Origin of the sequence: Paenibacillus sp. PvR133, from assembly GCF_017833155.1 — a bacterium.
Taxonomy (GTDB): domain Bacteria; phylum Bacillota; class Bacilli; order Paenibacillales; family Paenibacillaceae; genus Paenibacillus; species Paenibacillus polymyxa_B.
On the sequence record NZ_JAFIBS010000001.1, the window covers coordinates 1,770,172 to 2,000,857 of the forward strand.

The window sequence follows — 230,686 nt, forward strand, 5'->3', positions numbered from 1 at the left end:
CTTTAAGATGACCGAAATGATCATTGTATTTTTTGAAATCATCTATATCAATCAGCGCCAGACTGAGAGGAGTATTCTCGGATCGGGATATATTTAATTCAGCTTCAAGTGTATTTTCGAAGTAGCTGTGATTGTATAGCCCTGTTCTGCGATCCATGTTCGCTTTTTCTTCGATTTCCCGATACAGCGTGAACATTTGCTTGAATGCGTGAGATAGGAGCATGCTTAGCCCAAGGAACAGCAAAAGTCCTAGAATGCCGTTGTTATAAATCAGTGTAGTCAATACCAAAGACAGAATAAGTGTACATAAGTATACGAGCAGGGATTCAGCCAAAAAAGCCTGTTTAAGCTCATTGAAGGACCCTTTGTATGCGATATAAAAGTAGATGCCCAGTGTGATGGTGTTCACCGCAAAGTAGCAAATCAACGCCAGCAGGTAGGAAGCGAAATGATCTTGGTTTAAAGCCCCCTGCGTTCCGCCGCTTAGTTCAAATACTGTTGAAGACAGGAAAATGGAAAGGGCGTAAATGGAAAAATTGGCGGTATGCTTCCACCAGGACAGCTCTGCGTGCCGGAACATGGCAATGATTACATTTAACAACAAAATCAGAATAGCAATTTCGGTGCCATGCACAAAAATACAAGCCAGATACACGGAGGAATCCATGGACTGTTTGTTACTGGCCGGTGGTAGCTGGAATGTAAAATGCTCCAGAATCAGAACGGCTCCCAGTAGGGAATAGATCGTGACCCACTCTGTTGTCGTATAGTGCAAAAAGGACCATTGGTTCGTATACAGGAGGACGATCACGCCTGCCAAACATATGAAAAACACATATATTCCCGTCGCGGTAACCCGTTCTTGCAGCTTTTTTATTATACTCATCATTTCTTCTCCTGCCTTGTCGTATCTTGATGTCAAAGCTACCAGGGGTGAATGGGATAATTTACAATTTTGTAATCGAAAATTTCACATGAAAAAACAGGCCGGAATCCAGCCTGTTTTGTTGAGCCTGTGCTTCCTTTTTTTCTTATCGGTGACTAGCCCCCGATTTTGTAACCGGAAGTCAAAGCAATTATGACGGAAGCTACGATAATAGCATTGATAATCACACGGGAGTATTTCAAGTTTTTCATAGGGTTCCCTCCCTTCCTTGGAATAAGGTGTGCACTAGGCGTGGCGGGGATTGGTTTCTTGCTGCTTATCCTTAGTTCTCTTCACGACCATAATGCTTTGGATAAACAGGAACATCCCGAAATTCATGACAACATCTCCAATACTAATTACCTGCGTGCGGGGATAGGGCTTGGAGAGAGGAATAATGTCACCAAGCAATGATAGACGCGTGCTCGCATCCATCATGTAATGTTTCGAGATGACACTTCCGGATTTAAGCATATCTGTATAATAGGGACCCAGCACCTCCGAAGCGCTCAACGAGACCGGCATCCTGCCGCCATTCACCGCCATAACGATAAAATTCATCAATACGCCGATTATAATAAGCTTGAATCCCTTATGATGTCTGTTCAACCAGAGAAATATCAATCCAACCACGTAGACTCCCATAAATAGATACCCGTTAATGGCTGCCAGCCAAGCCCACTTTTCCTGGAAATAAAAAATAATGAATTGTACCAGCAGCAGCACGGGGAACATCCAGCCGGCTATAAGGCGAATTTGACTGAAACGGATCAGACCTTGCCGCCAGCCTCCTCTGAACAGACCTACAATGAGACCTAGTAGCACTCCATCATAGACCATTATCATTCTCCAGATTCCACAAATTTTTTGTTTTGGTTACCGTATAATTCGACCTGAAATTGGTAAATTCCTGCCTGATATATAGCAGTTTTGAAAAAAAATTGCGGATTAGCGTGTAATTATTCGAAGCCAGACGAAATGAGTGATATCATGATACATTGAAGTAATTATTTATATTTTTTTGAAAAGGATGATTATTATTATGAACCGGTTATCCAATACTGTTATGGTTGCCGCAGATATGACCAAATCGCGAATATTATGGATCGCCTTTGTCCTGGGTGCATTGAGTGCTTTCGGGCCGTTGTCCATAGATATGTATTTGCCGTCGCTGCCTACATTAGCGAACAATTTGCATACGACCACTTCGCTGGCGCAGCTTAGTTTAACCGCCTGTCTGTTGGGACTGGCCGTTGGCCAGATCGTTGCTGGTCCGCTTAGCGACGTAAGGGGTCGCAGAGGACCGCTGGTGATCTCGCTCATTCTGTACGCTGCTGCTTCGCTGTTATGTGTGTTTGCGCCGAATATCGGTATGCTCATTGTGCTTCGCTTTATTCAAGGGCTTACGGGGTCGGCGGGGATCGTGATTTCCAGAGCTGTAGCCCGTGATCTATACTCGGGCAAAGAGTTGACACGTTTTTTCTCACTACTTATGCTGGTGAACGGCGTGGCCCCCATCGCTGCACCAGTACTGGGCGGTGTCATTTTGAACTTTGTTTCCTGGCGTGGTGTATTCATGGTGCTTTGTGTAGTCGGCGTGGCTATGCTGATTGCCGTCGTATTGGGTTTGCCAGAAACGTTGCCAACTAACCGCCGCTCATCCGGTGGCTTGAAGCAGACGCTAGGAACACTCGGTCACTTGTTTGCCGATCGACGCTTTATGGGCTATGCCTTCTCACAGGCGCTGATTACAGGAGCGATGTTCGCGTATATCGCTGGCTCACCATTCGTGCTTCAGGATATTTTCGGGGTTTCTCCTCAGACGTATAGCATCATTTTTGCAGTGAATGGTTTGGGGATTGTACTGTTTTCGCAGTTGACGGGTAGACTCGTGGGTCGCTTCAGCGAACGACAGTTACTCTTGTCGGGTCTGGTAATTGCGGCTGTAGCCGGAATTAGCTTGCTTACTGTAGCCTTTACCGGAGGCCAATTGTTTGCTGTTTTAGTTCCTCTGTTTTTTGTCGTTTCCTGCGTAGGGATTGTAAGTACAACGACGACTTCATTGGCAATGCAGAGTCAGCAACGCTCCGCAGGCAGTGCGTCCGCCATGCTAGGTTTGTTGCCTCTATTGCTTGGCTCTATCGCTTCACCGCTAGTAGGCTTGGGGAGTGGAACAACCCCCGTACCGATGGCGGTCGTTATAGCTATAGCCGAGGTTGGAGCGCTATTAAGCTTTGTCGTACTTGCTAAGGAAGCACGCGCGAAGGCTTAAAATAGGGCGAAAAAGTGACATTTTTCTGGAAGGTTGACATACCCCACGGGGGTATATTATGATAGGGATATAACAAATGCATAAATGCATATATACACCACACAGGAGGCTGATGTATGGCTGAGGAGCAACCTGTTTCCCACACTGAAGTCCATGAGAATCACTGTGGAACAGACGGGGAAAAGACAGTTAGAAAAAGTCATCATTCGGCAGAGTTCAAGAACAGCCTCGTATCCCGGTTGAACCGTATTGAAGGTCAGGTTCGCGGAATTAAGGGCTTGATTGAGAAGGATACCTACTGTGACGATGTACTGAACCAGATTGCGGCTGTCCAGTCCGCGCTGAATGGTGTTGGTAAGCTGCTGCTGGAAGGGCATATGAAAAGCTGTGTCATTGAGCGCATGCAGGCAGGAGAGCAGGAAGTGATTGACGAGCTGCTGGTTACGGTCAAGAAGCTAATCCGTTAAGAGTAGTATTCATACACATTATGGGTACGGAAGTACCCCTGAGGAGGAAAAGAAAATGGCACAAGTTACATTGAACGTAGAAGGCATGAGCTGCAATCATTGCGTGAAGGCAGTAGAAGGGGCTTTGGAGAAAGTTGGCGCTACCGGCAAGGTCAGCCTCGAAACGAAACAAGTGAATGTAGAGTATGACGAGTCCAAGCTGAACGTTGAAGCTCTGAAAACAGCCATTGAAGACCAAGGCTATGACGTTGTTTAAGCTGAAGATGCTTTATGTGTGACAGACTTGTTTCGAAGGAGAAGCTTCCATATTAGAAGCTTTTTCTTTTTTGGATATGATATACCCCACTGGGGTATAAGAGGAGGGTTACCATGGAAAACCGTGCGACCGACGGTGACAAGCAGACAACGCTTCACATTACAGGGATGTCCTGCGCTGCCTGTGCAAGCCGTATTGAGAAAGGTTTAAATCGAATAGATGGTGTGGCACAGGCTAATGTGAATTTGGCTTTGGAGCAGGCGTCGATATCCTATGATCCCAAGCAGGTGGAGATCCCTGAGTTTCGCGATAAAATTGCTTCTCTTGGGTTTGGAACTGTAAGTGAAGAAGCCAATCTGAATGTGACGGGCATGACTTGTGCGGCTTGTGCAACCCGGATTGAAAAGGGATTGAATCGGATGCCTGGTGTAACAGGTGCCACGGTAAACTTGGCGATGGAAACAGCTCATGTGGAATATGCCGCGGGGAGTATTGCGGTTGGTGATCTGGTGAGCAAGATTGAACAGCTAGGCTACGGAGCGATCCCGCAGAGCGCTGAGGACAATATCGCGGATGTGCGCAGTAAGGATATCCATCGTAAAAAATGGAAGTGGATTGTGTCCGCAGTGCTGTCGTTTCCGTTGTTGTGGGCGATGGTGGCTCATTTTTCCTTTACGTCATGGATTTATGTGCCGGAACTGTTCTTGAATCCATGGTTCCAACTAGTGCTGACAACGCCGATTCAGTTCGTCATTGGTTGGCAGTTTTATGTGGGCGCGTACAAAGCGCTTCGCAACGGGAGTTCGAATATGGATGTGTTAGTTGCACTGGGTACGTCTGCGGCTTATTTTTACAGCTTGTACCTTACGCTGCGTCCGTCTGATGTCATGGAGGGGATGGCGGGAATGCCTGTCATGACCATGCCAGAGCTGTATTACGAGACAAGTGCAGTACTAATTACGCTTATTTTAGTGGGTAAATGGTTCGAGGCGGTAGCCAAAGGGCGTTCGTCCGAGGCGATCAAGAGCCTGATGAGTCTACAGGCGACGACGGCACGTGTAGTACGTGATGGACAAGAGCTTGATATACCGATCGAACAGGTACGTGTGAAGGATATCTTTATTGTACGACCCGGCGAGAAAATTCCTGTCGATGGTGTGGTCGTGGACGGACGTTCCGCAGTGGACGAATCCATGTTAAGTGGTGAGAGTCTTCCAGTTGAAAAAGAAGCAGGTTCCGCAGTTACAGGGGCGACGCTTAATAAAAACGGGGTACTACGTATTCAGGCGGAGCGTGTGGGTGGTGATACGGCGTTGTCCCGTATTATTAAGGTCGTGGAAGATGCACAAAACTCTAAGGCCCCGATTCAGCGGATTGCGGATCAGATTTCCGGTATTTTTGTCCCCATTGTTGTTGCTATTGCTGTGTTAGCCTTTATCGTCTGGTTTTTCCTTGTGACGCCGACTGATTTTGCAGGCTCACTGGAGAAAATGATTGCAGTTCTCGTCATAGCTTGTCCTTGTGCGCTCGGCTTGGCTACTCCAACGTCCATTATGGCAGGATCGGGACGTGCCGCTGAATACGGTATTTTGTTCAAGGGCGGCGAGCATTTGGAAATGACCCGTTCAGTCAACGCAGTGGTATTGGATAAGACAGGAACAGTTACGAACGGCAAGCCAGAGCTGACAGATGTTATGGTTGGTGCAAGCGGCTTGGCTGAAAACGATTTGCTGCGGTTGCTCGGTGCAGCAGAAAAAAGCTCGGAGCATCCGCTGGCGGAAGCCATTGTAAAGGGGATTGCAGATCGAGGAATTGAGCTGGTAGGACCGACAGATTTTGAAAATATTCCGGGTTATGGTGTGAAGGCGCATGTGGAAGATAAGCAGGTATTGGCGGGTACACGCCGATTGATGAGCAGGGAAGGCATCGTAATAGATGACTCAGCCGAGCAGTATATGAATGAGCTGGAAAACGCAGGGAAAACCGCGATGCTGGTCGCTGTGGACGGTTCCTATGCCGGACTGGTGGCCGTAGCGGACACGATTAAAGAAACGTCACGGGAGGCCGTTGCCCGTCTGCGGGCGATGAACATTGAAGTCATCATGATTACGGGTGACAATGAACGGACTGCGCGGGCTGTTGCCGTCGAGGCCGGAATTGAACGAGTGCTGGCGGAGGTGCTACCTGAAGGAAAGGCTGAGGAAGTGAAACGGCTTCAGGAACAAGGCATGATCGTAGCTATGGTTGGGGATGGTATTAACGATGCGCCTGCGCTGGCTACTGCTAATATTGGGATGGCGATGGGCACGGGAACGGATGTGGCCATGGAGGCGGCGGATATTACCCTCATGCGCGGCAACCTGAACAGCATTCCTGACGCGATCGAAATGAGCCGCCGGACGATGACAAACATACGACAAAATCTGTTTTGGGCGCTCGGTTATAACGTGATCGGTATTCCGATTGCCGCTTTGGGCTTTCTTGCTCCATGGTTGGCGGGAGCGGCCATGGCATTCAGCTCTGTTTCGGTCGTGCTGAATGCACTGCGTCTGCAACGGGTGAAGCTGTAAATGGATGTATTAGCAGGATAGCGTGCAGTCGGACTGCTGTGTCGAGATAAAGTTATTATCAGAGTATAGAGCAAGTACGCACAATTGGTTTTCTGCGTGCTTGCTTTTTGTTGTGTTTGTTTTTTTTAACCATACTGTTAACTTTCATCACGTCAGGTTGCTTATCATTCACGAAAGTTCCATAATATTTGTAGGAGTGCCATGCAAGCATGCAAGAACTTCTTCGTATACTCACAGCTTGAAGTAGATAAAGAGCTTATATTATGGATTAGGAGAGTGAAGCAGTCATGAATGATACGATTTCCTTGTTGATGAATCACCGGTCTGTGCGAAAGTTCAAGTCAGACGCCGTTACCGACGAGCAGCTCGCAGCTATTGTGGCAGCTGGCCAAATGGCATCCTCGTCCAGCAATGTGCAGGCATATACCGTTATTGCCGTTACCGAGCCTTCTTTAAAAACAAAACTGGCCGAGTTAGCAGGAGGGCAGGCTTACGTTGAGCAATGCCCCGCGTTTCTGGTATGGTGCGCAGATCTGTATCGTTTGAAGCAGGTCACACTACACCATCAGCCAGGTCAGCCTTCCTATGAAGGTTCCGTCGAAAATTATACGGTTGCGACCATTGATGCCGCGTTAGCTGCACAAAATGCAGCGGTAGCCGCTGAATCACTGGGCCTGGGCATCGTCTACATCGGCGGCATTCGTACTAAAATAGCAGAGGTATCTGAGTTGTTAGGGTTGCCAGAGCTGGTGTATCCAGTGTTCGGTATGTGTATTGGTGTACCGGATCAGGAAACGGGCTTGCGTCCACGTCTTCCACTGTCCGGTGTTTTGCATATGAACGGTTACGACAAAAATCAGACGATGAAAGCTGTAGAGGTATACGATCACACATCAGCGGAATATTTGAAGGAACGTACAGGCGGTCAACGCTCTACGCCATGGTCTGAGCAAATGGCTGCGAGACTGACCGAGCCAGCGCGCTTGCAGTTGAAGCCATTTTTGGAACAGAAGGGTTTCTTGAAGCAATAAAAGCTGAGTGGCGACAAAAAACTCTGCAAAATACAAGTAGTATTTGAGCTATATACGTTTGAAAATACAAGAACCTCCTTATTTACGTATGATGAAGTCCCGCGTAAATAAGGAGGTTCTTTGCTTTGGTTGCATGTTGTGGTTGTAAACCTTCCAGTCAGTAAATAGCTGGTATGCCTTTATCAATCAGATAGTGAGTAAAAGCGTCTCGTATTTTCATAAAATAATTGACGGACGGCAGATTCATCTTGATGGGTCAGTTTGCTGTACGCACGAATGACGTCGGCAGTCATCCGGGGATGTGTCTCTTGTCCAGTAAAAGGTCCCTCGAACGGCCAAGGACCATCTGTCTCTGCCATGATCTGATCAGACGGATACTGTCTTGCCAAACTGCGGATCTCTTCTTCGTACAAGAGATCCGGTGTGAAGGAGACATAATAGCCGTTCCGGGCCATACGTTCGATCGTGGCGGTAGAGCCCTTGAACCAGTGAAAATGCGCCTGTGTGATGCCATGACGTTCCAAAAGGTCACAGGCGATGTCTGCGTCCTCATAAACGGCGTGCAGGACAATGGGCTTGTTATGCTTGCTTGCAAACTGGATAAAGCGCTCTAGTAGCACTATGTAGGGAGCGAGGTCAAAAGGTGAACCGCTCTGTGAGGCTTCCAGCCGATTGTAATAGGGCAAGCCGACTTCACCCACGGCGACCATCTGCTGTACATGTTCGTCCATCCAGTTGAACAAGAGTTCAAGCTCAGCTTGCGGTGGAAGAGCCTGTTCGGGATGAAAGCCAAAGGCTGGTCGTACCAGCCCGGGGTAACGCTTGGCTAACTGCAGATTGGCTCGGCTGGAGCCCAGATGCATCGACACGGCTATCACGGCTTGGACGCTGCTATTGGCAAGTGAAGCGAGCAATAATTCCTGTTGTTCAGGCGGGTAGCTGTCTACATGAATATGCGCGTCGATCAATGGAGCGGGTCCAATTGCGGTCAAATCCAAGCCTGGCTTTGTTTGGCTGTTCCATTTCAATGCACATCGAACTTTTACGTCACTCATGTCGATTCAATCCATCTTCCGGGATATTCTTGTGGACGCTCTGAGCATTGTCCATGTCGCCGTCCAGTTTATGTTTTTCCTCGCGCATCCAGCTGGTCATGGTCCGCTTCCATTCAATAAAGAGCGGATCGAGGGTGATTTCTTCCCTACGCGGGCGGGGAAAAGGGACATCTACGACATGCACCACTGAAGCAGGTCGCGCCGACAGCACATAGATGCGGTCGGAGAGCAGCAACGCTTCTTCAATGCTGTGGGTAATAAACAGCACAGAACGGCGGTTCTTTTCCCACATCCGTAATAACCATTGCTGCATGTCTGCACGTGTCAGCGCATCGAGTGCGCTGAACGGCTCATCCAGCAGCATTAATTCCTGTGGGCTGAGCAGTGCGCGAAGAAAGGCTGCGCGCTGTTGCATTCCACCAGACAGCGTATGTGGATACGCCTTGGCGAATTTACCAAGTCCAACCTGTTCGAGCCATTGCAAGGCTTCTTTGCGACGCTCGCGTTCACTGGCGTACTGAGGGGGTACTGCTGTATTTTTACGTGGAGCATTTTCCTGCCCAAGCAGTACGTTGTCCAGCGTGGTACGCCACGGGAAAAGGGCGGGCTGCTGCGGCATATAGCTGATATGCCCACGTTCACCAGTCATGTCCCGTCCGTGCATACGGATACGTCCCTGCTGTGGTTTGAGTAGCCCGCCGATGATGTGAAACAGCGTGCTTTTGCCGCTGCCTGACGGACCGATGAGGGAAACGAATTCTCCTGGCTTGACTGTGAGGGATACATCCTGCAGTACGGGCAGTAGGCTTCGCTTTTCGCGGAAGGCGAGGCTGATCCCGTCCAATTCCAAAGCAGGAGGAGCGGTTGAAGGACTCTGCTGTTCCCCGGTTCGTTGTTCATTAGCCACGTTGTATGATGATAAGTCAGTCGGATGCAGACTCATACGCGCCACGTCCTTTCTTTGCTGTATGTAATTCAAGGAGGAAGCTACTCTCGATCGGGTTTCCAGCGAACCAGCCATTTCTCCAGTAGTAAAATAACCACAAACATGAGTAAGCTGAGTGCAACAATAATGCCGATGGCGGCAAAAATGAGGTCCGTGCGATAGGCCGATTTTTGCAGCAGCATATAATACCCAATTCCTTCACTAGCTCCGATCCATTCGGCAATGATCGCGCCCATCACACTGTAGGTAGCAGCAATTTTAACGCCAGAAAAGACTTGCGGCAGGGAATGTGGCAGCTCCAGCTTCATAAAAATAGACATGCGGCTTGCACCCGACATCCGCATATAGTTCATCATCGTACGGTCTGTTCGAGTCAGCCCGTCCATGGCCGCTACAGCCACGGGAAAAAAGCATACTAAGGTAATGACCATGAGCTTGGGCAGCACGCCAAAACCAAACCACACCATGAGCAGCGGACCCAGAGCGATGATGGGAATGTTTTGGCTAAGGATCAAGAGCGGGTATAGAGCAGATTTGAGAAAAGGAATCGTATGAAGAACGATGGCGATCAGCAGTCCCGTAGCTGTCCCTATTGCGAATCCCGCAAGTGTCAGACGAATTGTAGCCCATGTATGGGTGCCAAGCAACGCCGATTGCGCCATGCCCTCTTGTACGATGAGGGATGGAGCTGGCAGCAGCCAGGATTCAATATGTAAATAGGAAACCGCCCCCTGCCAGGCCGCTAAAAAGAAGAGGACCGCCACAAAGGGCGGCCATACGCTTTTCCACCAGGATGCGTTCTTGCCTTTCGGATTCATGGGCGATATTTCTCGGTCAGCTTGTTCATGCTGATGCCTTGTGGGTTATGTGCGATTTTGATCTGTGAAATGACGCTGGGACTGCCCGCTTCCGTCAAAGCCTCGTGCATTTCTTTAACCACTTTCAGCAACTCGTCGAGCTCGCCCTCCATGGTCGTATCCAATGGATTCACCTGATGTTTGACGCCGGAGCGCTGAATGACCTCAATCGCCTTATCTACATACGGGTAAGAGTCCTCGTTATTAGGAGTCTTAGGGATGACTTGAATACTGAGCAGTGTGTTAGCCATGAAAATTCACCTGTCCTTTATTTGGAGTGTTATTAAAAAAATATGGTGGTTTAAGGCGGGGAGACCGCTTCGCGGTTCATTTGATCTTACGATCGCTGCGCTTCTCCAGATTCAAATGAACCACTACGCTGCCAACCGCCTTAAAAGCACCCTATTTTTAAAGCTGGTTTGTGTGGCATTTTTAACACACAAGCGCACCTACTTAGCGCTTAGATAATATGAAAAGCTAAAGAATAAACCAAGTAGAACGAGAACGAAGTGGGCGGAATGGTGCTGTACAAGCGTTAGCGTTCGCCTTTGTACCCAGATTTCAACCTCTGGATATTTATAAAAGAAATCTGGGTACAGCAGCGATGGGAAGCACCATCCGACTGCGTAGTGGCGCTTTGTTCACTTCTCTAGATCAGTCTTATTTAGCGTTTTAACAAATGATCAACGCTTGGGCAGGAAACCGTTTGTGAAGGCTTTATCGACTTCCAAAGGCTTGCTGAGCAGCTTGCGTTCGTACATCCAGTCCGAATAGTTTTGCCATACCTCCGCTTTTTGCACACCCCATTGCGCGGCATCGTCCTGATAACGCGGGCTTAGCCATTTTTGGCTCGCAAGTACCAGTTTTTTATCCAGCTCCGGTACAGCTTTGCTTAAGATGTCTGCGGCTTCTTCCGGATGAGCGATAGTGTATTCATAGCCTTGTGCGGTAGCGTCCATGAACGCTTTGACCAGCTCGGGATCATTTTTTATTGTCTGTTCGTTGCTCACAATTACAGGTGTATAGTAATCGAGGCTTTTGGAATAATCTTTTACATACAGCATATCCAATGGCTCACCTCGAAGCTGGGCCTCGATTCCGGTCCATGCGTAGAAAATCCAGGCAAAGTCGATATCCCGCTTCACGGCTGTAAAATAGTCTGCATTGCCCATGTTGATGATCTTCACTTTGCTCACGTCGCCTTTGTCTGAATCCATGATGGATTTCATGACCGCTTCTTCTACGGGAGAGCCCCAACCGCCGTATTTTTTACCTTCAAAATCTTTCGGGCTCTTAATTCCACGATCTACCGGGGCTGCGAAGCCTGAGGTATTATGCTGAATCACCGCAGCGATGGATACAAGCGGCACGCCTTGCGTACGAGCCTGTGTGACGCCTTCTTGGTAGCTGATACCAAAAGGTGCAGCATTAGAAGCAACCATTTGATCAGCTCCGCCTGAACCAGGTTGAACAATTTGGACATTCAAACCCGCTTTTTCGTAAAATCCTTTGTCCTTAGCGACATAGAGTCCCGTATGATTCGTATTGGGTGTCCAGTCGAGCACGACTTTAACATCTTTGAGCCCCTTTGCCGGAGTAGACGTTTGAGTGCCGGTAGCGGGAGCCGCTTCTTGGGATGTGGGGGGACTTCCACCGCAAGCGGTCAGGGTCAGGGCCATGAGCCACAGACTGATCAGTCCCAGGCTTAATATTTTCATGCGCTTCATCGTTGTGTTCTCTCCTTTAATTACCCGTTATCCGTCCAATCAGACAGCTTAAGTTCCCCATTTTCTAAAAATAACATCTGCCGGATGCGATCTTTCCAACAACTTAATCTTCAACAAAAAAAGCGCCCCGAGTTTCCGGGACGCTTGCGCTTGTATATACCAAAGTAAGGGATGGTCCTATGTAAAAAAGGCACATCTTGCTTAAGCATTCCTACGCTGGCATTACCCAGATCAGGTTGTAAGGGTCAGTGTCTTGGGACACACTCTCAGCCGGCCGATTCCAGCACCCCTGGCATTGTATGGTTTAATGGGTTCATTTATTCGGGTTTACTACGACGATTATATGCCTTGAATGCGGGTCTGTCCAGCATGAAGGGAGAGGTGACGGTTCATTTGCCGAACGACAGGGTACACTTTTACTGTGAGCTTTGATCTGAAAATGAGCATGAATCAATTCGATTCGATCCGGTCATGTTATTTTCAGAACAGCTACGCAAGTAGGTTCAGATGGGCTGGTGCCCAATGGCGTGGCCGTAGAGAATTCTAATTCGTGAAAAGGAGTTGTTGTACTGTGGGTAAAACGGAAACATTGGATCGCAACCAACTGGAACAAGCCATTGTGAAGGCTTTGGATAACAACAAATTTTGCTCGTTAGGTACGGTAGAGGGTGGCAAACCGAAAGTACGCTATATGGCCCTTTTTAACGATGGAATGAACATTCATCTGGCGACAGATCGCAAAACGCATAAAGTAGAGGAGCTAAAGGACAATCCGAATGCTTATCTGCTGCTGGGTTATGAAGTTGGCGGTACGAAGGAAGTCGTAGAAGTGGAGGCTACCGTCCAGATCACAGCTGATGAGGGGCTGCGCAAACAAGTGTGGAACGATTCCTTGAAGGAATGGTTTTCCGGACCGGATGATCCCGATTATGTCATTCTGGACGTGAATCCGACACGCATTGAGTATGTGGGTCAGCAATCTGAGCGCCAGGTTTGGAAGAAGTAATACGAATATAAATGGATAAGCCGGTGAATCTCCGAGTTTTTTAGGAGGTTTGCTGGCTTTTTATTTTTTGAGAAAATTAATTATTTTTTCATAAATAATTTAAGTAAATGACTACTCTTTTATCTGGCGTTGGATTAAAATAGAAATGGTGGGTTCAAGGCTTACATATATGTGCAAAAGTATGTATATGAGGCATACACCTTAATGAGGAGGGGTATATTTTGTTATTTCGTAAAAATTGGTTTAAAGGGTTTACAGCAGCAGTTGTGGCTTGTAGCATGCTGGTGTTTTCGGCCGCTCCATCCTGGGCAGCTAGCGATTCTCGCGATAGCGCTACGGTGAATTTGCGGATCATGGAAACAACGGATATTCATGCGTCGCTGATGAACTATGATTACTATTCAGACAAAGAAACCAACGAATATGGCTTGATTAGCACAGCTGGTTTGATCCAACAGGCGCGTAGTGAAACAAGAAACAGCATGCTGTTCGATAACGGTGATTTGTTACAGGGCAATCCATTAGGCGATTATATGGCCAGAAACAAAACCTATGAAAAAGAAGGCGGTGTCCATCCAGTCTACAAGATGATGAACTTGATGGGCTATGATGCGGCGACAGTGGGTAACCACGAATTCAACTACGGTCTCGATTTTCTGGAGAAATCGCTCAAGGGAGCCGATTTTCCTTACGTAAATGCGAATGTTTATGTTGACAAGGGGGGGCAAGCTACTAAAAATTATTTTACCCCTTATCGAATTCTTGATAAAACGGTAACGGACGAGAAGGGCCAAGAGCACATCCTTAGAGTGGGCGTCATCGGTTTGGTCACACCACAAATTATGCAGTGGGATGAAGCCAATTTGAAGGATAAAGTCGTTACGAAGGATATTGTGGAAACGGCGAAAAAGTTTATTCCTCAAATGAAGACGGAAGGTGCTGACATTATTGTCGTGCTTGCGCACACAGGTTATGAGGATGTGCCGCAAACGCCAATGATGGAGAATGCCGTTAAATATTTAAGCCAGGTGGACGGAATTAACGCTATTTTGTTTGGGCATGCTCATAAATCTTTCCCCGGCCCTGATTTTAAAGAAATGAAGGGTGTAGATCTAGATAAAGGAACCATTAACGGCGTACCGGCTGTGGAGGCTTCCTCATGGGGCAAGGAGCTGGGTATTATTGACCTGAGCCTGGAAAAGAGAAACCGCGAGTGGAACGTAACTAACTCTCAGTCTGAAGTACGTCCGGTTGTGAGTACCACTAACCAGGCTGTGCAGTTTACTCCTGACTACAAACTGACAGATTCGATCAAGGAAGAGCATCAAGGAACGCTGGATTATGTTCGCCAACCTGTTGGAACAACGACTGCACCGATTAACAGTTATTTTGCATTAGTGCAGGATGACCCTTCCATTCAAATTGTGACGAATGCACAGAAATGGTATGTTCAAAACCATCTTAAAGGGACCGAATACGAAAATCTTCCCGTATTGTCGGCAGGCGCTCCATTCAAGGCCGGTGGTCGAAACGGAGCCGAGTATTACACAAACATTCCTGAAGGTACGATAGCGATTAAAAACGTGTCCGACCTGTATGTGTATCCGAACACGGTTCATGCTGTAGAAGTGACCGGTGCTGAAATTCAGGAATGGCTGGAGTGGTCTGCAGGTCAGTTCAACCGCATTGATCCAAAGCAAACTGAGGAGCAATCGCTGATCAACAAAGATTTCCCAACCTACAATTTTGATGTCATTGACGGTGTGAATTACCAGATTGATGTAACTCAGCCTGCACGATATGATGCCAAGGGAACGATTATTGATTCTTCAGCTCATCGTATCAAGGATCTGCAATACAATGGGAAGGCTATTGATCCTGCGCAGAAATTTATCGTAGCCACCAATAACTATCGTGCTTCCTCATCCAAACTGGCTAACCCAGATGGCAAACGAATTGTGATGGCAGCACCGGATGAAAGTCGCCAGGTCATTATTGACTATATCCGTACGAACGGAACGATTAATCCATCGGCGGATGGCAATTGGTCTATTGCTCCTTTTGGTCAGGCAAAGGTTACTTTCGAGTCCTCTCCTGATGCCAAAGACGTGCTGGCAGGAAATCAACAAATTTCATACTTGAGCAGCGCGGCAGACGGCTTTGCCAAATACAGCTTAAAAGCTGGCGCTAAGCCTAGTGCAGCAACGACTCCTGTAAAGGAAGCTGTGGCTCCCGTGAAAGCAACAGCAAAACCAGCTGTTAAACCAGCTAAAACAACGAATCCGAAGGCGTCCAAATAAATTCGGATTTTAGTTTCCACTCAATATCAGAATGAAGCAGCAAGTCTCTTTAACCAAGAGATTTGCTGCTTTTTTTGATGCCAAAAACAGCAGCCCCGAATTTATCATGATTGCAAAAAGTTTTCTGATTTTTGTCGAATATATACTTAAGTCCTAAGTTGTCGTTAAGAATAAGCTACTTTTTTGTAAAAACACGTAATTATATAGTGCTTTTGTTCTAGTTATTTGTGATATAATGGTGAAAAAACCGGAAAATTGTTCCGAGGAGGACCATTATGACATGCAGCAATTGCAGCATCATATTACCTATTAAGGATCAAGGATTGCTCAGAATTAGGCATTCCAGGGTGTCGCTTACTCCAGCATTAGATGGTTTGGGTATGCTATCGGAACAACTGAAGCAGGAACATGGGCGTGAGGGCAGCATAGAGTTTCGCTTTGACAGCCGTTCAGAGCTGGAACAGTTGGTTAACGGACTGGCTCATCTGCCGCAGGAATACCTGAACCATATGCAAGTTGTGGTAACGGGCTTGCATTATATCGAAGGATATGAGGACTGGCTTTTATTTAGTCAATTGCAAGCCAGACTGCAACATCCAGATATCGTGAGTATTATTAAGGATCAAATTTTTTCCAGCCATATGCAGCCTATTGTTGATCACAAGCTGGATATTATCGGGTTTGAGTTTTTGCTGCGTCCGTCACATGCAGAGAGACCTTTTCAGCCTTTCCGGCTGTTTGAAATCGCCCGTGAAGCTGGCTTGCATGCTCATCTGGATCGCTCGGCTCGTATTTCCGCTATTGAAAAAAGTGCAACATGCCTTCCGGCGGGAATTAAACGTTTTATTAACTTTCTCCCTTCCACCATTTATAATCCGGCTTATTGCTTGAATCACACCTTTGAGACGATTGATCGGTTATCCATGAGTACGAAGGATTTTGTATTTGAGGTCGTAGAAACGGAAGAGATAGACGACCTTAATTTTTTGCATCATATCTTTGATCAATATCGCAATCGAGGAGTTTCGGTTGCCCTGGACGATGTGGGGGCAGGTTATTCTACGACAGAGCTTATGAATTGCCTTCAGCCGGATTATGTTAAAATTGACCGCAGTATAATTGACGGCTGTCATAGTAACAGTGATCAGAAGCGGCAAATTACAGGGATTGTAGAATCGGCTTTTCGTTTTGGAGGCCAAGTGTTGGCTGAAGGCGTAGAGCAGATGGAGGATTTTGAATTTTGTCGTGAAGCAGGTGTGTCACTGGCTCAGGGTTATTTGTTTGGCAAGCCGGAGCCTGGTCCGCCCTCCAATTTTATGCTTAGTAGCGTAATATAGTCAGGAACAAATTTAAGTAGACGTAGTTTATAAAAATTGGAGCTTAAATAAGGCTGTGGCATAAGCAAATTCCAATTCTATTGGACAGCGCTTTATCACCATTAATGTAAAAAACGCGAGTTGCAGAGGTTATTTCACCCCTGCAACTCGCGTTTTTTGGTATGCTTGCCCACCTGAGTAAGTTCTGGACAAGCGAAGCCACCCAGTCTCCAATTTTACTTGGTAAGGAACGTTAAAAGCCCGGAGGCAGTTTACGACCGTTTTTATTTTTAAAGTAAAGATTGACGTCTTGAAGACAATTGGATACAGTGTATTGTATAAGAAACGGTGTTTCTTTCGCAATACACTGTATCCATACTGGGGTAAAAAGTTTAACATTACAGGGAGGACAACCAAAATGAAAGCAGTGCAACTGAAAGACGGTTTTGGCTTTGAAGAGTTAACCTTGACGGAACTTGACATACCGGTGCCGGGACGGCTGGAAGTTCTGATCCGCATAAGGGCAGCGTCCCTGAATTACCGGGATTTGGTGATTATCAACGGACTAATGCCGATCGGCATTCAATTTCCCTTCATTCCGTTATCCGATGGAGCGGGTGAAATTGTAGCTGTGGGCGAAGGGGTGACAAAATTTCAGATTGGACAAAGGGTAGCGGCAAATTTACAACAGAAATTCATTGGCGGGAGCACGAGAGCGGAGGTCTTAAAGGACAGTCTGGGAGGCCCGCTCAGTGGAGTGGCGTCTGAATATATCGTTCTGCATGAAGAAGGGGTCGTCGCCATTCCGGATCACCTTTCTTGGGAGGAGGCTTCCACCTTGCCGATTGCAGCATTAACCGCATGGAGCATGCTGATGGAATCCGGTGGGCTGCGAGCGGGGGATACGGTGCTCTTGCAAGGAACAGGCGGTGTTTCCATCTTTGGGCTTCAATTCTCTCTGATGGCGGGAGCAAGGGTAATTATCACATCGAGCAGCAATGACAAGCTGGAACGGGCAAAGGATCTCGGCGCATGGCAGACAATCAACTATTCGGAAGTTCCCGAGTGGGATAAGGTGGTTCTGGAGCTGACAGACGGCGGAGTCGACCATGTCCTGGATGTAGGGGGAGCGGCAACAATGGCGCAATCCATCAATGCACTTCGTACCGGAGGGACTGTGAACATGGTCGGCTTCTTATCGGGCTTGACTATTCCTGAGTTCGATGTCACCAGCATTTTGCAGAAGGCTGCGACGATTCGCGGCAGCCAAGTCGGTAACCGGGAACATTTCGAAAACATGAATCGTGCCATTTCCCGCCATCGTTTACATCCTGTCATTGACCGGGTATTCCCGCTCAGCCGAATCGGCGAAGCCTTCGCACTTTTGGCTGAAGGAAAACAGTATTTCGGTAAAATCGTCGTTCAAATATAAATGAGCATTTTGCATAAATCCCAAGAGCGATTTCAAATCAGCAATATATAGATCGAAACGGTTTAGTTCGTCTATATAGTGTACTTTCGAGCGTTGGGAATCGAATTATGCAAAATGCTGAAATATTATTCACATCACATAGGAGGCACTCTAATGCCCAGTAAACCCGATTTATCTGTCAAAGATTCTCAAGGAAGAAAGACTAAGAAACCGCGTAAATGGGTACGCAGAACCGGATTATCGCTGTTGGCGGTAATCCTTCTGGGAGTGGTTATTTTTATGCTCATCCCTTCCCCTGTCCAGCCTGCAAAATGGCTTGCACCTTCGGCCCCCTCTTTTGAACAAGCGGGTCCATGGCAACAAAACAACAAACTCAGCTCCGCAGAGCTTGTTACAATTGCTCCTAAGTTTCCGGAATTTATCACCTTTGACAAGGAAGGAAATTTATATACGGGAGACTCCGACGGGAAAATTTATAAGGTTGCCTTTGATACAAAGGGCAATCCGCAAAAGGCCCAGCTATATGCAGATACCAAAGGAACGCCCAATGGACTTATGTTTGACGCAAGTGGAAATCTGATCGTTACGGATGTTAAGAAGGGGCTGCTGTCGGTAGATCCTTCCGGAAACGTGACGGTGTTGGCCAATCAAGTCGACGGCACACCGATCTATTTGGCCAACGAGCTGGATATTGCCAAAGATGGTACCATTTATTTTTCTGACACCTCCAATTATGGCAGTGTAGTCTTCAAAGAAATCGCCGAGAACAAGCCACATGGACGTTTGCTGAAATATGATCCGGCGACCAAGCAGACGACAGTTCTGTTGGAAGGCCTTTATTTTGCGAACGGGGTTGCCTTGTCTGCGGACGAAGATTTTGTGCTTGTGGCAGAGTCGTATCACTACCAATTGACCCGATACTGGCTCAAAGGGCCGAAGAAGGGAACTTCGGATATTTTTGCGGATAATCTCGCCGGTTTTCCGGATAACATTACGCGTGATGATCAAGGCCATTTCTGGGTCGGTCTCTTCACGACACGTATTCCCTTTGTAGATCAGATGCATGGAAGCCCATGGCTGGCTGGAATGATGGCCAAATTGCCTCAATCGCTGCTCAGCGGTGCAAGCGCACCTGTGAAGCATGGGCTTGCTATAGAGCTTAATCCGCAGGGTAAACTTATCGGAAGCTGGCATGATCCTGAAGGCTCGCTTTATGGGGTAACCACGGCTGTAAACCATGACGGATATTTATATATAGGTACAGCTCCTGGAGGCAGCCAGGGTGTTCATCGTGTGCTTTTAACCAAATAAGCTTGGGGAGGGTATAATATGATATTGGATGAATTGAGATTATCCTGGAAAGCGAAGGAAAGCCTGGCCGGGAAAGTAGCTTTGGTAACAGGCGCAAGCAGCGGCATTGGGGCATCGATTGCCAAAAAACTGGCAAAGCGAGGCGCGTATGTAGCTGTATTGGCACGCCGCCAGGAACGATTGGATGAATTGGTTCGCGACTTGAACCAAGAGGAGTTGTACGAGGTCATGGCAATACCTGCCGATATCCAAAAAGCTGAAGACGTACAGCAGGCGGTCCACGCCATTCTTGAACGCTGGGGGCGGCTTGACATTATCGTTGCCAATGCCGGCTTCGGGTATCGAAGCCCACTGGCAGAAGTGGAACTGGAAAGGTGGGAGGAGCTTTACAAGACGAATGTGCACGGTCTTGTTCTGACACTGAAGTACGGACTTCAGCCAATGAGGGAACAGGCCAAGGGGGATGTTGTCATTGTCTCCTCTATTGCAGCGAAGGAAGTGGTTGCCGGAGGAGGATTATACAGTGCTACCAAGTACGGCGTTAGTGCCATAGCCTCTGCATTGCGTTTGGAGACCAGTACGCAAGGAATTCGTGTAACTGCAATTCATCCCGGGGCGGTGGCGACGGAATTTTCGCAGGTGGCCGGATATCCCGAGCAGGAAATTCGGGCGTTTGCTTCGAGCGTTTTGCCGCTGCATCCCGATGATGTTGCAGAAGCTGCCCTTTATGCACTAGAGCAGCCGGAGCATGTCAATATTCCAGAGTTGACCATTATGCCTTCGAGGCAGGTCCAGCGGTTCAAATAGAGCAATATTTATTCTGACACAAGCCGGATAACCGGGTATGGTCATCGCCGATGACGGGTATGGCGGCGAAGAGGACTACGTGTCTTCGTTTGACCATAACCTGCTCAAATGGGTGAGCATGAACCAAAAAGCGCGAGCTACAGGGGGGAATAACCCTTGCACTCGCGCTTTTTTATACTAATGACGAAGCGTGACTGTCCAATAAAATTTAAAACCAGCTTTGGGACAGCTCCATTTACTATAGAGCAGACCATATTCTGTGAAAATTTTGGCTCCACGTTCGCTCATTCAGTCATCGTGAGCACAGCTATAGTGTAATGACGTATAGTCCCAAGGGTGTGGTTGCGCTCCCTGCAACCATGAAGCTGAGATCATAGCTAGATCTGCCGGGAGGGACGCTGATATCAGCCAATCGGCATACCTTGGTATTATCTCGTAGCAGAGGGATACCATATACACGATCATCCACACGCACAGACCCGGCGAACGCGCCCCCACGTGGATTGGCATAGATTCGTACGATACGTACCTCGTCACTGTCATTAACGATGGGAATCGTCGCGTTGTATATGGTTCCGAATTGTCCGCGATTATCTAGCGCAGGCCCCAGCTCGCTGCGTGCCCCGGTAAACAGCAGATCGGCAGGAGTCTCGCCGTTCAGCTTTTTGGTGGCACACGCCCGGTAGTTGGCGCTTTGCCCGACCACGTACTCTGGCATCCGCGCATTCGTTTCGGAAAAAGACCACACCCCTCGTGGATGCGCCTGTGGTGGAGGTACGGGAGGAAGCGCATCCGTATGAATCTGGCGCAGATCCGTCTGCGTATCCTTGCTGATCACGGTGCGAATCACATAATCCAGCGTACCGTGGCCTTCAGCAAATTCTACTGTGAGGTCATAGATGAATCCGGCCAGTGATCCTTCGGGCAGCTCAAATTCCTCCAGCAGGGCGGTGCCTTTGCCGAATTTATGACGGTCTGCTGGCTTCAGACGTTCCATCGTACCCGCCAAACAGCTTTTGGCAATAGACTGCCCGACATCTATAATCCAGTTGCCATCCTCAGGCACAATCTTAAGGGCACGTTCAATATGACGTATTTCTAGTTTAGCAGCGCTTCTGTTCTCTACGGTGATGCCCAGTTTAGCAGCGCTGCCGAGTTTGTTATAATGCCAGCCGAAAATGCGATGCTTGACTGTTCGGGTTGTCGTGCGAACCACATCATGCCACAGGGTGGCTTGCTCGGTAGGTACCGTCACGTGGGTAAGCGTCTCCGGGTTATCGCTAAGCATCAGGCGGCGTGTTCCCCCCTCAGTGGCTGACTCCACGTCCACATGGATGTTGGGCGGGATCACAGCAGTTTCCACAATCAGATCCTTTGGCTCCTTGGGGCGATGGTTCATGTAAATTCCTCCTTTTATTCAAAAGTGGCACTGCTTTGAGTACATGTATATGGGTAGTTCATAAATATAGGTAACGCCAGGTCCACTTTTACAACCTGTTTTGCAAAATATTTTTTAAAAATAAATCTCCGTAGGTTATAGCGGCTCTGCTAATGCGTCGAAGCAAGCTTACAAGACTCTTGTTCCCCTACACCAACGATTCGCAGACAGGTATTGCGTGTATGTTAAGAGCATAAGCTATTGGATGTACAGAGAAGCTACAGGAGGGAAACATGCCTAGAAAAATATGGTGGAAGGAAGCCGTTGTATATCAGATTTACCCGATCAGTTTTCAGGATTCTGACGGAGACGGTAAAGGAGACTTGCGAGGCATTTTGTCCAGGCTGGATTATTTGTGTGAGCTGGGTATTGATGTAATCTGGATTTGTCCGGTATATAAATCGCCTAATCACGATAACGGATATGATATTAGCGATTATTATGCCATTATGGATGAGTTTGGAACAATGGAGGATTTTGACGAACTGCTTCACCAGGCGCATGAACGAGGCATCAAAATCATGATGGATTTGGTATTAAACCATACATCGGATGAGCATCCGTGGTTTACGGAGTCACGCTCGTCCAAGGATAATCCGAAGCGGGACTACTACATATGGCGAACAGGCAAAAATAGCGGATATCCAAACAACTGGGAATCGTATTTTTCCGGTTCAGTGTGGAAATATGACAAGCTTACAGACGAATATTACATGCATCTATATTCCGAGCATCAGCCAGATCTGAACTGGGAAAATGAAGAGATGGTGAGCGAACTCTACCGCATGGTGGAATGGTGGCTGAAAAAGGGAGTCGATGGCTTCCGTTTTGACGCCATTGCCCATATTGTCAAAGCCGAAGGGCTGCCGGATGCCGATAATCCTGACAAACGAACCTTGGTACGTGCCTATCAGCTCTTTTCCAATCTGGAACAGGTACATGTGCTTCTACGGATGCTGAATGAAAAATTACTGGAGCGTTATCCCTTAATGACAGTTGGCGAAACGTCTGGTTTAGGACCGGAACAGGCGCTTGATTATGTGGGGGACCAGCGGCATGAGCTGAATATGGTTTTCCAGTTTGAACACATGTTTATTGATGCACAAGGGCTAGGGACGGAAAAATGGAAATCCAAGCCGTGGACACTGGTGGAGCTAAAAAAAATAATGAGCAGCTGGCAGACAGTGCTTCATGAGGAAGGATGGAATGCCAATTATCTGAACAATCATGATCAGCCGCGAGCCCTCTCGCGATTTGCTAATGATGGACAATATCGCGTAGAGTCAGCCAAAATGCTGGCAACCTTCACACATATGTTAGAGGGTACGCCTTATATTTATCAAGGTGAGGAAATTGGCATGACGAATATCGCATTCCCGTCAATTGATGATTATCGGGATGTGGAAACGTTGAATTATTATGAGCAGCAACGGAAGATCGGTGAGTCTGAGGAACAGATTATGGCAGAGATCTGGCGGAAAAGTCGGGATAATGCTCGTACTCCCATGCAATGGAATGCTGGACCTTCAGCCGGATTTACCGATGGAGAGCCGTGGATGAAGATTAATGATAACTACACACACATTAATGCAGAGGCAGAAAGAAATAATCCGGACTCGATTTTCCACTATTATCGCAAGTTGATTGCTCTGCGCAAACAACATGAGGTCATTGTCTATGGCGAATACAAGCTGCTGTTGCCGCTAGATACGGAGCTATATGTATTCACTCGTTTGCTGGGAGAAGAGCGTTTGCTGGTCATTTTGAATTTCTTTGATCGTGATCCGGTGTACCACTGGCCCGAGGAGGACTTTCCTGTCGCTAAGGCGGAGTTGCTGTTGTCCAACTACGAGCCGGTACAAGGGGAACAACTGCATGCCTTGAAGCTGCGCCCCTATGAAGCCCGAGTGTATAAGCTAAGCGTGCAATAGGCGTTGCTATCTGTAGAATGGTAAAAGGAAGGGAAGGTTCATAGAGAGACCTTCCCTTTCTTGGCGTTTGGCTAAATGGTAACTGTTTCAGCCAACTCACGTATTTTGGCGATAATCAGGTCTTCTTGATTTTCCCCCTCATTAGGGATCGATTCAGTCGCGAAGGCAGCCAGTTCAGCATGGTGATGAATCATGACGGCATGGTGTGCCTCCTTGAACATCGGAATATCGTTCGCATCATTGCCGAAGGCAATAAATTGACGAGAGTTCACACCAAGCTTCTGAAGTGCGTTCCATTTGTGGATATTTTGCGGGCTGATGTCCAGCACTTGTTCATTGCGGTGTTGATGGATGACCACGCCGAGCGGCGAAAGCTTGGCGGCCAGCTCATCCATATCGTCAGCAGTTAAAATGAGCATTTTTACGATGGATTTCAGGGAAGCCAAAGGCAGCTTTTGCGCCAACTTGCTGATATCCACATTGTTGAGTATAGGATGATCAGCTGCACCCGTATATGCATAATCCCACTCGCTGTCAATCAGGTAGGTGGTTTGGTGTTCCTCCAGTAGTGCGAGCAGGGCATTCTTCACATCTGGTAAAAAGGATTCCACGTGAGTTATACTGCCTTGTTGGGAGATCATAGAGCCGTTGCCACCAATTAGAGCATAGGTGTGAAAGCGTTTAGGAAGTACGGGTAACATGTCGCGAATCGGCCGTGCCGAGGCAAAAATGACTTCATGTCCCGATCGGGACAATTGTTCCAGACAGCTTGCGATCTTATCCGACACACACTGACCCTTAAAGCAAATCGTTCCATCCAGATCAAATACAAAATGCATGATGTACCTCCAAAAAATAGTGCTTTCCAATTCATTTCTTACAGTCATTATATCCATTACCTTCCTTGGTCGTAAACTAAAAAGCCCGATTCACACTGGCTACCATGGGCAGGTGTGGATCGGGCTCATTATGATATCGACTCATTAAATTCAATTACTATTTAGTGATAATGTTTCACCTTAAGGTCGTCTAGACTTTTAAACTCATACCCTTGCTTGCGAGCCTCGTCGATGATAGAAGCAAGCGCCTCGGCATTGTCCTTGGATACGGAATGGAGCAGAATAACCGCACCAGGATGGAGCTGACGCATGACTTGACGATAGGCATAGTCCGTTCCTTGCTGAATATTTGTGTCCCAGTCCTTGTAAGCTACAGACCAGAATACGCTCGTATATCCGGCTTCTCGACAGGAAGCCAATGCTTTTTCACTAAAAATGCCGCGAGGCGGCCGGACATATTTCATTTCTTTTTGCCCGGTTAGCTCTGCCGATGCATTTCGTACCCGATCCAGCTCAGACCGGATCTCTGCCGAAGAAATGGTGCTCATATCAGGATGGCTCCATGAATGGTTTCCGATAATATGACCCTCACTTGCCATGCGTCGCATCAAAGCAGGCTGGTCTTTTACAAAATGCCCTGTCACAAAGAAGGCGGCTGGGACCTTTTTGGCCTTCAATACATCCAGCACTTTCGGAGTATACCCATTCTCATAGCCGTTGTCGAAAGTGAGAAATAATTCTTTTTTAGTCGTATCCCCCAGAAAGATGCCACCTTGTCTTTCGATCAGGTGCATAAAGCCTTCTTGTGCGATAGAAGGTAGCTCCCCTCCCTTACTTTTTTTAAATCCAAAATGATAAGGCTGTCCGTCAACAGTCTGAGTAGCCCATGCGGGTTCTGCCGTAACTGTCAACATCCCTATAACTGCAACGCATAGCCACAAGGTAATTATTCGCTTCATCTATGTTCCTCCGCTTCCGTCCCGTACGGGTAAGGTGTGTATGCTTCGGCATATTCCATACCATCTGCAATATCATGCTGATTTATGCAAGGACATGGACTAACCAGACTCAAAACACATATTGACATGAATATTAAATCGAAGTAGTATACTTTATAAAACTTACTAGAATACTCGGATTTAATTCGATCGTTCATGCCAAAGAAAAGCAATCAGCTCAGAACATTTTACATACTTGTGAGAACGGAAGGAGTTAGGACTCATGATTGAACTTAGGAATGTATCCAAAACCTATGTGAGAAAAGGTCTAAGTATTGAAGCGTTAAAAAATATAAATATCAAAGTGGATAAAGGAGATATTTTCGGATTTATCGGATTCAGTGGTGCAGGGAAAAGTACGCTGATCCGTTTGGTCAATCGTCTCGAGAAAGTAACCAGCGGAGAGGTTCTTGTTGAGGGGGAACAGTTAAATACCTACTCGACCTCTGGGCTTCGGAAGGTAAGGAAGAAGATCGGAATGATTTTTCAGCATTTTAATCTGCTGGAATCGAAAACAGTGTTCGACAACATTGCAATTCCGTTGGTGCTGCTTAAGCGCAACAAACGGGAAATAGAGGGGAGTGTAAAAGAGCTCTTGGCGTTCATAGGATTGTCCGACAAGGCGAATAGCTATCCCAACGAGCTTTCCGGCGGACAAAAGCAGCGTGTAGGGATTGCACGGGCGCTTGCGAGCAACCCGTCCATTTTGCTCTGTGATGAGGCAACCTCGGCACTTGATCCGCAGACCACACAGTCAATTCTCGACTTGCTTCGCAAAATCAATAAGGAATACAAGATCACCATTTTGATCATCACCCATGAGATGTCGGTGATTCAGCGAATTTGCAATAAGGTAGCCGTAATGGAAAAGGGGGAAATCATCGAGCAGGGCAATGTCCTGGAGGTATTCGGGCAGCCGCAGCACCCAACGACACAGAGCTTTGTACGCACGGTCATTCACGATACGGTACCCGAGAGTGTGCTGCAAACGTTCGAACAGCAAGAATCACAGCGAATTTACAAGCTGGAGTTTATAGGGCAGGTTGCTTCTGATCCGGTGGTTCATGAATTGATTCGGCAGCATGATATCCACGTGAACATTTTGTTTGCCAACATGACGGAGATTCAAGAAACGACAATTGGCTATATGACGATACAACTGCGCGGCGGACAGCATGCCGTTCAGCAGGCTGTTGATTTTCTCAAGAGCAAAGGAGTCCATATTCAGGAGGTAGAGAGTCTATGATGATTACAGGAACTACGATCACCTGGGATCAACTGTGGGAAGCTTTGTATGAATCCGTGCTCATGGTCAGCATATCATTATTCATTGGTGCCCTGATCGGTATCCCTATCGGTATTTTACTCGTCATCACTCGTCCGGGTGGAATTCTGGAGAACAAATGGCTGCATAATATTTTGAATCCGATCATTAATATTGTTCGTTCCTTACCGTTTATTATCTTGCTGATTGCGATCATTCCGTTAACCCGTCTGATTGTGAATACATCCATTGGAACCAGTGCGGCAATTGTCCCCTTGATTGTATATATTGCGCCATATATCGGCAGGCTGGTCGAAAACTCGCTGTTGGAGGTGAATCCGGGGATACTGGAGGCAGCAGATGCGATGGGGGCGACTCCATTCCAGGTCATTCGATACTTTTTGCTTCCTGAGGCATTCAGTTCTCTGATTTTGTCGTTAACGACAGCATCCATTGGTCTGATTGGTGCTACTGCTATGGCTGGTGCGGTCGGTGGAGGCGGAATTGGCGATCTGGCGATCGCGTATGGCTATCAACGTTTTGATACGCTGGTTATGCTGATTACCGTCATCATTCTAGTCTTGTTTGTTCAAGGTGTTCAGTCCTTGGGGAACCTGCTCTCCCGCAAAGCACGTAGGGGTTAAATTAGATGTTTTTCTTTTTTACCTATTGTGTGTTCATAGCTTGTAATTTTATAATCCATACGTTCCAATACGTTGTTCATATCTGCCATTTTTGCAATGAGCTGCTTACGCTGCTCCATTAGGAGTTCTTTTCTAGCATTTATCGTTTCATCACCCTGCTGGAACAACCTAACGTACTCAATCAAAATTTCAATGGGAAGCCCTACGCCTCGCATGCATTTGATATATTCAACCCATCTGCAGTCTTCTTCCGTGTAATCCCTGATTCCACTTTTATTACGGTTCACACGCGGAATAAGTCCGATGCGTTCATAATAGCGGAGTGTATCCTGAGATAGTTCGAATTTTTTGCTTACTTCTGCGATCAACATGCAGACTTCACCTCCTGATATCTGATCAAGAAACGCCCTATGTAAATGGATAGGGCGTTCTTGTTGTTTCTTATTTCGAAACTTTCATTTCATCCATATTTACTGAGCGCCAACTACCGGATGAGGAACATATGGCTCTTCCAGCAATGCAATTTCTTCAGGTGTTAACGTAATCGAAAGAGCAGCTACTGCATCTTCGAGATGAGACGTTTTCGTAGCACCGATAATGGGAGCTGTTACCGGTTCTTTCTGTAGCAACCAGGCAAGTGCGATTTGAACGCGAGGAACTCCACGTTTTTCTGCGATGGCCGCAACCTGCTCCACGATCAATCGATCGGTATCGGCAGTCGCATCGTATTTAGATTTCGCAACCTGATCGGTTTCGGAACGATGTGTTGTTTCCTGCACATCACGCGTCAATCTTCCACCTGCAAGCGGGCTGTATGGAATCACACCGATTTTTTCTTCTTTACAAAGCGGCAGCATCTCTCTTTCCTCTTCACGATATAAGAGATTTAAATGATTCTGCATTGATACAAATTGGGTCCATCCATTCTTTTCAGCAACATGTAACGCCTTCAGAAACTGCCATGCGTACATGGCAGAAGCACCAATATATCTTGCCTTCCCGGCCTTCACAACATCATGTAAAGCTTCCATCGTCTCTTCAATAGGGGTATTGTAATCCCAGCGATGGATTTGGTACAGATCCACATAATCTGTCCCCAGTCGCTTAAGGCTCTTATCTATTTCACTCATGATAGCCTTTCGGGAAAGTCCCGCACCATTCGGGCCTGGATGCATACGGAAATGAACCTTTGTCGCGAGGACAATTTCATCTCGATTCGCATAATCCTTTAAAGCCCGTCCAACAATTTCTTCGCTAGTTCCATCTGAATATACATTCGCGGTATCAAAAAAATTAATACCTAGCTCCAGGGCATTTTTTATAATTGGACGACTGCGCTCTTCATCTAGTATCCATGGGTGAATCCACCGTTCTGCAACCCCAAAGCCCATACACCCAAGACAAAGCCGGGATACATCCAAACCGGTATTTCCAAGTTTCACATAGTCCATTTAATTATACCTCGCTTTCCTAGATATTGTTTTCTTCAAATGTAGTCTACTCCAGCTACTTACACCGGATATTATTACATTTGGAGTTCACTCCAAGTCAAGCGATTTTGTAGCGTGATGCCATCATATAGGTCTTATTGTTCAGAATCGGTTCAGTGGGGTTTCGTATAATTTTCTTAGCATAGTTCCTTGGTTGCATAAATCGTAGAACTAAACATGACTAAAGCCTTTGGAAAAATAGGATATATGCCAATAAATAGTGTCTAGGAGTGGAAATGTTGAAACTTGTAAATCGAAATAAATGGATTGCATCTGCGATGGTATTGGGTATTGCTTCAGGTTCAATCGTATCTCTGCCTTGGGTGGGCGGCGTCCAGACTGCTTATGCAGCGACAGCAGATTCGCAAAGCGAAACTGGATTTGTAGCACAAGCTCGCACGTTGGGTTTGATGACAGGCGGTAAGCAGGGCGATTTTATGGCGCAAAAGAATTTGACCCGCGCAGAGGCGGCTAAAATTTTGTGCAGTCTGTTCCAGTTGGAAGTTAACAATCAGCCGCAGACTTCTTTTATGGATGTGTCATCCGATGCATGGGGTGCTCCCTATATTGAGGCTGTACGTGCAGCCGGATATATGACAGGTAACGGGGAACTGTTCCGTCCGGGGGATGCCATTACCAAGGAAGAACTGATCGTATCGCTAGTACGTGCAATGGACTTACAGGATGCCAGCACAGCGAATGCACAGCAAAATGCAGTTCAGGTTGCCCGCTCTTACGGTCTTTTATCAGAGGATGCTTCTGCAACGGATTTGAAAAATCCATTGAACCGGGAGAGTGGTGCAGAAGTATTCGTCAGCCTGCTGGATCATCCGGTAGGAGAAGTGAAATCAGAGGGCAATACCGTTCGCATCGGAAATATCCCTTACCAGTTGGAAGGGTCTTTGCAAGGTTTGTTCGGTGAAAATAACAAAGCTGTATTAAAAGGGGCGAAATTCGACCTTAACCGTAACTTGCGTACACTGACAGGTGTGAATAAGCTGGAAATTAACGCAGACGGTGGCGTTTTTGACGGCAAGGGTGTGTCTTTTGAGGGGCGCCTGATCGTTAATGGCTCGGTAACCTTGAAGAACATGTCCTCCACAGGGGTATTGGAAATCAAAGGTACAGGGAATCAGCCTGTATCGGCCATTTTAGAAAATACGGCATGGTCCGGTGTGGAGCTGGGCTCTAAGGATGCCAAGCTGACAGCAACCGGGACAACGAAGATTGACAACCTGACGCTGAAAGATGATGCATCGATCGTGACCGAAGGAAATGCCGCGATTAGCCGCGTTTCTTTGCAACAGGGACTGGGCAAGCTGTTGGTTAGCGGTAGTATTGGTTTGCTGGATGCATCACAATATGTGGGCGTTCCTTTTATTACGCTGGCTAAGGGAGCTGCAATCAACCAGCTTAACCTGCCGGAACAAAAACAGCCGCAGGATATTATCATTAACTATGATGCGATGAAAGAAGCTGTTAGTCTCGTAAATGGTACGAAGAACTCATCCTCTGCTGGATCGGTTGTCACGGACACAGATAGCAAAGATAAGAAAAAACACGATAGTGACATTATCAGCGTAGACCGCAGTCAGCTGGAGACAGAAGTCCATGCAGCCAAAGAACTACTGGAGCGTGCAGGTGAGGGTGGAACGGATCAGGCGCTTTACACGGCCGCAGCGAAGGAAAGCCTGTCCATAGCAATCAATCAAGCTATGCTGGTACTGAACAATACAGCAGCTACACAGGCAGAGGTAGATCAAGCGCTCAGCACATTGAAGCAGGATGTTTCTGTGTACACAGCCTCAGCCACAGAACCAGTGATTGGGACACAGGAATTAACTAGACTGATTCAGGTAGCTTCGACTACCCTTGAACAAAACCGAATGATTGGCGACGAATTCCCGCCTCTTTGGGATGAATCACTAAGTCAAGCTATTCAATTTGGCAACAATGTGCTGGAAGGGAATGCTCCTCAAAATATTGTGGATCGGGAAGTAGTAAGCTTGCGTCGAGTAATTGAAGTCTACAATGCATCAGTAAAACTCAGAGATACCTATCTGCATTTTCTCGATGTAACGGATCGTGTGGAGAATATGAAAACTGACAAAGCGCGTTACAAGTCCTTAGTGAGGGAAGGATTAAGTGTATATGTGAACCCATTAGCTACAACTGAGCAGTTGGACGAATGGACGCGAAAAATAAAAGATACGACAGAAGCATTTCTGGCATTGCAAGCAGCAGACTTTTCAGTGCTAAAAAATACTTTACAAGAAGCGCAGGTTATCTACGATCAGAGTGGCTCTCAAAATGTTGAACTGGGCAACCTCATTCAGGAATATACAGAGAAGATGCACACCGCTATGACGCAGCAGGACGTATTGACCTTGAACATGGAGCTGAGTCAAAGACTTGCGGAATTCACTGCTCCAGTGCCTGCTACAATTCGGGAAAAACTGCAGCAGCTGGTTCAAGACATTCATCTAAAACTGCTGTCTAACCCTGTAGCTCGTAATTACTTGAATACGGAAATGCTGTCTTTAGAGCAACAAACAGCACAAGCCAACTTTGCACTCATTATGCCGTTTACTCCTGAGGAGCAATTGGTGATCTCTTATAATCAATTAAGTCAGGCTAAAGGGACCTATATTGAAAAATATAACGAGAAAAGACTACAATTGAGAGCGAAAATCATTGAAATGCAGGCATCGATCAATGGAATTTTGGTGCAAAATTCAGGCGCATTAAGCGCTGAAGCCCAGCAAGCCTTGTCTTCTGCATCAGAGCATGCCTCCATCTTCTTGGGTTTGTCCAGCTTTGAATTACAAGACGTTGTTCCTGTATACGAGGAGTTGCAACAGGTACAGAGCCAGTATGCCGTACCAATAGCGGTGGATACCACATTGTTGAATTACAACATAAATTTAGCTAATAATGAAGTTCAGACGTTCGGCCGTCATTATACCGAACAAGATAACGAAGAACTTCAAGGGCAAATTAATCAGGCAAGCCTTGTGCTTAATACTCCGGATAGCACACAGCTGCAGGTAGACCAGGCTAACACGGATTTGATTACAGCGTTTTCGAACTACCAGTCCAAATGGATAGTAACTGATTATGATATCAATGAGCTCAAGACAGTTGCGAACAATCTGCTCACAGCAAATGGTACAGATCCTACGACGGTCTACTTTCACAGAGTAGTGGATGCATTCAATCGTCTGGACCAGTATTATCCTATGCCGGAAATTAAGAAAAATTATATGAATCTGGAAGATGCGATTCAGGAGTATAAAGATTTTGTAGCCAGCCAGCAACAAAGCAGCGGAACAGGAAGCGGCGACAGTAGTGGTGGAGCAACGCCACCAAGCGACAACAGCGGAACAGGAAGCAGTGACAGTAGTGGTGGAGCAACGCCACCAAGCGACAACAGCGGAACAGGAAGCAGTGACAGTAGTGGTGGAGCAACACCGCCAAGCGACAGCAGCGGAACAGGAAGTGGCGACAGCAGTGGTGGAGCAACGCCACCAAGCGATAACAGCGGAGACGATTCAGGCTCGATTCCTGGCGGTGGTAATGATGAAGGTATGATTCCTTAATAAGGGAAATACAGGGAGTAAAAGGATGTATAGAAGGGGACGATTCCGCACAGATTTTTGTCTGCGGCGGGCGTCCCTTTTTGCATGGGGAGCGCTTCTAATACAGCTGGTTAGAATAACCGATACTAAAAGATAGACGATATTGAAAAGAGCGGGGGATTTATGAAAAAACAGGGTGTTTTATTTTTTATTATACTTCTGCTTGCGGTTGCGTTGCCGGTGTATCCGTTAATGTCGGGTGTTTTATCCGGGAACAGTCATTGGAAAGCTCACAACGGTGTTATTGATTTGCGTAATTGGCACCCCGAAAAGGAAGGCCCTGTACAGCTGGGAGGGGAGTGGGAATTTTACCCCAATCAGCTTGTGCAACCTTCAGCCTTTCATGAATTGCAAGATAAGGATTGGGTAAATCATCAGAGTTCTTCAGAGTTGGGGATGGAAACGGGATATCCTACCAAGATTGTGGATGTGCCTGGTAGATGGAATCAGTGGATGCCTGAGGGACAGGCGACCGGATATGGAACCTATCATATTCGTATCCTGTTGCCTGAAAAAGCGGAAAATCTGTACGGCATCTATATGCAAAACATTCGGAGTTCCAGCCGAGTATGGATTGACGGAGCAGAGGTAGGAGCGAGTGGTATTCCCTCTGTTTCTGCCGACAAAGGCAAGCAGGGCAATGCTCCTTATGTTGGATTTGCAGCGGTAGATGGACAATCGGTAGATATTACCGTGCATGTGGCTAATTATAGTTATTCCTCCGGTGGGATCATTTACCCATTGTTATTTGGGGATTACGAGAGTATTACGCATAGCCGGGAAGTTGCAATGGCAGAGGACACTGTACTGATAGCGGGTTTTTTTATGCCTACCGTATTTTTTATCATGCTGTATCTTTTACGTAAAAAGGAGAAGGCATTGCTTTACTTAGGATGCTTTTGCATCGCGGCTTTATTTTACATTCTGACACATGGAGAAAAGCTGCTGGTCTGGGGAATACCGGACTTACCTTATGAATGGATACTGAAAATACAGTCGTTCTCTTCAACGCTGTTCTACTATTTTTTGATCCGGTATGTTCATCTTTCGACGCAGATTGTTATGAATCGGATCGTGCTGCGCCTCTATAATATTACAACCGCACTGATGCTAGGTATGGGGCTAATGTTGCCTACACTGATACTCTCATCCTTTGAAGCGTTTATTCTTCTTTTTGGCGTAGTTAGTGTGGGATATGTATTACTGATCTTGATTCGTGGACTTCTTCAACGGACGGATGACGCTGCACTGCTAGTCATTAGTATTATGAGCATACTTATGATTGTAGTGACTAGTTTTGTGTATATTTTGGGCTGGGGAGATGTGCGCGGGGTGACAGCCTATGAAATGCTCATATTCGTATTGGCTCAAACGCTTCTGCTGGCCAAACGTTTTGTACATTCGTTTATGGAGGTTGAGAACCTGTCACGACGGTTGCTAACACTGGATGGGTTAAAGGACGAATTCCTGGCGAACACGTCACATGAGTTGCGCACTCCTCTACATGGAATTATTAATATCGCTCAATCCATGCTAGACCGTTACGGGGCACAATTCAATGAGCCGCAAAAGCACAACTTGTCCTTGATAGCGAATGTAGGACGCAGACTTTCTTATTTAATTAACGATATTCTGGATTTTTCTAATTTGAAAAATGGAAGATTAGCCTTAAATCGTCGGCCTGTTAATGTACAGGCAGCTGTAAATTCCGTGCTGGAGGTATTGGGTCATACGGTGGGTAAGAAAAAGCTGCAATTCGTCAAAGAATGGCCCAATTCGTTACCCAAGGTGGATGCGGATGAGGATCGGCTGATTCAGATTTTGTACAATTTGTTGGGTAATGCGGTGAAATTTACGGAGGAAGGCGAAATCGTAATCTCTGCCAAAGCGGGGAACCGCGAAATGGAAATCAGTGTGAAGGATACCGGGTCCGGTATTGCCCAGGAGCATCTTTCGCATATATTTGAACCTTTTAACCGAGGGGCGAATGCTGAGGATGAAGGATACAGTGGGACAGGGCTTGGATTAGGCATAGTCCGTCGCCTGGTGGAGTTGCATGGTGGTCATATCCGGGTAGAATCTAGATTGGGCAAGGGTTCGACCTTTTATTTTACACTACCCTTGGCGCAGACCGGAACGTTGGCACATGAAGCTCAAAAAGATGTTTCGTCTGCGGTTATATTGCAGCCTGGCGTGACGTCGGGTCAGAATGTGATTCCGCATGAAGAGGATGCCCAAGAGCAAGTTCAGACTGTTCCTTACAAAGTGCTGGCTGTGGATGATGATGAGGTTAATCTTCGGGTGCTGGAGGAGCTATTATATACCACAGGTTGTAGCGTGGTGGCAGTGGATCATGCCGAGGAGGCACTTCACATGCTGAATGGCCGTACCCGATTTGACCTGGTCATTTCGGATTGGATGATGCCGGAAATGTCCGGTATTGAGCTATGCCGACGGATACGGGAACGGTATTCCCTGTCCGAGCTACCAGTGTTGCTGCTGACGGCACGCGACCTGCCCGGCGATATCCGCGCAGGTTTTATGGCGGGAGCTAATGATTTTCTACGTAAGCCTGTTGATGCTGAGGAATTAAAGGCGCGTGTGCGCACGCTGTTGAACATGCGTCATTCGGCAGAGGAAGCGGTGCGTTCGGAAATGGCCTTTTTACAGGCACAAATTAAGCCGCATTTTCTGTACAATGCATTGAATGTTATTGTATCGACCGTAGCCGTAGACCCGGATAAAGCAGCGGAGCTGCTCATGGAGCTGAGTCAGTATTTGCGGGGCAGTTTTGATTTTCAGAACAGGGAGAATACGGTACCGTTATCCAAGGAGCTGGAATTGGTAGAATCGTATGTGGCACTGGAAAAAGCACGATTTGAAGAACGTTTGCAGGTGACCGTAGAGGTAGGAAGGAACATCCGGTCGCTTATCCCGCCATTAAGCATTCAGCCCATCGTGGAAAATGCGATACGACATGGTGTGATGCAACGGGCAACAGGTGGAACCGTGCGAGTGGTTGTGCAGGAGGATGGAACCGATTTTGTAGTCAGCGTGACCGATGACGGCGTAGGGATTCCGTCCGAGCGACTGGAACAGCTGTTGTCGGAGGATCATGTATCTTCCAGCGTGGGACTGCGGAATATCCATCGCCGTCTTATCCATATGTATGGAGAAGGATTGCGGATTGAAAGTAATTCAATGCAAGGGACGACGGTAAGCTTCCGTGTGCCGGAAACGATCTCGCCCCGGAATACCGATGAATAAAAAAGTACAGTACATTTGTCGGAAAAGCTAATGTCGCGTCCGCGATGATACGATATATAAAATATAAGGAATTAAAAATTGTAAGGATAAAGCAGATAGCATGTAAATAGAGCATCATGATGGATGGTTGCAGCAGGAAGGGAGTACAGACACAAATGAAGGCGATTTTGATTGATGATGAGCGGTCGGCATTAACCTACTTGGAACGGTTGCTGGAGGCGGACGGACGGTTAACGGTAATGGGCAAATATACGTCTGCACAAGCAGGGCTGGATCATCTGGCGGCAGAACGTGCGGATATTGTTTTTATAGATATCGGAATGCCAGAGATGAACGGTCTGGAGGCCGCCGAGTGGATTCAACAGCTGGATTCCCATATTCATATCGTCTTTGTGACCGCGTACTCGGAATATGCTATTGAAGCGTTCGAGCTGCAAGCACTGGATTATTTGCTAAAGCCCGTTCATGCCCGGCGGCTATCCAAAACGTTAGATCGGATTGCAGCCACGCTGGCTGATCCCCGTTCTTCCAGCTTGGGAGTTGCAGCAGAGCAATCCCCCAAGGTACGTTGTTTTCAAAAGCTTGAAATTTTGGAGGATGGACAGGAAGCCGTAGGAGCGAAACCCTTCAAATGGCGCACATTAAAGTCACAGGAGCTATTTTCCTTTTTACTACACCATGAAGGGGAATGGGTGAGCAAAGAACAATTGCTGGATGCGCTATGGCCTGAATATCATTTGGACAAGGCTGTTGTTCACCTGCACACGTCCATTTACCAAATCCGCAAGGCATTGAAAGAACGGATGCAAGATACGAAGCTGGAATACAATCTGGATCGCTACCGCTTGAACCGCAGTGGCTGGATTACAGATGTGGAGCTATTCGAGCGGGGAATATCCGAATGGGCTGCATCCGGTAGCGGCGGTACGCCGCGTATTGAGAGCCTGTTGGCTCTATACCGTGGCAACTATCTGGAGGAGTACGATTACCCGTGGGCGTATGCAAAAAGGGAGAAGCTGCGCAGTATGTATCTGGCATGTGCTTCTGAGCTGGCGAGAGACGAGCTTCGCTCAGGTCGTACCCGGCAGTCTGTTCAGCGCTTACTCAGCCTCCAGCAACGGGAGCCGTACTCAGACGATATCTGCGGTCTGCTGCTGACCGCCTATGCCCAACTGGGCGATTATACCGCTGCTCAAAAGCATTATGAAAGCTTCGTCAGAATACTGGAAGATGAGTTGGGTATTGAGCCGCAGCAGGTGACGCACCAGTTGTACGTGCAATTGAAAACACAGACGCTACCTGCGTAAACTGCTCTACTGGCTCAGGTAGCGCTAAAAAACCGCTTCAAGGTATCTCCTTGGAGCGGTTTTTTGCATGGATGGAAATTTCGTTTTTTTGTGTGAATCACCGAGCCTCTTTTCTCTATGATCCGCTATTCGCCGCTACCTGTTTTCTACAGTGGCATATTCATATAGCATATCTCTTCACGGTTGAGTCGTAATTGAGAGGTTTAAGGAACTCACGTATATATTTAAGGAGGTATTGCATTGGGAAGAACGAGACGAACTGGATTTAAGAATAAAAGAGTTTCGGTGGTCGTCAGACAATCTTCTTCAGCTCAGACAGGACAAGGCGGTAACCCCATTTCGATCAATGCTTCGGATGTTGGGGTAGTAAGAACAGATGTTAAAAATAAATAAACGGCTTGGATAGAAGTTCTTATTCGACGTAAAGAGACCATCAGGAACAAGTAAACATCTTGTTCCCGGTGGTCTCGCTTTTTTTGCCGTATTCGGCAGGTACCTTCATCAGCATCCGCCTATATAGGCGGATGCCTTGCTTCCCGTCTTGACATCGTCCTCTTAAGCAGGTTTTACTGACCGAGCAGGTGCTGCCTTCAGTACAGCGTATCCGTAGGGTGGAAGCTTGGCGTGCAACCCCTTCGCTCCTTTGGACCACTGGCTTTCGCCAAAGGCTAATTGCCATTCCTGCTCAGGAATGTCAAGTTCAAAAACGTGATCCTCATCGGAACGATTGAGCAGCACGAGCATTACTTCTTCCTCGCTGCGGCGCTCGTAGGCAAGTGAGGTACCCTCTGGCTGTGCCTCCAGAAAGGTGATGCTTCCCTGATCACGGAGGACCGGGTGCCCCTTACGAAGCGCAATCAGTTCGCGGTAAAAGTCGAACAGCTCGCGGTCCTGCTTGTCGGTGTCCCATTCCATGCACTTGCGGCAGCCTGGATCGGCATCTCCATCCAGGCCGATCTCATCGCCGTAATAGATGCAGGGTGCGCCCATGTACGTGAACTGGAACAGGGCGGCCAGTCGCATCAGCCGCTTGTCATCCCCGCACAGTGTCAGCAGGCGTGGTGTGTCGTGGCTATCCAGCAGATTGAAGGCAACCTCGGATGCTTGCTGCGGATAGCGGGCCAGCTGTCGTCCGATGGCGAAGGCAAAGTTTTGGGCATCGGTCACTTTTTTGACGAAAAAATCATTCACCGCGTAGGTGAACGGATAATTCATCGTTGCATCGAATTGGTCCCCCTGAAGCCATTCAGACGATTCATTCCACATTTCACCCAAAATGTACGCATTCGGATTGGCCTGCTTGACTGTAGTGCGGAATTCCCGCCAAAAGGCGTGATCCACCTCGTCTGCCACATCCAGCCGCCAACCATCGATGCCGATTTCTTCGATCCAATGCTTTGCCACCTCCAGCAGGTACTTTTTCACCTCAGGATGTTCGGTGTTCAGCTTGGGCATCATCGGTTCCAGCCCGAATGTATCGTACGTCGGTGTGCCATCCACCACTTCCAGGGGAAAGCTATGTACATGGAACCAGTCCTTGTAAGGCGAGGCTTCGCCTTTTTCCTGCACGTCAACGAACGGTTTAAAAGTACGGCCTGAATGGTTGAACACCGCATCAAGCAGCACCCGAATTCCTCGTTCGTGGCAGGCATCGACCAGTTTTTCCAATGTCTTTTTGTCCCCGAAATGCGGGTCCACCTCCATATAATCCTCGGTATCATATTTATGATTGGTCGTTGCCTTGAAGACAGGGGTCATATATATGGCGTTAATCCCTAGCTCGTTCAAGTGATCCAGGTGATCCAGAATCCCCTGTAGATCGCCACCAAAAAAATTGTCTCTTTGTGGCGTTCCGCCCCATGTCTCTGCACCTTCTGGGCTGATGGAGGGGTCACCGTTCGCAAAACGTTCCGGGAAAATCTGATAAAATACAGCATCCTTCACCCATGCAGGTGGCTTCAGAATATCAATCGGGTTCAAAAACGGATATTGGAACAGACTGTCTGCGTTCTGAGGTTCCTGGGTGGTGAAGTCGTCCTCGTTCATCCAAATACGTTCCTCACCATCTTCTAGCAAAAATCCATATTTCAGCCGACGGTGAGTAGGTTTTACGCTGCATTCATAGTAATCAAACCTGCCATCGGTAGCGAATTTGGACATCGGGACAAGTTGTCGGGTGCGGTCCCAATCGTATTTATCCCCGGTAAGAGCATGAACGGTATTCAGGTCATTTTTCTTCGCACGTAGCCGTAGAAATATCGTTTCATCATTATAACCAAAAGCCCAATTGCGTTTCGGGTGATGGTATATCGCTTCCAGCAGCATCGGGTAGGCCTCCTTTTTTCACGAGCATTCAAATTTGAAAATATGAAGCGTATGTCGTATAAGGTAGTTATTAACCTTTTTAAGTGGGTCATGTACCATAAATGCTATAATGCCCATTACATAAAAGAAAAACGATAAGTAGGTGCCCATGATGAAAACAAATGTGTTATACATCGAAGATGACCAGGATATTGGTGCTTGGACGCATCAGTATTTGGAAGAGCGGAATTACGCTGTAGTATGGCTTCGCAGCGGGGAGGGGGCTGTGGAAGCAGCCCGTACGTGCCAACTCGTGATTTTGGATGTGATGTTACCCGGTCTGGATGGATTCACCATGGGGAAGCGGCTCAAGAAAGAGTACCCGGAGCTTCCCATTCTCATGTTGTCTGCCCGTACATCCATTGACGATAAGCTGCAAGGACTGGATTTCGCCGACGATTATGTAACCAAGCCCTTTCACCCGGACGAGCTCATAGCACGTATGGAGATTTTGCTGCGCCGATCGGGAACCGTGCCGGAAGAATCCTTACAACTGGGGCATCTCTCGGTGTTCTCTCCTGATAACCGTATTGTGAACCGTGATACCGGGGAGGAAATTACACTGACAGGCAAGCAATATCACATTTTTGCTTATTTGCTGCGGCATTTGGGCCAGATTATGACGAAAGAGCAAATGTATGAAGCAGTGTGGGGGGACCCATATATCGACGGAGACAAAACTTTAATGGTCCACATCCGACACCTTCGTGAAAAGCTGGAGATTGATCCTGCGGCACCCCGCATCATTGAGACGATCCGTGGTGTAGGATATCGGGTGAAAGCATAATGAGCAGGACGCGCAAAAATTGGAGGAGGCTGTACCCCAGCTCTAGGCCAGGTCAGGGAGGTCGGTTTCGCAGTTCACTGTTGTTCCGTTATCTGGTCATTATTGTGGTTGCTATGATGCTGTTGCCCATTGTGTTGCCTGCTACAGCCTTGATATATAGCGTGTTATTGAATTGGGGGGCGGAGCTCAAGCCTAAAAATGCTTACTATCCCTCTACTACCCATACCGAAAATAGCTGGCATCGCGAAGCTGTAGCTTTGAAGGGAGCCACACCAGAGCAAATCTCAGCCCATCTGCGCAAAATACAACAAGATATGTTCCCTAACTCACAAATATTTTGGGTGGATCCCGCAGGTAAAACAAGGTTGGAGTTACCGACACAACCTAACATGCCAAAACAATGGAACGCTGCGCAGGCTATAGAATTTATGAAGCAAGCAAGCTATGAGGGGCCGTTTACGGTAGTAGCCTTTATTGGCGGGGGCAAGAATGATGTGAATCAGGGCTATATGGTATTAAAAGTACCTCGCTCGTTCTTTGAACAGCCACCTACAGATAGTAGCATGTTCATGTACTATCTCTTTTTTATCGTATTGATTCTGGGCGCTTTTATATTCGTATCTCTTCTGTTTTTTGGAGGCATTCGGCGTAGACTGTTGCAGCTTCAGGCCGCCATGTCGCAGCGAGGAGAAGATGGCTTGCCTATTCTTGTTGCCACTGGACGCCCGGATGAAATTGGCAAGCTGGAAGAAGCATTTAATCAGATGGTCGAGCAGTTGGCCGAGAGTCGGGGACGTGAGCGTCAGGAGGAAGAGCTGCGGAAGAGGCTGGTCGCGGATCTGTCACACGATATTCGGACACCGCTTACGGTCGTGCGTAGCCATCTGTATACACTAGATGGTGAAAATCTGAGCAGCAGAGGGAAACAGTCGATTACACTGATGGAAAACAAGCTAAAAGACCTTGGGAGTCTGATCGACAATCTGCTCACCTATAATCTGCTAGCTAGTGGAAAATACACTATGAATAACACACCGCGTGATATCCTGCGGCTAGTGCGGGAGTGTGTAGCCAGCTGGTATCCGGTGTGGGAAAAGGAGGGCTTTGAAGTGGATATCGACCTGCCCGAACATAGCATGGTGTGGAATGTCGATGAGCAAGGCTTCCGTCGTCTGCTGGACAATCTCTTTCAAAATGTAGTTCGCCATGCTGCCTCAGGCCGATATATCGGTGTTCAAGTACAGAAAGATAATGGGACAGAGGCATTGGTTATCACAGATAAAGGGCCCGGTATGGAGCAACAGTCCAGTGAAAAAGGGGCAGGGATTGGTTTGGCGATTACAGAACTGCTGGCTCGCGAAATGAATTTGGAGAGGGAGATTTTCAGTTCATCAGCCGGGACAAGAATCCGTTTTTTAAACAAAACTTAAACTCAGAGTTCCCTTGGCTTTAAACTTGGCACGTTACGATAGGTGTCGAGGTGAGGAACTTGAACGAATACATTATTGAAACGAACAGTCTCAGCAAAATATACAAAGGCCGCGCGGCGGTTAATCAGCTGGACCTGAAAATAGCTCGAGGAGATATTTACGGATTTCTGGGTCCCAATGGAGCGGGGAAAACGACAACGATCCGCATGCTGCTTGGACTTATTCGCCCAACTCGAGGAACGATCCGTATATTCGGCAAAGATATTCGCAGACATAAGCTCGATATCTTGCGTAAAGTCGGCTCGTTGGTGGAGTATCCTTCGTATTATGGTCATTTGAACGCAATTGAAAATCTGGAGGCCATTCGCCGTATTTTGAATGTACCCAAGCAAAACATTGCCGAAGTGTTGGAGGTCGTCCGACTGACCAAGCATGCCAAACGTCCAGTCAAAGGCTACTCCCTGGGTATGAAGCAGAGACTTGGCATTGCAGCAGCCCTGCTTGGGAATCCCGAAGTGCTCATTTTGGATGAGCCTACGAATGGTTTGGACCCGGAGGGTATTCAGGAAATGCGCACATTGATTCAGGCGATGCCCAAGCAACGGGGGATCACCGTGCTGGTATCCAGCCATCTGTTGAGCGAGGTAGAGCATATGGCGAATACTGTGGGTATTATCCGTGAAGGAGAGTTGGTCTTTCAAAATACGATTCATAATCTCCGTCAGGAATCTGCGGGAGGAATTCGGATCGTAGTGTCGGAACCGGAAGCAGCCCAGTTGATTGCGCGTGAGCAGGGCTACCATTCAGTGAAGGACGGATCGGCGCTGGATTTCGAGAACATGAATGATGCGGCTGTTGCGCTGCTGGTCAGAAGATTGGTCGAAAATACGCATGCCGTATACCGTGTGGAGGAACGCCGCAAATCGCTGGAGGATATGTTCATGCAAGTGGTGGGCAAAGGAGGAACTTCCTTATGATGCTGCGGGCGCTCACGGCGGATCTGCTCAAAGCACGCAGAAAGGGAATCTGGTTCCTGGTGTTTCTCGGTCCCCTTGGGCTGGTGGCGATGCAGGCGCTGAACTTTGGACTCCGCTATGACTATCTGATTCCGCGATACAAGGGCCATTTGTGGGAATCCTTGATGGATAACATCGCTATGTTTGTCCCCCTTGCGCTGGTGTTAGGAGCCACCATGGTCGCTTCCATGTTGGCGAATGTGGAGCATATGTCTAATTCCTGGAAGCAGCTACTGGCCTTGCCGATTTCCAAATTCAGCGTCTATATGGCCAAGCTGACGCTGGCGATCGGGATGCTGTGTGTGTCCTGTGTACTCCTGACGGTAGGGACGTGGGTGTTGGGCATGCTACTCGGCTTCGGAGGAGAGCCGGCGCCGATTGGAGAATTACTGCGGCTTGGATTTTGGCCTTTAGGCGGCACGCTGCCTATGCTCGTATTATTGTTGTGGTTAACGGTCACGTTCCATAATCAGGCTCTGCCTGTAACACTGGGCATTACGTTAGGCATCGGCAGCTTGTTTGCTTCACAGCTGTCCGAATGGTTTCCGTTGGCCTGGCCTCAATTCGCATGGGTTGCACCTCAAGCGTGGATGTTTGCGTCCGTCGGGTGCGGAACGGGTGTGCTTCTCAGCCTGCTGACAGCGGCCCATTTTAGCCGAAAGGATGTGGCGTAATGTTCGGAGGATATGTACGGCTGCTTTCTGTTGAACGTATGAAAATGGCGAAATCGCCCGTCTGGCTCCTTGCGCTCGTCAGCCCGGCGATTGCCGTCCTGATTGGTTTGCTGGCAAACCCGGGAGGGAATTGGCAGGTGTTGTTGTCTGCCATGCTTACAGTTCATGCGCTGCTGTTCATGCCGATGCTGACCGCCGTATTTGCATCTCTGGTCTGCCGATTCGAGCATGGGGGCGGCGGTTGGAAGCAGCTGATGTCATTGCCATTGTCCCGCACGAGTCTGTATGCGGCCAAGCTGACCATCATTATGGCCTTGGTCGGATTGACCCAGCTACTGTTCGGAGGAGCGTTGCTGGGTGTTGGAGTTGTGCAGGACATGAACGGACCGATTCCATGGGCCGTGATCGCTCAAAGTTTGCTCGCCGGCTGGGTAGCCTGCCTGCCGCTGGCTGCGTTGCAGTTGATGGTGTCCTTCCTGTGGTCCAGCTTTGCCGCACCGCTTGCGTTGAATTTCGTCTTCACCGTGCCGAATATTCTGGTCGCCAATTCTCAAACCTACGGTCCGTACTATCCATGGACACAGCCTTTATTGGCGATGATGCCGAGTGGAAGAGACAACTTCGGGGCGTTCATGGTGCCAACGGATACACTGTTGACGGTTATAATGGGTAGCTTTGTCGTATTTACGTTGGCGGGACTGACAGTATTTCGTTATAAAGAGATATAGGGCGAAATACGGGGATTGCAAAAACTCCTTATCCTCAATGAGGGTAAGGAGTTTTTTTACTGTGCTATTGGTTTACACTAGGCCTGAAATGGCACGAATATTATTGCTGATAAGGTGGCAAGAGGCGTCGAACTTCGCTTGTTCTTCCGGACTTAGCTCCAGCTCGATGACCTCTTGAATTCCTCTGCTGCCGATAATCGCCGGAACGCCCGTGCAGACATCGGTGTGCCCGTACTCGCCGTCCAATACAGCAGAGACCGCTATAATTTTACCATCATCATTTAAAATGGAACGTGTAATGTATGCCAGCGCATTGGCAATACCAAAATAAGTGGCGCCTTTGCGGGTGAAGATCTCCCAGCCTGCATCCCGAGTTTTACGGGCAATGTCGTCCAGATCGACGTGGCTGAATCGTTCCTTATGCTGACGCAAAATGTGCAAGAGTGGCTTACCACCAATCGTGACGTGTGACCAGGCAACGAATTGGGATTCGCCATGCTCGCCAAGCGCATATCCTTGTACGCTGCGCGGATCTATGGAAAATACTTCAGAAAGCAACGTCTTGAGTCGGGATGAGTCAATGGAGGTGCCCGTGCCGATCACCTTGTTGCGTGGCAGACCGGATATACTTTGTACCATATACGTTACAATGTCGACAGGATTAGCGGCAATGACGAATATACCGTCGAAACCACCCTCCATAATCGCTGTTACAATCTCTCTGGTAATAAGCACTGCGTCATCCAGCACAGATAGGCGGTCTTGACCCGGTTTAGGGTTGGCTCCAGCCGTTATAATCACAACGTCCATATCCGTGCAGTCTGCATACGTGCCTGCACGTACCTTGGTACGTGTGGACGTAAAATCCATACAATGGGACAGATCCAGTGCATGGGCCAAAGCCCGATCATACGTGCGGTCAATCATCATGATCTCATCACAAATGGACTGATTAACCATTGAGTAGGCACAGCTCGAACCGACCATTCCCGCGCCGACAATAGCTACTTTCCTTGCCTTCCCCTTCATCTATGTTGCCTCCTCGTTCCAGCGAACGTTAATATGCTACAAATTATGCCTGAAATCCATTTTACGTTACATAACATAACATATTGCTGATCTTTTGAAAATATCCATTTTTTTGTCTCCATTCTGGAAAATTAAAAATGAACTGTAAATAGAGGTGTCTTTCTAGGATTAATTGTAGAATGAACGTAAATTATCAATACTTTTACTGGAAGGTAGGAGAGGACGTTTCAATTTATATTTAAGGTGACCGCTGTATAAATTATAACATGGACCATGTTGATGGAAGGAATGGTGCCATAGAAATCATGAAAGTGTGACATTTATGTGACGCTCTTTAAAGAGTCTGAAGGGTACATAAAACGAAAGTATTCTCTTGCAATGTCGTTTCTTGTATTTCTACAAATATTCCGTTATGACAAAGGTTCTTAGCAGTCTGCAATATTAGAACATTTTTGCCAAAGGGTTTCCAATGGATTTCGCGAATTCTACATATACAAGCTAATTTCTTTCCATACCATCCGGGGAGGTAATGATTAAATGGAAGAAAGCAAATCGACGACGGAAGCAGCAAAGCAGTTGGGAATCGGGGCGAGTACCCTTCGTAAATATGCAGCGGCGCTGGAGGAGCAAGGGTATGTGTTTCAGCGTTCCGCGAATCAATCGAGAATGTTCAGTGCTGAGGATGTTGAGTGCTTGAAGGTGATGCGGAGGGCGTTGCGTGAGCAGCATATGACGATGGAGCAGGCGGTTCAGGTGGTGCTTGAGAGAGTGACCGCTCCCTTTCAAATGGAGGATGAGGAATTCCGCTTGCCACCCATCTCGGATGCTGAGTCACTGACCGCAACTTGGGAAGAAATAATGGCGGCGGCTGAGGGCAGGGAAGAGACGGTCATGCAGGCGCAAGCTGCTGCTACGGTTGAACTGACAGAGTTACAGGATGAAATGAATGCTCAGGAACTGTCAGAGGAACCCATGATGCAGCTACAGTCGCAGGAGGAGTTCCAGACTTTGGCATCTACCATTGAGTATAGATTGGAACAAGCACCTGTATCCGTACAAACGCAGGAGTCCGTAGAGCCACAGGAACTGGCGCAGATGCAGGACATGGTGCAAAACGCTTTGTTGGAAATGCGGAGCCGTTTGGAGGAGTTGGAAGCAGAGCACAGCCGTTTGGTGGAAAAGAATATCAACCTGTCTAACCAACTGGAGGATCAAAAACGCTGGATGAAAGAAAGGATCGACGAGGAACGGGACCGGCAGTTAATTACGAATTTGCGTACCTACCAGGGCAGGCAACGCAAATCGCGCGGTTCGTTGTTGTCCTGGCTTGGTCTGACACCGCGCAGACGCAGAGAGGCATAACCAGCATCTTTTTTGATAAAGACCATCAGACCTTCCCGGTTCTGATGGTCTTTTATCGTGGATGGTATAATAACGGAATATAAGAATACGAGAACAAGCCGCATAAGAAACGTTGCTGCGGCATGTAGAGGAAAGGATATAAATATGTTTGCTTGGTTGCGGAACGCATATGAATCATGGATGGACTATCCGAAACAGCCTGGCGATTTACTGAGCGGACGTTATGATGTTCGTTCGCTTTTAGGCATGGGGAGCTATGGTCTAACCTACCTCTGTTTGGATCGGAACAGCGGACAAGAGGTGGCGGTGAAATTGCCCAGACCGAGCAAACGGGCGAAGGCAGTTCAGCTATTGCAGCGCGAGGCTCATATTATGCGGCAGATGGAACACCCTTATATTCCGAAGCTACTCGAAAGTGTCGAGCATTCGAACGGAATAGTTGTGATCATGGAATACATCTCTGGCATGACGCTGGAGGAGCTTATATTCGAACAGGAGCGTTCCTTTACAGAACAGGAATGCATTGTCTACATTTTGGAGTTAATGGAGCGAGTTCTGCATGTGCATGAACGGGGCTATATCCATCGGGATATCCGCATTCCCAATGTGATTCACCGTGAGGGGAAGCCTTACCTGATTGACTTTGGTCTTGCTCTGGCGGTAGGAGAGCGGCAGGAGGATATATTTACCGAATCCATGCTGGAAAAGCGCGCACCCGAGCGACAAGATGTCGCCGTCTACAGCGATTTGTACGATGTCGGACATTTAATGCTTTTTATGCTGTATAGCAGTTACGAGCCTCAGCCGGATCAACCGCCGGCAAGCTGGCAGGAAGAATTGAAACTGAGTTCACCTGTGCGTCAAATGCTGGAGCGTCTTTTTCAGATTCGGCCACGTTATGAGAATAGCCGACAGTTTATGCAAGAGCTGGAGGAAGCATTGTTGCTGCTTGAGATTAACCCATAGATAGTCCCTAAAAATAAACAGGCATTCGCCGCAAAAATGGGGGAATGCCCCCCTTACGCATTTGACCAGGTCTACATACAATGATTCTGTAAATGAGCGAAGGGAGTGTTGTAAATGAGTCATATGTGTGGAGTAGGCGGTATGGGTTGCGGCGTAGGAGCATGGACCTCTGTAGGAGCGATTCTGGTTCTGTTTATTTTGCTGGTGATCATCTCTAAAACCCTGTTTCTGTAATTTCGGTCATAACCGATTTCCTGTAAAATGCACAGATGTTGCCCTGCATAACGAAGGGCGCACAACAATAAAGCGAAGGCCCTTGAGATGAGAAGGGTCTTCGCTTTATAGGGTTTGAAGGAGCCTGTGGCATGCTTCTTGTGGTACGCTCTATTCCGTCGCTACTTCTTGTTGTTTGGCTAAGAACTGGAGTAATGACGGCGTTTATCTTTGTAATATCGGTGCCCATTGTGGCTATTCTTGTAACCGTCTGAAGAAGAATGGTGTTTACGTTCACGTTCGTAATAACGGTCTGAGCTGCTGTATCGCCGCTTATGAGAATGAGAGGTGGAATGTAGCAGGCGGTGCAGTAATTGTTTAAGCATCGTCTAATCCTCCTTCTTACCCTGCCCAACTGACATAGACAGGTTTTTATAAAAAGGTAATACGCAGCAGCGTTAGAACAGGTTCCACTAATTTAAGATTGTAGGGACTTGGCCTGAAATTCCGCAATATCCTTGAACTCTTCTTCGAATTTACGTGAAATGCGGATATAAATCGGTAGTAAATCGCGATAAATATCCACGTGTTCTGCTACAGGTTTGTGCTGGTGAGTGGTACCGATCATACCGGACACAGCATCCAGCGAATCAATCCGTCCCAGCGCGTACAAGCCCAGAATAGCTGCGCCCAGACATGAGCTTTCCAGACTTTCGGGGATAATGACTTCCTGATCGAAAATATCCGCCATGAGCTGTCTCCATAGCTCCGAGCGTGCAAATCCACCAGTGGCGTGAATGACTGACGGTCTGTCGATGACTTCTTCCATGGCGAGCATGACGGTATACAAATTGAACAGCACACCCTCCAGAGCGGCGCGAATCATATGCTCTTTTTTGTGACGCAGGGACAGACCGAAGAAGGAGCCGCGAGCATTTGGGTCCCACAGGGGCGCACGTTCACCGGATAAGTACGGAAGAAAGAGCAAACCGTCGGAGCCAGGACGTACCTGTTCCGCAATTTGGGTCAGCACATGATATGGATCAAGTCCCAGTCGTTTGGCCGTTTCCACCTCGGAGGCTGCAAATTCATCCCGGATCCAGCGGAAGACTATACCTCCATTGTTCACCGGGCCTCCGATGACCCACAGCTTTTCGGTTAAGGCGTAACAGAAAAAGCGCCCTTTGGCATCCGTGAGCGGCTTATCAACTACGGTACGGATGGCTCCGCTGGTGCCGATGGTAACCGCGACAACTCCAGGTTTGATCGCATTCACACCGAGGTTGGACAAGACACCGTCGCTGGCCCCGATTACAAAAGGAGTCGTCTTCAGTAGACCCATGTCATGCGCATAGGTCTCATCCAGCCCTTTGAGCACATGCGTTGTCGGCACCAGCTCGGATAGTTGCTCCTTTGTCACACCTGCAATGTGCAGTGCTTCCTCATCCCAGTCCAGCTGCTGCAAATTCATAAGTCCGGTTGCAGAGGCAATCGAGTGGTCCACGACATATTGGTGGAATAACCGGGCAAAAACGTACTCCTTAATGGAAATGAATTTATACGTCTGGGCCGCAATATCCGGTAAATCCCGTGTAATCCACATCAGTTTCGTTAGCGGTGACATGGGATGAATGGGCGTTCCGGTACGTAAGTAAATGTCGTGTCCGTTGTATTCATGTTTGAGCGCTTCGGCCCATTTGGCGCTACGGTTATCTGCCCAAGTGATGGAGGCGGTCAGCGGTTTGCCGTTCTTATCCACCGCCAGTACACTGTGCATGGCCGAACTAAAGGAGACGAACAGCACATGCTCGGCTGACACTCCGCTTTGTTTCATGACCTCTTGCACCGTCGTCACGACAGCTTTGAAAATATCTTCCGGGTCCTGTTCTGCCGCATCCGGCTCAGGTGTATGGAGCGGATAGCCCACATGGTGCTGGGCGGCAATATTGCCGTTTTCTTCGAAAAGCACCGCTTTGGTACTGGTTGTGCCGATATCGACGCCGATCATATATCGGGTGTCTGTCATATTCAATCTCCCCTTCACTTACCGTTATTAGCTCATTATCGTTAAATTAACACACTCAGCAGCATAATCAAACCGAAAGCGACCAGGGAGAGGATGGTTTCCATAACGGTCCATGATTTTAGAGTCTGCGGAACCGTCATATTGAAAAACTCTTTAATCATCCAAAAACCGGCGTCATTCACATGAGACAAGATCAGCGACCCTGCCCCTGTAGCAAGGACGACCAGTTCGACATTCGCGCCGGGAGTAAGCGCCAGCACAGGTGCGACAATACCGGAGCCTGTCGTCATCGCGACTGTCGCTGATCCAGTGGCTACACGAATGAGCGCAGCGACCAGAAAAGCAAATACAATCACATTCATATGGGCTCCTGTAGCGACCGCTGCAATGGCCTGACCTACACCGCTGTCGATCAATACCGTTTTAAATGCACCGCCGCTCCCGATAATTAAGATGATAGATGCTGTTGGCGCCAGACATTCACTGGTAAAACGGGACAAGTCCTCTTTCTTTAGACCACGTGCATAGCCTAGCGAGAAAAAAGAGAACACAGCCGCAATCAGCAATGCCATAACCTCATCACCAATGAATTTAAAAAATATAGTGAGTGGATGTGTATTGGCCGGGTCTACGATTTCAGCGACTGATCCGCTAAGCATTAGAATAACAGGCAACAAAATGGTGAACAAAGTAATCCAAAAAGGAGGCAACGACCGTCCCGTCGTATTTCTGAACTGCTCGTCCAGCCTCTCGGAAGGTCTGACCATGATTCTTTTGCCAATCCAAGCGCCGAAGACCGGGCCTGCAATAATGGCGGATGGAATGCCCACGATGAGTGCATATCCTATCGTGCGTCCAATATTGGCGTTAAAGGCTTCAATCGCGATCATCGGAGCCGGGTGGGGCGGTAAAAGGCCGTGTACCGTCGATAGTCCTGCCAGCATTGGAATACCGATTTTCAGCAGAGACATATTCATTTTACGGGCAACCGTGAACAGGATGGGAATTAATAAAATAATACCAACCTCAAAAAATACTGGAATACCCACGATAAAGCCTACGATCATCATCGCCCAATGAACGCGTTTTTCACCAAAACGATCCATCAGTGTGATCGCGATGCGTTCGGCACCGCCGGATTCTGCCATCATTTTACCGAGCATGGTGCCTAAACCGATCACGATGGCGATGGAGCCGAGTGTACTGCCGAGCCCCTTGGTAATGGAGGCAGTAACTTCATGTCCCGGCATCCCGTTAACCAGTCCGAGAAATACCGACGAAAGCAGCAGTGAAACGAAGGGATTCCATTTGAATTTGGCAATCAGCAAAATCAAAAGAATGACGGTAACTAGCGCCCATATGAGCAGGGACGCGTTATGGCTTAAGCCGAATAATGTGTTCATGAAGGTATGCCTCCTTATTCTTATATGTGTAGTTAAATGTATACTTGTCGACAACTTTAATGTAAAAGAGAACCGCGCCAGCAAGAAACGCATGAAGCGCGGTACATCGGCTCTTTGTCACGCATGTTGCGGCTAGGACGATGTCTTTCTGTAGGGAGACAGGACGCTGTCGTTAACCGCGTTGCGGGTATCTCGGTAATGATCCTCAATAAATCCCGACAACTCCTGAGCATTCCCTTGATTTAAAGCGTTTGCAAAGGTTCGATGTTTGTGAATCGTGACTTGTGATTCTTCGATGTTGGACGCAAATCGTTGTTCTGTCGCAGCTAACATGACCGTCAGGATTAACTGTCTCATACCGTTCCAGGTATGAAGAATACGGGTATGGCCTGCTTCCAGAACCAGAGCCTCATGAAAATTAAAATCCTGAAGAGAAAATTCAACGACATCCCTGTACTTGAGAGCGACTTCCATTTTGTCAATCATCTGATTCAGAACAGTCACCAATGTGGCATTATCACTATGTACATACCTTTGTACAACAAAATGCTCAATCAGCATTCGCACATCGAATAGCTCCTCCATATCACCGGGTGTCATGCCGACGACAACCGCCCCCATGCGCTCCAAACGGATCAGTCCTTCGCCCGAGAGTGCCTTCAAGGCTTCACGCACCGGAGAACGACTGGTACCAAAATCGGCAGCAATCTGATTCTCAGATAGCACAGTACCTGGCGTCTGAATACCCCGTATAATCTGAAGCCGAAGTTCACAAGCAATCCTTTCCCCAAGCGATGCGCCCTGTAACCAGGTTGTTGGATATTTCATAGGATACTCCTATCTTGGAAATAATTTTGCATACTGGTATACAAGTTATGGAGTATTATATACCCCGTTTAAGATCCTTGTAAACGGTGTTAGTTGACATCGGTTCCATTTCGCTGCTTTTAGCGTTACAATAGAAGCAGAAAAAAGAAGCAGTGAAAAGTGGAACGAACACGGAAAAGAAGGAGACCGTTTAATGATTATCATTAAAACCAAAGAACAAATTGAAAATATGAAAAAAGCTGGAGACATTTTGGCTGCTTGCCACCGGGAAATTGCCAAAATGATCAAGCCAGGCATTACGACACTGGAAATCGACGCTTTCGCAGAATCCTTTATGAAGAAGCATGGCGCAACACCGGAGCAAAAGGGCTATAACGGCTACCAGTTTGCAACATGTGGCTCACCTAACGATGTGATTTGCCACGGCTTTCCGAATAAGACACCGTTGAAGGACGGGGACATCGTGACGATCGACATGGTTGTGAACCTGAATGGCTGGCTGGCAGATTCCGCTTGGTCGTATGCGGTAGGTAATGTGTCTGAGCAGGCGCAAAAGCTGCTGGACGTTACCAAGGAATCACTGTATAAAGGGATTGAGCAAGCTGTTATCGGTAACCGGATCGGAGATATTTCCCATGCGATACAAACCTATGCGGAAGCGGAAGGCTTCTCGGTCGTACGCGAATTTATTGGGCACGGCATCGGGGAAGAGATGCATGAGCAACCGCAGGTTCCACATTACGGACCGCCGCACCGTGGACCACGCTTAAAAGAGGGCATGGTCATTACAATTGAGCCGATGCTCAACACAGGCACATACCGCAGTAAAATTGATGCCGACGGCTGGACCGCACGCACGTTGGACGGCGGCTTGTCTGCGCAATACGAGCATACGCTGGCCATTACAGCAGAGGGTCCGATTATTTTGACCCAGCAATAAAGCAGGCATCCATCGGTAGCATACAGACTAACGGGTTGAATGAGCTAGACATGTTACAGAAAAAGGGGCTGTCCAGAGGACGGTCTCTTTTGCTATAAGCATCCGCTGCATGTCCGTTCCAGTCCCAGGCATGTTCAGGCAGATCGAATGCTGTACACTGCGAAGACAGAGGGACGCAATCGAATAGCTCCTTTTTCCGGAATGCATAATGTAGACCTGATAGACCAAAAAGACACGGCTCCTTTTAGGAGAACGTGTCTTTTTGGTCTATACAGCAACATGCGGGCATGCATGTTAAAAACCTGTTTGTCAGATGCGAACTTCCGCCTCGTTCGGAACGAACTGACGATATTGGAAATACATACGAAGCCGCCAGTGTAACAAGGTCCCGAAGGCTAGGATGAAAAATAGCCCTGCTGTCTGCGGAATGGTAATGTAATGCTGAATAAATTCATGCAACAGCAATCGGATGATCAGCAGGCTGATCAGGATAAAAAAGAAGGTACGTGAGCGTTGCACGAAAACCAGCCCTTCTTGCAATTCAAATTTGGTGCTGCGGATCAACGGGTAAGAAAAAATAAACCAGCCGACCAGAAAAGCGCCTAGCGCCCAAAGCCAGGGAACCCGTACTTCCGGCACCACAAACATCATAAAACCGGTGCTCATGCCGAGCGGTGGGATGATGATTTTTTTGGCATTAATCGGGCGATGACCTGTCTTCATACGGATGAAAATAGCCGATATAGCGATTAAGATCATACCGAAGGTTGCGCCATATTGCAGCAATGGGGTGCTAATATGAAACATGGACTGGCCCCCTCTATAAGGAATATAAGCGTTATTGGACAGACTGCAAACCTTTTACATTATAGCACACATGCAATGGATATATTTAGTTACAGTCTTTCCTTGGGCAAGCGGATTATACGCCTCTTGGTGGTAACGGGTCCTATAATTAGGTCTCTTTCATACTTATGCGAGTTCCTTTGCTTGTACCTCTCCTTGAGCTGATTTTTTCTCCTGACGCATGATATAACCCATGGCTGCAATAATAAGGATAAAGGCGATCAGTGCGAGAAAAGGAATGGTGATAAAATCGAACCAGTTCAGGTAATCCTGTTCACAGGATACTCTGCCGCAGGAAGTTGAAGTTTGCGCAGCTGCTTTGGCGGCTGCATGGATGCGCTGAATGATAAAATGATAGGCCGCAATCGCGCCTCCAATGATAGCCAACGGCATGACGTAACGACGTATCCCCGAATCTCCTCGAAAATATGCAATTCCGAGCAGAAGGGTCAGGGGATACATCAGAATGCGCTGAAACCAGCACAGCTTACAAGGCTCATACCCCAAAATCTCGCTGAGATACAGACTGCCCAATGTGGCCACACAAGCTACAACCCAGGCGGCAAACAAAGCAATATCCGTTTTTTTAAACGATCCAATCATAGTAACGCTCCTTTTTTAATTCAAATGAGAACAAAATGAACTCACCCGTGTCTTGTCCCATCGGCAGGCATATGCCGATATGTATGTCTTTATCCGTATTGTACTGTATTTTGAGTGCAGGGTCATACTTAAACATATTGACATCATTCACTATCATTTTTATAATTGCAGTAGTTTGGGAAGTTAATGAGGATTCAAGTTAGATATATATTAAGAAATTAGGAGAGTGCCTAGAATGTCGAGCAGTCCAAAAAATGAAACCCTATCTACTATTAGTGAAAGACACGCGGTAAAGAGCTATGTTAAGGATTTTAAATTGCCAGAGGAAGATTTGGAGGCTATTTTGACTGCCGCGATAGAAGCTCCTTCCGCTTGGAACCTTCAACATTGGAAATTCCTTGTCATCGAAAGCGAAGCGGACAAGCAAAAATTGCTACCTATCGCCTACAATCAGGGTCAAGTAGTGGAAAGTTCCGTTACGATTGCCGTATTGGGTGATTTGGAAGCGAACCGCAACACCGTCATTTATGATCAAGCGGTAGAAGCAGGCGCACTGCCAGCGGAAATCCGTGACGCATTGGTAGGTCAAATCAACGGCGCGTACCAAAACCCGCAAGTAGCTCGCGATGCCGCCATCCTGAACTCTGCTTTTGCAGCACAAAACATTATGCTGGCTGCTAAATCTCTGGGCTACGACACTTGCGCAATGGGCGGTTTCATTCCAGCACAATTGATCGAGCAATTCAATATTCCGGCACGTTACCTGCCAACCCTGCTTATTAGCGTAGGTAAGGCACAAGTACCAGCACGTCCATCAGGACGTTTCCCACTGTCTGAAGTTGTTGTAAAAGGTAGCTTCTAAGAAGATTTGTGAATGTAAAAGGGTGTTCCTGCAACCGTTCGTGGTTGGGGAACACCCTTCTTTACGTCGTGTTAGGTGTCAAAAGCCTTTTGGTTAGCCCTTTGTTTAGTCCGAGCGTTTGGACACGAGATATACCAGCTCCAGCGTCAGGATCGGTAGAAAGACAGAAGCCGGATAGGCCAGATAACGCGGCTCCCATTGCGGCTTGAACTTATCCTTAAAGCGCCGAAGCCCCTGAAAGCCGTAAAAATGTCCCCCGTATTGAAAAACAAGTCGAGCCAGCTTTTCCTCGCGCAATGCCTTTTCGCTTTGCCCTACCTGGGACAGCGGTGCCATTCCCAGATTAAATGTCGCATATCCACTCTCCTTGGCCCACTCAATGACCCGTGTGAATAAATAATCCATCGTGCCATTTGGCGTGTCAGGCAAGTGGCGCATTAGGTCAATGGAGACCGTCCGTCCATGATCATAGGCAGGGGCCATCGTAGCGAAAGCGATAACTTTTCCTTCAGAGTCCTTTAGCAATGCAATCGGTGCCAACTGAAGATAGGGCTCTTTGAACCAGCCGAGTGAATATCCCTTCTCCTTGCGCCCGTCCAGCCAAATATTCGAAACATGACGCATCTCCTCAATCAGTGACGCCTCTAGAGGCGGTTGGATGATTTCGAATGAGTAGCCATCGCGGTCAAAGCGGTTTTTGGCGCTACGTAGCGCTTGATTGCTTTTGCCCGTCAGTGTAAAGGATTCCAGCGGCACCAGTGCTTCCTCGCCCAGTTTGAAAAAGCGATAGCCGTTCTCGTGATAGATGGACAAATACTCCGGTGATGCCTGATAAAATACAGCCGTTAACGCATACCGATCTGCGAACCGCTGAAATTCCTGAATCGCTTCACTCACGCGTTCTTTTGGACCGAGTGGGTCACCTAATACAATCAGTTTGTCCCGACTGCGAGCATAGGGAATGACGACCTGTTCATTTTTGGTCCAATACAGATATTTATCGCCCAGAAAAAGCATGTGGGAAACGAGATTACCACCCTGTCGTTCCAAAAATTCTTTTAGCTTATCCAGCTCCTGCGCGTCGGGTAGATTGCTGATACCACGCTGAGGCCGAAGAAAGAAGTACACCGTCAGGAATACCCATGCCAAAATCAGACTAAACACGGCAGTAACTCCGTAATCGCTGCGGTTCATAAAAAAGTCCAGATGAACCTTGGCGTGCAAATGGCGCATAAACGGAGTATTGGAGCCTGCCCCAATGATAAAATAAGCCCCGGTTACAAGTAGAGATAATCCGCCCCATATTAAAATATTGTGCCGATTCAGTGGTGCACTGACCCGATAAAACCGCGAGCGCGAGATCCATAGCATTAACGCCACGAACAGTAGGAATAAGGCTTCTTCAAAATCCAGACCTTTAATGAAGGTGAAAATGGCGCCGGCCAGCAGCAATATCAATGTCAGTCGTAATGCTCTGCGAATACGTAGAGAGATTCCGTGGGACAGGACGACAAGCATAATCCCGATGATGACTGAGATTTCATGCGACAAGCGCATGACGGGCAGGCTGAGCAAATGCTCAGCAAAACGGAGCCGATATAATAGACCTGGCGTAGCTGCCGACAAAAGAAGCACCACGCCGGAGATGAGTACCAGCTTACCAAGCGCCCATACTCCTAGATCTGCCAAAAATCGGAATTGACCAGGCCAACCCCATACCTTCTGCCACGCATTAAGGGAGTAGTCCCAGCCCGTCTCAGCTAGCTGATTCAGGCGCTCGTTACGCGGAATCATTTCCAGCGCGGCTAATACCAAGCCGATGAGCCACGGGATGATGTAATAAAAGACACGAAAGACCAGCAGCACAGCCAGTGCCCGATCTGAGTTGGCTCCCGCCATTTGCAGCCCGAGCAGGGCAATGATGTCGAATGCCCCGACCCCTCCGGGTGCAAGACTGATCAACCCGGCAATCGCGGCTATTACATAAATACCGAACACAGCATGCATCGGCAATTCATGGAGCAAGTGCGAGCCGATCCATGCAAAGGTAAGGCCAGCCAGCAGCCATTCCAGCAGGGAAGCACTGATGGAAGCGGAGATGGTGGACCAGGAAAGCTGTCCTTCTCCCTTGTTGAACCATGTGGAGTACCGTTTGGAGCGCTGCATGATCAGAAATAGCGGCAGGTACAATGCCATTCCCCACAGCGCCCAATGAAGCCACGGATGAGCATCCAGTACAGGCTGTACCGGATACAGATGGACAATGGCTCCCCAAGCCAGCAAAGATAGTCCGGTAATGACGACTGGCGAAAGAAATACGACCGCAGAGGTGATGACACCCAACGGCACCCCGCTTTTTTTATACAGCACTGTGCGAAGTCCCGCTCCTGTAAAGCCTGCAAACCCAAAGACATTATTGAAGGTATTGGAGATCCAGGCATAGCGAAATGTCGTTCCAGGCTTGACCTGAAGCTTGAAATGATGCCTGATTACGTAATCGTATGCGCTCATAGCCGCCACGGCAGCTAGTGAGAACAAGCCAATCTCGATCAGAAAGGTGGCATCCATTCGCCGCAGCTCATGAAGCATACGCGCCAGATTAAAGTCTTTTAGTTCTCGTCCGGCCTCCCATATAATAAAAGCCAGTACAGCCAGTGGTAGCAGAATACGTGTCAATCGTTGCCTGTAGACGGTCATCACGAACTGTACGATTTTAAAGGATTGAATCGGTTTGTGATTAGATTTCATAGATTCACCTGCTTGGAAAAGAATGAGATGTACACGGAATGAAGTGCTTAGATTTCATGCCCGATGAACATTACTATATATTATACCTGTAATAATCGTTTGAATAACAACAGAAGGGTTACGAAATGGGGTTTCAGTTTGATTGTTGTAAATAATTCCAATATAATGATGGAAAACCTAGTGAATTGCTTGGCAATGGAGCTGAACTGGACATGAGTATATGGGATCGTAATCTTTTTATACGTCGCCTGGAGCTGATATGGCCTCCAGATGCTGACAAGAGCCAATATCCGTTTAACTTAAAAGCCTTACACCAGTGGAATGAACTTAAATTCCATTCTTCCGTTACCTATATTATTGGAGAAAACGGTGTAGGTAAATCGACGCTTATGGAGGCAATCGCGGTCGCGTGGGGATTTAATCCAGAGGGCGGTACTAAAAATTTTAATTTTTCTACACAAGCCACGCATTCCTCACTGCATGAGCATATCCGGCTGGTGAGAGGGATAGAAAAGCCGAGGGATGGCTTCTTTTTCCGGGCGGAAAGCTACTATAATGTGGCGACTCATATCGACGAGCTGGATCGCGAAGGTGGAGGCCCACCTATTCGAAACTCCTACGGAGGCAAATCGCTGCATGAGCAGTCGCATGGCGAGTCTTTTTTTGCTGCCTTTGTGCATCGGTTTGGAGGACAAGGATTGTATATTTTGGATGAACCGGAGGCTGCGTTATCGCCTTTGCGCCAGATGGCCATGCTTGCACGGATTCACGAGCTGGTGCAGCAGGGCTCACAGTTTATCATTTCTACTCATTCCCCCATTTTGATGGCTTATCCAGATTCCATCTTGTATCATCTGACACATGAAGGGATCGACATCCGGACACTGGAGGAAACCGATCATTTTATCATCACCAAGCAATTTCTGAATAACAAGGAAAAGATGATACAGGAGCTATTCGAAGATCCACAATAGGGATCGTAGGGACCGCCAGACCGTTCCAGAAATTCACCCTGGTCGTTCGTATGAGAGGGACAACATCGCCATTTCAGGTTGTTCCTTTTTGCTGTCCTGTCAAAGGAAAGATTCAGGGTTATCGGAAGTATTTTATGATTGTTATTTGTCTCTCGCTCTATTAATATAATGAAGAGTTTTGCTGAAATGGTTGCAAAATAAGATTTTCGTATACGAAATAAAGAACCTGAGGAGGACAAAACGCAACATGTCAGATTCACAACAGTTGAAAATGGGACCGCTGGTCATTTTGATGATTAATATGTTTATTGCCATGCTGGGAATTGGCCTCATTATTCCGATCCTCCCTAAGTTTATGAGCTCCTTGGGAGGCAGTGGTGAAACGGGTGGTTATTTGGTTGCCGTGTTTGGCTTAACCCAATTCCTGTTTTCGCCGCTAGCGGGGGAATGGTCCGATAAATACGGACGTAAAAAAATGATTATTATCGGTTTGGTAATCATGACGGCTTCTTCTGTATTGTTTGCGATTGGGGAATCGTTGACCACATTGTATATCTCCCGTTTACTGGGTGGTGCAGGGGCAGCCTTTATGATTCCTCCGATGATGGCCTATATTGCTGACATTACAACGGTCCACAATCGCGGTAGAGGAATGGGGCTGTTGGGTGCCGCCATGTCTCTTGGCTTTGTGATCGGTCCTGGTGTGGGCGGTTTGCTGGCAGATATCTCGATTCGTACGCCCTTGTATGTTTCGGCGGCCGTATCGGGCGTAGCTGCACTGATTTCCTTGATTATGCTACCCGAAACCTTATCACTGGAAAAACAGTTGAAGTTTCGGAATGTCAAGGCCAAACGGGACAATGTGATTAAACAGTTTGCCCTTTCTTTCCGCAAGCCTTACTTTATGCTGCTGATTATGATATTCACCTTAACCTTTGGACTGACACATTTTGAAACGATGTTTCCTTTCTTTGTGACGGGGAAGTTTCATTATAATGAGCGTGATATTGCTATCATTATTACCGTAGGTGCACTGGTCGGAACCGTGATTCAAGCTGTGGTAATCAGTCCGATGTTAAACCGTTTTGGCGAAAAAGGTGTCATCATCGGTTCCTTTCTGTTTTCGGCGATTTCCCTTGTGCTTATGCTGCTCTCTGGCAACTTTTATTATGTACTCGGGGTATCGCTCATCTTCTTTACCGCTACGTCGTTGCTTCGGCCAGCCATTAATACTGCTTTATCCAAAATGGCGGGGGATGAGCAGGGAGTTGCAGCTGGCATGAACAATGCTTATATGAGTATTGGTAATATTCTAGGACCTGCGCTTGCGGGTACATTGTTCGAGGTGCATATCAATTTGCCATACATTTTTGGGGCAGCCATTCTCATTCTTAGTTTGGGTCTGGCTGTAAAATGGAAAAGCAGAGATACGCAAACCACAGCGGTTTAATGTTGTTCTTTTCGTGAAATTAGTCTCTTTTGGTGTGAACTGTGACGTTCTTGTGAACCGCAGATGGCGCCGAAGGAGGCTATTTTTTTTGCATACATCGCGAAACGTTAATGAAACGACAGAATCTTGGGTAATAATGCATGATGAGTTTACAACAAGACAAAAGTAGAGCTAAAAGCCAGATAATATGTAAAAAAACAGCTAGAAGGAGATGAGAGCCGATGGAAGAGCGGAAAGAGCAGTTATTTTATACAGGAACTTATGCGTCTCGTCAGGAAAGAGGAATATATGTATGTGCTTTGCGTGTGACCAATGGTGATCTGCGCATTGTTGGAGGTGTGGAAGGAATGGAGAGGCCTTCTTTTCTCGCTCTACACCCGGATGGGACGAAGCTGTATGCTGCCAGTGAAACAGAAGGAGGCGAGCTGTATGCGTATCAGGTGAATGCCCAGACGGGGGAATTACATCCTTTGGATCGAAAAGGGACGGAGGGAGCGCATACTTGCTATGTTTCCGTAACAACCGATGGACGATATGTGCTGGCTTCTAACTATTCAGGCGGCAATGCCGTTGTGTTCCCTGCGACGGAAGCAGGAGGATTAGGAGACATGTCGGGACAAGTTCAGCATACCGGCTCAGGTATTCGCCAGGACCGCCAGGATGCGGCACATCCGCATTCGATTATTCCAGATCCTTCAGGACAGTATGCCATGGTATGTGATCTGGGACTGGACCAGATTGTGGTATACCGTTTGACAGAGGATGGAAAACTGGTGACCCATCGTGAGACAGATTTGCCACCCGGTTCTGGACCGCGTCATCTGGTTTTTCATCCTTCGCGTCCATATGCTTTTGTCGCCAATGAGTTGAACAATACAGTCGCTGTGTTTAGTTATAACGAACGTAATGGTGAGCTTACATTGCTGCAAAGCCTGTCCACACTGCCAGAAGGCATTATAGATGTAGAAAATACAGCAGCCGATATTCGGATTACGCCCTGTGGACGCTTTTTGTATGTGTCAAACCGCGGCCATGATAGCATCGTGCTATACCATGTCGATCTGGACAGCGGCAAGCTGAAGGTGGTTGAATGGGTGGAAACCTTCGGCAGCACACCGCGTAACTTCAACATCTTGTCCGGTTATCTGGTAGTAGCGAATCAGGATGGAAACAACATCGTATCTTTTGCCATCCATAGTGAGGATGGACGGCTGACCCGAACGGGATATGTGCTGGAGGTTCCTTCACCTGTATGTATTGAACCTGTTCGCTAATCGGATAGCATGTGGCAAAAGAGTACGATATAAGTGGATGAAAAATAAAACACGGCGCTTTGTTTCCCATGAAAGGCATGGGCAAAACGCCGTGTTCAGGTCTTGAAGTGGTCTAAAAGCTACTTACTGCTATCGCCAGCTTCTACCGCTACTGTTTTGGCATGATTTTCTGTATGTTTGTAGTACAAACGGAACAGGATGTCCTGATTGTAGTTACCGAATCCGGTACCGAACAGGGTAACCCCTCCAACATGCTGGGCATCATCCAATATGGCAATGCGGAATTTCCATTGCTTCTGATCAATTAGCACTTGGCTTAAAGTCACGTCGGATATCTGTTTGCCATCCATAAAGGTGCCTTCAGAGGTAACGCGAAGTCTTTTAAGGAGACCATATTGATTAATAAAATCAGGCCACCATGCAGGTGTGTATTTACCACGGTTATCCCCGAAATCCCCTGGACTGGTCCATGTACCCAAATTCACATCATTTAGGAAAAAAGTGATATCTGAAGGCCAATTATCATTGGTAAAAGGGGCCTCGGATGATAGTTCCATCGAAATTTCCAGTTCCTCAGCTTTTTGGCTGGACAGTAGGAAATTCGGCACCTTATAATCCATATAACCTTGGCTGAACCATAGAATTTTTGAATTGAAGCGCTCAGGGTCCAAGAATGAACGAGGCTCATCGAATTCACCAATGATCTTTTCGACGGTAGCCAGTCCGCAGGTCGCCTGTATTTCAAAATCTGTAAAGTGTCCGACAGAAATCTCCGTCTGATGGAATTGTCGTACATCCTGCTGGTAGCGTGGCATGGCGATTTCAATTTTGTCTGTAGCCAGTGAGCACACTTTCTGTACCCCGCCTCGTCCAGGCAGCATTTTGGTCGAAATAATGGACGCTCTCTCCAGTTTCTTGACATGCATCGTCATAATCGCACTGCTGAGCCCCAACGCTTCCGCCAGCTCACGTATATTCATAGGCTTCTCCGCAAGCAGAACAATCATGTTTAGCCGAACCTCACTGGCCAGCGCTTCATAAACGGGAAGTGATTTTTCAGAAATGTCCAGTTGCATAGTTCCTCCAATTCTAACGCACATCATAAATTGATGGTAGTTTAACATATATGGATTTTTTTCAATAATCATACATAAAAAACGATATGATTTACATTTATATAAACAATATACCCTTTCCTTGATCACTGGCACAAGCCTAACCCCACAAAAAGCCGGAAATTGTTCAAAAAACAGGACACCCCATGAACTCTTTCTTTGTTGTTGGGATGTCCTGTGATGGTATGTGATTTGCAGGGTGGATACGGGGTAGAGTCATGTGCCATTGGTGTTTAGGACCGGATATGTTCTTCTGCCAAAGAAGAGTCAGCCGTTTTATCTTTATCTGCTGCGTGTACATCCTGATGTTGAGAAGCATCTGCCTTGATCAAGCCGGGGTGCCCAACATAAGGACGATCACTGCGCGAGCGGCCTCGGGTAAGTCGGAAGCCAATCAAGAACAGCACAAGCTGCACAGCCAGTATGTAGGGAGACGCTTCCGGTCCGATCCATTGAAACAGAGCGACAGCGGCGATCACCATGCACAACAGGCTTGTTGGAAAATGGGATGCCGTCACGTCCAGATCATTTTGCCTGCGCAGGGTCATCAGCCGGTATACATACAGTAGGGCGATCAGGCCGGAAACGAACCTCATCCATGCATACCCTATGAGCCATGAGGCAGATTGTGCAGTGTCGGGCAGACTAACATCGACATGGCTGGAGGCTATCAGTTCCACAACCAGCCTTGAGACCAACCAGACGATTCCTGCCAGTGCTAACGGACCAGCTGCTGGACGCAATAGCTTCCACAATGCTGTTCCCCAGCCCGGAGCATGAGATTCCAGCAGAACCAGACGCCGTTCCTCGATGAGTTTGTTCATTTCACGCTCCAGTGATTTGAGAAGCAATTCTCTGCGGAACGTATCACATTCCCGAAGGGATGCTTGAACCTGCTCTTGAAGGTGAGGGGTCAAATAGGGAGCAGCTTTGGTTTCCTGAAGAGCGTGGATGAGTCCGTTCTGGTACTGCTTTTCGCTGTTATTGAACCCATTCTGGGTAGCGGTTTGGAGACAACCAGCTAATCGTCCATAGATACGCAGCGATTCCTGTAATTCTTCCAGCCGCTGCTGACGCGAATTTCGAAGCTGGGCTGCACTGTGAACATACAGCCATACCAGCAAAGATAACGCCAGCAGGAAGGCAATCAGACCGGGTGAGATATATGCGACTAACGCCGCGAAGTCCGTCGGGGACACCCGCAATCCCTCCTTCCATTGTTCTTTCTACACTATTGCACAGACTACACAGGCATTTCAAGGGCTTGTATACCTTTGACCAGGATATATGAAGTATTTTTTGGTAAAATAGACAAGATACAAGCAGGAGGGTAGATTCGGTATGGATAAAAATATAAAAATTGCAACAGAACATCATAAGACATCGAATCGATATCTTGCACGGGTTTAAGCTGGAGATAAAACGGATAAATAACAGTAAGTAAATTATAGACAGGAAGAAGGCATATTTATATGAAAGTTATTATTTTTGGAGCAACTGGAACCATTGGTCAAGCGTTAGTAAAGGAAGCAATCAAGCGCAAGTATGAAGTGACAGCAGCGGTCCGCGACCCCCAACGTGTGACGGAGCGAAGTGAATACTTGACGGTGGTTCAAGCAGATATTCTAAATCCGAATTCTGTTACGGAAGTGGCCAAAGGGCACGATGCTATCATTAGCGCGTACGGTCCCAAGTTTGGAGAAGAGGAAGAACTGCTCGAAGCGACTCGTTCTTTGCTGGAAGGAACCCGGCGTTCCGGCGCGGAACGCATACTTGTCGTTGGTGGAGCGGGAAGTCTGAAAACAGAAAACGGTGAACGCCTCATGGATACCGCCGAGTTTCCGGAGGAAGTGAAGCCGCTGGCGGCTGCCCATGCAGATGCACTGGAGCTGTACCGCGCTGCGGATGTAGATTGGACCTATTGTAGTCCTGCCGGGATGATTGAATCGGGAAAACGTACAGGACAGTTCCGTATTGGTTTGGATCATTTGGTGGTTGACGAATTAGGCCATAGCCGTATCTCGGTCGAAGATTATGCGGTAGCCCTGATTGATGAGTTAGTAGAAGGGGAATTTGTCAATTCCCGTTTTACAGTCGGGTATTAATAAGCAGGGATAGCCATATGGGAGGCGAAAAGCATGTATATGGTGACCGCCGAAGAAATGCGGCAATTGGATCGGTACACAATTGACAGGCTGGGTATCCCGGCCCTTACGTTGATGGAAAATGCCGGGTGCGCGGTAGCTGACGAGGTATTGAAGCTACGTGCCGAGAGAAGTGGGAAGAGCAATGGCGGCTTCTCAGTAGGCACTTCTGATCTAACACGTGGGATTGAGCGTGCTGAAGTGTTAGGGCCGCAGTGGGCAGAAGAGGTTACACACACAGGGCCGGGGGATATACCGGGACATGGCGGTGTTATACGGACAGAGTCGTGGAGTCAAGGAGGACATGACTTACGGGAACGAGAACACTGGTATATCCTCGTAGGTAAAGGCAACAACGGTGGTGACGGACTGGTAGTAGCCCGCCATCTAACGGATGCAGGGCTGCGCGTCACCGTTGTGTACGTCGAGCCGCCAGAAACGCTGCGTGGTGAAGCGGCTGCGCAGCGCGACATCATCGCGGCTCTGGGTATCCCGGTGATCCTCTATGGCCGGGATACCCTCGACCTGCGCGGCGCCTCCGGCATCGTCGATGCCCTGCTGGGCACGGGCACGCAAGGCCCGCCGCGCGAACCCTACGCCTCGCTGATCCGCGAGGCCAATGCCAGCGGCGTGCCGCTCGTGTCGGTAGACGTGCCTAGCGGCCTCGACGCCGACACAGGTACGCTGCACGAGCCGTGCATTCGTGCGCGCGTCACCGTATGCCTCGCCTACTTGAAGCGTGGGCTCGTCCAATATCCGGGCGCCGGGACTGCAGGCGATGTGGTGGTACGCTACATCGGTATTCCACCCGGCCTTGCACGTGAGTGTGGCGTGCAGCTGCGGCTCTTGACCCGTGACACGCTGCGCGCTGCACTGGATGTGGATGTAAGCCGCAGCCGCGTGCCGGACGGGCACAAGGGCACCTACGGCCATGTTCTCGTCGCGGCCGGAAGCCTGCGCATGAGCGGCGCGGGCTTGCTGGCCGCACGTGCCGCTCTGCGCATCGGCAGCGGCCTTGTCACGTGGGCGGTGCCCGAGGCGTTGTTGCCGCGCGTCATTGGCGCCGCGCCGGAACTGATGCTCGCTGCCGCAGCAGTAGGCGGAGACGGCGAATGGAATGCCGACTCCGCAGACGAGCTGCTACAGCTCGCGCAGGCACGTGATGTGCTGGCCGTCGGCCCCGGACTCGGCCGCTTTGCAGGGGACACCGGCTGGCTGCGCCGCCTGTGGGAAGAATACGGCGGTCCGCTCGTGCTTGATGCGGACGCCTTGAACATCCTCGCCTCGGCGGGGCCTGAGCTGGAGGCTTGGAAGCCGAGAAGTGCGGCGGTCGTACTAACGCCGCACCCCGGTGAAATGGCTCGTCTGCTGGGCATACCGACAGCAGAGGTGCAGCGTGACCGCATCACCCATGCCCGGGAGTACGCCCGAACACGTGGGGTCACGCTGGTGCTCAAAGGAGCGCGCACTGTCATCGCTTGTCCCGACGGAACAGCCTACGTCAATACCACAGGCCATGCTGGGATGGCGACAGGCGGTGCGGGCGATGTGCTGACAGGCATCATCGCAGGTTTGCTGGCCCAGGGTCTGAATGCTGCGCAGGCAGCAGCCTTTGGCGTGTATCTGCATGGTGCGGCTGGAGAAACAGCCGCACGTCATCGCCAGCATCCTGCCTCTGTGATAGCTGGCGACATTATTGAAGCCCTATAGGCCATAGCAGCAGTGGCAGGAGGAAGGCCAGCATGATCTGTAATCCATATTCACGGTTCAGCCAGTACCTTCCTCCATAATACAGGAGTGTAATCCCTGCACCTGCTATGCCGTTGCTCCATGAAATGCCCGTTCCGGCAGGCGACATCAAAGAACCTAGCAGGAGAAAGACACTGAATCCTGCAGCGAGGTATAGGGTGAGCTGCTCGGGCTTACGAAGCCAGGGTAAAAGATCGCGTAGCGCATCAGCGGCAAGAGCGGCAGGAAGGGCAAAACCATAGGCCCACAGCTGCGCGGTCAGTTCACCACTATTGCCTGCTATAGTCAGAGGAATTCCTGTTATTTCCTCTGTCAGATAGCAGTAGACCCATAAGAGACCAAAAACCAATCCTCCACAGGCCAGTTTATTCAGCGCATAACAACCAAGCTCCATCCGCCAAGGCATTTTGGAATTAAATTCATTCCAAGGCTGTCTCATGTTGCGACTCCTCCTCTTATCACACTCGGTATTCATAACCAATCAAGGAATTTATTTTCAATTACAATCCGCTTACCGTTTACGACAATTCAGTTTACGTTAGCTGTGTATCATGTTCCTAAGCAAAATAAAGATTGCGGATAGCCGCGGTACGGAAAGGCGGGGATTGCATGATACAGGCGGTTATTTTTAATCTCGAAAGTACATTGTTAGACCCCGGAGGACGAGGCTTAACCCAGGGAATGCGTGACATTTTCAGATGGAAAGGTATACAGGTAACTGAAGAACAGGTATCTCATGGGCGAGGAATGCCGATCCGGGATCATATTGCGAATGTGCTGGGACTTTCAGAGGTTCGGAAAAAATGGCTGGAGTGCTTTGGTGCGCATCCTGGCAGAGCGGATATTGAGCATATTTATCTTGAGCTTGTCCCTGTTCTCCGTTCCTTGATCCAAGGGGCTGAGCCTGCTATCGGTATAGACAGGGCGCTGCAGGAGTTGCAGGATCGTCGCATTCAGTCAGGCGCCACTGCATTCTGTCCGATGGAAATGCTCAGTCACAAGTTTACGCCTGCACAGTCACCCTATACGTTGGATTGTATGGTAGCCCCTTGTGAAGTTTCGCAGGGGAGGCCTTATCCGTGGATGATCTATGAAATTGCACATCGCTTGCAGGTATTCCCACTTAGCGATATTGTGAAAGTAGGAGATACAGTAGCCGATATGCAAGAGGGACGGAACGCCGGTGTATGGACGATTGGTGTGTTGAACCATAACGAAAGCGTGACGACCGCAGCTCAAACGACCAGCCATGAAGCGGACGACAGAGTGGCTGAGGAACGGCGCAGACAGAGTGTATATGGCTTGAAAAGGGCAGGAGCCCACATCGTGATGAACTCGGTCGCTGACTTGCCGCGTATTTTGCGTGAAATCGAAATGCTCCAGCATACGGGAGGCTATCCTTCTTATACGAAACAGGTGAAAACAGCCGCGCTACCTCCATCATAAGAACGGGTATGAGTCTGGAGTGCTTGAATACACACTTCTAGGTTATATGTATGCACCTACTCGGATAAAGGTGAACTCTGCTTGGCTTTCAAAACATAAAAATGGAGCACTCGCTACGTTTGCGAATGCTCCATTTTAGTTTACTCCTTTTTGTCTGTTGAACTGAAGAATTTATGCGATCTGAATAACTTGAACACCCCAGGCTAATCCTGCGCCGAAGCCAGCCAGGACAACAATATCACCAGCTTGAATTCGCTGCTGTTCCATAGCTTCCGCGAGCGCAATGGGAATAGAAGCAGCTGACGTATTTCCGTATTTTTCGATATTTATAAAGAACTTATCCAGTGGAATTTTCAACTTAACTGCCGCATGTTCAATGATTCGGATATTGGCCTGATGCGGAATGATCAAAGCAATATCATCTATGCTTAATCTTAATTCCTCCATAACTTTAGTCAGCATAGATTCCAGAATGCGCACCCCAAACTTGAAAACCTCTCGTCCATGCATTGTAATAGGCCCTGTGACGGGGGAGATCAGCATGTCTGCTCCACGTTCTTCCGAGCCAAGCAAGGAAAAAGACGAGAAAGCACCGGGATGAGATTGAAGGACAACAGCACCTGCTCCATCTCCAAATAAAACGGAGGTATTACGGTCCTGCCAATCTACGATTTTGGAGAACTTGTCTGCTCCAATCACCAGGACGTTGTGGTATGCACCCGCCTTCATCATGTCACTGCTGATCGAGAGGGCATATACAAAACCGGAGCAGGCTGCCGATAAGTCGAATGCAGGTGCGCGGCTTCCTAGCTTTTGCTTGACCAACATGGCCGTGGAAGGGAAAGCATAGTCAGGGGTGGACGTTGCCACTACAATAAGATCCACATCTTCCGATGATAATTGAGCACGGTGTAAAGCATGAGTTGCAGCCAGGACGGCAAGATCAGAGGTTTCTGCGGATGCTTCTGCGATATATCGCTGACGGATACCTGTTCGCTGAGTGATCCATTCATCGGATGTATCCAGAGATGCGGCTAATTCCAAATTGGTGAATAGTGATGCCGGTACATAGAATCCTGCACCCGTAATAGTAATGCCGTTGGGCTTGAGAGCTGATTGCATGAACGTTTCCCTCCAATAAAATAATCACACAAAAGACCATAAAGACCAAAAAAACCAAAAAACGATATGGATAAAAATATAACACAAGCCAATTAAAAAGGAAATATGTAAAAGAGCAGCCCGCTGTGTGAGAATCAATAATCATTATGAGGCTTGCTTATATGGGTATTCAGTGCTAATATTTAGACACAAAAAACCCAAAAACGAATTCATAGAGAATTACACAGGGAGGTTACAACGCTATCGTGTCACTTACTAAACGCCGACTGCAATTTTTGCATACATTAGTGGAACTGTACCAAAAAACAAAACTACCTATTCATTATGAGGCCTTGGCTAAATCATTAGGGGTTAGTAAGTGGACGGCCTATGACATGCTGAAAGAAATTGAAAAGCTCGGGTTTATTACGCGCAGCTATGAGGTGAATACCAAGGTAACCGGACGTTCACAGGTTGTATTTGTACCTACAGATAAAGCTTCGGATTTGTTCAACCAGTCCCGGAATGAATTAGTGGATCTGGTGGATTGGAAAAAAACCGTCGAGAATATCTCGGGACTGCTCAAGGATTTGAACAATACAGGTCCCAATGAGGCGGTCCGAAAAATTTGGGCTGAAATTCCTGAAGCCAGTGTCAGAATCAATTTTTGCGCCTATATTATAGGGCTGCTTTTGATGTACTTGAAGAAGCTGGGAGGTAAAAGAGGTCCCTGGATTCAGCGGATTGTCCTTACAGCGCTAAGCAAGGAAATGGGCATGACCATGTTTGTTGGCACTGTGTTGGGTATGGCCTTACAAACGATGAACGATGAACTAGGCCTTGAAATTACGGAGCTGGTTTCCCGTTTTCTGCAATCCATTTCGGATCTTTCTGACGAGGAAAAAGGGTTGCTTTCCGATTTTCTAAGCGAGGCTTTTCATTTTTGAATATAACAGGAATGAGTCATTTGTGAGGAGAGGAAGCTGGCCTCCTTACGTTTAGTTTTTGGGTCTTTTGTGTGTTTGGACGCATGCAGTAAATACATGTAAAGGGGTTGCGTATATGCCGAAGGTAGGATTGGTTTTGGGTGGGGGAGCAGTCAGAGGACTTGCTCATTTGGGGGTACTGAGAGCGTTCGAAAGACACGGGATTCAGGTCGATTGTATCGTCGGTACGAGTATGGGCGGCATTGTTGGCGGACTTTATGCGGCGGGTGTTCCTACGGATGCTCTATTGGATTGTATTAAAAAGACACCTAAATACCGCCTGTTGGATATCGGCATACGCCATCGTGGTTTAATTGGTGGTAACAGCATGAATACGGTGGTGAATGAGCTACTGCAGCAGTATGGACAGCATACGCAGAAGATTGAGGATCTTCTTATCCGTTTTGAAGCTGTTTCTGTCGATTTACTGGAAGGCAAGCAATTCATTTTTGAACAAGGTGATTTGGTGACAGCACTGCGGGCTACGATGGCGTTTCCTGGCTTATTCGCTCCTGTGATGCATGAAGGCAAGATGCTGGTCGACGGAGGGGTATTAAACAATTTGCCTGTAGAAGAGATGAGTCGGGAAGCAGATTGTTTAGTAATTGCTGTTGATGTGGCACGGGGACATGAAAAGAAGCCGCCGCGAAATATGGTGGAAGTTGTATACCGCTCTTACAGCTTGATGACCGCCGAACGAAAGCATAATAGTCTCCGGCTAGCAGACGTTGTTATTCGCCCTGAAGTCGGACATATTGCGGCGTTTGATTTTACAAAATGGCCTGAATGCGTCGAGGCTGGCGAGGAAGCGGCTGAATGCATCATGGATGAACTGAAGCCGCAAATAGCCAATCATGGGCAATCAGCACAGATGCATGTTTAGTATGTAAAGAAAAGAAGTGCCTCTTAGTCGACACGCACGCATAGATCATCTGCCACTGATCCGCTCCAGACACATCTTGTATTCATCTGTTGAAAACGCAAATGACCCGTAAAAGAAACGCTTTTTCAAAGGTTCATCTTACGAGTCACAATTCATCATGCATGGGTAATCCCTTTTTTACTATTCAGCGTTTTTCACCCGGAACTGGTCAGCATGTCGCTGCAGATTGTTTGATAGTGTGGTCAGATTGCGGGCTACTTCGGATAGTTCTTTTACCGCTAGGGCCTGCTTCTGAGCGCTTGCTGATACATCTTCTGTCATTCCGGCAGTCTGCTGTGCCGCGCTGGCTGTGTGATTTAAATGTTGATCTACGCTGTGACGTACCTCTTGCATCTCTGCCGTCAATTGAGCCAGATGTGCAGCTAACTCCTGAACTTCCTGTGAAACCTGGGTGACTTTGTCAACAGACTGTAGACATACCGAAATTTGTACTTCTTGTTCATTGACGGTCTTTATGTTTTCATCAAATTGATCACCCATTTGCTCAATTTGCTCAACAAAGCTTCTTAAGATTTCATCGATTTCACGAATCGATATGGCGGATTGCTGGGCAAGTTGTCCCATTTCATGAGCGACCACAGAAAAACCCTTGCCAGCTTCGCCTGCACGTGAGGCTTCAATAGAGGCATTAAAGGACAAAATCTGCGTCTGCTTTACGATGCCCTGTACCTGCTGACCGATGTTAGCCGCCTCGCGGGATTTTTCGGTTAACGCGTGTGACATGCGCTGCATCTGCTTGATACGCAAGGCGCTTTCTCGTCCTTTCTCTAATAACAGTTCATGCTCACTAGCTACCTGATTACGAACCTCATTGAGATGATGGGCCGTATCCGTAAATTGTTGCACATGGCTTCCGACTTCATCCAGCGTTTGTCCTAATCGATCAGATTGTTGAACCGATTCCACCGCTTGATCCGCTTGGTTAATAGAGACATCGGCAATTTGCTGGAGTGTACGGGACAGTTCCTCAGTCTGGTGGAGTGTTCCTTCCGTTGTCACGACGATATTCTCCGATGCGTGCTGGAGTGTGCTTGAACTGCTTTGAATATCCACAATCATATTCGACATGGCTTCCACCATTTTGTTCGTCAATTTGCTGATTTCGCCTAACTGATCATATGTTACTTGCGACGATGTAACCGTAAGGTTGCCGTCGGCTACTTGCTCCAGTGTATTTTTAATAAATCTCACCTGACGCAGTATCCGTCGGGTTACCAGCATCATAGCCGCAATTGAGATGATCAGAATGATGGAGATAACAGGGATAACTAATCGGTAGGCCTCGGGCAAGGTATGTTCGTATACTTCAGTCACAGAGGACAGGGATCTGTCGATTCCCAAATATCCAATGATGGTTCCATCGGTATCCTTAATGGGAGTAAAGGAGGAAAACATCGTCCCCCACTCAGGGTCCGTTGTAATATCTGTAGTTACCGTTTCCCCTTGTTTTAATTTCTCTTCCGTTTCTTTAAGGGTAAAACTTACAGGAGTTCCGAATGGACTGTAGTCTTTGTCGTCCCATGCGGCTCCATCCACTGTAATTTTCCACTCATTTCCAACCCGGTTGTACATATAGATGTACAGGATTCCAGTTTGCAACCTGAGCGTATTTAACTCGTTCCGAAGCTGCTTATACTCGCTGCTTTGCTCAGATGAATTAGTGTTTAAGCTCTTGACTGCGGACTTGTCCAGTAACTGGGCCGTGTTCTTTGCCAGCGTTTCATTGTTTAGCTGCATGGTTGATAGAGAAGCATTTTGGATAGATTGATTGGTCGTCCACAGAACAATAACGCCAATCACTATTAAAGGAATGAGCAAGATGAAGTAGAGTTTGGATTGTAATCCCATTCTTTTTTTAACGCTGCTTTTCATAATATGCTCCTTACTATATTTTTTTCACCTTCATATATATCGTGTACAAATAGGAAAATATGAATAGTAATTCAGATGTTTCATGATTTTTTTTGCGTATTTGCGTAAATTCTCATGAAAAAAGCCTTAGCCCGGTAAGTACCGAGTTAAGGCTGTATCTTATGACTTACAAATCGTCAAATCCGTTGTCATCTCCGACCTTGCCATAATTGCGTGATTTTGCTTCAAAAAAGTCCGTTTTTGTCGCATTCAGCGCTTCGTCTGAGAATGGTTTAATCCAAGGCATACAGTTTACATCTACGCCTTCGTATGCTTTGTCCATACCAAGCAATCTCAGGCGCATATTTGCCATGTATTTGATATAATCGCTCAGCTCGTTCAAGTCGATGCCGCGAACCTCTTTGAGCGTATAATGCGCCCAATTCGTTTCCAGCTCCACAGCGCGGTTAATCATACGATAGACATAGTCCGTATTTTCCTTGGTGTTCAGCTCAGGGAAATCGGACAATAGCTGCTTGAACACTTCGGCAAAGAAGTAGCAATGCTGATTTTCATCACGCTGAATATACGAGATCATTTGGCTGGTTGCCATCATTTTCTGATCACGGGCCAAATTGTAGAAGAAAGCAAATGTGCTGTAAAAGAAAATGCCCTCCAAAATCAAATCGGCTACCATCGCTTGGAAAAAGGTTTGCGGGTTCTGCTCATCGCGGAACTCCTGGTAAATATCCGAGATGAATGTGTTACGCTCCAGCAGGACAGGATCGTTTTTCCAGTATTCAAAAATTTCCTTCTGTTCCTGATCTGACACCAAAGAAGACAGAACGTAGGAGTAGGACTGGTTATGCACCACTTCCTGCTGCCCGATAATCGCCGAAATAGCTTCCAGCGAGGAATCGGTAAAATAGCGTTTTACATCCCCGACAAACATCGTTTGCATGGAATCCAGCACAGCCAGCAGGCCGATGTTAATTTTGAAGGTTCGCTGTTCTTCGGCATCCAGCACAGGGAACTGGGACGCGTCCTTGGACATCGGAATTTCATCTGGAATCCAGTGGTTCAGCAGCAGCACTTTATACAGTTTGTACATATGCGGCATCCGAATATCGTTCCAATTCAAAATACCGGAGCTTTCGCCTTCAATAATACGGGTAGAGCGATTTGGCGCTTCCGTGTTAAAAATCTTCTGTAACTGCATGAGAGCTTCTCTCCTTTAGTTTAGGATGCGCAGCTATCACATTCTTCAATCGTCAGTGCGCGGCTGCGTACATAATAGGTCGATTTCATACCTGATTTCCAGGCATGGATGTGCAGCTCTAAAAATTCAGTTGCTTTAATATCAGGCCGTACATACAGGTTAAAGCTTTGGCCTTGGTCAATATGACGCTGACGTGCAGAAGCCATGTTGATCGAAGCGTGTTGATCCAGCAAGAAAGCTGTCTTGTAGTACCAGATGGTTTTCTCGTTCAAGTCCGGTGCTGGGTTAGCGATCTTGTAAGTTGTTTTCTCTTCATAGGAAAGCAACTCATACAATGGGTCAATGCTGGCGGTAGAGCCTGCAATAATAGACGTGGACCCGTTAGGCGCGATGGCGAACAGCCATGCGTTGCGGACACCGTTTTGTTTGACTTCTTCTGCAAGCTCGATCCACTCGGACGTTGTGACAAATTTCCCTTCGAGTGTACCGTCCGTATAGCCACGGGAAGTGAAATAATGCCCGGTAGACCAGTCAGAACCCTCGAATTTCGCATAACGGCCTTTTTCTTTCGCTAGCTCCATGCTGGATTTGACTGCCAGGTAGTTAATCTTTTCATACAAATGATCGTTATAGGTTACCGCTTCATCGGATTCCCAACGGATACCTTCCAGTGCAAGTAGATGATGCAGTCCAAATGTACCCAGACCGACAGCGCGATATTGGCTGTTCGTATATTGTGCTTGCAGCACTTCAATGTTGTTGATATCAATAACATTATCCAGCATACGTACCTGAATCGGTACGAGGCGATCCAGCACACCTGCCGGAACCGCACGAGCCAGATGGATGGAGTTCAGGTTGCAAACAACAAAGTCGCCAGGAATTTTGGAAATAACAATGCGTGTTTGTCCGTCCTTGGTGACCAGTTCTTCTTTTTCCACTACAGTTGCAGATTGGTTTTGCATAATTTCCGTACACAGGTTGGAGGAATATACCATACCATGGGCGCGGTTCGGGTTGGCCCGGTTTACCGTATCACGATAGAACATGTACGGTGTACCTGTTTCCAGTTGTGATTTCATCAGGCGCTTCATGATGTCGATGGCAGGCACTGTAATACGAGAGAGAATGGGATGCTGTGACGCCTCCTCATACTTTTCGCGGAAGGTACCTGAACCGAAGGTTTCATCATAAAAATCTTCCAGACCCAGTGGACGACCGTTGTCATCTCTCCAGCCCATCACCTTCTTCACTTCATGCGGACAGAACAGATTCCATTCACCACGTGCTTCGACCCGCTCCATGAACAGATCGGGCAGACATACGCCGTGGAACACGTCATGTGCACGCATCCGCTCGTCACCGTTGTTCAGCTTCAGGTCAAGGAACGCGAGGATATCCTTATGGAATACGTCCAGATATACGGCAATTGCACCTTTGCGAGTACCCAATTGGTCTACGCTAACAGCTGTATTGTTCAGCTGACGAATCCACGGAATGACGCCAGAACTTGTATTTTTATGTCCACGGATATCGGACCCGCGCGCCCGTACTTTACCGAGGTACACGCCGATGCCGCCGCCCATTTTGCTAAGACGGGCTACATCCGTATTGGAGTCGAAAATACCTTCCAGGGAGTCGTCTACGGTGTCGATAAAGCAGCTGGAGAGCTGTCCGGCCACCTTTTTTCCGGCATTGGACATGGTTGGTGTAGCTGCCGTCATGTACATGTTGCTCATCGCCCAGTATGCTTCCTTGACCAGCTCCATACGCTTGTCGGCAGGCTCTTGGTGCATCAGGTACATCGCGATGATCATGTAGCGTTCTTGCGGCAGTTCCATTACGCGTCCATCAAAATCATTGGCCAAATAGCGCTCAGACAGCGTTAATAGCCCGATATAATCGAACAGCAGGTCATTTTTCGGCAATATGGAATCGCCCAGCTCATCAATCTGCTCCTTGGTATAGTAGTCGAGCAGTTCTTGACGGTAAATTCCTTTTTGGACCAAATCGGTAATCAGCGGATAAAAAGCGCCGTAAGGCTCGTCCGCATAGGATTTGTAACGTCGGTGAGTAGCAGCTTTTTTATACAAGGAAGTGAGCAAAGCACGTGCAGCGGCAAATTTCCAGTCCGGTTCTTCCTTACTAACCAATTCAAGGGCAGCCATCGCAAACGCGTTGCTGATGTCATCCCCCGTGACTTCGTCCCGGCGTAGCTTGCTAGTTACACCGCGAATGAGACGATCTTTATCCAGCTTGTCCAGCCCGCTGAGTACACGGTCGGCATATACGGAAATGCGTATTTCATCAAAAGCCAACTGGCGATTGTTTGGTTTGGTTACGAGTTGTGGCATAGGATTAATTCCTCGCTTTCCTGATTTGGAATCATACTTGGGAATAGCATGAAAATGATCATGATGAGAAGATAATGGCGAAAAAAGCGATGGTCAGACAGCATTTGGGGGCTGTATGTAATCCAATAACATAGAAATAGCGATGCACCTGCCAATGAAGGGGGAAAAGATGGTTCCCGTACGATTTATCGGCTACATCACTATATTTAGACGTGTTATGAATATTTAACCCAACATATTGTGTGTATAAACTTAAAATTTCAAATAAGTGCAAGGAGTATTATAGCAACATTCGAAGCCATACGTAAAGGAAAAGGAATGGAAAATCAAAATATGCAGAGAAGTCGCGGGCTGTATTTGAATTGAGGCAGTTTGAACGGTACAATGAATGATAAAGATGTTTCCTACAGAAACAAGCAGCATACATATGAACTTTTTTTGTGAAATAAGGTTGCTCGTTCTATCGGACTGAGGTTTTAGATTTTTAAAGAAGTGACGATTTTAAATTAAAAGGAGGAACTTGGCGATGGCTATTGCAGAAGTGACAGTGATCCCGATTGGAACGGGGAGTACAAGCCTGAGCGACTACGTTGCCCAGATGCAAAAAGTGTTGAAGACGCAAAAAGGAATTACCTATGAGCTTACCTCCATGAGTACGATTATTGAAGGTTCGTTGGACGATGTGTTCACCGCCATTGCTGCGCTGCACGAAGCGCCATTCCTGTCTGGAGCTAAGCGTGTTTCCACCTCGGTCAAAATTGATGATCGCCGTGACAAGCCTTCCTCCAGCCACCAAAAGCTCCGTTCCGTCGCAGAGAAACTATCGGGCACCGCGACAGGAAATGTTACCGAACTAAATCCAAATCCTAGTTGAAAAAGTTGATGTAAGTGATTGATTTTTATGTAACTAAGAGTATAATAGTTTTTGTTGTCAGTTACACTGACCTGCTGGTGTAGCTCAGGGGTAGAGCAACGCACTCGTAATGCGTAGGCCGGGGGTTCAATTCCCTTCACCAGCATAGCTATAAACTCAAGCACAGCGCGGCTTCCAAGCTTTTGGAGGGCGCGCTTTTTTGTGGTTTTGGACAATCTTCTACGCTGAGGTCTTTTTAGTAGGATTATTATGCTATATATAATTAGTTCTTTGTTTTGTTTCATGCTAAAAATCGAATTCTTACATTAGTTGCATAGTATATTGACAGGTGGTTAATTTTGGTGAAAAATGAAGTATGTTTTTAAAAATTATGGGATTTTTATGCGAAGGGTGGCTATGGCATGAAGCATACACCTACGATACGAGCAGAATTAGACAGATACTTAAAACAAGAGAGCATGAGTCTAACGCAATTCGGGCATATAGCAGGCATGAATAGGGGAATAGTAAGTGCTATTGTGACGGGGAATAAGTCTATGTCTGTTAACCAGCTTGACCTAATTACTGAAGCTATGGATTTACCGGAGGGCTACTTTTACGACTTATTTATAGAAAACTACATCATCGACACTCCCCCGAATATGAGACGAATCGAGCCGTTTTTGTTTCGCTGTGCGGAGTTGGACAAGCTGGATGCGATCCGTCGAGTGGTGGGAAGCATTATGGACAACGTACTCTATTCGCCTAAACTATTTGATATAGCAGAAGTACTATTAGCACAGGGACGACATGAGGCTGCATTGCTGCTCTATGAGGGCGTAGCTGAAGCGGAGAAGTACCAACATTCTGAACGTTTAGCCATCTGTCAATATCGTATATTCACGATTCAAGTTGGAGACGATCAAAGTCGCAATCTCAGTGCAGCTACGATATTTGAAGCTTTTATTGAACGCCTAGATGAAATAGACCAGCTTGATGCATTGAAGGACTTGGCTAATGTGTACAGGTCTTTGCGTAAATGGAACAAGGTAGATGAAGCGGCGAAAAAAATGAAGCAGAAGGCGAAAGCTCAATATTCGCTAAAACATCAACAAGAGAGTCGAGAGCGTGATGAGTCTGCCAAGAAGCTAAGTCGCCCGTTGTTTGTATATATTTCATATGCCGATTTATTGTGTGCAAGTGTCTGTGAAGCCCAAGGCGACTATCAACAAGCTCTAGATTATACATACACCTACGCTAATCTAGATTGGGTCAAAGAGACTGACGACGACACTCAACACTGGGTTAGCTTGTTTAAAAGTTGGGCAGAAGGTAATACTTACGTATATAAACTGTTGTCAGGAGATATAAGTGTGCTTCAAGATTATGTTGAATATATTGCAGTGACATCAGCCACTAACGAGAATGAGAAAATCTCAAAACTGTTGAATGTTATAATTTCAGCAAACCAATATAACATAGATGTGGAAGGTATACTTCAACAATTTGAAGCCGAAATAAACGCTTTTGCACAACAGCAACCATCATCAGATGATATGTATACCCAACAGGTGATACCGGATTATATCGCGTGGTTTGGTTACGAGTTAGCTTATTATTATTTACATCGAGGCTCTTACATTGATGGTTTTAAACATTTGATGTATGCAATGGTAAGTTATCATACATTAAATAATGAGACTAATTTTATAAACTGTATGGGTTTGTTTTTACATTTTCGGGATTATGCAGTTTCAGAAACTAAAGCAGCATTTTTAAATTTCATTGAAAAGGTGTGGATGACCAATGTTAAAAAAAATGGTACTGCTGATCATCGCGGCTAGCTTTTTGTTTATTGTTACTGTGCCGGATCAAGCCCTTAACCACCACAATAGTATTCAGCCTTACGTTACCATCGGAGGTGCTTAAACGTAAGCAAAGCAACTCCCCGCTAACCTTAACTGGTCGGCGGGGATTTTTGTTGAAGGAATTACTACATCGTTCACCGAATGAATTATCGAGGTGATCAGCATGAACCATACATATAAAGTGTCAAAATCGGATATAGAACTGTTTGCAGCTGCATTAAGCCAGGCTCTGTCTTTTAAGACGATATATACCATCATTGAAATTGCACTGGATGTGGGTGTCCAGTCCATTTCTTATTTAGTAACTGTAGGAGTTTTAGTCCTACTGCTCATTTTTTTAAATAGTAAGATGGCAAGAAGTAAAGCTATGCTTACAGCGGAAAAACCCAGCCAATTCAAATATAGGACAGATGTACGACTGATGACTAGCCCGCCTAATCCAGATCCCAGTGCAAAACCAAATTGGATGAACGAAGTATTTACGCTAAGAGCAATGTCCGGATTTCGAGGCGCCAGAGTAACCAGATATAGTTGCTGGGCTGGGGAAATACTCCAAGTTGCTAACATAAAAATCATTAAAACCAAGATTAATACCAAGAGATTGACTCCGGCTAGAGCGAATAAAAGAAGAGTCGCCCCTTGTAACATGAGCCCGAGACAAATGGTAAATTTCGATCCCTTTGCATCTGCCAATTGTCCGCCCACTCTTGATCCGACAAAGCTGCAAATGCCCGCCAGGAACAGAACACCGCTAATTTCTGTCATGGAAAGAGGGGACGTGGCTTGCAAGAAAGGCGTAATATAAGTAAACAGTGTAGAATAGCCGCCGACATAAAATAACGTAATAACCAAGGCCATCAGAATGGTTGGATTTCTTAAAATAGAGAGCTGCATTCTTAGGGTAACCTTTTCTTCTTCTTTGATTGCCGGAACCTTTTTATAGATGATAAGTAATGGAAGAACACTTAATAATCCGATTAAAACAAATAGCACTCTCCATCCAAACATCTCACTAAAAAATGTGCCCATGGGAACACCAAGCACTAGCGAACTGCTAAGCCCCATCAAAATGATACCGATGGCATTGCCCCTTTTTTCTTTTTCAACGAGTCGTGTCGCTACTGCCATGGCTACAACGGTAGCGATTCCTCCGCTAGCCCCTTGGATAATTCGTATCCATAGTACTGTTTCATAAGCAAGATCTACAAACATAAGTCCGTTGCTGGCAATAAACACACCAAGGGTGGTCATTAGTAGTTTCTTGCGATCTGCATTGATCGTTAATGCAATCAAAATCGGAGCGACAATGGCCGCGGCGAGAGCAAACACAGTCACCAATAACCCAGCTTCTGAAGTAGATACTCCCAAGTCCACAGCGATCATCTCAATGACTCCCGTAATAATATATTCAATGGTTCCAATCAGAAAAACAGCCAGTGCCAGGACATAGATGATCCGTTTATTTTTCAATTTACCCCACTCCACCTTCTTCAGTTATCTATTTATAATGGGAATTTGTATTTCTATGAATTGTGCATCTCGTTCTGGAGTTAACGGTAAATATAGTTCCCTACCTAATTCGTTTTCCTTGATCTGATAGTTATTTTTCTCAATCCATTTAGCTAAATGAACACAGGCCGCACCATCAAATTTTGAATTTGAATGAAAAGCCATTGTAGCCATCATCGGTTCAGGAGGAAGAATCCGTAGCTGAAATGGCTCTGGTGATGATTGCAGCTCACAGGTTAAAAAATAACCGACTTCAAACTCAAACTCATCCTCTTTTCCGTCGATGTCTTTCCACAAAACAACCTGAGGGCCTTGGATCAGCTGGCGAATTTCCGTTGTTAATAACTGATCAAATTGACGAAACAAATCCGGAATGTCCTCTTCTTTCCCGCATGTTTTCTGATAAAAAAACGATTGAGCACCATCTGCCTTGACTCTGATTTCTTGACCCGTTTCGAATTGCCCCTCTTTTTCTATAAGCTGCATACGCTCCTCGATCCTGACGAGTTTGGCTTGTTCCGTATCGATGATATGCTGGATTTCGCTTCTTTTCAGCTTAAACATGCCTTGAATATTCTCCAATGAAATATCTTCCTGAAGCAGCTGTTTAATTTGGGGCAATGTAAAACCCAATTCCTTATAGATTAAGATTCGGTTGAGCTCAAGAAGCTGATCTGCGGAATAGTAACGGTAGCCCGTATCGTAATCCACTTTTCTCGGCTTAAGTATGCCAATCTGGTCGTAATAACGCAGTGTTTTTAAGGAGACCTTGCTTAGCCTGGAAAATGCACTGATTTTGAACAAAATATCATCTCCAATCTATAACATAATGTGAGTATACAGTTTCCCGTGCAGGGGAAAGTCAAGGATGTGAATGCTTTTCCTTTTTATAGCTAAGATCGACTGCCATCTTTGTCACCACTCTATGGATTCTGTTGGTTCAAGCTTTAGTAATTGAGTTAATCTATCTATTGAAAAATCCTTCTAAAAGATGCTTTTATTTATTTGAGAAATTTCTCTCATGCCGATTGTAGCACTAGCTATGGCCTAACTGTCCTTTAGCGAACAAAAGGATGCCACTTATCACGGCATCCTCTAGATATTCATTAATCTATCCTGAACTGTACCGGAACGCACTCGTAATGCGTAGGGCGGGGGTTCAATTCCCTTCACCAGCATAGCTAAAAACTCAAGCACAGCGCGGCTTCCAAACTTTTGGAGGACGCGCTTTTTTGTGATTTTGGACAATCTTCTACCATTTTAGTTTGAATCTATTGAAAGGTCAGTTGGAAATGAAGTACCGCAAATAAATAAGATAGTCCTTACTCGTTCATCTGGCTTTACATATTTATAATCTAAAACTAAGTCTACTTCAGAAGGATTTACTGACAGTTGAGTTAGTAAAGAACCGATATTATTCCATTTTGATCTTGGTGATGGGCCGGTCACACTGCGGCTTGGTATGCGACATCACGATTAGTACTTGTTACTGGAATTGCATTTTAATCCGGGAGCCCTATTTGTCTATATTGGGGTTAGTCCCCATAAACTACTCAACAGCTTTTCTTTATTCGTTAATGAATCTTTTTAATCGTACTTTCAAATACAGGACACACCAAAAACAGTAATGAACTATTTCTAAACCAATAAGGATTGCTTCTGACCAGCTAAGAAGAGATAAGACTTTGGAACACAATGTGCAAACAATAAGAATAGCTTCAAGAATCAGAATATCCAGAATTGACAAAATAACTGTTCGGGATATGGTGAATTGGAAAAATCGTAAAGATTTTAAATTCCAGGCAGTTGCGATTAGCTCCAGCATGATGATTCCCAGTGACATACCGACATATCCCAATCCAGGAATGGCAACTAAGGAATAAAGAATTATGAAGTTAACAAGGACTCCTGTGACAAGACCAATAAAGGGAGTTTTCTTCCGATTTTGCGCCCATAGAATACTTGTTGTGATTTCGCGCAATCCGACGAGCAGTGGTAACATTGCCAAGGATTTAATAGGAACCTCGGCATCATGTATACGAAAAACAAATAGAGAGATTTCAGGTGCATATTTAAAAATGAAAAATCCTGAGACTAATCCCCAAATCCAAGCTACCTGAAGGGCCGTATTACTTTTTTTATAAAATGAATTAAAATCATTATTTTTCCAATCGGCGGTTATTTTCATTGTGAGCGTATGGGTTAACGAGCCTGTAATCAAAGTAGGCATATAAGCAACGACTAGAGCGATGCCGGTAACAATACCGAACATCTCCGCTGCTTCTTTGGGCGAAACCCCGGCAATTTGTAATCGTTGAGGGATGATGATCGCATCCATAAAGTCGGAAGCCGGGATGAGCAATCGTGTTAGCGCAATAGCAAAGGAAGCTTGTACTACTAAAGGTAGATCTGTTCGAGTTGATGGGGAAGGCAAATCTGTAGAGTGACGATTGGACGTGAAAAAATAAGCAGCAAGCATAGCAAAGGCTAACAACGCGCCTGTAGAGGTTCCCAGTACCGCTCCACCTACGGCATACTCAATGCCGGATCTAATAAAAAGGGGCACTAGCCATATTAAAGTACCAATCCTAACAGTTTGTTCTATTATTTCCGAAAGGGCAATCGTGGTGTATCTTTCGAGCCCTTGCAAATATCCGCGCAGCAGACTCAGTAAGGGAACGGTAAATAGGGCAGGAGAGAGGTATCGAATCACAACATCAAGCTGTGGATAGCCAAGCAAAAAAGCGATCGACTTGGATTGCCAAAAGGTTAAGACACTGCATGTCAAACCTATGAGCATCAAGAATATCGAAAAAATTTTGAACAGTCGCCAGCCTTTTACTGAATTTTTGGCTGTAAACATCCCCAAAGCTGTGGGCAATCCACCTGAAATTATCATCAATATTAAGCTGTAGAAGGAGTAGGCTAGCTGATAGAGACCCATTCCTTCAGCTCCAACAAGTCGCGTCATAAATATTTTTCCAACTAAACCAATGGCCTTCACAACAATCATTGCATTTGCTCTCACCATGGTTTGTTTTAATATAAGAGGTAGTTTCAGATTTTTCACCCCATTAGAAGCTGTCCATATTATTCCTATGACAGAAACCTCCGGGATATGAATAAGTCTTAAGGATCACGAGACTTAGTCCTGTATATGAATTAACAAATATTTGGTATGTTTATCCCACCCCAAGTCAAAGGGAACTCTGAAACGGTCAGCGGTATGGGAATTGACTAAAGGATAGCCACTCTGATCAAATCCGACTACAACTGAGAAGTGGTCTACATCGCCTTTTAAGACGTAAGCAATTAAATCACCTGGAAGTAACTGGGGTTTGTCAAGATGCAGCTGCCGTTCATTGACGGATTGAACAATATCTGAGAAGCTGCCTTGTCCAATAATTCTTCCATAGCCGGAGCGTATAAGAAAATTTCTAAATGCGTCTGTCTGAACCCAGGCCTGGCTTCCACCATTGCCATACAAGTAATGCCAGCCTGATTTCATAGGCAGCCCTCCGCCTTCTTCCGCATCCCCGATGACTTGTGAGGAGAAGTTGGTACAGTCGCCTCCCTTGGAGTTATAATCCAAGTATTTTTGATTATATCGTTGACCATTCCCTGCCCCCCATGTCGTTCCTGCATATTTATTCGCATAGTCAATGGCGCGGGCTCTGTTATATTTATGAATAGCTCTCTCTGTTGTTGCCGGATCCTTATGGGGAGAAAAAAATAAGTCGGATTTTTGAATCTTTTTTGAATTCTCTTCCAGAGGATCTGAATACCATTCTCGTTCCACGTACCAACGTTTATCCTTTTTTCTTAGTGTAATACCATGACGTGTTCCAATTCCAAAATCATGCCGACCGGGATAGCTGTGAATATACTCATAACTCAATTTCAAGGACTGAACAAGCGAAATTTTGGCCGTATCACCTAATACTTCTATACGGGCTACCCGAATTGTGCTTTCCGCATTCACAAATTTCATTTTACGGTGCCTAGCCCATTCATGAATATATTCGGCTCTGTTCATTTCACGATGGTACGCATAGTTGCTTCGTTTATCTGTTATCAAGTAGTGGTTCTCGATGTGCTTTTTGTCCTGATCCATCAATAACCGAGTACGATCATCAAACAATTCTTGAAGAAATGGGATAACATTATCTTGTTCAGCTGGCTCGGCTTGTGCACGAAATAAAAAAAGGCTGTATACAGGGATTAATATTAAAATCATGCACAGCAGTTTCAATTTTTCTATCCTAGGCACATTTATTCATTCTCCTTGAAATGGTTAATTGTTTTTGAAATTGTCCTTGTTCTGAACCTTAAGTTTTTCACAGGCTGAATTCATGTGTGCTAATTTGGTAAAGATAACCAGTCGCCCTTCATGTTCCTTCTTGCTTCGACTGTAGCGCCCGGCACAGGTAATTAAGTTTAAACGGCGCTCTTCTGTAGGACCAAAAATCATTTGAATCGGTGCTTCGGGTGTTAGGTAAAATTTTACGGACTCCACTACAAATTGAAGCTTGCAACCATTATCGCCAGTTACATACACGTGATCCCCTCTTTTCAATTTTTTAAGGGGATAAAAAACTGCCGGACCCGTATATGTATCGACATGCCCGTCCATAATTGCATTACCTACTGCCCCTGGCAATACAGCGGTAGATAAATAACCTACTCGATCCGTGTTACCTGGAACGCCCATTTGACCATTTTCTAAGTAGGTTACCGGTTCTATAATCGAATGAATACGAACCGCAGGAATATCGATTTTATGTGGAATGATCCCTAAAAAAGGTTTATTTATAACCTGTATGGGCTTTGCCTTTTGAGTTTGTTGAATTTCAGACTTATGCGAGGCACGAGTAGAGTTACCACGATGTTCAGCTGAAGATGAACAGCTTGCAGTAATCAGCAGAATCAATAGTATTGTGACGCGACTGAACCACTTATTTGTCATATGAAGAAGGAAAGAGGGGATATAAACGCCCTCTCTCCCTTTTAGCCTCCTTTAATTCATTTGCTCGCTTGCGCCACCAAATCCAGTTTTCGGTAGTTTAGTAGCTTTTGCTTTTAAACTCTTCGCATGAATGCTCTTTTCTCCAATGATTTTGGCTGGTGCAGCTTCACGTGCATGGAGCTTGTGAGCTTTCTCATGTTTGCTCTTCGCATGCAGCTTGTGTTCGTGTTTCGCATGAGCTTTAACCTTATGCTGGTGCATTTTGTGTTCATGCTTTTCCGTTGCGGGTGCAGATGCAGATACCATCGATCCTGCTGACAGAAATACAGCCAGGGATGCTACAGCCAATATTGCTTTTTTCATGTTATTGCCTCCTTTAGATAGTTGGTAATTCGTAGATATATTCTCCGTACATAGAACGTTTTATGTAGCCATTAATTTCATAGGGAAGAATTGGTTTGGTTATTCCTCCCCTTTCATTTATTGACCTCAATCAGTCCTTCGGGTGTGGCACGATTGTCAAGCAGTTCGGATACGGTAACGAAGGTAAATCCTCTTTTTTTCAGCTCAGGCAAAATGATTTTTAAAGCCTCAACGGTTTGCGTACTTTTATATACATAATCGTGCATAAGGACAATATCGCCGTTACGAGCATTACGAAGTACTTTGTTGACGATGCGGTGCACACCTGGTTTTCGCCAATCCAAGGTATCCTGATGCCAGGACCATAAAATCATTTTTAGCCCTTTTTCTTTAGAAAGTTTGACGAGCGAGTCGGTGTAGGAACCACCAGGTGGACGGAAAAAGTGGGTTTCTGTACCCGTTGCATTAATGATGCTGGCTTGGCCCTGATCAATTTCAGACAGGGCTTTGTTGGGGGAAATACGATGGAAAGATGGATGATGGAAGGTATGGTTGCCGACATCATGTCCTTCTTTTCGTTCCCGTTTCACAATTTCAGGGAGTTTTTCTACACGGCTGCCGACAACAAAGAAGGTCGCTTTGGCATCATATTGCTTGAGCAAATCTAGAATGGCAACTGTTTTGCTTTCGTCCGGTCCGTCGTCGAAGGTGAGGGCAATAAGCTTGCGATGTGTAGGAACTTCCCATACAATATCACCTCGTTCTTCGTAATAGGTTCTTCCTTTTGTATGTGCAGGAGATGAGGTGGATTGTGCAGTTGTATATGGAGCAGGGAAGAAGCTGATGCACAGCAAAGAAGTTGCGATCACAGAAGACATCAATCGAATGTTTTTCATCGAGTTTACTCTCCGTTCTAGGTTTTTCAGTTTAGCTTGCCATGAAGAAGTGTACGCCATTCCTCGCTCGAATAAGTTATTTTCACAAATAGTATTTTCAATTTATTTCGATGTACATGGTTTCGCATATACTGGGAATTTTTGGCGTAAATTAGAGGTTGCTATTCTTAAGAAGGAACCAAGATCAAAAGATCATCATTCTGATGAGAGACGACGAGAGGTATTTTGGAGACCATTGAGGCATTTGTCTCGTTTTTTGTTTCCTTCTAACAAAACGTCTAACGGCTTTGGAATATGATCGTGCATGGCTTCGCACAATGGTGGAAAGCTGTAAATAATCAATAATCCTCTGTATAAAAACGGATATTTCAACCATAATAAGACAGCCTGTTTTATTCCAAAAGTACAGAGGGGTAGATGAAATTGAAAAACAAATGGCTGTTGGCATTGTCGTTAACCTTGGCGCTCGTTTTTAGCATGACTCCGTTAGTAGTCGCGCAAGCGAAGGTAGGGGAGGAGAAGGATTCTACTTGCCTAAGTTCCAAAATGGTGCAACTGAAAGGCGATATGCAGAAGGTATGGATCGACCATACGATATGGACGAGGAACTATATTGTCAGCGCCATATCTAATCTTCAAGATCAGAAGGACGTATTGGACCGGCTTTTACGGAACCAGCAAGATATAGGCAATGTGATCAAGCCTTATTATGGGGAAGCCGCTGGTAATAAGCTGGCTGATCTTCTGAGGGAGCATATTCTAATCGCAGGGAAAATTGTAGCGGCTGCTAAAGCGGGTAATCAGGCGGATGTGAAAAAGCTAGAGGCGGATTGGCGTACAAACGCCGATGATATCGCCAAATTTTTAAGTGCAGCGAATCCGAACTGGCAGTTTAAAACACTACGAGATATGCTGTATACGCACCTTCAGTTGATTACGGAATTAGTCCTTGACTATATCAAAGGAGATTGGAAAGCGGGTATTGCATCAACCGACAAAAACGAGATCCATATGATTCATTTAGCGGACATCCTGACAGAAGGCATTGTCAAACAGTTCCCTGGAAAATTTCAAGTGAGCACTATAGCTGCAAAGCAGATTAGCTTTCTATAATCACCCCAAAGGGTGGTATAGAAAGCTTTTTTATCGGTTTAATGAATCGTTAATACAACTATGAATGCAGTCGGTATGTCGAACCGAAATACGTTCTCCCACAAGCTCAGTTCTATTGATTCTATTACGAAGCACTCGTAATGCGTAGGCCGGGGGTTGAATTTCCTTCACCAGCATACTATGAAACTCAAGCACAGCGCGGCTTCCAAGCTTTTGGGGACCGCGCTTTTTTGTTCGAGTAAGGATTATTAAACGATAAATCAAACGAGAGTAAGAGTTTGAAGATTTCACTTTATTAGGACCTTTTTTACCAAGAAGCCGCCTCGAAACGTATTCCAATACATATACTTAGAACATGAATATATGAAGAACTAGTTTTCGAGAAAAATAGGGAAGTTGCTTTTATGTAAAATAATATTTTCTTAATTTAAAATGTAGAATGGAGGGAACTTCTTGTGCCACGAGCTTCAGTTATACTGCCAGTTTATAATACTGTGGCTTTTGTTTGGGAAGCAATCCACAGTATTTTAGTTCAAACCTATTCCGATTTTGAATTAATTATTATTGATGATGGCTCAACAGATGGATCTGCTTTTCTTATTTCACAGATAACAGATCCTAGAGTGGTTAAAATCTTTCATAGTACCAATCAAGGTTTGGTCGCTACTTTAAACGAGGGATTCAATAGGGCAACTGGTGAATATATCGTTCGTATGGATAGCGATGATATTTCTACGCCAGATCGATTGGATGTGCAAATATCATTTATGGATCAAAATCCCTTAATTGATGTATGCGGTGCTGCTTTTACTACTTCTAGTGGAGGAGTACTTAAGGTGAATCCGGCCAGTCATGAAGAAATCAAAACATGGTTGTTATTTCATTGCTGTATCTGCCATCCTGTCACAATAATACGCAATAGCATGATACATCGGCTAAACATTCAATATGATAGTAATTATCCTCATGCCGAAGACTACGAAATGTGGAACCGATTAGCTTCACAGGTACAAATAGCGAACCTCCCCATAAACTTATTGTATTATCGTCAACATAAAGGACAAGTGTCCAATCAACACAAAGCAATACAAGACGCCACTGCTCGGAGAATTCGACAAAGACAGTTTAGCCAGTTGGGTTTGGAATTATCAGATGAAGAGAATCAGATTATGCTGGATATTCTTGAGTTTAAAATTAATCCCTATGATTATAATTGCTACACTAAAGCTGTAGGATTTGCGAATTGGGTGTTGGATCAAAACTGTAAGTATCAGATTTACAATCAGGAACTATTAAGCATGGCTTTTTCACGGTGTATATCCCATCTCCCATATTAACAAAGATATCAGCAAGCGATTGGAAAGTATCCTAATATTCCGCGGGCATACGTAAATGGGGTGTTTTATGTTTACCTGAATGCCCGGTCATAAAACATATTTACACATATATTAAAATGACGACAAAATAAAGGAGGGCTAAAGCTATGAGCGGATGTGCAGGTGCAGCTGTTTGCGGTGTGTGGACTTCTACAGCGGCCATTTTGGTGCTCTATATCCTCTTGGTTATCATCCTTAAATCATGTTGGGTTTAATTTTGTGAAAAGAATTGTATGATAATGACCCATCAATCAAATTCAACGACTTCTTTCTTTCATAATCTACCCGAAATTAGATTAGATAAAAAGCTCTGCTAACCTTATGGGTCGGCAGAGCTTTTTTCTTTTGAACAATTTCCTAATCACTTTAAATATATCAAACATGCTGCGATTGTACACCTTATTGTAAGCAACCTTGCGTGGGTTTCTGATCCACTTAAGCCGCGAGGCATCTTGAGTCCTGCACAGTGGACAGTCTACCTCTCTTGTTGTTTATTTCGTTGAATACTCGCTTACTTCAAATGTAAGGATTTTATTGAATATTACGTAGTCCTTACGGTTACTGAATGGACCTTTGTTATTATTATGCTTATCAATGGCAAAGAAAGAAGCACCTCTACCGGCATCTTTAGCATCATACCAAGCGACAAAGGCATTCAGTTCTTTTTTACTCAGATCGAATTCCTTATCCAATCCATTGTCCATCGTTACAATCAAGATGGCACGGTCACCACTAGGTTGTTCTGGTTCGGTTGATCAGACGGATCGGGCGTGGATTTCTTTACAATAGCATTTGCTTCATTGGATACAACTTGATCCATGGAGATATTCGCAGAAACTACGTAATAATAGGTAGTGTTTTCTTCAACTTTATTATCAGTATAAGAAGTACCAGAAATATCTGAGGCAATTTCTTCATACGGACCCCCAGGGGCTAGTGCTCTTTCAATTTTATAAGTAGTGACTCCTGTTATTTCATTCCACTGCAATTGAATATTTTCTTCATTCCCCGTTGCATTAAGAGTTAATGAATTTTCAGGTTGTTGGTAGGGGAGGAACCCTTCGGGAATACTGTGCGTGAATGGAGTCGCACCAAAATTTGTGTCAAACGAAAAGCTGCCAGCTGAACCACCTGTGATCGAAGGAGTCACAATCTCTCCTGGAAGATCGCTTGGTTTAAAGGTACTTGTATAAACGAATACACCATTCTTATACCAGCTTATCTTGTCATCATCCATATTCAAAGCCACACCAATAACGTCCTTTAATGTGTAGGTCTTTCCAGAAGAAACGATCCCCGGAAAAGTGTTTCCGTTTGCAGCATAATACATCCAGTTCTGAAGAGCTCCTGCACCTGGTCCATTGTATTGCTTACCTTCACCGACGATACCAATGCCAGTTGTGGTACTTGCTTGAGCTGTTACTGTGACTTCCCAATACCATTTTCCTTTGGTTTTTCCCACACTTGCTTTAGTTCCACTTGAATCTACGGTGGCCGAAACAGACTGGCTCTTTTCCCACACTACGTTTTTTGTAGCAGCGTATGTCGAGGAACTAAAACATATTAGAGTAATAAATCCCAGTAGCAATAATGACGAAATAACTCGTTTCAAAATAATCTCTCCTTATTTATGTATTATTTATGCGAGTTTAGCAGTTTCAATATGTATCGTCTAAACATTTTAATGCATATATTAAATAATAAGTAAAATAATAACTTTTTAACAATGAAACGTAACAGTTTAATTCTGTTTTTGCTTAAAAGAAAAAGCCCCGAAGGGCTTACATGATTAACATTTATTGATTTTCTTTCGCGAGAAAAGAAGCTGCTAACAGTGTAGTATTCGTATAGCCACCTGAAACATTTTCATATGAAAAATTAGCGATAGGAACTCCAATAACTGTAGCAACGTCTCCTTCAAAAATTTCTCCACTTGCTCCCGGATAAACTGCCATTACTGTATTATCATTTTCATCACTAATATAAACGATAGCCGTTGTCCCTATAGGAATGTTATCTTCTTCTATATCTATTACATCCCCGCTTATTTTTACAAATTTGTTTAAGTATAAGTTCAAATTTTTATTTAAGTGTTTTGTTGTTACGGATTTGTCTACTAGATTAATGACTTTGCTTTTATCTGTGGAAGGAAATAAGTCACTGTTTTTAGCAATGAAGTCATAAGAGGTTTGTTCCATAGAAGCTTGATCTTCTGTTAACACGGGTGTTCCATCTTTCAAGAATTCAGCAAATAAATATTGTTTATCTGTGACCTCATTTGTAGAAGCTTGCTGAGCAGTATTTTCATTGCTTACTGTTTGTTCAGTAGCAAAGGACGTGCTTGAAGCCCCAGACCTTGTCGTTGTTTCTTTAAAATTGCTTCCACAAGCTGTTAGAGCTACAGAAAGTAGAGCAATGGATAGAATTTTTTTTAACATGATGAATTCTCCTGTGAGTGTCCTCATCGGTTGAGGTAGTTGCTCATTTTATCTTGTTACCTTTATTATCGAATATTAGTGTTGAATACATAAGCAAAGCACAGCTTCCAGACTTTTTGGAAACCGTGCTTTTTTGTTGAAATAAAACGATTTGCAAACCTTTAGTCTAGAAAAAATGTATCGTCCAGTACAACAGTTTAGGCGTGATTTCGAGATTAGGGTAACGGTAAAAAAGGACTTCATTGGCATATTAGCCGATATGAAGTCCTTCATCATGTTTATTTAGTTGAATATTCGCTTACTTCAAATGTGAGAATTTTGTTGAAGATTACGTAGTCTTTGCGATTGCTGAATGGACCTTTGTTGTTATTGTGCTTGTCAATGGCAAAGAAAGAAGCACCTCTACCAGTATCTTTAGCGTCATACCACGCGATGAAGGCATTCAGTTCTTTTTTACTCAGATCGAACTCTTTATCAAATCCATTGTCCATGGTTACAGTCAGAATAGCGCGGTCACCAGTTGGTTGGGAGGTCCCCTCTGTATCCGACGGATCCGGTGTAGTAGATGGATCAGGCTTTGTAGAAGGATCAGGCTTTGTAGATGGGTCTGGTGTAGTAGACGGGTCTGGTGTTGTAGATGTACCCGATTCTTGATAAGGTAAAAATCCTTCAGGAATAGGATATTTAAAATCACTTGCTCCAAAATTAGCAGTATATACAACAGAACCATTTAATTGATCGTTTCTTATGTAGGGATATACAGTATCGCCTAATAAAGAAGGAGTGTACTTAGAAACACCTTGTGAAACTCCATTTTTGTAAAAAATAATTGTATTATTACTTAGATCTAAAGCGACCGAAATGACATCATTTACTGTATAAACGGCCCCGTAATCATAATTTCCTGTACCAAAAGATTGGCTGGTAGGACCATGACCACCTCCATGATAACCAGTGTACCTGATTTGTTTTTTCTTGTCTGAATTTGCGACTCCAATATCGCCGCTTCCTTTATTAAGGGTTACTTCCCAATACCATTTTCCTGAGCTTTTACCTACATTAGTAATATCGGTTTGATTCCATTCAGGAATTGTTTTTGTTAAAGATCCATCTGACCAGGTCACATTTGTAGTCTCAGCTTTTGTAACGGTAGGGAACAACGAGAACACCGAAGCTCCAATGAGAAGAGCTAACACTATTGTTCTTAGTTTTTTGAATATAATATTGTTCATGACTTCCTCCTAAATATATGTAATAACAAGTGAATTATAGAACTAGATTGGGAGAATTGTCCAAACATTAAATGATATATATTCAAATATGAGTATTATTATGGAATTTAATTTTTTTAGGGAAACGTAGGTCGTCGAAAGTATAAAGGCCCTAGTCATTAGATTGGAGGTTTCGAAGAAACATCCGATTAAGCTTGGCATTTGAGGATTACGGGGGAATAGTAGCGGAGATTAAGCCAGAATCAGTTAAGATAGCGGGTAAAATTTTTATGCGAGACCAGCTTGAATTTCGAATAGACCTAGTATCAGGAGAGGGCCCGGAATGATTAATAACTCCGACGGTCAATAGCTAGTACAGAGAAAGATTTCACGTACATAAATAAGGTAACAGAGTTACGAGTCTCAATAGCTCAACTTCGGAATTAGATTAGGCGTGGGATTCGATATTCATAATGACAAGGCATATTCCATATGACTAAGTAAGTGCTTTTTTGCTCACATAGAGGAGGGATATGATTGGATGCATTCGTTTCACGCTCATTAGATGAAATACGATTTTGGTCCAGGATCATGAAGGAGCATTCCTTTTTTCTGGGGTTAGGTTTTAGAGCGGAAGATACTCAACTTAAAACAGAAGCCAATCAGTTTTACACTATTTTTGAGGATATCGAGAAAAGGTCGCATGAATTTAATATCGAGACAGATCCTTATACAATCAAAGAGTTTAATACAGAGGTTCAGAATGCGGCGACGAATATTTGGGCATTTAAGAGAATGGTATTGGGCCTTATATTACAATGCAAGCTTCCTGGACAAACCAATTTTCCTTTACTGGTGGATCACATAAGCCGGGAAGCCAATTATTTCAGAAACCGTTTAGGAGAACTCAATTCAGGAAAGCTCGAACCATTACCCGATGCAATTATTGATGAAAATGTATTTTTCTTAAAAATTATGGCCGATCACGCAAAATTTATAGGCCATTTACTTGATCCATCCGAACGTAAACTGGTTGAACAAGCTAGGGAGTTTAGTAATGATTTTGATATGCTGATGTTTCAAGCGATTGACCTAAGTCATATGCGGCCACAGTCACAAACCGTTCCACTCCTGAGTCAATTTGTTGATGAGAACCGTATCTCTGTGAAGTCTTTGCGTGATTTTAAGAAAACAGCGCGTGATTTAATCGACGAGTGCCGAATAAAAAGCATTATCCATCCTTTATTGGCCGATCATGTATTTCGTGAAGCGGAGAGGTTCCTTTTTATTCTCGATATGTTTGATCAATCCTTATCAGGTGTTAAGGTAAATAAGAAAGAAATTATGCACTGAGAGAGCCCTGAAAAAAGAATACAGTTTCTGTAAAATATCCAGTGGAAATAAAGCTTTAGACTGAACAAAAATCAAACAGCGGCAGACCAAGACTTGAAAAATAAAGTTCTTAGACAGCCGCTGTTGTCATCCAACTAACGTGTATGAGTACATAGAAAATCCAATATGTCAGCATTAAGCATCCGATGGAAATGTTCGCGATCAAAGCCGGGAGGGTCTTGCGATGGGAGAAAGGCCGGAGTCCTCATCGATTCCGGGAAAGGACTCAGAAAGGAGAAATGCCCGGCGTTTTTTACTGTTTTGTATTGTACCTTCTTAGGATCTGGCACGCCATCCAATATTAAACGAGCGTGTAAAGAAGGAGTATACTGATCCTTCTCTGCATCCACCATTAAGATAGGTAGATTAACTGCACGCAAGCTACCTTCAGCTCGAAACCAGACCGACGCTGGCGCTAGTAAAACGAGACATTTTACTCGGTAATTTGGTGTAACCTCTATAAGCTGGGGCTTTCCGTCCGAGGTCTCGTGAGGCAAAGAAGTCGGCACGCCACCCGCCGCCGCTAATGCCGTGTAACCGCCCATGGAATGTCCGATGAGAGACACAGCATTCTGTATTAATTTGTCCTTGAACAGCATACTATCGAAAAACCAGTCGGTGACCATATTAAGGTGTCTAGGTCTATAGGTAAGATTCTGTGCTGTTCCTTCCAAACTATTGTCATTTCGATTGTTAAATGGATGCTCTGGAATGCCGACAATAAAACCATTGCGTGCTAAATGCTGCGCCAAAATCCGATACACAAGCGGCGTACTGCCAGTACCGTGAGAGATGATAACCAAAGGGAATCTTCCTTCTGATGGCTCTGCCTCTCTCGCCAACTCTAACTGGTATGGACCCAATCGCTCTATTTGTTCGGGCTCGTCCGCTGGATACATTACCGTCATGGGAAATGTAATGCCTAGGGAGGAATCCTTTATTTCTACTTCTCGCCATCCTGCATAACTATTCTTAAATTCTGCGTTTCTTATCATCCACCATACCTTTCCTTTCTCGAATTAGCACAAAATACGTATGTTTATTCTGTATTAAAGCTCGTCATTATTGCATTTTAAATCCAAATATCATTGACTGCCGTTAATTCTGACTCTGCTCCTCCAGTATTTACTACACCTCTCGGCTCTACTAGCATGATATGGCACTCCTGATGTGCGAATGGCTTGTGTTCGACCCCCTTAGGTACAATAAACATTTCTCCCTGAGAAACCTGTACCCGTCCATCTCTAAAATCAATGAACATCTCGCCATCAAGTACAATAAAGACCTCGTCGGTATCTTGATGATCGTGCCATACAAAATCCCCAACTATTTTCACCAATTTAAATTGATAGTCATTCATTTCACCAATAACTTTCGGAGACCAATGATCACTAAACTTAGATAACTTTTCATGTAGTTTGATTGATTGATACTTCATAATACCCTCCTTTTAAACTAGATATCCTCAGACGGATTTATAATCGCCAGTACCTGGTGATCCTCCCACTTTCCGTTGATCTTTACGTTGCTTCGAGAAATGCCTTCTTTGTGAAAGCCAGCCTTCTCAAGCACACGGATGGATCCTGGATTACGAGGAGAGGCTTCCCCGAAGATCCGGTGAAACTTTAGCTCATCGAAAGCATAGCGAACCACCTGCTTCACCGCCTCCGTCGTATAGCCCTTGCCGTTATATGCTTGGTCTAGGCTGTATCCGATCATACAGCTTTGAAGCGGCCCCCTCACCACAAAAGATAAATTTATGCTGCCTATAATCCGGTCGTTCTCCTTGTGACATACCACGAAGGAATATTTCCGGTCCTCCATCATGTCGGCCTTGCTCTTAATAATCGTCTGGAGCTGGTGCTCCTCCGTATAGTACTTCTCTTGGGTGTTTGGCGAAAACTCCTCAAAGAATTCCCGATTGCGCTTGTACATTGCTGTCAATTCTGCGGCGTCCGTCTCCTCAGAGAACCGGATGTATACTCGCTGCTCCGACATCTGCACCATCCTTCCAAACTGTAATATTGAAAGAATTATATCACAGGCTGAAGATTGGGAAATTGATTTGATGAATGGTGTATATCAATGTTAACTAAAAAATATATACCGTAATTATTGGATTAGATATAATGTTTTCTAAAAAAGGAGGCTAGATCGTATGAATAATGCTTACGAAGTGCTTGAGGAGCGTATATCCGAATGGGGAATCTCTAATGAAGAAATTATTGCGGTTTATATCGTTGGGTCCCGGGCAAGAGAGGACAAACCTTTTGATGAGTTTTCTGACTTGGATGTAGTCGTCTTTTCAACGAATCCAGATTACTATCTTCAAAATGATCAATGGTTACTAAACATTGGCAAGGTTTGGACCAGCTTTATGTTTCGAACGGCAAAAGGAGATCCGGAAAAACTCGTTCTCTTTGACCAAGGGGCTGAGGTTGATTTTCTATTCCGTCATACATCCGATCTGGATCATATAATCAAAAATGGGCGTATTCCTGAAGGGTTTCAGCGGGGGGTTAGGATGCTGTTCGATAAGATGGGAAATGGAAACCAAATCATCCCTCAAACCACTACGATCCCGGGTACTCCTCCGATATCTGAAGATGCTTATCTACAGGTTGTTAATATGTATTGCTTCGCCTCTCTGTATGTGGCTAAACAAATTTTGCGCAATGATCTGTGGGTAGCTAAGCAAAGAGATACGGACTGTAAACAATTATTGCTGCAAATGATAGAGTGGCATGCAAAAGCTGTGCATGGATCGGAATATGATACTTGGCATGCAGGGAAATTCATAAATGAATGGGCTGATCAAGATGTCGTTGCTGATTTGAAAAAATCTTTTGGGGAATACGACCCCAATCATAGTTGGGAGGCACTGATCGTATCCTTGGAGTTGTTCAAACGGTTATCCTCGGAAGTGGCAGCTAAGTATAAATACGCGCATCCGAATGAATTATTTTCCCATATTCAAGCCTGGTTAGGGGGACAATATGATAAGCATAGATAAAAAGTCAGACATCCTAATCGTCGTGCTGCATGAGATTTATGGGATTAACCAGCATATACAAAATTTTTGCAGCCTATTATCGGATCAGGGTTATGACGTCATTTGTCCAAATTTACTAGGCAAGGAAACACCTTATGACTATTCGCAAGAGGAAACTGCCTACACCAATTTTATGGATAATATAGGATTTGACCGCGCTTTCTATCATATCGAAAGTTTATTATTAAGTATTCGAGCTCGTTATAAAAAGGTATTTATCGTCGGCTTTAGCATAGGGGCAACGATTGCCTGGCTGTGTAGTAAAGAAAAGTATGTTGATGGAATCGTAGGATACTATGGCTCTCGTATTCGAAATTATTTAGAAATAGCTCCACATTGTCCAACATTGCTTTTTTTCCCACAGGAAGAACCATCATTTAATGTGGATGAGCTCATTTCAACTTTAGACAACCGTAATATCCGGGTACATAAATTCAGTGGACAGCACGGATTCAGTGACCCGTACTCTCCCCGATATAACGTACACTCAGCTCAGCAATCATTTAAAGAAATGGTAAACTTCTTCAAGGAAGGTTGATCAATAAAAGCAGTCGTTTGCTTCCAGCCTACACCTTTTTCATTGCTATTGCCAATTCAAACAGTCTGCTTAACCCAAGGTATCTGATTAACCAAAGTGGTGGCCTCATTACCGTACCTGGACACTTATTGAGCTACCGTCTGGGAATGACGTTTAAAAGAATGGCTAAAACCAACGGCTTCGCCAGAGGAGTCGTGGAGGCGATTGGCGTGGAACAAAGGGTGAGAGGCGATTCGGGAAACAAGATTTTCCGTGATCAAACCGTCATTCGTTTTACCCAGGGACGAACTGGGCCTGGAGATTCGGGTTCCGTATGGCTGAATGACAGTAACGATCGGTTGAACAACTATGCGGCCGCGGTCCATTTTGCCGGATCTACAAACGGAACGCGTTCTACATCTTTCCCGATTGAACGAGCGATGAGAACGTACGGAACCTTGGTCGCCATCCCGGCTGGAGCTGGAAGATATAAAGCAGGTGTAGCAAAAGGAAAGGCTCCAAAAAACAATTATGCCTATGTCCGTCCAATGACGAGAAAACAACTGGCCTTGTCTCCAATCATAAAATCCAATGCGGAATAAGTGAAGGACTAGAACTATGACGATCTAGTCGACCTCTATTGAAAATATCTCTTTAAAACCTCTTTTACCATCGGCTGTAATACGTATCGCTCGGGTTGTGGGCAGACGCTCGATCCAATTTAATTCGAATAATCTGTCTAGAACAGCACTTCCTAAAGCACCTGCAAGGTGATGGCGTCGTTCACTCCAATCCAGGCATTTATGTGAGAAGGAGCGGCGCTTTTGTCTTGTTTTTTTTAGATCAATCTGAAAGTCAGTGAAGAAAGCCTCTCCTGGTTCCGTGATATGAAGCCCGTCCTGATCCTCGAAAAGAATCCCCTTTTGAATGAAAAAATTCATGAGCTGTACGCCTAATTGACCCGCAACATGATCGTAGCAAGTTCTTGCCAACCGTAGGGCCTCGTTTTCAGAGGCATGTTTGAATGAATGGATAGGGACAGGCGGAGCTATGGATAAAAATGACTCCATCACCCGGGCAACTTCGGGGTCTTGAATGCCATAGTAACGGTGCCGCCCTTGTTTTTCCACAGTAACGACTTGTGCCTCGGTCATTTTTGCCAGATGGAAGCTGGCTGTTTGCGGTTTGATGCCTGCCATATGGGCCAATTCACTTGCCGTGTGGAACCTGCCGTCTAATAAAGCGGTGAGTATAGCTGCACGGGAAGGCTCGCTAACAAGAGAAGCAATCATGGCTACATTTGACTTGGTACTCATGGAACGGTTATCCCCCTTTGTAATCCATACTTCGATGAAGGTTGAAATATTTATATTTTACAATAGGGAGGTAGATCTGAATAGAAGGAGAAGAGATGATGAACCCAATACATCAGATGAATGAGATGAATCATAGCCCAGACGTTAAAACGATTAACCCTAGCATTTTATATTACGGAACCCCTGTGATTTTACTCAACACGCCGAATGAGGATGGAACAACCAATATTAGCCCCATTTCCTCCTCGTGGGCATTAGGAGATTGTGTGGTACTAGGTATTGGAATTGGTGGCAAAGCATTAGAAAATATGGAGCGGCATCCCGAATGTGTAATCAACGTCCCGGGGCCTTCCATGTGGGAAAATGTAGAACGTTTGGCTCCTTATACAGGCAAGAATCCTGTTCCAGCGGAAAAGAAGGAAAATGGATTTATGCACCATAAAGATAAGTATGAGATCAGCGGACTAACTTCGATTGAGTCGAATAGGGTCAAGCCCGCCCGAATCAGGGAATGTCCTATTCAAATTGAAGCCAAGGTGAAGGATGTGAGAATCCCTAACCATTCTCCTTATTTTGCGATCGTCGAAACTCAAGCCATACAGGTGCATGTTCATCAGGATATCATCCTCGGTGAGAACCATATTGATCCGACAAAGTGGAGCCCACTCATCTATAATTTCCGTCATTATTTTGGTCTGGGTGAGCATTTGGGCAAAACCTTCAGATCTGAAACCTGATATTTCAATAAAATTATAATATCCTACCTGAATAATGAGAATTATCTTCCCAAATCGTTCTTTTTGTGCGAGAATGATTGAAAAATCATCCATGAGTACGCATACAGGAAGAGACGATTCATACAGCACGTATAACAAGGGAGGAAATAATCATGTCAGAAGAACGCAAGCTGTCATTCGAAACTTTGGCTGTCCATGCCGGACAACAAATTGATCCTACTACCTTTGCCCGCGCCGTTCCGTTGTATCAAACCACTTCATATGGATTTCGGGATGCGGAGCATGCGGCTGATTTGTTCTCGCTGAAAGAATTCGGCAACATTTATACGCGTCTGATGAATCCGACCACGGATGTATTCGAGCAACGGATCGCCGCGTTGGAAGGCGGGGCTGGCGCGTTGGCAACGGCTTCGGGAGCGGCGGCGATTTCATTCTCCATCCTGAACATTGCGGGAGCTGGGGATGAGATTGTGTCGGCCTCCAGTCTGTATGGCGGTACATATAATCTATTTTCTACGACACTGCCGAAATTGGGCATTAAAGTACATTTTGTCGATTCGGATGATCCAGAGAACTTCCGTAATGCCATTACGGATAAGACGAAGGCATTATTTGCCGAAACGATTGGTAACCCACAGGGCAATGTGCTGGATGTGGAAGCTGTAGCGGCGATTGCGCACGAATATGGTATTCCGCTGATTGTGGATAACACGTTCCCAAGTCCTTACTTGTTGCGTCCTATTGAATACGGAGCAGACATTGTCGTGCATTCTGCAACGAAGTTTATTGGCGGACACGGTACGTCTATTGGTGGGGTGATCGTGGACAGCGGCAAGTTTGACTGGAAAGCGAGTGGTCGTTTCTCTGGACTGACTGAGCCGGACCCGAGCTACCACGGAGTTGTTTACACCGAGGCGGTGGGACCTATCGCATATATTATCAAGGCACGGGTGCAATTGCTGCGGGACTTGGGAGCGGCCATTTCTCCGTTTAATTCATGGCTGCTGCTTCAGGGCTTGGAGACACTTCATCTGCGGTTGGAGAGACATAGTCAGAATGCCTTGAAGGTAGCGCAATATCTCGAAGGCCACAAGGATGTGGAGTGGGTCAGCTACACCGGGTTGCCAAGCCATCCGTCCTATGAATTAGCTCAAAAGTATTTGCCGAAAGGACAAGGAGCAATCCTGACCTTTGGTATTAAAGGTGGAAGCCAAGCGGGAAGCAAGCTGATTGAGAATGTAAAGCTGTTTTCTCATTTGGCGAATGTGGGTGATTCCAAGTCTTTAATTATTCACCCGGCAAGCACAACGCACCAGCAGTTGAATGTGGAAGAACAGGTCGCTGCCGGAGTCAAACCAGAGCTGTTACGCCTATCTGTCGGGACAGAAGCGATAGACGATATTTTGTACGATCTGGAACAGGCGATCGCGGCCAGCCAGCAGTAGTAGCAGTAGACCCTTCTTAGACTAAGTGTGACAGAGCAATCGTGTAGCATCGCAAGTGATTTTCCGACCCAGATCAGTATTGGTCCAGAGTTTGATCAGGCGGGGGGCAACCTCCGTCTTTTTTTGCGTGTTGACATCATACCCCCATAGGTATATATTATACCCCGTAGGGTATATGAGGAGGGGAAGAAATGGGTAGGAAAATAGTTATTATTGGCGGGGTAGCAGGTGGAGCTTCTGCTGCTGCGAGATTGCGTAGATGGAATGAGGAAGACGAGATTATTCTGTTTGAACGCGGAGAGCATGTTTCTTTTGCGAACTGTGGCCTTCCCTACTATATTGGCGGGACAATCCATGCGCGGGAGAAGCTGTTTCTCCAGACGCCTCAAGGGATAAGAGACCGTTTTAATATAGATGTAAGGGTACTGAAAGAAGTGATACAAATAGACCGCGAGCAGAAGCTCGTCCGCTTCCGCGATATGATTACAGGGGAAACGGATGAGCAGCCGTACGATATTGTGATATTGTCGCCAGGAGCCAAACCGATGATACCGGACATTCCCGGATTACATGAAGCTGTGAATGTATTTACATTAAGAAACATTCATGACACGGACGTTATTAAGGCATATGTAGATGAAAGGCATCCAAAACATGCCACGGTGATCGGGGCCGGATTTATTGGGCTGGAGATGGCCGAGAATCTGCGGGAGCGTGGACTTGCAGTAACCATTATTGACATGGGACAACAATTGCTGAATCCGCTAGACCCTGAAATGGCCAAATGGGTGGAACAACATATGAAGCTGAACGGGGTGGAGGTGCGTTTAGAGGAAGGAGTCACGGCTTTTGATGAGCAGGGTACACGGCTCCGTTTGACCTCCGGGGGTGTGCTTCAGACGGACATGGTTATTCTGGCGATCGGTGTTGTTCCTGAAAATGAGTTGGCCAAGCAAAGCGGATTGGAACTTGGTTTTCGCGGCGCCATTCAGGTCAACGCCCAACTGCAAACCAGCGATCCGGCCATTTATGCGGTGGGGGATGCCATCCAGGTCAAAGACCGCAATCATGGGTTTGCAACGATGGTATCACTAGCTTGGGGAGCCAATCGTCAGGGGCGTTTGGTAGCGGATCATATTAACGGTCAAGCAATTTCTTATGATGGGGCGCTTGGAACATCCGTAATTAAGACCTTTGCATTGACTTCAGCTTCTACAGGTAATAATGAAAAAACATTACAGCGGCTGGGCGTTCCTTATCAGGCTGTTCATATTCATCCTGGTTCGCATGCCGGCTATTACCCTGGCGCATCACCCATTGCTATGAAGCTGCTCTTTAATCCTGAGAACGGGATGATCTATGGGGCGCAGGCTGTTGGAGCTGATGGAGCAGACAAAAGGATTGATGTCATTGCGACGGCTATTCGTGGCCATTTGAACGTCCGTGAACTGGCTGATATTGAACTTGCTTATGCACCTCCCTATTCTTCAGCAAAAGACCCTGTGAATATGGCGGGTTACGTGGCTTCGAATATCATGGATGGGCTGGTCCAAACGATACAGTGGCATGAAGTTGATGATTTTCACCGCAATGGTGGTCTTATAATTGATGTAAGGGATGCGGTGGAGCTACAGGCAGGAGCCATTCCAGGTTCTGTTCATATTCCTCTGGCCGAGATTAGAGAGCGGATGGCAGAAATCCCTAGTGATCTGGAGATCGCGGTATCCTGCCAAGTCGGTCTGCGAGGCTATATTGCGGCCAGAATTTTGACTCAATACGGTTATCGGGTGAGGAACGTTGATGGTGGCTATAAGACGTATTCGGTTATGGCTGAACGTGATCATCTCTTAAAATAGTTCATCACCCATCCAATCTGGTTGAGGTGATCCGTTACTTCGCCGTGCAGCGCACCAAAGAAAGTATCTTGTAGCTCCACGGTAACGGTACCTTTTTCTGTTAGTGCGTGGTAAGCTTGCTTAAGCTCGTCCTCACTTTCACAGTCGAGAATGATTTGGACATGCTGCGCTTTCAGCGGTTTACCGTAGGAATCTGAAAAATGGATATGACTGCTACCCAGGTGAAGTTCAGCGTGCAAGAGTCTGCCTTCCTGCTTGTTTAACACTTTGATTTTCCCGCCTAACACCGATTGGTAATAATCAATGGACTGCTGCACATCGTTTACAATGACAAAAGGACTTGCACTTCTCATGGGATCATTTCCTTTCATGTCTTTGGTGTAGGATCGCTACTGTACATTATTTACGTTATCCGCAGGGTTTACCCCTTTTCTGATCAAATTATGGCTTGGTTCACTGTGTGACGTCTGTTACAATAGAATAGGCATATACGAATGGATAGAAAAGAGGTTGAACAGGTGGGCACTTCAGTGATTTGGGAAGCAGTTATATATTGGGTGATCTTGGTGATTTCCGCTCTGTGCGTGATCGCAGTATCTGGTACTCGGAAGACAGCAAGCACGATTATTTTAGCGCCCGTTGTTTTGTTCTGTACCATATTTATGATGCAGGGATCAGTGTTTACTGCCATGAATCACCCGACGATGGGGTCTAATGTCGGTTTGGGTATGGCATTTCTGACAACATGGGTGGTCAGCGGAATATTGTTTGCTGTAGCGCTTGTAATTGCTTTTATTAAATATAACAAGAAGAACAAGGCGTAATTTTAGCCTTAACCTCAGAGGGATAAAGGCTTTCGGTGATGTGCCGAAAGCCTTTTTTTGTATTTTTTAACGATGGAGGATGACTCTGCTTATCTGCGTCTTCTCATAAGCAATACAACGATCAGCACGACGATGATCACGATCAATAGGAATTTCATATTCAATAACCTCCTTGGTCTGTCTCATATTTGGTATTAACCACTTTGAGTTAGTATGTACCGATGGATCTCAAGCAAGTATCTATTGTCGAGGGCTTGGGGAAAATTAGAATGTGGGACTAAAAAGAGGTTTACAGGCTTAGCTGGAAAGTGTATACATAAAGTAAGGAGGCGATTGCCATGAGTGATCGTGCATTTCATTTGTTCTATATTATTTTCTTAACGGTTCTGGCACTTGGAAGTGTTGGTGGAATCGCCTGGTGGTTACGCTCTATTGGTCGTCAGGAGAAGGAAAAAAACTAAATTCAACATGGGCATACAAGCCCGAATGCATCTTCCAGTAGGAGGGTGCATTTTTATATGTTATAATGGGAACATATGTTCTTTGTAGGAGGGAAGACGATGTTGCCAGATTTGGAACGAAAGCTGCTACGTATTTTGTATAATTATTTCGCCCAGCATCGCCACATGCCCACAATGGCGGAATTGACCGTAAAAACAGGCAAGCGAGACGCTGAAATTACAGTCGCCTTGCGACATATGGAACAGGAACGCTATATCACTTGGGAAAACAATTCGGGTACCCAGCATGTTGTTTTACTGGAAGGGTGGGAGCGTCCCCCGACCCAAAGGCGCACTCAAGCGGAAACAAGACGTTTCACTACGCAAACGATGCCGCCCGATGGTACAGAATATTGGACGAATTATTAGAAGGGATATAAAACTGGAAAATTAATGAGTTTTTAAGGTGCATATCATTTAGTTTTAAGAAAGCGAGACTATAATGACCCTATTAACCCCTTTTTGATCAAGCTATAGGCCCTGCCGATGTATCGGCAGGGCCACTTTTTTGTCCATAGATACGCTTATGTATATGAAAAATCCCCCGGGGATCATCCGGAGGATGGTGCAGTTTGCATATACTGCACGGCCTGCTCAAACTTCATCGTTTGATGGCAAAATATATATTCAACCCCTGCTACCTTGCATTATATGGTCAGCATGTTCATAAGGGGCAGTGTGATTCCACTGTTCATTTTCCAAACGACAAAAGCCCTACCTCTCTTTCGTCCTTGCGGCTCCGATGACCGCGCCAGTGTGAATGTGAAAATCTTCGGCAAAAGCTCAAAATTCTACATTAGGGTTATACATAAAATTAGGAGAAGCTCCATACGGTGATTAGGAGTAATAGCTTGTTGCGTGGAATCTTATGGGGTTAATACATACTCCAATAGTATAGCAAGAATGATTATAAAACACAAGTCATTTTTGGCTTTTTGATTATAGACTGGAAAAAATGTTGGCTAAAATGCTCTTCCCTCGAGAGTTTCTTAATTAAGAATAAGATGATTTCCCATCTATAGATTGCAGATTAAAAGCCGTCCTCGTATTTATGTAAAATGCTCGAGCAAGAAGGTAAACTTTTGATGGTTGGACTCCGATATTGAATACACAAGATATTTTAGAGTGTACGGATGAAAAGAGGGGTAGCAATTTGCCGACCTATAAGCGCTTTATTCAGCATGTTATCCTGAACTATATTATAGGTTCGTTTATCGCTGTATTGTTGGTAGGTATGATTTTTGTATTTTCCACGTTAAATGTAGCCCACTATGAAATTCTGGGTCTTGTTAAAATTATTGCATTTTCCAGCGTCATTATGATTGCTTGTGAAACCATAGTGTTTCGAATGCATTTGAGACCGGTTCATCGTTTTTTTTACGGCAATCAGGAAACACTCAAGGATGTAGAAGCGGTGTATATCCGGGTTCATCATCTGCCTAATTTGTCAGTTTTACGTATTGTTGGACCGCATTTGTTGGGTTTCTCTATCCCGGCAGCCGTCATTGCCTTATGGATGATACATACTGGACAACTTACCTTTCCCTTGTATTATGTAGGAATCGCCTGTATAGGAGCTTGTCTGGTTGCTTCGATGCACGCACTGGTTGAATTTTTCCTGACAATGAGAGCAATCAAGCCGCTGCTGGAGGAAATCCGTGATCGAACCTATCAGCAATATGGATTAAACCTGTCCCTGCGAGGACGAGTCCTACTATCGCTTCGGCATAAATTTCAGTTAAGCGCGACGCTCATTGGTGCTTTTCCTCTGTTTTTATTTTGTCTAGCTACACAGATTCGCCTGGAACGTTTGGAGGCGACGGATTCGAGTTCCTATTGGGCATGGGCGGGTACGATTTTAATTTTTGGTGTAGCCTTTGCTTATCTGGGAGGAAGGTTGTTGACCCGTGAGATCGAACAGCCGATCCACCACCTGCTGGAAAAAATGAATGCAGTGAGGGAAGGCCGCCTGAACAGTAATGCCAGCGACTTGTACTCCGACGAATTTGCCGAGCTGGTTGAAGGCTTTAACATGATGATCGAGGGCCTGAAGGAACGGGAAGAAAAGAACGGTCAGCTATTGGACAGTTACTTCGCCACCTTGGCGGCAGCGCTGGATGCGCGAGATGCCTATACCGCAGGACATTCTTTGCGTGTGGCTGAATACTCCGTACTCATTGGGCGCAAGGGAGGTTTGAATGAGACAGACCTCGACTTGCTGCGCAAAACAGCTTTGCTGCATGATATCGGTAAAATCGGCGTGGCTGACGCTGTTCTGCTCAAGGACGGCAAGCTGACGGACGAGGAGTTTGATCAGATTAAAATGCACCCGGTTATGGGAGAGAGTATTCTCCGGCAAGTTGAACCAGCTTATGCTATGGCCCCTTATTTGCCCGGCGTGCGATCGCACCATGAACGTTATGATGGCAAGGGATACCCTGACCAGCTCGCTGGGGAAGATATCCCCTTATTTGGGCGAATCATTGCTGTAGCGGATGCTTATGATGCGATGACGTCTGATCGTCCCTATCGGCAAGGTATGAAGGAAGAGAAGGCGGTTATGATATTGGAAGAGGGAAAGGGAACCCAATGGGACCCTTATTTTGCCGAATTATTTGTCAAGGAGTGGCGCCGGAACAAAGGCATCACAAGCTGACTCTGTATATATCAGCACAACAGGGCGAGCCATTGAGGTTCGCTTTTTTATATAGGAATGTAAGCATCTTTTATGTCGAAAGATGGGGCTTCATGTTATGATGTACAAGAAAGGCAAACGCGGTTAATAAAGGCCTGGCATCCAATTTTTCTTGCGCTATGGGAGTGTGAGTCCATGCAATTTTCAATGATGTTTTTAATGAATTTAGGGATGCTGATTGCCGTTGCCTATGTGGCGAACGTGATTTATAAATATGGTTTGAGTCGTACCTCTTCGCGGTTCAAATATGTCAGCTCGGTGCTGCTAGTGATATTTGGCGGATGGGTCAGCTCTTGTTTTGGTTTTAACTTTAGTGAAACGGTTATTTTTGATCTGCGTTTTGTACCGCTGATTATCGCGGCATTGGTGTATCCCCGCTCCTATACGCTTATTATTATTGGGGTCGCAATCGGACTTACGAGATTTACCTTCGGTCTGCATATGGCGGCGTGGGTCGGCTTTTTGAATATGAGCATTCTGGGCGTCCTGTGCGCCGGATTGAACTACTGGATGCGCCGTTCCACCTGGCGTTTGATTATTAAGGCATCGGTGACCATTTTAGCGGTTAATATCGTAAATACGTTAAATATTGCCTGTCTGGGCGTCATTCCCTGGCGCTATTATGTAGCGGAGGTTGTTCCTCTTACACTGCCAATCGGCATCGTCCTCAGTTTTTTATTTGCTCTGATTTTAAGGGACTTTCAGATGGAACAACAGCGGAATCATCAGATTAAGCAGGCGAATGAGTTGTTATCAGAGCAGCGAGATGAGTTGCAGAAGGCAAAGGTCATTCTAGAGGAACGTGCCAAGCAACTGATGATGGCTTCCCAATATAAATCGGATTTTATGGCAACGATGTCGCATGAGTTACGTACACCTCTTAACAGCATCATTAATCTGGCGCAGATTATCAACGAGCAGGGAAAAGAACTGGATGAGGACGAGTTATACCAATACAGCGATCTCATCTATGCCTCGGGGCATGATTTGCTCCAAATGATTAACGACATTTTGGACTTGTCCAAGGTCGAGGCTGGGCACATGGAAATCGTAAGTGAGCCAGTCAATGTGCGTGAGATTGCGCAGGTGATGATGATGCATTTTGAAGTCACTGCGAAGGATAAAAACCTGGAATTCAGCTTAAAGGAGCATGAGCCTATACCGAATGAAATTCGGTCCGATTCTAAACGTGTACAGCAAATTTTGCGTAATCTGTTATCCAACGCCTTTAAGTTCACTCATGAAGGACGTGTATTGCTAGAAATGAGTACACAGCATCTGGATCGAAAGGGACAGGAGGGAGATTGGGTTGTATTTGCTGTAAAAGATACGGGCATCGGTATTTCCATGCTTCAGCAACACGTTATTTTTGAGGCATTCCAGCAGGCGAACGGTTCCATTAATCGTAAATATGGAGGAACCGGGTTGGGATTGTCCATCAGCCGTGATTTTTCCCGCTTGTTGGGCGGGTTTATCCGTTTAGAAAGTGAGGAGGGTAAGGGAAGTACGTTTTCCTTGTACCTACCCATGTGTCCGTCCGTAAGCAAGGAGGCGGACGAACAACCCTTTAAATTAACCTAATCGCTATTGTAGGAGCAGGAGCGTTATGGCACAAAGGAGGTCTATCATGGAACGTAAAGCGGTCGTTGTGGGTGCAACAGGGCTAGTCGGGGGTTATGTTGTACGAGAGCTGCTGGTGCAAAAGGAATACAACCGCGTCATGGTTATGGGCAGACGTCCGTTGGACATCAAGCATCCCAAGCTGGAGCAGGCGCTCATCGATTGGGAACAGCCACAGAAAGCGGCGTTTGCCTTCGAAGGGGTGGATGATGTTTTTTGCTGCCTTGGGACAACAATGAAAAAAGCTGGCACCAAGGAGCAGTTTCGTCAGGTGGATCTGGACTATCCGGTGCTGGCTGCCCAGTTGGGCAAAGAGGCTGGTGCTGTACAGATGCTAGCTATCTCAGCGATGGGGGCCGATCCAGATTCACGCGTGTTTTATAACCGCACCAAGGGTGAGGCTGAAGAGGCGCTTGCCGCTATCGGGCTGCCTGCGCTGCATTTGTTCCGTCCGTCGCTGATTTTGGGCGCGAGACCTGAACGACGTATGGGCGAAGCCGCTGCCACTGTTGTCATGAAAGCGCTGGACGGTCTAATGACGGGCAAGCTCGCTTCCTACCGCGCTATCCCGGCTTCGGTCATCGCACGAGCCATGGTACGAATCGCTCTTGCGCAGGCGAGCGGCGTACATATTTATCCGAACGACATCATTCGGGTCATTGGTGCAGAGCTAACATCCGATGATGAGGAACCTGTTACAGGAACAGCTCCTGATGAGAACGTGTAAAACCACGGCAGGAATAAAATGACAATAACGCCGCTGTTGCCCAATGATTCGGACAACAGCGGCGTTATTTGTGTTTTATTGGTGGTTTGTTTTTTGCGGCACATCTATCGTAATCTCTAATTCATCAATGTAATAGCGTGTCCAGTTGCCATTAGCATCGAGTAGGGCACTGCCTCTTGGTTGTGTTGGCAATATATAAGGCTTGAAAATGATCTTCTGGGGAGTGTCTACAAAAGGAGTAAACAGGGTGATCATTTTGCTGTCACGTTCTTTGGTAAGGGGAACTCCAGAGCCGCTCAGGAGCTGGAGTTCTCTTCCCTGCTCGTCGAATATAGCATACTCAAGCATATCCAATTCCTTTTTGGTGTACTGGATCGTGTGGCCGTTTTTGATGTACTTGTATTCTCGCTCCACGATATAATCATCCGGCATATGTGCAATATCGGTCAGTATTTTGAACGACGTTGTGATCTTGGTCGTGATGGGTGTAATTTCTACCTTTTCTGCCGTAAATGTAAGATACGGATTAGACTTGCTCATTTGCAGCTGAAGTATCTTGTTATTTATTTTAGTTTTGTGAACCGTGGTTTGTATGCGAAACGGCTCGGCTATACCTTTTAACTTTGCATATACCTCTAGCTCAAACTGATCCGATAAGGCGGGTTTACCACTGGCAGGGTCACGCATATACGCAATCAGCATAGAATTACTGTCTTTGCCTGGGCGGCCATACATGAAATTAAAGGCGCCATTATTGCTATTGACCGATGTCCCATTGATGAACAGGTCCACTTTCTCCAGAATGTCCTCCTCGGGCTGTCCTTGCGTTTGGATGGCCGGATATAGGGTTTGATGTTGTGAATCTCCGCCGCTCTTTTCCAACGCCACGACCAAGCGTGTCCCGTCAAATATGATTTGTGGTACCTTTAATGTAATACCGCTATGGGTAACACTGAGATTCGAGGAAGTTGCGAACCCTTTCTGATCAGCGGTTTGCAGCCCGAGATCCCCAGCAAGCTTGAACACGCTGTCTACAAGGGGAACCTGTTTCAGTGATTCTGCCATTGTAGGCGAAACAAAGGCGCTACCAATGATCATAATGCCAATGGCAGCCGCAGAAGCAGCGACAATTGCGGTTCCCCGAAGAAATCTTTTGACTGGTCCATGTAAGGAAGAGGAAGGAGACTTGGATAACGGCTCCACATCCGATTCCATTTGTGTGTAAAATGCATCTAAGCGTTCTCTTACCAAATCGGGAATCATTACCGTGTCTGCTTCCAAGTTTTCTTTTTCTGATTGTAATTTCTGGTCCAGCTCTTTATTCTGTTTCTCAAACTCTGAAGGGCTCATTGAAAGGTCACCTTCCTTTCTCCGCGATTTTGTAGCAGGTCCATTAATGTTCTGCGAGCACGGTGTAATCGTGTTTTGACGGCCCCCTCTGATACATCCAGTACCTCTGATATTTCTCTGATCGGCATATCCCGCAAATAGTGCAGGGAAATCACAGTTCGCATGGACTCCTCCAAGTGGTCGATGGCCTCGCGCAGTTCGATTTTTTCATATCCGCCCGAAATGGAGGGTTCCTTTATAAATTCCGCCACGGGTACGATCCGTTTTTGCTTGCGGATAATGAGATGGCACTCATTAATGAGGATGCGAAGCAGCCATGTTTTAAAATAGCGAGGTTCACGCAGCTCACCCAGAGACTGGTATGCCTTGAGCATCGCCTCTTGCATCGCGTCCGCGCAATCTTCATTGCTGCGAAGAATGGAACGCGCCATGCCATACATATCGGATTCCATATGTTTCATCAAGGCGACGAATGCCTTGCGGTCCCCCTGCCTTGCTTGGTGTAAGTTTGTTTCGAGATTCAAAGGATGGTGCTCCTTTCCCGTCTATACTGGCTATGATCATTGTACCTGTATCTGTATTTGTAGAATTTATTTTGTAGCAGGTTATAGGAGTTAGATGATACATAGGCGCTAAAGGTTACAGCGGATATAAAAAAATATAGCACCGTCGCAAGGGATGGCTTAAAAGAAGCCCATTGCGTTAATCCGTCGCACGGAATAGTGGCTTTGGACTTCACATGCTATAATACGGTGAACCAGTATCAGGAAGGAGAATCCAACCCATATGAAAAAAACAATTGCTACTGAAAAAGCACCCGGTGCTATCGGCCCTTATAGCCAAGCGGTAGAGGCAGGCGGGTTTATTTACACCTCGGGACAGCTTGGACTAAATCCGGCAACAGGTGAGTTTGGTAAGGATGTACAGGAGCAGGCACGCCTGTCCTTGAGCAACGTACAAGCCATTCTGGAAGCGGCAGGCAGCAACATGAACCAGGTTGTGAAAGCGACTGTATTCCTGAAGGACATGAACGATTTTGTCAGCGTCAATGAGGTGTACAGTTCTTTCTTCGAGCAACCGTACCCAGCGCGTAGTGCGGTGGAGGTAGCTCGTCTGCCTAAGGATGCACTGGTGGAGATTGAAGTCATTGCATTGAAGGGCGAATAGTCTGAAAGGTCCGTTCATAAAATAAAAAGTTTGTATGGCAACCGGGTGTCTCTATTAAATAGAGGCACCCGGTTGCTCAAATTTAATGTGTTTTGTTTTTTTTTGAATACAGAGTGGAGGTGGAGATGATTAAAAAAATAATTTTCACTGGTGGAGGCTCTTCAGGACATGTAGCAGTAAACCTAGCTTTGATTCCTCACTTACTGGAACAACATTGGAGTGTCCAATACATAGGCTCTGAACAAGGAATTGAAAGAAAATTGATTTCTGGACTAGAAGATGTGTGTTATTTCAGTATCTCAACTGGGAAATTACGCAGATATTTTGATTGGAATAATTTTAAGGACCCTTTTAAAGTGCTGAAGGGGATTTCTCAAGCGTACCGGATTATAAGAAAAGAAAAACCGGATATTATTTTTTCAAAAGGCGGGTTTGTTTCGGTTCCTGTGGTATTGGCTGGGTGGTTGAATAAAGTCCCTGTAATCATTCATGAATCAGATATTACCCCTGGATTAGCTAATAAGATTTCCAGCATATTTGCTACAGAAATTTGTACTACCTTTCCTGAAACCACTCAGTACTTTCGCTCTAAGCATACCCGGTATGTAGGTGCTATTGTGAGAGATGAACTAAAAGATGGGGAGGCAGCCAAAGGTTTGACTTATTGCGGATTTACTCGAAATAAGCCGATCATTCTGATCATGGGTGGGAGTTTAGGTTCCAAGAAGATCAATGAGATGGTCTGGATGAATTTAGAGGCTTTGCTCGTTCATTTTCAAATCGTCCATATTTGTGGTAAAGACCAAGTGAATCATTCCATTCATATGCATGGCTACAAGCAGTTTGAATACATAAACGATGAACTGGCGGATGTTATGGCGATGGCAGATATGGTTGTTTCTAGGGCGGGTTCAAATTCCATTTTTGAATTCTTAACGCTGCGGAAGCCTATGCTATTGATCCCTCTTTCAAAGGCAGTCAGCCGGGGAGATCAAATTCTAAATGCCAAATCATTTAAAGCGCAAGGCTTTTGTGAGTTTTTAGAAGAAGAAGAGTTGGAATCTGAACGATTTGTTGACATGATTCTTGGTTTGTATGAAAAAAGGTCGGATTATATTATCAATATGAAGAAAATGAATGCAGATCACTCGACAAGCAAGCTTATAGATTTGATTAAAGTCTATACCTAATCACATGGTTAAAATGAATAAACAAAGCAAGCGAGCTTGGGCTAGATGATTAAGACCCAAGCTCGCTTGTTCTGGCTAGGAGATCATATTCGTTTTCTTTAATCCCGTTCTCGATTACGGGCAAAGAATAGCCATAGCGCGTACACCAGAATGATTGCCGCCAAGATCAATGCAGCCAGCCGTACATTTTCATTGTTCGGATGCTCGACGGCGATGGCGACATAGGCCCATACAAATACGAGAGGATAAATGCTGTCGCGATAAGGGAAGCTGACCATGATGGCCAATACGGTGCCGATGAGCAGGATAATGATCGCCCATGTCGTATCGCTGAGTCCCCAGCCACTCCATTCATTCTTTTCCAGTGCCACTGCAATATTGATAATAGTAGCAACAGATACCCAACCGAGGTTCAGGCTGAACGGTAGCTTGACGAACCACATTTCTCCGCGGGTTGGCTGCGGCGTGCGGGTACGTACATACACGACGCTCAAGGAAAGCAAGTATAGAATAATGACGATGACGCACAGCTCTACGTATACATACTGCCAGAGGAAAATCCAGATGATATTGAAGAGACAGCTTAGAATAAAAAAAATACCGATGGACTGAACGCTTGTCTTGGCTTGCCCTGTAGGTGTAGCTTGGTACACGACAAAGCAGGCGAGCAGTACGTAGATGACCGACCAGATGGAAAAAGCGTAACCCGCTGGGGTGATCAAGGTTGGGTACATGTTGGATACAGCAGCAGTGCTTCTGCCACCGATAGGAAGTGTAGAAGCCAGAACGTTAACGAGAACGACAGCGATAAATGCAATAATATTCCACCATTTATACGGATGGCTTCGTGACATAGGGATATCTCCTCCACAACGAATGATGATCCAAAAATGACCGACTGGTCACAAGCTTCTATTATGAATATACCCACTTTGCTTTCGAATATGTCCTAACCGGAAAAATGTTTCTTGATCCCGGTAAAATCATAAAAAGTTGTATGTATATGCAGTCATATGTAGTACAATGGTGAAAATTTTAAGCACTATATAAGCTGAATTTCCTCAAAATTCAAATTATATAGAAGTAAGGAGATAAGTAGAATGAATGGCTTGGAGAAAGTAGGGAAATTTGTAGGAGGAACCTTTTCCATCTGGGTACTTTTATTTGCATGCTTGGGATTTTTCTTTCCTGCGGCGTTTACAGGGTTGAAAGGATACATACAGTTATTTTTGGGCATTGTCATGTTCGGGATGGGGCTGACTTTATCTGCGGCTGACTTTCGTGAAGTATTCCGGCGTCCAGTGGATGTGGCTATTGGTGTGGTCGGACATTATCTGATTATGCCGTTTCTGGCCTTTGGATTGGCATTAGTATTGCAGCTGCCACCGGATATTGCGGTAGGTGTCATTTTGGTAGGCTGTTGCCCGAGTGGAACCGCGTCCAACGTAATGACGCTCTTATCCAAAGGCGATGTGGCGTTGGGCGTGTCGATTGCTTCAGTATCGACGCTGATTGCTCCACTAGCTACCCCGGCCATGATTAACCTGCTTGCTGGACGTTGGATGAATATTGATGCGAAGTCGCTGATCATGGATATTCTCATCGTGGTTATTGTCCCCATTGTGTTGGGTGTTATCGTCAAATCGCTATTTCGCAAACAGGCAGAAGCCAGTGTCCAGGCGCTGCCGCTCATATCAACACTGGTGATTATGCTCATCGTGGCTATTGTGATTGCAGGCAGCAAAGGCAAGATTTTGGAGACAGGTCCGATTATTTTTGGTGTGGTTATTTTGCATAACGGTATCGGGTTCCTGCTCGGATATTGGTTTGCCAAGCTATTCGGTATGAATCTTTCCAAGCGTAAAGCTGTTACTCTGGAAACGGGAATGCAGAATTCCGGACTGGGCGCTGCGCTGGCAGCAGCTCATTTTAATCCGATTGCTGCTGTACCGAGTGCGATTTTTAGCGTGTGGCATAATATTTCCGGCTCGTTGCTCGCGACCTGGTTTTCCCGCCGGGAGGAGAAGAACAGCACATCCGGGAACCATTAAGCTTTGTCAGTGGCTTGTGACAAGTGGCTGCGGTTCAGCTTTTTCGAACAGTTTGGGGAAGGTCAGAAAGGATAGATTTGACTTTATAGTTGCGGATCATTATACTGTGGTTGTTACAACCACTGTATTTAAGTAAGCAACAGTAGTTTGAGTTCGTTATGGAAGGAAAACTGCATCCAATTCATATTCGGCTTCATGCTTAACAGCCTTATATTATCTGATCTGATTTAAACTGAAGGAGAGAGAACGAATGAACCCAAAATATAATTCTCTATTTGAAGCTTTTACCCTGCCATCCGGTGTTACGTTGAAGAACCGTATTACCATGGCACCTATGACTAACTTTGCTTCCCACGAAAATGGTGAAGTCAGTGACGAGGAACTGGCATACTACCGTGAACGCTCCGGTGGTGTGGGCGCGGTTATTACCGCTTGTGTGTATGTAACTCCAGATGGCAAAGGATTTGTTAATGAGTTCGGTGCGGACAAGGATGAAATGATTCCTAGCCTGCGCCGTCTGGCAGATACGATTCATCAGGAGGGCGCGAAAGCGATCCTGCAAATTTATCATGGTGGCCGCCTGTGTCCACCGGATCAAATTCCAGATGGACAGCCGATCAGTGCAAGCGCAGTAGCCGAGGAAAAAGAAGGCGCGCCTGTGCCGCGTGAAATGACATCCGACGATATCCACCGCGTCATTCGTGCCTATGGCGAAGCGACTCGCCGCGCGATTGAAGCAGGCTATGATGGTGTGGAGCTTCACGGAGCGAACGGTTACCTGGTGCAGCAGTTCTTCTCCCCGCATTCCAACATTCGTACTGATGAATGGGGAGGAAGTCTTGAGAAACGCTTGGCCTTTCCGCTGGCGATTGTTCACGAAGTGAAGAAAGTGATCGCAGAGCATGCGAAGCGTCCATTCATTTTCGGCTACCGCTTGTCTCCTGAGGAAGGACACACGCCAGGCATTACGCTGGATGATACGATGGTGCTTGTAGACCGTCTGGCGGATCAAGGTTTGGATTACCTGCACATTTCCGTAAATCATTTCTTTGGTGGTTCGTTCCGTGACCGTGGTGACGAACGGTCACGTACCGTTCTCATCCATGAGAAGGTAGGTAACCGTGTGCCGATTATGGGAGTTGGGTCGCTGAATACACCGGACGAGGCGCTTGCAGCACTGGAGACAGGTGTACCGCTTGTATCGCTGGGACGTCCGCTTTTGATGGAGCCGCAATGGGTTCAGAAGGTGCAAAACGGCACAGAAGATACCATTCGCACGACATTATCCAAGCAAGCCCAGCAGGAGCTAGTCATTCCTGACTACTTGTGGGGTGCGTTGACGACCCTTCCAGGCTGGATGCCTGTTACGGACTAAATTTTGAACGATGGAGATACCCTAGGCTGCTCTCATGCACCTGGGGTATTTTCCTGTCTCGTGACCGTGAACAATAATATAGGAATAACTGAGAAAGAAGGAAAATGACAATGTTACATAAAGCTAATGGCGCCATTTTGATAAAGTCCACCCATCCGGGGCTACAGATTCGATTGTTACAAGTAAGTGATGCAGAACGTTTATTAGAGATCAGACGTGAAAATTTTGATTTTTTCAAACCGTTCGAGCCAGAACGACCTGAAATTTACTTTACGCTGGAAGAACAGGCGCGTCTGATTTCTAACGGTTTGGAAGCGGCACAAGCCGGACAGGGATATACGTTTGGACTTTTTTTGCCGGAAAATGATAAGCTGATCGGCAGAATGGAGCTGTCGGGTATCGCTAGAGGCCCCTTTCAAAACGCCAATCTGGGTTACTTTGTAGATCCTGCATACCACGGACAAGGCTATGCCACTTCCGCAGTGAAGGATATTGTACGCTACGCCTTAAATGAGTTGGAATTACACCGTATTCAAGCTGGAGTGATGCCAAGAAATACGCCTTCCAATCGAGTGATGGAAAAGGCAGGATTTCGCCGCGAAGGGCTGGCTCTCAACTATTTGAAGATTAATGGTGTGTGGGAAGATCACGTGTTGTATGCGGTCACGGCTGAGGATTTGCAGAATGGCGTTTTCTGAATTCTCCGGGCGTGACCCCCTCCAGTTTTTTGAACACCTTGCCAAAATATTTTTCATCCTGATACCCGACCATACCGGCAATATGATGAAGGCGCAGCTTGTCATTCAGCAGCAATAGCTTTGCCTTGCTCATCCTGATCTGACACAAATAGTCTGACAGATTAACCCCGTACTCCTGCTTAAATTTACGAGAAATATATTCCCGACTGAGATAAAAGCGACTCGCCATATCCTGTAGAGAAATGTCCTCGTCATAGTGTGCATCCAGATAGCGGGCAATATCACGGATGGTCGGGTTGTTTGGGCTATGGCTTGGTGTAAGTGCCTGACCGGCTGCCAGCAGTCGGTTTTCAACCTGTCTTTGCCATAAGGGCAGGGAAAGCATACCACGGTTGTCGACCGGCAATGCATGAATGGAGCAGGACTCCTCTGCCAGTTCCTCGCCATCGGTATCTCCGGGTCTGTCATTCAGCCAACGGGCCAGCATCCAGTCCAACTCCTGATTCCAACTGGCTAGCTGCTCTGCTGTCACCGAAGGCAGCTCGGCTACGGCTGCTATCCAGTGGCCTACCGCTATCGACACACGATTGGCATTACAGCTGAGCGCACTAAGCCGTAGCTCTTCTTCCATCTCAGGCAACTGGGGAAGACGAATGTTCTGCCGTGTCTGGGAACTCTGGTGCATCCAGTCGGCGGTTTGCAACACATCCCGTTTCCACAACGCTTGCCGTGCCTCTTGGTAGGCAGTGGCTGCCGCTATGGGAAAAGCGCCAAAAGAGCCATAAGAGCCAACCCCGATGTGCATGTAACACCGCAAAGCCGTTTTGATCCCTGTGTGAATATCCTGCAAGAGCAGCGGCCAACGAGATGGCTCGCCCCAATATAGCAGAATAATTTCGTCCATACGCTCCAGATGACGGAATGCAATTCCGGTTTGAGAAGTTCCAAGAAATTCGTTGCAGATGTTAATCAGGGAAAAGCTCAAAAGCGCACGACGCGTTTTATATTTGTCCAGTATATCGGCATCCAGCTGCGTGGTGCTCATCACAGCTGCATTACATATCTGAATAGCTGCGGGAAGACGTAACTCCTCACGTAAGGGCGTAATGGAAAGAGGGGTACTCGCTATACCGGAAACGATCTCAGTCAGGAGCTTATCAGCATAGTGCGGCCTCATCCGGTTGACCTCCATGGCCTGCATCGTCTGCCTGTTCCGGTCTTGCTCCGCTGTCCGCCAGGCTTGAGTGGCTTTATTTAGAGCCTCGTTAATCTCCACTGGATCTACGGGCTTAAGAATATAGTCCATGCCTCCCCGGCGGATGACCTGTCGAACCAAGTCAAAATCATCATAACCACTGACCACCACAACTCGGGTTGCTGGGGAATTGACTTGAATCCACTCCATCAGTGCTACTCCATCCTTGCCGGGCATCCGCATATCCGTAAGTACAACGGGTGGGGAAAGGGCGGTAATGACCTCAATCGCCTGATCGCCCGACTCAGCTTCAAGTACCTCGCTCACACCGCACGCTTCCCAATGTACGAGCATCCGAATGGCATGGCGTACATGCTTCTCATCATCCACAATCAGGACTTTCATCGACAGATCACTCTCCCTTAATATGAATTTCCGTAGGGACTTCAGTACGAATTTCGAGTGTATAACGAACGCCATGAGGCAGAATGTTGTCTACGCACAGGGTGTTGGAACCATCCTCCGAGTGAAGCTGAATACGCAATAGAACATTACGAAGGCCAATGGAGTCCTGCTCGCTAGTGTCCGGCTCCTCGTAGGCTTTCAGCGGACGTTTTAACATATGCTGGAGCTGCTCCAAATCGGCCTGTGGAATGGAAATTCCGTTATTTTCCACGGTTATTTTCACAATGCCTTCCTGGATTCGGCTGCCTGTAATGCGAATTTCACCGGGCCCCAGTCGGGGATCGGCACCGTGTTTAAAGTAGTTTTCCACCAACGGTTGGAGAATCATTTTTGGCACCCGATCATTTAGCACCTCATCTTCCCACTGGTAAGTGACCTCTAATTGCTCACCGAAGCGTTCCTTTTGTAAATCAAGATATTGTTTTACATGTTCGGCTTCTTCCTTGAGTGTAACGACTGTATGGTCCCGCATGTTATAACGCAGCATTTTGGCAAGGGAAGAGAGCAGAGAATAAATTCGCGGCACCTCATGCTGTAGAGCCAGGGTTCCAATAGACTGTAGCGTATTATATAAAAAGTGAGGATTAATCTGTGCTTGAAGCGCTTTCAATTGATGTGTCTTGTTAGCCAGCTCCAGCTTGTATTCCCGCAAAATGAGGTTATTAATGGTATCCATCATCTGTCTGAAACGGCGCGACAGTACTCCGATCTCATCGTTACTCATGGCCCGAATGTCTACATCCAGTTGACCGGACTGAATCTGGTTTATGTAGCGAGTCAGCCGCTTAATAGGTTCCGTGATTTTTATCGAAATCCATAACGTGGCCACAATGACAAGTAGCAACGCTGCGCCTGTAATGACCGCATTAATCTGAGTCAGGCGGGTAGCCCGTAAATACAGCGTACGATTTGGAATTTTCTTGACGAGCGTCCAGCCTGACAGGTTGGCATCCAGCTTGCCGTACACGTGCAGTGCCGTATCATCCTCAATCACTCCGTGCTCGCCTTCTTTAGAAATTCGATTGAGCAGGTCAGATTCCTTCCAGTGTGTTCCAATCGCTGCTTCTTTTCCACTATATATGATTGTTCCGTTCCGATCGATCAAAAACAGCTCCTCTGTATCCGCATCATACAATTGACGGCAAATACTGCGCAGCGGCTCCAGATCAACATCTATAGCCAGTACCCCAAGCGTCTCTGAGGCAGGAATGTTCCGAATCGCCCGATGAAGTGTAAATACCTGCCGCTTTGTGCTGTGCTCCGCATAGGAAACCGCCGAAAAGCCGTACAAATGCTTCATGTGCGAAGGCTGTATGAATAGTCCAGAAGGGCCGTAATGAATAGAACCAGTAAAGGGCTCCAGTCGGAATTCCCGTAGCGGGACTGTACTGGTAATCAACGTGGATTGCCCAGCCTCAAAAGAATGCAAATACACTTGGTCAATGCCCGACGAAGCATTCATCATCGTTTGCAGCGTGGTGTAAATTTCAGCGACGGCCCGGTAATCATCCGGGATTTTGGCCAGATTACGCAGAAAATGAGGATCATTATAGACTCCGATGGACGCGCGATTCAGCCCCTGTAAATAGTTATCCAGATTCGTAATTCCTTGAAAGATAAGCCGTTCATTTTCTTGTGTGGCCTGCTCACGCAAGGATTGCTTGGTGAGAACGAAGGTCATTGTCATCGACAGCAGCAGCGGCAGAGTGACGGCAATGAGCAAAAACCAGATCAGGCGGGAACGAATGCTGTGAAATTTCATGCAGTGAGCTCCTTTCACAATTCAAGTTGAGCCAGAGGTCAATATTTTCCCCCCTAATGGTTCACGATCCTACGTGTTCTCGAGAGCGCTTATTCGACATAATGAATATGTGAATCGCATATCCGTACGGCCCAAGCATCATGCTGCTGAAAGAAAGCCGTAAGGGAGCGTTCCAGACACCAATAGACAACAAAGGGGGGATCGGTTTGAATCGCGCCAAGTCGTCGCAATGGCTCCAGCAATGTATTTTTGTAGGGCCGTCGACGTTATTTTTCGTTATCATTATTGTAATCCCTTTCATGCTCGGAATGTACTATTCTTTTACAGAGTGGAATGGGGTAGCCAATCAGGCAAAGTGGGTCGGGCTGGATAATTTCAGTCACATTTTATGGAATGATGACAAATTTGGGACAGCGTTCTGGTTTACGGTCCGTTTTACGGTGGTAGGAGTGGTGGCTGCGAATATTTTTGGCTTTCTACTGGCGTATTTTCTAACCAAACCGCTGAAAACAAAAAATGTACTCAGGACCATCTTTTTTATGCCTAATGTGATCGGAGGTCTGTTGCTGGGCTTTATCTGGCAGTTTATTTTCGTCAAGGGATTTGCAGCAATCGGAGAGAGCACGAACTGGTCCTTCTTCAACCTGTCCTGGTTGGGAGATGAGATCACGGCCTTCTGGGGCATTGTCATCGTGTTTATCTGGCAAACTGCCGGGTATTTGATGGTTATTTATATCTCTTCCCTGACCAATGTGCCCCGCGATATGCTGGAAGCAGCTGAAATTGACGGAGCAAGCCGGATGCAAATTTTGCGGTCGATTATACTTCCTTTGATCATGCCTGCCGTTACGGTTTGTCTTTTCCTGGCGATATCATGGTCATTCAAAATGTTCGATCTCAATTTGTCACTGACCAAAGGCGGTCCCTTCGGGTCCACAGAGTCGGTTGCACTCAATATTTACAATGAAGCGTTTGTGAATAATCGTTATGGGCTGGGAACAGCTAAAGCACTCATTTTCTTTATCATTGTTGCTCTGGTTACGAGCCTTCAGGTACGACTGACGAAAAGTCGGGAGGTGGAAGCGTAAATGGAAACAAGCAAGCGCTACCGCTTTGGAACATGGGCGACCGAGATGGTGATGATCCTCGTCGCATTGTTATTCCTCGTCCCGTTTTACTTTTTATTCGTGAATTCGGTCAAAAGCTTTGGTGACCTGCTCACCGATTCTGCGGCCTGGCCACAAACCTTTGTATGGAGCAACTACGCTAGAGCGTGGAGCATCACGCGTTTTCCCGAAGCTTTATGGAATTCACTCGTGGTTACGGTAATTAGTAATCTGCTGCTCGTACTGATCAGCTCAATGGCTGCTTACCGAATGGTCCGGCGTCCGACGCGTTATAATCGGGTGTTGTTCAGCCTGTTCGTAGCTGCCATGGTCATTCCTTTTCAATCGGTGATGATTCCTTTGGTCAAGGTTGTAAGTACACTGGATTTAATGAACAGTATAAGTGGTCTGGTAATCTGTTATCTGGGATTCGGAGCTCCAATGTCGATCTTTCTCTTTCATGGATTCGTCAAAGGTGTGCCAGTCGAGGTGGAAGAAGCAGCTACGGTGGACGGCTGTACGCCTTACGGAGTGTTTTTCCGAATTGTGTATCCGTTGATGCTACCGATGATGGTAACTGTTATTATTTTAAATACGCTCTGGATTTGGAATGATTATCTCCTGCCTTCTCTGGTACTGCAAAAGGCTGAACTGCGCACGATTCCGATTGCTACCTATGCCTTTTTTGGACAATACACGAAGCAGTGGGATTTGGCTTTGCCTGCTCTGGTGCTGGGCATCTTGCCTGTCATTGTATTCTTTCTGGCCATGCAAAAATATATTATACAAGGTATTATGGCTGGTTCGGTCAAAGGTTGAGTGTGGGATGAGCTGAAAATGTACACGGTGGCCACTCCGCAAACGGATGGTGCTTACCATCGCTGTTGCCTCCAGATTCCCCTGAATAAACGAATAAAGGTGGGAATCTAGAGACAAAGGCGAGCGCTATCGCTTGTTCAGCACCATTCCGTTTTCCGTTTACTCCGTTTCCACATGAATTTTTCGAGTTCATCTGATATGAATTTAGAATAGAAAGGAACATGAAAATGAAAACGCATACTTTTAAAAAGAAAGCTCAAGCACTCATCTTGCTCCTCGCGGCCTTTGCTCTGGTTTTGGCAGGTTGTAACAGCAGTGGCGGACAAAACGCAGGCAAAGAGGAAGTGAAGGAAAAAACAATTCACATTTTTCAGTTTAAGGTAGAGATTGCAGAAGCGCTGAATCGCATGAAGGCAGAATATGAAGCGTCTCATCCAGGCATCAAGCTCGATATTCAGACCGTGGGCGGGGGCAGTGACTATGGTGCGGCGTTAAAGGCGAAGTTCGCCTCCGGGGAGCAACCGGATATTTTTAACGTAGGAGGTTACCGTGAGCTGGATACGTGGCTGGAATATTTGGAGGACCTGTCTGACCAGCCTTGGGTTGGCGATGTGGTGGATGTCGCCAAAGAGCCGATGACCAAAGACGGCAAGCTGTATGGCCAGCCGATGAATCTGGAGGGTTACGGCTTTATTTATAACAAGGATTTGTTCAAGAAGGCGGGGATTACGGAGACCCCTAAAACATTGTCCGAACTGGAGGGAGCTGCGCAAAAGCTCCAAGCTGCAGGGATTACTCCATTTTCTAATGGATATCAGGAGTTTTGGGTGTTAGGCAATCATTTGCTGAACGTGGCATTTGCCAATCAGCCGGACCCTTCGGCCTTCGTCAAAGGACTAAATGATGGAACAGCAAAGATTCCGGGCAACGCTGTATTCGCCGAGTGGGTTAAACTGTTCGATCTGACACTGAAGTATGGCAATTCGAAGCCACTCACGACCGATTACAACACGCAGGTAACGAATTTCGCCACTGGAAAGGCTGCCATGATGCAGCAAGGGAACTGGACTCAGGTCCAAATTGATGGTATTAATCCGAAGCTGAATTTGGGGATTTTGCCTATGCCGATTGGTGAAGACGCAACAGCCGGAGATAAGCTGTTTGTAGGTGTCGCTAACAACTGGGTGGTTAATAAAAATTCGACTGTCAAACCCGAGGCGAAGGAGTTCTTAAACTGGATGGTGACATCCGAGCAGGGGAAAAAGTATATCACCAAGGAATTCAAGTTTATTCCAGCATTCAAGAGCATCGAAGGAGCAGAGGCTGATATGGGCCAATTGGGTGCGGAAGTGGTGAAATACAGTAAGGAAAACAAACTGTTGGGCTGGTTCTTTAGCCGCTATCCTGAAGGAGCACAGCAAGAATTCGGAAGTCAGATGCAAGCTTATGTGGCAGGTAAATCGGATGCTGGGAAGCTATTCGAGGATTTCCAGAGAACATGGGATAATTTGAAGACCAAATAATGAACAAAAGCACGCGATAAAGCCTTCATATTTCAGGGAGATTACGTGATCCTGAAATATGAAGGCTTTTCTGTAAACAAAATTATAAATGGTAATGGAGCAGAGCGATATCCCCGCGGCGTTCTATTTCTTTGAGCTTAAACGTGCTTGGTAGCGTTCCTTCTGGAAATAACGGTATTCCTTGTCCAAGCACCTTGGGAATGATCGCAATGATAGCCTTCTCCAGCAGTCCAGCTTGTAAGAAGGCCCGGACTAACTGGCCTCCACCGACTAGCCATACCGCACCTTCCGATTGTTCTTGTAGACGTGGAACCAGTTCAGTCAGAGCTTCGTCCGTAAATGTAACATGTGGCGCTTGCTGTTGCTCCGTTAATGCTCGTGTGAGCACATAGCATGGCTTGCCAGCATAAGGGAAATCATCTGAGAGCTTCAACACTTCCTCATACGTCAGCCTGCCCATCAGCACTGTACCTACGGTGTCGTAAAAGTCGGCATATCCATTGTCCCCGCCATCCCCTTTAACATCATACAGCCAGTCCACCGAACCGTCCGGCAAAGCGATATACCCGTCGAGACTCATGGCAATATACAGCACAACTGCGTTTGATTTCAAATCCCCCATAGTTCATTCACTCCTTTCTATTTCCTAATGTTACAATGTATTTATGACATAGTATGTCGTAGTTAAACGGTCATTTTAAATTAATTTTTGAATCGAGGGGTACCTTATGAACGAACGCAGGATTGCTCTTATGAGGATACTGGATTCCCGAAAAAAATATACGGCGCGTGAGCTGGCTGAACGTTTTGGTATCTCCGTCAGGACGATACAAAGAGATCTCGACTATTTGCAGCAGACCGGGTTACCCCTTTATACCGAAATGGGCCCCCATGGCGGGTATCGGGCACTTCCCAATCGGCTTCTTCCTCCCCTTCATCTTGCCCGCGACGAGGCTCTGGGTCTTTTTCTCATGCTGCAACTGTTGGAGAACATTCCAGATATCCCTTTTGGCTCGGTTCGTGGACATTTATCCGAGCATTATTATGCCGAGCTTCCACAGGATGTGCAGGACAGTATTGATCAATTAAAGGAGTACATTTCTTTTCGTATGCTACCCACTCACGCAGAGTCACCCTACACCTCAATCATTTTGGAGGCTGCGCTGAATAAGCGCCGGGTGAACATGCATTACCGCTCCGCTTCCGGTGAAAAGTGGACTGAAGTATATCCGATTGGACTGTATTTTGATCACGGATATTGGTACATGCCAGCGCATAGCAGAGACCGCATCATTCTGTACCGTTCAGATCGGGTGATTACAATAACGATGCTGGACGAAACCTTGGACAGCCTTCCCACACTTCAGGAATGGTTGGCTTCGGAGGATTCCCGTATAGGAATTCCGTCTAAAATAAAATTTACCGCATTGGGTGCCAGGCTGGCCGGATCAGATGCCCTCTTCCAAAATGTTTCCCATCAGGAAGGGCAGGGTCAGGAATGGCAGGGATATATTCCGGTCGAAGAGTTTAGATATGTGTCCCGACTTTTGCTAAAATACGGGCCAGAGGCCGAGGTCATATATCCGAAAGAACTGCGGATGAGGGTCAAGGAATTGCTGCAAGACAGCCTGAACCCTTATCTGAAGGATGCAAAAGCAGATGATGAAGAAAAAGACAATTAATCCTGTAAATTGATTCTCTTATTTATAGTTAACCACATGAATATTTAAGGTTATTAACTTATGACTTTCCATTTATTTTTGTGATAAAGTTTTGAAAAGAGCCCGTTTTCGTATATGATGAAGAGTAATAATTCAAAAGGCTGGACGGGAGACAGATATGAATCAACCGCTTTATGGAATATGGCTCGGAGATGTGTTTTTTTGCTTTTCTGGTGAGACGTCGGAACCACGTATCGATGCGTGGAGCAGTGTAATCCGCAGGCTGACGCTAAAGGGAGACCTTCGGCCGTTTCGGCAGGCTGCGTTGCGTCTTGCTGAGGTACGGATACCGAACACTGCTCGTGTGGAAACCGCGGGCAGAGGTGGCAAAAGACGTTCCATGCTGGGGCGTACATTGGAGGGTTTGGCGCTGGAACCGCGCGAGACGATGGCACTGTTGACCCGCATGGACGAGAAGGGCTGTGCGGCATCGGGCATTACGCTGGGCGAGGAAATGCAATATTGGCAAAAAGCTGCTTATTTCGCGCTAGAGCTGATGCAGCGGGGCGAAATTGCGCCATCGCTTACAGAGGCGCGTCCATCGGGACCGCGCCGTCGTGGTCCGGAAGCGGCTGTCGGGGTGTGGATTCCTCGACTGTGTCAAGAGGAGGACATACGCCGCTTTTATGAGCTGGCTGCTGCAATGCCGGCTGTTTGTATGGCGGCTCCGGCTGTTTTTGCGGGCAAGGAGCCTGAAACACGTGAGGATGCAGCCGGAATCGTGCTGTACTCCTTCTTGTGTGCGGTCATCCATGCGGAAACGACCGCGGTGCTGGCAGCCTCAGACCGTGAGCTGGGCCGATATCGCGCAGAGTATCGGCGCGGAGGATCGCCGCTGGCAGAGCTGTGGTGGAACAGTCTGCTGACAGGTTCCCGCCCGGTGGCGATTCAGGGAACGCCCGCGGAGATGGAGGAGCTGGTGCTTCAAGCGTCCTCTCTTGAGGGAAGCGCAATGCCTGTCACGGAACGGGAAGACAAAGAGCCTATAGAAGGGCAACTGCGGTTGTGCCTTCGTTTGGAGCCTTCGCTGGAAGAGAGTGTGAAGGAATGGCGCATTACCTTTTGGGCAGAAAGCGATGCTGAGCCGGGGTTGCGACTGCCTGCTCTGGCACTGTGGGCGCATCCTGAACGTGATCTGGTTCGAGGCGGAATTGTATATCGTCAAGTGCAGGCGCAACTGTTAATGAGGCTCGGACAGGCGGCTGAAGCGGCACCTATATTGCAAGAAGCGTTGAATCGTCCTTATCCCGAGGGGCTGACACTGGAGCCAGAGTTGTTCTTCCGCTTCCTGACGGAAGCCGTTCCTGCACTACAAAAGAACGGTATCACCGTGCAAATGCCTTCACGCTGGAGCCGGGAGGGCCGAAGACGTGCAGGCTTGCGGCTCAAAATGCGTTCGACAGAGCAGGGTGCCAAGCCAGATGGTGTGATTGCCGATACATCGTCTGTCGGCATTAACCGCATGATTTCGTTTGATGCCGAGGCTGTGCTGGGTGATACGATTTTGACGATGGAGGAACTGGAAAGCATCGTCGCGGCCAATTTGCCGTATGTACGTCTCGGAGGGGAATGGATCGAGGTCGATCCCAAGGAAATCCGTCAGGTGCTGCGCTTTATCAAGCGCGGGGAAAACGGTGAGATGAGCTTGTCCGAATGGATGCATCTAGCTGCAGAAAATGAAAGTGCAGGCGAGGCCTCATGGAAGGGCTTGTCCATCTTTGGCGCGGAATCCGCCGGATTGCTTGCGTCCTTGGCTGAGGGCGGCGTACTCCGTTCGGTAGAGCCACGGCCTGTGCCGGAGACGCTGCATGGCGCATTACGGCCCTATCAAGAGCGCGGCTTTCAATGGCTGGCTGCGATGCGTGGATTGGGCTTTGGCGTCTGCCTTGCGGACGACATGGGACTTGGTAAAACGATTCAAGTCATCACCTGCCTGCTCGACGGTGGCATCGGCGCAGATGATCAACGTCCGGCGTTGATCATCTGTCCGACGTCCTTGCTTGGCAACTGGCAGCGCGAGTTGAAGCGCTTTTCACCGGATTTGTCACTGTATATTCACCATGGCAACCAGCGACTCCACGGCGAGCTGTTTCAGGAAAGTGTACGTGAGTATGATATCGTCCTCACTACCTATCATTTGGCGGGCCGGGACGGCAGCGATTTATCTGCGGTATACTGGTCGTCCATCGTGTTGGATGAGGCGCAATATATAAAAAATGCACGAACAAAGCAAGCACAAAGCGTCATGAAGCTGTCTGCTCCACATCGGATTGCCATGACGGGTACCCCGGTAGAGAATCGGCTGAGCGAGCTGTGGTCTATTTTTCAATTTCTGAATCCAGGTTACCTCGGTACGGCTTCTTCATTCCGCCAGCGTTACAGTCTGGCAGGAGAGGAGCGGGGGTCCGCGTTGCGTGAGCTTCATCGCCTCGTCTCCCCGTTCATGCTGCGTCGTCTCAAAAGCGACCCAGATATACGCAAGGATTTGCCAGAGAAGCTGGAGTTGAAATCCTACTGTGTACTGACACCAGAGCAGGCCGGATTGTATCGGGGCGTGGTGGATCAATTATTGGGAACACTGGATGGGCAGATCGGTATGGCTCGCAAAGGGCTTGTTCTATCTTCGCTGACCAAGTTGAAGCAGATTTGTGACCATCCGGGTCTGATCATTCCGGGCCGGGCTGATAGTGGTAAAACTGAAAACTCGGGCAAAATGGAGCGACTGCTGGAATTGGTAGAGACGATTCGCGAGAACGGCGAATCGGCGCTGATATTCACCCAATATGTGTCGATGGGAGAATTGCTGGTCTCTCGTTTGGCCAAAATCTTCGGGGAAGAGCCGTATTTTCTGCATGGAGGACTGGCGAAAACCAGACGTGATGAAATTGTTCACAACTTCCAGCAGGGAGAAGGACCGAATATATTCGTACTTTCCCTGCGTGCAGGTGGCGTGGGCCTGAACCTGACACGCGCCAGCCATGTCATTCACTATGACCGCTGGTGGAATCCTGCAGTGGAAAACCAGGCGACGGACCGCGTATTCCGTATTGGTCAAAGCCGCAATGTACAAGTGCACAAGCTGATTTGCCAAGGTACACTGGAGGAGCGGATCGACGAGCTGATCGAGAGCAAAAAGGCACTTTCCGAGCAGGTTGTCGGCTCCGGTGAACATTGGCTCACCGAAATGTCTGATGATGAATTGCGCGGTCTGATTGCGCTGCAAAATGATGTATGGATTGAGTGAGCAGAGAAAGGATGAAGGCGATGACGAGGCCGCGAGTGAAGCTAAAAGTAACTGACGGTCAATGGATAGCGGAATTAGACGGATTGGGGTTGGAAGGCGAATCAACGGGTGTACCTTCCACACATGCTGTCCAATGGACTGGCCCAGCGCCTGTACTAAACCCCGAACAGCGGAAGGCATGGCTGGAGCAGCTAAAAGCAGATCCTTTGGATATCTATCGTTTTTTGCAAGGGGAAACCTGTCTATCGCTGGATGAGATCGTTCAGCTAGCAGCTGAGACAGCCACTTCCAGCATGGAGGATGGCGTGGGTGTAGTCGACGATGTGAAGAAAGCTCTTCAAGCCGGTCTGGAAAGCGATCCGCAGACCTGTCTGGAACTGATCGGAATGTCGCGGGAAGAGTTGCTGGAGTACGTATTTAGTGCTTGGGCCGGAGAGTTATCCCATGTGCAGGGGACATCCCCCGCGCTTGAGTCTACCTCACGGCCGGAAGGCGGACGCAGCGGATCGGCAGCGATTAGCGAATGGATTGCAGAGTCTGCGGCAGAAGGGGCATTGCATCGTCCCGGTGCGAGCTTTCACGCGATTGAGATTCGTCTGCCGCAGAAGCTTGCTCCTAAGAAGGAAGCGGATATTACGGCTTTGCTGCCGGGTTTACCCCGTGCGGAAGAGGCATTGAAACTCATACGTGAACGGGTAGCTGAGCGGGCCCGAGCTGCAATCCCGCAAAAACGTCATACTCCGTAACAATTCGGGTATATACTTCCTTTTTCGAGTCTATTCGCCTTCATCGAACGGGATAACGGCTTCGAAGAGTGCCAAAAGTTCAGTTACAATGGGGAAACGGAAAAGTGACGGCAAGTCATGCATCAATTGCAATATTGGAGGAGATACCAGCATGAAACGACATATACAACAGACGCGAGCATCTAAGCGCTGGACCAAAGCGCTCATTCCAGGGCTGATCCTGCCAGGGCTATTACTGGCAGCCTGCCAGCAGGGAGGATCAGGTGGACAGGAAAGCGAGCCGTTGAAGTCATCTACAGCGGTACAGGAGAATGTGCAGCCTTCCACCCAGCCGGATGCGGACAATGGCAGCACTAGCGCTGGACAAGCCTCTGCGGGTACAGAAGGCGGACAAGCCGACCCTGTGATGGCGTTGCGGAGCCAGAGTGCGCTGCAAGCCACGGTTAAGGAAGAGGATGGAACCGCGATCGTCACCAATGCGACTTCTGATACAGTCGTTGTGAACAAAAAGCGCAGCTTGCCTGTAGGCTATGTCCCCGATGATCTGGTGGAGCCGCAGGTACCATTTTCCTTCGAGGGACCGCATGAAAAGCGGCATTTGCGTAAGGAAGCGGCAGAGGCACTGGAGAAGCTGTTCGACGGGGCGGAAAAAGACGGCATTGAGCTGCGTGCGGTATCGGGATACCGTTCCTATAAGCGTCAGGTATCTATTTTCAACAACAATGTAAAGACAAAGGGGCAGGAATATGCCTCTAAAGTTAGCGCTGTACCGGGTACGAGTGAGCATCAGACAGGTTTGTCCATTGATGTATCCAGCCCAAGCGTAGGTAATGTGCTGGAGCAATCCTTCGGAGCTTCCAAGGAAGGCGAATGGCTGGAAAAACATGCACCGGAATACGGATTTATTATTCGTTATATGAAGGGGAAGGAAGATGTAACCGGCTATGTGTACGAGCCTTGGCATATCCGTTATGTGGGAATAGACATTGCGGAGGATGTAGCCAAGCAGGGGATGACGCTGGAGGAATATTTCGACGAGAACAATATCAAGCTGTAGCAGCTAAAATCAAGCCGTAATCCTAGGGATTGCGGCTTTTTGTCGTGTTTTTCTTCCAAATTGAACCTTTTCAAGGTAGAATCTCGTATAGTGAACGACGACAGAAGCGCTTTGATTTGTTGCAAACCTCATGACAGAAGCGTACAGGAAGGGAAGGGAATCATCATTTATTATTCATTAACGTATCGCGAATGGTCGGAAGACACTCAAAAGGAACTGCGCAGCCTGACACGGGAATCCGTATCGGGAGATGAGCTGTTTCTACGCAAGCTTGTAGACGCTACGCGTCTCCATGACAAACTATGGTCGCATATCTCGAATGAAAGTGAGGAACATACGGATCATTCCGTCTATGTGACTGAATTTACAGGGGAACGTGCAAAGCCTTACGGTGCCTCCATCACAGACCTCGTGCTTGCCAGTGAGGGAGGTTACACTTCCACATTCAGTGCAATGTACTGGATATGGCATGAACCTGCATTCCGTAGTATGGATCAGTGGGAAGGCTCGGTATTTACTTTGGAGTTGGCCCAACGACTATTAGATCACTATACAGTACTGGGTGGCAAAACATATGAATTTATATATTCGGTACTGGACCCTCAGCTGAAAAAGGTACATCTGTTTGTGAAGGAGGTCGATCTGTGATGGAGCATTCTTGGGAAAAAATGAAATCCAAGCCCGGCTCTCGTACACGGATGGCGGCCTTTGCCCTGATGTTGGCTGTCCCGGCCGCTCTGACGGGTTGCGGTGACGACGAGTATTATGACTGCGATGAGCTTCCTGTATCGGAACAAACGGCGTGCCGGGATTCAGGCAGCAGCGGGTATTACTATGGCGGATCGACTTATTATAGTGGGGGCTCCTCCTACCATAGCAGTCGTTCATCTTCCAGTTCTTACCGAAAAAGCTCATCCTCATCTTCCAGCTCACACAGCGGTTTTGGCAGCAGCGGCTCACGCAGCGGCTTTTTCTCTGGGGGTTAAGATGAGCATGCGTACGATTAGGCAATTGCCTTATGAACATAATGAGCTTTTTAAGGGTGAAATCAGCCGTAGAATTCCGTATCATCGCATGTATGGTAAATCCTATTGCGTGCCAGCCTTAACGGTATATCGGGAAAGCGAGCTGGCAGAGCTTCAGACTGCTTCTGAGGCGGTACATCGTATTTATCGCAAGGTTCAGCAATTCGTCCAGCGCTATATGCCGGATGAATACCTGGTGGAACGGTTGGGGATTCATCCGGGCTTGCTGCGTGCTGCACGAATGGAGGCCGAGCCGGATGGGATAACCCGCCAGGACTGGATTGTGGGGGAAGCGGGTATCAAGTGCATAGAGAATAACACCGATACCCCAACCGGAATTCCCGAGGTGGCTTATCTTGAAGGAAAGCTGCTGGAGGTGCTGAGTAGGGATGGAATGTCGGCGGATGACAATGCATTACATGGACCCTCATCTGGAATGGACGAGGCGATTCAGTCTGCCTTGACGGAGTTCATTCATTTTTATAGCAATAAGGGATTAGGAACAAAGGTGTATTTCACTTGCTATGACTGGCACATCGAGGATCAGACGAACACCAAATATATTATGCATTTATGTGAACAAGCCGGGTTTGAAGTGGTTTATGCGCCTTTGGAAGAACTGGAGATTATCCCGAATGAAGGATTGTATCACCGGGGAGAGCAGATCCACATTCTCTATCGCCTGTATCCGCTGGAATATCTAATTGATGACCGGGAGGAGGATACGGGGCTTGAGGTGGGGCAGGCGCTAATGGATATGGTGGCAGACGGGAAAATAGGATTAATCAACCCGCCACAGCATATCATTACCCAGAGCAAAGGGTTCACCGCAACCGTGTGGTCGCTATATGAGCGCAATGAGCAGACACCAGAGTTCTGCGGTTTTCGCTTGTTTGACGATCGCGAGCTGGAGGTGATACGAACCTACCTGCTGCCTACGTATTTTGAACCCTCGGTGTTTATGCAAAATAAAGAGCCTTATGTGGCCAAAGGTATATGGGGTCGGGAGGGTAAAGGGACGCACTTGATTGAACATCCTCAATCCGAGGAGATGCTGAAAGGCGCCTTGGGAGAGGTTGAACCTGCGCAGACTGACAACCCTGATCTGCTTCACCAAGCTGATGGTCCACGAACGCCTGAGCAGGAGGAAGCCGCACATATTGCCGCTTATTACGAGGGACAGCCTAAGATTTATCAGCGGCTGTGGCCGATGCAGAGCGCAGAGGTACAGACCGAGGAAGGGCTATTTCACGGCTATGTGCTGACAGGTATATTCGTGATCGGGGGGCGTTTTGCGGGTGTCCTGCCGCGAATCGGTGAAAAGGTAACAGGTGATATGGCCTATTATTGCGCCGCCGCCGTTGCCACCGTACCTCCTAATCCGCCCGTTATATAAGCTGAATTAAAACAATGTACAATATTCGAACATATCTGTTATTTTCACAAGTGAGGATTCTGCAAAATCCTGAGGTATCATAAGGAGGAAGAAAATTGGACTCTCATATCAGTTTGGGCAACGCATTGGGCAATGTAGGTATCGGCCTGCTTATCCTGTTTGCCATCTTAATCGTAGGTTATTTTGTGTTCAGCTTGCTGACACGTTATAACGATAATCAAGAAATCGCACGTGGCAATGAGGCGGCAGGCATCTATATGGGTGCAAAGCTGCTAGGTCTGTGTATCATCGTGGGAATGGTGTCGTACAGCAGTCATTCATGGCTAGATATGCTGACCTGGTCGGCTGTGGGCATTGTAGTGCTGTGTCTGGTCTATGTGATTTTTGATCTGGTGACGCCGCGTACCAAAGTGTGTGAGGAAATTGCCAACGGCAATGTGGCTCTGGCACAGCTGCTGCGCTCGGTCATCGTCGGGGTGTCTTTTGTGGTAGGTACATTTTTGATGTAGTCGATATAGAGAAGGAATACCAAGGATCTGCAACACCGGACAACGGAGCTGCAGATCCTTTTTTATGGACATTGTATTCACTGCCCGGCATCAGACTGTTGAATTGAAGGTTGTGACGATCACTTCCTGTGGGGACTATTCTACAAAGCAACGGGTGATACTGCATAGCAAAAAGGAATTTGCTACAGAGTTCAAACCAAATTGAAGAGAAGGGAATTCTGAACATATGAGTACCTCCACCTCCCCAACCAAACAAATTCGGATGGGTATCATTGGCCTGGGTCTGATCGCTGAATATCACATGAGATCACTGCACACCATCTCGGGGGTATCTATTGTGGCCGTTAGTGATGTGAATCCCAATCGCCTTCAAGCCATCGGAGAACAATTGCAACTGCCTGCTTCCAAGCGGTACGCCCATTATGAAGCATTAATCCGTGACTCAGAGGTAGATGCGATTCTGTCGCTGACACCCAATGATGTGCATTTTGACATTATTCGTATTGCGCTGGAAGAACACAAAGCTGTACTGGCAGAAAAACCATTGACTCTCACATGGGAAGAAGCGGATCAGTTGAAAAAGCTATATACAGCGAATCCGGTGCCTTTGCTGGTTCACTATAAGCATCGCTACGGGGCGGCCTTCCAATATACCAAGCAACTGCTGGATGAGCAAAAGCTGGGTAAAATCTATAACATTCAATTTCGTTATCTAATGGATGCATTTGCGCCATATCGTCAGCATCCATATACATGGCGTCACAATTTAGCCAAGGCTGGTTCTGGAGTAGTGGGGGATACAGCCTCACATATCATTGATCTGGCCCGTTTTTTGGTGGGTGAATTTAAAAGTGTCGCAGCGCTGTTACATATCATTACACCCGAGCGGTTCGATCCGATCACGGGTCTGCCTGTAAAAGTAGATGTGGAAGATCTTGCTGCCTTTCATGGCATCGTAGGCGACAATACCGTGGGAACCTTTATCACTCATAAAAATGCCATCGGCATACGGCACGATATCGAAGTCGATATCTATGGAGAACTTGGCACACTGCACGCCAGCCTCAATAACCCGGAAAGTATCCGCATCGTGCTGCGTGACCTGGAACACCCGGGTGCCGAATACGAGACTTGGGCTGTCCCTATAATCTATAATCATACGGCTTATGAAGATTTTGTTGAGCTGGCAAGGGGAAAGTCTGTGGATCGTGCTCCCTTATTCGAGGACGGCTACAAAAATCAGTGGGTACTTGAGAAAATACTGCAATCATGGAAAGAGAATGGACGTTTAGTAGAAATGTAGGGGATGTGAGGGGAGTCGCTGAAATTCCAGCAATGACAAAGAGTATAAACATGCTGTGACCCGCAAGAGGGTTCCTTTGAAGAGCAGCCATCTTGCGGTTTAGCAATTCAATATATTCTGTAAATTCATCATTTTGGCATCGCCACGCTTATATCACTTCAAAATAAGCCTGCCTCAATCTTTTCAATAATGGTCAGCAAGAAGGATTCAGCTAAGCTGTTTTTTAAAATAGCTTGCTTGGCTTCCTCCAGTGTAAACCAACGTGCTTGATCTACCTCCGTACTAAGAACATCCAACTGATCGTCATTCACAATGGATACAAAATTCAGCATCAGTGTATTGCTTCGTTCAAAATACTCACTGCGCATATATTGATACTCATCGACTTGTAATCCTACTTCTTCCTTAACTTCACGCACCAATGTCTGCTCGGCGGATTCACCCTTGCTCACATAACCTGCCAATAAAATGAAGCCCTGAATATTGTACTGCTGTATGAGCAGCACCTTATCTCTTTGACTATTCAATACAGCGGTACTGATCGCAGTGCTGAATATCGGGAAACGAAAGACCTGACATGTATGACAAAAGGGGATAGGGCCCTCGCCTTCACACTCCTTCACCATCAATTTTGTTCCGCATTCATAGCAATATTTCATGTAAGCGCCACCCTTGTATCACATTTTTAAAATTGTAAATGTTGCTTTTAATGCCATGTTTGTACTGCAATACTCATCATCTTAATTCTACGATCACTGTTCTGTCTACGGACGCTTTATTTCTTCTCTTGGTCTTTATCCCTTTTCTTGCTGCGTTTTTGCCCGTCTAGCCCCAATCAGCCGCCAGCCTGTTAACAATGCCGCCACAAGACAGATGGACGCGGACGTCATAAAGACTACATGCATGCCTGCCAGAAAAATTTCTGGATGACCCGGGACCAAGCCGGTGACCCGATAACCAGCCTCTTTACTCATAATATAAAAGAGGATCGATGTGGCCAAAGTGATCCCCACAACCATGCCGACGTTGCGAACCAGCGAATTGACACTCCCGGCTGAGCCGAGCTGTGTGCGGGGTACCGTGGACATAATCAGCGAGTTGTTCGGCGATTGGAATAAACCACTGCCAATGCCCAGCATGGCAATCCACAGACCCACGAGCGGGATGGAGCTGCCTGCATGCAATTGGGCCAATCCAATTTGGGCAATAACCATAACGACTAGCCCGGCGAATGTAAGCAGTTCAGATCCGATTTTATCGGAAAGCGCACCGCTGAGAGGGGCCACAATAACCATCGAGATGGGGAGCAGCATCAGCAAGAACCCGGCATGAAAAGGCGACAAGTTCAGCATATTCTGCGCATAGAAAGGCGAAATGATGTTAAAGCAAAAGTTAGCGACGAACACCAGAAAAGCACACAAAATACTGAGCGAAAATAACGGATTTTTGAATAGTGCGAGCTGTAACAGCGGCCCAGGACGACGAAGTTCCAACCTAATGAACATGGCAAAAGCAGCTATAGCCACCACCAGCGAAGCAACGATACGTTTGTCTCCATACCCGACCTGCTGTCCCAGCAACAATCCGACGAACAAAGTGAGAATAAAAATAGCAAACACCAAGCTACCGGGAACGTCAATTTTATCTTTCACCTTGATCAGATCCTTCGGCAAAAGCTTCCAGCCAAGAAAGACAGCGACCAGCCCTACCGGTACATTGACCCAGAAAATATACTGCCAGCCCAGCGACGAGACAATAATACCGCCCAAGCTTGGCCCGGCGATACTGCCCAGAGAAACGAAGGTTCCAATGAGGCCAAGTGCTTTGCCCCGTTCATTGGACGGGAAGATATCTGTCACGATCCCCTGGCTGTTCGCCATGGTCATGGACGCTCCAAACGCCTGAATAATACGGGAAATCAGCAGCATAGAGAGCGAAGAGCTAAGACCGCACAATAGGGAGCCAAGAATGAATACGATTGTGCCGATTTTGAATATTTTGATTTTACCAACGATATCTCCAAGCTTGCCAAAAAATAAGATAGCGGTACATATCGCCATTAAATAGGCGGTTGTCACCCATTCAATCTGTGCCACGGGTAAATGTAACGTGCGAGACAACACAGGAAGAGCGATATTGACGATGCTTCCATCCAATGTGGACATAAATGTAAACAGATTCAAAACAATTAAAATCAGCCAACGTTTCTTCTGGACGTCGATATTCTCTTGATAGGTTGTAGCCATTGTAGCAGTTGAACTCATCATTACACCTCGTTATCGTTAACAATTTCTATTTAGTTGCACGCGCAACTAAATGAACGGTTCTAGTGTACAGCAAATTAGTTGCGTGTGCAACAATATTATTGTAAACTTTGCTTTGGTCCCAACTGGGGATGTGTCATTTTTAAGCCAATGAGGTGTATTTGATGAGAAAAAAACAACCGATTGGAAAGCTAATTTCCCACCTGTACCGTCGTAATCAAAAAATATTGTCCAAAAAACTGACTCCTTACGGAATCGGCAGTGGAGGACAACACAGCTTTTTAAAGCTCATTTTGCAGCGGCCGGGCATTACACAAGAGCAGTTGACGAATGAACTTAAATTTGACAAGGCAACCACGGCACGCTCTGTGAAACAATTGGAGGAATCAGGCTACATTGAACGGAAAACAGACCCAAATGACCGCCGTTCCCATCTTTTGTCTCCTACGGCCAAGGCGCTAGAATTTTCCCCTGTCCTACAAGGAATATTGGACGAGTCCAATGTAAGCCTTGTCCACAATCTATCTGAAGAGGAAGAGGAGCTTCTTATCGATTTACTGCAAAAAATTAGTATAGACCCTGACGAATAAACAAATAAGGAGTTAGCCAAAGGATCGTGGCAGGTAAAAGAAAAAGCAGCCCTCACAGAGGATACTCTGTGAGGGCTGCTTGATGCCACGTCATTCAGTCCAAGCCAATTCCTTTGAACGCATGTATGACTAACTGTCGCACATAGGAATCGTCTAATGGATAACCGGTTACCAACAATCGATAAAAAACCGGCCCATAAATGAGATCGATACATAATTCAATATCGAGATTTTCCTTCAATTCTCCGCGCTCTATTCCGCGCTCAATAAGAAGCCTAGCCTCAAGTCGCCGAGGGTGGAAATATCGGGTCCGGTATGCCTCTGACAATCCTGAATCAAGTTGCCCTTCGCCTATTAACTCCGTAATGATTTTACCCTCTCGGCTTATTAAGAACCGCACTAAATTCGTGGCATGAATGAGAATGTCATCTAATACACAACCCGTGTCGGGCACGGGCAATCTTGCTATGGTGGCTGACAGGAAGCCATCCATCACTACGGCAGCTTTGTTAGGCCACCATTTATAAATGGTGGCTTTGCTAACTTTCGCTCGCTCAGCAATTTTTTCTACCGTAACCGCCCCAAAGCCTTGCTCCAACAGTAGATCATAGGAAGCGTTAAGGATAGATTTTTGCGTCTCGACATTACGTGGACGTCCTCTTTTGCTCTGCACTGGAATGCTCACCTTCTTAACGGATATAAGTAAACGCGAAAAATAAACTATACGTTCAGTATATCAAATATTATGTGAAATAAAAAAGTTGATTTCGCCTATTTACAAAACGAAACGTTCAGTATATTATTTGATTATCGAATTAATGAACTATACGTTTAGTATTTAAATTAATGAGGAGGATTATCATGCAAAGAGAACAACAAGCCTTAGAAAGTAACCGTATCTCAAATTGGATGATGTTTTTGTTGGCAGCCGCATGCGGCCTTATTGTTGCCAACCTGTACTATGCTCAAACCCTTGTAGGACCTATTCACATTGCTATGGGTCTTTCTTCTACAGCAGCGGGCTTCATTGTCACCTTGACTCAAATCGGTTATGTGGTGGGATTGCTATTTATCGTACCGCTCAGCGACATTATTGAAAATCGACGGCTCATGGTCATATCGCTAATCATCACAGTCTGTGCATTGGTTGTTGCCGCTTTTGCCACCAATGCCCCGTTGTTCCTGACCGCATCCTTATTCATTGGAATTGGATCTGTGGTAGCCCAAATACTGGTGCCGTACGCCACCTATTTAGCATCCGAAGAGCAGCGCGGCCGCGTTGTTGGGAATGTCATGAGCGGACTCTTGCTAGGCATTATGTTCGCACGGCCAGTAGCAAGCTTTATCACCAGCATCTGGGGATGGCAAGCCGTATTTATTTTGTCAGCCATTGTCTTGACGCTGTTGACGATTCTGCTCTCGCGAGCTCTTCCAGAGCGCAAGCCTGTGCCTACGGTATCTTACAGTAAATTGATTTTCTCGTTAGGCACTCTTTTAAAACAAACGCCTGCATTGCGTCGCCGTGCCCTCTATCAAGCCTGCCTATTTGGTGCCTTCAGCCTATTTTGGACTGTTGTTCCTTTACGATTGGCGGATGATTTCGGAATGTCTCAACAAGGGATTGCATTGTTTGCTTTAGTAGGCGTAGGCGGTGCAGTAGCTGCTCCGATTGCTGGGAGATTGGCTGATAAAGGCTGGAGCAAAGGTTTATCCGGGTTAGCTATGATCATTGCAGCCTTGTCTTTTTTGCTCATCTATCTTTTTCAAAGTCATTCGACCGTTGCGCTCGTACTTCTCTTTATTTCAGCGATTACACTGGATATGGCTGTATCGGGAAACCTTGTACTTGGACAACGTGTGATTTACTCCTTGGGAAGTGAAGCGAGAGGGCGTTTGAACGGATTATTCATGTCTATTTTTTTCATAGGCGGAGCGATTGGATCATCATTAGGGGGTTGGTCGTATGCGTTAGGAGGTTGGAATTTCAGTTCTCTGATTGGAGTCGTCCTGCCTGTACTGGCTTTGCTGTACTTTTTCACTGAGAAAGAAACGAGTGGAGACGTGCGAAAGAAACAAACCACCTGATAGAGGTCAGCTTTAAGCTATGCCGTACGCAAAAACATAATGATTAAAATGGCTGTTCCCAAGAGAAAACAAAGGGGCGAGTAGAGCACAGTGTCCCACTTTGCAAAAACAGTTCCTTTTTTTCTCTTAAAGAACCCTACCCATTTGAAATCTCCTATAGAACGTAAAATAAATACGCACGACAACAAGCCTGCACCGTAGGAATGAAAGGAACTAAAAAACAGGAATTGTGTAACTCCACCTAGTTCTAGTACGAACCAAGCGGCTAAAGCTAGTAGAATAGCTACAATTGATGTCCCTATCTTGGAGGGCTCAAAGAGCAAAGCTGTTCCTGTGCTTGGGATCGCTGCCTTTGCACCTTTTTGTCCGCCGAATACCCAATATAGATGCATGCCGCTCAGTACCCATAGAATTCCGCCAACTGCCCATGTAAGTAACTCCAACATGTGGCACCCTCCTTAATTGAATTAATTCGAAATCCACTCTGTCCAAATCATGTGAATATGCCGTTGAATGGCTTCGTCACTTAATGTCTCTTGCTTGTGACGCTCATACCAGCCTAAGTAGTAATGGTACAACATCCATGATCTCTGAAAGGCTTTCTCTGGTTGCATTCCCTTCTGTATTAAAAGCTGCTTCATAAACTCCATTCTCATCTGTTCGACTTCATTGAGCAGGGAATGGTAACTATCATCCTTCAATGACAGTTTTCGCAGATAAAACAGAAAATCTCCTCGTTTCGTCTTCCCGAACATCTGGGTTAACAACTCTCTGATCCGCTCATCTGCGGCAGCATGGATGATGGACGCTGCAATAATCTGTTGTGTCGTCTGTTCCTTCCATGTCTCCACAATCTGTCTAATGTAGCTGCTGCGATTGTTAAAATACCAATAAAAACTACTCTTACTGCACCCTAAAGCAACGGCCATTTTTTCAACTACGAGTTGATCAATCCCACCCTGTTCAAAACGTTCGATTCCTTTCTGAATCCATTGTTCTTCTGTGACAATAATTTTAGGCATCTCTCCCTCTCCCTTTCTGTACGGTATCGTCTAGATGAGTATATATTATAGTGTTTTTAGAGCTGTGTAAATATGGGCACATGAGCTCCCTGAGCCAGCTGATGCATAGGAGGCATGAACTTACATAAACGCCCACTTGAAATACCTGCGAATTTGATCTATAATGCTGTAGCATATAGTGATATTCAAGGCATTGACCAAAGACATGATTTCCTTGAAGGGCCGTTCAGAGAGAAAAGACGAGGCTGAGAGCTTTTCCGGCAACCGCATGTGAAGTTACCCCTTTGTAGCCGTGACGTTGAACATGTAGCTGTGCAATCTGGCAGTAACATCAGTAAACGCCTACCGCTTTATCCCCGTTAACGGATACCAATGGAGGGTCACGCATGTCGTGCATGAAGCATGTTCCGATGAACATGAATGTACGCACAGGAGCGGGCCGAACTAGGGTGGAACCACGAGCTGAACGCACTCGTCCCTTGAGGGAGAGAGGCGTTTTTTTGCGTTCAATTTTGATATAGCACACAATTTGAAATGGAGGCTTTAATCGTGAGTATTCAAGTGAAATTGCCGGATGGAGCCGTACGCGAGTACGAGCAGGGCGTAACGATCGCCGACGTGGCGGGTTCGATCAGCTCCGGGCTGAAAAAGAACGCAGTAGCAGGTAAAGTGAACGGGAAGGCTGTAGATCTGAACACCGTTTTGGATCAGAACGTTGACCTTGAAATTATTACGCTGGACGGTGCAGACGGTCTGGAAATTTACCGCCACAGTACAGCGCATTTGCTCGCTCAGGCGCTCAAACGCATTTACGGTGAGAAAAACGTGAAGCTGGGTATCGGTCCGGTCATCGACAGCGGCTTCTACTATGACATTGATATCGAAAACCCATTGTCCGTTGACGACTTGGCCAAGATCGAGAAGGAAATGACGAAGATCGCACAGGAAAATCTGCCGATTACACGTCGTGTGGTTAGCCGTGAGGAAGCCACTCGTATTTTTGGAGAGTTGGAAGATCCACTGAAGCTGGAACTGATTCGTGATTTGCCGGAAGAAGCGGAAATTACAATCTATGATCAAGGCGAATTTTTTGACCTGTGTCGTGGCCCGCATTTGCCATCTACTGGCCGCATCAAAGCTTTTAAACTGTTGAGTGTAGCGGGCGCATACTGGAGAGGCGATTCCAACAACAAGATGCTGCAACGTATCTACGGAACAGCATTCCCAAAAAAAGCACAACTGGATGAGCACCTGCATTTGCTGGAAGAAGCGAAAAAACGCGACCATCGCAAGCTGGGTAAAGAGCTGGAACTGTTCATGTTCTCCGAAGAAGCACCGGGCATGCCGTTCTACCTGCCTAAAGGTATGGTTGTCCGCACTGCATTGGAAGATTACTCCCGTGACATTCAACGTCTGCATGGCTATGAGGAAGTACGTACACCGCTGATGATGAACAATCGTCTGTGGGAACAATCGGGACACTATGAGCATTACAAGGAAAACATGTACTTCTCCGAAGTGGATGAAACTACATTTGCTCTGAAACCGATGAACTGTCCAGGGCATATGCTTGTGTTTAAAAATGAGCTTCACTCCTACCGCGATCTGCCAATTCGTATAGCCGAATTTGGACAAGTGCATCGCCATGAGCTGTCCGGCGCGTTGAACGGTATGATGCGTGTTCGTACATTCTGTCAGGATGATGCGCATATTTTCGTCACACCAGGTCAGATTGAACAAGAAATTACAGACGTAATTAAGCTGATTAACGAAATGTATAGTGTGTTTGGCTTTGACTTCACAGTGGAATTGTCCACACGTCCAGATGACTTTATGGGCGAGCCAGTGCTGTGGGATCAAGCGGAACAAGCTTTGCAAAACGTGCTGGATCACTTGGGCATCAACTACCGTATTAATGCGGGAGATGGAGCATTTTACGGTCCAAAAATTGACTTCCACATTCTCGATGCGCTCAAACGCAGCTGGCAGTGCGGAACGATCCAATTGGACTTCCAAATGCCTGAAAAATTCGACCTCACTTATGTGGGCGAGGACAACCAGAAGCACCGTCCAGTCGTTATTCACCGTGCCATCTACGGTTCGATTGACCGCTTCATGGGCATCCTGACTGAGCATTTTACAGGTGCATTCCCATTGTGGTTGGCTCCTGTTCATGCGAAGCTGCTGCCAGTATCCGAGAACTATATCGAGACTGCTAATGAGATACAGGATGTGTTGCTGAAAGCGGGTCTGCGCGTCGAAGTGGATACTCGCAATGAGAAGCTTGGTTATAAAATCCGCGAGGCGCAATTGGAGAAGGTTCCATATATGTTCGTTATCGGGGAAAATGAAAAAACAACCGGTACTGTAGCGGTTCGTAAACGCGGCGAAGGCGATCTGGGATCACTCAGCATTGCGGACATCGTTGAGAAAATCAGCACAGAAATTCGCGAGAAACAGTAATATTTGATCAAAAAATGTGTAAAAGAGCCATCAAAACCATGATGAACGTGGTTTTGATGGCTCTTTTTTTGTACCCAATACATAAGAATCCAGCGTAAGACTGAACCATAGTTTTTGCAGCCTCAACTGAATTCTTGAATTATCTTATACACAAATACTTAGCAGGTTTGTGGCCGTGAAGTGGCGTGATCTGCTGGGAGGGAGAGTGTCTTCAAGGACGTCTCTTCGGATTGTTTGGCCGGGGATTCTTCCGCATCCTGTTCCTCGCTAAGCGATAAAATTTCGCCGCGCAACTTCAGCATTTTCTGATCCAGCTCGTAGGTTGCACGTGCAGCTTCGGTCAATCCATTAACGACATGTTCAGGCACTTTCTTATCGAACTTATAGTACAAAATATGCTCCATACTGGCCCAGAAATCCATAGCCAATGTGCGCAATTGAATTTCAACCTTGATCCAGCGTGTGCCCTCAAACAGGATCAGCGGAATTTCCACAATGACATGCAGGCTCTGATAGCCGTTGGGCTTAGGATGGGCTATATAGTCCTTGACCTCCAGAATACGAATGTCTTCCCGTGTGTGAAGATGATCCATCAGACGATAAATATCTTTCACAAAAGCGCATACCACGCGCATTCCCGCGATATCATGAATTTCACGCAATATATTGTCCAAGGTCACTTCATGCCCTTTGCGCCGAACCTTTTCCACGATGCTGTGGGGCTCTTTGATCCGGGTTTTAATATGCTCAATCGGGCTAAAACCGTCTAACAGCTTCCATTCCGTCTGAATCAGCTTAATTTTATTCTTTAATTCCTCCAGAGCCAGCTGATAAAGGACGGGAATCTTTCTCCACTCCTCTAGTTGCTTGGCGTTAACACTGTTTTGATCCAGCTGTAGCTGAAATTCCTGCAAGGGTAATGGGACAGCATTCAGGTGCTTCCAATCCGGTTCATTCACAGAGCATTCTCCTAAATGAGGCTTATGATGTCCTCGATCTTTTTCGTAAAAATGCATTATCGTATACATTGTACACTATGTCAAAACCTACAGGCAAAGGAGCGACGGTCAAAGAAAAAAGAAATACGACAAGAATTATGGTGGTAAAACCGAGTAATCCGATGTATAATTACAAAAATGCTGATTTGGAGCATTTAATTCTTTGAAAAAATCACAAATGTAGAGTATCCATCATTAGATTAAAAATATAAATTACAGAAAAGAGGAAAAGAAAAATGGCAAAAGTAGAAAGTTTTCAATTAGATCACACGATTGTAAAGGCTCCTTATGTAAGAGCAGCGGGAGTAGAGCATGACGAAAAAGGAAGCACAGTTCAAAAGTATGACTTGAGATTTTTACAACCTAATGAAGACGCACTTCCGACAGCAGCTGTACATACGCTGGAGCACTTATTAGCGACGTACCTGAGAGATGAAATCAAAGGAATTATTGATATCTCTCCTATGGGATGCAGAACGGGGTTCTACTTGATTTTGTGGAATGAACATGAGCCTGAGGAAATTGCACTCGCTTTGGAAAAAACCTTGAAAAGAATTCTGGAGACGACAGAGGTTCCGGCTGTTACTGCTTTGGAATGCGGGAACTACAAGGACCACTCTCTTTTTTCAGCGCAGGAATATGTGAAGATTGTATTAGAGGCGGGTATTAGCCGCGATCCTTTCGAAAGAGTATTTTAAAATTTATGATTTCGATTGACCTATCTCATCAGACAGCGGTAGTGACAGGCGGCAAGTCAGGCATAGGCAAGGGAATTGTAGAGCTTTTCATTAAAAGCGGAGCTAAAGTGATTTCTGCTGATATTTCTTATGAAGAGCCGTATAGAGTGGTTAATCCACAGTTGGTTGAAACGCAATTGGACATATCCAAACCGGATGATATCGAAAGATGGTGCGATCTACTAATCAGCGAAGCGGGAGTTCCTGATATATTGGTGAACTGCGCAGGTACTTCTACGATGGATTATGTCATTGATAGTGAGTTGGCTGATTGGGAGAAAGTATTTTCGATCAATTCAACTGGATTATATGTAACGTCCAAACGGTTTGCCAAAGAAATGGTGGCCGCTCGTAAATCAGGACGAATTATTCAAATTGCTTCGCAGGCTGGAAAAAATGGATATCGGGCGATGGGCGGATATTGTGCTTCCAAACATGCGGTTCTCGGCTTGACCAAGGTAATGGCCATTGAGCTTGCCCAGCAAAATATTTTGGTAAATGCGGTCTGCCCCGGCATTGTAGAAACGCCGATGAAGCATCGTGAACGGATTGAAGGGGGCGTCATTCGCGGAATGACCGCTCAAGAAATATACGAAGAAGATTGTTCACAGGTACCTTTGGGGAGAACGGCCGAGGTGGAGGATGTCGCCAATGTGGTGCTGTTTCTGGCCAGTCCGCTCTCTGCATATATGACAGGACAAGCGATTAATGTTACAGGTGGAATGACGATGCACTAGCATACATGATCTGGGGGAAAACAACATGAAGAAATCGTTCGTTTTACTATTAGGGATTAGTTTATTATTGGTTGCCGCAGGATGCGGTAATAAAAGTTCAGACAGCAATGGCTCCAGCGCCGCTTCCGGTTCGGAAACGCAAAAAGTGGTCATCGGCTCCATGGGCTCTGACGCCCAGATATGGAAGCATATTGCCCAGTCCCAGGCCGCCAAGGATGCCAAGCTAGACATTGAAGTGAAAGAAATTAACGGCGGAATCGAAACGAACAATGCGACCAAAGAAGGCGAAGTAGATGTGAATGCATTCCAATCGTGGGCGTACCTGGTTAGCTATAACAAAGAGAGCAAAGCCGATTTGAAGGCTATAGCCACAACCTACCTGGAGCCTATGGGGATTTATTCGCAAAAATTCAAAAGCATCGATGAAGTGACCGACGGGGCTCTGGTAGCTTTGGCAGATAACCCGGCCAATACAGCAAGAGGTTTAAAGTTATTGGAAGCCTCCGGTTTGATTAAGCTTAAGGCTGACTTTAATGATGCCTTGGGTACAGTCAATGATATTACTAGCAATCCTAAAAACCTGAAATTTGAACTAATTGATGACAAAACAGGACCACGAGTGATTCAAGATGTAGGCTTGGTGCTGATTGGGAATACAATTGCTTTAGAAGGGGGTCTGAATGTACTGAAAGATTCCTTGTTCCATGAGGAAATCAGTCAGGCAACCAAAAATAATATTAACGTCCTGGTTACTTCATCTGATAAGGCGAATGACAAAGGGCTGCAAAAGTTAGCGGATCTCTATCATAACGAGGATACTCAAAAATACATTAAAGATGAATTTGGCGGTACCAAAGTAGAGGTTAAAGAGCCGGTTTCTTATTTGGAAGGACAAACTACAACAAAATAAACTTATGAGATCAGCCAGTTTTTCTGGCTGATCTTTTTTGTTCGTAAGAGGCCTCTTACCAGTAGTTGGGTAGAACGTCATCTCTGCTCTTGGAGTCCATGCCGAATAGGTGACAAACATTGAATTGATGTCGTCCCATCCTCCAAATGAGTCAGCGATTGTATTTTTAGTAGTCGGCTTGACTTTGAGCATGGGTTTCAGTTCGATAATGTTTGGGGGAGAATCCCTTTACCTTTTTAAAAATTTTCGAGAAGAGTAAAGGGTCGTTATAGCCGACTGAACGGGAAATATCACCTATCGAAAGTTCAGCGTTTCCCATCATTTCACATGCTTTGTTGATCCTATAGCGAACCAAATAATCCTGTATGCTTGTGTTTACTTGTTGTTTGAATAACGAACACAAATAGCTTCGATTGAGTCCGATAAAATTTGCAATGTGCTCAATGGTAATTTTCTGAGCATAATTCATTTCAATAAAATCCTTCACTTTTTCCACGTAAATTTCCGCCCGGCTTTCCTTTTGTTCGGGGGGCGTTACCGGGCCGAACTCTATAAGCTCCGATAACATTAAGCATAGCAGACCGGTTAGTCTGGTTTCCCGAGCTTTATGGCATCCACTTGATTCGTTCATGAGCTGCAAATATTGATAAATCAAATGGTCTCCTTCAAAGTAGAGGATTGGATGTGTCATCGTTAGGCCTGATTGCTTGAGGAGCGTTTCTGCCAGTGCTCCGTTAAAACCAAACCAGCAATAAGACCAAGGATTCACTGCATCGGCTTGATAAAAAGTGATGACCTGGGGGCAGATTAGAAACCACTGACCTTTCCGCAAGCGATAATTGGACCCACCGACCTCGAAGGTGCCTTCTCCGTCCAAAATATAATGGAGCAGATAGTGATCTCTTATCGCAGGTCCAAAAAAGTGCCCCGGTATGCATTCCTCCATGCCAAACTGAGTTAGATACAATTCAGAGTGCTGCTTACTACGTGGCAAATATTCTATCACGCTAAATCTCCTTATGTAAATTATCAAGCATTATAACATAAATAGTGAGTACCATGCCATGTACTTCATATCTTAGTTTAATATATCATTTCTGTAGAACCTATTGCGACTAATGAGGAGCTTATCAAGCTTTACACCATGTGAACTTAGTTGGTAGTGTTACAAAAAGGTTCTTCTATGTCCTTTTTTAGGTGCGGATTTCCGAGGGGTATGATCTAAAGGAAGGGGTTATTTTTCCATGGGTATCATTGTTCAAGAGCAAACGGGGCTGTTTCATCTACAGTCGTCGGGCATGAGTTATATTATTCAGATTGTGGATGGATTTCCTGTGCATGTATATTGGGGAGATAGGCTGAAGCACCGTGAATCAATGACCGATCTATTGCTTCACACTTCTGCGACGGCTGGATTGGATCGGCTACCGCAAGAGTACCCGCAGTATGGGAGTGGAGACTTCCGTAACCCGGCGTATCAAGTAGAACTTGAAGATGGAACTCGTATCACGGAGTTAAAGTACGATGGTTACCGGATCATCAAGGGAAAGCCATCATTAACCGGGCTTCCGGCCGTATATACCGAAAATGAAGACGAAGCGGATACGTTGGAACTGGAGTTAAAAGATGACTTTTCAGGTCTTAAAGTTGTTCTTCTTTACACCGTCTTCGCGGATCGAAACGTAATCGCTCGTTCGGCTCGTTTGAGTAATGCGGGGGAAAAGAATCTTAGACTCCTTCGTGCACTAAGTGCCAGTGTCGATTTTTCGGGTAAAAGCGATTTGGAGTTCATGTATCTTTCGGGAGCATGGGCTCGGGAGGGGAATATTACCCGCAAACCGATTCTTCAAGGTGAAACCCGAATTGATAGTAAAAGGGGCATGAGCAGCCATCAACTCAATCCTTTTACTGCATTGGTCACTCGGGAGACAACGGAATGCTATGGAGAGGCATTCGGCTTTAGCCTCGTCTACAGCGGGGGCTTTGAGGCGGGAGCGGAAATGGATGCATTTGGCTCTACACGGTTTAACATCGGCGTGAACTCCTTTGACTTTTCGTGGTTACTGAGCCCAGGGGAGAGTTTCCAAACGCCAGAAGTAGTTATGGTTTACTCCGGTCAGGGACTGGGAGATATGTCGCGGACGTATCATCGCTTGTATCGGACTCGACTTTGCCGAGGAAAATATCGGGACGAAGAACGCCCTATTCTGGTCAATAACTGGGAAGCTACCTATTTTGACTTCAATGCAGATAAGTTGGTATCGATAGCGAAAGAAGGGGCTGAGCTAGGCATCGAACTATTTGTCTTAGATGACGGTTGGTTCGGAAAACGGGATTCCGACAATTCGTCTCTCGGCGATTGGTACGAGGATCGTCGGAAGCTGCCAGACGGACTCGCGGATGTCGCGAATCGTATCAATCGGCTGGGACTTAAATTCGGGCTCTGGTTTGAGCCAGAGATGATCTCTCCAGACAGCGAGTTGTACCGGGAGCATCCGGACTGGTGCCTCCACGTTCCAGGACGGCGACGCAGTGAAGCCAGATGGCAGTTGGTGCTGGACTATACTCGCAAGGAAGTGCGCGATTTCATCTACGATTCACTTGCAACCATTTTCTCCAGCGTGCCGGTTTCTTACGTGAAATGGGATATGAACCGCTGCCTGACGGAAATCGGTTCCGCTGCTCTGCCGCCGGAACGCCAATCCGAGACTGCCCATCGCTATGTTCTTGGATTGTATGAGCTGTTGGAGCGCATCACCACCGAATTTCCACATATTCTTTTCGAGAGCTGTTCAAGTGGCGGAGGACGCTTTGATCCAGGCATGCTTTACTACATGCCTCAAGTCTGGACTAGTGATAATACCGATGCGGTGGAACGCCTGAAGATTCAATATGGAACTAGCCTTGTCTATCCTGTAAGCGCCACCGGAGCGCATGTGTCAGCAGTTCCGAACCATCAAGTTGGACGCATAACACCCCTTGATTTTCGAGGTGATGTGGCCATGTCCGGAAATTTTGGATATGAGCTTGATCTCACGAAATTCACCGATGAGGAAAAAGAGACGGTCAAACGCCAAATCGCAGTATATAAGCAGATACGTGGCTTAGTTCAGAAAGGTGACTTGTATCGTCTAAAGAGCCCGTTTGAAGATAACGAATCGGCTTGGATGTTTGTTTCTGAAGACCAAGAGGATGCCATCGTCTACTATTTCCAAGTGATGGCTGTTCCGAACGCGCCTTGGCGAGCCCTGCGCCTTGACGGACTAAATCCAGAGCTCGAATATGAAGTTAAGTCAGGAAATAGCGGGCAAAAGTCTATCCATGGGGGGGATCGGCTTATGAAGTTGGGCCTCCCTCTTCTCTACAGACAAAAAGACTATGAAAGTGGATGGTTCAGGCTTCGGGCATTAAGGTCCAACAAGGCTTAAGGCTTAAAGGATCAGTACAACAGTATAATTGCCGAAAGAGAATAGAGTTATGCCCCTTTTTATATGAAAAGGGGCATTTTGCGTACAGCAGCTGTACTGATCGAGGAGGGGGAAGCCATTTTTTTATACGAATGATGAATGACATGAAACTGAGGAAGATGTAGGAGTTACATTTGAATGTTGATTGAAAACAGGATCATCAACAGAGTAAGTCGTTACGCTGACGGCTGCTTCATTCCTTAATTAATGAATTCATTTCTAAATTTCCGGAATTCATTAGGTGTTTTTTTATGATGTTTTTTAAAAGACTGAATGAAGTGATTTACATGATTAAACCCCACTCTGTGGGCTATTTCAGTTATTGTAGAATCTGTTGAAATTAATAACTCGCTGCTTTTCTTGATACGGTACTTAATTAGGTAGTCGTAAGGTGTCATATGAATGGTTCTCTTAAAACTACGAGTGCATTCCGAAATACTTAAATGTGCTATAGCAGCAATTTCTTGCAGTGTTATATTGTCTGAGTAGTTTTGATGGATAAAGCTGAGCATCAATTGAAGTCGCTCCTGTTGCAATTTCATGTATTTAGGTGCTTCCTCAGAAGACAGCGAAATATTAGATATTAAGACTAACCATAATTGTGCCGTTTTGATGGAAACCTCGTATTCCCAGCCCCATTTTTTTTTTATATCAAATTTCTGTTTCATATCCCAAAGCATTTGCAGTATTTGAATTTGCCATTCAGCATCTCCTTTGATTACTAATGACAATAAGAGAGAGTTTGTATAAGGCAGTACATAGTTTTTTTCCATCGCACTATCTGCATAAAAGGCCAGCAGCTTCTCAGGGAAATTAAAACTGACATATTGACCGTTATGTGTAAGGTGTGTAGTAACGTGAAGAACACCTTTATTAATTAAAATGGCCTGACCTGTTTCTAATTCATGATCAATGCCGTTAACTTGTATCACTAGCTTTCCTTTGGTAACCAAAGTGATTTGTAGTTCCTCATGCCAATGTAAATCGTTGAATCCTCTACCTTCAGGACTACTTGCATGAATAGTATGGGTGTACATGATGTATGGAAATGAAACATCGGGATATAGAATGGTCTCATGCAATTGTTTTTCCATTTTAGCGAGGTCCTTTCTGATGACGATATTTCTATATAAATTAAAGATATAGTTACACAAATAAAATAAAAGTGGTGATATTATTATACCAGATCTTCGGCTTATCATTACAATCCTGTGCACAGGCGATTGGATAAGACATCTTGGAGGCGTACATGTGAAAATAAATCAATCGTCGTTACCGTTTCATCCGTATATTTTGCTTTTAATCAGCATACTGTCTGTTTCTATCTCATCCATCATGATAAAATCCTCAGATACTCCAACCTCTGTGGCTGGGATGTACAGATTGTATATGTCAGTACTCATAATGCTTCCCTTTGTACCTTGGAAAATGTTTCGTTCCTTAGAAATGAACAAAAAAGATTGGAGTACTGTTTTCATAGCTGGTCTTTTTCTCGGGTTGCATTTCTTATTCTGGATGGAATCTTTAGTATATACCTCAGTTGCGAGCTCCATGGTCATCTTATCCTTGCAGCCTTTATTTGTAATGCTGGGTTCATACTTTATGTTCAGAGAACGAGCAAATATATTAACCATTCTTTGTTTAATCGCCGCTCTTGTCGGTTCAATCATTATAGCTTGGGGAGACATAGGGATTTCGAGAGAGGCATTAATCGGAGATGGATTATCTTTATTAGGAACAATCTTGGTTTCAGCATATATGTTGGCAGGACAGAAAGTAAGCCACAAAATAAATGCAAATGTATATAGTGTTATTGTTTTTTTTATTGGTGGCAGCGTCATGCTGGTCTACAATATGTTGAATCATTATTCCTTGATCGAATATGACTCGTCGGATTGGATGTATTTCTTTTTACTTGCAGTAATCCCAACTATTTTTGGACAATATATTTTTAATTTGTTGTTGAAATCGATGGGTGCAACTACGGTCTCAGTTGGTATTATTGGAGAGCCTGTTCTTGCCATAATTCTCGCCTACTTATTCTTGGGAGAAATAATCTCTGCATTTCAATTCATAGGTGGAATCATGACTTTATTCGGTATGGGGATGTATTTTTGGGCAAAATCTTTAAAGTATACTACGGTTGCAAAATATTAAATTTGAAATTCATTATCGCGAAATTGAAGAAAACAATCGATGAGGAGAATGTTTAGATGGCAACGATTGATGATTTTTTGAAACTAGATATTCGAGTTGGAACCATAATTAAAGCTGAGTTTTTTGCAGAAGCAAAAGTACCTGCTATTAAACTTGAAATTGATTTTGGACAAGATATCGGAATAAAAGCTTCGAGTGCACAAATCACAAAAAGATATGTGGCTGAAGATATTATAGGGGAACAAATCATAGGTGTAGTCAACTTTCCACCTCGACGGATAGCAGGCTTTAAGTCAGAGGTGTTAGTCCTTGGAGGAATTCCCGAAAAGGGGGATGTGGTTTTATTGAAACCAGATATCAAACTACCTAATGGAACACCTATTGGATGATTGATCGGCTGTTTAATCCGTAAAATATATAACTTCACAACAGGCAGGACATTGAACTAACGGGATACGATTCTTCAATAGCAAGTTGAAATAGATAGCGGCAGACTAGGACTTTATTTTCACGTCCTAGTCTGCCGCTTTTTCTTTTATTGGTCTGTCTAAAGCTTATTTGATTCATTAAAATCTGCAACAATTAGGCTGGAAATCACGAGTGTCACCAATCCAGTAAAAGCACAATTCTCCATACCAGCTATACGCCTTATACCTATCTGGCTGGGATGCTGCGTGTCCCCTCTGTCATCGGGGAGGCGCAGAGCGGGCATACCGGCGGTGTGCCTGTGCTAGCCGCGCTTGTACGGCGTCCGCTTGTTGTGTCGCGCCGCATCCACGCCTTGCAGGCGCCGTCGGTGCATTTCCACACGGGCACGTTGATACGTGGCTCTGCCGAAGACCCTGCCACCGACGAGGTCGTCCGTGCCGTAGCGCTGCTTGGTCCCGGCCTGCTGCTCACGCGGGTCGCTGTGCCAGACGCTGGCGATCCAGCGCCAGCACGGCTGCTATACCCGGAAGCACCCTTCGGTTGGCCGAAGCTGCTGCGGCGTGCTTCTGGCTTGGAAGCCTCAGGGGTGATCCCATAGGCTTCCAGCAGGAAACGTGACACGGCGGCAGGCTTGCCATGATTAGAGGCGGGAGAGGTGATGTACAGCAACTCCTTCGCCCGGGTGACGGCCACGTAAGCGAGGCGGCGCTCTTCTTCAAGCGCTGCATCGTTATCCACAGCCGTAGTCGGGGCGGCGCCTGCCCGCCGATCCTCCGGCAGCTCGCTGTGCAGCGCCGAGCTGTGCGGCAGAATGCCTTCGCTGGCTCCGATCCAATATACGCAAGGGAATTCCAGCCCTTTGGCGCGGTGGATCGTCATGAGCCGAACAGCATCGCTGTCTTCCTCTCTGCGCAGCGATTCCATTTGGCGGTGACGCTCGGAAAGCTCGTCCGCAAAGCTGACGAACGCCTCCACGGTGTCAAACCGCTTGGCTGCCGTTTCGAGCTCCTCCAGACTTTCTTGCATCGTTTCCTTATAATGAGTCCACGCGCCCGTATCTCCGCTCTCCAAATATTTATCATAAAAGATGCGCCGCATTTCTTGAATGGCATAGGCAGGTTTCATTGTAGTGAGACTGCGAATCAAACGAATACGCTCTTTCACCTGTTCACGCTGAAAATCACGTAGTCGATCCCAGCGGCTGAGATGAATCAGCGGGTATTTTTTAGCCTGCTGTTTCTCCTCGCGCATAATCCATTCCATCCCCGCCTCACGGGAGACGTACAGCGGCCCAAGAGTGCTCGGAATGGATTCCATACGCCGGGGATTCAGCGACAAACGCAGGTGATCCATTAAGGGACGAATCAGGGACTGATCATAAAATACAGCTCCTGCTCCGTACTGAATAAATGGGACATCTCGCATAATTAATTGCTCAAAAATAGATCGGCTTCCGCTGGCTGTCCGGTGCAAAATAGCGATATCCCGGTAGCGCAGCCGACCTTCCTCTACCTGTCCGAGTAGATGGGTAACAATATGCCCCGCTTCCTCCTCGGGTCCGGATGGGGTGGCAAACTGCGGCGGCAAGCCTTCACGCCCGGCAGCCGAAAGACGTTTGGAGCGTCGATGAATATTTTTGGCGACAATGTTAGAGCCCAGCCCCAAAATCCGCGCATCGCTGCGATAATTAATATCCAGGGTGATGACCTTTGCATCCTTATAGACTTTGTCAAACTCCAGAATGGATTCCTGGCGTGCCCCATTAAAGGTATAGATCGTCTGGTCATCATCCCCCACAACCATCAGATTGCGATGTCGGGCAGCCAATCGTTGCACCATCTCATATTGCAGGGCATTCGTATCCTGAAATTCATCGACCATGATATGTGAAAAACGCCGCTGAAGCGGCTGAAGCACATCCGGGTCACGCAGCAGTGCGGAGGCACGCAGCAGAATATCGTCAAAATCCATTTTATTGCGCTCCTGTTTCCACGCTTCATAAGCGAGCATGGCACGCTTGGCATCCGATTCCTCGCGCACGGTTTCCGGCAGCTCGTCCGCGCTGCGGCCTTCCGCTTTCCAGGCGGAGAGGGCAGACAGCAGGCTTTCTGGCTGGAAAGCCTCGCTGAGTCCAAGCTGCCGCAGCATCATTTTCATAACGGTATGCTGGGCCTGCGTTTCACCGAACACTTCATCTTGCACGCCGCGATGACGCAGCATCGCCAAAGCGAATGAGTGAAACGTGCGAGCCTGAACTGCACGTGCAGCGGCAGGGCGCACACCGGGTAATCCCGCGATGCGCAGTTTCATTTCGGCAGCTGCCTTGCTGGTGAAGGTCACCAGCAGAATGGACGATGCAGGGACATCCCGCATCGCCATCAGGTAGCCTGCGCGGGCAGCCAGCACTGTGGTTTTGCCGCAGCCAGCCCCTGCAAGGGTCAGAAGGGGGCCTTTGCCGTGACGGACGGCCTGGATCTGCGGGCGGTTCAGGTGAATGCCGGCGTTCTCTAAAGCACGAAAATAGGCCGAGTCTTGGTCGGTGTCGGGCACCAGCGTCATACTGGTATCCATGGAAGCACGACGTGCCTGAGGGCTCGACGTTGAATAAGGAACCCCGATGGGTCGGGGGTAAAAAGAAGGATTTGGGTCCATAATCCTGAAACCCCTTTCGTTCTTAAAATCTTCCATTTTCACAAATGGGGGTAGTTTTTGGTATGATAGAGTTCTAGTCAGCTTTAGCTGACGATAAGAACAAGGCGATGGACTAAAATAATGCTGAAATTCATGCGGATCTTGCCGGAGCGACAGAACGTCAATACGTTGACGCTAATGCCAATAGCCTTCAAACAGGCAATATGACCGCATTCCATTATACAGGAGTTCGAGGTTTGCCAACAGAAAAAAACTTTGGGATATACGGACGGTATAGTGAAATCCGGCTGGATAATGGGGAGGAAATAACGATGAAGCTGATTCAACGTATAAAGGAAGGCGCTAATCGCGCAACAGAAAAGGCGCAGCATGCTGTCGAGATTAGTAAGATCAATTCACAAATTACAACGATTCAGCAGGAAATGGATGTTCATTTCTTACGAATGGGTCAGATCTTTTACGAAGGTTACCGTGCATCCGACATGTCGGTGGCAGAAACCGAGATGACACAGCTATCCACTGCATGTGATGAGCTTCAGGATGAAATTGACGAGCTGCGCAGTAGAATTGCAGAATTGAAAAACGCTCATTTATGCACCTGTGGAGCGGTTGTGCCTCTGGATGCGAACTTTTGCCCCAAATGCGGACGCAAGCTCAATGAAGGACAGGCTGCTTCCAAACAAGTAGCTGCTGTGCGTGAAGAGGTGCCAACGGACGTCTATTCTTTTGATCTGCGCAAGCCAGAGGTAGTGAAGGATGCTGCGCCTGCTTACACGGAGTATGCAGAACAGGAAGTAGTCGATCGGCATGAACAGGAACAGGATGAGCGGTATGAAACACACGAACCAGCGGGACTAGACCGCGATTACACAGTATCTGATTTTACACCGGAAGAAAAAGCGGCATTCGACGCTGAGTGGGAGCGCCGTCGTCAGGAAGAACTGGAAAAAGAACACCGTCGTCTTGAAGAACTGGAACGCGAGCGTGAGCGCCAGGAGGAGCTGGACGAGCGAATCCGATATTGGAAGGCCAACAACTCCGGGGCCGAGAAGCCGGCAACGCCGTCTGCACAAGTACGTGAAAATGTAAAATGCCAAATCTGTACTGCAGAACTACCTAAAGGGTCCAAATGGTGCCCGCGTTGCGGAGCTGAACAGATTTGACGCAGCCGAACAGGCTGCTGCAGGACACAGACATAACGCCGGGCAGCATAGGGGGAACAGAATATATGGAGCGTTTGCTGCATCATCTGCGGAATCTGGGTTTTACGGAAATGGAAGCCAAGGTTATGGTCGAGCTTTCGAGGCAAAATGCGGCTTCCGGCTATGAAGTGGCTAAGCGTCTGGGTGCATCGCGCTCCAACGTGTACGCGGCTTTACAGCGTTTGGCCGGGCAGGGATACCTCAGAACCAGTGCTGGAGAGCCTGTACGTTACAGCATGCTGCCACCGGGTGAACTGACCCGGATGATCGAAGGACAAATGCAGGAGTCCCTACGCGCAGTGGAGAAAGAAATGCCACGAACAGAACCAACCAAGCCGACCTTTTATAATGCGGAAGGCGATCGGAAGGTGCTGGAAAGTCTGACACGTGAATTGGAACGGGCAGAGCATGAGATTGTGTTGGATTTGTGGCGCGAGGAAGCTGAGCTGCTGCGGACAGAGTTGGAGAAAGCTGAGAGTCGAGGTGTGCGTCTGCTCTGGTCCTGCGATAACGGAGAAAGCATGATGGGACCGTGGTTACCGTCTGGGTCTGGTACAGACGGACAGGAACCAGCAGGGCGGAAGTTTTCTTTTGTTATTGATCGGCGTTGGTGCATGCTGGGTATGCGGGGAGAGAATTGCCCGACACAGGCGCTTATTACCGAGCATCCGGTAATGACAGGCCTGCTGCTTAATCATTTTGCTCAGGATCTTATTCTGTATGAGCTGGAGCATGATATGGGCAGAGAACTGTCGACCCGGTATGGCTGGCGGTATGAAGGCATTATCGGCAAATATATGTCAGCTGGAGAATAGCTAAAGATTACCGGGTAGGAAGTTCCATCAGTGCCCGGCATATAGATGTAATATAGCCCGCCTTATGAGGCACGAATTGATCCGATGTAATCAGGCGGCGGGTTTTTTCTGGATTTGGCCCCGACGTAATGCCATGGGCTTCGATAAAGGGAATATGGCCTTCAAAAAGGGCCAGTGCTTGGTCAAGATCTGCTTCGTACAGTCCGGCTACTTCTTCTTGCTGGAGGTGATAAGCTTCCAATGGCTGGTTCGATAGCAGTCCAAACACCGAGCTAACCTCCCGATCCCAAAAAGAGGTGCCCTGTGCGGTACCTTTGCTTTCATACCGAACGGTCATCAGCGGTGTTAATGAGGCAAAGGGAACATGAATGCCCAGTTCTTCCTCCAGCTCACGAGCCGCCTGAGACATATCTTCGCCTGCCGTCAAGTGACCGGCTGCTGTAATATCGTAGCATCCGGGGAAGGTGTCCTTCGTATCCTGACGCTGTTGGAACAGCAAGCGACGGCCTGTCGAAGTGTCTCGTGCTAGCCAGCAGTGAAAGGTATGGTGCCAGTATCCCTTGGCATGTGCGTCTTGTCGCGAGGCTGTGCCAAGAGCGTTGTCTTCATCATCGTAGATATCCAGAAGCTCGCTAGTCATCGTGGTTCCTCCTATAGTAAGCAGAAATCAAAGGTCTACTTTACAGTATAACGTGTTTTCTGTCCTGACGATATGAAGGCGGGTGTGGAATGTGGAGTGGCATTTGGGGTATGCTGGGAACATGAGGATTTGCAACATCACACAGATTTACGATTGAAAGGAGCGATTTTACATGGAATGTATAGTACATTTTCGAGTCATGCATCCGGAGGAACCCAAGGAACTGCGCGGGTTGATTATGCTGGAAAGCGGAGGCAAGCCGGGGATTGATCAAATCACGGATATGTTCAAAAATATGGGCTATGATGTCCGCCCAGACAATCCGGAGGAATTGATTTTTAAACCAGTCGATGTCAGAGCCAATTATACATATATCCGGGTTATTGAACTGGATACAGGTGAGGAAGTCTACCAGGAAGACAGGGATTTGCGCGCGATTTTGGAAAATTTGCTGAATAAACGTTAAAGATCAGGAGAACTAATCGATGGAATGAGATAAAGCGATCCTGTCGCCATTCATAGGAACGGAGAACCAATAATGAGATTGTATATTATCCGACACGCAGACCCCGATTACCCCAACAACACCATCACGCCGGAGGGGCATTTGGAAGCCCAGGCACTGGCCAAACGGCTTTCCAGTCACGGACTGGATCGAATTTATGCCTCTCCTTTGGGGCGGGCTTTGGATACAATGCGCTACACCGCCGACTCTCTGGGTATGACTCATGAAGTGGAACACTGGACACAGGAGCTGGCTCTAAAGCTGGAGGAAACTCCATACGGCCGTCTTTCCCATTGGGATTTGCCTGGTGAAGTGATCCGTTCCGAGTTGCCCATGCCGACTCATGACTCTTGGCAGGAGATTTCCTATTATCAGGGAACGCAGAGTCCCGAAACCTTCGAGCGGCTGAAGCTTCATTCCGATGAATTCCTGAAACGGCAAGGCTTTGAGCGGGTGGAGGGCAGGTACCGGATTCTGAAGCATACCGAAGATCAGGTGGCCGTATTTTGTCATGGCGGCTTCGGGCTGACCTGGCTTGCTCATCTGTTGGAGCTGCCATTGGCCTTGGTCTGGTCCGGCTTTTGGATGCCGCCTAGCTCCGTAACCACGATCTTGTTTGATGAGCGCTCCCAGGAATGGGCAGTTCCCCGTTGCATCGGCTTCGGTGATGTTTCCCATCTGTACGCTGAGGGCTTGCCCGTCAGACCCCGTGGCATTATCACCAATTTCAACTAATCAGATCTCTCACACCATACCAAAACGGCTTAAGACGGTACATCGTCTTAAGCCGTTTGTTGTAGTCATATAGGTGTGGGTTGAGTCAGCGTGCTTCGACGTACCCCTCCAGCTTGGAAGTGCAATGTGCGCAACGGGTAGCGGCTACAGGAATTTCGGATAGGCAATGTGGACATTCCTTGATCGTTTTTTCCTGAGGAGGTTTTTCTTCCTCTTTGCGTTTCAGCATGTTAATCCCTTTGACCAGCATGAACACACAGAAGGCTACGATCAGGAAGTCCAGCAGGACGTTAATGAACTGACCATAGGCGAGGACTGCAATCCCTGCTTCTTTGGCCTGTGCCAAAGTCATGCGTGTACCGTCAGCATTTAAGGGATCGGCAGCTCGTAAAGCTACATACAAGTCTGGAAAATTCATGCCGCCCAGAAGTTTACCAATCGGAGGCATGATAATATCGTTTACCACAGAAGTGACAATCTTGCCAAACGCTCCACCGATGATAACACCGACCGCGAGGTCAATCACGTTACCCCGTACAGCGAATTCTTTAAACTCTTTTATAATACCTTTTCCGCTCATATGAGTGCTCACCTTCTTTACATAAAATCATTTATCTATAATACATGCTATGTCAATGGAGGGCAATTCCCAATTGATGTATTACACATTGTCACAAAATCACATGTTCATTTGTCTTCTATATGTAAACCAATAATGGAGGCGATGTATCGTGAGTTTGAGATTCAATCACAGAGCAGTGAGTCCTAGCACATTCAAGGTAATGATGGAGATGGAAAAATACATTTCCGGTCGTTTTACAGACAAAGTATTGTACGAACTACTGAAAATTAGAGTATCCCAAATCAATGGATGTTCCTATTGTCTGGATATGCATGCGAAGGATTTGCTCAAGCTGGGGGATTATGCTGACCACATTTTGCAGCTAGCCTTATGGCGGGAGGTTCCTTTGTTCACGGAAAAAGAACGTGTTATGCTTGAATTAGCTGAAGCGGTCACTCGCATCTCTGAACAAGGGGTACCTACGGATTTGTACAATAGGGTCAGAGAACATTTTACAGAGGAAGAATACGTAGATTTGATTACCGCGGTTAACGTGATTAACAGTTGGAACCGGATTGCGATTGCAACGGGGATGTATCCGGGCATTCTTTAAATGAACAGGGGGCTATGCTTTGTCTGGCAAAGAACACAGAATTGAACAAGAATCGGTGGATTTAAATCTGGAGGAGCTGTATCAGAGATATCGCAAATATTCTTTTGCCATTGCTTATCGCATGCTTGGAACGGTTACGGATGCCGAGGATGTAGTTCAAGACTGCTTTGTCGAGCTGAAGAATAAGCCCCTGGATGATATACACAATCCCAAAGCCTATGTAGCCAAAATGACGATGAATCGGTGTCTGAATCTGTTGAACTCTGCGCGCAAGCAAAGAGAGACATATGTAGGACAGTGGCTGCCAGAGCCGTTGGGTGAAAGCGCAGATCTCCCTGCGGATTGGTTAGAGCGTAAAGACATGATATCTTACGCTTTTCTGGTTTTGCTGGAGCAGCTAAAGCCAATAGAGCGGGCTGTTTTTGTGCTGAGGGAAGCTTTTCAATATGATTACAAAGATATTGCGGAATTGCTGGGGAAGACTGAGAGCAACTGTCGTCAGTTGTTCAGTCGCTCCCGTCGTATTCTATCTTCAGGAGAATCTGCTCTTGAGGCTCAGTCCAGTCGTAATATGAATAACTCATCCCGAATAAAACTACTAGAACGTTTTACAACCGCCTTTCTTGCCTACGATGTGACTGCTATGCTGGAACTACTGGCTGAACAACCTGTATTCGTGTCAGATGGCGGAGGTAATGTGCATACGGTGATGAGACCGATGGTTGTGCGCAAAGGCGTTCTTGCCCTGTTGACTTCTCGTCGGGTATTAACCGTTTTACGAGAAAGAGATGTGTTCCACACCGTCATCAATGGCGAGGTCCAGCTGGCATTTCTGGAAGATGGAAAAGTGAGAGAAACCTTATGTCTCAGACTGACACCGGACGGGGAGCATATTCAGAGTTTTTATTTAATGGTTAACCCAGATAAGTTGGGATACATTCATATAGGACAGAAGAAGCGAACATGCGATAAAAAGTAATCATCGAAACAGCAAAAACCTTGAATCCTGCTAAGGATCAAGGTTTTTTGTTGTCTTCACAACTGCCGGGCTTGATGAAGAGCCAGATCACCTACCCAGGGAAGCTTGAGCCACTTGCCTTGTCCCGCGCGAATAAACAGGATGACCCACAATACAAGGCCTGCCAGCGTTAGCAGGGAAGCGAGCAGAGGACCGAGCAGCGGAATGAATCCAACAAGCACATGCCCGATCATGAGGGTGACAAACAGAAATATGGATTGCAGCGCGTGAAATAATACAAATCGACTTTTCTTTTCCAGCATGACAAAGGCCAGTGCGCCAATAAATGCGAACAGATAGCACAGGACAGCTGCTATATTTTCATCCAATCCCGTGGAAGACTTATAGACTGACATGTCAGGCAAATCCCCCTTTATAAGTTATCCGTACTATACAAGCTATGAGGACAGGAATTAAAGATATGCCCGAAACGCCAGAAAAAGTTCAATCAGGGAATGTGTATAAAAACACGAAAAAGACTGAACGAAAAGGATTCGCTCAGTCATTCACAGGGTTATACACAGGTTTTGCACATGTTGTACGCATTTTATCCACTATACGCCACTACTTGTCCACAAAATAAGCGTGGGTTATGCACAAATTGTGCACAAACTGTAGACAATATAGCGATTAAGCTCATTTTGCACACAGATTGTCCACAAAATATCAACAGATTGGTATTAACCGTGGATAAGTTGTCTTATTTAGCGATCTCCGCGTTGTAAACGACGGCGTGGATGTGTGATTTTACCCTTTTTATCCTCATCGTCCTCTTTGGGGATAAGTCGTTCATCAGTACGTCCTTCATGATGATTATCAAAGGCGTATTCGGTCATTTTCCACTCGGAAGTACCCAGAACAACATCAGCGGGAAAATGCTGACCTCTGTGCAAATGCTGCTCATGTCCATCCTCATCAATATAAACACCATCCACTTCTACCTTTTCTCCTGTTAGTGGGAGCAAATCCTTCCCTTTGTGTTCCATAGGTATCCCCTCCGTCTGACTTTATTCTTCGTTAATTTGTCCGGACGGAAGGTCTTTTATCCACAAGCTGATGCAAAATATCCTCGGCAATCTGGTCTGCGGGATGAGGTTTGCGAAGCAACTCAATCGCCTGCATCATCTCCTCGGCAAGAGAGGGGGTGGAAATCAGGTCGAGACAATGCTGAATCAGCTCCTCCGTAGTGCGAGCAATACGGGCAGCTCCTTTTTGCTGCAAATACAGAGCATTATTTAGCTCCTGACCGGGTACGGGCTTGAACACAAGAATAGGTAAACCGGATGCAATGCTTTCCGAGAGTGTGATGCCGCCGGGCTTCGTAATCACCAGATTGCTCGCACGCATAAGTGCTGGAACAAAGTCCACGAATCCATAGGTGTAAATGTTTGGGTGGTCTGCATACAGCGCATCCACTTCTGCTTTCAGTTGCTGGTTACGTCCGCAGACGATCAGTAGCCGCAACTGAGGAAGCTGGCTTAATTGCCGACAGATATCCAGTATGCCGGATAGCACACCATAGGCGCCAGCCATAATGAGTAGCGTAGTAGTCTCAGACTGTAGTGATGGAATTACCTGTTCCTGAACAGGAATTTCGTCGGCAGACATGTTATAAAAAGAAGCGTGAATCGGAATACCCGTAGCGATAATGCGTTCGATAGGTATTCCCCGCTGAGCGGCTTCCTGCTGGATATCCTCAGTGGCTACATAGTAGCGGTCAATATCGGGATGCAGCCAGCGCCCATGCAGATCGAAATCCGTAACCACGTTGACAATAGGCAAATTCATTCCCATTTTGCGGCGTAACGCCGGGAGCGCGAGCTGCGGGAACGTATGTATCACGAGATCCGGCAACTCCTTTTTCAGAGTGAGCGTAAGTTGACGCATTCCGAATGAATGCAGCACATGGCCGAAGGCCGATTTAGCCTGCATACCGCGCGTGATGTTATAGACCCAGCCGTAAAGCTGAGGAATGGTTTTGAAGCTTTGCATATATACAAATTTGGTCAGACCGTTCAACCAGGGATGAGATTCAGCCATCAGGTCGAGAAGTTGTACCTCGCAGCGTCCGAGTCTTCGTAAACTGTCCATAATTGCCCGAGCGGCCTGCACATGGCCTTCCCCGTAACTGGCGTATAATATTAGAATTTTTGGTGCTGAGACTTCCATGATTGTTTAGCCCCCTATATTCAATAAGCACATTAAAGCTCATATCAGGAACGTTCTAAGTTGAGGGAGGATACGGCTGGCAAAACGTAGCGCTCCAGCAGTGTTCGCGGATTTTTCCAACGGCTCACCTTGCTGTCTGCTGTAAATACCACGACTGCGTTCGCTTCTGGCACAAGATAAATTTGCTGTCCTCCATGTCCGTGCGCACACGCGTAGTTGATGCCGTGGAGTCGTCCTGTCCACCATTGGAATCCGTAATCCCCGAATTCTGGATAGCCTTCAACCTGTCGCTGTGTCGCCTGATGCAGCCAATCGGCCGGAATCAATTCTTTTCCGTTCCAGCTGCCTTGATGAAGGCAGCAATCGCCGAATTTAGCCATGTCACGCGATGTCAGATATAGCCCGATGTGTCCCATGGTGTAGCCCTCTGGATCTTGTGCCCAACCACTTCTTCCAAAACCTAAGGGTTCGAACAGATGCTGGAGAGCGTACGTATAGGCGTCAATCCCACAGCATTGGGTCAGCAGCACGGACAACAGGTGAGAATCAACACTACGATATTGGAATACACCGAGTTGGTCCTCCTGTACAGGTAAACGTAGGGCAAAGGACGGCCAGCTTTTGCTGCGATGAAAACGGTGGATAAAAGCTTCTCCGAGCTTTTTGCCCGTCTGCCAATACAAGCCGGATGTCATGGTCAACAGATGGCGAATCGTAATCTGCTCTAGCAGTGTTTCCTTCCGCCTAGGTAAATACTCAGACAACAGCTTATGCACAGCCGTCTCTGGCCCGGGCATATCACCGCGAGCCATAGCTATGCCGATGAGCGTGGAAGTAAAGCTTTTGGTTGCGGATCGCAAATCGTTCAGAGAGCTTACTTCATGCCCATTATAATAGCGTTCCCAGATCAGTTTGCCGTGGCGCAGCAGCAGGAAGCTGTGCATTTTAGGAAACTTGGCTTGGATTTCACGGTCTGCCTGATCAAGTAGGGAGACATTGATGCCCTCCTCTTCACAAGTTCCTATGTTCAGGGCAGACATACGGGCAACAGGTGCAGTGAACAGCGGAGCATAGCGGCGCATCCTTTTCCCTCCTTGTTATGTTTATTTATTTTACCCCAAACACATACACTCCAAAAACCGATAAATAAGGTATACCTCCTGTGCAACAGCTGATTGAGTACCCCAAATGACATGATGCGTAAAAGATAGGTAAAATCAATGTAAATTTACTGGAAAGCTGAAAGCTGTATCTGAATATGTTATAATGGGGTAGTGATTCAGCCAAAAGAAAATCGGTTAATAATAGTGTCAGGTACATGCCTTGTATAAGGTGTTCCCGACCTAAGCTGCAATTAGACATACTACTTCACTGCATAAGGACATCAATACTTTTCGGCATTCTCTTCAACGGAGCACTTATTTTCAACGTTTTGGGAGGGAGTTACATGGCAACGAAAGGTCACAATGAAGTTAAGGAAAGTCTGCGGGAAATGACTCGAATTTTCCGGCCTAAGGATCCCAAAAAATTTGTAAAGGAATATGTGCGAAAATACCGGATTACAGGAGGGTATGAGGAAGAGTTGACCATGGTGGTGGAAAACGAACTCGGTCGCATAAATTCTTCAGTATCTTAAAGGGTTCGATTACCCGAAAAACTAGAAATACGACTTTTATAAACCGTCTATCCACAGAGGAGACGGTTTTTTTGTGTCCGCCGTGCATACAATGGGATAGGTTTAGTGAATTTGTATGCTCAAAGGAGGCGGATTCCAATAGAGATAGCGATACGAACACCGGAGGAAATCGGCTACATGAGGGAGGCCGGACGTATTTTGGCAGATTGCCATCGTGCGCTGGAAAGTCGTATTCTTCCGGGAATTACAACGCTTGAAATCGATGCTTGGGTGGAGCAGTTTTTAAGCAAGCGTGGAGCCACGCCTGAACAAAAGGGCTATAAAGGTTTCCCTTATGCCACCTGTGCTTCGGTCAACGAGGTGGTATGTCACGGTTTTCCCTCGGAGCGGGTGCTTCATGATGGGGATATTGTGACCATCGACATTGTGGTTAACAAGGATGGTTGGCTGGCTGACCGAGGATGGACTTATGCGGTAGGTAACATTAGCCGCCCGGTAGCACGACTGTTGCGGCAGACCCATAAGGCATTGGTACGGGGTATCGAGGTTGCCCGCCCGGGGAGGACGTTGGGGGATATCGGGCATGCTGTGGAAAAAACGGCAGGCTGGCGGCGGTTCGGCAACGTCAAGCCTCTGATCGGGCATGGCATTGGCCGCCAAATGCATGAGCCGCCAGAGGTTCTGCACTACGGTCGTCCCAAAACGGGATTACCACTGCGCGAAGGGATGGTGATTACCATTGAGCCGGTATTTACCCTCGGAACCGAGGGGGCCGTGCTCTGGGGGGACGATGGCTGGACCATCAGCACAGCAGACGGCAGTTGGGGAGCTCAATACGAGCACACGATTGCGATTACAAAGAACGGCCCTTATATTTTGACCTCATAAAAGAGAGTTGTGCCATAGGGAGTCAATGTGCGGGGCGTTCGCATAAGGCTCTCTAGGTAAGTTTTTTCAGGATGACACATTCATCGTGGTTGTAGAGATTTTTCGGTAAAGCAACAGATAAATCCCCAGCTCGACAGGGGAGGAAACAGCCATCACAATTCCCGCCACTTTGCCGTCCAGTCCTGGAAAAAAGCAGATACACAGAATAAGTGCGAGAATCGCAAAGCTTACAGAAAACAGCCTGCCGATAAAGATAGGTTTGGTATTACCGATTAATATTGACCTTCCAATAAAATATTCCACCCAAGGATAAAATGCGACATAGACAGCCAGTATGCGAAGCAATCCTCTGGTTTCTAGCAACAATTTTCCTTCCAATCCCAATACATTCCGTAACACAGCATCGCCAGCAAATCCGAAGGAAAGTAACAGGAGTAGCAGCGGCGACAGGATAGACAAAAAGCTCAAAAATATCAGCACTTCCCTGCGCTTGGACGTATAAAATTGAATCACAATTTGATGCAAAGAGCTGCAAAACCAGACCAATAGATTTAGGATTTGCAGTGCTACAGAAAAGGATGCCACGGCCAAAAGTGGATCAGTTGTATTGTTCAGCGCAGCTTGGATGGAAGGATTCAGGATAACCAGCACCAGCGCCGAATATAGCAAAGGAAGATAAAAAGGTAGAAGATGCTTCGCATGATGGATGGTTTGCTCCGCGTTGTCAGGAGGCAGCTTTCTTTTGAGAACTCGGCCTTCTAAAAAAGTAACGACCAGCTCTATGAGAATACCTGCAATAAAAATGGCGGCACCGACTCGTCCGTCATTCGTCCAGCCAGCACGGATCAAAAACCAGGAAGCAATTAGCATCACGATAATACGTATGGACGAGCTGAATGTCATCCATGCCGTTCGGTGCTTGTTAATAATAAGTCCCTGATATATGTTACGGACAGCTACCAATATGTATAGTAAAGTAAGAACCTGAAATACGTTCTTGGTGGGTTCGATCAATACTGGGGACACACCAAATACATATTGAAAGACCAGATTGCCTACGGGCGTCAACCCGATGCTCCAGCCTATGATCAATACAGCCACAGCGACGAACGTACATAAAATACCGATAGAATGAACGGACTTGCGATCATAACCGAATTTCGTGGTCATTTGCCGTACAGCGGTTAACGGAGTTTCCAACAGTAGGCACAGGCTGACGGCGACCGCATAGCTGCTTAATGTAAACGAAGGATGTTCCGAACGAGCAAGCACGGCATTGACGATGACATGCGTTAGTGCAGCAATTAATGACGAAATGCCAAGCGGCACATAAAATGAAACGATTTTATTCAAGTCGAATCCTCCAGTAATGAACGAGTAGTGTAGTGAACGGTTATCCTATCCAACTTCACTAAACAATGAATATTCTTATTATAGATCAAGATTTGGATCGTCGATATAATAGAGTGCATAATATTGGAAACTAGGAGTGGAACTCACATGAACATCAGGGAAGCAACGATATCAGATGCCGAGGGCATCGCCAAGGTGCACGTAGATTGCTGGAGGACGACGTACAAAGATATAATGCCTGCCCAGGTTCTGGAACAGCTTTCCTATGAGCAAAGAACAGAACTGTGGAATGCGAATCTATCCAGTGAAGACGGCCATCGGGTATACGTTGCTGAAAATGAGAAGGGGGAAATCATCGGATTTGTGAGTGGGGGTCCGGAAAAGTCAGGTGAATATCCCCCGTATGGGGGAGAAATAACGGCTATTTACGTTTTGAGTGAATACCATAGTTTAGGCTTGGGAAAGAGACTATTTTTACGTCTGCTTCAACATTTTAATAGTATGGATATTCACTCTGTAATCGTATGGGTGCTAGCAGATAATCCAGCATGTACTTTTTATGAAAAGCTGGGGGCCAAACTTATAGTAGAACAACATATTATAAGTTTGGGTGGCAAAAACCTGAACATGGTGGCTTACGGTTGGATACTATTCGGATAGAATACGCTTTTGTCCTTCCAAGGCACGAATTGGTGCAATATTTTGCGTAAATTCCAACGTTCCCAGATAGTGGCCCTCAGCATCACGGATGGCAAAATAACGGATGTAGACAAATTTGTCCTTGATTGGAATCCAAAAATCTTCAGCATCCTTGCGGCCTGCTTTAAAATCTTCCAGTAGCTTCTCAACGACATGCACGCTTTGGGGCGGATGGCAATTCTGTACGGTACGACCAATGACGGCTTTCGTGCGCGCGAAGATTCGTTCCTTACCATGGGAAAAGTAGCGAACAACATCATTTTCATCGATAAAAGTCAGGTCAACGGGTAGATGATTCAACAGCAATTCCAATTGTTGTACGGATATAATCCCCGTCTCGAATCTCACGAAGCCTTGCGGTGTTCCGGATGTGCCTTCCGTTTGCTCAAGGGCTTCTGCAGGTTCCTCTGCCCGTTCGGGTATCCATTCACGTTCGGGAGCGGTCAGGCAGAACCCGATTTCCTCGCTTTCCCGGGCTATTTTCAGCCACTCATCCTCTGTCAGCTTACTGAGTGCCATCGGTAGCAAAATATTTTCTTCCTTGAATATCATTTCATTCACTTCGCTCATGATATGGGCAAGTGCCTTCCCAATCTGTTCACGATCTCCGTTATATTCGGTGAGCAGACTCTTTGCCTCCTTAATCGCGGCACGAATGCTGTCGTCCACACCCCACATAACTTTAGTTGGACCAAAAATCCCATAGCGTTCTAGATAAGGAAAGACCAGATTTTCTTTGCGGCTATAGTGCTTGTCGAGATCGAGCAGCAGACTTAAATCTTCCAGTAACTTGTAGATGATTTTGGGGCTGTCGTCCTTTTGAAATTGGTCCGCGTGCAATGACAACCTGAAGTTGACCAATTGTTCGATCTCCCGATTTTCCAGCTTGAAGGTATGAACGGGATGTCCCGGTTGTTCCTCTGGTCCTGAAGGACGGTGGATATCCTCAATGGAACCCTTGAATATCGATGTATGCACGGAACAAAGACGCTGCACTTCCGATACGGGAATTCCCTCCTCAGTCATCAATGCATGCTCCATAGCCGAAATTTCGGCTACGCTTACTCCGCCAACAGCCTCTGCGAAACGCGCTTTGACTTCCTCCACGCTTTTCCCGGCATGTAATTCTTTTATAATTTCCTTTAGCGTTTGTTGGCGTTCCGTTAATTCCTGTGCTGTATGTTCACGGTTGTTAATTAGCTCGCTCATGATCGTTAGCTCCTTTATTTTTGAATGGTAAAACCATGTTGCAAAAACGTGCGTTCCACGGTTTCCATAGCTACTTTTTTTAATGCAATACCTTTGGACAGTGTCATAAAACGACCTGCGGTTTGTAACATGCCAGGCTTGGCGATATCGTGAAAACCCAACTCTACCATAATGTCCTTCACTTCGGGATAACGGCTAACAAGGTTAAATATAGGCTCATCCCAGTGCAGTAGCTTATCCATTTGTTCATCCCCTTGATTGAGAACGTTTATCATTTACAGAGTAGCATAGGTCCTGGCGAGCTTTTGTGATTGTACGCACAATTTACATTCAGGTGTTGACAGTTGTAATTCATGGTTTATATACTGTGTATAAGGATATATACAGTAATAACACTGATTACTGTAATAACAACTTCGTATGAAGAGAGAATGAGGTCGTCATTACAGGCAGTGCAGAAGGGATCAGGATAAGAAAATGACAATCATCAAACAGGCATGGAAGATTACCCGGCACGATTTTCGCAACAATCCATATGTCATGCTGTGGACATTGCTGTTTATTGCGTATTTGGGATTTACCATGAGTTTTGCTGTAAGTGTGCATTGGGATGAGCGTGGAAACTTGAGTCCAGTAGCCGATTTTATCATGCTGGTGTTGATTCCGTTTCTCGGATTCATTTATAACCGTCGTGCATTTAAATATCTTCAGGAAGATTCCTATACGCATATGCTAGCCTTTTTCCGCACCTTGCCTATACCGATGAATGCGGTGATTATGAGTCGAATTCAACAGGCGCTTTTGGCGTTTGTTATGAATAGTGTAATATTTTTCACTCTCTTTTTTACGTTGTCAGCTACGTTTCGGGTATATGCGAGTACAGGTTTCTTTGTATCGTTTGCACTTACCTGGATAGGCTACGGCATGCTGATTCAAGCCATTTATATTCATTTGGAATTTCTTAAAAAAGGAAAATCCTACTTTTGGATATCTATTGTCATTATGCTCATTTGTGGGATAGTTACGATTATAGTTCGAGTATGTGGGGCCAATCTGGTATTGATAACGGCATTTTATAGCAAGGAATGGCAGCTGTTGTCTCCGGTAATGTGGGGAGCGCTGCTGGCAGGAGTTCTGGGTATGTGCGTGTCCTATAGGGTGACACAGCGTAGGCTTATGAAACGGGACTTGACTTAGCGGTATGTGTACAAAGATAGATAAAAAGGGGGGAGAAGCAGGTGAATATACCAGTGCAAATTGATGAGAATAGCGCGGAACCGCTGTATGCACAAATTGAAAAGCAACTTCGTTCACTCATCGTAACCGGACAGATTGCAGCGGGAACGCTGCTTCCCTCCATTCGGGAGTTTGCAGGAACGCTCCGCTGCAGCGTCATCACCGTCCGGCGGGTCTATCAGGATTTGGAGAACGAGGGCTTGCTTCGTACCCGGCAGGGGACGGGCACCTTCGTAGCTCTGGTTGAGGACGATAAGCGCTCAGGTTACCGCCTTAAAGCAGTGACTGAGGCGTTGGAAACGGCGATTGACACAGGCATCGCTGTGCAGATGACAGAACAGGAATTGTTGGTGCTTTTCGCAGAAATGGTGAAGAGAAGGTATGAAGTCCAAGTGAAGGAGTGACGCCCGTGAAGAACGATGTAAATCATCATGTGGAAGTTCCTATGGGGATACAGATAAAAACACCCATTATTGAGATGAGCGAGGTCTATAAAACCCGGGGTAACCGGGAAATTGGACCGATTAATCTAACCATTGAACCGGGATATGTAGTCGCTTTGGCTGGACATAACGGATCGGGCAAAAGTACATTGATTCACCTGCTGACTCAGCTTATCCACCCGGATTCCGGTGAAATCCGTTGGTTCGGTCAAGCATATCCGGACGGCATGCCAGCAGATACACGACAATGGGTTGGGTATGTGTCAGAGCAGCCGACGCGTGAGGAAGATCGACTCACAGCAGAAGCAGCAGCGGCTTTTCGAGCCTTGTGGTATCCCGGCTGGGATGAAACACGTTTTCAGCGTCTGATGGAACGATTTCAGGTTCCTCAGCATACGAAATTATCGCGTATGTCCAAGGGAGAGCGCCGTAAGTTTGAGCTGGCTGCAGCCTTGGCGCCTCACCCCCGTTTGTTGCTGCTGGATGAGCCTTCGTCGGGTTTAGACCCTTTTGCCTGGAAAACCATGCTGGAGGAACTGCGGGATTGTATGGAGAATGGCAAAACGACGGTCATTATTGCTACTCATATTATAGACGAGATCAAGCGTTTGGCGGATTATATTGTCCTGATGCATGATGGCAGGCTGCTCGGCAAGCTGGAAAAAGACCATTTGCTCGAAAATAGCAAGGAAATGTGGTTTGAAGGCACGCCAGAGGAGGCATCGGAGCTTCCGGGAGTGGTAGAGACGGAGAGCGAAGGCGGATTGCAACGAATTGTAACGTTGGCAGCCGGAGAGACCAGCGCCATATTGGAACAAGCGGGCATTCGCCCCATCCGTGTGCGGCGTTTGGAACTGGATGATATTTTAGTACATTGGTCTGCGGGACAACTATCAGAAGATGCGGAGATATATACGCAGAAAAAAGGAGCGGAGTAATCATGAGCATGCTGCAATTGAAAGAGGTCGTGAAGCAATATGGGAACCACACGGCGGTGAACGGAATTTCGCTGAATGTGAACGGCGGGGAGATTTACGGACTACTGGGAGGCAATGGAGCAGGCAAAACGACAACGATGCGCATGGTGCTCGGCCTGATTTACCCTGATGGAGGAAACATTCAATATGAGGGCAAGCCCTACAGCAAGGAGCTCCAACGGACGATGGGTTATTTGCCTGAGGAGCGAGGGTTGTACCCCAAGGTGAAGGTGAGCGAGCAAATTAACTATTTGGGCAGGCTGCGCGGCATGTCGGCCAAGGAGGCGGACAAAAGTCTACGCTACTGGCTGGAGCGCTTTGGGGTGCCGGAATATTACGACAAGCGGATTGAGGAGCTATCCAAGGGGAATCAGCAGAAAATGGGTTTTATTGCTGCTGTAGTGCATCGCCCGACGCTGCTTATTTTGGATGAGGCCTTCAGTGGGCTTGATCCGGTGAACGTTGAATTGCTTAAGGATACGGTGAAAGAGCTGCGGGATGATGGGGCTGCGATTTTATTCTCGACCCACCGCATGGAGCATGTGGAGGAACTATGCCGCCATATTACGATTTTGCATCGCTCAAATACAGTTGTGCAGGGAAGTGTGCAGGAGATTAAGGGCCGTTACCCACGTGAAAAGGTTCGTCTCATTACTACAGGTGAAGTGAACGGACTGGAGCAGCTGCCCGGCGTGCGCCGTGCAGAGCCTATGGATCGCGGCTGGATGCTGCATATTGAGCAGCCGGATGCGGCGAAGTTGATTTTACAAACGGCGTTGGAGCAAACGGATGTGGAGCATTTTGAGATCAAGGAACCTACGCTGAACGAGATTTTCATAAGAGAGGTGGGTGATTCCCATGAATAGACTGGGTACGGTGATCGGTTTTACGTTTCGTCAGAAGGCGAGAACCAAATCTTTTATCATTACAACGCTGGTACTGGCCTTGCTCATTACAATTGGTATGAATCTGCCGTATTTGATTTCATTGTTTAAAGGAGATGGGGCAGGAGGTTCGGGCACAACGGCAGCCGAGCATCATCGCTTGGGACTGATTGCTGGGAGCCGGATAGAAGTGGCGAATCAGCTGGAGCAATTTACAAAGAAGCAATCCAACCCGGCAGCCATCTGGGTGCGTTATGAAAACGTACAAACGCTGGCAATGCAGCAAGCCTTGAAAAACGGGGAGCTGCAAGGTTACGTGCAGTTCACGGAGCCTGCCACTAAGGGAGACACGTTTCCTAAAGTGGAGTACGTCTCTGTAGAAAAAGAGCCATCTCCTGCTGTAATTACATTGTTGCAGACGGGACTTCAGGAAGCTAAGGTCAAAGCCATTATGGGCGGCAATGCATTGACCAGCGATCAAATTCGTGAAATTAGCACACCTGTAATGGTGGATAGCAGGGAAGTAGACGGTCCATCTGAGGCAGGAGGAGCTGTGGGGACAGAGGAAAAAGAGACCTCTATGATTAACTATGGTTTGGTCTATGTACTGATGATTTTATTCTTCACCTCCTCCATGATGACGGGGAATATGATTGCTGCAGAGGTGACATCGGAAAAAAGCTCACGTATCATGGAGATTCTCATCACAAGCGTATCGCCGTTGACCCAGATGTTCGGAAAAATTATCGGCATCTTCCTGGTCGGTCTACTGCAAATTGCTGTTTTTGCAGCCGTTGTATGTGCCAACCTTATGCTGCCGCATAATAATGTCATTCTTAGCTCAGCCGGGCTGGATCTGTCGCAACTGAATATCGCGGTGTTGGGTTATGGTCTGGTATTCTACATCCTCGGCTACTTTCTGTACGCAGTATTGTTCGCTGCGGTGGGCTCCATCGTTAGCCGTACCGAGGAGTTGGGACAGGCGATCATGCCGATTACCGTGCTGTCACTAGCAGCCTTTTATATCGGTATCTTCAATATCGCCGCACCTGATACGATTTTCGTTAAGGTGGCCGGGTACATCCCATTTTTCTCGCCGACTGTCATGCTGCTGCGGATTGGTCTGGAGCGGGCGAGCCTGCTGGAAATCTGGCTGTCCCTTGGTATTCTGGTCGCCTCCATTTTGTTGTTCGGTTGGCTGGCTGCCAAGATCTACCGTACGGGTGTCTTAATGTATGGTAAACGTCCTTCATTCAAAGAGTTAAGAAAAGCTATGAAGGCTTACAAGATTTAAGAAGCTGTTGTCGATGTGTGATGTGTGGTGTCATAATTAATGAGAATGTTTTCAGAATTAATGAGAATTTTTTTTCATAATTAGTGAGAAATGAATATTTATGCATCAGTAAACAGTGATTGGACTAGTTTTTAGCTTCTTAGAGTGGTTTTGTGAGTAACCATTATAGCTGAGAAATGTAATTAATAAATGAAATTTTATTTAATATATGTTTTGGACAGAGTGGGGGCCTTGACTCATCAGAAGTACCGATGGATCAAGGCATTTCTACTTTAAATGGTGATGATTAATAATTTGGAGTGAACGAAATTGTAAAAGGAGAAAATTAGTGGTGTTTCTAAACAGAAGCATCAATTGGGTGAACTTCTTTCCAAGATAGCTGCCGATGATACCTTAGTTGTGACTAGAATGGAAGGTCTTGATCGAAATACTGACAGTTGTTGCAGCTGGTTGAACAACTTCGTGAAAGAAACATACATTTTATTATCTTAAACTTAGGAATTGATACAAGAACACCTACTGGTAAATTCTTTTTAACTGTTATGGCAGTATTCAGTGAGCTAGATCGAGAAATGATTAAAGAAAAGCAACGTTCGGGGATAAAATTGGCTAAGCAAAAGGGAAAATATCAAGGAAGGGTAAAAAAAATACAGATAAACACCCAGGAATGAACCATGCAATTGAATTACGAAAAACAACAGATAAAACTGTAAAGGAAATTTGTACTATTACAGGGGTTAGTCAGGCAGCGTTTTAAAGGAAATAGAGGAAAAAGGGGTATAATAACTGGGGATTATTTTATATGTGGCCTCTCAATCCCCGAATCGTTTCCGTACCCCTCTTAGGAACTAACTACAGGTATTGAACGAATATATTTCATATCCAGTTATCTCCTTGCCATTGTTAAATATTATTTTACTATCCAAAGGAATAATATAAATGGGTATGTTGGAAAGCTGATTAACTAACCAGCCAATGACCGATCTGTCTGAAAAATCCCTTCAGTTTCACTCAGTACTAGTTTCCTTTTGCTGTATTAATATTGTTTGACATGAATCCTTTTGTAATCACAGTCGCTAATAAAAAAATAAAACAAATATTTATATTAAATATAATAACTAATTTACTAAATAATGCTACACCAATACTCATACCGATAAAATTGCATAAATTATAAACACCAATACTTATTTTCTTGGATTCTTTCAGTTCCAAATCTAATAAATTATTTAAAGCAACTTGTACAACAGAAAAGGCAATGAAGCAACAAACACTCGTTAAAATGTATACTATGCCTATTTTTGAGTTAAAAATACTAATTAAATAACCTATGAAAAAAATATATAATCCTATTCTATAGAATTTTTTCACATTTTTATTAGTCATATTCTTCCCAATCCCTATACTTGCAAACCCTCCTATTAAAGCACTTATAAAAAATAGGATTCCAGACTGTATGGGATTAAAAGTATAAGAAAAAATATAAGAGAGAAGAAAAACATTTGCTCCTAGCAAAAAAAATAACAAAAAACTAAGACTAGTTATTCTAACAAAAATTGTATTATTAAATATTTTTTTATCAATAATTGGGTAAGTAACGGTATTGATATGGCGAATGAATACTAGGGAAAATAAACTACAAAAAACAATAAAAAGAAAATTAATGTTCAAGGCACATAATAAAAAGAGAATACATAATAATAAATAAAACGTCCCTAACCAATCAAATGGAGTCTTATTTTCTACCTTATTTTCTGGAAAAGTAAAATATAAAATTGGTATAAAAATTATTGCACAACTCATAAATAAAAATAACATGTGCCAATCCGTTATGGATAGAATAATACCACTCAGTAAAGGTCCTAAACCTGATCCTAAAGCCATAGCAAAGCTTATAAAAGCAAGACCTATCGGTAATAATGCTCGATCAAGTACATCTATAATTGCAACCATTGTCAGTGAAATAAAGGCTGCCCCTCCGACTCCTTGTGCCATTCTAGATAATACAAGTAAATAAAAATGATCCATAAAAAAGCCCAAGATAGAGAAAAGAACAAAGATAACTAAAGCAAATAGATATAGTTTTTTTAATTGAATGCTTTCAGCAAGCTTACTGTATATTATTGAACCTACTGTAACCATAATTGAATACCCTAAGATAAACCAACTGCTAAAAGATATAGAAATATTTAAGTCTTTAGCAATTGGTACGAGAGCTAAATTAAAAAAGAAACTATTCATTACTCCGAGTAATACAGTACTTAGTAAACAAAACAATATAATCTTATTCTTCAAAGATAAACCCTCCGTTTAACTATTCCATAAAAATAAGACCTTCTTTCCTTTTGTTATAGTTCTAATAGAAATATAATTGAATTGCGGTCAGGATAATCATATTTAATTGGCAAATCTTCTTTATCAATCTCTTTAAATCCAGCCTTTTTATAGAAACCGTGTGACCTAGTGGCTTTAGATGGGGTATCTAAAATTATCTTAGAAAAACCTTGTTTCTTAGCAAAATCAAGCAGTGCTTCATAAAGCTTTTTTCCTGTCCCAAATTCTTTACCACGGTAGTCTTTATAAACAAAAAATTTCTTTAATACAGCAACCTCCTTATTTTTCTTTTGCAAACCAATTGAACCTACGACCTCTCCGTTATCATTTAACGCTATCCAAAAATTACCGCCATCATTTATATAATTTGAATGAATGTCCAGAATGTCCGGTTGTTCTTTAAGACTAATACCCACTTCATATTCGACATTCTGTACATGCAATATTAATTTAATGACTTCTTCTTTATAACTATCATCGTAAACCGTAATCATTTATTAACTCCTCCAACCGTGTTTATTAAAAGAATGCTATTATATATACCTTTTATTAAGATTTCGCTGCTTTTGCTGCTCCCCAAAGTGCACCTGGATTAGCTCTATTTGGATAGAGTTCTAACATCTTATGGTAGAGCTCCTGTGCTGTTTCCGTTATTTCATTCAATCGGTTAAAATCTCGGATGTAATTTTGTGTCTCGGCGATAATTTTGGGATTATCTTCATTTTCGGGTTTCTTATGTCCAGCAACCACTGCACGTGGTTTTAGTACCTCAAGTTTGTCGAGCACAGCTATCCACTCAATTCGAGTTTCGTTAGTGGTTTCAGCCAAGTAAAGATGAATGTCGTTATAAGTTGCATCCCCTGAAACGATTAAATCAATTGATGGGACGTGTAGAGACGTTGTATCTCCAGTATCAGTAAACCCAGTATTCACCACGATAAGTTTTTGTCCTTCTAGCTCGAACTCACTTCCTTCAAGTTCCTGAGCGACGACTAGATCCTCAGGTATCTCACCAGGAAAGAGTTTATGCCAGAAAGATTCAGGAGATATTTGTTCTTGCATGGCTTTGACAGCACCTGGAGTTGCTATCGCTCTTGCATCAGGGAAACGATCTAAAAGCATCTTTATACCAAAGAAATGATCACCATGACCATGAGTGATATAGATTGTGGTTAAGTTTTTACCACTTTTGACAACCCAATCTACCAATGCTTGATTTTCTTTAATAGTAAGAAATGTATCAATGAGGACTGCGTCTTGTTCACCATAGATAAGCGTGACCGTATTTGCCACCCACTTCAGCAAATCTTGTCCTTCTGGTAAATCTCTACTGAGACCTTGACGCTTTGACACTAACACATCCCAGTTTAGGGGATTTTTTTTGATTTTAACTTTCGTAATGTCATTTCTCCTCCCTGACTATTTAGCGTTGTAAATACCTTAATTAAAAGGTACGTCCAGAATGGTTTTCACATAATATCCTTCTGTTTTCAAATTTCCTTAAGATTAACCCGGAACTAATTGTTAGTAAAATTGAAATTCGAGAAGTTATCCATTGATTTTTTTGATACTATAGAATTGAGATTAAATTGAAAGTTGGTGAACTGATGGAAATACGTCATTTTATTACATTTAAAAAAGTTATTCAATTTGGTAGCTTTACACAAGCAGCAGAACATTTAGGTTACACTCAATCCACGGTCACTTCTCATATTCAAGCACTTGAAGAACATTTGGGTGCACCTCTATTTGATCGGATGGGTCGAAAGGTAAGATTGACTGATATAGGCAAGAAATTATTGCACTATACTCAAGAAATTTTGGATACTTACGGGAAAATCGAAAGCATTGTAAATGATGGTGATGAAATAAGAGGCGAGTTAAGGATTGCTGCTCCTGAATCTTTAACGGTTTATCGACTTGAACCTATATTAAGAGAATATAGAAATAAGTTTCCCCATGTAAGCATCATTCTAAGTAACGCTACTTGCGGAGATAACAAGAGAGCAATACTTAATGGTAGTGCAGATATTGCATTTCTTATGATGCCAACGTTTCAGGATTCAGATTTAATCGTACATTCTTTATTGGACGAGCCTATTGTCCTTGTTGGAAGTCATGACAACCCGCTGAATGTTTTAGATCAAAGCTATGAAAACCAAAAGTTAAACGAGTGTTTGATCACGAATGAGAAAGAATGCAGTTATCGAACCATGTTTGAAGAATATCTTCGAGAAAGAGGAATCTTACTTTCCAACACGATGGAACTTTGGAGTATTGAGGCGATAAAACGTTGCGTAATGAGTGGGCTGGGTATTGCTTGTTTACCATTAATAACTGTAAATAATGAAATCAAGGATGGAAGGTTAAAGGTTATTCCTTGCAAAGGTGATCTTAAACAGATCTCAGCCCAAGTTGTTTATCATAAAAACAAGTGGATTTCCCCCGCTCTATCAAAGTTTATCGATATTACATTGAAACACACAAGAGACTGGTCACGAGAGGAAATTATTTGTTAAGGCAACCGGAGGCCTTAGTTACATTTTCTCCTCCATAATAGCAGCTTAAAGCATGAAAAATAGGCAAATGATTCAGACTCAAGCGACCCTCATTTTGAAATCTTAATACCTATAGCTAAACCATAAACGGTTTTTCTTGAAACGGGCGCTGTAATGGAGTAACGAAAAAAGCCTTATTTCCCAGCATTTATTGAAAAATCAGGCTTTTAATATGAGGATTTCCTTAACGTTGTAATTCCGCATTTTCCTGACGTTACCCCGTAAAGAAATATTAGAAAAGGTAAAGACGGGCACACAACTTTATTGTATCCGCACAGGGGGAAATAATTGTAGTTGACTCGCTAGTACACAACTTTATTGTTCGAAGAAAGTGGTGTCATATTAAAAAAGAAAATTTTTAGATTAAACGAGAAAATTATCATAATTGATGTTCGAAGAAAATAAAGTTGTAGACTGGAGTTGCTGATTTTACGCGATTGTCCATTTCAAAGGTCGTCAGCTTTTGAGAAATATGTTTTTCGACTGATCCGACAAATGCAACAGCGGCAGATAAGGAAGCGAAAATAAAATCCTAGACTGGCCGCTGTTGTGGTCAACATTCAACATCGTGTCCCGTTAGCCAAATAACACTGCAGTTTGTAAGAGAGCGTCCAGCCGCTCTGGGTCTATGTTCTGCAGCGACGCCCCAATCTCATGCATGTGGCGCCTTGCTTCCTCCAGCTTGGCGACAAGCTGCTTCTTGCTCTCTGGCTGAGGAGGCGTATATTGTAGGTCGGGGTAGTACCAGCGAAGCTGTCACAGCCCGTAAAGTAAACCAGTGAAAAGTCCGGTTTTTGTTGGTATCGTAACCATAGTTCTGCTGTGCACTCGTTATTCTGGTTCAACGTGGTTTCCAAGGCGCAAATTGAATTACTTTCATCATATGAGAGGGCTCAAGAAAAAAGATTATTCGAAGTTTATATCTTTAATGCTTTATTTTCCAGTGAATCAGGATTATTAACAATTTTAGTGCGAGGTAATGACCCGTCTGTACTTCTGAAAAAACTGTTAGCGAGGGTGCACCTTCAGTGATTCCGACCTGGATCAGTTCTGGTTACCTGACTTGCGGAAACAGAATCTTTTTCAACACAACATAGGTATGCTCGTTTTGCTTAATGTTGTGTTATGGCGACTTTTGTTGTTATCAAAAAATCCCTTTGGCCACAAGCAAATGAATTTCATCACTTTGTAGTTCAAGGGGGACAGCGTATGGTTCGTCTAGTTTATCTATTCATTCGATTGGCAACCCTCTATATCTCCAAAGCGTAGGCAAGCGCTTGAGCTTGGGTCATCTCTTTCCCTTTGTTCCACCATCTATACCATTCCTGTTCCTGCAAACCCTGCTGAATGGCGCTTACACTCTTACGATGTTCGTCAGGAAAATTGGGTATGCTACCCTCATCATAGGCTTGACGACCTTTCTCGGCTGCTCCAAGAAGGATCGCTGCATCGGTCAGCGCTCCCTGAGCGCATAAGGTAATCCCTAACCCCTCAATTCCTCGGGAGAGAACCCAGGACCCTCGATATATTTGGCTTGCGGCAATGCATTTCTTGAAATATTCGATTGATTGATCCAGCTTCCCGAGTTTCAAAGCGGTATACCCAAGACATTCATAGGGACCGGACACTTCCCACTGATCCTGTACCGTTTCAAAGAGATGTACACTTTCTCTCAGCAATACGGAAGCATCATTGTATCGGTGCTGTTCCAGCCGTATTTTGCCGTATGCATGCAGAGAAGAGGCAAGATTCCATGAGTCATGAGCGCTTCTCGCCAAGTCTGCACTCTGCTGTACAACCGTTTCCGCTTCCTCGATACAATTCTGCTTAATGTGGAGAAAAGCGAGCAAACGCAGGGATGAGGCTAACAGGGAAATCTCTTGTTGTTCACGGGCAATTTCCACACTTCGTGTCGCTGCTTCCATAGCTGTTTTTGTATGGCCCTGTATAAATTGAATAATACTCAATCCATGCCACGCTTTGGCTGAATCCGTACGAAAGGCATGGCTTTCTTCTTCCGTGTACAGAAATCTCTCCAACCAAAACAACCCATCTTTCAACCTGCCTTCGTGAAGCCAGAACCAATACAGATGCGCCGCCATATGAAGACCACTAGGACGGACCTGAACACTTGAATAAGACCATTGAAGTGCAGAACGCAGATTGGCATATTCCCGTCTTACCGCCTCGATGCAGGACTCACGTTCAATGCTCCGAAATTGGGATTCAGCCTGTAGAAGGTACTTCATGTAATACCTCACATGACGCTCATAGAGAGCATCTCGCTTGCGATCATCGGATTCTTCACGGAACTTGTCACTCGCATATTCCTTGATGGCCTCCAGCAGAAAATAGCGAATGGAGCCATAGTGCGAGCTGATTTGTGTGGAGACTAGAGACTTGTTAACTAGGCTCGACAAGAGATCAACCACGTCTACCACAGTTATGCGGTCTTCCCGATCGGGTATGTCTGGTTCACAGATGCAGATTCCTTCCACCGCCTCCAGTGTGAAACCTCCTTCGAATACACTAAGCCGTCTTAATAAAAGACGTTCCCTGCCCGTAAGTAGATTATAGCTCCAGTCAATTGTTGAACGTAACGTTTGGTGCCGGGGCGTGGCTGTTCGTTTGCCTACGGTCAGCAGGGTCAGCTGATTCGTCAGACGTTCTTCAATCTGTTCCAGGGTCAGCATATTCATTCGTGCCACAGCAAGCTCAATCGCTAACGGGATGCCCCCAATTTTCTTGCATATCGAAGCAATCCGTTTCAGATGGGGAAGGGAGACCGCAAAATGGGGAGCCTGAATGCTGGCTCGTTCCAGGAACAGTTGTACGGATTCATAGTTTATCAATTCCGTTTCGGAAAGTTCATCCAGTGTGACTTCATCCACGGGAAAAGAAAGCGGAGGGATTCGGTAAACATACTCTTCTGCAATGTTAAGTGGCTCTCGACTGGTCGCCAAAATGGATAACTCTGGTGCCTCTGCCAGAAGAGACTCGGCCACCGTGGCGATGACATCAATGAGATGCTCACAATTATCGAAAATAAATAGCATATTACGGTTGATTGCCGTTTCCAGTACAACTTGTACATCGGGCTGGCTCCCTTGGTTTGACAGCCCCAGCGTGGATAAAAGAAACGGACCCACGTCATGCGCTTCACTGATTGCACCAAATTCAAACATCCAGATACCTTGCGGAAAACGTTCCGTAAGCGTCGAAGCCAGTTCGACAGCAAGGGACGTTTTGCCGATTCCACCAGATCCAATGATGGAAACTAGCGCGTGGTGAGTTAACTGCTCCGCCAAGGCATCTCTGGATTGATGTCGTCCAACAAAGGTGGATGGCATCTTCCGTAATCGGGCTGGTGCCGTGACCGCGGTACCTCGCTTTTCTTTGCCTGTCTCCGGCTGTATAGCTTTGGTTGTCATCAGCGTATCAAACCAGGCCTTATCAAAATCCTCAAACTCGCGTCTCGTGGCTGAACGCGCTTCCGATAAACGCTTTACAGCCATCCAAAGCTGTTCAGCTTCCTGGCGAGGATCTCCCTTCAGAAACAACCCTTCTTCCCAAAAAACCTGAATAATCTGCTTGAGGTTTCCGATGCTGGGTAGACGATCTCCACTTTCCCATTGCTGTACCGTCCTTGGATCAACACCAACCCGCTTCGCCAGATCCACTTGCCGCATCTTTTTTGACGTCTCTTGTCTGGAAGGTCTCGTACGAATTTTTTTGATCCATTCATGGGGCCAATCTTTTGCGTATTTACTGTCATCCATTCAATCACCTGAATTTCATAGTTTGAGCAACTTGAACACACGAACAAACACGAACTTATGTACATTCGTGCTCTGGATTGTAGCAGATAAAATAATCCATATCAACATAAACAAAACAAGGAGGTAACACTGATGCCTTTAACTCGCATTGTTACACTGAAGGGTCGTCCGAGTAAAGAGAAAACGCAGATCGGGGAAGTTGTCTTGCAAACTGTCGTGGATAAACTGCATGTACCTGCAAACGATCGGTTTTTGATTATTGAAGAACTGGATCGCGAAAATTTGAGTTTTGATCCAACGTGTCTCGACATTGAAAGAAGTGATGGATTTCTTATCATTCAAATCACTTTGAACATCGGTCGTTCTGATGAAGTGAAAAAAGATTTTTACGCGGCACTTGCCGAGCAGTTGCATCAGAAGATTGGTATTCGTAAAGAGGATGTATTCATCAATCTTATTGAGGTTACGAAAGAAAACTGGTCGTATGGCAATGGTCTTGGTCCATTCCTCGCCTAACTCATTACCCATCATAAATTTCGTTTATATAAGAAAGGAAGTCATAACCATGTCAACATTATTATATATTACTGCTCACCCTGGTAACCCGGAAGCATCCTACAGCCTTGCTGCCGGCGAACAATTTGTACAAGCTTATCGCGAAAGCCACCCACAGGATGAGGTTATTCATGTGGATCTGTATCGACGCAACATTCCGTACATTGATGCTGACGTATTGGAAGCGTGGGGCAAGCTGCAAACGGGCGGTACGTTCAATCAACTGACAGTGGAACAGCAGCAAAAAGTAACTCAGTTAAATGAACTCCTGGAGGAGTTCGTGACCGCAGACAAATATGTGTTCGTGACACCGATGTGGAATTTCTCATATCCTCCGGTGATGAAAGCATACATTGATTCCTTCTGTGTCAGAGCTAAAACATTCAAATACACCGAAAACGGCCCGGTCGGCCTGCTCAAAAACAAAAAAGCGTTCCACATCCAAGCTAGTGGCGGCGTGTACTCCGCAGGTCCTGTCGCTGATCGGGAGAACGGCAGCCGTCACCTGAAAACCGTACTGAATTTTGTGGGAATTACTGACGTGGATCATCTATACATCGAGGGTATATCTTCAGCAGGAGAGCGTGCGCCTCAGATCATAGCCGAAGCCATTGGACAAGCACGTACAGCAGCGCAAAACTTCTAAGCAATGATGAAGCATGTATCGTAAAACATGTTTGCATACATCTCCGGCTCACGTTTGTCATTCAAAATCTGTTCGGTACGTCTCCGCAGCTATTCAGCATACTGTTTGCCCTGAACGGACTGGGACTAATCATTCCAGATCAGATTACAGGGCGACTGTCAGTGAGCATTAGCGGGCAAACTCTGTTTATAAGCGAAATTACGCTGGCAACTGTGAGTGGTTTAATCTTATTCATTGTGCTGATCAGTGGTGGGAGACTGTATGCCGTTTGCACCCCTCTATTTTTCACCGTTTCCAGCGTCGGTATCGTAACCACAACCGGTTCCTCCCTTGCGATGCAAAACTATGTACAAGCGGCACCTTTGACCGGCCTCGGTGGGGGTAAATCGGCCATACCCATGGGCCTAATTATTGTGTTATCCAACATGGTTGCGTGTTATATGATCTTCACCCGCAGAAAACCCGGCAACAATCAATGAATTCAAGGAGGAAGCATAATGAAGGTGACCTATCATGGACATTCTGTTGTAAAAATTGAGACTCTCGGGAAAATCATTCTGATCGATCCGTTTATTACAGGGAACGCCAATACGGACCTGGATGCATCCACGGTAAAGACGGATGTGATTCTGTTAACCCATGGGCACGGCGATCATGTGGGAGATACCGTAGAGATTGCCAAACGTAACAACGCGCTGGTTATTGCTTCGGCAGAACTGGCGGACCTGCTCGGATGGGAAGGCGTACGTACACATGCAATGAGCATCGGCGGAGCGTATACATTTGACTTTGGGAAAGTAAAATTGACACAAGCTTTTCATAGTTCAAGTCATGTATACAAAGAAACAAAAACAATTATTTATACGGGGATGCCCACGGGAATACTGTTTTCCGCCGAAGGCAAAACGCTGTTTCATGCCGGGGACACAGGCCTGTTTTACGATATGAAGGTGATTGGAGAACGCAATGCAATTGACCTGGCTTTTCTACCCATCGGGGACAATCACACTATGGGTCCAGAAGACGCCGCAGTGGCTACAGAATGGCTTCAGGCCAAACAGGTTGTACCGATCCATTTCAACACGTTTCCGTTCATTAAGCAAGACCCCCATTTCTTTGTTTCGTTACTGCCGACCGGGGTAGGGGTAGTTCTTGAAGCTGGTGAGGGAATTGAACTTTAACGCTGATCATTTTGACTTTATCACGAAATAATCGGCCGAAAACAAGAAAACAAAGAAGTCCATCTTATACGATTATCAAGAGATATTTTTGAATAGCCCAGTAAGGTAGGGGGGGGATTTCAATTATCCGCTCTTTCGAACAGATTGAAGACGCGTTGCGTCATAGCACACAGCAGGATGAATATATATTGGATGGTACGCTGGTGATTGAGGAGTATATAGACGACGGGGAAGAATACAGCGTTGAGGTGCTGACGACTAATGGAAGGCACGAAGTGCTTGCAATCACAACCAAAGAGGTGGTAATGCCTTATTTCATAGAGGCTGGTCACCTGTTACCCGCACCTTTGAAAATGGAAGATCGAGAGGCTATTCAAGAAACGGTATGCAGTTTACTCACTTCCATTGGACATCTTGAAGGCCCCTCACATACAGAAATCAAGCTACGGCGAGGCATACCGTACATTATCGAGTCTCACACACGATACGGTGGCAATCAAATTTGGGATATGGTTCGGCTAACCACAGGCGTCAACATGCAGCGTGCTACCGTGTGTCATTTGCTCGACATTCCTTATGTGAAAGAGAAGGTGAAATATCCGTTCTGCTGCATAAAATTGTTGCTGCCACAAGTGGAAGGAAAGGTCGTCATTATGAGCGTCAATGGAGTAAACGAGGCGGAGCATGCGCTTTCATTAATCCGAATTGAAACAGCCTCCATCCAGCAGGTTCAATCTATCTGAGCACAACTTGCACGAGACATGTTCATTTGTATCGGGTCTGCCCAAGGGCAGACTCTTTTTTTGTACAAGAAAAAGTCCATCTTATAATCGTCAGCTTGGTTTTCTTTGTGAAAATATGGTCCAAAGGTCCTTTGTTCTGAACCAATTAATAAAAATATATAAAAAAGATAGAGAATTCCTTATCAAAGATATTGGATTTTGGTACTCAATTTTATTGTTTATCGCACAAATTTTAGTTGACTCGCTAGTACACAACTTTATTGTATATATAGAACCACATAATAAGCTAAAAACGTTGATACGCCAAGGGATACTGGTACACAACTTTATCGTCCGAAGAGAGGTGTCATATTTAATGAAAAAATTTTCAGATTAAACGAGAAAGATCATCATAATTGACAAAGAAGAAGTTATACAAATTATTGATTGTATAAATACTCATTTTTAGAGTTGTGGATATTCTCATGAAATATGAAAATTAGGGCAGATCTAACAACTTCGAGTCAATGAGTTCTCATTAATTATGAAAATGATCCTCAAATAATGCATGTATTCTGCTGTTGTTTTCTCACTAATTCTGACGCCACACAGTGTGAGTAACTATTAGAAGAGGAATTACTGGATAAAAATTATCTGCAATTATAATTAAGATTAATTGTAGTATGCACCGAGTCTAAACGGGAGAAATAGTTTGTTTAATAATTACTAGTTTGTAAGATGTCATACTTGTTGGAAACATGTGATGATATTTTCCTTGAATTTATTGGATCGCTAAAGCAGCCTCCTTTTGTTTCCGAATATTTCATAGCTCTCTATGCTGTAATCAAAACCATGCGCAGTCATTTGCGCGTGGTTTTTTACGTAAAAACATTTACAATATACATTTGATTGTTTTCCCCTGAATGATTAATATAATGGACAATGTCATAAACCTGCCGTATTAAAAATAGAGATGAGGATTGCTATGAATAAAGCAAAGATTCTTATTATTGAAGATGATGCCCCGATTGCCGACTTGCTTTCGTACGGGCTTTCTATGGAGGGGTTCCAGACACGCACAGCGGCCAGCGGAGCAGCGGGAATGCATGAGTTGCAGTCGTTTCAGCCCGATTTGCTGCTGCTGGATTGGATGCTGCCTGACCAGAGCGGTCTAGATATTTGCAAAAAGGTGACTATGGACTATAACATACCGATTTGCATGATTACGGCCAAATCGGATATTACCGATAAGATTCTCGGCCTTGAATTCGGTGCCGATGATTATATTACCAAGCCTTTTGATCTGCGCGAAGTTGTTGCACGCATTCGAACCATTTTGCGCAGAGTGGAGCAGGCGAGCAGCCCGGACAGGGAAGAAGCTGCGAAAGCCGTCATTAGGTTTGAAAATATTGAAGTGATCGAAGAAGAACGGCTTGTCCAAAAAGAGGGCCGTCCCGTTGAATTGACCCCCAAGGAATTTGACCTGCTTATGATGCTGGTTAAACATCCGGGTAGAAACTTTACACGTTCCGAACTGCTTGATCTGGTATGGGGTTATCATTTTGCCGGAGATACCCGTACGGTTGATACGCATATCCAAAGACTCCGCAAAAAGCTGGATGCCACTGGATACATTACTACCGTCTTCGGAATCGGGTACAAATTTAAAAAAATGGGTGGATAAGCATGATACGTAAAATCAGCATCAAATTTCTGATCGGTTTTTTTCTGATTTTTTCGTTTTCTTTTGTCGTGCTTAATCAGACAGTCAAGGAATTTATCCGGACAAGCAATCAGAATTTGGTTACCTCCGAACTGGTCGGACTGAAAAACAATAGCAATGTGTATGTGCGCCAGGCTTTCCTGATTAACCATTTCAGCAGCAATGAGCTGTATTTTGGAGAGATTGCCAGGGAGATAGCAACTGATCTGAACCATACCACGGACAGCAGTGTTGGCGTATATACGGTGAAAGGCAAATTGCTTTATGCCCCGGACAGCTCCTTATTTCAGCAGCAAATGCAAAGCGATCTACAGCAGGCGATTGATGGCAATACAGCGTACAGCATTACTTATGATCGTAATAAGACGACTGTCCTTTTCTCCTATCCGGTTGTTATAGACGGTTCAAAGGTGGGCATACTGCGTTTTTACAAAGATTTCAGCTCACTCTACGAACAAACCGGACAGATTCGGCAGATTACTCTCTATATTGCCTTGGCGATTTTTGCGGCAGCCTTTCTGTTTTCCTATATTCTTTCCAGGCATATTACCATCCCGCTGACCAGACTGACGCAAGCATCCACCGAGGTGAAAAACGGGAATCTGGATATCCGCCTTCATTTTAAACGCAGGGATGAAATTGGCCGATTGGCCGAAAATTTTAATGATATGATTGATCAAATTAGTACACAGATTCATATTATTGAGAAGGACCGGGACCATTTGAAGCAACTTCACCAGCAGGAAAAGCGCTTTTTTGACAATATCACTCATGAACTGAAAACGCCGTTAACCTCCATTCTGGGATATGCAGAGCTGATCAGGCTGAATGGTGAGAAAGATCGTGCTTTTTTTGATAAAGGAATGAATCATATTATCGAGGAGAGCAGGCGCCTGCATGCGATGGTGCTAAAACTGCTGGAAGTTTCACGCAAAAATATCATGATCAATGAGCTTGATCGGGTGGATATCGGGCTGATCCTACGGGACGTGTGTGAATCGATGGTGATCCGGGCACAGCGCTATAAAAAGACCATCGAATATGAGATTAGTGAGGAATTGATCATGTTGGCCGATGGGTACAGAATCAGACAGCTGTTCATCAATTTGATAGATAATGCAATAAAATACAGTTTGCCGTTTTCGGCAGTATCGGTAAAAGCGGTGCGGTCAGAAGAAAAGATCCGCTTGATCTTCAGCAATCCAAGCGATCCGATTGAGGCAGAACATCTGTCACGCTTGTTACAACCATTTTATCCGGCTTATTCCGACAGCGCGGAAGAAGGCAGTGTAGGCTTGGGGCTCAGTATTGTGAAATCCATCGTTGAAGAATTGGCAGGTTCCATCATGATTACAAACGAGCATAATGAAACAATCGTAACGGTGGAATTTAAAGCTCTGGAAACCGCGGGGAACGGAGAATGAATAATGGGCAATAAATATAAATATTTTGTAATGCTGCTGGTCGTATCTGTCGTGGTATTACTGCTGTCAGGATGCGGTTCAGAACCAAAAACAGAGACCGTCGTCATCGCCGACAGCAATGAAGTTTCCAGTGCCGATCAAAGCTCTCGGCCGTTTCAGGTCCAAAGAATATATCGGCTTCCGGATCGTTTTGTGAATACGGGTCAGCTGCTGGGCTGGTCGTCTGCAGATGCTGTCATCGCTTCGTTCGGAGCCATGACCATACTGAAGCGAGGCACGCTGGAACGTTTAACTTATCCGTATGAGCAGAGCAAGGCCATACCCGGAATCGGCAATGTAACTTCCAATACTATACTTTCTCCCGATGGTAAATATATTTGCGAATTTTCTCGTTCTTCCTCGGAGACAACCTTAAAGCTTATTTCCTTGCAGGATGGCAAAGAAAAGGAAATAGACAGGATCAGTACCAGAAACGATTCTTATGTACAATATGTTTCCTGGTCTGCCAACAGTTCGTATATCGGCTACCTGGTAGAAAACCCGGTTGATAATGGAGCTGATAGCCTGTACATCTACGATATGGGGGCTCAAACTTCCAGCAAATATCAGTTAAAAGGTATCCTAAAGGGAGACACGCTTTTGAGTGTTAACCTTGCAAATGATGGTCGCAGCGTACTGCTGCAGTTATTTCGTGCAAAACAAGGTCAGAAAAAGGTGTTAACCATGGGGAAGGTTTCCGGGAAGAATATTGAGTTTCAATACGAGCGTCAGTTTGGTGGAGATTCAGTAGCCTGGATGAATAACGACCAGTTTGTGTTTCTCGGAACGGATAGTTCATTGTACGAATATGATCAGCGAAACGGAGAGCTCTCCGTCATTCTGGAAAAAGTGCTTGATTTTGAATTCTCGCCTGACAGGAAAAATATCGCATACACCGTGTATGATCAAAATGTCACTTACGTAGGCAAGGTGCAAGGAAGAAATATAATGTACAACGAACCGGTGTATCGCGGAATTTTGCCGACGCATATGTACTGGAATCCGAACAATAAAAGTGTACTGCTTCAAGGACAAAAGCAATTGGATTCCTCGCAGACTGCGCCAACGGATTCTCCTAGCAAGGAGTCATTGATCATTGAATTGAAATAGTGATTAGGATCGCCATATTTGTATATGTCAAAAACCTTATTTCGGTTGTTCAGCCGGAATAAGGTTTTTCTTTTTGCAACCGTTGTGACAATTTGTTTACATGTTGATCAAACTTTAGCGACATCTTTTTTCTATAGTAAATGAAGCAAGATCATTAGCCTATAAGGACAAGGAATGGACCATAGTGAATGGAAACCGGAATTTGCACCTGAATCAACCCATAAAACGTTATATGACCGGTCTGGATGGGCTAAGGGCCATCTCCGTGCTTGCTGTTATTGCTTATCATCTTCATTTCAGATGGGCAGAGGGTGGGCTGCTGGGAGTGGAGATTTTCTTCGTCCTGTCAGGATATCTAATTACGGATCAGATCCTTTTTGAATGGAGGACGCGCAGCGGTTTTTCTATTGTGCAATTCTGGATAAGACGAATGCGCAGACTACTGCCAGCAATGATCTTTATGATGACTGCAGTGGCATTGTGGTTTTTAATTACCGATTTCTCCAGACTGCAGGAATTAAGAGGGAATTTTGTATCCTCGCTTTTTTACGTAAACAACTGGTATCTCATTTTTCATCATGTTTCCTATTTTGAGAGCTTTGGCCCGCCTTCTCCAATCGGGCACCTCTGGTCGCTTTCCATTGAGGAACAGTTTTACGTAATCTGGCCGCTTGTTCTACTGATCGGTCTGTGCCTTGCACCGCGACGAGGCAGACTGATGTTATACATTCTGGGTTGCGCCGCCGTATCCGCCATAGCAATGGCCGTTATATACGAACCCGGAACCGATCCAAGCAGGGTGTATTACGGGACGGACACGCGGGCGTTTGCCATTTTAATCGGAGCGGCTCTGGCGGTAATTTGGCCCAGCTGGAGACTGAGCGACAATGTATCTTCTTCGTCCCGGACCATGCTGGATATGACTGGCGTACTGGGCATTGTAATGCTGTTTATCCTGATCGGTCAGACCAACCAGTTTGATGATTCGCTGTATCGCGGCGGTTTTCTTTATTTATCACTCATTACTGCAGTTGTTATTGCTGTACTTGTTCATCCGGCCAATCGACTGGAACGATTGCTCGGCTGCCGGCCTCTAAGCTGGATCGGTAAGCGATCTTACAGTCTGTATATATGGCATTATCCGGTCATTATTTTATCAAGTCCCGCGGTAAGTACCGAAGATGCCAGCTATATGCGCATTGCTCTGCAGGTAATGGTCAGTTTCATAATGGCGGGTCTTTCCTACAGATACATCGAAGAGCCCATCCGCCGCGGGACCTTTGGGACCAGCCTAAAATCACTCCGCAGATCAGGCGCTGGCAGCCAACTAGGTCTTGTCGTAATTGTTATCGCCATCATTCTGGTCCTGACATCATGGAAGACGGATTCACCAGATCCTGTACCCGATGCGCCAGCAACTGTAAGCCGGGAATCCGTCCAGACAGAAACGCTGCAATCCGGCTGTTCCGCTGAAAATCATTCCGCTGAAAATACAGGCCATTCCGCAGAAGGAGAGGGGGTCACGGCGATTGGAGATTCTGTCATTCTGGATGCCGCCCCGTTTCTGGAAAAACAGCTTCCCGGTATCATCATAGATGGCAAGGTGGGACGGCAAATGTCACAGGCCGAGGATGTGCTTGATGGCCTGCGGGCACAGGGCAAACTTGGCCATAAAATTATTATTGAACTCGGCACCAACGGCGTTTTTAACCAGAGTCAACTGAAGTCCTTGCTGGCTTCACTGCAGGATTCCCGGCACATTTATCTGATAACGACCAGAGTACCGAGAGGGTGGCAGAATACCGTAAATGACAATCTACGTGAAATTGCTGGTGAATTTCAAAATGTCCGGCTTATCGACTGGTATTCGGCCAGCGAAAACCGCAACGATCTGTTTTATGACGATGGTGTTCATCTGAAACCAGAAGGCGCTCAGTATTATGCCTCGTTTTTGATTGATGCTATCAAACAAGATAAAACCTACTAGCATGTTAAAGGGAAGGATGAACTAGGTATGAACAAAAAAAATGGATGGATGGTAAAAACATTAGGGGGTTTTATGGTTATCCTTATCGCTTTAGGAGCCATCGGCCTCCATATGCACGCAAAGCAAAATTCGGATGATAACGAATCACGCAGCAAGGATTCTTCTCTATACAATCTTGATGCGATGCAGCCCGCTGCACAAAAGCGTGCGGCTTCCAGCACCAGCAAAGAACAAGCTCAACCATCCGCTTCCTTAAACGGCGAGGGCGTCACGATGATTGGAGATTCGGTTACGGTCGGAATTGAGCCTTATTTAAAAGAGCAGCTTCCGAATATGACGGTTGACGGCAAGGTTGGCCGGCAGATGTCTCAAGCTATAAAAGTCATTAATGAATTGTCCGCCCAAGGCAAACTGGGAGACCAGGTCATTATCGAACTCGGCACCAACGGTCCGTTTAGCAAAGACCAACTGCGCGACGTACTGCAATCCCTTTCTGGAGCCAGACAGGTAATCTTGGTTACCACCCGGGTGCCGAAAGGCTGGCAAGACACGGCGAATGACACGATTGCACAGGTCGCTGGTGAATACAGTAACGTCAGCGTGGTGGACTGGTATTCGGCTAGTGTAGGCAAAGATGAATATTTTTATAGAGATGGCGTCCATTTAAAACCAGATGGTAGCCGATACTACACTTCACTTCTCGTAGCAGCCTTGCAAAAATCTTAAATACAGAAAGGGGCAGGGGCGTTCATCATCCAGAAAGGAAGAATGACATGACACAGAGGAAAAAGAGGATATTGACTGTAACATTGTTACTTGTGGTCGCTGCTGTAATCTTTGTCTTTTACTATTTCTTGTCCATTTACAAAGGATTAGAAGGACTTAACAAAACACCGGCAAACTCCTCGTTCATTAAAGTAAGCACCGATAATGCCGAAGCTCTGGAAGCTCCGGAGTGGGAGGGAACCGAGCCTGTCAACATTCTGCTGATGGGTGTGGATGCCCGTGGAAGTGACAAGGGCGAGGTACCCAGATCCGACAGCATGTTGGTCGTTTCATTGAATCCTGCCAATAAGCATATTCATGTATTTTCGATTCTTCGAGACACTTATACGGATATTCCCGGGTACGGCAAAAATCGAATTAATACCGCTGTTACGCATGGGCCAGATACGGCGATGAAAGCAGTCAGCGAATTGCTGGGGGTGCCTGTTCATTTTTATGTATATACGGATTTCCAGGGGTTTATTAAACTCGTGGATGCTGTAGGCGGACTCGATTTTTATGTCGAAAAGGATATGTACTATGAGAGCAAAGCCGATCAGCATGAGTATGATATTAATTTAAAGCAGGGACAGCAGCATTTCGACGGCAAAACGGCGCTTCAATATGTCCGTTTTCGTCATGATGCCATGTCCGATTATTCCAGAACAAAAAGACAGCGGCAATTGATTACGGCATTAGCCGAGAAGGTAAAAACAACGACTTCCATTATGAAGTTTCCTTCCATTCTAGAGGAAATCAGTCCGTATATCGATACCAATTTGTCAGTCTCTGATATGTGGAATTTGGCTTCGGTAGGGTATCAAAGTACATTACAGGGAAATGAACAAATACCGCCAATGAAGCTGTTAAAAGAAACCTATGTTGGCAGATCGGCTGTTCTGGACGTAAAAAGTCGAACGGATTTGAAGCAATTTGTGCAAAGTATCATAAACTCCGACGCTTCTAACTCGATTACAGACAATCCTTCCGAACAAAAGTAGAAAACAGATTTTGAATAGGATTGGACAATATATAAAATCATCATTTGCCGGACAATAGTCTGTTAAATGCTCTTTGTGAATAAAGAAGAGTACAACATGGTCTTTCGGTTATAAATAGGGGGAAAAAGAATGGGTACAAAACCGATAGTAAAGTTCTGCTTGGCGTTAACCATATCCGCCGCCATGCTTCTGCAGATCACTGCTCCGCACATGGCTATGGCTGATGCTGCACAGCGTGCAAAAAGCACGTTATTGAACGATAAACAGAGTCAACCAACAAAAACAATTTCAACGCAAGGTGAAAATACCCGGACACTGAAATTGGATAACAATGTAGCATCCATGACGAAGAAAAGAACAATTAAAGCTAGATTTAAACTTCCGAAGGGGACCAATATAAAGAAAATACGCTGGACATATGGTGGAAAGCCATTATCGGAATGGAAATCGTACAAGAATGGCGATTATAATGGCGCCCCCTTTATCACAGTTACTCAGATAAAAGCAGAAAACGGAGAAGTCACTGCAAATATCAATTTCGGTCTTGCTTACGGTACGGAGAATCTTGCCGAACCGAGTCTGCAGCGTCCGCTATACGCTTCCCTGATGGGGACCTATGAACTGGCTGCAGTAGTCAACGGAAAAACTGTTGCCCGTGCTCCCATGAAACTGGTCCCGTACGACAGCTTCCGCACGTATGACGAACTGAAGCCGGAGATTGATGCGATTACGGCACAGGCAGCTCAAAAAAACAACAGATACATTAAAACGATGTCGATCGGCAAATCCGTGGAAGGCCGCGATATTTATATGACTGTGCTTGCCAAAGATAAAGCAACGATTGACAAATATCAGAATGTAACTCATCCTGACATGCTGAATCATCCTGCAAAGCTGGAGAACGATATTAAATCCGGTGCATTCGGAGATTATCAAGTGCCCATCTGGATCAACAATATTCATCCAAATGAAGCGCCGGGCTTTGATGCGATTATCAATTATTTTAAGACAATGGCCCTCGATAAAAATGTTACGTACAAGACCACCCCGTCCAATGGAAAATCGAGTACGGTAACTCTGAATTTGGATGATGCGCTTGATCATGTATTTTTCCTGTTCCTGTATACGGAGAATCCGGATGGAAGGGTTCATACCGAACGTTCTAATGCTGAATATTTTGACTTGAATCGGGATAATTCATATCAAACTCAGCCTGAAACACGCAGTATAACAGAGCAAATCGCCAGATGGTCGCCGATTTCTTTCCTAGATCTGCATGGGTTTGATAAGAATTTTCTGATTGAGCCTACCACACCGCCTCACAATCCGAATATTGAATACGATTTGCTTATGGATAACATGGTAGAACAGGCAAAAGTGATGGGTGAAGCAGGTATTGCAAACACGAAGTATGATTACTACCATATTCCTTATGAAGAACATCGTAAAACGGCCGAAAATCCTAAATATGTTTCCAAAGGAACTGCTTCGGGATGGGACGATGCGTCTCCAGCCTATACAGCTGTCTTCGCCATGCACCATGGTGCAATGGGACATACGCTGGAAACACCTGAATCGAATGAGGAGTCGACCAAAGCATTGTACTATAGTGTCGCTGCAGCAACCGATTATGTTATGGAAAAGAAAGAAAAGTTATTTTTGAACCAGCTGAAAATATATGAACGTGGAATTAATAATATGGATGATCATGCCGTAGATCGGTATCTAGTCAATGCAAAAAATCAAGTCATTGGCCGCCCGCGTCACGGTAATAAGAATTTTTTCCCTGAATATTACGTTTTGCCGACTGATAAAAGTCTTCAAAAAAATCCGCTGGAAGCCTACCGGATGATTGAATATTTTATCCGCAATGGAGTAAAGGTTGAACGCTCGACAAAAGCTGTAAGTGCTGCTGGCAAGACCTACCCTGCAGGTTCATTTATCATAAATATGCATCAGGCCACACACGGCATTGCAAACATGGTTTTATATGATGGTATTGATGTCTCAGATTATGCTTCCGTAGCTGGCGAGATTGTACAGGACTTTCCAGTCCTACGAGGATTTGAATGTGATGCGATTAGAGAAGCCGGAGTGTTTGCGGGCAAAACTTCTCCGGTGACTTCCGTATCGATTCCGGCAACACAAATGCCGAATCATTCTGCCTATGTTTTAATCCGAAACACCAATAACGATGTCATCAAAACGGTTAATGAATTGCTTAAATCCGGCAAAGCGGTTACGATGCTATCCAAAAGCGGAACAGGATATGAAGCGGGTGACTTTGCAGTGGCCTACGATGATCTGCATCCGCTGGCCTCGAAATACGATCTTGATGTAACGGCATTCGGCAATAATAGACCTGTTGGCAAAGTTCTTAAACCTTCTACGGTAGCCGCTCTCGGTGAACCAGCTTATGTGCTCAAAAATCTCGGTTTTAAAGTGACCGATGATCAGCAACATGCCGATGTGCTGGTGAATACATTCGATTCCGATAAACTTGTCGAGAAAGGGAAGCCTTACATTGCTTATGGAAATATGGGAATGGATAACGTGAAAAACTCAATTCCTCAATTTGCATTTGCTGGACCGACATGGGAAAGATACGAAGGGGTGTTCCTAGCGAATGTCAAACAGGATAATGTAATTACAGCCCCTTACGCTAACGAAGAATACTTCTATACCGTTACAGGTTCTTACATTACAAAACTACCTAAAGCAGCAAAAGTTCTTGCGACCATAAGTAATAAAGAAAACTTCTTCAAAGCGGGCTGGTGGCCAGGTCACGATGCCGCAAGAGGAAAGATCATGGCCTTCACCTATAAGGAAAACAAAAAGAATCTTACTGTTTTCTCCAATGATCTAACCAATGGCGCTCATTCACAGCAGCAATTCCGACTACTGGCCAATTCAATTTTTAATGCCGTCGCCGAAAAATACTGAGTGACTTTTAATAATATTGCAAACAACCTTATTCCAGTGATCAACTGCGAATAAGGTTGTTTTTGCGATAAAACGGTTTCGCCTACTGTGACATTTTGTTTACAACTTGATCAAACTTTAGCGACATCTGCAGGATATATTGGACTATAGCGTGACATCAATCCTCTGCATAACCAGGTTGATAAAAATGTGAATTCAGTATTTTCAGGGAGGAATGCAAGTTGCTAAGCAGTATAAAGCTGATGAGCAGATTCGTCAGAGAGTATGAGGGAGAGGAAAATATTAAAAAACGAGCTTCTTCCGTAAACAGCCAGTTGAATGAAAATCAAGTAGATGAAAAGACGGTTGCTAATAAATTGGATGAAAAAGCAGTAGATACAGCAGGTATATCCAATACATCCTACGACGGTACACAAAGCGATATTCCTTCTCGAAGCTCTGTAGAAGAGTCGAGGAGAAGGCGGGGCACCGGGCGTCTTGTAGCACTTGATGCAGTACGAGGACTGGCGGTGCTGGGAATGTACTTGCAGCACTTCGGATCGAACCCAAACGTTTCTGCGATTGTTTCCGGAAACACGACACTATTATTCGTATTGTGCGGGGGTATATCTTATTCCATTATGGCACAGCGCATGATGGATCGGGGAGCGGATACGGCCGCTTTCCGTGCGCGAATGCTGGCACGCGCCGTATTTGTTGATATTATCGGATATTTGCTTATTATGCTGAACACTCCATATGGTGTCATTTTGCCTGCCTATGCAGCTATGTTTGTGTTGGCACTAATGTTATTTCGCCGTTCGACCCGCACAATTGTTACAACAGCAGCAGTTTTGCTCGTGACGGCCCCGCCACTAATGATTCTTGGATCAAGCATTTTCTCGAAAGCTTATCTTCTTAGTGATATCGCGGGAGGTCCGATGTCTGCTCTCGCCTTGACTCCTGCATTTGTTGCCGGCATGGCCATTGGCCGCTTTGACCTTACCAGGATACGCACAGCTCTCATACTCGCAGGCAGCGGTATTGTTATGCTTGTGATAGGCAAAACGCTGGCCACTTTTGTGCTTCCAGGTTGGAGCCTTCGTTTTGAACAATGGCTGATCAGCGCACAGGGAATTGCTCCTATGCAGCCGGATGAATACGCAATTTGGCCGCTTAACACGGAACCACCGATGTGGCATATGCTTTTGCAGTCGGCTCCGCACACCGCTTCGTCATTCCAGACGATTATAGGCCTGGGAATCTCGTTTCTGGTATTGGGACTAGCATGCTTCGTGGCGAAGAAATTTTCCGCTGTATTAATGCCTTTTGCGGCAGTCGGGCGCGTGGCGCTGACCATGTATGCCATTCAGTTTGTGGTGGTCTGGATTCTTGATCTGATAGGAATCGGGCATAGTCTCGAAGGCGTTCCGTTCGGCGACCTGATTATCGGAGTGGCGGCACTACTGCTGGGCTGGCTGATTGCGCTGCTTCCTGTCGGCCCGCTTGAAGGACTGATGCGCCGTTTTGACCGAGTATTCAGTCCTACCCAACCAGTCTCACAAACAGTAAAGTAGATAGCCTTCTTGATACTCTATATTTATAGTCATAGAAAGTGCCGGGTTATAATTAAAACGGACTGATCAAACAGGATACCAGATAAAGAGAATACAGTCCGATTTTCGGTATTCATCGGCTCTGATCATGGTGCCTAAATAAACTGAGCTATAAGATAATCAATGAACAGAATTGAAAAAGAGAAACTAATCATGAAAATAATAGAAAATATTAATATTTAATTTCTCGGAAGGGGTGGGTTCAATTGTGAACCCACCCCTTTTTCATTGAGTACAGTTATGGGTCTTTCTGTAAACAAAATCACTAATTTGTCCGATACATACATAAGGATGATTTACTGTTAAATATACCCTTGAAAATTATGATTTCACATATCATTAAAATTAGACTTCGGTTTAAGATAACCAACTACTTGAGGCGTGCAGCCTATGTAAATGTGACGACTAGAAAGGAGATTGAGCGTGAATCGTGAAGAGGTTTTTCGACATTTTAAAAATGAGATCTATGAACCCCTAAAACATCGAATGTTATTCGCGTTGGAAGTCTATTTCCAAAATCATAAGCATGCCTTAGCTAAGGCATTTCGCAATTCACTAGAGCAGATATTTGAGAAAGTCAAGTTGATGCAGCGAGAAGGTAACAAACAGGCGTTGGGGTATATATCCTATTCCATGCTTCGTACCGAATTAGCAAATGGAAGGGCGACCTATTTGGTGGAGGCGATGGATAAGAGATGGTTTATGAACCGCCATAATTGTCGAGATACCTATAATGCAGATTGGGCATTTCGCTACTTGGACGAGTGGGAGACGAAATTAAGTAAGCACGCTAAGAAATACGGTGGAAGAATCGGATTAGATGATATTCAGAGGATGAAATTGCACGTGGCAGTACATGTTCATCAATATATCATTGCTTTGGCGCGTTTTAGTATCACAGAAGAATGGTTCGATGATATTCAGTTTGCTCATGAAATAGAGTTGGAAGATGTATTCGAACTGAGAGTCGGAGAATATTTAGATCGAAGTGAAGTCGTCTATAAACGAGATGTGCGTGTCAAAGATTCCATTGTGATTAAAGACTGGCTAGAGGAAAAAAAGCCCTACGACTACATACATGAAGTTTTCCGCAAGATCGATGGGTCTCAAGGAAATTATGAGGGAATACGTCTACAATATGCTGATTTGAGTGAAAGTTCCTTTATAAATAGTGATTTTACGGGGGGCAATTTGATTGGTTCCTGTTGGTATAAAGCATATTTACAAGAGGCTGATTTTAACGATTGTTTGATACAAGAAGCACGTTTTGAAAAAGCCAACTTAAGAGAAGCCTCTTTTCGAGATGCAGTAGCTGTACCTGGAATATACCAGTCTGAACGTTGGGAAAGACCTGGTTTTCAACCCGTAAGTTTTGCAGGAGCAGATCTTACAGGAGCCAAATTTCAGGGCGCTTACTTACAGAATGCTGATTTCACCGGGGCTATATTGCAGGGGGCCGACTTCATTGGTGCAGCTATAGAGGGGGCCTGTTTCAAAGGGGCGGTGCTGGATGGAACCCGATTTAGTTTAGGGATGCATCCAGTTGCCCGGGATCTAACTTCATTTGGATGAAACCATGTGGGACAGACGCAATGGAAGGGACGTGGCATAGTGGAGTATTTTCTTTGTCAACATGATGATCGGATGTTGTATTCTGCTGTTCCCATATGGGACGAAGAAGCCAATGCAGAGATGGTAAATATTAATAATTGGACGGAATGGCCCCCTTCTTATGCCGCACAGTTTAAGGTGAAAGGTCACGATTATACGGTTTATCCTGATATTCTGATGGGTTCGAGGATGATGGTATCTGATTCTGTACATGAGTTGTTACAGGTCTATACGCCGAGCCTCTTCAGTCGTATGGCTTTGTTTCGGGATATGGAACGTTCTCAGCAAAAGTTGTACTGGATGATTCAGCCCCCTTTAGTGAACTGTGTAGGTGAGCTAAGTACATTTCATCCCGGAGGAACATTGATGAAGTTGGTAGTAGATCGAGAGCGCACCGAGGGAAGGCCCTTATTGCAAGTTCAAGGTTTGCGTGAAACCTGTACATTAGTAAATTTGGCATTAGCAGAAAGTCTGTTGCGGAGGGGAACGAGTGGTATCTCCTTTCAGGAAGTCGATATGCAGTAACGAAATGGGAGGAGATATTTGTGGAACATCTGGATAAGAAAATTGTTTCTTTGCTACATACGGTAACATCAGAAAATGCCGAAAATAAGCCATCCTTAACTGAGGATGGAGCTTTAAGTCACGCACACGATAAGGAGCCGTTTGGGCAAACATTACAAACATTCATGCAGCTTGAAGGGGAAAGTCTGGTTTTTGCTCAGCGGTATTTAGTGGATGAACGCATCAGTATAACAATGCCAAAGAGCTTTCGGGATATGCCAATTGATGAGCAGCTATTAAAATATCCTTCTCACCATCGCCCAGATTTTATTTTCACTAATGAGGCAGGCACGATTAACTTAACCTTCAAGCATACCGAAAGCCCGTTGCAAATAGAAGAGTTGGAGGACTTTACGGATGAGATGGCTCAGGTGGTAAAACAAACCCAGAAGTTGACCGAATGGTTTGGCCATGAAGTGTTGGAGGTAGGAGAGAATCGAATAGGATACTGCGAATTCATGACGCCAGTATGGAATGCTCGTATGTATAATTTATCTTTTTTTACAGTATTGGAAGGACGGGCGCTAATGTGTGCGTTTAACTGTACGGAAGAAGAAATAGTGAGCTGGAAGCCCGTTGCCCGCAGTATGCTGCTAACATTGAAAATCGAACCCGAGCGAAAGGAAAGTAACTCTTATGACATTAACTAACATTACATATGATCGGCTGCAAATTACACCATTTGAATTGGTGAGTATTCAGGAATTGCGTATGACCAAGCGGTTGAATGAGCATACCCGGCTCTCTTTTACAGCTATTTTACCTGAAGAATTACAGGACAGTTATGTTCAATTGATCGAAGCCGATTCCCCGGTTTGTGTATCACAATTGGATGAGGCAGGAACACCAACACCGCTATTTAACGGAACGGTACTTCATATGGAAGTCAAAGCTGTCCGAGATGTGTATTACCTGGAGGTCGAGGCTATATCACACACGTATAAACTGGATATTCGCAAAAAAGACAGGTCCTTTCAAGATAAAAATATGAAGGTAGAGGAATTGCTGCGGGCTGTAGGTGGGAATTATCCCGGTTTTGACATTATTGATTCGGCTACAGGGGGAGCAGCTTTAGGTCGCATAGCGGTCCAATATCGTGAAACAGATTGGGAGTTCCTCAAGCGGATCGCTTCGCGTTATCATACTTCACTCACGCCTGCCTCTGTGTTTGATGTGCCGAAGTGTTATTTTGGTGTTGAGGAGACCCCGTCAGGACTTGATTTAACGAATTATCATTATACCGTCAGTAAACGAGTTGCGGATTATCGTTATTTTAACGGCAATGATACAGCACATGTAAACGAGCATGATTTTATTGATTATCTGGTTGAGGCGGAGCAAGTTTTGGAGTTAGGCAGCACCGTTACCTTTAAAGGTAAAAGCTTGTACGTGTACAAGGTAGATACTCACATGCAAAAAGGTGTACTGCAGCACGTGTATACCTTAACTTCTCACAAGGGGTTGAGGCACAAGGAAGTCTTTAACGAACAGCTTATCGGTCTGTCTTTACCAGGTAAAGTCATTCAGGTAGAGCGAGATCGTATCAAATTACATTTGAATATAGATGCCGTTCAAGACCCTACGAAGGCCCACTGGTTCACGTATGTTTCTCCTTATACTGCGGAAGGACATAGCGGATGGTACGTGATGCCTGAGTTGGGAGATACCGTGCTACTCTATTTCCCCGCCCATCGGGAAGAAGAAGGCATGGCAAGTACATCTTTGCGCCAAAAGAATCAGAGTGTAGAGCAGCATGCTCTTGCTAATCCCGACATCAAATTATTTCGTACGGCCCACGGTAAGGAAATCAAATTAACTCCCGATGAAATTGTAATCACCAGTAAGGAGGGAGCTGTGTATATACAGTTAAATGAGAAAGATGGTATTCATATTGTAAGCGACAAACAGATTCATTTCTCAGCAGGAGGAAATATCTCCATTCATTCCGGCAGTAAAGTGAAAATCACGGCAGGGAATGAAATTCAAATGACTAGCAAAGGCAGCACCGTATCGCTGGGCGGAATGACAAATGTTCTGGGCAGTGAAGTAAAGACGAACTAAGAAAGGAATGAAAGGGGGAATAGAAGAATGGCAAATAAGTCTCATTCCGATAAGGAACCTATTCAAGCTGGACGGGGAAGTAAACAAGGATATGTTGTTGCTGGGGCGATCTTAAGCTGCAGCTTTGGTACGCAACCGACACGTCTCAAACGTCCGTTCAGTCACGGAGTATATGTAAAAGATAAAGCGCAAATGAACGTTACAGATTACTTGCCAGGAACCAATATCAGCAATTTCGGTCGTTGCTCCTGTCCAGCTAATCCAGCGGTCAAAAGCAGTGACATGGTGGATATCTACGGGGTGAAAAAAGCGAACTGTGTTCCGGTCATCACCAGACCCTGGATCGGCGGCAAAAGTGATGTGCTTGTGGAGGGAGAACCAGCCTTGCTGGATCAATGCTCGAATGCGTGCCTATACGGGGGAATGATTCGGATTACAGACGATGGCCAGACGCTGGAGTAAGGAGGTACAAGTTGAATCACACACAAACGATGTTAACGTATACGGAGTTGGAATGTACAGGTCCATATCCTCTTCAAACGATAAGCGAACTGCGTATTGAACGAAAATTAAATGACCATGCCCGGTTAAAGATCAGTGGATGGTTAGATGAAGAGCAGAGAGATCATTACATAGAACAGGATCAGGATAACGAACCGGTCATTATCCGTACCAAAACAGAGAATGGTCAGCCTGAACGCATTTTGTTCCATGGTTTACTGGTCCATGCAGAAACACTGATGGTGCGTGGCATCTATTATGTGGAGCTTGAAGCCGTTTCTCATACGATTCAGTTGGATATTACACCTGTAACGCGTTCTTATCAGGATACCTTAATGCCCTACGGAAATTTAATCAAGCAAATCATTCAGAAGTACAATCAGGCCGATGTTATTGATAACATAACAGATAGTACTATCTTACATGAATTTACTTTACAATATCGAGAGACGGATTGGGCCTTTCTCAAACGGATGGCTTCCCGGTTTGGAACGGTGTTGATCCCAGAGATCTCATTGAATGGACCTAAATTCTGGTTTGGTATGCCTGAGGGGCAGTACGTTGAGATGAAGCATCCGGTTTACCGTACTCGACGTAGTTTTGATCCGAAAAGGACAGCGGAATTCAGCTACATGATGGAGAGTGAAACGTTTGCCAGGCCCGGAGACCTCACGAATTGGAATGGTGAGCAATGGATGGTGGCAGAAGTCACTTCTGAATTGCGGAAAGGGTTGCTGTTACACGAATATGAACTGGTTCACGAACAGGGAATTCAGCAAACAGAGATTTTGTGCCCTCACCTCACAGGAGCTTCACTCGAAGGACGTGTATTAGAAGCTAAATCAGGCCGAATCCGTGTTCATCTTACAGTGGATGAAAAACAAGATCGGGATAAGGCGTGGTGGTTTCCGTATGCCAGCAGTTATACCGCCGAAGGACATAGCGGTTGGTACGTCATGCCGGAACGAGGAGATACAGTATCTGTCCGTTTTCCTACAGAGAAGGAGGCGGACGGATATGCGGCAAGCTCCATACGACAAGGGCGAAGTTCGTCGCCCAAGCTAGCTGATCCAGCCACCAAGTATTGGGGGACTCCTCATGGCAAGGACATCAAGCTGAGTACCAGTGAACTGAAGGTGACGGCTAAATCGGAACAGGTTCACATTTCAATGAATGGTTCAGGAATTCAGGTCGTCAGTGAACATGAATTGTCATTGTCGGCAGGCAAGACGCTCTCCTTGCATGCGGACGGGGAGCTGAATATTCAAGCTGCCGAGGCTATTTATTTCAAAGCGGGTAGCAGTAGTTTGGTGTTGGATGGAGAAACGGATATACGGTCCGCTAAAGTACAGCTGGAAGGCACGGTTAAAAGACCGGTTTTTGTTGCTGATTTAGCACCGATTTGGGAACCCCCATTAATGTCTGTGAAAGCTTATGCAGAGGCGCAAGCGGCGAAAAGTGCAGCAAGCAGCAGCACAGGGGGAAGCTCCAATTCAAGCGTTACATCGAAAGATAAGGGAGCCGTTAAGTCAGCTGTAAACACTCCCAGCTCACCGAAGGCTAGTCTACTCGATGGCGTATTGGGACTAGCCCAGAAAGTATGTGATGTGGCTGCGTCTATTCCTGTATTGGGTGCCATACCGAAAGCAGCAAGTCAAAAAATAGCTTCGATTCGTTCCGAAGTGGCTTCCTCTGGACCGTCATCCATAGTTAAATATGCGGCAGCAGGATTGTCCATGATTGCCAGCGTCCCTTCCCATGGTTGGGGAGTGGTGTTGGGGAAGACGGCCAAGGTTGCTGCTCAAACCTTACATGCACACGCGGAGGAACAGAGAGCCCGTGAACGGCATGCGACGATGGATTTTCTTGGTAAGGTATGGACGAGTGCCAGAGGGTATGGAGAAGTACAATCCATACATGACTTCATCAACTATGTAAAGGGAGTCAATCAGGCTTCCGTCCAAGCCTATAGAGATATTCCCTCTGATATACGGGAACGCTGGTATCAAAGAAATGTGGATCAACAGTTTGAAAAGGCGCTAGATGCTTATTATAATAATCAAGATCTCTCCACAGATATAGTCGCATTAATGGAACATCAGCGGCAGACGGACAACCATTTTCGATATAGTGACAGAGCTTTGATGAGTTCCAAGTATCGGGATGATATGAAAGGATACACGACGGAACAGAAGAAATATCTAATTGATTTTCTGAATTCAATTGACGAATATAGAAAAGAGTATGGGCCGTATAGGGAAAGTCCTTTTATGAAAGACCTGGATGAGACTGAGCGGATTGTGCTCAATGAAATCAAAAACTCTGCTTATGAGAGTGTAGAAGCGACATGGGAACGAATACGTAATTTTCCTAATCTAGATATCCGTCAAATGGTGGCCGATAACTTCCAAGCAAAGCAAGACGTAGCAGATAACATCGTTAATGTCATAACGGATCCAGATGCTGCTTATGAAAAAACGATAAACAGATCCAAACAAGAAAATGCCCATTTGTTAGTAGATACAGCATTTGCGTTTATTGTTGGAATGAAAGGAAAGAAGCATTCTAAAGATGACGGTGCTTCACCAGGAGGATCGCCACATAAGAAGGATGATCCTCCTTCTGAGGGGACGAATAATGGTGGTATAACAAAAGGGTTTGAAAAACTTGTAAAATCAGTAGAAAATATTAGTGATAAGGCTAAAGAAGGAAAAATTAAATATGCAAGCAACTATCATGGTAGACTCGGAAAGGAAAAGGAGTTGGAGATATTATCCAATCCTGACGCGGTTTATGTAGCAGGAAATAACTCGCAAAACTTAATATATAGGAAGGGAGAGAATGTGGTAATAGTTGAAAGCAAAGGCAGTTCAAAAGGAAATACAATTACCAGTTATGGGCCAGATGGAGCAAGAGGAGAAAGTGGTGCTGCAATTTTTGGTGGTAAAGCCACAGAACCAGGAATGCCCGTCACACATGACGCAATTGTAAATGGAACTATTCCAACTCCTAGTGGGGGAACTATGCCACCTGCTACGCAAGTATTACCATGAAAAATATGAAAATAATAATTGATGAAAAGCAGTCTATAATAAATAATACAGAGGTAAGATGGTACTTATCTAGTCAAATCGTATGGATTGGTAAGGAGAAAAATTACAACGAGATTGAAAAACTGAAAAATACAAGTTATGGAAGTTTTGAATGGTTGTGGTCCGATGCAGATACTATATTATTTAATCGGGACGGTTTGGATTTTATAGGAGCAGTAATAAAGTTAAACGAACCAATAATAGTGAAAAAAAGTAAAATGGATGTAAAATTAATTGAAGAGGAATATGGGGACATCAAAATAAGTGATAAGAGTAATTTCAATTGTAAATTATCAGATTTTACTGAGTACTATGTTGAAGAAGATATATTACTATCCTATTCAGAAAAATGGAGCGGAACAAACCCGTCCATTGAAATAAAAATGACCTCAGACTTTTCAGTTATTTTACAAAATAACGAGATGATGGGGATTGTGATTTATAAGGCTAGTAAACATCTACTACCGGATGGTATTCACCAAATTGGTGAAGTTGAAGACATTAAATCAGACTTACGTATAAGGTTAGGTTGTTTTTTTGAATTACTTGAGAAAATGGAAGATGATTTGACTCAATATGAAGAATTAGAATTAAAAAATGCATTTATGGAAATTTATGAACAAGTATTGCCCTACGATGCACCGAGTTATATTGGATTAAGAGACACTATATTAAATGTAGTAGACTATATGTAATCTTGAGAAATCAACAACCTCATCATAATCAACATAACCTTTGTTCATGTAAAAAATTTTTATGAAATGAGATGTACGCACAAAATAACTAAAAAACCTATACCCTTAATTAACGCAATTGCGTCTGATCCAAATGCTGCTTAAAAAAACAGCTCCAAACAAGAAAACGTCCATTTGTTAGTAGAAGCAGCATTTTAATTTGCCGTTGAAAGGAAAGGAAAGAAGCATTCCAGAGATGATGGTGCTTCACCAGGAGGATCGTATAATGATGGTTCGGGCGGTAGTAGGACTAGAATAATTTCAAGTATTGATGATTTATCAGATGCTGCAAAATCCAAAATCACTACTGCTCTGAGGGCAACTTTGAATCAACAAGAAAAGAACATACTCACATTTAATCGAAATGGATTTAAAAGGAGCACAGAAAGACTTAGATGGCAACCCTGTTCGAAAACCAGGTGGAGGTTATTATGATCATGCCCAAGAAGTTTCTGACGCATATCGTGGTTTAGTTGATATGAAAAAAAGTTGGGAAGGGGTTCTTAGAAATCCTAATTTGGACACTGAACTCCGACAACTTTATACTTCTAAGTTAAATGAAGTAGACGTTTCGATGAAAAAAATTGAAGATATGTTTGCCTCTCATGGTGGAGTGTATCCACCTAAATAATGATTGGAGTAATGTATATGATTAATAGAAAAAAAGCATTAAAAGAGTTTTTGACAAATGAAGAATTGGAAGGATTGTGGAAAACCCAACACAATTTTCAGATATGACACTACCTGTATGGCACTTACAGATTACAGGAAAATGTCTCTTTGAGTTGTCAAACTTTGATTTGATTCGTTGTATTAGACAAGACATTTTTACCAATCTAGCAATGTTTGAAATTATTGAAAGGATTGATGAACAGAATACACCTTTCTATGCTGATATTGATTCAATGGAATTAATGGAGAAATTATCATCTGTTAGTTCTGAAATGCTTTCAGTGTATAAGGATAAATTAGATAGAATCGTTGAAAATATTAAACAGAAGCACTTAATAGATTTAGCAGATATCTGGATGTTTGATGAACAGAAAGAAACATACAAAGACTATATCAATAAAATAAAGAATAAAATCCAATGACTTAATTTAATGAAGTACTTTTAAATATGAATGTCTGTCAAACGAGGTATGGTCAAGCCCCCATTTAGTGGATAGAAGGAACTGTAAGATAATTTGTGTAAACATTTCACAGTGTGGATATGAACCTCTGAATTTTGTTTTGTAGTTTGACCTTGAAAGGCTGTAGTCTTTCAAGGTTTATTTTTTGTTCACCTTGTTGAGAAGAAGCAAATTGTCAAGGAAGTCACTTCTGCCCTACCTACAGCGATTGAATGAGCAATGCCACCGCGCAAAGAGTGACGATAAGGATGCGTTTTGCATTCAAAGTATTGCTTGCTAGACTGATTAATTGCCGGATGCGAATCTCTTATACATATACTGGACAATTATGCAACTGGTAACAAGGCGGAATGTCATCGTCAAACATGCCAGTGTGGCTTGAAGAATCGGATGCACCAACAATTTTCCTTCGCTAGAAACTGATTATATAAAAATGTACAAAATTTATGAAAGACCTGGATGAGACTGAGCGGATTGTGTTTCATGAAATCAAAAAATCTGCTTATGAAAATGTAGAGGCGACATGGGAGCGAATACGTAACTTCCCTAATATAGATATTCGTCAAATGGTGATTGATAACTTCGAAGGAAAACAAGACGTAGCAGATAAAATTGTTAAAGTCATAACGGAACCAGATGCTGTTTATGAAAAAACGATAAACAGCTCTAAACAAGAAAATGCCCATCTGTTAGTAGAGGCAGCATTTGCATTTGCAATTAGAAGGAAAGGGAAGAGCCATTCTAAAGATAACGGTGCTCCACCAGGAGGATCGCATAAGAAGGATGATCATTCTTATGAGGGGACGGGTAATGATGGCTCGAAACCTAGTGGGGCTGAGCCAAATTTTAGCCCGAATTTCGATAAAAAATTAAAAAAACATGCTCAAGATATCTATGAAACTTCAAGGGATTTAGGTGTTCCAGTTAAAAAAGGGGATAAAGAAGGGATGAAAGAGTTTGTTTCCTCAATTGTAAATGACTCAAAAAACCTCGCTAATTCGAAACCTTTTGAATGGAATACAATCGAGTCTGTAGATGCTTTTGTTAAGGGCGATGCAGTTGTTTTAGTTAATCGACAAACAAACGAAATATTGACTTTCTTAAATAAAAAAGGAGATCGTTTATCAAGTAAGTTAAAATCTGAATTAGATTTGATTGGAGAGTGAGGACGACTATGAATAACTATATAATATCTTTTACAAAAAAGTTTGATTATTTTTTCGAGCAAAAAGAAATCTCAAATATTATTTATTTACATGATGAGGATGATAATGAGAGATTAGACCATGTCCTTTTCCTTGAGAAGGATGATGGTAATGTTATAGGCTTGTATATAAGAGGCATGAATCCGTTAATCTCAGTGAATAGAATTTACGATTTGGATGATTTTAATTTATTTGCAAGTTATGAAGGATTGGTTGAATCTAAGGAAAATATTAAACTCAGAATAGAGTATATATGTTTGTTTTTTAGCTCTGAATATAACGAACTATTAGGTTTTTATTTATCGAATAACGATGCATCCAATTCCTTATTTGTATTATTTTTACAAGATGAGATTGATGTGAAAAAGAATTATAGTAAGTCAGACGCTAGTAAGGTACTTAAAAATAAGTATTCGACTGAAGGTTATATAACTTACGAAAAAAAGAGTGAGAGTGACTGGAGAGAAATGAAAATGGAATGTCAACAGTAAACTAAACAAAGTTTTCAAATGTACTAGTCTTGATTTTTTTTGGGGGGCTACCCAGTGCCGAATGAACCCATCATTCAACCAATAACACATCTAACCCATGTAATACCCGTATAAAGATTTCTTCAATTCGTATGTGCGCACATCAATGCTTGAATTTATACCCTAAATAATGCTATTCCGTTATATTGAACAGGTTGATTATGGTCAGGTACCACATGATTGACCTGTTTTTTTGCTATCTTCGCTTTCTCGCATTTTTAAGATTAATTGCAGCAATGTACATGCATAGGACGATAGTTAAGGTGGATTACTGTCAATAAGTGGACGCTCTGAAACGAGAATCATTATGCTGCATTTGCATACTGGTTCGGTGATGACGGGGTGTAATATTTAAAATATTGTAGGAGTTTTGACCATTCCATTTAAGCTTGATACAATAGGATAAACGAAGTGGAGATACTTTAACATAGAATGGTGTGGTCTAAACTTGCAACATGAAAACGAACTCTTGGATGTATGGTTGTCTTTGTCTCACATCCATTCCACTTTAAATGATAAGTTAGAACAAGCTCTGCTACAAAATTATGATTTATCCTTGAAGGAGTTTTATGTTTTGGGTTTTATATCCAATTCTGAGGAAAAAAAATTACGACTGCAGCAACTTCAAGAATTGGTGGGATTAAGTCAAAGTGCGACATCGAGACTCGTAGTGAGAATGGAAGCCAAAAACTGCGGGGCTTTACAAAGATATACATGCGAGGATGATCGACGAGGTGTGTATACTCGGATTACGGAATTAGGTGAAAATAAATTCCAGCGTGCACTTCAAACCTTTAATCAGGTGTTACAATCAGAACTTCAGAAAGATGGAGTGAAGTCACAATTTCAAAATCTTACGCAAAAGCTATTTTAGACTTTGCAACCTGTGTATATCGTTCTTAGTTTCCTTAGGGTAATATGTGGCTTGAACGTTGTGCCACGAAAGGCTCTTTACAGGGGCTTAGTTTATTACCCTAGACGATTCAATAGAAATGTTATGATTGGAAAGTGAACATTTACATGATTGTGCATGCATGTTTTAATTAAGCTCCCAACCATGTGCGCATAGAAACGCCCTTCCGAAACTCCTCCTCATAAGGAGGAGTTTTATCGTCTGGAACCGCCGCCAGCCCCCTTTGCTTAAGAAACTGAGGCCGTATTGCGCTTTTCCTTGGCGTTGCCGCGGTCGCGACGACTTAGCAGAAACCCGACCAGAGATGCCGTGGATTGCTGGAAAATCATCCCGAGTACAACAGGTAGTGCTACCGGGGCCGGGAAATAGGTGATGGCCAGCACAGCTCCCGCGCTAATATTGCGCATGCCGCCGTTAAAGACAAGCGCCGTACGGTCTGCATTATTCCACCGCATCAGCCCTGATATCAGATAGCCGATTGCATATCCAGTGGAAGCAAGGACGATTATGGATAGGCATACTCCGACAAGCTTGAGATTAAAATCGACCAGATAAGGCGCGATGACAGATCCGTTAATCATGACGACAAGAGCCATAGCCAGCTTGGAGAACGGTCCCAGCCGAGGTCCCCATACCTGCTTGATCTTCCCTTTAGTCCATTCGTTCAACACCATGCCGATTAGCGAAGGAACGACAATCATCCAGAATAGGCTCTGCATCATCGCCCAAGTATCGAGCTGCACATCCGCTCCGATCAGCAGGGACATGATGCCCGGAACGGCAAATGGGGCCAAAATCGTATCAATTAAAATGATCGCCAATGTCAGCGCCGTATTGCCTTTATAGATGTTGACCCACACGAAGCTGGAAATGCCCGTAGGGATAGCCGCACCAAGAATAAGTCCAGTGATCGTATAAGGATCATTACTGAAAGCCAGATGCCCCAGCATCATGGCAAGAAGCGGCATAGCCAGGTGAAGAATAAACAGACAGGCGATGAGCGGACCAGGATGCTTTATCACATGGACAAAATCCTTAAACCCCATACTGATGCTGCCCGCGAAGGTCATGAATGCAAACAGCCAGGGAGAGAGTTCGGTATATTGTGACAACGGCGTACCGATTAGGACGCCAATTAGAATGCTGATTGGTGTAATTAGCGGCATAGCTGCATTTAGTCTACGATTCAACGTGAGGAGCATACAAAACTTCCTTTTTTAACCTTAAGTATAGACCTTGCACCCCTGATTCGTAAATGATCTGTGACCTTGCGGTAGCCCGATAGAAGCAAATTTGAACGCTCCTGATGAACATAGATCAACCCTTCAAATTATTTCGATATTCCAAAGGAGAGCAGCCCATTATTTTTTTGAATAGCCTGGAGAAGTAGTAAGGGTCCCTAAAACCGAGTTGTATGCTAATTTCTTTAATAGAAGCATTCGTCAAATCCAAAAGCTGACTGGCCCTCTGTATCTTCATTCTTAAATAGTAATCGACAGGAGAGTAGCCGGTGGATTGCTTGAATATCAAGTTCAGATGCTGCTTGGATACCTGAACATGCCGACTAAGCTCCTCAAGCGAAAGGGTGGATTCCAATTGTTCACTCATATAGCGTGTTGCCTTATCCACATGACTCTGGTACGTACTGTCTTCCTTGCGAAATGCAACCGATACAACAAAACTCAGCAGATAACGGACAGTTTGCGATACTTGAACTAAATGTATGATGGAGTATGATTTGTTCAGTAAAAGGTCGTAACACTGATGAAATAGCTCCAGTAGTTTGACTTCATCACTGGCGGCCATTGAAATATACGTTTTAAAAGGCTCAAATAATGCCATAAAATCATCAGCTTGGTCCCCTTTAAGATGAAACCAGTAAATCGTCCAAGGATCTCCATCGTCAGCCCCATAAGCATGCGGCATGTCCCTGGGAATGTACGCAAAGCTTCGCTCCGTCATGTCAATCGTTAGGCCATCCTTTGTTCGTATCCAACCTTTTCCGCTGGCACAGTAGATGAATATATGAGAGTCACATCCGTGCATTCTTTCACGAAAATGATGGCGGGCATGGCTGAAGCAGCCTATATCCGTAATATATAGATTTTTTGTAAGCGGATTCATATTTAATTTATCCAGCATATAGGGTGGAAGGACATATAACTTTTCACCCTCAAATCCATCAGCTTTCTTATTCATAATCTATCCATCTCCTAGCCTTAGGCGGCTCTAATGATGAAATACGTATATAGTCCATCATAAACAGTGGATTGTCAATTGTCTGTACTGTCACTTACTTGTAAGCTCTGAATATAAGAGCGACTATGAGGGAGTGATGGAATTGAGCATCTTCGACGCTAAGGCACGCGTGTGGGAGGAAACCGTGCAGATCCCCACGTATGGAATTGGCAAACCCGACAAAAATCCAATGTTTCTGGAGAAACGTGTCTACCAGGGAAGTTCCGGTCGAGTGTACCCGCATCCGGTAATTGATAAAATTGAGGATGAGAAGAAACTTGAAAATTACCAAATTGTTTTTCTGGAAAATAAATACTTGCGCATTGAGATCATGCCAGAGCTGGGAGGCCGCATTTATCGTGCGGTCGACAAGACCAACGGTTACGATTTTGTTTATTATAACAGGGTCATCAAACCAGCGCTTGTGGGCTTATTGGGGCCGTGGATATCTGGAGGCATTGAGTTCAACTGGCCTCAGCATCACCGTCCCAACACTTACGGACCCGTTGAATACAAGTTGGAAGAACATGAGGACGGAAGCGCAACGGTATGGGTGAGCGAAATTGATCGCATGTTCGGCACGAAAGTAACAGCTGGATTTACACTCCAACCGGATAAAGCATACCTTAAAGTTGGGGCCCAGCTATACAACCGGACTGTCGAGCCTCAAACGTTTCTATGGTGGGCCAATCCAGCCGTAGCGGTACATGAGCACACACAATCTGTTTTTCCTCCAGACGTATCAGCCGTGTTCGACCATGGAAAGCGAGATGTATCCCGTTTCCCGATCGCTACAGGCACTTATTATAAAATGGATTATTCTGAAGGCGTAGATATCTCCCGATACAAAAATATTCCTGTCCCCACCTCATATATGGCCTATAAATCGGATTACAATTTCATAGGTGGTTACGACCATATGAAACAAGCGGGGCTTTTGCATGTGGCTAACCATCACATCTCTCCCGGAAAAAAGCAATGGACATGGGGAAATGGCGAATTCGGCCAAGCATGGGACCGGAATCTAACAGACGAAGACGGCCCCTACATCGAGTTGATGACGGGGGTATATACCGATAACCAACCAGATTTCACTTGGCTTCAGCCGTATGAAGAAAAATCGTTCTCGCAGTATTTTATGCCTTACAAACATATTGGTATTGTCAAAAACGCTTCAATTGACGCAGCCGTTAATTTGGAATTAAATCGCAGCGAAGGGACAGCACAGATTGGAGTCTATGTAACTTCGTCATTTCGTGACGCTGTTGTGAAATTAAGTAGTCAGCGGAAAGTTTATATCCAAGAAACCTTAGATCTGACACCTAATAAGGCCTTTATGCAGAAGACAGTTATTTTGGCTGAGGATGAGGATTATGAACTATGCTTAACCGTCAAAGACGCGACCGGAAGGGAGTTGATTAGCTATCAGCCGAAGAAAAAGGAAGTTGAACAGATGCCGGCTGCTGCCGCCCCCCTGCCAGAACCGGAGGAATTAAGAACGAACGAAGAATTGTATTTAGCAGGACAACACTTGGAGCAATACCGTCATGCTACCTTTGAACCCGAGGCGTATTATCTTGAGGGCCTGAAAAGAGATAAAAATGATAGCCGCATAAATGTGGCATATGGTACGTTGCTTCTTCGTAGAGGATTGTATTCAGAAAGTGAAGAGTGCTTTCGTAAAGCTATCTCGCGGGTAACCTGGCGTAACTCTAATCCCTATGATGGTGAGGCCTACTACCAGCTTGGTTTGTCGCTAAAACACCAAGAGCGGATGGATGAGGCGTTTGCTGCATTTTATAAATCAGTATGGAGTGCGGCATGGCAAGACAGCGGGTACTTCTCACTGGCACAGATTGCGACAGAAAAAGGGAACTATGAAGAAGCGTTGGAACTCGTGGAGCGCTCGATAATCCGAAATGCTCGCAACTACAAAGCACGCAACCTGAAGTCGGCTATTCTTCGTAAGCTTGGCAGCTACGAAGCGGCAATAGCCTATTCCAAGGAAACAATTAAGCTCGATATCGCCGATTTTGGAGCTTACCGTGAGCAAGCATTATCATTAGAGGCTCTCGGGTTACGAGATGATGCTAAAACGGTCTTCGAAGAGCTGCAAAAATGGATGCGTGGAGATGTGCATAATTATATAGCGGTAGCATCGGACTATGCGGCGGCGGGACTCTATGAGGATGCAGTATGTGTGCTGGAAGAAGCTCCAGAGCAGGCGAAAACATACCCTATGCTGTATTACGTTCAGGCCTTCTGCTATGCTAAAATCGGCAAGCATGAGCAGGCGAATAATGCTCTCGCGCAGGCCGCAGTTGCAGTTCCAGACTACTGCTTTCCTAACAGTCTGTTTGAGTTGGATGTGTTACAATTTGCAATTCGAACGAGACCGGGGGATGGAAAGGCGCATTATTACTTAGGTAATTTACTCTATGATAAGAAACGGCATTGGGATGCCATTTCCAGCTGGGAAACGTCTCGTTCCATTGACGATACTTACCCCGTTGTTCACCGTAATCTTGCTCTTGGATATTTTAACAAACAAGGCCAAGTAAAGAAGGCTCGCCATTCGTTAGAGCAGGCCTTTGCGTGCAATACTTCAGACGCACGTGTTCTTTATGAGCTTGACCAGCTGTATAAGAAGCTGAACATCAAGCCCAACGACAGATTGAACCTAATGGAGAGTTATCCGGGAATCATAAAGCTTCGCGATGATCTGTTTTTGGAATATGTAACCGTTCACAATACGATGAAGCGGCATAAAATAGCGTTGTCCTTGCTGACCGGGAGAATATTTCATCCATGGGAAGGCGGAGAGGGGAAGGTAACTGGACAGTATAGGCTTGCCAAGGTAGAGCTTGCGAAGTCCGACCTGAGGTCTGGGCAGATTGAGCAGGCTGTAAAAGGGCTGCGGGAGGCTTTAGTGTATCCAGAGAATCTTGGCGAAGGTAAGCTAGAGGGTTCCCAAGATAACGATATCTACTATTATTTGGGCTGTGCGTATGAGCTATTGAAATTAACAGATGAGGCAAGGCAGGCTTTTTCCACGGCCTCTCAAGGACTGGGGGAACCCATTAACGCCATGTATTATAACGATCAACAGCCAGATATGATATTTTACCAAGGTTTGGCCTGGCAGAAACTTGGTTATGCGAAGGAAGGAAAGCGTCGATTCAACAAGCTCATTGATTACGCCGAAAGGCACTTGTTTGAACCCGTGAAAATGGATTACTTCGCGGTCTCGTTACCCGACTTTCTCATCTTTGAAGATGACCTGAATATTCGTAATCAGGTTCATTGTACTTATATGAAAGCACTTGGTTTACTTGGATTAGGACGACAGGACGAAGCTATCTTGCATTTTGAATCGGTGCTTAAGCTGGAAGCTAATCATCAAGGAGCATTGAACCATATGGACTGGAGCTGGGAGGGGAAATCAAATGAGTAATCTCATGAGAAATGTACCGCGCAAATTGACGATCACCATGTGGGACTTTTCTTGGTATACAATGACGCAGGAAGGTGAGCCCTACAGCGATCTTGAAGCCCGTTTTAAAGAAGCGGTCGAAAGAGGCTACAATACGATCCGAATATGTGCTATGCCATTCATGTTGTTTACAGCGGATGGCAAACGTTCTGGACCCTTGGAGTTTGCTAACCTTGGGGAAGTAGGTCAGCGTACGCGTTGGTATAACTGTCGTGGCGGCGCAGTGCTGGACGGGCATGCTCATTTACTTGAACTGTTTAAACAAGCAAAGGCTCATAACTGTTACATTATGTTATCCTCTTGGGAATATCAGCAGAGTCCCAGCTTTCTGGCTCATGCTGAGCTTAGAGATGAATTAGCTGCAATACCTCCTAAGGAGAGATTCATGGCCATTGCAAAATCAATGGATCAGTTGATCCGTTTCGTCACAGCAGAAGGCTATAGGAACCAGATCATCTATACAGAGTTGCATAACGAAGTGGAATTTGGGCAGTTAAACGCTGTTGGGACGTCTGAAGGCATAGCCGAAACGAATGTACCAGCGCTTATTGAAGCCATGCAGCCCTATGTAGAAGAAGCGATAGAATATCTCCGCCAATGTCATCTCGATATCATGATGACCGCCAGTTATACGTTAAATGAAGCCTACCCTAAAGCTTACGTCGCGCGCAATATGCAGGTTGCCCATTTTCACCTTTATATTAAAGGGGTGCTCAATGAGCTTATGGAAGCGGCAGGGCTTTATGATGAGTTGGCGCCGTTCCCCAATCCATTCGTACAATCCCTATTAAGAGAAGATGCTCCTCCATTTGCAAAGTGGACCCTGCCTCCGGAGCAGAATTGGCGGATGGAAGGCAATCCAGTCGGCATGAGGCTTATTTATTTACACGACTGGGTAGATCCCGACCAATGGGATTTATTTTTGTACGATCGGTATGGAGACCATAAAATTGCCATGTTGCAGAAGGCCGACACCCGTTTAGAAGAAATTCATGAATGGACTCGTCATTCCGGTATTCCAATAGTCATAGGAGAAGGTTATGTAGGCTACACGCCGCTGTATGCCCAATTTGAAGAAGGCCCAGTCGGCAAATTTATCGCTGAATATGTGTTGCGAAAAGGAATGGCACTTGGGTTCTGGGGAATGACCCTCTGCTCTAACTGTGCTCCCCATCATCCATTCTGGAATGATATCGCTTGGCAGCGCAAATGGAATCAATTTATCTTGAATTCAGATTAACGAGTGAGGGGAGTGAACTCCATGAGAAACTATCGAGTTACAGTCAAAGACGATCAAAAGCATATTGTTAAAGGACATATCAAACTTGGCGGCACCAATCCCAAAGGAGAGGAAATCGGATTCACCAACTATTTTATGGAGAAGGACGGAGAGCCCTTTTTTGGTATTTGTGGTGAATTCCATTATGCCCGTTATGATGAACGCTATTGGGAAGACGAAATTATTAAAATAAAAATGGGCGGCGTAAACATCATTGCCACTTATATTTTTTGGAACCTACATGAAGAAGTTGAAGGTATTTTTGATTGGAGTGGGAACAAAAATCTTCGTCGTTTCATCGAGTTGTGCGGCAAGCATCAGGTATACTCCATGATTCGGATCGGACCCTTTGATCATGGGGAAATTCGAAACGGCGGTATGCCGGATTGGTTATTCGGTCGACCATTTGAGGTTCGTTCTAATGATGAGGGGTATCTGTTCTATGCAAGAAGAATGTATAACGAAATCGGTACCCAGGTTAAAGGGTTGTTATATAAGGAGGGGGGGCCAATTATCGGCACCCAAATCGAAAACGAGCATAATCATTCATCTGCCCAGTGGGCCTTGACTGTAGGAATTAATGATATGTGGTTAAACAGCGGAAGTGACGGTAACTCGCATATGTTAAAACTTAAAGAAATAGCTCTGGAAGCAGGGATTGATACTCCGATCTATACGTGCACAGGATGGGGAGGAGCGACAACTCCTGTACCTGATATGCTGCCATTATGGGGCGGGTATGCCTATTGGCCATGGATCTACTACGAAGAGGGACGGTTGGAGGGGATGAACGAACATCCTGCGACACCGGAATACATTTTCCGAGACAAGCATAATAACAAGATTCCAAAGAGCTACAATTTTGAGCCTCAATACGCGCCTGAAGACTATCCGTACGCTTGCTGTGAAATGGGTGGCGGCATGGTTCAGTTTTATAAATATCGATTCGCATTTCCCTACCGCAGTGTTCCAGCGATGACTGTCATGAAGGTTGCAGAAGGCTGTAACCTGATCGGATACTACATGTATCATGGGGGTTCCAATCCTCGAGGTAAGGTTAACCCGTTCACAAATGATCTAGCCACTCCTAAAATATCCTATGATTTCAACGCTATGATCGGCGAATTCGGCCAAGTAAGGGAATCATACCAAAGAACAAAGCTGCAGCATTACTTTTTTTCAACGTTCCAAAAGCAATTCTCACTAACAAAGACAATTCTGCCAGGGGATACGTCCCAGATGGACCCTTATGATGTGGATACGTTACGATATGCAGTGCGATCCAGTGCCGGATCGGGTTACCTGTTTCTAAATAATTTTCAAGACCATGTCGAAAATTACGACCTGTGCGATTTTAATGTGAGTATTGAGCTACCCGAGGAAACAATTGTAATCCCTGGCCAAGGTGAACTGACGTTAGGACGTGATAGTTTTGCCATATTGCCATTTAACTTCAATTTAGATGGAATGAAACTCAAATATGCTACGGCACAGCTGATAACAAGGATAGAAGAGGATGGAGAAGCATATTATTTTTTCTTTGTACCAGAGGGCATGCAAGGAAGGTATGTAATGGAGTCAAAAGATATAATCAGTGCCACAATCGACAAAGGTTCGATAGAGCAATTGGATGGGAACACGATCATTAAGGTTGCTGAAGAGGAGGATAGTCTCATCCATCTGGTATCTGAAAGTGGTCAAAAAGTTGCCATCTATACGATGACTGATGAGCAAAGTCTTACATTTTGGAAGGTAAACATGCAAGGCCGGGACAGAGTCATTTTGACAAATGCCAATGTACTTGTATCTGAGGGCGATCTAAGGCTGGAATCAACGGACCAAGAAATGGTAACCCTGAGTGTATTCCCGGATTTTGACGCCTCATTCACATCGATTTCCGGTGGAGAACTGCTTGAAATAACAGAAAACAATGTATTCAAAACATATCGTTTAAAGGCTCCTAAGAAAGAAATTCATTTCAATTTGAAAAGGATAAATAACGATAAATTTACCCTTGATTTCGAATTAGATGCCTTTCACGGAATCAAGGAAGCTCTGCTGCGTATCCATTATACTGGAGATATCGGTTATGCTTTTATTGATGGCGAACTGATCAACGATAATTTCTGCAACCATACGACCTGGGAAATAGGTTTGAAAGCATTTGAGCATCGGCTCATCGAGCAAGGGTTGTACGTATATGTTTCTTCCATTCGAAAAGGTAAGGTTCTCAATAGCAGTACGACCATGGCTGGCTGGAAAGAGACGACAAAGGAAAGTATTGTAGATATCGGTTCGGTTAGCCTTGTGCCTGTATATGAAATCAAAATCACCATATAACCCAGAAGGTTACATGGTGATTCCTTTCCAGACTAATTTCACATAAAGTAAGGGGCCAGTGAATACATGAGTATTTTTTATTTTCTTAATGTGTTTTTAGTAGATACCGGCTTTTTTCGATGTTTGTTTGATGCCGTTGCTTCCGTTAACTACAGTTTTTCCCCAATCCGTCAGATTGCCATTAGGTCCTGTTACAAGATCAAGGTAGGAAAGGTTGGAACTATTACCATACCAGGACCAGGCTAACCAGCCTACTCCTTTGGATTGGCCATATCTCATGATTTCTGTCTCGTCGACGTCTGCTCCCTGGTGGTAACCGCCAAATTCACCAATAATCAGAGGAAGTCCTTGATTCAGAACGTTATCAATATTGGTTCGAACAGTTTGAACATCTTTACCCGCGAACTCATACATATGGATGGAGAATACCGTATTCTTCAAAGAATCAGCTGCAAATACAGATTTACCAAAGTCATTGATAGACTGAGGATATTGTCCCCATCCGGCACAATCGACGATGAGCGTATTTTTGATACCTGCGTTTCTCAACTTGGGAATCGCTTGCTTGTATCCATCAGCCCAACCACTTCCATTCCAAGAACCATACCATTCGTTCGCAATGTTTACGATAACCCGGTCTTCCTTGCCGATCAGAGCATCCTTTATGCTAATCCAGTAGTTCACAGCTGCATCCAAAGACGCATAGTCGTCTTTGCCTGTAGCGTCATGAACTTCAAGCACAGCAATCATTTTGTAACTCGTGACTAGAGAGATAATATTTTTCACGGAATTAATGTCATCCTTGGTGTACTGGTTTCCGTTAGAAAGGACAATTCGGACGGTATTAGCACCTGTCTGGGCAATTGCCGGGATAGCTGTATAAAGATCATTTTTGTACCATGTGTGAGCATGATTGACGCCTCTCATAACAAATGGCTTGCCTGTAGAATCATACAATTTGGTACCGCTTACATAAAATCCTGAAGCAGCTTCTACCTTGGAGAAAACTCCTCCTAAACCAATCATGATGAGCAAGCCGACCAGTCCAGACAATAATGCTTTTCTTAACAATACCTTCATTTTTATTCCTCCCTAAATATATTATTCAACTTCCTGCTATACAGAGATGAAGTAGGTATGTAAGTGTGTAAATAGCAGTAAGTTAAACACAAATTAAGCGTTTTCAATTTGGAGAAAAGTTATTTTTTGTTATTCTATCATTTGAATTTTTGTTATTCAATTGATTTTTTTAGTTATTTTTTGTGTTTTCTAATCATAAACACATAGATTTATTATTCAAGTGAGATTTTCTATGGTATCATTGTATTTATTGCTTATATTTGTTTGAAATTTAGTTTATTTTATTTTAATAAAACTAACATAACTTTTTTGCTTTAATATATCTGATTTATGTAGATAAACCTAACGTTGTACTTGGCTAATTATCTTGAATAAAGGCGAGATGTAATCGGCCAGCAATACCTAAGCTTCACCGCGATATTAAATTATAGTATGATATTCTTGTGAAAAATTTTACCAGAGTGAATAGGGGCAAGCTGATGAGAAAACCAATCATTGCAGTCGATATGGACGATACCATCTGTCATCTCGTCAAACGAGCCATATACCATAACAATAGTGAATTTCCCACTCATCCGCTTCGGTATGAAGAAATGTTAGATTGGAATACTGATCATCTACGTCATCCCAAGAGCACGCATGATGTATTTTATGGGCGACCGGGTTTGTTTGAGGAACTTGAACTGTATGACGAGTATGTTGTAGAAGAGATGGAGAAGCTTTGCAATGCTTTTGATGTCATTATTGTGACAGCGGCAGAACCCAAGACCGTCGTAGAGAAATGGAACTGGCTTCAAAGACATATGCCATTCATTCCGATTGAGAACTTTTTCCCATGTAAACGAAAGAACCTGATTAACTATGATCTCCTGATTGATGATGGTCCTCATAATTTAGTGCCTGCGCTAGAGGAGGGGAAAAAGGTGCTTTGCATTCCTCATCCATGGAATCTGAGAGTAAGAGAGCAATATGAGTTCCCCGTCATGACATCCTGGCAAGGAGCAAAAGAACGAATCGACTCCATTTTAGGAGTTCTGTATAAATAATAGAACCATTCGTAAAACAGCTGGCTCCTTTGGAACTGGCTATTTTGCTAGAAAGAATAGCACTTATGATTGAAATAAAATGGTACAATTGATATGCATTATCCATGAGGAGGGAACGTGTATGACCATGACTATGGGTCAGATTGTGAATCATCTGACCAAGGGAATAAGCATACCCAACACCACCGTAGATCTACTGGACCCAGGATATATAGATACTGAGGTGCAAGGAATTGTAACCGCTTTCTCAGCTTCGCAGTATGTGATAGAACAAGCTATTTCTCTAGGTGCAAATTTTATCATTACGCATGAAGGCATCTTTTATAGTCATCAGAGAATGCATGAATGTTTACTATATGATCCTGTTTTTTTGCAAAAATCTCGCCTCATTGCCGATGCAGGTATAGGCATTTATCGGTTTCATGACGCCATACATCGTTATCAACCGGATGGAGTGATGGTTGGGCTTCTTCAGGCGCTTGGCTGGCACAACTACATTGTGAAACAACAGCCGACGGCCGCCATTTTGACTATTCCGGCTATGGAGGTTAAGGAGATCGCTGAATATATCAAAGCCAAACTACATATTCGTTATGTACGGGTGGCTGGTGAGGTTTCCATGCCATGTGAACGAGTGGGAATCTCAGTAGGATACAGGGGAGGTGGTGAACTAGCCATTCCATTATTTCTAAATGAAAATGTGGATTTAGTCATTGCCGGTGAGGGCCCAGAATGGGAAACACCAGAATATGTTAAAGATGCTGTCTATCAAGGGCAAAGTAAAGCACTTATCATGCTGGGACATGCTGAAAGTGAAGCACCTGGGATGAAGTATCTCGCAGATGTACTTTCCGCCCAATTTCCAATGCTCCCCGTACACTTTATAGAAGATCGCCCGGTGTTTCAAATATTGTAATGAGAACACGTCTTTTGTGATGGTCATCCCCCACTGTTTGTTATATCCGTTCATCCACTTTATGAAATGGAGGCAAGATGATGGGAAGTAGAGTGATTATGCCGTTCAAAAGAGACTGGAAGTTTATAGAAGGTAATTATGCAGGTGCTGAGAAAATGGACTACAACGATGAGCATTGGCGGCTCCTTCAAGTCCCTCATGATTGGAGCATTGAAAAGTCCTTTGATCCACATATGCTGTATGGTGGCAATCAAGCTTATTTGCCGAGATGGTCTGTGGGATGGTACAGAAAGCATTTTAATGTGAAGCCCTCCTCTCCAAAACAGCGTGTATACATACAATTTGATGGCATTCACAGTAACAGTGAGGTTTGGATCAATGGGCATTTTGTGGGCAAGCGACCCTATGGATATGTTAGCTTTCAATATGATTTGACTCCATATATTCGGTGGGATGAGGAGAATGTGCTTGCCGTCAAAGTGGACAATACGATTCTTTCACCTGACAGATGGTATTCGGGGGCCGGTATTTATCGTAATGTTTGGCTGATTTGTACGGATTATATTCATATAACCGAATGGGGGACTTACATTACCACACCTGAAATTTCGCCAGATGAAGCCAAGGTGACTGCCAGAATCCAGGTCACTAATCATCACGCGCATGCCGTAGAGTGTACGATTATGACTGAAATGCTGGACCCACAGGGACAGATCAAAGGAAAAGTGGAAAACCGAGTAACTCTTTCGGGCTGTGAAACGGGGGAAATAGAGCAAAAAGCGCGAGTTTTAGAGCCAGAACTATGGTCACCGGACAACCCACTGCTCTACGAAGCTCAGACGACGATCTATTGCGACAATACAGAGGTGGATCGTTATTGCACCCCTTTTGGTATAAGAGAAATGAAGCTGGATACACAAAAAGGTTTATTGCTGAACGGAAGCAACTTAAAGCTAAAGGGAGTGTGCATTCACCATGATTTAGGCTGTCTGGGGGCTGCTTACCATGATACAGCCATGAAGAGAAGGCTGCAGAGGCTGAAAGAAATGGGCTGTAACTCAATTCGTTTTGCTCATAACCCGATGGCGCCCGAATTATTAGATTTATGTGATCAGATGGGGTTCTTGGTGGTTGATGAAGCTTTTGACAAATGGAAGTCTCTTTTCTATGAGCATTTGTATGATGAGTGGTGGGAAAAAGATCTGGAAGCAATGTTGCTCAGGGACAGGAACCATCCCAGTGTTTTCATGTGGAGCGTTGGGAATGAAGTGGAAAACCAAGGTCAGCCATCCATGCTCAAAATGTTGGAGCAGCTCGTGGGTTTCTGCCATGAAAAAGACCCAACCCGACCAGTTACATGTGCGCTTGAGCCGCATAATACATCGATCAGCTTGCGTGAGGGTTCGATTGAGGCCAAAGTGGAGCATACCAAACAGCTGGCACAACGAGTGGATGTTCTAGGGTTAAACTATCAGGAGCAGTGGTATGAGCACTATAGAGCGGCCATGCCGGATACGCTTATCCTTGGAACCGAGACGTTCCCGTACTATCGGGGTAAGGATAACCGGGTTAAAGGTTATTTGCCTATGAATCCCTGGTTTGATGTCGCTAATCATGATTATGTGATCGGTCAATTTGTTTGGAGTGGAATTGACTATTTGGGAGAAACGAGCTATCCCTCCAAAGGGTGGTCTTCGGGTCTGATTGATACTTGCGGATTCCGCAAACCAGTATCTTATCTCCAACAAAGTTTATGGTCTGATCAGCCTATTGTGCACATAGCCGCATTTAACGAACATATGAAATCGGAATTTAATCCGACATGGACGATGCACTGGAAATCTCCGGCTATGGAAGATCACTGGACATTTCCTGAATACGGTGGAAAATTGATACGGTTGGTTACTTTCACTAATTGTGAGAGTGTGGAATTGATCGTGAATGATGAATCATACGGTGAGAGGAAGCTAGTGGATTACCCTAATCATTTAATCCTATGGGAGCTTCCCTATACACCGGGCAAAATCCGGGCTGTGGGTCGCAATGGAAACGAGAAGGTTTGTGAGCATGAACTGACCACTGCCGGGGCTCCTTATGCTCTAAAGTTGGAGGCCGATCGGACGGTTCTACCTGCTGATGGGCATGAGATATCTCATGTGGAAGTAACCGTCATAGACCCAAACGGGATCATCGTACCTAACCAGGATTTTGATGTAATCTTTAAACTGCAGGGAGATGGTCGTATCCTTGGAATAGACAATGGTGATCTCACCAGCGATGAATCCTTCAAGGGGAATGAGAGACGAACACACAGGGGAAGGTGTCTCGTTGTTATACAATCCGGTTATGTGGCTGGTGAGTTGTTGCTTCAGGCGTCAGCAGATGGAGGGTTGCTGGGAGAAACCAGACTGAAAATAGAAGAAGAATCCAAAAGACAATTCAAGGCTGATTCAGTATAGAGCTTGTATGGTTTAACTAATAAGGTCTGAACAGGTGGTGAATGCTTATGCCCTACCTGCTCAGGCCCTTTTTAATATGTTTACAACTGACGGTCAATAGCGATCTATGACTATAATTCTCTTTTTGACAAATAGTTTGGATACGAATAGAATGACTAATTATAATATATCTTATTAAAAGATTAATAAAAAGTGGTGATAAGGAGATATGTAAATGCCAGTAGAATCATCCATGAATCCTCGGGTAATTCGTAATATTTTGTTTTTGTTGTTCGCTTTACCGGGTGTAGCTTTTGCTTCCTGGGTGTCTCGAACGCCTATTATACGGGATATTTTACATGTCTCGACTGCCGAAATGGGAATCATTATTTTTGGATTAGCCGCAGGTTCTTTAGTGGGACTACTTAGTGCAGGCAATATGATTTCTCGTATAGGTGGACGGGCGGTCATTTTGGTAAGTGCGATTTTGATTGTGATCGGTTTTGTCATTGTAGGGTTGGGAACTGCATTTTCGCTCACGAGCATCGTATTTGCTGGTTTGGTCATCTTTGGAGGTGGCTATGGGACAGCAGAAGTAGTTCTTAATGTCGAAGGTTCTGCGGTAGAAAATCAATTGCAAAAAACGCTTTTGCCCGCTTTTCACGGTTCATTTAGTATGGGGACACTTGTAGGTGCGGTTATTGGCTCTGGAGCAGCGGCACTACACATACCTGTTGTGGTCCATTTTGGAGCTATGGCTGTCATGATTGCAGCGGTAACTTTCTATTTTTATCGTTTTCTGCCCCGCGATACAGGTATAGAGAAAGAAGTTCCTACTCAAAAGGTCGGATCTAATCTCAAGGCGCAGCTTGCTGTATGGAAAGAAAGACGGATTTTACTAATCGGTATCATCGTGTTAGGTATGGCGTTTGCAGAAGGGTCTGCGAATGACTGGCTGCCGCTAACGATGGTAGATGGTTATGGCGTGGATTCTTTAACAGGTTCCTATATGTATGGACTATTTGTGGCAGCGATGACCATTGGACGTTTTACTGGTGGATTCATACTGGATAAATACGGCCGTGTCCCTGTGTTGAAAGGGAGTGCTGTCCTGGCTGCTATCGGTATCATTCTAGTGATCTGGGGACAGCATTACCTCATGGCCGGACTGGGCGTCGTATTATGGGGGCTTGGAGCCTCACTTGGTTTTCCTGTGGGCTTATCTGCTGCCGGAGACGATCCTCGTGGTGCAGCTATCCGGGTTGGAGCCGTAGCCACGATCGGTTACATTGCCTTTTTAGTAGGCCCCCCAGGATTAGGGTTTTTAGGTGAACATGTTGGACTTCTACATGCCTTGATTGTAGTGCTTGTTGGCGTTATTGTTGCTGGTTTGATATCGGGTGCAGCCCAACCTATTGGGATGAAAGAAAAAAATCAGATTAAAATATAAAGGGGATTGTCCCATGACTATGAAAACGGAAAAACAAAAGATGATGGATGGAGAACTTTATGTAGCTGCTGATCCTCAATTAACGCAAGAAAGAGAGTATGCGAGAAGATGTGTACGTCTCTTTAATCAGACGGCAGAGACGGATCGTAAGTACCGTGAAAAGTTACTTAAGGAGCTTTTCGGATCAACTGGTGAAAATATAGGTATGGAACCCAACATACGCTGTGACTACGGATACAATATCCATGTTGGGGAAAATTTCTACGCCAACTTTGACTGTACCATTTTGGATGTTTGCGAAGTGCGCATTGGAGATAATTGTTTCCTGGCTCCAGGAGTTCATATTTACACAGCGACTCATCCCATAGATCCGTTTGAACGAATCGCTGGTCCAGAGTATGGGAAACCTGTAACGATTGGCAACAATGTATGGATTGGCGGTAGAGCAGTTATTAATCCCGGTGTTACGATAGGTAATAATGTCGTAGTAGCATCAGGAGCAGTAGTAACCAAGGATGTTCCAGATCATGTGGTTGTAGCTGGAAATCCAGCACGAGTGATAAAGCAAATTAAAATCTCCTAAACAGCATACAGGCAAATTATTTAATATTTGTACCGATGATCCTATTAAAAGCGCTCCTTATTTTAATAGGATCATTTAATTTAAAGACTTGTATACTTATGGTCTTCAAGATTGAACTATACAGAGTAATAAATAATCATATTCATCCGAACCAGGGTTTCTCCTAGATTATAGTAAATGTGTGGACGGTCTGCTTTAAAGCGGATCGAATCTCCAGCTTTAACCGTGTATATTTCCTCACTGACTTTTATCACCATCTCACCCTCAAATACCGTAATAAATTCTTCTGTACCTTCACGGTGCGGCGCTGAACTCAGTTCTCCGCCTGCTTCAATCTCTACGGTGTAGACCTCAAAATTTCTACTGCCTTCATAGGGGAAAAACGGATACAACCGATAGTGATTATTTTCCTCGAGCACTTGTACTTTGCTTTTAGGAACGACTACTGCATCTGAAGGTGGTTCATTAATCAGAGCAGTGAAAGAGATTTTCAAGCCGTTCGCAATTTTCCATACGGTTGTAATCGAGGGATTAGATTCTCCGCGCTCAATCTGACCGAGCATCGTTTTACTGATCCCCGTCAGATCAGCTAATTTATCTAAACTTAATTTTCTTTCATTTCTTAGATGTTTCAAATTTTTACTTAAAATCAGATTAATATTCTCCATAATTCTTCGCTCCTATTGTGCTTTATAAAGAACATATTGTACAATCATAAAGTACAAATGTACGTCTCAACGTACATTTCATTCAATTATAACATACGGGAGTTGATTGTTGCATGCCGTTTATTCCGTTCCTTTCTTATGCACTTGTTAGCAGCTTTACGCCAGGTCCCAACAATATTATGTCTTTAGACAGTGCCAGGCGGTTGGGTTTGAAAAAAGCATTCCCATTCTTGCTGGGAGTAACAGCAGGCTGTTTCGCCATTATGCTGTTAGCCTGCTATTTTAATCTTGCTTTGTATCATTTTTTGCCACGGGTTAAGATCTGGATGAATGTTCTCGGCAGTCTGTATATGCTTTATCTGGCGGTGAAAATTGCAAAGAGCAAATCCTCTACGGAGGATAATGATCACAATGAGGGATATTCCTTCAAATCAGGACTGTTGCTACAATTTATCAATTTAAAAATCATTTTGTATGGTATTACGGTCATTTCAACGTTTGTAATGCCTTATGATGTATCGTATATAGAGCTTATTACGATTTCATTACTCCTGACCTGTATTGGTTTTGTAGCTGTAGTGAGCTGGGCGATTTTTGGCGCAGTGTTTCAACGTTTCTTGAATAAGCATGAGCGTTCCTTCAATATCATAATGTCCTTATTGCTCCTTTATAGTGCACTATCGATATGGATGTAAATGAGTACCTTATTCATCATAGAAAAGAAAGGTTCCTGACTATAGGCAGGAGCCTTTTTTCGTGTGAATTGAGCTTATTCTACGAGTCATAACATACAATCGGACAGAATGGATGAGTCTCCTGATCATTTAGCTGTAAAACGGGTATTACCTTAATAGATAAAGCTGTTGACAACTTGTATATACATGACTTAATCTTGTATATACAAGATGTTGAAAGCGTTATATTATTTTTTACGCTACTTCATTTCGCAAGAAAGGAATGAGCATGAATGGAAGCAATGAACAAGACTTTAATTCCTCAAGATAAGGACTGGTGGCGCAAATCAGTGGTCTATCAGGTTTATCCCAAAAGTTTTAACGATACAACGGGCAAAGGAACCGGTGATATAAGAGGACTGACGCAAAAGCTGGATTATTTGAAAAAACTGGGTGTCGATATTGTCTGGTTGCAGCCTGTATATGTCTCACCACAACGTGATAACGGGTATGATGTAGCCGATTATTGCCAGATTAATCCCGATTATGGAACAATGCAGGATTTTGAAGAATTGAGCGAGGGAATCCGGGCGCGTGGGATGTACCTAATGATCGACATCGTGGTTAACCATTCTTCCACAGAACATGCCTGGTTCCAGGAGGCACGGCTTTCTAAGGATAGTGAGTATAGGGACTACTATATCTGGCGTGATCCAGCACCCGATGGTGGACCTCCAAACAATTGGGTTTCCAAATTTGGTGGACCAGCTTGGCAATATGACGAGGCAACAGGCCAATATTTCCTGACACTGTTTGATAAGACTCAGGCGGATCTAAACTGGGAAAATCCCAAAGTCCGTCAAGAAGTTGTCAATCTGCTGGAAT

General features: G+C 45.6%; 205 protein-coding genes, 2 tRNA genes, 2 pseudogenes and 1 riboswitch (2 of these 210 running past the window's edge). Of the genes and pseudogenes, 134 read left to right on the plus strand and 75 right to left on the minus strand.

Annotated features, from left to right (window positions below):
- Both JOE49_RS07890 and JOE49_RS07895 read right to left on the minus strand, forming a co-directional pair.
- Window positions 1–889: the start of a bifunctional diguanylate cyclase/phosphohydrolase gene (locus JOE49_RS07890; RefSeq protein ID WP_209940848.1), read on the minus strand. The gene continues 962 nt to the left of window position 1, outside the view; the window shows 889 of its 1,851 coding nt (coding positions 1–889); its start codon is at window positions 887–889; the stop codon falls past the left edge of the window.
- Between the two features lie 282 nt (window positions 890–1,171).
- Window positions 1,172–1,765 (minus strand): DUF5317 domain-containing protein, encoded by a 594-nt coding sequence (locus JOE49_RS07895; protein ID WP_025723384.1) that lies wholly within the window; start codon window positions 1,763–1,765, stop codon window positions 1,172–1,174.
- 202 nt (window positions 1,766–1,967) lie between these two features.
- Between JOE49_RS07895 and JOE49_RS07900 the strand changes: the two genes are divergently transcribed.
- The 5 genes from JOE49_RS07900 to nfsA all read left to right on the plus strand — a co-directional run bounded on the left by JOE49_RS07900 (window position 1,968) and on the right by nfsA (window position 7,521).
- Entirely contained in the window at window positions 1,968–3,197 is a 1,230-nt protein-coding gene (locus JOE49_RS07900) for a multidrug effflux MFS transporter (RefSeq protein ID WP_023986696.1), read from the plus strand.
- 116 nt (window positions 3,198–3,313) lie between these two features.
- Window positions 3,314–3,664: a metal-sensitive transcriptional regulator gene (locus JOE49_RS07905; RefSeq protein ID WP_013308456.1), complete on the plus strand. Its 351-nt coding sequence runs from the start codon at window positions 3,314–3,316 to the stop codon at window positions 3,662–3,664.
- A 55-nt stretch (window positions 3,665–3,719) separates the two neighbouring features.
- The gene (locus JOE49_RS07910) at window positions 3,720–3,920 is read left to right on the plus strand and encodes a copper ion binding protein (RefSeq protein WP_013308457.1); all 201 of its coding nucleotides are present in this window, start codon (window positions 3,720–3,722) and stop codon (window positions 3,918–3,920) included.
- Window positions 3,921–4,033: 113 nt separating this feature from the next.
- Entirely contained in the window at window positions 4,034–6,490 is a 2,457-nt protein-coding gene (locus JOE49_RS07915; RefSeq protein WP_209940849.1) for a heavy metal translocating P-type ATPase, read from the plus strand.
- 287 nt (window positions 6,491–6,777) lie between these two features.
- Window positions 6,778–7,521: an oxygen-insensitive NADPH nitroreductase gene (nfsA, locus tag JOE49_RS07920; RefSeq protein WP_068941046.1), complete on the plus strand. Its 744-nt coding sequence runs from the start codon at window positions 6,778–6,780 to the stop codon at window positions 7,519–7,521.
- Between the two features lie 182 nt (window positions 7,522–7,703).
- Here nfsA and JOE49_RS07925 read toward each other — a convergent pair whose 3' ends face one another.
- From JOE49_RS07925 to JOE49_RS07945, 5 genes are all read right to left on the minus strand, one after another.
- On the minus strand, window positions 7,704–8,576 hold the full coding sequence (locus JOE49_RS07925) for a TatD family hydrolase (RefSeq protein WP_075153605.1): 873 nt from the start codon (window positions 8,574–8,576) through the stop codon (window positions 7,704–7,706).
- A complete protein-coding gene (locus tag JOE49_RS07930) occupies window positions 8,569–9,519 on the minus strand; it encodes an ABC transporter ATP-binding protein (RefSeq protein WP_053326524.1) in 951 nt (316 codons plus the stop codon). The genes JOE49_RS07925 and JOE49_RS07930 overlap by 8 nt, the downstream gene beginning before the upstream one ends.
- Window positions 9,520–9,563: 44 nt before the next feature.
- The gene (locus JOE49_RS07935; RefSeq protein WP_209940850.1) at window positions 9,564–10,340 is read right to left on the minus strand and encodes an ABC transporter permease; all 777 of its coding nucleotides are present in this window, start codon (window positions 10,338–10,340) and stop codon (window positions 9,564–9,566) included.
- Window positions 10,337–10,630 (minus strand): MTH1187 family thiamine-binding protein, encoded by a 294-nt coding sequence (locus JOE49_RS07940; RefSeq protein WP_016818835.1) that lies wholly within the window; start codon window positions 10,628–10,630, stop codon window positions 10,337–10,339. Before JOE49_RS07940 ends, JOE49_RS07935 begins: the two co-directional genes overlap by 4 nt.
- Before the next feature lie 432 nt (window positions 10,631–11,062).
- Window positions 11,063–12,106 carry an ABC transporter substrate-binding protein gene (locus JOE49_RS07945; protein WP_209940851.1) on the minus strand — a complete coding sequence of 348 codons (1,044 nt, stop codon included), beginning with the start codon at window positions 12,104–12,106 and terminating at the stop codon, window positions 11,063–11,065.
- A 191-nt stretch (window positions 12,107–12,297) separates the two neighbouring features.
- Window positions 12,298–12,407: riboswitch (TPP riboswitch) on the minus strand.
- A gap of 270 nt (window positions 12,408–12,677) precedes the next feature.
- On the opposite strand from JOE49_RS07945, the gene JOE49_RS07950 reads away from it, so the two are divergent.
- The 6 genes from JOE49_RS07950 to JOE49_RS07975 all read left to right on the plus strand — a co-directional run bounded on the left by JOE49_RS07950 (window position 12,678) and on the right by JOE49_RS07975 (window position 20,278).
- The gene (locus JOE49_RS07950; RefSeq protein ID WP_071559425.1) at window positions 12,678–13,112 is read left to right on the plus strand and encodes a pyridoxamine 5'-phosphate oxidase family protein; all 435 of its coding nucleotides are present in this window, start codon (window positions 12,678–12,680) and stop codon (window positions 13,110–13,112) included.
- 221 nt (window positions 13,113–13,333) lie between these two features.
- Window positions 13,334–15,412 carry a bifunctional 2',3'-cyclic-nucleotide 2'-phosphodiesterase/3'-nucleotidase gene (locus JOE49_RS07955; protein WP_209940852.1) on the plus strand — a complete coding sequence of 693 codons (2,079 nt, stop codon included), beginning with the start codon at window positions 13,334–13,336 and terminating at the stop codon, window positions 15,410–15,412.
- Between the two features lie 275 nt (window positions 15,413–15,687).
- On the plus strand, window positions 15,688–16,749 hold the full coding sequence (locus JOE49_RS07960) for an EAL domain-containing protein (protein ID WP_209940853.1): 1,062 nt from the start codon (window positions 15,688–15,690) through the stop codon (window positions 16,747–16,749).
- 397 nt (window positions 16,750–17,146) lie between these two features.
- Window positions 17,147–18,160 (plus strand): zinc-dependent alcohol dehydrogenase family protein, encoded by a 1,014-nt coding sequence (locus JOE49_RS07965; RefSeq protein ID WP_053324489.1) that lies wholly within the window; start codon window positions 17,147–17,149, stop codon window positions 18,158–18,160.
- Window positions 18,161–18,313: 153 nt separating this feature from the next.
- On the plus strand, window positions 18,314–19,471 hold the full coding sequence (locus tag JOE49_RS07970) for an SMP-30/gluconolactonase/LRE family protein (protein WP_209940854.1): 1,158 nt from the start codon (window positions 18,314–18,316) through the stop codon (window positions 19,469–19,471).
- A gap of 18 nt (window positions 19,472–19,489) precedes the next feature.
- A complete protein-coding gene (locus tag JOE49_RS07975) occupies window positions 19,490–20,278 on the plus strand; it encodes an SDR family oxidoreductase (RefSeq protein ID WP_075153607.1) in 789 nt (262 codons plus the stop codon).
- Between the two features lie 307 nt (window positions 20,279–20,585).
- Here the strand turns inward: JOE49_RS07975 and JOE49_RS07980 are convergent, their stop codons facing one another.
- Window positions 20,586–21,677 carry a hypothetical protein gene (locus tag JOE49_RS07980; RefSeq protein WP_209940855.1) on the minus strand — a complete coding sequence of 364 codons (1,092 nt, stop codon included), beginning with the start codon at window positions 21,675–21,677 and terminating at the stop codon, window positions 20,586–20,588.
- A 272-nt stretch (window positions 21,678–21,949) separates the two neighbouring features.
- Here JOE49_RS07980 and JOE49_RS07985 point away from each other — a divergent pair, with 272 nt between their 5' ends.
- Window positions 21,950–23,647 (plus strand): glycoside hydrolase family 13 protein, encoded by a 1,698-nt coding sequence (locus tag JOE49_RS07985; protein WP_209940856.1) that lies wholly within the window; start codon window positions 21,950–21,952, stop codon window positions 23,645–23,647.
- A gap of 71 nt (window positions 23,648–23,718) precedes the next feature.
- On the opposite strand, the gene JOE49_RS07990 is transcribed toward JOE49_RS07985, so the two are convergent.
- Together JOE49_RS07990 and pdaA are read right to left on the minus strand one after the other, a co-directional pair.
- Window positions 23,719–24,486 (minus strand): HAD-IIB family hydrolase, encoded by a 768-nt coding sequence (locus JOE49_RS07990; RefSeq protein ID WP_209940857.1) that lies wholly within the window; start codon window positions 24,484–24,486, stop codon window positions 23,719–23,721.
- Between the two features lie 161 nt (window positions 24,487–24,647).
- Entirely contained in the window at window positions 24,648–25,445 is a 798-nt protein-coding gene (gene pdaA, locus JOE49_RS07995; protein ID WP_209940858.1) for a delta-lactam-biosynthetic de-N-acetylase, read from the minus strand.
- A gap of 262 nt (window positions 25,446–25,707) precedes the next feature.
- On the opposite strand from pdaA, the gene JOE49_RS08000 reads away from it, so the two are divergent.
- On the plus strand, window positions 25,708–26,730 hold the full coding sequence (locus JOE49_RS08000; RefSeq protein WP_209940859.1) for a methionine ABC transporter ATP-binding protein: 1,023 nt from the start codon (window positions 25,708–25,710) through the stop codon (window positions 26,728–26,730).
- Window positions 26,727–27,392, plus strand: coding sequence for a methionine ABC transporter permease (locus JOE49_RS08005; protein WP_023986716.1), 666 nt, complete (start codon window positions 26,727–26,729; stop codon window positions 27,390–27,392). Before JOE49_RS08000 ends, JOE49_RS08005 begins: the two co-directional genes overlap by 4 nt.
- Here the strand turns inward: JOE49_RS08005 and JOE49_RS08010 are convergent.
- Window positions 27,389–27,763, minus strand: coding sequence for a MerR family transcriptional regulator (locus JOE49_RS08010; RefSeq protein WP_209940860.1), 375 nt, complete (start codon window positions 27,761–27,763; stop codon window positions 27,389–27,391). The two genes, JOE49_RS08005 and JOE49_RS08010, sit on opposite strands and share 4 nt — an antisense overlap.
- 99 nt (window positions 27,764–27,862) lie before the next feature.
- Window positions 27,863–28,843, minus strand: coding sequence for an aldo/keto reductase (locus JOE49_RS08015; RefSeq protein ID WP_209940861.1), 981 nt, complete (start codon window positions 28,841–28,843; stop codon window positions 27,863–27,865).
- Window positions 28,844–29,118: 275 nt separating this feature from the next.
- Here JOE49_RS08015 and JOE49_RS08020 point away from each other — a divergent pair, with 275 nt between their 5' ends.
- The 4 genes from JOE49_RS08020 (at window position 29,119) to JOE49_RS08035 (ending at window position 37,487) form a co-directional block, all read left to right on the plus strand.
- Complete coding sequence (locus tag JOE49_RS08020; protein ID WP_209940862.1) at window positions 29,119–32,481, plus strand: S-layer homology domain-containing protein; 3,363 nt, start codon at window positions 29,119–29,121, stop codon at window positions 32,479–32,481.
- A gap of 162 nt (window positions 32,482–32,643) precedes the next feature.
- Complete coding sequence (locus JOE49_RS08025) at window positions 32,644–35,787, plus strand: ATP-binding protein (RefSeq protein ID WP_209940863.1); 3,144 nt, start codon at window positions 32,644–32,646, stop codon at window positions 35,785–35,787.
- A gap of 155 nt (window positions 35,788–35,942) precedes the next feature.
- On the plus strand, window positions 35,943–37,094 hold the full coding sequence (locus JOE49_RS08030; RefSeq protein WP_209940864.1) for a response regulator: 1,152 nt from the start codon (window positions 35,943–35,945) through the stop codon (window positions 37,092–37,094).
- A gap of 240 nt (window positions 37,095–37,334) precedes the next feature.
- Window positions 37,335–37,487, plus strand: coding sequence for a hypothetical protein (locus tag JOE49_RS08035; RefSeq protein WP_167348614.1), 153 nt, complete (start codon window positions 37,335–37,337; stop codon window positions 37,485–37,487).
- Between the two features lie 162 nt (window positions 37,488–37,649).
- Here the strand turns inward: JOE49_RS08035 and JOE49_RS08040 are convergent, their stop codons facing one another.
- On the minus strand, window positions 37,650–39,419 hold the full coding sequence (locus JOE49_RS08040) for an alpha-glycosidase (RefSeq protein WP_209940865.1): 1,770 nt from the start codon (window positions 39,417–39,419) through the stop codon (window positions 37,650–37,652).
- 151 nt (window positions 39,420–39,570) lie between these two features.
- On the opposite strand from JOE49_RS08040, the gene JOE49_RS08045 reads away from it, so the two are divergent.
- Genes JOE49_RS08045 through JOE49_RS08065 form a run of 5 tightly spaced genes read left to right on the plus strand, consistent with a single transcriptional unit; the run spans window position 39,571 to window position 44,093 of the window.
- Window positions 39,571–40,245: a response regulator transcription factor gene (locus JOE49_RS08045; RefSeq protein WP_076265154.1), complete on the plus strand. Its 675-nt coding sequence runs from the start codon at window positions 39,571–39,573 to the stop codon at window positions 40,243–40,245.
- Window positions 40,245–41,675, plus strand: a complete 1,431-nt coding sequence (locus JOE49_RS08050) for a sensor histidine kinase (protein ID WP_209940866.1) — start codon at window positions 40,245–40,247, stop codon at window positions 41,673–41,675. Before JOE49_RS08045 ends, JOE49_RS08050 begins: the two co-directional genes overlap by 1 nt.
- Window positions 41,676–41,734: 59 nt before the next feature.
- The gene (locus JOE49_RS08055) at window positions 41,735–42,652 is read left to right on the plus strand and encodes an ABC transporter ATP-binding protein (RefSeq protein ID WP_023986725.1); all 918 of its coding nucleotides are present in this window, start codon (window positions 41,735–41,737) and stop codon (window positions 42,650–42,652) included.
- Window positions 42,649–43,365 (plus strand): ABC transporter permease, encoded by a 717-nt coding sequence (locus JOE49_RS08060; RefSeq protein ID WP_023986726.1) that lies wholly within the window; start codon window positions 42,649–42,651, stop codon window positions 43,363–43,365. Before JOE49_RS08055 ends, JOE49_RS08060 begins: the two co-directional genes overlap by 4 nt.
- Entirely contained in the window at window positions 43,365–44,093 is a 729-nt protein-coding gene (locus JOE49_RS08065; RefSeq protein WP_209940867.1) for an ABC transporter permease, read from the plus strand. Before JOE49_RS08060 ends, JOE49_RS08065 begins: the two co-directional genes overlap by 1 nt.
- 72 nt (window positions 44,094–44,165) lie before the next feature.
- Here the strand turns inward: JOE49_RS08065 and JOE49_RS08070 are convergent, their stop codons facing one another.
- Entirely contained in the window at window positions 44,166–45,122 is a 957-nt protein-coding gene (locus tag JOE49_RS08070; protein WP_023986728.1) for an L-lactate dehydrogenase, read from the minus strand.
- 537 nt (window positions 45,123–45,659) lie between these two features.
- Here JOE49_RS08070 and JOE49_RS08075 point away from each other — a divergent pair.
- From JOE49_RS08075 to JOE49_RS08085, 3 genes are all read left to right on the plus strand, one after another.
- A complete protein-coding gene (locus tag JOE49_RS08075) occupies window positions 45,660–46,484 on the plus strand; it encodes a MerR family transcriptional regulator (protein ID WP_209940868.1) in 825 nt (274 codons plus the stop codon).
- 144 nt (window positions 46,485–46,628) lie between these two features.
- A complete protein-coding gene (locus JOE49_RS08080; RefSeq protein WP_209940869.1) occupies window positions 46,629–47,450 on the plus strand; it encodes a serine/threonine protein kinase in 822 nt (273 codons plus the stop codon).
- Window positions 47,451–47,564: 114 nt separating this feature from the next.
- Window positions 47,565–47,684 carry a hypothetical protein gene (locus tag JOE49_RS08085; protein ID WP_013369112.1) on the plus strand — a complete coding sequence of 40 codons (120 nt, stop codon included), beginning with the start codon at window positions 47,565–47,567 and terminating at the stop codon, window positions 47,682–47,684.
- Window positions 47,685–47,863: 179 nt separating this feature from the next.
- On the opposite strand, the gene JOE49_RS08090 is transcribed toward JOE49_RS08085, so the two are convergent.
- The 4 genes from JOE49_RS08090 to JOE49_RS08105 all read right to left on the minus strand — a co-directional run bounded on the left by JOE49_RS08090 (window position 47,864) and on the right by JOE49_RS08105 (window position 51,920).
- Complete coding sequence (locus JOE49_RS08090; RefSeq protein WP_071559410.1) at window positions 47,864–48,049, minus strand: hypothetical protein; 186 nt, start codon at window positions 48,047–48,049, stop codon at window positions 47,864–47,866.
- Between the two features lie 92 nt (window positions 48,050–48,141).
- Window positions 48,142–49,689 (minus strand): gluconokinase, encoded by a 1,548-nt coding sequence (gene gntK / locus JOE49_RS08095; protein WP_209940870.1) that lies wholly within the window; start codon window positions 49,687–49,689, stop codon window positions 48,142–48,144.
- A gap of 41 nt (window positions 49,690–49,730) precedes the next feature.
- Window positions 49,731–51,092, minus strand: coding sequence for a GntP family permease (locus tag JOE49_RS08100; protein WP_209940871.1), 1,362 nt, complete (start codon window positions 51,090–51,092; stop codon window positions 49,731–49,733).
- A gap of 132 nt (window positions 51,093–51,224) precedes the next feature.
- The gene (locus tag JOE49_RS08105) at window positions 51,225–51,920 is read right to left on the minus strand and encodes a GntR family transcriptional regulator (RefSeq protein WP_071559407.1); all 696 of its coding nucleotides are present in this window, start codon (window positions 51,918–51,920) and stop codon (window positions 51,225–51,227) included.
- Between the two features lie 193 nt (window positions 51,921–52,113).
- Between JOE49_RS08105 and map (JOE49_RS08110) the strand changes: the two genes are divergently transcribed.
- Window positions 52,114–52,860: a type I methionyl aminopeptidase gene (map, locus tag JOE49_RS08110; protein WP_013308498.1), complete on the plus strand. Its 747-nt coding sequence runs from the start codon at window positions 52,114–52,116 to the stop codon at window positions 52,858–52,860.
- Between the two features lie 309 nt (window positions 52,861–53,169).
- Here the strand turns inward: map (JOE49_RS08110) and JOE49_RS08115 are convergent, their stop codons facing one another.
- A complete protein-coding gene (locus JOE49_RS08115) occupies window positions 53,170–53,667 on the minus strand; it encodes a CcdC family protein (protein ID WP_023986735.1) in 498 nt (165 codons plus the stop codon).
- Window positions 53,668–53,832: 165 nt separating this feature from the next.
- Window positions 53,833–54,309: a disulfide oxidoreductase gene (locus JOE49_RS08120; protein WP_023986736.1), complete on the minus strand. Its 477-nt coding sequence runs from the start codon at window positions 54,307–54,309 to the stop codon at window positions 53,833–53,835.
- A 235-nt stretch (window positions 54,310–54,544) separates the two neighbouring features.
- Between JOE49_RS08120 and JOE49_RS08125 the strand changes: the two genes are divergently transcribed.
- Complete coding sequence (locus tag JOE49_RS08125; RefSeq protein WP_023986738.1) at window positions 54,545–55,171, plus strand: nitroreductase family protein; 627 nt, start codon at window positions 54,545–54,547, stop codon at window positions 55,169–55,171.
- 105 nt (window positions 55,172–55,276) lie between these two features.
- Here the strand turns inward: JOE49_RS08125 and mprF are convergent, their stop codons facing one another.
- Window positions 55,277–57,919 (minus strand): bifunctional lysylphosphatidylglycerol flippase/synthetase MprF, encoded by a 2,643-nt coding sequence (gene mprF, locus JOE49_RS08130; RefSeq protein ID WP_209940872.1) that lies wholly within the window; start codon window positions 57,917–57,919, stop codon window positions 55,277–55,279.
- 212 nt (window positions 57,920–58,131) lie between these two features.
- On the opposite strand from mprF, the gene JOE49_RS08135 reads away from it, so the two are divergent.
- The 3 genes from JOE49_RS08135 (at window position 58,132) to JOE49_RS08145 (ending at window position 61,617) form a co-directional block, all read left to right on the plus strand.
- The gene (locus JOE49_RS08135) at window positions 58,132–58,893 is read left to right on the plus strand and encodes an AAA family ATPase (protein ID WP_209940873.1); all 762 of its coding nucleotides are present in this window, start codon (window positions 58,132–58,134) and stop codon (window positions 58,891–58,893) included.
- A 247-nt stretch (window positions 58,894–59,140) separates the two neighbouring features.
- Window positions 59,141–60,343 carry an MFS transporter gene (locus tag JOE49_RS08140; protein ID WP_028541191.1) on the plus strand — a complete coding sequence of 401 codons (1,203 nt, stop codon included), beginning with the start codon at window positions 59,141–59,143 and terminating at the stop codon, window positions 60,341–60,343.
- A gap of 221 nt (window positions 60,344–60,564) precedes the next feature.
- On the plus strand, window positions 60,565–61,617 hold the full coding sequence (locus JOE49_RS08145) for a lactonase family protein (RefSeq protein ID WP_071559405.1): 1,053 nt from the start codon (window positions 60,565–60,567) through the stop codon (window positions 61,615–61,617).
- 119 nt (window positions 61,618–61,736) lie between these two features.
- Here the strand turns inward: JOE49_RS08145 and JOE49_RS08150 are convergent, their stop codons facing one another.
- On the minus strand, window positions 61,737–62,693 hold the full coding sequence (locus JOE49_RS08150) for an ArsR/SmtB family transcription factor (RefSeq protein WP_023986743.1): 957 nt from the start codon (window positions 62,691–62,693) through the stop codon (window positions 61,737–61,739).
- Window positions 62,694–62,965: 272 nt separating this feature from the next.
- On the minus strand, window positions 62,966–63,931 hold the full coding sequence (locus JOE49_RS08155; RefSeq protein ID WP_209940874.1) for a hypothetical protein: 966 nt from the start codon (window positions 63,929–63,931) through the stop codon (window positions 62,966–62,968).
- A gap of 273 nt (window positions 63,932–64,204) precedes the next feature.
- Between JOE49_RS08155 and JOE49_RS08160 the strand changes: the two genes are divergently transcribed.
- Window positions 64,205–64,837: an NAD(P)-dependent oxidoreductase gene (locus JOE49_RS08160; RefSeq protein ID WP_023986745.1), complete on the plus strand. Its 633-nt coding sequence runs from the start codon at window positions 64,205–64,207 to the stop codon at window positions 64,835–64,837.
- Between the two features lie 33 nt (window positions 64,838–64,870).
- On the plus strand, window positions 64,871–66,586 hold the full coding sequence (locus tag JOE49_RS08165) for an NAD(P)H-hydrate dehydratase (RefSeq protein WP_209940875.1): 1,716 nt from the start codon (window positions 64,871–64,873) through the stop codon (window positions 66,584–66,586).
- Here the strand turns inward: JOE49_RS08165 and JOE49_RS08170 are convergent.
- Window positions 66,570–67,064 (minus strand): hypothetical protein, encoded by a 495-nt coding sequence (locus tag JOE49_RS08170; protein WP_023986747.1) that lies wholly within the window; start codon window positions 67,062–67,064, stop codon window positions 66,570–66,572. The two genes, JOE49_RS08165 and JOE49_RS08170, sit on opposite strands and share 17 nt — an antisense overlap.
- A gap of 170 nt (window positions 67,065–67,234) precedes the next feature.
- Here JOE49_RS08170 and JOE49_RS08175 point away from each other — a divergent pair, with 170 nt between their 5' ends.
- Complete coding sequence (locus tag JOE49_RS08175) at window positions 67,235–68,071, plus strand: HAD hydrolase-like protein (RefSeq protein WP_209940876.1); 837 nt, start codon at window positions 67,235–67,237, stop codon at window positions 68,069–68,071.
- A 171-nt stretch (window positions 68,072–68,242) separates the two neighbouring features.
- Here JOE49_RS08175 and JOE49_RS08180 read toward each other — a convergent pair whose 3' ends face one another.
- Complete coding sequence (locus tag JOE49_RS08180) at window positions 68,243–69,193, minus strand: beta-ketoacyl-ACP synthase III (RefSeq protein ID WP_071559402.1); 951 nt, start codon at window positions 69,191–69,193, stop codon at window positions 68,243–68,245.
- Window positions 69,194–69,438: 245 nt separating this feature from the next.
- Here JOE49_RS08180 and JOE49_RS08185 point away from each other — a divergent pair, with 245 nt between their 5' ends.
- Together JOE49_RS08185 and JOE49_RS08190 are read left to right on the plus strand one after the other, a co-directional pair.
- The gene (locus tag JOE49_RS08185; protein ID WP_209940877.1) at window positions 69,439–70,119 is read left to right on the plus strand and encodes a LexA family transcriptional regulator; all 681 of its coding nucleotides are present in this window, start codon (window positions 69,439–69,441) and stop codon (window positions 70,117–70,119) included.
- Window positions 70,120–70,234: 115 nt separating this feature from the next.
- Entirely contained in the window at window positions 70,235–71,041 is an 807-nt protein-coding gene (locus JOE49_RS08190; RefSeq protein ID WP_025723693.1) for a patatin-like phospholipase family protein, read from the plus strand.
- A gap of 180 nt (window positions 71,042–71,221) precedes the next feature.
- On the opposite strand, the gene JOE49_RS08195 is transcribed toward JOE49_RS08190, so the two are convergent.
- The 3 genes from JOE49_RS08195 to JOE49_RS08205 form a co-directional block, all read right to left on the minus strand.
- Window positions 71,222–72,973, minus strand: coding sequence for a methyl-accepting chemotaxis protein (locus JOE49_RS08195; RefSeq protein ID WP_023986749.1), 1,752 nt, complete (start codon window positions 72,971–72,973; stop codon window positions 71,222–71,224).
- 166 nt (window positions 72,974–73,139) lie between these two features.
- Window positions 73,140–74,171, minus strand: a complete 1,032-nt coding sequence (locus tag JOE49_RS08200) for a ribonucleotide-diphosphate reductase subunit beta (protein WP_023986750.1) — start codon at window positions 74,169–74,171, stop codon at window positions 73,140–73,142.
- A gap of 20 nt (window positions 74,172–74,191) precedes the next feature.
- Window positions 74,192–76,525, minus strand: a complete 2,334-nt coding sequence (locus tag JOE49_RS08205) for a ribonucleoside-diphosphate reductase subunit alpha (RefSeq protein ID WP_209940878.1) — start codon at window positions 76,523–76,525, stop codon at window positions 74,192–74,194.
- 526 nt (window positions 76,526–77,051) lie between these two features.
- On the opposite strand from JOE49_RS08205, the gene JOE49_RS08210 reads away from it, so the two are divergent.
- The 3 genes from JOE49_RS08210 to JOE49_RS08220 all read left to right on the plus strand — a co-directional run bounded on the left by JOE49_RS08210 (window position 77,052) and on the right by JOE49_RS08220 (window position 79,222).
- Window positions 77,052–77,399, plus strand: coding sequence for an MTH1187 family thiamine-binding protein (locus tag JOE49_RS08210; protein WP_013308518.1), 348 nt, complete (start codon window positions 77,052–77,054; stop codon window positions 77,397–77,399).
- Between the two features lie 73 nt (window positions 77,400–77,472).
- Window positions 77,473–77,544 (plus strand) — tRNA-Thr (locus JOE49_RS08215).
- Window positions 77,545–77,800: 256 nt separating this feature from the next.
- Window positions 77,801–79,222 (plus strand): transcriptional regulator, encoded by a 1,422-nt coding sequence (locus JOE49_RS08220; protein ID WP_071559401.1) that lies wholly within the window; start codon window positions 77,801–77,803, stop codon window positions 79,220–79,222.
- 318 nt (window positions 79,223–79,540) lie between these two features.
- Here JOE49_RS08220 and JOE49_RS08225 read toward each other — a convergent pair whose 3' ends face one another.
- Together JOE49_RS08225 and JOE49_RS08230 are read right to left on the minus strand one after the other, a co-directional pair.
- Window positions 79,541–80,716, minus strand: coding sequence for an MFS transporter (locus JOE49_RS08225; protein WP_209940879.1), 1,176 nt, complete (start codon window positions 80,714–80,716; stop codon window positions 79,541–79,543).
- 24 nt (window positions 80,717–80,740) lie between these two features.
- Window positions 80,741–81,559: a MerR family transcriptional regulator gene (locus JOE49_RS08230; RefSeq protein ID WP_209940880.1), complete on the minus strand. Its 819-nt coding sequence runs from the start codon at window positions 81,557–81,559 to the stop codon at window positions 80,741–80,743.
- Between the two features lie 310 nt (window positions 81,560–81,869).
- On the opposite strand from JOE49_RS08230, the gene JOE49_RS08235 reads away from it, so the two are divergent.
- A tRNA-Thr gene (locus tag JOE49_RS08235) sits at window positions 81,870–81,930 on the plus strand.
- Between the two features lie 392 nt (window positions 81,931–82,322).
- On the opposite strand, the gene JOE49_RS08240 is transcribed toward JOE49_RS08235, so the two are convergent.
- The 5 genes from JOE49_RS08240 to JOE49_RS08260 all read right to left on the minus strand — a co-directional run bounded on the left by JOE49_RS08240 (window position 82,323) and on the right by JOE49_RS08260 (window position 86,980).
- Window positions 82,323–83,786, minus strand: coding sequence for an oligosaccharide flippase family protein (locus JOE49_RS08240; protein WP_209943559.1), 1,464 nt, complete (start codon window positions 83,784–83,786; stop codon window positions 82,323–82,325).
- Between the two features lie 114 nt (window positions 83,787–83,900).
- Window positions 83,901–85,025, minus strand: coding sequence for an amidase domain-containing protein (locus JOE49_RS08245; RefSeq protein WP_160788599.1), 1,125 nt, complete (start codon window positions 85,023–85,025; stop codon window positions 83,901–83,903).
- Window positions 85,026–85,049: 24 nt separating this feature from the next.
- Window positions 85,050–85,685, minus strand: a complete 636-nt coding sequence (locus JOE49_RS08250; RefSeq protein ID WP_237448906.1) for a class F sortase — start codon at window positions 85,683–85,685, stop codon at window positions 85,050–85,052.
- Window positions 85,686–85,772: 87 nt separating this feature from the next.
- Complete coding sequence (locus tag JOE49_RS08255; RefSeq protein ID WP_160788600.1) at window positions 85,773–86,084, minus strand: hypothetical protein; 312 nt, start codon at window positions 86,082–86,084, stop codon at window positions 85,773–85,775.
- A gap of 113 nt (window positions 86,085–86,197) precedes the next feature.
- On the minus strand, window positions 86,198–86,980 hold the full coding sequence (locus JOE49_RS08260) for a polysaccharide deacetylase family protein (protein WP_160788601.1): 783 nt from the start codon (window positions 86,978–86,980) through the stop codon (window positions 86,198–86,200).
- Window positions 86,981–87,403: 423 nt separating this feature from the next.
- On the opposite strand from JOE49_RS08260, the gene JOE49_RS08265 reads away from it, so the two are divergent.
- The 3 genes from JOE49_RS08265 to JOE49_RS26315 all read left to right on the plus strand — a co-directional run bounded on the left by JOE49_RS08265 (window position 87,404) and on the right by JOE49_RS26315 (window position 89,684).
- Window positions 87,404–88,093 carry a glycosyltransferase gene (locus JOE49_RS08265; protein ID WP_209940881.1) on the plus strand — a complete coding sequence of 230 codons (690 nt, stop codon included), beginning with the start codon at window positions 87,404–87,406 and terminating at the stop codon, window positions 88,091–88,093.
- Between the two features lie 455 nt (window positions 88,094–88,548).
- Complete coding sequence (locus JOE49_RS08270) at window positions 88,549–89,430, plus strand: glycosyltransferase family 2 protein (protein ID WP_028541178.1); 882 nt, start codon at window positions 88,549–88,551, stop codon at window positions 89,428–89,430.
- A 146-nt stretch (window positions 89,431–89,576) separates the two neighbouring features.
- Window positions 89,577–89,684, plus strand: a complete 108-nt coding sequence (locus JOE49_RS26315; RefSeq protein ID WP_023986758.1) for a hypothetical protein — start codon at window positions 89,577–89,579, stop codon at window positions 89,682–89,684.
- A gap of 276 nt (window positions 89,685–89,960) precedes the next feature.
- On the opposite strand, the pseudogene JOE49_RS08275 reads toward JOE49_RS26315, so the two are convergent.
- The 3 genes and pseudogenes from JOE49_RS08275 to JOE49_RS08285 all read right to left on the minus strand — a co-directional run bounded on the left by JOE49_RS08275 (window position 89,961) and on the right by JOE49_RS08285 (window position 93,139).
- Window positions 89,961–91,081, minus strand: a pseudogene (locus tag JOE49_RS08275) (SPRY domain-containing protein).
- A gap of 184 nt (window positions 91,082–91,265) precedes the next feature.
- Window positions 91,266–91,907 carry a hypothetical protein gene (locus tag JOE49_RS08280; RefSeq protein ID WP_023986760.1) on the minus strand — a complete coding sequence of 214 codons (642 nt, stop codon included), beginning with the start codon at window positions 91,905–91,907 and terminating at the stop codon, window positions 91,266–91,268.
- 278 nt (window positions 91,908–92,185) lie between these two features.
- Entirely contained in the window at window positions 92,186–93,139 is a 954-nt protein-coding gene (locus JOE49_RS08285; RefSeq protein ID WP_209940882.1) for an SPRY domain-containing protein, read from the minus strand.
- 516 nt (window positions 93,140–93,655) lie between these two features.
- Between JOE49_RS08285 and JOE49_RS08290 the strand changes: the two genes are divergently transcribed.
- Window positions 93,656–94,471 carry a DUF2935 domain-containing protein gene (locus JOE49_RS08290; RefSeq protein WP_023986765.1) on the plus strand — a complete coding sequence of 272 codons (816 nt, stop codon included), beginning with the start codon at window positions 93,656–93,658 and terminating at the stop codon, window positions 94,469–94,471.
- Window positions 94,472–94,605: 134 nt separating this feature from the next.
- Here the strand turns inward: JOE49_RS08290 and JOE49_RS08295 are convergent, their stop codons facing one another.
- The 3 genes from JOE49_RS08295 to JOE49_RS08305 all read right to left on the minus strand — a co-directional run bounded on the left by JOE49_RS08295 (window position 94,606) and on the right by JOE49_RS08305 (window position 96,508).
- Window positions 94,606–95,505 (minus strand): alpha/beta hydrolase family protein, encoded by a 900-nt coding sequence (locus tag JOE49_RS08295; RefSeq protein WP_237448907.1) that lies wholly within the window; start codon window positions 95,503–95,505, stop codon window positions 94,606–94,608.
- 77 nt (window positions 95,506–95,582) lie between these two features.
- Window positions 95,583–95,948 carry a cupin domain-containing protein gene (locus JOE49_RS08300; protein WP_209940883.1) on the minus strand — a complete coding sequence of 122 codons (366 nt, stop codon included), beginning with the start codon at window positions 95,946–95,948 and terminating at the stop codon, window positions 95,583–95,585.
- A gap of 17 nt (window positions 95,949–95,965) precedes the next feature.
- Complete coding sequence (locus JOE49_RS08305) at window positions 95,966–96,508, minus strand: GNAT family N-acetyltransferase (protein WP_023986768.1); 543 nt, start codon at window positions 96,506–96,508, stop codon at window positions 95,966–95,968.
- A gap of 160 nt (window positions 96,509–96,668) precedes the next feature.
- On the opposite strand from JOE49_RS08305, the gene JOE49_RS08310 reads away from it, so the two are divergent.
- The 3 genes from JOE49_RS08310 to JOE49_RS08320 are packed head-to-tail and all read left to right on the plus strand — an operon-like array spanning window position 96,669 to window position 98,681.
- Window positions 96,669–97,523: an aminoglycoside 6-adenylyltransferase gene (locus tag JOE49_RS08310; protein ID WP_160788607.1), complete on the plus strand. Its 855-nt coding sequence runs from the start codon at window positions 96,669–96,671 to the stop codon at window positions 97,521–97,523.
- Window positions 97,507–98,100, plus strand: coding sequence for a dienelactone hydrolase family protein (locus JOE49_RS08315; RefSeq protein WP_160788608.1), 594 nt, complete (start codon window positions 97,507–97,509; stop codon window positions 98,098–98,100). Before JOE49_RS08310 ends, JOE49_RS08315 begins: the two co-directional genes overlap by 17 nt.
- Window positions 98,097–98,681, plus strand: coding sequence for a hypothetical protein (locus tag JOE49_RS08320; protein ID WP_245248354.1), 585 nt, complete (start codon window positions 98,097–98,099; stop codon window positions 98,679–98,681). Before JOE49_RS08315 ends, JOE49_RS08320 begins: the two co-directional genes overlap by 4 nt.
- A 24-nt stretch (window positions 98,682–98,705) precedes the next feature.
- Here the strand turns inward: JOE49_RS08320 and JOE49_RS08325 are convergent, their stop codons facing one another.
- Window positions 98,706–99,395 carry an ArsR/SmtB family transcription factor gene (locus JOE49_RS08325; RefSeq protein WP_209940884.1) on the minus strand — a complete coding sequence of 230 codons (690 nt, stop codon included), beginning with the start codon at window positions 99,393–99,395 and terminating at the stop codon, window positions 98,706–98,708.
- 98 nt (window positions 99,396–99,493) lie between these two features.
- Here JOE49_RS08325 and JOE49_RS08330 point away from each other — a divergent pair, with 98 nt between their 5' ends.
- From JOE49_RS08330 to JOE49_RS08340, 3 genes are all read left to right on the plus strand, one after another.
- Window positions 99,494–100,132 carry a flavin reductase family protein gene (locus JOE49_RS08330; RefSeq protein WP_209943561.1) on the plus strand — a complete coding sequence of 213 codons (639 nt, stop codon included), beginning with the start codon at window positions 99,494–99,496 and terminating at the stop codon, window positions 100,130–100,132.
- A gap of 152 nt (window positions 100,133–100,284) precedes the next feature.
- The gene (locus tag JOE49_RS08335; protein ID WP_209940885.1) at window positions 100,285–101,577 is read left to right on the plus strand and encodes a homocysteine synthase; all 1,293 of its coding nucleotides are present in this window, start codon (window positions 100,285–100,287) and stop codon (window positions 101,575–101,577) included.
- A gap of 191 nt (window positions 101,578–101,768) precedes the next feature.
- On the plus strand, window positions 101,769–103,433 hold the full coding sequence (locus JOE49_RS08340; protein WP_209940886.1) for a CoA-disulfide reductase: 1,665 nt from the start codon (window positions 101,769–101,771) through the stop codon (window positions 103,431–103,433).
- On the opposite strand, the gene JOE49_RS08345 is transcribed toward JOE49_RS08340, so the two are convergent.
- Window positions 103,418–103,786 (minus strand): VOC family protein, encoded by a 369-nt coding sequence (locus tag JOE49_RS08345; protein ID WP_209940887.1) that lies wholly within the window; start codon window positions 103,784–103,786, stop codon window positions 103,418–103,420. The two genes, JOE49_RS08340 and JOE49_RS08345, sit on opposite strands and share 16 nt — an antisense overlap.
- Before the next feature lie 141 nt (window positions 103,787–103,927).
- On the opposite strand from JOE49_RS08345, the gene JOE49_RS08350 reads away from it, so the two are divergent.
- The 6 genes from JOE49_RS08350 to JOE49_RS08370 all read left to right on the plus strand — a co-directional run bounded on the left by JOE49_RS08350 (window position 103,928) and on the right by JOE49_RS08370 (window position 109,799).
- Window positions 103,928–104,257: a hypothetical protein gene (locus tag JOE49_RS08350; protein WP_023986776.1), complete on the plus strand. Its 330-nt coding sequence runs from the start codon at window positions 103,928–103,930 to the stop codon at window positions 104,255–104,257.
- Between the two features lie 338 nt (window positions 104,258–104,595).
- The gene (locus JOE49_RS26655; RefSeq protein WP_257785344.1) at window positions 104,596–104,718 is read left to right on the plus strand and encodes a hypothetical protein; all 123 of its coding nucleotides are present in this window, start codon (window positions 104,596–104,598) and stop codon (window positions 104,716–104,718) included.
- Window positions 104,719–104,817: 99 nt separating this feature from the next.
- Window positions 104,818–105,126 (plus strand): hypothetical protein, encoded by a 309-nt coding sequence (locus JOE49_RS08355; protein ID WP_160788628.1) that lies wholly within the window; start codon window positions 104,818–104,820, stop codon window positions 105,124–105,126.
- Window positions 105,127–105,910: 784 nt separating this feature from the next.
- The gene (locus JOE49_RS08360; protein WP_023986780.1) at window positions 105,911–107,413 is read left to right on the plus strand and encodes an HD-GYP domain-containing protein; all 1,503 of its coding nucleotides are present in this window, start codon (window positions 105,911–105,913) and stop codon (window positions 107,411–107,413) included.
- A 174-nt stretch (window positions 107,414–107,587) separates the two neighbouring features.
- Window positions 107,588–109,033, plus strand: coding sequence for an ATP-binding protein (locus JOE49_RS08365; RefSeq protein ID WP_023986781.1), 1,446 nt, complete (start codon window positions 107,588–107,590; stop codon window positions 109,031–109,033).
- Between the two features lie 46 nt (window positions 109,034–109,079).
- A complete protein-coding gene (locus JOE49_RS08370) occupies window positions 109,080–109,799 on the plus strand; it encodes an NAD(P)H-binding protein (protein WP_209940888.1) in 720 nt (239 codons plus the stop codon).
- A 75-nt stretch (window positions 109,800–109,874) separates the two neighbouring features.
- Here the strand turns inward: JOE49_RS08370 and JOE49_RS08375 are convergent, their stop codons facing one another.
- Complete coding sequence (locus JOE49_RS08375; protein WP_209940889.1) at window positions 109,875–111,149, minus strand: DUF4179 domain-containing protein; 1,275 nt, start codon at window positions 111,147–111,149, stop codon at window positions 109,875–109,877.
- Window positions 111,146–111,673, minus strand: coding sequence for a sigma-70 family RNA polymerase sigma factor (locus tag JOE49_RS08380; protein ID WP_028541151.1), 528 nt, complete (start codon window positions 111,671–111,673; stop codon window positions 111,146–111,148). The genes JOE49_RS08375 and JOE49_RS08380 overlap by 4 nt, the downstream gene beginning before the upstream one ends.
- A gap of 262 nt (window positions 111,674–111,935) precedes the next feature.
- Here JOE49_RS08380 and JOE49_RS08385 point away from each other — a divergent pair, with 262 nt between their 5' ends.
- Both JOE49_RS08385 and JOE49_RS08390 read left to right on the plus strand, forming a co-directional pair.
- Window positions 111,936–112,316: a RidA family protein gene (locus JOE49_RS08385; protein WP_013308546.1), complete on the plus strand. Its 381-nt coding sequence runs from the start codon at window positions 111,936–111,938 to the stop codon at window positions 112,314–112,316.
- A gap of 125 nt (window positions 112,317–112,441) precedes the next feature.
- Window positions 112,442–113,506: an undecaprenyldiphospho-muramoylpentapeptide beta-N-acetylglucosaminyltransferase gene (locus tag JOE49_RS08390; RefSeq protein WP_245248355.1), complete on the plus strand. Its 1,065-nt coding sequence runs from the start codon at window positions 112,442–112,444 to the stop codon at window positions 113,504–113,506.
- A gap of 98 nt (window positions 113,507–113,604) precedes the next feature.
- Here the strand turns inward: JOE49_RS08390 and JOE49_RS08395 are convergent, their stop codons facing one another.
- Window positions 113,605–114,360, minus strand: a complete 756-nt coding sequence (locus tag JOE49_RS08395) for a TspO/MBR family protein (protein ID WP_053324525.1) — start codon at window positions 114,358–114,360, stop codon at window positions 113,605–113,607.
- 246 nt (window positions 114,361–114,606) lie between these two features.
- On the opposite strand from JOE49_RS08395, the gene JOE49_RS08400 reads away from it, so the two are divergent.
- The 3 genes from JOE49_RS08400 (at window position 114,607) to JOE49_RS08410 (ending at window position 117,630) form a co-directional block, all read left to right on the plus strand.
- The gene (locus tag JOE49_RS08400) at window positions 114,607–115,557 is read left to right on the plus strand and encodes a bile acid:sodium symporter family protein (protein WP_023986785.1); all 951 of its coding nucleotides are present in this window, start codon (window positions 114,607–114,609) and stop codon (window positions 115,555–115,557) included.
- Window positions 115,558–115,807: 250 nt separating this feature from the next.
- Entirely contained in the window at window positions 115,808–116,932 is a 1,125-nt protein-coding gene (locus tag JOE49_RS08405) for an NADH-dependent flavin oxidoreductase (RefSeq protein WP_160788615.1), read from the plus strand.
- Between the two features lie 110 nt (window positions 116,933–117,042).
- On the plus strand, window positions 117,043–117,630 hold the full coding sequence (locus JOE49_RS08410; protein WP_061830002.1) for a GNAT family N-acetyltransferase: 588 nt from the start codon (window positions 117,043–117,045) through the stop codon (window positions 117,628–117,630).
- Here JOE49_RS08410 and JOE49_RS08415 read toward each other — a convergent pair.
- Window positions 117,596–119,230: a response regulator transcription factor gene (locus JOE49_RS08415; RefSeq protein ID WP_160788616.1), complete on the minus strand. Its 1,635-nt coding sequence runs from the start codon at window positions 119,228–119,230 to the stop codon at window positions 117,596–117,598. The two genes, JOE49_RS08410 and JOE49_RS08415, sit on opposite strands and share 35 nt — an antisense overlap.
- Before the next feature lie 7 nt (window positions 119,231–119,237).
- Window positions 119,238–121,052: a sensor histidine kinase gene (locus JOE49_RS08420; RefSeq protein WP_160788617.1), complete on the minus strand. Its 1,815-nt coding sequence runs from the start codon at window positions 121,050–121,052 to the stop codon at window positions 119,238–119,240.
- 206 nt (window positions 121,053–121,258) lie between these two features.
- On the opposite strand from JOE49_RS08420, the gene JOE49_RS08425 reads away from it, so the two are divergent.
- The 3 genes from JOE49_RS08425 (at window position 121,259) to JOE49_RS08435 (ending at window position 124,500) form a co-directional block, all read left to right on the plus strand.
- The gene (locus JOE49_RS08425) at window positions 121,259–122,140 is read left to right on the plus strand and encodes a carbohydrate ABC transporter permease (RefSeq protein ID WP_160788618.1); all 882 of its coding nucleotides are present in this window, start codon (window positions 121,259–121,261) and stop codon (window positions 122,138–122,140) included.
- Window positions 122,141–122,977 carry a carbohydrate ABC transporter permease gene (locus tag JOE49_RS08430; RefSeq protein WP_023986791.1) on the plus strand — a complete coding sequence of 279 codons (837 nt, stop codon included), beginning with the start codon at window positions 122,141–122,143 and terminating at the stop codon, window positions 122,975–122,977.
- 227 nt (window positions 122,978–123,204) lie between these two features.
- Complete coding sequence (locus JOE49_RS08435; RefSeq protein WP_028541145.1) at window positions 123,205–124,500, plus strand: ABC transporter substrate-binding protein; 1,296 nt, start codon at window positions 123,205–123,207, stop codon at window positions 124,498–124,500.
- Between the two features lie 82 nt (window positions 124,501–124,582).
- On the opposite strand, the gene JOE49_RS08440 is transcribed toward JOE49_RS08435, so the two are convergent.
- Complete coding sequence (locus JOE49_RS08440; protein WP_028541144.1) at window positions 124,583–125,122, minus strand: dihydrofolate reductase family protein; 540 nt, start codon at window positions 125,120–125,122, stop codon at window positions 124,583–124,585.
- Window positions 125,123–125,228: 106 nt separating this feature from the next.
- Between JOE49_RS08440 and JOE49_RS08445 the strand changes: the two genes are divergently transcribed.
- From JOE49_RS08445 to JOE49_RS08485, 9 genes are all read left to right on the plus strand, one after another.
- A complete protein-coding gene (locus JOE49_RS08445) occupies window positions 125,229–126,182 on the plus strand; it encodes a helix-turn-helix transcriptional regulator (RefSeq protein ID WP_209940890.1) in 954 nt (317 codons plus the stop codon).
- Between the two features lie 157 nt (window positions 126,183–126,339).
- Entirely contained in the window at window positions 126,340–129,465 is a 3,126-nt protein-coding gene (locus tag JOE49_RS08450) for a DEAD/DEAH box helicase (protein WP_075153685.1), read from the plus strand.
- Between the two features lie 20 nt (window positions 129,466–129,485).
- Entirely contained in the window at window positions 129,486–130,211 is a 726-nt protein-coding gene (locus tag JOE49_RS08455) for a phosphoribosylglycinamide synthetase (protein WP_209940891.1), read from the plus strand.
- Window positions 130,212–130,362: 151 nt separating this feature from the next.
- Window positions 130,363–131,268, plus strand: coding sequence for a M15 family metallopeptidase (locus JOE49_RS08460; protein WP_071559386.1), 906 nt, complete (start codon window positions 130,363–130,365; stop codon window positions 131,266–131,268).
- A gap of 90 nt (window positions 131,269–131,358) precedes the next feature.
- Entirely contained in the window at window positions 131,359–131,916 is a 558-nt protein-coding gene (locus JOE49_RS26325) for a hypothetical protein (protein WP_348635848.1), read from the plus strand.
- Entirely contained in the window at window positions 131,916–132,254 is a 339-nt protein-coding gene (locus JOE49_RS08470; RefSeq protein ID WP_023986799.1) for a hypothetical protein, read from the plus strand. Before JOE49_RS26325 ends, JOE49_RS08470 begins: the two co-directional genes overlap by 1 nt.
- A 1-nt stretch (window position 132,255) precedes the next feature.
- The gene (locus JOE49_RS08475; RefSeq protein ID WP_068941239.1) at window positions 132,256–133,689 is read left to right on the plus strand and encodes a glutathionylspermidine synthase family protein; all 1,434 of its coding nucleotides are present in this window, start codon (window positions 132,256–132,258) and stop codon (window positions 133,687–133,689) included.
- A gap of 95 nt (window positions 133,690–133,784) precedes the next feature.
- On the plus strand, window positions 133,785–134,198 hold the full coding sequence (locus tag JOE49_RS08480; protein ID WP_023986801.1) for a DUF350 domain-containing protein: 414 nt from the start codon (window positions 133,785–133,787) through the stop codon (window positions 134,196–134,198).
- Between the two features lie 226 nt (window positions 134,199–134,424).
- Window positions 134,425–135,501: a Gfo/Idh/MocA family protein gene (locus JOE49_RS08485; RefSeq protein WP_209940892.1), complete on the plus strand. Its 1,077-nt coding sequence runs from the start codon at window positions 134,425–134,427 to the stop codon at window positions 135,499–135,501.
- 158 nt (window positions 135,502–135,659) lie between these two features.
- On the opposite strand, the gene JOE49_RS08490 is transcribed toward JOE49_RS08485, so the two are convergent.
- Entirely contained in the window at window positions 135,660–136,160 is a 501-nt protein-coding gene (locus tag JOE49_RS08490) for an NAD(+) diphosphatase (protein ID WP_023986803.1), read from the minus strand.
- Window positions 136,161–136,295: 135 nt separating this feature from the next.
- Window positions 136,296–137,765 carry an MFS transporter gene (locus JOE49_RS08495; RefSeq protein WP_209943567.1) on the minus strand — a complete coding sequence of 490 codons (1,470 nt, stop codon included), beginning with the start codon at window positions 137,763–137,765 and terminating at the stop codon, window positions 136,296–136,298.
- 164 nt (window positions 137,766–137,929) lie between these two features.
- On the opposite strand from JOE49_RS08495, the gene JOE49_RS08500 reads away from it, so the two are divergent.
- Entirely contained in the window at window positions 137,930–138,355 is a 426-nt protein-coding gene (locus JOE49_RS08500) for a MarR family winged helix-turn-helix transcriptional regulator (RefSeq protein WP_025719761.1), read from the plus strand.
- A 94-nt stretch (window positions 138,356–138,449) separates the two neighbouring features.
- Here JOE49_RS08500 and JOE49_RS08505 read toward each other — a convergent pair whose 3' ends face one another.
- On the minus strand, window positions 138,450–139,028 hold the full coding sequence (locus JOE49_RS08505; protein ID WP_023986806.1) for a TetR/AcrR family transcriptional regulator: 579 nt from the start codon (window positions 139,026–139,028) through the stop codon (window positions 138,450–138,452).
- A 188-nt stretch (window positions 139,029–139,216) separates the two neighbouring features.
- On the opposite strand from JOE49_RS08505, the gene JOE49_RS08510 reads away from it, so the two are divergent.
- Window positions 139,217–140,440: an MFS transporter gene (locus tag JOE49_RS08510; RefSeq protein WP_209940893.1), complete on the plus strand. Its 1,224-nt coding sequence runs from the start codon at window positions 139,217–139,219 to the stop codon at window positions 140,438–140,440.
- 17 nt (window positions 140,441–140,457) lie between these two features.
- Here JOE49_RS08510 and JOE49_RS08515 read toward each other — a convergent pair whose 3' ends face one another.
- Together JOE49_RS08515 and JOE49_RS08520 are read right to left on the minus strand one after the other, a co-directional pair.
- Window positions 140,458–140,886 (minus strand): DUF3995 domain-containing protein, encoded by a 429-nt coding sequence (locus JOE49_RS08515; protein WP_209940894.1) that lies wholly within the window; start codon window positions 140,884–140,886, stop codon window positions 140,458–140,460.
- Window positions 140,887–140,907: 21 nt separating this feature from the next.
- On the minus strand, window positions 140,908–141,462 hold the full coding sequence (locus JOE49_RS08520; protein ID WP_028541134.1) for a TetR/AcrR family transcriptional regulator: 555 nt from the start codon (window positions 141,460–141,462) through the stop codon (window positions 140,908–140,910).
- A 114-nt stretch (window positions 141,463–141,576) separates the two neighbouring features.
- Between JOE49_RS08520 and JOE49_RS26660 the strand changes: the two genes are divergently transcribed.
- Both JOE49_RS26660 and thrS read left to right on the plus strand, forming a co-directional pair.
- Window positions 141,577–141,711, plus strand: a complete 135-nt coding sequence (locus JOE49_RS26660; RefSeq protein WP_256715626.1) for a hypothetical protein — start codon at window positions 141,577–141,579, stop codon at window positions 141,709–141,711.
- Window positions 141,712–142,011: 300 nt separating this feature from the next.
- Window positions 142,012–143,925, plus strand: coding sequence for a threonine--tRNA ligase (gene thrS / locus JOE49_RS08525; RefSeq protein ID WP_160788622.1), 1,914 nt, complete (start codon window positions 142,012–142,014; stop codon window positions 143,923–143,925).
- A 158-nt stretch (window positions 143,926–144,083) separates the two neighbouring features.
- Here thrS and JOE49_RS08530 read toward each other — a convergent pair whose 3' ends face one another.
- Window positions 144,084–144,884: a GTP pyrophosphokinase gene (locus JOE49_RS08530; protein ID WP_209940895.1), complete on the minus strand. Its 801-nt coding sequence runs from the start codon at window positions 144,882–144,884 to the stop codon at window positions 144,084–144,086.
- Between the two features lie 275 nt (window positions 144,885–145,159).
- On the opposite strand from JOE49_RS08530, the gene JOE49_RS08535 reads away from it, so the two are divergent.
- The 3 genes from JOE49_RS08535 to JOE49_RS08545 are packed head-to-tail and all read left to right on the plus strand — an operon-like array spanning window position 145,160 to window position 147,307.
- Window positions 145,160–145,621, plus strand: a complete 462-nt coding sequence (locus JOE49_RS08535) for an S-ribosylhomocysteine lyase (RefSeq protein ID WP_007428584.1) — start codon at window positions 145,160–145,162, stop codon at window positions 145,619–145,621.
- Window positions 145,622–145,626: 5 nt separating this feature from the next.
- Window positions 145,627–146,397: an SDR family NAD(P)-dependent oxidoreductase gene (locus JOE49_RS08540; RefSeq protein ID WP_160788623.1), complete on the plus strand. Its 771-nt coding sequence runs from the start codon at window positions 145,627–145,629 to the stop codon at window positions 146,395–146,397.
- Window positions 146,398–146,422: 25 nt separating this feature from the next.
- Complete coding sequence (locus tag JOE49_RS08545; RefSeq protein ID WP_023986814.1) at window positions 146,423–147,307, plus strand: MetQ/NlpA family ABC transporter substrate-binding protein; 885 nt, start codon at window positions 146,423–146,425, stop codon at window positions 147,305–147,307.
- 166 nt (window positions 147,308–147,473) lie between these two features.
- Here JOE49_RS08545 and JOE49_RS08550 read toward each other — a convergent pair whose 3' ends face one another.
- The gene (locus JOE49_RS08550; RefSeq protein ID WP_209940896.1) at window positions 147,474–148,313 is read right to left on the minus strand and encodes an AraC family transcriptional regulator; all 840 of its coding nucleotides are present in this window, start codon (window positions 148,311–148,313) and stop codon (window positions 147,474–147,476) included.
- A gap of 238 nt (window positions 148,314–148,551) precedes the next feature.
- Here JOE49_RS08550 and JOE49_RS08555 point away from each other — a divergent pair, with 238 nt between their 5' ends.
- Window positions 148,552–150,735 carry an alpha-galactosidase gene (locus JOE49_RS08555; protein ID WP_209940897.1) on the plus strand — a complete coding sequence of 728 codons (2,184 nt, stop codon included), beginning with the start codon at window positions 148,552–148,554 and terminating at the stop codon, window positions 150,733–150,735.
- Between the two features lie 239 nt (window positions 150,736–150,974).
- Here the strand turns inward: JOE49_RS08555 and JOE49_RS08560 are convergent, their stop codons facing one another.
- On the minus strand, window positions 150,975–151,868 hold the full coding sequence (locus tag JOE49_RS08560) for an AraC family transcriptional regulator (protein ID WP_209940898.1): 894 nt from the start codon (window positions 151,866–151,868) through the stop codon (window positions 150,975–150,977).
- Between the two features lie 157 nt (window positions 151,869–152,025).
- On the opposite strand from JOE49_RS08560, the gene JOE49_RS08565 reads away from it, so the two are divergent.
- On the plus strand, window positions 152,026–152,931 hold the full coding sequence (locus tag JOE49_RS08565) for a DMT family transporter (RefSeq protein WP_209940899.1): 906 nt from the start codon (window positions 152,026–152,028) through the stop codon (window positions 152,929–152,931).
- A 56-nt stretch (window positions 152,932–152,987) separates the two neighbouring features.
- The gene (gene csaA / locus JOE49_RS08570; RefSeq protein WP_053324545.1) at window positions 152,988–153,320 is read left to right on the plus strand and encodes a chaperone CsaA; all 333 of its coding nucleotides are present in this window, start codon (window positions 152,988–152,990) and stop codon (window positions 153,318–153,320) included.
- Window positions 153,321–153,585: 265 nt separating this feature from the next.
- On the opposite strand, the gene JOE49_RS08575 is transcribed toward csaA, so the two are convergent.
- Window positions 153,586–156,012, minus strand: a complete 2,427-nt coding sequence (locus JOE49_RS08575; RefSeq protein WP_209940900.1) for a UvrD-helicase domain-containing protein — start codon at window positions 156,010–156,012, stop codon at window positions 153,586–153,588.
- A gap of 311 nt (window positions 156,013–156,323) precedes the next feature.
- On the opposite strand from JOE49_RS08575, the gene JOE49_RS08580 reads away from it, so the two are divergent.
- Together JOE49_RS08580 and JOE49_RS08585 are read left to right on the plus strand one after the other, a co-directional pair.
- Window positions 156,324–157,175: a zinc ribbon domain-containing protein gene (locus JOE49_RS08580; RefSeq protein ID WP_028541128.1), complete on the plus strand. Its 852-nt coding sequence runs from the start codon at window positions 156,324–156,326 to the stop codon at window positions 157,173–157,175.
- A 65-nt stretch (window positions 157,176–157,240) separates the two neighbouring features.
- On the plus strand, window positions 157,241–158,029 hold the full coding sequence (locus JOE49_RS08585; protein ID WP_023986822.1) for a TrmB family transcriptional regulator: 789 nt from the start codon (window positions 157,241–157,243) through the stop codon (window positions 158,027–158,029).
- Window positions 158,030–158,036: 7 nt separating this feature from the next.
- On the opposite strand, the gene JOE49_RS08590 is transcribed toward JOE49_RS08585, so the two are convergent.
- On the minus strand, window positions 158,037–158,669 hold the full coding sequence (locus JOE49_RS08590; RefSeq protein ID WP_209940901.1) for an NUDIX hydrolase: 633 nt from the start codon (window positions 158,667–158,669) through the stop codon (window positions 158,037–158,039).
- A 172-nt stretch (window positions 158,670–158,841) separates the two neighbouring features.
- Here JOE49_RS08590 and JOE49_RS08595 point away from each other — a divergent pair, with 172 nt between their 5' ends.
- Together JOE49_RS08595 and JOE49_RS08600 are read left to right on the plus strand one after the other, a co-directional pair.
- On the plus strand, window positions 158,842–159,135 hold the full coding sequence (locus JOE49_RS08595; protein WP_023986824.1) for a hypothetical protein: 294 nt from the start codon (window positions 158,842–158,844) through the stop codon (window positions 159,133–159,135).
- A gap of 72 nt (window positions 159,136–159,207) precedes the next feature.
- A complete protein-coding gene (locus tag JOE49_RS08600) occupies window positions 159,208–159,909 on the plus strand; it encodes a histidine phosphatase family protein (protein ID WP_209940902.1) in 702 nt (233 codons plus the stop codon).
- An 85-nt stretch (window positions 159,910–159,994) separates the two neighbouring features.
- On the opposite strand, the gene mscL is transcribed toward JOE49_RS08600, so the two are convergent.
- Window positions 159,995–160,489 (minus strand): large conductance mechanosensitive channel protein MscL, encoded by a 495-nt coding sequence (gene mscL / locus JOE49_RS08605; RefSeq protein WP_023986826.1) that lies wholly within the window; start codon window positions 160,487–160,489, stop codon window positions 159,995–159,997.
- 151 nt (window positions 160,490–160,640) lie between these two features.
- Between mscL and JOE49_RS08610 the strand changes: the two genes are divergently transcribed.
- Entirely contained in the window at window positions 160,641–161,084 is a 444-nt protein-coding gene (locus tag JOE49_RS08610) for a carboxymuconolactone decarboxylase family protein (RefSeq protein WP_023986827.1), read from the plus strand.
- Window positions 161,085–161,103: 19 nt separating this feature from the next.
- Window positions 161,104–162,063: a sigma-70 family RNA polymerase sigma factor gene (locus tag JOE49_RS08615; protein WP_028541124.1), complete on the plus strand. Its 960-nt coding sequence runs from the start codon at window positions 161,104–161,106 to the stop codon at window positions 162,061–162,063.
- A gap of 56 nt (window positions 162,064–162,119) precedes the next feature.
- Here JOE49_RS08615 and JOE49_RS08620 read toward each other — a convergent pair whose 3' ends face one another.
- From JOE49_RS08620 to JOE49_RS08635, 4 genes are all read right to left on the minus strand, one after another.
- Entirely contained in the window at window positions 162,120–162,458 is a 339-nt protein-coding gene (locus JOE49_RS08620; RefSeq protein ID WP_209940903.1) for a DUF4870 domain-containing protein, read from the minus strand.
- A gap of 348 nt (window positions 162,459–162,806) precedes the next feature.
- Complete coding sequence (locus tag JOE49_RS08625; RefSeq protein ID WP_023986830.1) at window positions 162,807–163,088, minus strand: hypothetical protein; 282 nt, start codon at window positions 163,086–163,088, stop codon at window positions 162,807–162,809.
- A 31-nt stretch (window positions 163,089–163,119) separates the two neighbouring features.
- Window positions 163,120–164,271, minus strand: a complete 1,152-nt coding sequence (locus JOE49_RS08630) for an MGDG synthase family glycosyltransferase (protein ID WP_068941260.1) — start codon at window positions 164,269–164,271, stop codon at window positions 163,120–163,122.
- Window positions 164,272–164,315: 44 nt separating this feature from the next.
- A complete protein-coding gene (locus JOE49_RS08635; protein ID WP_071559370.1) occupies window positions 164,316–165,353 on the minus strand; it encodes a serine hydrolase domain-containing protein in 1,038 nt (345 codons plus the stop codon).
- A 365-nt stretch (window positions 165,354–165,718) separates the two neighbouring features.
- Here JOE49_RS08635 and JOE49_RS08640 point away from each other — a divergent pair, with 365 nt between their 5' ends.
- Both JOE49_RS08640 and map (JOE49_RS08645) read left to right on the plus strand, forming a co-directional pair.
- A complete protein-coding gene (locus tag JOE49_RS08640; protein ID WP_007428354.1) occupies window positions 165,719–165,907 on the plus strand; it encodes a hypothetical protein in 189 nt (62 codons plus the stop codon).
- A 105-nt stretch (window positions 165,908–166,012) separates the two neighbouring features.
- Window positions 166,013–166,795: a type I methionyl aminopeptidase gene (map, locus tag JOE49_RS08645; RefSeq protein ID WP_080751590.1), complete on the plus strand. Its 783-nt coding sequence runs from the start codon at window positions 166,013–166,015 to the stop codon at window positions 166,793–166,795.
- 66 nt (window positions 166,796–166,861) lie between these two features.
- Here map (JOE49_RS08645) and JOE49_RS08650 read toward each other — a convergent pair whose 3' ends face one another.
- A complete protein-coding gene (locus JOE49_RS08650; protein ID WP_209940904.1) occupies window positions 166,862–168,148 on the minus strand; it encodes a hypothetical protein in 1,287 nt (428 codons plus the stop codon).
- Between the two features lie 147 nt (window positions 168,149–168,295).
- On the opposite strand from JOE49_RS08650, the gene JOE49_RS08655 reads away from it, so the two are divergent.
- Window positions 168,296–168,808 (plus strand): GNAT family N-acetyltransferase, encoded by a 513-nt coding sequence (locus JOE49_RS08655; protein WP_028541120.1) that lies wholly within the window; start codon window positions 168,296–168,298, stop codon window positions 168,806–168,808.
- On the opposite strand, the gene JOE49_RS08660 is transcribed toward JOE49_RS08655, so the two are convergent.
- The gene (locus tag JOE49_RS08660; protein ID WP_209940905.1) at window positions 168,797–170,056 is read right to left on the minus strand and encodes a DUF438 domain-containing protein; all 1,260 of its coding nucleotides are present in this window, start codon (window positions 170,054–170,056) and stop codon (window positions 168,797–168,799) included. The genes JOE49_RS08655 and JOE49_RS08660 overlap by 12 nt on opposite strands.
- 14 nt (window positions 170,057–170,070) lie before the next feature.
- Window positions 170,071–170,298 (minus strand): DUF1858 domain-containing protein, encoded by a 228-nt coding sequence (locus tag JOE49_RS08665; RefSeq protein ID WP_160788823.1) that lies wholly within the window; start codon window positions 170,296–170,298, stop codon window positions 170,071–170,073.
- Between the two features lie 235 nt (window positions 170,299–170,533).
- On the opposite strand from JOE49_RS08665, the gene JOE49_RS08670 reads away from it, so the two are divergent.
- The 6 genes and pseudogenes from JOE49_RS08670 to JOE49_RS26330 form a co-directional block, all read left to right on the plus strand.
- On the plus strand, window positions 170,534–171,253 hold the full coding sequence (locus tag JOE49_RS08670; protein WP_209940906.1) for a hypothetical protein: 720 nt from the start codon (window positions 170,534–170,536) through the stop codon (window positions 171,251–171,253).
- A gap of 41 nt (window positions 171,254–171,294) precedes the next feature.
- The gene (locus JOE49_RS08675; protein WP_013308618.1) at window positions 171,295–171,696 is read left to right on the plus strand and encodes a GntR family transcriptional regulator; all 402 of its coding nucleotides are present in this window, start codon (window positions 171,295–171,297) and stop codon (window positions 171,694–171,696) included.
- Between the two features lie 41 nt (window positions 171,697–171,737).
- A complete protein-coding gene (locus tag JOE49_RS08680) occupies window positions 171,738–172,673 on the plus strand; it encodes an ATP-binding cassette domain-containing protein (RefSeq protein ID WP_209943569.1) in 936 nt (311 codons plus the stop codon).
- Window positions 172,674–172,675: 2 nt separating this feature from the next.
- Window positions 172,676–173,578 (plus strand): ABC transporter ATP-binding protein, encoded by a 903-nt coding sequence (locus tag JOE49_RS08685; RefSeq protein ID WP_023986841.1) that lies wholly within the window; start codon window positions 172,676–172,678, stop codon window positions 173,576–173,578.
- Window positions 173,571–174,890: an ABC transporter permease gene (locus tag JOE49_RS08690; protein ID WP_209940907.1), complete on the plus strand. Its 1,320-nt coding sequence runs from the start codon at window positions 173,571–173,573 to the stop codon at window positions 174,888–174,890. The genes JOE49_RS08685 and JOE49_RS08690 overlap by 8 nt, the downstream gene beginning before the upstream one ends.
- 293 nt (window positions 174,891–175,183) lie before the next feature.
- Window positions 175,184–175,647: pseudogene (locus JOE49_RS26330) on the plus strand (recombinase family protein); the annotation flags it as partial.
- Between the two features lie 260 nt (window positions 175,648–175,907).
- On the opposite strand, the gene JOE49_RS08705 reads toward JOE49_RS26330, so the two are convergent.
- Genes JOE49_RS08705 through JOE49_RS08715 form a run of 3 tightly spaced genes read right to left on the minus strand, consistent with a single transcriptional unit; the run spans window position 175,908 to window position 178,577 of the window.
- Window positions 175,908–177,185 (minus strand): MFS transporter, encoded by a 1,278-nt coding sequence (locus tag JOE49_RS08705; protein ID WP_209940908.1) that lies wholly within the window; start codon window positions 177,183–177,185, stop codon window positions 175,908–175,910.
- A gap of 53 nt (window positions 177,186–177,238) precedes the next feature.
- Window positions 177,239–177,718 carry a GNAT family N-acetyltransferase gene (locus JOE49_RS08710; protein ID WP_028541114.1) on the minus strand — a complete coding sequence of 160 codons (480 nt, stop codon included), beginning with the start codon at window positions 177,716–177,718 and terminating at the stop codon, window positions 177,239–177,241.
- 55 nt (window positions 177,719–177,773) lie between these two features.
- A complete protein-coding gene (locus tag JOE49_RS08715) occupies window positions 177,774–178,577 on the minus strand; it encodes an MBL fold metallo-hydrolase (RefSeq protein WP_209940909.1) in 804 nt (267 codons plus the stop codon).
- A 236-nt stretch (window positions 178,578–178,813) separates the two neighbouring features.
- Here JOE49_RS08715 and JOE49_RS08720 point away from each other — a divergent pair, with 236 nt between their 5' ends.
- Window positions 178,814–179,743, plus strand: a complete 930-nt coding sequence (locus tag JOE49_RS08720) for a LysR family transcriptional regulator (RefSeq protein ID WP_231517152.1) — start codon at window positions 178,814–178,816, stop codon at window positions 179,741–179,743.
- Window positions 179,744–181,032: 1,289 nt separating this feature from the next.
- On the opposite strand, the gene JOE49_RS08725 is transcribed toward JOE49_RS08720, so the two are convergent.
- Entirely contained in the window at window positions 181,033–183,561 is a 2,529-nt protein-coding gene (locus tag JOE49_RS08725) for a helix-turn-helix domain-containing protein (protein WP_209940910.1), read from the minus strand.
- Between the two features lie 132 nt (window positions 183,562–183,693).
- Between JOE49_RS08725 and JOE49_RS08730 the strand changes: the two genes are divergently transcribed.
- The 25 genes from JOE49_RS08730 (at window position 183,694) to JOE49_RS08850 (ending at window position 211,557) form a co-directional block, all read left to right on the plus strand.
- Window positions 183,694–184,077 (plus strand): tautomerase family protein, encoded by a 384-nt coding sequence (locus JOE49_RS08730; RefSeq protein WP_023986848.1) that lies wholly within the window; start codon window positions 183,694–183,696, stop codon window positions 184,075–184,077.
- 49 nt (window positions 184,078–184,126) lie between these two features.
- The gene (locus JOE49_RS08735) at window positions 184,127–184,762 is read left to right on the plus strand and encodes an FMN-dependent NADH-azoreductase (protein WP_209940911.1); all 636 of its coding nucleotides are present in this window, start codon (window positions 184,127–184,129) and stop codon (window positions 184,760–184,762) included.
- A 161-nt stretch (window positions 184,763–184,923) separates the two neighbouring features.
- Complete coding sequence (locus JOE49_RS08740; protein ID WP_209940912.1) at window positions 184,924–185,241, plus strand: hypothetical protein; 318 nt, start codon at window positions 184,924–184,926, stop codon at window positions 185,239–185,241.
- An 18-nt stretch (window positions 185,242–185,259) separates the two neighbouring features.
- Entirely contained in the window at window positions 185,260–185,943 is a 684-nt protein-coding gene (locus JOE49_RS08745; protein ID WP_068941283.1) for a metal-dependent hydrolase, read from the plus strand.
- 143 nt (window positions 185,944–186,086) lie between these two features.
- The gene (locus tag JOE49_RS08750; RefSeq protein ID WP_339202256.1) at window positions 186,087–186,686 is read left to right on the plus strand and encodes an ATP-grasp domain-containing protein; all 600 of its coding nucleotides are present in this window, start codon (window positions 186,087–186,089) and stop codon (window positions 186,684–186,686) included.
- A 964-nt stretch (window positions 186,687–187,650) separates the two neighbouring features.
- The gene (locus JOE49_RS08755) at window positions 187,651–188,349 is read left to right on the plus strand and encodes a response regulator transcription factor (protein WP_023986855.1); all 699 of its coding nucleotides are present in this window, start codon (window positions 187,651–187,653) and stop codon (window positions 188,347–188,349) included.
- A 2-nt stretch (window positions 188,350–188,351) separates the two neighbouring features.
- Complete coding sequence (locus JOE49_RS08760; protein WP_209940914.1) at window positions 188,352–189,812, plus strand: HAMP domain-containing sensor histidine kinase; 1,461 nt, start codon at window positions 188,352–188,354, stop codon at window positions 189,810–189,812.
- Window positions 189,813–189,815: 3 nt separating this feature from the next.
- The gene (locus tag JOE49_RS08765; RefSeq protein WP_209940915.1) at window positions 189,816–190,961 is read left to right on the plus strand and encodes a hypothetical protein; all 1,146 of its coding nucleotides are present in this window, start codon (window positions 189,816–189,818) and stop codon (window positions 190,959–190,961) included.
- Between the two features lie 184 nt (window positions 190,962–191,145).
- Window positions 191,146–192,948 carry an acyltransferase family protein gene (locus tag JOE49_RS08770; RefSeq protein WP_028541105.1) on the plus strand — a complete coding sequence of 601 codons (1,803 nt, stop codon included), beginning with the start codon at window positions 191,146–191,148 and terminating at the stop codon, window positions 192,946–192,948.
- A gap of 27 nt (window positions 192,949–192,975) precedes the next feature.
- Window positions 192,976–193,674, plus strand: a complete 699-nt coding sequence (locus JOE49_RS08775) for an SGNH/GDSL hydrolase family protein (protein ID WP_209940916.1) — start codon at window positions 192,976–192,978, stop codon at window positions 193,672–193,674.
- A 47-nt stretch (window positions 193,675–193,721) separates the two neighbouring features.
- Window positions 193,722–194,714, plus strand: a complete 993-nt coding sequence (locus JOE49_RS08780) for an LCP family protein (protein WP_071559359.1) — start codon at window positions 193,722–193,724, stop codon at window positions 194,712–194,714.
- 129 nt (window positions 194,715–194,843) lie between these two features.
- Entirely contained in the window at window positions 194,844–197,657 is a 2,814-nt protein-coding gene (locus JOE49_RS08785) for a M14 family metallopeptidase (protein ID WP_209940917.1), read from the plus strand.
- Window positions 197,658–197,878: 221 nt separating this feature from the next.
- The gene (locus tag JOE49_RS08790; RefSeq protein WP_245248358.1) at window positions 197,879–199,213 is read left to right on the plus strand and encodes a DUF418 domain-containing protein; all 1,335 of its coding nucleotides are present in this window, start codon (window positions 197,879–197,881) and stop codon (window positions 199,211–199,213) included.
- A 462-nt stretch (window positions 199,214–199,675) separates the two neighbouring features.
- Entirely contained in the window at window positions 199,676–200,824 is a 1,149-nt protein-coding gene (locus JOE49_RS26785; protein WP_209940918.1) for a pentapeptide repeat-containing protein, read from the plus strand.
- A gap of 6 nt (window positions 200,825–200,830) precedes the next feature.
- A complete protein-coding gene (locus JOE49_RS08800; RefSeq protein ID WP_160788726.1) occupies window positions 200,831–201,388 on the plus strand; it encodes a hypothetical protein in 558 nt (185 codons plus the stop codon).
- A 20-nt stretch (window positions 201,389–201,408) separates the two neighbouring features.
- Complete coding sequence (locus tag JOE49_RS08805) at window positions 201,409–202,077, plus strand: hypothetical protein (protein WP_209940919.1); 669 nt, start codon at window positions 201,409–201,411, stop codon at window positions 202,075–202,077.
- The gene (locus JOE49_RS08810; protein WP_209940920.1) at window positions 202,064–203,488 is read left to right on the plus strand and encodes a phage baseplate assembly protein V; all 1,425 of its coding nucleotides are present in this window, start codon (window positions 202,064–202,066) and stop codon (window positions 203,486–203,488) included. The genes JOE49_RS08805 and JOE49_RS08810 overlap by 14 nt, the downstream gene beginning before the upstream one ends.
- A 27-nt stretch (window positions 203,489–203,515) precedes the next feature.
- Window positions 203,516–203,950, plus strand: coding sequence for a DUF4280 domain-containing protein (locus JOE49_RS08815; protein ID WP_209940921.1), 435 nt, complete (start codon window positions 203,516–203,518; stop codon window positions 203,948–203,950).
- Window positions 203,951–203,961: 11 nt separating this feature from the next.
- On the plus strand, window positions 203,962–207,042 hold the full coding sequence (locus tag JOE49_RS08820; RefSeq protein ID WP_209940922.1) for a phage baseplate assembly protein V: 3,081 nt from the start codon (window positions 203,962–203,964) through the stop codon (window positions 207,040–207,042).
- Window positions 207,039–207,776 (plus strand): hypothetical protein, encoded by a 738-nt coding sequence (locus JOE49_RS08825; protein ID WP_209940923.1) that lies wholly within the window; start codon window positions 207,039–207,041, stop codon window positions 207,774–207,776. Before JOE49_RS08820 ends, JOE49_RS08825 begins: the two co-directional genes overlap by 4 nt.
- Window positions 207,777–208,143: 367 nt before the next feature.
- A complete protein-coding gene (locus JOE49_RS08830; protein WP_481856246.1) occupies window positions 208,144–208,446 on the plus strand; it encodes a polymorphic toxin type 28 domain-containing protein in 303 nt (100 codons plus the stop codon).
- A 76-nt stretch (window positions 208,447–208,522) separates the two neighbouring features.
- Window positions 208,523–208,909: a contact-dependent growth inhibition system immunity protein gene (locus JOE49_RS08835; protein WP_348635849.1), complete on the plus strand. Its 387-nt coding sequence runs from the start codon at window positions 208,523–208,525 to the stop codon at window positions 208,907–208,909.
- A gap of 485 nt (window positions 208,910–209,394) precedes the next feature.
- Complete coding sequence (locus tag JOE49_RS08840) at window positions 209,395–210,114, plus strand: hypothetical protein (RefSeq protein WP_068941318.1); 720 nt, start codon at window positions 209,395–209,397, stop codon at window positions 210,112–210,114.
- Window positions 210,115–210,122: 8 nt separating this feature from the next.
- The gene (locus JOE49_RS08845) at window positions 210,123–210,644 is read left to right on the plus strand and encodes a hypothetical protein (protein WP_209940925.1); all 522 of its coding nucleotides are present in this window, start codon (window positions 210,123–210,125) and stop codon (window positions 210,642–210,644) included.
- Between the two features lie 487 nt (window positions 210,645–211,131).
- Window positions 211,132–211,557 (plus strand): MarR family winged helix-turn-helix transcriptional regulator, encoded by a 426-nt coding sequence (locus JOE49_RS08850; RefSeq protein ID WP_023986869.1) that lies wholly within the window; start codon window positions 211,132–211,134, stop codon window positions 211,555–211,557.
- A gap of 266 nt (window positions 211,558–211,823) precedes the next feature.
- On the opposite strand, the gene JOE49_RS08855 is transcribed toward JOE49_RS08850, so the two are convergent.
- Window positions 211,824–212,798 (minus strand): bile acid:sodium symporter family protein, encoded by a 975-nt coding sequence (locus JOE49_RS08855; RefSeq protein ID WP_209940926.1) that lies wholly within the window; start codon window positions 212,796–212,798, stop codon window positions 211,824–211,826.
- A 115-nt stretch (window positions 212,799–212,913) separates the two neighbouring features.
- Complete coding sequence (locus JOE49_RS08860; protein ID WP_053324575.1) at window positions 212,914–213,795, minus strand: AraC family transcriptional regulator; 882 nt, start codon at window positions 213,793–213,795, stop codon at window positions 212,914–212,916.
- Between the two features lie 136 nt (window positions 213,796–213,931).
- Between JOE49_RS08860 and JOE49_RS08865 the strand changes: the two genes are divergently transcribed.
- The 3 genes from JOE49_RS08865 to JOE49_RS08875 are packed head-to-tail and all read left to right on the plus strand — an operon-like array spanning window position 213,932 to window position 220,946.
- The gene (locus tag JOE49_RS08865; RefSeq protein ID WP_209940927.1) at window positions 213,932–217,288 is read left to right on the plus strand and encodes a DUF5107 domain-containing protein; all 3,357 of its coding nucleotides are present in this window, start codon (window positions 213,932–213,934) and stop codon (window positions 217,286–217,288) included.
- Entirely contained in the window at window positions 217,281–218,567 is a 1,287-nt protein-coding gene (locus JOE49_RS08870) for a cellulase-like family protein (RefSeq protein WP_209940928.1), read from the plus strand. The genes JOE49_RS08865 and JOE49_RS08870 overlap by 8 nt, the downstream gene beginning before the upstream one ends.
- 21 nt (window positions 218,568–218,588) lie before the next feature.
- On the plus strand, window positions 218,589–220,946 hold the full coding sequence (locus JOE49_RS08875; protein WP_209940929.1) for a beta-galactosidase: 2,358 nt from the start codon (window positions 218,589–218,591) through the stop codon (window positions 220,944–220,946).
- 96 nt (window positions 220,947–221,042) lie between these two features.
- On the opposite strand, the gene JOE49_RS08880 is transcribed toward JOE49_RS08875, so the two are convergent.
- Window positions 221,043–222,026: a glycoside hydrolase family 5 protein gene (locus tag JOE49_RS08880; protein ID WP_069079795.1), complete on the minus strand. Its 984-nt coding sequence runs from the start codon at window positions 222,024–222,026 to the stop codon at window positions 221,043–221,045.
- A 479-nt stretch (window positions 222,027–222,505) separates the two neighbouring features.
- Here JOE49_RS08880 and JOE49_RS08885 point away from each other — a divergent pair, with 479 nt between their 5' ends.
- The 5 genes from JOE49_RS08885 (at window position 222,506) to JOE49_RS08905 (ending at window position 228,459) form a co-directional block, all read left to right on the plus strand.
- On the plus strand, window positions 222,506–223,072 hold the full coding sequence (locus JOE49_RS08885) for a 5' nucleotidase, NT5C type (protein ID WP_069079794.1): 567 nt from the start codon (window positions 222,506–222,508) through the stop codon (window positions 223,070–223,072).
- Between the two features lie 121 nt (window positions 223,073–223,193).
- On the plus strand, window positions 223,194–223,988 hold the full coding sequence (locus tag JOE49_RS08890) for a Nif3-like dinuclear metal center hexameric protein (protein ID WP_209940930.1): 795 nt from the start codon (window positions 223,194–223,196) through the stop codon (window positions 223,986–223,988).
- An 80-nt stretch (window positions 223,989–224,068) separates the two neighbouring features.
- On the plus strand, window positions 224,069–226,447 hold the full coding sequence (locus JOE49_RS08895; RefSeq protein WP_209943573.1) for a glycoside hydrolase family 2 TIM barrel-domain containing protein: 2,379 nt from the start codon (window positions 224,069–224,071) through the stop codon (window positions 226,445–226,447).
- Between the two features lie 214 nt (window positions 226,448–226,661).
- Complete coding sequence (locus JOE49_RS08900) at window positions 226,662–227,876, plus strand: MFS transporter (RefSeq protein WP_481856233.1); 1,215 nt, start codon at window positions 226,662–226,664, stop codon at window positions 227,874–227,876.
- Between the two features lie 13 nt (window positions 227,877–227,889).
- Window positions 227,890–228,459, plus strand: a complete 570-nt coding sequence (locus JOE49_RS08905) for a sugar O-acetyltransferase (protein ID WP_280922029.1) — start codon at window positions 227,890–227,892, stop codon at window positions 228,457–228,459.
- A gap of 116 nt (window positions 228,460–228,575) precedes the next feature.
- Here JOE49_RS08905 and JOE49_RS08910 read toward each other — a convergent pair whose 3' ends face one another.
- Window positions 228,576–229,127, minus strand: a complete 552-nt coding sequence (locus JOE49_RS08910) for a helix-turn-helix domain-containing protein (protein WP_245248360.1) — start codon at window positions 229,125–229,127, stop codon at window positions 228,576–228,578.
- Window positions 229,128–229,240: 113 nt separating this feature from the next.
- On the opposite strand from JOE49_RS08910, the gene JOE49_RS08915 reads away from it, so the two are divergent.
- Together JOE49_RS08915 and treC are read left to right on the plus strand one after the other, a co-directional pair.
- A complete protein-coding gene (locus JOE49_RS08915; RefSeq protein ID WP_023986882.1) occupies window positions 229,241–229,822 on the plus strand; it encodes a LysE family transporter in 582 nt (193 codons plus the stop codon).
- 272 nt (window positions 229,823–230,094) lie between these two features.
- Window positions 230,095–230,686, plus strand: partial view of an alpha,alpha-phosphotrehalase gene (gene treC, locus JOE49_RS08920; RefSeq protein ID WP_209940931.1) — the 5' portion only. The gene runs 1,148 nt beyond the window's last position; the window shows 592 of its 1,740 coding nt (coding positions 1–592); it begins with the start codon at window positions 230,095–230,097; the stop codon falls past the right edge of the window.

What these genes read in the sequence shown, in the direction of transcription:
- JOE49_RS08890 (WP_209940930.1), top strand. Translation starts at nt 223,194, where the DNA reads ATGACCATGACTATGGGTCAGATTGTGAATCATCTGACCAAGGGAATA.
- JOE49_RS08160 (WP_023986745.1), top strand. Translation starts at nt 64,205, where the DNA reads ATGAAAGTTATTATTTTTGGAGCAACTGGAACCATTGGTCAAGCGTTA.
- JOE49_RS08490 (WP_023986803.1), bottom strand. Translation starts at nt 136,160, where the DNA reads ATGAAATATTGCTATGAATGCGGAACAAAATTGATGGTGAAGGAGTGT.
- JOE49_RS08440 (WP_028541144.1), bottom strand. Translation starts at nt 125,122, where the DNA reads ATGGGGGATTTGAAATCAAACGCAGTTGTGCTGTATATTGCCATGAGT.
- JOE49_RS07925 (WP_075153605.1), bottom strand. Translation starts at nt 8,576, where the DNA reads ATGAGTGACGTAAAAGTTCGATGTGCATTGAAATGGAACAGCCAAACA.
- JOE49_RS08485 (WP_209940892.1), top strand. Translation starts at nt 134,425, where the DNA reads ATGAGTACCTCCACCTCCCCAACCAAACAAATTCGGATGGGTATCATT.
- JOE49_RS08395 (WP_053324525.1), bottom strand. Translation starts at nt 114,360, where the DNA reads ATGTCACGAAGCCATCCGTATAAATGGTGGAATATTATTGCATTTATC.
- csaA (WP_053324545.1), top strand. Translation starts at nt 152,988, where the DNA reads ATGGCAACGATTGATGATTTTTTGAAACTAGATATTCGAGTTGGAACC.
- JOE49_RS08745 (WP_068941283.1), top strand. Translation starts at nt 185,260, where the DNA reads ATGAAGGTGACCTATCATGGACATTCTGTTGTAAAAATTGAGACTCTC.
- JOE49_RS08365 (WP_023986781.1), top strand. Translation starts at nt 107,588, where the DNA reads ATGCAATTTTCAATGATGTTTTTAATGAATTTAGGGATGCTGATTGCC.
- JOE49_RS08640 (WP_007428354.1), top strand. Translation starts at nt 165,719, where the DNA reads ATGGCAACGAAAGGTCACAATGAAGTTAAGGAAAGTCTGCGGGAAATG.
- JOE49_RS07910 (WP_013308457.1), top strand. Translation starts at nt 3,720, where the DNA reads ATGGCACAAGTTACATTGAACGTAGAAGGCATGAGCTGCAATCATTGC.
- JOE49_RS08730 (WP_023986848.1), top strand. Translation starts at nt 183,694, where the DNA reads ATGCCTTTAACTCGCATTGTTACACTGAAGGGTCGTCCGAGTAAAGAG.
- JOE49_RS08165 (WP_209940875.1), top strand. Translation starts at nt 64,871, where the DNA reads ATGTATATGGTGACCGCCGAAGAAATGCGGCAATTGGATCGGTACACA.
- JOE49_RS08630 (WP_068941260.1), bottom strand. Translation starts at nt 164,271, where the DNA reads ATGGAAGTCTCAGCACCAAAAATTCTAATATTATACGCCAGTTACGGG.
- nfsA (WP_068941046.1), top strand. Translation starts at nt 6,778, where the DNA reads ATGAATGATACGATTTCCTTGTTGATGAATCACCGGTCTGTGCGAAAG.
- JOE49_RS08020 (WP_209940862.1), top strand. Translation starts at nt 29,119, where the DNA reads ATGTTGAAACTTGTAAATCGAAATAAATGGATTGCATCTGCGATGGTA.
- JOE49_RS08625 (WP_023986830.1), bottom strand. Translation starts at nt 163,088, where the DNA reads ATGGAACACAAAGGGAAGGATTTGCTCCCACTAACAGGAGAAAAGGTA.
- JOE49_RS08600 (WP_209940902.1), top strand. Translation starts at nt 159,208, where the DNA reads ATGAGATTGTATATTATCCGACACGCAGACCCCGATTACCCCAACAAC.
- JOE49_RS08510 (WP_209940893.1), top strand. Translation starts at nt 139,217, where the DNA reads ATGCAAAGAGAACAACAAGCCTTAGAAAGTAACCGTATCTCAAATTGG.
- gntK (WP_209940870.1), bottom strand. Translation starts at nt 49,689, where the DNA reads ATGACAGACACCCGATATATGATCGGCGTCGATATCGGCACAACCAGT.
- JOE49_RS08910 (WP_245248360.1), bottom strand. Translation starts at nt 229,127, where the DNA reads ATGGAGAATATTAATCTGATTTTAAGTAAAAATTTGAAACATCTAAGA.
- JOE49_RS07945 (WP_209940851.1), bottom strand. Translation starts at nt 12,106, where the DNA reads ATGAAGCGCATGAAAATATTAAGCCTGGGACTGATCAGTCTGTGGCTC.
- JOE49_RS08375 (WP_209940889.1), bottom strand. Translation starts at nt 111,149, where the DNA reads ATGAGCCCTTCAGAGTTTGAGAAACAGAATAAAGAGCTGGACCAGAAA.
- JOE49_RS08000 (WP_209940859.1), top strand. Translation starts at nt 25,708, where the DNA reads ATGATTGAACTTAGGAATGTATCCAAAACCTATGTGAGAAAAGGTCTA.
- JOE49_RS08470 (WP_023986799.1), top strand. Translation starts at nt 131,916, where the DNA reads ATGGAGCATTCTTGGGAAAAAATGAAATCCAAGCCCGGCTCTCGTACA.
- JOE49_RS08680 (WP_209943569.1), top strand. Translation starts at nt 171,738, where the DNA reads ATGGGGATACAGATAAAAACACCCATTATTGAGATGAGCGAGGTCTAT.
- JOE49_RS07895 (WP_025723384.1), bottom strand. Translation starts at nt 1,765, where the DNA reads ATGGTCTATGATGGAGTGCTACTAGGTCTCATTGTAGGTCTGTTCAGA.
- JOE49_RS26315 (WP_023986758.1), top strand. Translation starts at nt 89,577, where the DNA reads ATGAGCGGATGTGCAGGTGCAGCTGTTTGCGGTGTGTGGACTTCTACA.
- JOE49_RS08195 (WP_023986749.1), bottom strand. Translation starts at nt 72,973, where the DNA reads ATGAAAAGCAGCGTTAAAAAAAGAATGGGATTACAATCCAAACTCTAC.
- JOE49_RS08060 (WP_023986726.1), top strand. Translation starts at nt 42,649, where the DNA reads ATGATGCTGCGGGCGCTCACGGCGGATCTGCTCAAAGCACGCAGAAAG.
- JOE49_RS08430 (WP_023986791.1), top strand. Translation starts at nt 122,141, where the DNA reads ATGGAAACAAGCAAGCGCTACCGCTTTGGAACATGGGCGACCGAGATG.
- JOE49_RS08040 (WP_209940865.1), bottom strand. Translation starts at nt 39,419, where the DNA reads ATGCTGCTGGAAGCGATATACCATCACCCGAAACGCAATTGGGCTTTT.
- JOE49_RS08145 (WP_071559405.1), top strand. Translation starts at nt 60,565, where the DNA reads ATGGAAGAGCGGAAAGAGCAGTTATTTTATACAGGAACTTATGCGTCT.
- JOE49_RS07975 (WP_075153607.1), top strand. Translation starts at nt 19,490, where the DNA reads ATGATATTGGATGAATTGAGATTATCCTGGAAAGCGAAGGAAAGCCTG.
- JOE49_RS08075 (WP_209940868.1), top strand. Translation starts at nt 45,660, where the DNA reads ATGGAAGAAAGCAAATCGACGACGGAAGCAGCAAAGCAGTTGGGAATC.
- JOE49_RS07900 (WP_023986696.1), top strand. Translation starts at nt 1,968, where the DNA reads ATGAACCGGTTATCCAATACTGTTATGGTTGCCGCAGATATGACCAAA.
- JOE49_RS08200 (WP_023986750.1), bottom strand. Translation starts at nt 74,171, where the DNA reads ATGCAGTTACAGAAGATTTTTAACACGGAAGCGCCAAATCGCTCTACC.
- JOE49_RS08300 (WP_209940883.1), bottom strand. Translation starts at nt 95,948, where the DNA reads ATGAAGTATCAATCAATCAAACTACATGAAAAGTTATCTAAGTTTAGT.
- JOE49_RS08420 (WP_160788617.1), bottom strand. Translation starts at nt 121,052, where the DNA reads ATGAAATTTCACAGCATTCGTTCCCGCCTGATCTGGTTTTTGCTCATT.
- JOE49_RS08220 (WP_071559401.1), top strand. Translation starts at nt 77,801, where the DNA reads ATGAAGCATACACCTACGATACGAGCAGAATTAGACAGATACTTAAAA.
- JOE49_RS08475 (WP_068941239.1), top strand. Translation starts at nt 132,256, where the DNA reads ATGAGCATGCGTACGATTAGGCAATTGCCTTATGAACATAATGAGCTT.
- JOE49_RS07965 (WP_053324489.1), top strand. Translation starts at nt 17,147, where the DNA reads ATGAAAGCAGTGCAACTGAAAGACGGTTTTGGCTTTGAAGAGTTAACC.
- JOE49_RS07915 (WP_209940849.1), top strand. Translation starts at nt 4,034, where the DNA reads ATGGAAAACCGTGCGACCGACGGTGACAAGCAGACAACGCTTCACATT.
- JOE49_RS08325 (WP_209940884.1), bottom strand. Translation starts at nt 99,395, where the DNA reads ATGAGTACCAAGTCAAATGTAGCCATGATTGCTTCTCTTGTTAGCGAG.
- JOE49_RS08005 (WP_023986716.1), top strand. Translation starts at nt 26,727, where the DNA reads ATGATGATTACAGGAACTACGATCACCTGGGATCAACTGTGGGAAGCT.
- JOE49_RS26655 (WP_257785344.1), top strand. Translation starts at nt 104,596, where the DNA reads ATGAGTGATCGTGCATTTCATTTGTTCTATATTATTTTCTTAACGGTT.
- JOE49_RS08190 (WP_025723693.1), top strand. Translation starts at nt 70,235, where the DNA reads ATGCCGAAGGTAGGATTGGTTTTGGGTGGGGGAGCAGTCAGAGGACTT.
- JOE49_RS08760 (WP_209940914.1), top strand. Translation starts at nt 188,352, where the DNA reads ATGATACGTAAAATCAGCATCAAATTTCTGATCGGTTTTTTTCTGATT.
- JOE49_RS08455 (WP_209940891.1), top strand. Translation starts at nt 129,486, where the DNA reads ATGACGAGGCCGCGAGTGAAGCTAAAAGTAACTGACGGTCAATGGATA.
- JOE49_RS07970 (WP_209940854.1), top strand. Translation starts at nt 18,314, where the DNA reads ATGCCCAGTAAACCCGATTTATCTGTCAAAGATTCTCAAGGAAGAAAG.
- JOE49_RS08635 (WP_071559370.1), bottom strand. Translation starts at nt 165,353, where the DNA reads ATGCGCCGCTATGCTCCGCTGTTCACTGCACCTGTTGCCCGTATGTCT.
- JOE49_RS08620 (WP_209940903.1), bottom strand. Translation starts at nt 162,458, where the DNA reads ATGTCAGTCTATAAGTCTTCCACGGGATTGGATGAAAATATAGCAGCT.
- mscL (WP_023986826.1), bottom strand. Translation starts at nt 160,489, where the DNA reads ATGAGCGGAAAAGGTATTATAAAAGAGTTTAAAGAATTCGCTGTACGG.
- JOE49_RS08785 (WP_209940917.1), top strand. Translation starts at nt 194,844, where the DNA reads ATGGGTACAAAACCGATAGTAAAGTTCTGCTTGGCGTTAACCATATCC.
- map (WP_013308498.1), top strand. Translation starts at nt 52,114, where the DNA reads ATGATTATCATTAAAACCAAAGAACAAATTGAAAATATGAAAAAAGCT.
- JOE49_RS08150 (WP_023986743.1), bottom strand. Translation starts at nt 62,693, where the DNA reads ATGCAACTGGACATTTCTGAAAAATCACTTCCCGTTTATGAAGCGCTG.
- JOE49_RS08450 (WP_075153685.1), top strand. Translation starts at nt 126,340, where the DNA reads ATGAATCAACCGCTTTATGGAATATGGCTCGGAGATGTGTTTTTTTGC.
- JOE49_RS08690 (WP_209940907.1), top strand. Translation starts at nt 173,571, where the DNA reads ATGAATAGACTGGGTACGGTGATCGGTTTTACGTTTCGTCAGAAGGCG.
- JOE49_RS08520 (WP_028541134.1), bottom strand. Translation starts at nt 141,462, where the DNA reads ATGCCTAAAATTATTGTCACAGAAGAACAATGGATTCAGAAAGGAATC.
- JOE49_RS08735 (WP_209940911.1), top strand. Translation starts at nt 184,127, where the DNA reads ATGTCAACATTATTATATATTACTGCTCACCCTGGTAACCCGGAAGCA.
- JOE49_RS08025 (WP_209940863.1), top strand. Translation starts at nt 32,644, where the DNA reads ATGAAAAAACAGGGTGTTTTATTTTTTATTATACTTCTGCTTGCGGTT.
- JOE49_RS07905 (WP_013308456.1), top strand. Translation starts at nt 3,314, where the DNA reads ATGGCTGAGGAGCAACCTGTTTCCCACACTGAAGTCCATGAGAATCAC.
- JOE49_RS08855 (WP_209940926.1), bottom strand. Translation starts at nt 212,798, where the DNA reads ATGCTCCTCACGTTGAATCGTAGACTAAATGCAGCTATGCCGCTAATT.
- JOE49_RS08710 (WP_028541114.1), bottom strand. Translation starts at nt 177,718, where the DNA reads ATGATTACGGTTTACGATGATAGTTATAAAGAAGAAGTCATTAAATTA.
- JOE49_RS08580 (WP_028541128.1), top strand. Translation starts at nt 156,324, where the DNA reads ATGAAGCTGATTCAACGTATAAAGGAAGGCGCTAATCGCGCAACAGAA.
- JOE49_RS07980 (WP_209940855.1), bottom strand. Translation starts at nt 21,677, where the DNA reads ATGAACCATCGCCCCAAGGAGCCAAAGGATCTGATTGTGGAAACTGCT.
- JOE49_RS08090 (WP_071559410.1), bottom strand. Translation starts at nt 48,049, where the DNA reads ATGCTTAAACAATTACTGCACCGCCTGCTACATTCCACCTCTCATTCT.
- JOE49_RS08295 (WP_237448907.1), bottom strand. Translation starts at nt 95,505, where the DNA reads ATGATAAGAAACGCAGAATTTAAGAATAGTTATGCAGGATGGCGAGAA.
- JOE49_RS08100 (WP_209940871.1), bottom strand. Translation starts at nt 51,092, where the DNA reads ATGAACACATTATTCGGCTTAAGCCATAACGCGTCCCTGCTCATATGG.
- JOE49_RS08140 (WP_028541191.1), top strand. Translation starts at nt 59,141, where the DNA reads ATGTCAGATTCACAACAGTTGAAAATGGGACCGCTGGTCATTTTGATG.
- JOE49_RS08775 (WP_209940916.1), top strand. Translation starts at nt 192,976, where the DNA reads ATGAACAAAAAAAATGGATGGATGGTAAAAACATTAGGGGGTTTTATG.
- JOE49_RS08370 (WP_209940888.1), top strand. Translation starts at nt 109,080, where the DNA reads ATGGAACGTAAAGCGGTCGTTGTGGGTGCAACAGGGCTAGTCGGGGGT.
- JOE49_RS08125 (WP_023986738.1), top strand. Translation starts at nt 54,545, where the DNA reads ATGTCGAGCAGTCCAAAAAATGAAACCCTATCTACTATTAGTGAAAGA.
- JOE49_RS08345 (WP_209940887.1), bottom strand. Translation starts at nt 103,786, where the DNA reads ATGAGAAGTGCAAGTCCTTTTGTCATTGTAAACGATGTGCAGCAGTCC.
- JOE49_RS08030 (WP_209940864.1), top strand. Translation starts at nt 35,943, where the DNA reads ATGAAGGCGATTTTGATTGATGATGAGCGGTCGGCATTAACCTACTTG.
- JOE49_RS08515 (WP_209940894.1), bottom strand. Translation starts at nt 140,886, where the DNA reads ATGTTGGAGTTACTTACATGGGCAGTTGGCGGAATTCTATGGGTACTG.
- JOE49_RS08595 (WP_023986824.1), top strand. Translation starts at nt 158,842, where the DNA reads ATGGAATGTATAGTACATTTTCGAGTCATGCATCCGGAGGAACCCAAG.
- JOE49_RS08085 (WP_013369112.1), top strand. Translation starts at nt 47,565, where the DNA reads ATGAGTCATATGTGTGGAGTAGGCGGTATGGGTTGCGGCGTAGGAGCA.
- JOE49_RS08660 (WP_209940905.1), bottom strand. Translation starts at nt 170,056, where the DNA reads ATGAGCGAGCTAATTAACAACCGTGAACATACAGCACAGGAATTAACG.
- JOE49_RS08655 (WP_028541120.1), top strand. Translation starts at nt 168,296, where the DNA reads ATGAACATCAGGGAAGCAACGATATCAGATGCCGAGGGCATCGCCAAG.
- JOE49_RS08575 (WP_209940900.1), bottom strand. Translation starts at nt 156,012, where the DNA reads ATGGACCCAAATCCTTCTTTTTACCCCCGACCCATCGGGGTTCCTTAT.
- JOE49_RS08865 (WP_209940927.1), top strand. Translation starts at nt 213,932, where the DNA reads ATGGAATTGAGCATCTTCGACGCTAAGGCACGCGTGTGGGAGGAAACC.
- JOE49_RS08390 (WP_245248355.1), top strand. Translation starts at nt 112,442, where the DNA reads ATGATTAAAAAAATAATTTTCACTGGTGGAGGCTCTTCAGGACATGTA.
- JOE49_RS08670 (WP_209940906.1), top strand. Translation starts at nt 170,534, where the DNA reads ATGACAATCATCAAACAGGCATGGAAGATTACCCGGCACGATTTTCGC.
- JOE49_RS08260 (WP_160788601.1), bottom strand. Translation starts at nt 86,980, where the DNA reads ATGAAAAACATTCGATTGATGTCTTCTGTGATCGCAACTTCTTTGCTG.
- JOE49_RS08500 (WP_025719761.1), top strand. Translation starts at nt 137,930, where the DNA reads ATGAGAAAAAAACAACCGATTGGAAAGCTAATTTCCCACCTGTACCGT.
- JOE49_RS08900 (WP_481856233.1), top strand. Translation starts at nt 226,662, where the DNA reads ATGCCAGTAGAATCATCCATGAATCCTCGGGTAATTCGTAATATTTTG.
- JOE49_RS08860 (WP_053324575.1), bottom strand. Translation starts at nt 213,795, where the DNA reads ATGAATAAGAAAGCTGATGGATTTGAGGGTGAAAAGTTATATGTCCTT.
- JOE49_RS08840 (WP_068941318.1), top strand. Translation starts at nt 209,395, where the DNA reads ATGAAAGACCTGGATGAGACTGAGCGGATTGTGTTTCATGAAATCAAA.
- JOE49_RS08065 (WP_209940867.1), top strand. Translation starts at nt 43,365, where the DNA reads ATGTTCGGAGGATATGTACGGCTGCTTTCTGTTGAACGTATGAAAATG.
- JOE49_RS08070 (WP_023986728.1), bottom strand. Translation starts at nt 45,122, where the DNA reads ATGAAGGGGAAGGCAAGGAAAGTAGCTATTGTCGGCGCGGGAATGGTC.
- JOE49_RS08540 (WP_160788623.1), top strand. Translation starts at nt 145,627, where the DNA reads ATGATTTCGATTGACCTATCTCATCAGACAGCGGTAGTGACAGGCGGC.
- JOE49_RS08415 (WP_160788616.1), bottom strand. Translation starts at nt 119,230, where the DNA reads ATGAAAGTCCTGATTGTGGATGATGAGAAGCATGTACGCCATGCCATT.
- JOE49_RS08240 (WP_209943559.1), bottom strand. Translation starts at nt 83,786, where the DNA reads ATGGTGAGAGCAAATGCAATGATTGTTGTGAAGGCCATTGGTTTAGTT.
- JOE49_RS08495 (WP_209943567.1), bottom strand. Translation starts at nt 137,765, where the DNA reads ATGAGTTCAACTGCTACAATGGCTACAACCTATCAAGAGAATATCGAC.
- JOE49_RS08885 (WP_069079794.1), top strand. Translation starts at nt 222,506, where the DNA reads ATGAGAAAACCAATCATTGCAGTCGATATGGACGATACCATCTGTCAT.
- JOE49_RS08825 (WP_209940923.1), top strand. Translation starts at nt 207,039, where the DNA reads ATGAAAAATATGAAAATAATAATTGATGAAAAGCAGTCTATAATAAAT.
- JOE49_RS08845 (WP_209940925.1), top strand. Translation starts at nt 210,123, where the DNA reads ATGAATAACTATATAATATCTTTTACAAAAAAGTTTGATTATTTTTTC.
- JOE49_RS08180 (WP_071559402.1), bottom strand. Translation starts at nt 69,193, where the DNA reads ATGCAATCAGCTCTCAAGCCCAACGGCATTACTATTACGGGTGCAGGA.
- JOE49_RS08590 (WP_209940901.1), bottom strand. Translation starts at nt 158,669, where the DNA reads ATGACTAGCGAGCTTCTGGATATCTACGATGATGAAGACAACGCTCTT.
- JOE49_RS08050 (WP_209940866.1), top strand. Translation starts at nt 40,245, where the DNA reads ATGAGCAGGACGCGCAAAAATTGGAGGAGGCTGTACCCCAGCTCTAGG.
- JOE49_RS08310 (WP_160788607.1), top strand. Translation starts at nt 96,669, where the DNA reads ATGAATAATGCTTACGAAGTGCTTGAGGAGCGTATATCCGAATGGGGA.
- JOE49_RS08135 (WP_209940873.1), top strand. Translation starts at nt 58,132, where the DNA reads ATGAGTATATGGGATCGTAATCTTTTTATACGTCGCCTGGAGCTGATA.
- JOE49_RS08385 (WP_013308546.1), top strand. Translation starts at nt 111,936, where the DNA reads ATGAAAAAAACAATTGCTACTGAAAAAGCACCCGGTGCTATCGGCCCT.
- JOE49_RS08105 (WP_071559407.1), bottom strand. Translation starts at nt 51,920, where the DNA reads ATGAAATATCCAACAACCTGGTTACAGGGCGCATCGCTTGGGGAAAGG.
- JOE49_RS08205 (WP_209940878.1), bottom strand. Translation starts at nt 76,525, where the DNA reads ATGCCACAACTCGTAACCAAACCAAACAATCGCCAGTTGGCTTTTGAT.
- JOE49_RS07985 (WP_209940856.1), top strand. Translation starts at nt 21,950, where the DNA reads ATGCCTAGAAAAATATGGTGGAAGGAAGCCGTTGTATATCAGATTTAC.
- JOE49_RS08545 (WP_023986814.1), top strand. Translation starts at nt 146,423, where the DNA reads ATGAAGAAATCGTTCGTTTTACTATTAGGGATTAGTTTATTATTGGTT.
- JOE49_RS08585 (WP_023986822.1), top strand. Translation starts at nt 157,241, where the DNA reads ATGGAGCGTTTGCTGCATCATCTGCGGAATCTGGGTTTTACGGAAATG.
- JOE49_RS08755 (WP_023986855.1), top strand. Translation starts at nt 187,651, where the DNA reads ATGAATAAAGCAAAGATTCTTATTATTGAAGATGATGCCCCGATTGCC.
- JOE49_RS08175 (WP_209940876.1), top strand. Translation starts at nt 67,235, where the DNA reads ATGATACAGGCGGTTATTTTTAATCTCGAAAGTACATTGTTAGACCCC.
- JOE49_RS08560 (WP_209940898.1), bottom strand. Translation starts at nt 151,868, where the DNA reads ATGGAAAAACAATTGCATGAGACCATTCTATATCCCGATGTTTCATTT.
- JOE49_RS08355 (WP_160788628.1), top strand. Translation starts at nt 104,818, where the DNA reads ATGTTGCCAGATTTGGAACGAAAGCTGCTACGTATTTTGTATAATTAT.
- JOE49_RS07930 (WP_053326524.1), bottom strand. Translation starts at nt 9,519, where the DNA reads ATGAGTCTGCATCCGACTGACTTATCATCATACAACGTGGCTAATGAA.
- JOE49_RS08460 (WP_071559386.1), top strand. Translation starts at nt 130,363, where the DNA reads ATGAAACGACATATACAACAGACGCGAGCATCTAAGCGCTGGACCAAA.
- JOE49_RS08285 (WP_209940882.1), bottom strand. Translation starts at nt 93,139, where the DNA reads ATGAACAATATTATATTCAAAAAACTAAGAACAATAGTGTTAGCTCTT.
- JOE49_RS08435 (WP_028541145.1), top strand. Translation starts at nt 123,205, where the DNA reads ATGAAAACGCATACTTTTAAAAAGAAAGCTCAAGCACTCATCTTGCTC.
- JOE49_RS08780 (WP_071559359.1), top strand. Translation starts at nt 193,722, where the DNA reads ATGACACAGAGGAAAAAGAGGATATTGACTGTAACATTGTTACTTGTG.
- JOE49_RS08535 (WP_007428584.1), top strand. Translation starts at nt 145,160, where the DNA reads ATGGCAAAAGTAGAAAGTTTTCAATTAGATCACACGATTGTAAAGGCT.
- pdaA (WP_209940858.1), bottom strand. Translation starts at nt 25,445, where the DNA reads ATGAAGCGAATAATTACCTTGTGGCTATGCGTTGCAGTTATAGGGATG.
- JOE49_RS26660 (WP_256715626.1), top strand. Translation starts at nt 141,577, where the DNA reads ATGAACTTACATAAACGCCCACTTGAAATACCTGCGAATTTGATCTAT.
- JOE49_RS08880 (WP_069079795.1), bottom strand. Translation starts at nt 222,026, where the DNA reads ATGAAGGTATTGTTAAGAAAAGCATTATTGTCTGGACTGGTCGGCTTG.
- JOE49_RS08555 (WP_209940897.1), top strand. Translation starts at nt 148,552, where the DNA reads ATGGGTATCATTGTTCAAGAGCAAACGGGGCTGTTTCATCTACAGTCG.
- JOE49_RS08210 (WP_013308518.1), top strand. Translation starts at nt 77,052, where the DNA reads ATGGCTATTGCAGAAGTGACAGTGATCCCGATTGGAACGGGGAGTACA.
- JOE49_RS08080 (WP_209940869.1), top strand. Translation starts at nt 46,629, where the DNA reads ATGTTTGCTTGGTTGCGGAACGCATATGAATCATGGATGGACTATCCG.
- JOE49_RS08305 (WP_023986768.1), bottom strand. Translation starts at nt 96,508, where the DNA reads ATGTCGGAGCAGCGAGTATACATCCGGTTCTCTGAGGAGACGGACGCC.
- JOE49_RS07935 (WP_209940850.1), bottom strand. Translation starts at nt 10,340, where the DNA reads ATGAATCCGAAAGGCAAGAACGCATCCTGGTGGAAAAGCGTATGGCCG.
- JOE49_RS08170 (WP_023986747.1), bottom strand. Translation starts at nt 67,064, where the DNA reads ATGAGACAGCCTTGGAATGAATTTAATTCCAAAATGCCTTGGCGGATG.
- JOE49_RS08895 (WP_209943573.1), top strand. Translation starts at nt 224,069, where the DNA reads ATGGGAAGTAGAGTGATTATGCCGTTCAAAAGAGACTGGAAGTTTATA.
- mprF (WP_209940872.1), bottom strand. Translation starts at nt 57,919, where the DNA reads ATGAAATCTAATCACAAACCGATTCAATCCTTTAAAATCGTACAGTTC.
- JOE49_RS08010 (WP_209940860.1), bottom strand. Translation starts at nt 27,763, where the DNA reads ATGTTGATCGCAGAAGTAAGCAAAAAATTCGAACTATCTCAGGATACA.
- JOE49_RS08445 (WP_209940890.1), top strand. Translation starts at nt 125,229, where the DNA reads ATGAACGAACGCAGGATTGCTCTTATGAGGATACTGGATTCCCGAAAA.
- JOE49_RS08255 (WP_160788600.1), bottom strand. Translation starts at nt 86,084, where the DNA reads ATGAAAAAAGCAATATTGGCTGTAGCATCCCTGGCTGTATTTCTGTCA.
- JOE49_RS08280 (WP_023986760.1), bottom strand. Translation starts at nt 91,907, where the DNA reads ATGTTAAAAAAAATTCTATCCATTGCTCTACTTTCTGTAGCTCTAACA.
- JOE49_RS07940 (WP_016818835.1), bottom strand. Translation starts at nt 10,630, where the DNA reads ATGGCTAACACACTGCTCAGTATTCAAGTCATCCCTAAGACTCCTAAT.
- JOE49_RS08815 (WP_209940921.1), top strand. Translation starts at nt 203,516, where the DNA reads ATGGCAAATAAGTCTCATTCCGATAAGGAACCTATTCAAGCTGGACGG.
- JOE49_RS08340 (WP_209940886.1), top strand. Translation starts at nt 101,769, where the DNA reads ATGGGTAGGAAAATAGTTATTATTGGCGGGGTAGCAGGTGGAGCTTCT.
- JOE49_RS08810 (WP_209940920.1), top strand. Translation starts at nt 202,064, where the DNA reads ATGACATTAACTAACATTACATATGATCGGCTGCAAATTACACCATTT.
- JOE49_RS08400 (WP_023986785.1), top strand. Translation starts at nt 114,607, where the DNA reads ATGAATGGCTTGGAGAAAGTAGGGAAATTTGTAGGAGGAACCTTTTCC.
- JOE49_RS08045 (WP_076265154.1), top strand. Translation starts at nt 39,571, where the DNA reads ATGAAAACAAATGTGTTATACATCGAAGATGACCAGGATATTGGTGCT.
- JOE49_RS07990 (WP_209940857.1), bottom strand. Translation starts at nt 24,486, where the DNA reads ATGCATTTTGTATTTGATCTGGATGGAACGATTTGCTTTAAGGGTCAG.
- JOE49_RS08405 (WP_160788615.1), top strand. Translation starts at nt 115,808, where the DNA reads ATGAACCCAAAATATAATTCTCTATTTGAAGCTTTTACCCTGCCATCC.
- JOE49_RS08685 (WP_023986841.1), top strand. Translation starts at nt 172,676, where the DNA reads ATGAGCATGCTGCAATTGAAAGAGGTCGTGAAGCAATATGGGAACCAC.
- JOE49_RS08315 (WP_160788608.1), top strand. Translation starts at nt 97,507, where the DNA reads ATGATAAGCATAGATAAAAAGTCAGACATCCTAATCGTCGTGCTGCAT.
- JOE49_RS08015 (WP_209940861.1), bottom strand. Translation starts at nt 28,843, where the DNA reads ATGGACTATGTGAAACTTGGAAATACCGGTTTGGATGTATCCCGGCTT.
- JOE49_RS08875 (WP_209940929.1), top strand. Translation starts at nt 218,589, where the DNA reads ATGAGAAACTATCGAGTTACAGTCAAAGACGATCAAAAGCATATTGTT.
- JOE49_RS08350 (WP_023986776.1), top strand. Translation starts at nt 103,928, where the DNA reads ATGGATAGAAAAGAGGTTGAACAGGTGGGCACTTCAGTGATTTGGGAA.
- JOE49_RS08410 (WP_061830002.1), top strand. Translation starts at nt 117,043, where the DNA reads ATGTTACATAAAGCTAATGGCGCCATTTTGATAAAGTCCACCCATCCG.
- JOE49_RS08725 (WP_209940910.1), bottom strand. Translation starts at nt 183,561, where the DNA reads ATGGATGACAGTAAATACGCAAAAGATTGGCCCCATGAATGGATCAAA.
- JOE49_RS08335 (WP_209940885.1), top strand. Translation starts at nt 100,285, where the DNA reads ATGTCAGAAGAACGCAAGCTGTCATTCGAAACTTTGGCTGTCCATGCC.
- JOE49_RS08665 (WP_160788823.1), bottom strand. Translation starts at nt 170,298, where the DNA reads ATGGATAAGCTACTGCACTGGGATGAGCCTATATTTAACCTTGTTAGC.
- JOE49_RS08115 (WP_023986735.1), bottom strand. Translation starts at nt 53,667, where the DNA reads ATGTTTCATATTAGCACCCCATTGCTGCAATATGGCGCAACCTTCGGT.
- JOE49_RS07960 (WP_209940853.1), top strand. Translation starts at nt 15,688, where the DNA reads ATGACATGCAGCAATTGCAGCATCATATTACCTATTAAGGATCAAGGA.
- JOE49_RS08330 (WP_209943561.1), top strand. Translation starts at nt 99,494, where the DNA reads ATGAACCCAATACATCAGATGAATGAGATGAATCATAGCCCAGACGTT.
- JOE49_RS08765 (WP_209940915.1), top strand. Translation starts at nt 189,816, where the DNA reads ATGGGCAATAAATATAAATATTTTGTAATGCTGCTGGTCGTATCTGTC.
- JOE49_RS08905 (WP_280922029.1), top strand. Translation starts at nt 227,890, where the DNA reads ATGACTATGAAAACGGAAAAACAAAAGATGATGGATGGAGAACTTTAT.
- JOE49_RS08120 (WP_023986736.1), bottom strand. Translation starts at nt 54,309, where the DNA reads ATGATTGGATCGTTTAAAAAAACGGATATTGCTTTGTTTGCCGCCTGG.
- JOE49_RS08915 (WP_023986882.1), top strand. Translation starts at nt 229,241, where the DNA reads ATGCCGTTTATTCCGTTCCTTTCTTATGCACTTGTTAGCAGCTTTACG.
- JOE49_RS08870 (WP_209940928.1), top strand. Translation starts at nt 217,281, where the DNA reads ATGAGTAATCTCATGAGAAATGTACCGCGCAAATTGACGATCACCATG.